This is a genomic window from Nonomuraea sp. NPDC003214 (assembly GCF_053590035.1).
In genome coordinates this window covers 225,055-448,916 of sequence record NZ_JBSFSX010000004.1, presented here as the reverse complement: position 1 = coordinate 448,916, position 223,862 = coordinate 225,055, and the positions used below count along the sequence as shown (strand labels likewise).

The window sequence follows — 223,862 nt, the reverse complement described above, 5'->3', positions numbered from 1 at the left end:
GGACCTCACCTTAGAAACGACTCCGGTGAATTCCAACCCCTGTTCCGAGGAAAACGAGGGTCACCCACGAAAGGAATTCCGCCATGCAGGGTGCCGGACGTTACACCGGTCTCACGCCCCTCGATCTGCCCGATCGCACCTGGCCGGGCAGGCGCATCCACTCCGCCCCCCGCTGGCTCTCCACCGACCTGCGCGACGGCAACCAGTCGCTGGCCCGCCCGATGTCGCCCGAGCGCAAGCTCCGGATGTTCGACCTGCTGGTGCGGATCGGGTTCAAGGAGATCGAGGTCGGCTTCCCCGTCGCCAGCCAGGACGACCACGACTTCGTCCGGCTGCTCATCGAGCGCGACCACATCCCCGACGACGTGCGCATCACCGTGCTGACCCAGGCCCGCGAGGAGCTCATCCGCGCCACCGTGGACTGCCTCAAGGGCGCGCCGCGCGCCACGGTGCACATCTACAACGCCACCTCGCCGCTCTTCCGCGACCTGGTGCTCGGCGTCGGCCGGGCCGGCTGCCGCGACCTCGCGGTACGCGCCACGCAAGTGCTGATGGACCAGGCCGGGCGCGCCCTGCCCGGCTGCGACCTGGGCTACCAGTACTCCCCCGAGCTCTTCAACGAGACCGAGCCGGACTTCGCCCTGGAGGTGTGCGAGGCGGTCATGGACGCCTGGCAGCCGGAGGCGGGCCGGGGCATCATCCTCAACTTCCCGACCACGGTCGAGCGGTCGCTGCCGAACGTGTTCGCCGACCAGATCGAGTGGCTGGGCCGCAACCTGTCGCGGCGCGAGCACGTGTGCCTGTCCGTCCACCCGCACAACGACCGCGGCACCGGGGTCGCCGCCGCCGAGCTGGCGCTGCTGGCCGGGGCCGAGCGCGTCGAGGGGTGCCTGTTCGGCAACGGCGAGCGGGCCGGCAACGTCTGCCTGGTGACGCTCTGCATGAACCTGTTCACCCACGGCGTCGACCCGGGCGTCGACCTGTCCGACATCGACGACGTGCGGCGCACGGCCGAGGAGTGCAACCAGATGCCGGTGCACCCGCGCCACCCCTACGCGGGCGACCTCGTCTACACGGCCTTCTCCGGGTCGCACCAGGACGCCATCAAGAAGGGGTTCGACGAGCTGGAGCGCCGCGCCGTCACGACCGGCGCCCCGGCCGCCGCGCTGCCGTGGCGCACCCCGTACCTGCCCGTGGACCCCCGGGACGTCGGCCGCACGTACGAGGCGGTGGTGCGGGTCAACAGCCAGTCCGGCAAGGGCGGCGTCGCGTACGTGATGAGCGCCTGGCACGGGCTCGCCCTGCCGCGCGGCCTGCAGGCCGACCTGTCGGCGCGCGTGCAGGCGCGGGCCGACGCCGAGGGCGGCGAGCTGTCGCCCGGCCGGATCGGCGAGCTGTTCCGCGACGCGTACGCCGACGACGGCGCGCCGGCGGAGCTGTTCGCGCCGGTCACGGCGACGCTCTGGGTCGACGGCGCGGTGCCGCGCGGCCTGCGCCAGTCGCTCGCGCCGTGGGGCATCGACGTGCGGGCCGTGCACCGGGCCGCTCCCCCGCTGTCGCGTCACGGCGCGATCGGCCGGCGGCCCCTGGTCCGCCGCGCCCCGCACGACGCCGTCGTCTACGCCGAGTGCGGCGCCGGCGCCGAGAGCGAGGGCACGGGCACGGGCACGGGCGAGGTCGCGTGGGGGGTGGGCGCCGGGGCCGACGTGACGGCGGCGGCGTTCTCCGCCGTGCGCGCGGCGAGCGCCCGCCTCGCCGGCCGCGCCCACCACCGCCCCGTCCACCCCCTGGAGCCGCGGCCGAGAGACCAGCGCCAGGTGGAGCAGCTTCCGCTCGCGGCCGCGGGGTGAGGCCGGCGATGGCCCGCGTCGTCCCCAGGAAGCCGCGCCCGCACCGCCGCCCCGGCCCCGAGGCCGGCCTCGACCTGCGCACCCCGTCGGGGCGCCGGCTCCCCTACTGACCCGACCGACCGAGTGCTGAGCAAGGAGGGCCGCCATGGCCGAGGACGTCGAGCGCCAGGAGATGGCCACGCTCCGGGAACTCCTGGACGAGGCCGCCGCCGGCCGGGGCCGCGTCGCGATGGTGACCGGCGCGATCGCCACCGGCAAGAGCGCGCTGCTGTACGGCCTGGCCGAGCACGCCGGCGACCACGGCGCCGTCCCGCTGACGGCGACCGGCTCGCCCGCCGAGAGCGCGCTGCCGTTCGGCGTGCTGTCGCAGCTCCTGCTCGGCGCGCGGATGTCGGAGGACAACCGCGCCACCGTGGGGAGCCTGCTGCGGGAGGGGGCGCGCGGCGCGGCCGGGCCGGGCGACGACGTGGACGTGCTGATCGTGGACGCGCTCTGCACGGTGCTGCTGGAGCTGGCGGAGCGGCATCCGCTGCTCGTCGTCGTGGACGACCTGCAGCACGCCGACCGCGCCTCGCAGCTGTGCCTGTCGCATCTGGCGCGGCGGATCGCGTACGCGCCGGTCATGCTGGCGGTCACCGTCCGGGACCCGCACGCGCTCGGCGGCCTGCACGCGGAGATGCTGCGGCAGCCGCACTGCCGCGCGGTCCGGCTGGCCCACCTGTCGGCGGCGGAGGTGACGCGGCTGGCGGCCGGGGAGGCCGGGGCCGGGCAGGCGGCCCGCTGGCACGAGCTGACGGGCGGCAACCGGCTGCTGGTGGACGCGCTGCTGGAGGACCACCGGATCGGCGACGGCCGGGGCGAGCGTTACGCCGAGGCCGTGCTCGCCTGCCTGCACCGGGCGGGTGAGGCCGCGCCGGGGGTCGCGCGGGCGCTGGCCGTGCTCGGCGAGGCGGGGCCGGTCGCCCGGCTGCTCGGCGCGAACGAGGCGGCCACCGCCAAGGAGGTCCTGACGCTGACCCGGGCGGGGCTGCTGGACGGCGGCCGGTTCCGCGACGAGGCGGCCAGGTCCGCCGTGCTGGCCGGGCTGGACGACGGCGAGCGCGTCGGCCTGCACCTGCGGGCGGCCGAGCTGACCTACCACGACGGCGCGCCCGCCCCCGTGGTGGCCGGTCACCTGCTGCGCGCCGGTGACGCTAGCCGGCTGTGGGCGCTGCCGATCCTGGAGGAGGCGGCGGCGCAGGCGCTGCGCGACGACGGCGTGGAGTCCGCGATCGAGTACCTGAAGCTGGCGCTGCGGTCCTGCCCGGACGAGCGGAGGCGGGCGGGCATCGCGACCACGCTGGTGCGCGCCCGCTGGCGGATCGACCCCGGCACGCCCGCCGGGCAGCTCGGCGAGCTGACCGAGGCGCTGCGCCAGGGGCACCTGAGCGGCGGCGACGCGGTGACCCTGGCCAAGGCGCTGCTGTGGCACGGTCACGCGGCCGACGCCAGGAGCGTGCTCGGCCACCTGCGGAAACTGGACGAGCTGGACGAGCTGGACCGGGAGGCGGTGGCGGAGGTGGCGGCGGCGCACGCCTGGTTCCGCAGCAGCTGCCCGCCGTTCCTGGCCGACCTGCCGGAGCTGAGCGACGAGCAGGCGGGCGGCGCCGCGTACTCGCTGAGCGCGGACCGCCGCACCGAGGCGGTGGGCGCGCTGGTGCGGGCGCTGACGCAGGGGCCGCTGCCGGAGACGGCGACGACGGCCGAGCGCATCCTGCGCGGCTCCCGGCTGGACGAGATGACGCTGGACACGGTGGAGAGCGCGCTGCTGGCGCTGACGTACACGGGCCGGGCCGACCTGGCCGCGCCCTGGTGCGACTCGTTCATCGCGGAGGCGGCCTCGCGCCGCGCGCCGGGCCGGCAGGCGCGGCTGTCGGCGATCCGCGCCGAGATCGGCCTGCGCCGCGGCGACCCGGCCGCGGCGGCGGCGGACGCGCGGCTGGCGCTGGAGCTCATCCCGCCGGACAGCTGGGGCGTCGCCGTCGGCGGGCCGCTGGGCAGCCTGCTGCTGGCGGGCGCGGCGATGGGCCGGTACGAGGAGTGCCTGCCGCCGGTCACCAGGCCGGTGCCGGAGGCGATGCTGGAGACCCGGTTCGGGCTGCACTACCTGTACGGCAAGGGCCGCTTCCACCTGGCTGCCGGGCAGGCGCGGCAGGCGCTGCGCGACCTGCGGCTGTGCGGCGAGCTGATGGGCGAGTGGCAGCTCGACAGCGCCGAGTTCATCGCCTGGCGGCTGGACGCGGCGCAGGCGCTGATCGCCCTCGGCGAGACGGACGAGGCGCGGCTGCTCGTGGAGGAGCAGCTGGCCCGGGCCGCCGGGTCGCGGCGGGTGCAGGGGATGGCGCTGCGGGTGCTGGCCGCTACCGCCGAGAAGCGCCACCGCGTGATGCTGCTGCGTCAGTCGGCGGAGCTGCTGCGCGACGGCGGCGACACGTACGAGCTGGCCAGGTCGATGACGGGGCTGGCCGAGGCGTACCACGCGGTCGGCGAGTTCCGGCGGGCGGCGGTGATGGGCCGCCGGGCCCGCGTGCTGGCGCACGAGTGCCAGGCCGGCGCGCTGAGCCGGGCGCTGCCGGACGGGGCGTGGGAGGCGGGCGAGGCCGGCGCGCGGCCGGTGCTGAGCGACGCCGAGCGGCGGGTGGCGTCGCTGGCGGCCGACGGCTACTCCAACCGGGAGATCTCCGCCAAGCTGTTCATCACGGTGAGCACGGTGGAGCAGCACCTGACGCGCGTCTACCGCAAGCTGAGCGTGACCCGCCGCGCGGACCTGCCGGAGACCCTGTCGGCCCAGCAGCTCTGACTCACAGGGGGATGTTCGTGTGGCGGCCCCGGGCGCGAGGGGCGCGGGCGATCGCGTCGGCGAGCCGGGCGCGGGTGGTCTCGGGGGCGATGACCTCGTCGACGACGCCGAGGTCCACGGCCCGGCCGACGCCGCCGGCGGTGCGGCGGTGCTCCTCGGCGAGGCGGGCGCGCAGCTCCTCGCGCTCCTCCTCGGGGGCGGCGGCCAGGGCCTTGCGGTGCAGGACGCCGATCGCCGACTCGGCGCCCATGACCGCGACCTCGGCGCCGGGCCAGGCGAACGTGGTGGTGGCGCCGAGCGAGCGGGAGTTCATCGCGATGTAGGCGCCGCCGTACGCCTTGCGGGTGATGAGCGTCACCCGGGGCACGACCGACTCGGCGAAGGCGTGCAGCAGCTTGGCCCCGCGCCGGACGACCCCGCCCCACTCCTGGCCGACGCCGGGAAGGTAGCCGGGGACGTCGACGAGCACGACGAGCGGGATGCCGAAGGAGTCGCACATGCGGACGAAGCGGGCGGCCTTCTCGGCGGAGAGCGAGTCGAGGCAGCCGCCCTTGTGGATCGGGTTGTTGGCCAGCACGCCGACGGTGGCGCCGCCGAGCCGCCCGAGCGCGACGAGGACGTTGGCGGCCCAGCGCGGCTGCAGCTCCTCCATCAGCCCGTCGTCGAGCACGGCCCGCACCAGGGGCCGCACGTCGTAGGCGCGGCGCGGCGAGGCCGGCAGCAGGGCGCGCGGGTCGGCCACCGGCCCGGCCCCGGCGGCGGCGCACGTGCCGGGGCGGCCGAGCAGGCCGGTGAGGCGGCGGGCCCTGGCGCAGGCGTCGGCCTCGTCGGCGGCCAGGACGTGCGCGACGCCGGACTTCCTGCCGTGCGCCTCGGGCCCGCCGAGCCCGGCCATGTCGATGCGCTCGCCGGTGACGCTGCGGACGATCTCCGGGCCGGTCACGAACACCCGCCCGGCGTCGGCCATGACGACCACGTCGGTGAGCGCGGGCCCGTACGCGGCGGCGCCGGCGGCCGGGCCGAGGATGACGGAGATCTGCGGGACGACGCCGGACGCCCTGGTCATGGCGGCGAACATGCGGCCCACGCCGTCCATGGACTCCACGCCGTCGGCGAGCCGGGCGCCGCCGGAGTGCCACAGCCCGATCACCGGGCAGCCGGACCGCACGCCGTCCTCGACGGCCTCGACGATCCGGGCGGCGCCGGCCGCGCCGAGCGCGCCGCCCATCAGCCGGGCGTCGGTGCAGTAGGCGACGACCGGCGCGCCCTCGACCAGGCCGCGCACGGCGGTCACGCCGGTGGCGTCCTCGTCGTGCGGCGCGGTCATGGAGCCGGGGTCGAGCAGGCCCGCCAGCCGGACGGCGGGGGCGCGCGGGTCGGGGACGGGTCCGGCGACGGGGGCTTCGGAGGTCTCGATCGTGGACACGACGGTCATCGCTGACATCCCTCACATGCTCGTCACGGGGACGGTTCGGGGACGGGGTCACGGCGAATCTCGCAACGCGGGAGCCGCCTGCCAACCCCTGTCCACGGCGGCGCCCGTGACCTGTTGTGGCCGTGGTTTCCGGCCGTTGACCGGCCCGTTCGCCCCGGGGTTCGATACGGCGATCCCCTTATCTGGAGGACTGTCGTGGCTCTCTGGTCCTTACCCGTCGTCACCGCGCTGGTCGCGGCGACGACCTTTCCCTATGGCGCCCCCCAGGACGTGACGGTGGAGCGCGATCCGGTTTCCCTGGTCAACGTCTTCCACGGGACGAAGGAGGCGGCGCCCGACTTCGACCACGGCGGCGGCGGGGGCATGACCTTCCCCGGCGCCGTCCTGCCGTTCGGCATGATGCAGTGGAGCCCCGACACGGTGGAGGACGCCGGCGGCGGCTACCGCTGGGAGGACAACCGCCTGCGCGGCTTCTCGATGACGCACATCTCCGGCCCCGGCTGCACGGGCGCGCAGGACTTCCCGGTGACCCCGTTCTCCGGGGCGGTCGGCCGCTCGCCCGCCACGCACGGCGAGGACTACGTGCAGACGTTCTCGCACGCCGACGAGCGGGCCTGGCCCGGCTTCTACTCCAGCACGCTCGACAGCGGCGTCAAGACCGAGCTGTCGGTCTCGATGCGCGCGGGCGTCGCCCGCTTCACCTTCCCGGCCGGCAAGCCCGGCACCGTGCTGCTCAACACCAGCGGCTCGGTCAACGGCGTCGACGACGGCGAGACCCGCATCAGCGGCAACACCGTCGAGGGCTGGGTGCAGACCGGCGGCTTCTGCGGCCCGCCCACCCGCTACAAGATCTACTTCCACGCCACGTTCGACCAGCCGGTCACCGCGTACGGGACGTGGAAGGACGACGAGGTGCGCCCCGGCGGCACCGCCGTCGCCAACGCCGGTCCCGCCCGGGTGCGGGGCGACGTGGTGACGTCGGACGACGTGGCCGTCAACGGGCCGGGCTCGGGCGCGTACCTGCAGTTCGACCCGGCGCGGCCGGTGCAGATGCGGGTCGGCCTGTCGTACGTGAGCGTCGACGGCGCCGAGCGCAACCTCCGGGCCGAGATCGCCGCCAAGAGCCTGGACCAGGTGGCCCGCGAGGCGCGCGGCGTGTGGGACGAGCGGCTCGGCAAGGTGCGGATCGCCGGCGGCACCGACGCGCAGCGGCGCACCTTCTACAGCAACCTCTACCACGCGTTGCTCCAGCCGCACGTGTCGGAGGACGTGGACGGCGCCTACACCGGGTTCGACCAGAAGCCGCACCAGGTGCGGCCCGGCGAGCACCACTACGCGACGTTCTCCGGCTGGGACATCTACCGCAGCGAGGTGCAGCTCCTCGCGCTGCTCGCGCCGGACGTGGCCGGCGACATCGCCCAGTCGATGTACGACAACGCGCAGGCCGTCGGCAACGTGTGGGACCGCTGGTCGCACCAGACGGCGATCACCGGCGTCATGGTCGGCGACCCGTTCCACTCGATCGTGTCCACGATGTACGCCTTCGGCGCGCGCGGCTTCGACGCGGAGGCGGCGCTGAAGGCGATGGCCGAGGCGGCCAGGCGGACCGGGCCGCGCGACATCGGCCATCCGCTGCTCGCCTACGACGAGCGGCCCGGCAACGCGGCGTTCATGCGCGAGGGGCACGTGCCGTACGACCCGTCGGCGACGCTGGAGTACGGCGTGGCCGACTTCGGGATCGCGCAGCTCGCCGCCCGGCTTGGCGAGCGGGACACGGCGGCGGAGTTCATGCGCCGCTCGCAGGCGTGGCAGCACATCTACAACCCGGGCAGCGGGTGGATCCAGCCGCGCATGGGCGACGGCTCGTTCACCTGGCCGTTCGACCCGGCCGCGCCCGACGTGTACATGGAGGGCAACGGGGCGCAGTACCACTGGCTGGTGCCGCACAACCCGGCCGGGCTGTTCGCGGCGATGGGCGGCGCCGGCAAGGTGGTGCCCCGGCTGGACGAGTACTTCGGCGAGCTGAACGCCGGACCCGCCGTGGCGCGCGCCTACCTGGGCAACGAGGTGTCGCTGCCGTCGCCGTGGCTGTACGCGTGGGCCGGGCAGCCGTACAAGACGCAGGAGCTGGTGCGGCGGGTGCAGCGGGAGCTGTTCGGGCCGGGCCCGGACGGGCTGGTCGGCAACGACGACCTGGGCGCGATGGGCTCCTGGTACGTGTGGTCGGCGATGGGGCTGTTCCCGGCGATTCCGGGCCGGGCCGAGCTGCTGGTGAGCACGCCGCTGTTCGACCGGATCACGATCGACCGGCCGGGCGGCGACATCGTCGTCAACTCCTGGGGGCAGGGCTCGTACGTGCGGTCCCTGCGGGTGAACGGCGCGGAGACGGACCGGGCGTGGCTGCCGGAGTCGTTCGCGACCGGCGGCGGGCGGCTGGACTTCGCCGTCGGCTGGTCCCCGGACCGGAGCTTCGGCGCGGACCCGGCGGACGCGCCGCCGTCGTTCGGCGACGGGACGCTGCCGTACCTGGCGGGCTTCAGCCGGGGCAGCGGCCCGGTCGAGCCGGGCGGCACGTTCGCGACGGAGCTGGCGGTCCGCTCGACGGGCCCGGCCGCCACGCTGACCTGGGAGGCCAGGCCGCCGGACGGCGTGACCGTGTCGCCGTCACGCGGCACGCTCACCGTGGGCGCGGGCGGGCAGGAGCGTCAGGCGCTGGAGGTGTCGGTGTCCGGCGACGTGCCGCGCGGCTTCGTCAGCGTGCCGGTCGTCGTGGGCGAGCGGCGGGCGTCGGTGCGGCTCAACGTGGCGGCGCGCGGCACCCCCGAGTGGCATCACAACAACGTCGGCATCGGTGACATGACCGCTCCCGGCGAGGCCAACATCGACGGGCCGGGCTTCAGCCTGTCGGCGCAGGCGCTGGCCGAGGCGGGGCTCACGCCGGGCGGCACGGTGACGTGGCGGGACTACTCGTTCACCTGGCCCGACCGCGGGCGCGGCGAGTGGGACAACGTGCGCACCGGCGGCAAGGCGCTGGAGGTGGCCGCGCCCGACGGCGCCACGAGCGTCGCCTTCCTGGGCACGGGCGTGAACGGCTGGCCCGAGTCGCAGGTCACCGTCACCTACGCCGACGGCACGACCAGCACCGGCAAGCTCGGCTTCAGCGACTGGATCCTCGACTTCGGCGGCGGGCAGCCGCAGTTCGGCAACGAGGTCGTGGCGCGCACGCCGCACCGGCTGTTCTGGGGCTCGTGGGCGTTGCAGCCGGTGCCGGCGCACGTGTACGCCTCGCAGCCGATCGCGCTGGACCCGGGCAAGAAGGTGCGCAGCTTCGCCTTCTCCGACCCGGAGGACGGCGAGCTGCACCTGTTCACCTGGGCGTTCAGGTAGCCCACACCGGGGCGGCGCCCCTCAGGCTCAGCATCATCGAGTAGAGGGACGTCGTCGCGGTGATGAAGACGCGGTTGCGCTTGAGGCCGCCGAAGACGAGGTTGGAGGCGCTCTCCGGCAGGTGCAGCCTGCCGAGGAGCGTCCCGTCGGGGTGGTAGGCGTGCAGCGACCGGCCGACGGCGGCCCACAGGCGGCCGGTGTCGTCGAGCCGCATGCCGTCGTAGCTGCCGTCGGCCTCGCCCTGCTGCTCGGCGAACACCTTGCCGCCGGTGAGCGTGCCGTCGCGGGTGACCTCGAAGACGCGGACGTGGCGGCGCTCGGTGTCGGCGACGTAGAGCAGCCGCTCGTCGGGGGAGAACGCCAGGCCGTTGGGGCGGGCGAAGTCGCCGGCCACCATGCTCACCTCGCCGCCGGGGTCGATCCGGTAGACGTGGCAGCCGTCGATCTCCGGCTCGGCCCGGTGTCCCTCGTAGTCGCCGAGGATGCCGTAGGGCGGGTCGGTGAACCAGACGGACCCGTCGGAGCGCACGACGGCGTCGTTGGGGCTGTTGAGCCGCTTGCCGCGCCACCGGTCGGCGAGCACGGTGACGGAGCCGTCGTGCTCGGTGCGGGTGACCCGGCGGGCGCCGTGCTCGCAGGAGATCAGCCGGCCCTCGCGGTCGAGGGTGTTGCCGTTGACGTAGCCGGCGGGCTGGCGGAACGGGCCCACGGCGCCGGTCAGCTCGTCCCAGCGCAGCATCCGGTCGTTGGGGATGTCGCTCCAGACCAGGTAGCGGCCCGCGGGGACGTAGACGGGCCCTTCGGCCCAGCGGGTGCCCCGGTGGAGGCGCTCCAGGTTGCGGTCACCGGTGACGTCGGCGATGCGGCGGTCGAACGCCTCGAACTCCACGGGGATGAGGTCCACCCGCTCTTCTTACCAAGATCTGCCCGGCCCGGCCAGCACCTTTTTGACCACAAGCGTTGGTCTACACTTGTTGGCATGGCGTTCACGGAAAGGTCCGAGGCCACGCGCACGGCGATCCTCGGCGCGGCCCGCAAGCTCTTCGCCGAGCAGGGGTTCGCGGGCACCACCATCCGGAAGGTGGCCTCGCTGGCCGGCGTCGACCCGTCCATGGTGATGCGCTACTACGTCAACAAGGAGGGCCTCTTCCGCGCCGCGGTGGACCTGCGGCTCAACCTGGAGGAGCTGCCCGCGCCGCCGCGCGAGCGCCTCGGCGAGGCGATGGCGCGCCACTTCCTGTCCCGCTGGGAGGGCGACCTGTCGGACGAGGCGATCATGCTGCTGCTGCGCTCGTCGTCCACGAACGCGCTGGCGGCGCAGAGCATGCGCGACGTGTTCACCTCCCAGGTCGCCTCGTTCGTCGGCCGGGCGCTCGGCTGCGGGCCGGAGGAGGCGGCGCGGCGGGCCGGGCTGGTGAGCACGCAGCTGCTCGGGCTGGCCTTCACCCGCTATGTCGTACGGCTGCCGCCCGTGGTCGCGATGTCCGCCGAGGAACTGGCGCGCAGTGTGGGGCCGGTGGTGCAACACTATTTGACGGGCGATTTGCCATAGTTTGTCAAGTTTCGTACCTTATGCGCGCAATGCCCGGACCGTGGGCCCGTTCGCCGGGCCCGCGGCCGCCGAATCCGCGTCACGCGGAACCGGGGACCCACTCTCTCTTGGGGTGAATCGGCGCGCAGGCTCCCCCGGCCGCGCCCGTAGGGCACTTCCAGGCCCGAACCCGTCAGCTAACCCGGTAGGCGGCATGGAAGCAAGGAGCACAGCCCCTCATGCCCACCTCCCTCTTCTCCAGCGCCCGGCCGCGCCGCTGGGGCCGCGCCCTGGCCGGCGCCGCCCTCGCCGCCGGCGTCCTGACGACCGGCACGACCACCGCCCACGCGGCCACCACAGCAACCCCCGCCACCACGGCCTCTTTCGCCGGCCCGGCCTCGTACGCGCCCGCTGACGCGCCCGCCGTGCTCGGGCGGGCCGCACTGGTCGTCGACACCTCCACCGGCGAGGTCCGCTACAGCAAGGACGCCGGCGAGCGCCTTCCCGTGGCGAGCCTGACCAAGATGATGACCGCCCACGTCGTGCTCCAGGAGGCCGACCCGGCCGACGTCGTCGAGGTGACGGCCGAGGACGTGCGCTACGCGGCCCGGGGCGGCGCGGCCGTCGCCGGGCTGCGCGCCGGTGACCGGCTGCCGGTGCGGGACGTGCTCCACGCCCTGTTGCTGCCGTCCGGCGCGGACGCGGCCCACGTGCTGGCGCGCACGTACGGGCCGGGTGTCGAGGGGTTCGTCGGGAAGATGAACGCGGCCGCCCGCGAGCTGGGCATGGCCGACACCCTGTACGTCAACGCCGACGGCATGCCGACGAACGGCGGCGGCCACTCCACGGCGGCCGACCAGGCGCGGCTGGCCGAGGCGGTGCTGCGGAACGAGACGCTGAAGTCGATCACCTCGGCGCGCTACCACTCGGTCGAGGCGACGAGTGAGCACGGCTCCTACTCGTGGCGCAACACCAACCGGCTGCTCGCCCAGCCGGGCGCGGTCGGCGTGAAGACCGGCTACACGCGCGCCGCCGGTTACACGCTGGCGTTCGCCGCCGAGCGGGACGGCCGGCTGCTGGTCGGGGTGATCCTCGGCGAGAGCGACTCCGGCCGCCGCTTCGACACCGCCCAGGCGCTGCTCGACTGGGCCGCCACCGCCGGGAAGGCGTGACGGCTCAGGCGGCCTGGCCGAGCAGGACGCCGCCGCCCACCCCGAGGGCGAGCGAGGCGACGGCCGCCACGCAGGCGACCGCGCGCGCCAGGCCCGGAGGCGGCGCGGCCGGCGGGTCGCCGCGGAACACCACGGCGACCCAGCGCAGGTAGTAGTACAGGCTCGCCACGGTGTTGACCAGGACGAGCACGGCCAGCCAGGCGTGACCGCCGTCCCACGCGGCGGCGAACACGAGCACCTTGGCGACGAACACGGCGGCGGGCGGGATGCCCGCGAACCCGAGCAGGCACACCACGAGCGCCAGCCCGAGCCCCGGCGCGGCCCGCCCCAGCCCCCGGTAGCCGTCGAGTGTGCCGCGCCCGGTGGCGGCCACCACGGCGAACGCGCCCACGTTCGTGACCGCGTAGGCGGCCAGGTAGAACAGCACGGCGGGGCGGGCGAGCGCGGTGTGCTGGGCGACGGCGACCGGCACGAGCACGTACCCGGCCTGGCTGATCGTGGAGTAGGCGAGCAGGCGGCGCACATCGTCCTGGTGGAAGGCGGCCAGGTTGCCGAGCGTCATCGTGGCGGCGGCGACGATCGCGACGAGGACGTCCCAGCCGCCGGGCCCGAGCTCGTCCGCGACGCGCAGCAGCGCCGCCAGCGCGCCGATCTTGGGCACGGTGGTGACGAACGCGGCGACGGCGACGGGGGCGCCCTCGGCCACGTCCGGCACCCAGAAGTGCGCGGGCACCCCGCCCGCCTTGAACAGCAGCCCCGCCAGCAGCAGCACCACGGCGCAGGCCGTCGCCGCGCCGGGCGCGAGCGCGAGCGCCGCCCCGGCCGCCCGGTAGCCGGTGGCGCCCGCCAGGCCCGACAGGAGGGTGACGCCGGCCAGCATCAGCACGCCCAGGAACGCGCCCATCAGGTAGTACTTGAGCGCCGCCTCGGTGCCCGGCGCGTCCTTGCCGAACCCGGCGAGCGCGTAGGCCGGGATGCTGGCCAGCAGGTACGCCGGGACGAGGACGAGCAGGTCACCGGCCCCGGCCAGCAGCACCGAGCCGAGCGCGGCGAGCATGACGAGCACGTACGCCTCGGCCTCGCGGCGGTGCCCGCGCGCCTCGGCGGCCACCAGGGCGATCACCAGGAGCGTGCCGCCCGCCACGACGGCGCGGGCCGCCTGGGTGAGCGCGTCGGGCGCGTACGAGCCGAACGCGGCGTCCCCGGCGGCGGTGACGGTGGCGGTGACAGTGGCGGCGACGGTGGCGGCCAGGGCGGCGGCGAGCGCGGCGGCGCAGATCCACGCGACCGCGCGCTGCCGCCCGCGCGGCACGAACATGCCGGTGAGCAGCCCGGCGACCGCCCCGGCCAGCAGGAGCAGCTCGGGCAGCAGCGCGGCCGGGTCGTCGTTCACCGGCCGGCCAGCGAGGAGAGCGCGGCGGCGGCGGGCTCGACGAGGTCCAGCAGCCACCGGGGCGCGACGCCGATGAGCACTGACAGCGCCAGCAGCGGCGCCACGGCGGCGGTCTCGGCGGGCCGCAGGTCGGTGACGCGGCCGGTGAGCTCGCCCGGCCCGCCGAGCAGCACCCGTTGCAGGGCGCGCAGGAACAGCGCGGCGGTGATGAGGATGCCGAGCACGGCCGCGGCGCCCAGGACGACGGCCCCCGCGCCGATCACCCCGACGAAGATCTGGAACTCGGCGATGAACCCGGAGAACCCGGGCAGCCCCAGCGACGCGAACGCGGCCACGGCCAGCAGCGCGGCGAATGCCGGGGCGCGGCCCGCGACGCCGCCGAACCGGTCCATCTCGTACGTGCCGGCCCGGTCCCACAGGACGCCGGTGAGCAGGAACAGCGCCCCGGTGATGAGGCCGTGGCTGACCATCTGGGTGACCGCCCCGGACACGGCCAGCTCCCCGGCCCGGCCGCCGCCCGGCGCCAGCCCGGCGGCGCCGAGGGCGAGCACGACGTAGCCCATGTGGTTGACCGAGGTGTAGGCCACGAGCCGTTTGAGGTTCGGCTGGGCGAGCGCGACCAGCGCCCCGTACAGCACGCTGACCAGCCCGATCGCCATGATCAGCCACGCGTGGGCGCGCCAGGCGTCGGGCAGCGCGGGCATGGCGACGCGGGCCAGGCCGTAGGTGCCCATCTTGAGCAGGATGCCCGCCAGGATCGCCGACCCGGCGGCGGGCGCGTCGGTGTGGGCGGGCGGCAGCCAGGTGTGCACCGGGAAGACCGGCGTCTTGACCGCGAGCCCCACGCCGACGGCCAGCAGCACCAGCGAGGCGACGCCGGGCGACCCGGCGTAGGGCGGATTGCGGGCCAGCTCGACCAGGTCGAACGTGCCGCCGCCGAGGAACAGGCCGACGAAGCCGAGCAGCAGCGCCAGCGAGCCGAGGAAGGTGTAGAGGAAGAACGTCAGCGCCGACCTGGCCCGGTCGCCGTGCCCCCATCCGGCGATCACGAAGTACATGCCGACGATCGACAGGTCGAAGAAGACGAAGAACAGCAGCAGGTCCAGCGCGGCGAACAGGCCGAGCGAGACCGACTGCAGGAACAGGAACAGCGCCGCGTGCGCCCGCTCGCGCCGCCGTTCGCCCAGCGAGTGGACGCCGCACACGAGGAACAGCAGCGCGGTCAGCGCGATCAGCGGCAGCGACAGCCCGTCCACGCCGACGTGGTAGCCGGCGTCCAGCGTCGGGATCCAGCGCAGCCGCGTCTCGTACCCGATCCCGCCCCGGTACCCGGCCCACATGACCGCCACGAGCGCCAGGTCGGCGGCCGACACCGCGATCCACACCCAGGTCGCGGCCCGCCCGCGCACACGCGGCACGGCCAGCAGGCCGAGCGCGGCGGCCAGCGGCAGGAAGATCACCACGGTGAGCACGGTCACCGCACCAGCATCAGCACGACGGCCAGCAGCAGGAACGCGGCCGCCGCCTGCGCCAGGTAGAGGTGCGCCTGCCCGGCCTGCGGGCGCCGCGCGGCCCGGCCCAGGGCTCCGGCGCCCGCCGCGACCGCGCGCACCAGATGCTCCAGCGGGCGCTCCACGCGGGCCCGCCCGAGCCACGCCGCCCCGCCGAGCGCCCCGGCGGCGCCGCGCACGACCCCGTCGAGCAGCCCCTCGGCCCGCCGTCCCGCCACCCCGGCCGCCGCCGTCACCCCGCCCGCCAGCCACTCCCCGGTACGCGCGAGCACCCGGTCGTCGAACCGCGCCAGCGCCCCCGCCAGCGCCTTCACCGGCTCCCACACTCCGCCGATCGCCCCCCGCCGCAATCCGAGCCACCCCCGCAGCCCCGCTGCCAGCCTGCCCTGTCCCAGCTCCACGGCCCGTTCACGCCACGCGGTTCCCTGACGCGCCCGTACGCCGATCGCCCATCCGGCGGCGGTCACGGCGCTCGCCGCCAAGCCCGTCACCGCCAGCCCCGCGACCTCGGGGCCCGGCTCGCCGCCGGCGCCGACGAGCTGCCGCCAGCCCGCGTACACGGCGGGCAGCCCGAGCACCGACAGCCCGGCCGCCACCGGCGCGAGCGCCAGCAGCGGCCCGGTCACCGCGCGGGACACCCGCCGCTCCCCCGCCGTGGGGACCGTCCCCGGCCGCCACACCGCGGCCAGCGCCCTGGCCGCGTACGCGGCGGCCAGCAGCGCCGCCGCGAGCGCGACCGCCGACAGGCCCGGCGACGGCACCGCGGCGAGCACCGCGTCCTTGGTCACCCACAGCGACAGCGGCGGCACCCCGGCCAGCGCCAGCGCCCCCACCGCGAACGCCATGCCCACCGGGCGGCGCCACCGCCCGGCCCCCCGCAGCCCGGCCAGGGCCTCGGTGCCGAGCGCCGTCAGCCACGCCCCCGCGCACAGGAACAGCAGGCTCTTCACGGCCGCGTGCGCGACCAGGTGCGCCGTCCCTCCGGCCACCGCCCCTGCCCCGGCCGCCAGCACCATGAACCCCACCTGCGCGCACGTCGAGGCGGCCAGCAACTGCTTGAGGTCGCGCTGCGCCAGCGCCACCGCGCCCAGCAGCAGCGCCGTCACCGCCCCCGCCCACGCGACGGCCGCCGCCGCCCACCCGGTGGCCGCGAGCAGCGGCTGCACCCGCAGCAGCAGGTACGCCCCCGCCGCCACCATGGTCGCCGAGTGCAGCAGCGCCGACACCGCGCTCGGCCCCGCCATCGCCCCCGACAGCCAGTACGAGAACGGGAGCTGCGCCGACTTGCCCAGCGCGGCCAGCACGATCCCGGCCGCTGCCAGGTCCCGCCACGGCTGCCCGGCCTGCGCGATCCCGGCGAGCTCCAGCGTCCCGGTCGCGGCGAACGCGCACCCCGCCGCCACGTACAGGCCGAGATCCCCGGCGCGGGTGGTGACGAAGGCCAGCCCCGCCGACCGCACCCGCCCGTGCTCACGCCACCAGAACCCGATCAGCGCGTACGAGGCCGCGCCCATGATCTCCCAGCCTGCCAGCAGCAGCATCAGGTCGGCGGCCGTGACGGTGAGCAGCATCGCCCCGGTGAACAGCAGCATCAGCCCGAAGAAGCGGCCCCGCGCCGCGCCCGATGGCAGGTCACTGGCGGCGAACACGAGCACCGCCAGCGCGATCGCCGCCACCGTCACCGCCATCACCGCCGACAGCCCGTCCACGGCGATCCCGGCCGGCGTGCCGCCCGGCGGGGCCGCCACCGCGACCAGCGTCGTCCCCCACACCGGCCGCACCGCCGCGGCGAGCGCCGCGAGGGCCAGCGTCACCGCCGTCACCGCGACGGCCACCGCCGCCGCCACCCGGTCCGCGCGCCGCCCGGCCAGCGCGAGCAGCGCGCCCGCGACGCCCGGGGTCGCGGGCAGGAGCCAGGCGAGAGCGCTCATCCCTTCAGGTCCCCCGCCTCGTCGGTGGTGTCGACCTGCCGGGCCCGGTAGAGGGCGGTGACGACGGCGAACCCCGCGGCCATCTCCAGCGCCATCACGGTCACCGCCACCAGGACCAGCACCTGCCCGTCCGCGGTGGCCGGCGCCAGGTGGTACCAGAAGGCGCCACCGGCCACGATCAAGCCGTTGATCATCAGCTCCAGGCCCATCATCAGCATCACGATCGACTGCTGCGACAGCACCCCGTACACGCCCACCGCGAACAGCGCGGCGGCGAGCAGCAGGAACGCCTCCAGCCCCATCGAGCCCCCTAGCGGCGGTCGTAACGGCCGCGGTCGGTCGCCAGCACGACGGTGGCGATCATCGTCGCCAGGATGGCCACCCCGATGACCATCATGACCAGCATCTGCGGACCCATGATCGACATGCCGAGGGCGTGCGCCGGGTCGGGCGGCGGCGTCCCCCGGCGGGCCGGCCACGGGGTGAGCAGCGCGAGCGCCGCCAGCCCGGCGAACACCGCCCCCGAGACCGCCAGCGCGAACCGCCTGCCGTGCACCATCGTCATCGGCATCAGCCCGGCCGGGTTCATCATGAACATGATCATGAACACCGCCATGATCATCATTTCCATCACCATCATCAGGACGATCAGCACACCCAGGTACGCGAGATCGATCAGCAGGAACAGCACGCCCACGGCGGCCAGCGACACCAGCAGCGCGAACGTCGCCCGCGCCATCGAGTCGACCGTGAACACCGCCACCGCGCCCGCCACCGAGAGCACCGCCAGCGCCCAGAACGCCACCACCGCCATCAGATCACCACCAGCCCGACGACCAGCATCTGCAGCAGCGCCGCCGGGATCAGCACCAGCCACGACGCCTGCGTGAACCGGTCCATCCGCACCGCCGGCACCCGGCGGCCCGCCCACACCAGCACGCCCAGCACCGCCACCGTCTTGACCAGCGTCCAGGCCCACGACGGCAGCAGCGGCCCCGCGCCGCCGCCCAGGAACAGCGGCACGGCCGCCGCCGACGCCACCACCAGGAGCGCGTACCGCCCGGCCTGGAAGACCAGGCGATCCGGCCCCGCCAGCTCCGCCATCACCCCGCCCGCCACCTCACCGCCCACCGGCTGCCTGAACGGCCCCCAGAACGCCATCGCCAGCGCCGACACCAGGTAGATCACGAACGCCACCGGCATCCACACCACGAACCACACCTCCCGCTGGGCGTCCGCGACCTCCGTCACGCTCAGCGACCCCGCCCCCAGCGCCGCCGTGATCAGCGCGAACATGTGCGGCAGCTCGTACGCCAGGCCCTGCGCCACGAACCGGTAGCCGCCCACCAGCGGGAACACCGAGTTCGGCGCCCAGCCCGTCAGCCACACCGCGCCCCAGACGCACACCTCCATGGCGTTGAACCACACGACCCCGACGGCCGACTCCACCACCGGCCGCTCCCCCAGCGGCAGCACCACCCCGGCCAGCACCGCCGCGGCCGGCAGGCTCCATACCCCCGCCCTGAGCAGCACCAGGTCCGGCAGCACCGTGCGCCGCCGCTGCTGGGTGAGCAGCCGCGCCACCTCCCGCAACGGCGCCGTCGCGGCGCTCCCCCACGCCGCCGGCCGCGCGGCGAGAGCCGCGTCGAACGCCGCCGCGGCCACCGCCAGCACCGCCAGCGCGACCGCGTAGCCGACCAGCGGCCCCACGGTCACGGCCGCCCGCCGTCAGGATCGAACCCCGCCACGACCAGCCGCGCCTGCGCCAGCTCGCACCCGGCCAGCAGCGGCGGCAGCACCTCCAGCAGCCTGCCGCCCTCCCCCACCGGCCCCCTCGGCCCCACGTCATCGGCCAGCGGCGACCGATCGCCCAGCAGGCCCAGCGCCCCCTCGACCGCCGCCAGCCAGGCCTCCATCCGCACCAGCACATCCCCGTCACACGCCGCCGGCCCCCGGAGCCCCAGCGCCGCCCCGTCGGCCCGCCCCACCCCGCGCAGCATCCACCGCAGCACCCACGACCTCCGCACCCGCCGCGCGAACCGCGCGAACCTCCCCACCACCCACCCCTCCCCACCCGGCACTCCCCCCACGCCGACCCCACGACCCGAAGCCCACTCTCCGCTCGGCAGGTGGCCGACGCGAAGCGGCCACCCCTCCCCGCTCGGTGCTCCCCCCGCGCCCTCCCGATGGCCCGCAGCCCCCTCCCCCGCCGGCGGATGATCAGCGTGGAGTGACCACCCCTCCCCGCTCTCCGCCTGGCCGACGCGGGGCGGGTTTCCCTCACCAGTGAGGGGGTGGCCCGGGGGTGGGAGCGGGCTGGTGGGTGGGAGGTGGAGGGCGCGGGTGACCAGGTGGTCGCGGAGGAGGCGGGCCTCGGCGGCGGCGGCCGGCCAGCCCGCGACGGCCAGGAGGCGGCCGAGGCTGTCCAGGTGGGCGGCGGCCCGGTGGGCTTCGGCCTCGCCCCGGGTCACCGGCAGGCCCGCCGCCGCGGCGAGCCAGGGCGCGTCCCAGAACCGCTCCCCGTCCGCGGGGCCGTCGAAGCGCGCCTCCGCCTCCTGGATCACGTCGCCCTGCATCGTCGTCTCGATGACCAGCCCGGCCGGCCAGTCGGGCAGCACCGGCCCCAGCGACACGTGCAGCCGGTCAAGCGTCAGCCCGTCCCGATCCGGCCCCCTCTCCGCCATCGCCAGCCCACCGGGACTCCCCATGTGATGCTCATGTCCCCCGCCATGCCCACCGTGGCCGCCGTGAGCCCCACCGTGGCCACCGTGGGCCCCGCCATGCCCGGCGCCATGCCCGGCGCCATGCCCGGGGTGGTTCCCGGGGTCGTGCCCTCCGCCGTACGCGGTATTCGGTGGGGTGGGGTTGGACTGGGGCGGGGGGTGGTGGAGGGGGGTGGTCAGGAGGGTGGTGACCTGGGCGGGGGTGGGGGCGGCGGGGAGGTCGGCGCGGGCTCGGGGGCCGGGCATGGCGGCCCAGACGGTCTCGACGGCGTCCGCCAGGCGGCCCGACGGCGGCCCGCACACCACCAGCAGGTTCGCGGCCGCGGGCGAGCCGGCCGCCGGCCAGTGGCGTTCGGCCAGCGCGGCCTCGGCGAGGAGCCGCGCGCGGGTGCCGTACGGCACGGCGACGACGAGGGGACGCACGGCCGCCCGGCGCACCAGCCACCCGCTCATGCCCATCGGAACGCGCCCTCGCGCCAGGCGTACAGGACGCCGGTCATGAGCAGGGCCAGGAAGGCGAACATCTCCACCACGGCCATGGCGCCCATCTCGGCGACGACGAGGGCCCACGGGTACATGAAGATCATTTCCATGTCGAAGGCCAGGAAGACGAGCGTCACGGCGTACCAGCGGACGTGGAAGCGGGACAGGGCGTGCTCGGCGGGCCGCCCGCCCGACAGGAACGGCCCGGTGTTCAGCGCGGGCGGCTGCCGCAGGAGCGCGGCGACCCCGTACACGCCGCCGATCCCGGCGGCGAGCAGCAGCAACAGGCCGAGCACGGCCGCCCAGGCTTCCATGCGCTGTCGCTTCCCGGGACACAGCCCCCCGAAACGGCCCCCAAAAACAGCCCGCCGAAACGGCCCGCCTCAGAGGTCGGACCAGGTTACGTCGTCGCGGGCGGTCAGGGCGTCGGCGACGCGGTCGAGGGGCAGGGGCATGGGCATCGGGTACGTGGTCCGCACGCGGGACAGGTCGCGGTGGGCGCGGGCGAAGACGGCGAAGTCGCGCGGGTAGGCGCGGACGTCGGTCCCGGTGAAGGAGCCGATCTTGCGGGCCCGGCCGAGCGCCTCCCGCCAGGCGGGGACGGTGGCGAGGCCGGGCGAGTCGGCGCCGTGGGAGAAGAGCATCAGCCGGATCTCGTCGTACGGCTCGGCGTCGTCGAGGTAGGTGAGCAGGGCGCGGCGGGACGGCTCGGTGTTGAACGTCATCCAGAACGGCACCGACCCGGTCCGCAGCGTCCACCAGGGTTCCAGCAGCACGAACGACTCGGCCAGCAGCCGGTCGCCGGGCAGGCCGCGCTCGCGGTGCCAGGCGCGGTGGAGGTCGGCGACCGCGGGGCTGAGCGCTTCGGGGCCGGGGAAGCCGAGCCGGACGACGCGGCCGGCGGCGGCGGTGAGGTCGTCGAGCAGTTCGGGTTCGAAGCCCCATTCGGCCTCGGGGCTGTCGCCGTCGGGTTCGGGCGCGTCCCAGTGGCGGTACGGCGAGCCGTAGCGGGCGAGGTAGCGGGCGATCTCGGGGCTGCCGTTCCGGTACTCGTCAGGGGTGAGGCCGCCGAGCGCGCCGTGCTGGAACAGGTACCGGTCGGCGACGCGGGTGGTGGGCCAGCGCAGCCCGCAGTCGGAGACGACGAGCGTGCCGCCGGGCGCCAGGCAGTCGCGCAGGAAGTCCCGGTACGCGGGCGGCAGCCGCCGCCATTTGACCCGGAAGTACGACATTCCCGCAATCATCAGGCGGTCCTGGGCGGCGTCGTGCATGTGGTGCAGGACGAGGCCGGGGTTGGCGGCCAGCATGGCCTCGCCGGCCCGGCTGACGCGGCGCAGGCTGTCGCGGGGCGCGTCGGGGTGGCCGCCGCGCTGCCGTACCGGGAGGAGGACGGTCTGCGGCAGCCAGGGCGCGCCGAGCGCGGCCGCGAGGTGGACGAGCGCGCCGGAGGCCGAGCCGGCGAAGACGACGGGGTAGCGGCGGCGCGGGTAGTGGCCGGTGATCCACTCGGCGAGCTCGTCGGCGCGCAGCGCGGCGAGCCTGCCGGGGGCGCTGGCCTCGCTCCAGCCCGCGGCGGCGTAGGCGCGTTCGGCCAGGCGGCGGGGCAGCCGGTTGGCGGCGCCGAGCAGGGCGCAGGCGAGGGGTTCGACGGGGGCGGGGAGCTGCCCGAGCATGGGCAGGTCGCGCCCGTCCAGGAAGCGGGAGAGCGCCCGGAGCATTCCGGTCGCGGAGTCGAAGGAGGCGGCGTACTCATGCATGGGCAGCGAACTCCGTGATGATCGGCGCCAGCCCCGCGGGGTCGCGGAACGGGATCATGTGTGGCATACCGGGCATGACGACGAGCCGGGCGTCCGGGATGGCGCGGGTGACCTCCTCGGCCCACTCCTGCGGGACGATCCTGTCGTACTCGCCCCTGATCACCAGCGCGGGCACGGCGAGATGCGGCAGCTTGTCCTCCACACGGTCCCGTACGGCGGCGGCGAACGAGGCCGTCACCTGCCGGAACCCGGCCTCCCGGTAGTCGGCGAGGTTGAGCGGCGCCATCCGGGGGTCCTCGCGCACGGAGTTGCGCAGCCAGCGGGCGACGAGCCGGGGCCAGGAGCGCGCCCGCGGGTCGACGGTGGGGCCGGCGAGCACGAGCGAGCGCACCCGGCCGGGGTGGCGCAGGGCGACGTCGACGGCGAGCTGGCAGCCGAACGAGCAGCCGACCAGGCAGGCGGGCGGCAGGTCCTCGGCCTCCAGCCAGCCGGCGAGCGCGTCGGCGAGCCCGGTGAGGCCGAGCGGGCGGCCGGGTCTGCCGCTGCGGCCGAACCCGGGCAGGTCCACCGTCCAGGCGGGCAGCCGTTCGCCGAGCTCGGCGACCAGCGGGCGCAGTTCCCTGCTGGAGACGCCGGCGCCGTGCACGCACACCACGGGCGGCATCCGCGTCCCGTCCGGGGGGAGCCGCCGCCAAGCCGTCATCGGCCAGGGGCCGGCCGTGACCGTGCGCCGTTCGAGTGAGCGGTCCATCCTGCCACTGGTGCCCGCACGCGGGCCGGGAAACCTCCTCCTGGGCGCGGCTACGGGCGTTTTTGCCGGTTCGGCAACAGGATTCACGGTGACCGCGCCGCTGCGCCGATGATCGGCGTGAACCACGTGGAGGATGACATGCCGAACTACGCCCACCGTCTCGTTCCCTCGCCCGCGGGCCGGATCCACCTGGTGGAGGAGGGGGCGGGGCCGCTCGTGCTGCTGGTCCACGGGTTCCCGGAGTCGTGGTACTCCTGGCGGCACCAGTTGCCCGCGCTGGCCGCCGCCGGTTACCGGGCGGCCGCGGTGGACGTGCGCGGTTACGGCCGCTCGTCCAAGCCGGCGGACGTGGCCGCGTACCGGATGGTCGAGCTGGTGGAGGACGCGGTCGCGGCGGTGCGCGGGCTGGGCGAGGACACGGCGGCGATCGTCGGCCACGACTGGGGTGCGGGGATCGCCGCGCACGCCGCGCTGCTCAGGCCGGACGTGTTCACCGCCGTCGCGATGCTGAGCGTGCCCTACACGCCGCCGGGCGGGCCGAGGCCCAGTGAGGCGTTCGCGCGGATGGGCGGTGACGAGGAGTTCTACGTCGCCTACTTCCAGGAGCCCGGCCGGGCCGAGGCGGAGATCGAGCCGGACGTGCGCGGCTGGCTCGCCGGCGTCTACGCCGCCCTGTCGGCCGGGACCATGCCGCCGCCGGGCGCGCCGGACCCGCACTTCGTGGGCCGGGGCGGCCGGATGCGCGACCGGTTCCCGTCCGGGCCGCTGCCGGGCTGGCTGAGCGAGGCCGACCTCGACGTGTACGCGGCCGAGTTCGAGCGGACGGGGCTGACCGGAGGGCTCAACCGCTACCGCAACATGGACCGCGACTGGGAGGACCTGGCCGCCCACGCGGGCGCGCCGATCGCGCAGCCGTCGCTGTTCGTCGGGGGCGCGCTGGACGCCACCACCACGTGGCTGTCGGCCGCCGTCGAGGCGTTCCCCGTGACGCTGCCCGGCCTGGTCGCCTCCCGCCTGCTGGACGACTGCGGGCACTGGGTGCAGCAGGAGCGCCCCGAGGAGGTGAACCGCATCTTGACCGGATGGCTGGCCGGCCTGTGACGCCGGGGGCCGCCGAGCAGGCGAACCGGGTCATCGACCGACCGGCCGCCCTCGTCACCCGGAGGCGGCGAAGAAGGCGCGCAGGTGCCGGTTGACCGGCTCCGGGCAGTCGAGCTGCGGCGCGTGACCGCACCCCTTGAGGATCTCCAGCCGCGCGTCGGGCAGCAGCTCGGCGAAGCGGCGGGCCCGCTCGACCGGCTGCACGGTGTCCTGCTCGCCCCACAGCACCAGGACCGGCGTCCTGGTGGCGGGCAGGGCGCGCTCGGTCGGCCCCCAGTCGAGGCGGCGTTCCAGCAGGTACGTGGCGCGGATGTTCTCGTGGAAGGTCATCGGCGCCCACCACTCGTCGACCAGCCGTGCGGTGACGCGCTCCTTGTTGACCATCATGCCCTCGGCCAGGCTCTCCACCGCTGACCGGCCGGAGGACAGCTTGACGGCCACCTCGCCCACGACGGGGAGCTTCAGCGACTCCCACATCCAGGTGCCGGGCAGGTCCAGTCCGGTGGCGTCGAGCAGGGCGAGCCTGCTGACGCGGGCGGGGTGGCGCTGGGCGAAGGCCAGGGCCCAGCCGCCGCTCCAGGAGTTGCCCGCCAGGGCGGCCTGCCGCACGCCGACGGCGTCCATGAACGACCCGACGGCGGCGGTCATCGCGTCCAGGTCATAGGCGAAGCCGGGGTCCTTGAGCCGGGTGTAGCCCTGGCCGGGCAGGTCGACCACGTACACGGTGTGGTCGCGGGCCAGCGCCGGCAGCTGGTCCTTCCAGCCGATGACCGAGGTGCCGCCGGGCGACAGCAGGATCACCGGGCTGCCCGACCCGGCCTTCACGTAGTGGAAGGCGGCGATCGGGGTGTCGGCGTAGCGGGACCCGGCCTGGGCCAGGAAGGGCGAGCGGAAGGCGCGGCCGTCCTCGGCCGGCTGCCAGCCGTACGCGCCGAACAGCGTCACGGCCACCAGCAGCGCGAGCGCCGCCGCCAGCACGCGCGGCCAGCGGCGCCTGCGTCGAGGCCGCCGGGCCCGGGTCGGGGGTGTGTCGTCAGGGCGGACCATGTCATCCTCGGTCTCTGTCGTCGAGTCGTTCATGGTCCGGACGGGCGGGCGGTCCAGGGTGTGACGGCCGCTCCCGGTGATCCCGCTCACCCCGGAGGTTCGCGGCGCGGCAGGGCGCGGGCGAGGACGGCGGTGAGCGCGCCGGCCGCGACGACGGTGAGCAGCCCGGCGCGCAGGCTGACGAGGTCGGCGACCACCCCGACGAGGGGCGGCGACAGCAGGAACCCGCCGCGCAGCAGCCAGCTCACGACGGTGAGCCCGGTGCCGGCGGGCAGTCCCGGCAGCTCGTCCGCGGCCTGCATGGCGGCCGGGACGACGGTGGCGAAGCCGAGCCCGGCCAGCGCGAACCCGGCCAGCGCCGCCGGGACCGACGGCACGGCGAGCGCGGCCCCCATCCCGGCGGCGGCCAGGACCGCCCCGGCGCGGACGACGGCGCGGCGGCCGAACCGGTCCACGACGCGGTCGCCGGTCAGGCGGCCGGCGGTCATGGCCGTCTGGAGGGCGACGACGGCCAGCCCGGCGGTGGCGGCGTCGGCGCCCAGGTCGCCGCTGAGGAAGAGGGCGCCCCAGGAGGCGCCGGCGTCCTCGGCGAGCGCGCCGCAGGCGGCCAGCAGGCCGAGCACGGCCAGCATCCGCACGGCCGCCCCGGGGAACGCCCCCCGCCACCCGCGCCCGCCGGGGTTTCGCCTTCCGGCGGGCCGCTCGGCGTCCTCCGCGCCGGGCAGCAGGAACCGGTACGCGACGAGCGCGACGACGCTGAACAGCACCGCCGAGATCGTCAGATGGACCGGCAGGGGCAGGCGCAGCCCGGCGGCGGCCGCGCCCATCAGGCCGCCCAGCACCGCGCCGACGCTCCACAGTCCGTGCAGCGAGTTGACGATGGAACGCCCGTAGAGCCGCTGGACGCGCAGGCCGTGGGCGTTCTGCGCGACGTCCACGACGGCGTCCAGGGCGCCGACGGCGAACAGCACGCCGGCGAAGGCCACCCAGTTCGGCGCGAAGCAGACCAGCAGCGTCACGAGGGCGGTCAGGGCGATCCCCGAGGCCGCCACCCGCGCCGAGCCGAGACGGCGGATGGCCGCCCCGGCGAGCAGCCCGGCCACGAGCGCGCCCAGCGGGGCCCCGGCCACGGCGCTGCCGAAGACGGCGTTGCTCACGCCGAGGTCGGCCTTGAGCTCCGGGTAGCGGGGGACGAGGTTGAAGAAGACGGCGCCGTTGGTGAGGAACAGGGCCGCGACGGCGGCGCGGGCGCGGCGGGCCTGGACGGTGGGGGGCGCGGCGGGCATGCAGATTCCGATCAGGTGGCACGGGCGGGAGGCGCGGTCAGCGCAGGAAGCGGTGGACGGCGTGCCGGATCTGCTCCGGCGTCATCGGGTCGGTCGACAGGGCGCTGTGCAGCACCAGGCCCTCGATGAGCGCGTCGAGCTCCCGCGCGGTGGCGGGGTCGAAGTGGCGTTCCAGCGCGCGGCGGCTGCGTGCCATCCACGCCTGGGTGACGGCGCGCAGGGCGGGGTCGCGGGCGGCGGCCACGTACAGCTCGACGCTCAGGACGAAGTCCCGCCGGGAGCCGAGCAGGTCGTCCGACACCAGGGCCATGACGGCCTCGGCGGCGGCGTCGCGGTCGGCGGCGGCCGCCAGGCGTTCGTCGAAGACGCGGGCGACCGCGTCGGCGTGCCGGGTGAACGCCTCGGCCAGGACCTCCTCCAGGGAGGCGAAGTGGTAGGTCATCGAGCCGAGCGGCACGTCGGCGGCGCGGGCGATCTCGCGGTGGGTGGTGCGGGCGACGCCGCGTTCGGCGATGACGGCGAGCGCGGCGTCGATCAGCCGGTCGCGCCGCCCGGGATCGTGCCGGCGCGGACGCCGCCGGCCGGGCGACGGCGTGGCGCCGGTCATCCGGCGCCGGGACCGGGAGCGGCGGCGGGACCGGGACCGGCGGCGGGATCGGAGCCGGCGGCAGGACCGGCGGTGCGGATCACGCGGGCGGGGTTGCCGACGGCGACGACGTTGGCGGGCAGGTCGCGGGTGACCACCGCCCCGGCGCCGACGACGGTGTCGTTGCCGATCGTGACCCCGGCCAGGACGATCGCGCCGCTGCCCAGCCACACGTTGTCGCCGATGGTGATGGGCGCGGCGGCCTCCCACTTGGCGCGGCGCAGCTCCGGGTCGACCGGGTGGGTGGGGGTCAGGAGCTGGACGTACGACCCGATCTGGACGTCGTCGCCGATGGTGATCGGCGCCACGTCCAGGGCGACGAGGCCGAAGTTGGCGAAGCAGCGGGCGCCGATGCTGATGTGGCCGCCGTAGTCGACGTGCAGCGGCGGCCGGATCTCCGTGCCCTCGCCGACCGCGCCGAGCAGCTCGGTGAGCAGGCGGCGCCGCTCACCGGAGTCCCGGGCGGGCGTGGCGTTGAACGCCTCCGTCAGCTCCGCGGCGCGCATCAGGTGCTCGCCCAGCTCGGGGTCGTCGGCGATGTACAGGTCACCGGCCAGCATCCGCTCGCGCATCGTCCGGCCATCCGCATCGGGCATCATACGTACAAGCGTACACATGCCGATTTTTGCCGATCAGGCGCGGTCGAGCCGCTGGAGCAGCCCGTACACGAACAGCGCCCGGTAGCCCGTGCCCTCGTGGGTGAGGCCGACGGTCCAGTGGTGCGGCGCCCCGCCCTCGCCCTGCGTCGCGCCGGGGAAGGCGGCGAGGTCCGCCACGACGCACGCCCACGGGACGAGCTCGCCGAAGGCGGGCGCGGCGCGGGGGCTCGGCCGGACGAACCACTGGTTCCACACCTCGCCGCCGGGGCCCGCCAGCGCCTCGAACTCCAGGCCCGGCCACGACGGCAGCGCCCACCGGAACACCTCGCACGTCAGGCTGCCCGCCTGCCGGACGCCCCGGTGCGCCGGCGGGCCGAGGGTGCGGCGCAGCGCGGCGACGCCCTTCGGCGCCCCGGGCGCGTACGCCATCCGGGTCCAGCGGGCGTGCGCGTCGCGCAGCTCGGCCCGGGTCGCGCCCATCGCGGCCAGCGCCTCCTCCACCCGCGCCGGGTTGAGGTCGCGCATGCGGTGCATCAGGGCCAGCTCGAACTGGCGCACCCCGAACGTCATCCGCCCTGTATACCGTGCCGCGCCATGCCGGGTCAGGCGGGCGGGGGGTCAGGCGGGCCGGGTCAGGCGGGCCGGGTCAGGTGAGCGGGGGTGAGGCGGGCCGGGGGCAGGCACACCGGGTCAGGTGGGTGGGAAGGTGACGGTCACCGTCAGGCCGCCGCCCGGGTTGGGGCGGGCGCGGACGTCGCCGCCGTGGGCGGCGGCGATCGAGGCGACGATCGACAGGCCGAGCCCGGCGCCCTGCTCGCGGGTCGTGTCCAGGCGGCGGAACGGCAGGAAGAGGTCGCCGAGCCGGTCGGCCGGCACCTCGGGGCCGGTGTTGCCGACGGTCAGGCGGCGGCCGGCGAGCGTCACCTCGACGGCCCCGCCGGGCCGGTTGTAGCGGACGGCGTTGTCGACGAGGTTGGTGACGAGCCGGTTGAGCAGGACGGCGTCACCGTCCACGACGCACGGCTCGATCCGCGCCGTGACGCTCACCCGGCCGCCCGCCTGCTCGGCCAGCACCAGCCGGGTCACCTCGTCCAGGGCGACGGGGGCGCGTTCGCGCAGGCCGTGCTCGGCCTGGGCGAGCAGCAGCAGGGCGTCGATGAGCCGTTCGCTGCGGCGGTTGTGCGTCAGCAGCTTGTCGCGGATCTCCCCCAGGTCCGGGGGCAGCCCGATCTCGATGGCGGCCCGCTGCACGGCCAGCGGGGTGCGCAGCTCGTGCGAGGCGTTGGCGATGAAGCGCCGCTGCGCGTCCACCGAGCGTTCGAGCCGGTCGAGCATGGCGTCGAAGGTGTCGGCGAGCTCCTTGAGCTCGTCCTGCGGCCCGGTCAGCGCGATCCGCTCGTGCAGCGTCGACAGCGACAGCCGCCGGGCGGTGGCGGTGATCCGGTGCAGGGGCCGCAGCAGCCGGCCGGCCACCAGCCAGCCCGCGAGCAGCGACACCAGCGTCAGGATGCCGACCGCCAGCCACGTCACCTCCCACTGGTAGCCGACCACGTCGTCCACCAGCTCGGGCAGCGGCGGCCGTACCCCGTCGCCGCCTCTGCCGCCGGGCGGGACCTGGGCGGCGGGTGGCGGGACGGGCAGCCGCCCGACCCGGGTGGACAGCGCGTGGCTCAGCAGCAGGTTGACGGTGACGAGCAGCACCACCGACGTCAGCAGGAACAGCCCCGAGTAGACGAGCGTCAGCCGGACCCGGATCGTCGTCACAGCAGGTAGCCCGCGCCGGGCACCGTCTGGATGCACGGCGGGTCGCCGAGCTTGGCCCGCAGCCGGCTGACCACGACCCGGACCACGGTGGTGAACGGGTCGACGTTCTCGTCCCACGCCTCCTCCAGCAGCCGCTCGGCGCTCACCACGGCGCCGTCGGCCCGCATCAGCGTCTCCAGGACGGCGAACTCCTTGAGCGACAGGTGCAGGTGGCGGCCGTCGCGGGCGGCCTGGAGGCGGTGCGTGTCGACCACGATGCCGTGCCTGGTCAGCACCGGCGGCACCCCGGGGACGCTGCGCCGGCCGAGCGCCCGCACCCGCGCCACCAGCTCGGCGAAGTCGAACGGCTTGGGCAGGTAGTCGTCGGCGCCCATGCCCAGTCCCTCGATCCGGTCCGGCACCGACCCGGCCGCCGTCATCATGAGGATCCGGGTCCGGCAGCCGCGCGCCACCAGCTCACGGCAGACCAGGTCGCCGTGCGTCCCCGGCAGGTCCCGGTCGAGCACGAGCACGTCGTAGTCGCTGACCGCCAGCCGCTGCGAGGCGGCCATGCCGTCGTACACCACGTCCACGGCCATCGCGTGGCGGCGCAGCCCCACCGCCACCAGATCGGCCAGATCCCGCTCGTCCTCGGCCACCAGAACCCGCATGCCGCCGTTCGTATCGCGGCGGGCGTAACAGCGGCGTTAACGATCGCGTTCACAGCCGCGCAACGGGGCGGCCGCCACGCTGGCGGCCATGATCAGAACGCTCTGCGCCGCCGCCCTCGCCGCGGCCTGCGCCCTGTCCCCGGCACCCGTCCCCAGCCCGTCCAGTCCCTCCGAGCCCGGCGGCCGGTGCGCCCCCGCGACCGCGCCGCCGCCGCAGCCGCCGCCTCCCACCACCGTGAACACCCTGCGGATGGCGTACCACTGCGTGCTCGACCACTACTACAGCGGCCCCGCGATGGACCCGCGCGAGCTGCTGAAGAGCGCGTTCTCCGCCTACACGCAGGACCTGATGCGGCGCGGCGCCGACCGGCCGGGGCTGCACCTGCCCGCGCTGACCGGCGACCGCGACGGCGACTGGGCGGCGTTCGCGAAGGTCCTCGGCGACGGCGACCCCGCCGCGCTGCGGACCGCGATCACCGGCATGGTGGACTCTCTGCAGGACAACCACGCCCGCACGGCCCGCCCGTCGCCGCCGCCGGACGGCGGGCCGGGGGACGGGCCGGTCGGCACCGGCATCGCGGGCCTGTCGGCGGCGCAGGGGCCGAGGTTCGACCCCGCGGCCCGGCCGCCGCTGTTCATCACCCGCGTCCTGGACGGCAGCCCCGCCGACCGGGCCGGCATCCGGCCGGGCGACATCGTGCTCAAGGTCAACGGCATCCCGGTGTTCGTCGGCGACCGGCCCAACACGACCGTCTTCGACGTCCTGCCGGGCCCGTCCGTCCGGCTGACGCTCAAACGGCCCACGTCCGGGCAGGTCCGCACCGTACGGCTCGTCGAAGGGCCCCTCACCCCGCCGCGCGACGAGGTCACGTCGAGGAAGCTGCCGGGCGGCGCCGTGTACGTGAAGCTGCCCGGGTTCTTCCCCGGCGCCGCGGACCAGGTGCTGGCCGAGCTGCGGGACAAGCCGGAAGCGGTCGTGCTCGACCTGCGCGGCAACGGCGGCGGATCGCCCCGGGAGGTGACGCGGCTGCTCGGCGCGTTCGCGCACGGCAAGGTCACCAGCTATTTCTGCCCGCTGAAGGGCGAGTGCGCGGCCAACCGCACCGACGACAGCGTCCCGCTGCTCGGCGCCCGCCTGGTCGTGCTGGCCGACCGGGGGTGCGCGTCGGCCTGCGACGACTTCAGCGCCGCGGTGAAGGGGCTGCGGCTGGGGACGATCGTGGGAACCCGCACCGCGGGCGCCGTCTCCGGGCCCGCCACCGGCTACCTGCTGGACGACGGCACCGTGCTGGGGCTTCCGAAGGTCCGGCACCTCGGTCCGAACCGGGACACGATCGACACGATCGGCACGCCGGCCGACCACCACGCCCCGATGACCGCCCTCGCGCTGGCCACCGGGCGCGACCCGGGCCTGGCCAAGGCGCTGGACCTGCTGCGCTGAACGCCGGTTGCGCCCGTGCCGCTCGCTCTTCTATGTTATGCCCCATAACTAAGGTAAGCCTTACCTGGGAGAGCGAGTGGCGAGCAGGGGTTACGCCGGGGCCATGATGAAGACCTTCGGCGCCGTGGAGCACACGCTCACCGTCGCCGCCGTCGACGACGTCACCCCGCACTTCCGTCGCATCACCTTCGACGCGCCGACGCTGTTCGACGGGCAGCCGATCGAGCCCGCGAGCTGGGTACGGCTCTGGGCGCCCGACCCCCGCCGGCCCGGGCGCGAGCACCAGCGCGGCTACACGCTGCTCGACCCCGACCCGGGGACGCGGCGGGTCAGCATCGAGTTCCTCATCCACGAGCCCGCCGGGCCCGCCAGCGCCTGGGCCGCCCAGGCCGGGACCGGCGACACCGTCCAGGTCACCCGCTGGGCCTCCGGGCACTTCGCCCCACCCGACCCCGCGCCCGACGGCTACCTGCTCGTCGGCGACGCCGCCGCGCTGCCCGGCATCAACGCCATCCTGGCCGCCCTGCCCGACAGCACCGAGGTACGCGTCCACCTCGAACGCCACCACGAGCACGACACGCTCATCCCCGTCACGCCGCACCCCCGCGCCACGGTCACCTGGCTGCCCGCCACCGGCGACCCCGCCGCGCTCGCCGACGCCATCGAGGAGCGCGACTGGTCCAACTGGTACGCCTGGGTCACCGCCGAATCGGCCGCCACCAAGCACGTCCGCGCCCGGCTCAAGGACCTCGGCTTCCCCCGGGGCGACGTCAAGGCCCGCGCGTACTGGATCCGCGGCCAGGCCATGGGCACCGGCCGCGACCACACCCCCGGCGAGGAAACCCCGACGGCGGGGACACCCGCGTGGGCGAACGCGGCGCGGCGCTGTCCGGCGGCGAGCGCCAGCGCGTGAGCATCGCCCGCGCCCTGCTCAAGGACGCGCCGCTGCTCCTGCTCGACGAGGCCACGGCCGCCCTGGACGCCGCCAACGAGCGGGCCGTCGTCGCCGCGCTGGAGCCGACGGCGGGACGGCGGGCCACCGTCGTCGTCGCCCACCGGCTCAGCACGATCGCCCGCGCCGACCAGGTGGTCTTCCTGGAGGACGGGCGGGTGGCCGAGGCCGGCGCCCCGGCCGAGCTGCTGGCCCGGGGCGGGCGTTTCGCCGCCTACTGGCGGCAGCGCGAGCAGGCCGCCGCCTGGACGCTCGCCTGATCGCGGGCTGCCGCCTTCCGCCCCGGGTACGGCCGGGCCTATCGTGTGGTCGTTCATGAAAGGTCCGGAAAGGAGTGGGATGCCGGACATCCGGCCGCTCCGCCCGGGCGACCCCGAGCGGATCGGCGGCTACCGCCTCACCGGGGTGCTCGGCTCCGGCGGCCAGGGCGTCGTCTACCACGGCACCGCCGACGACGGCCGCCCGGTCGCGATCAAGCTGCTGCACAGCCACCTGGGCCACGACGACGACGTCACCCGGGGCTTCCTGCGCGAGGTCGAGGCGGCGCGCCGCGTGGCCGCGTTCTGCACGGCGGCCGTGCTGGACGTCGGCACGCTGGACGAACGGCCCTACATCGTCAGCGAGTACGTCGCGGGAGACACCCTTCAGGCGCTCGTGCGCTCCTCCGGGCCGCGCACCGGCGGCGGGCTGGACCGGCTCGCCATCGCCACGCTCACCGCGCTGGCCGCCATCCACCGGGCCGGGATCGTGCACCGCGACTTCAAGCCGGGCAACGTGCTGATGGGGCCGGAGGGGCCGACTGTCATCGACTTCGGCATCGCCAAGGACCCTGCGGCTGCAGACTTGTGATCTGCAGCATCAGCCCGATGAGTTCTTAGAGCATCGTGTGCGGGAGAAAGTCCGACTCGGCATGCCAGCAGAAGCGTACAGGGCACCCGTTTCACAGTTCCATCTCTATGGCAGATACCAGAGGGGTATTGACGGGCTTGGAAGACATCATTAGTGTCACGCGTGATCATATCCGAGCTCACGCAACGGAGGCAGCCACGTGCGGGCAAACCGTCTTAGTAGCATACTCATCACAGCGGTGGTCACTTTCAGTGCAGTGGCGACGACTATGACAGTAAGCGCTCCCGCCAGCGCAACTACAGCCCTCGCCTGCTCCTCTTATACCGTGCGGACCGGAGACTCGCTGACTACAATCGCGAACCGCTTCGGTGTAACCGTGAATCAGATCGTCAGCTGGAACCCATGGCTGCGAGCCGTCAACTATAAGGTTTACCCCGGAGATGTGCTGCAAATTTGCTGAGAAACGCAAACCCTGACTTCTGAGGCGAACGCACCTTGTCGAGCCTCAGCGCCGGACGCGTTCAGGGCAGTTCTGACACACACTTAGATGATCTATAATCTGCACCTTGCCCCTATTCTCTTCGAGCTTATCGATCTCCGAGAGCGCTCTACCGTCTAGTTGTCCGTGCTTACGAGCATGAAACATGCTGACGAAAATAAAGTGCTCGACCACATGTGTCTCACTCCACGGCTGGCACACTACCTCTACAACGAGGGTCGCATTCTGCGTAGCCGGAACGCCTAACGGCCCGCTTCCTCTCGCGACCGAGCAAACGAATAGATGCAGCCTTTTTAGTGACACTTCGAGAGGCTTCCCCCTACAGGGCAATGACGGTTCCCAATTACTCCATTAGCCATAGAGGTCTGAAATCGAGGCACACTCGAAGGACAGCTTTCGTGTCCAGCCCCATCTCGCAATTAGACGGCCTGAGACTATTTCAGCATGGCATCAGCCACCTCTCATGCGTCCAGTGGAGTAGACGGAATCAGATGGCGCATCCGAATATGGCGGACCCAGCTCCGAAAATGGAGTACAGCGCCAGAAACCAGCGCTTCGGACCACAATATTTCCGATTCTGACCCACAGGACGATCGCTGGCCTCTGGCTGGAGGTTCACGAACCGAGGGCACTGAAGACGCGCGAGACCGCACCCCCAGAAGCTGCAGGCAAAGGATTTGGCCTCAGGACTCAAGCCCGAAGAGTCGGGCGGCATGACCACGGAAGCTCCGTGGGCGATCGCGCCGAAGGTCGCGGGCGCGGCGGGCGGGGTCCTGTACGCGTGGAGTCTGGGAGGTACGTGACCCGCGCGGTTGCCGACCTTGGTCCGCCAAAAGACGCACATACCGGGAAACAAAGGGTATTGGACGATTTTCCGGATCGGCGTTTCAGGGAAGGACCGGATCATGGTGAAGAGAGCGCGGGTCGTGGTCGTGGGTGCGGGGTTCGCGGGGCTCGCGGCCACGAAGAGGCTGGCCCGCGCCGGGGCCCTGGTGACGCTGGTCGACCGCAACCCGTACTCGACCTTCCAGCCCCTGCTCTACCAGGTCGCCACCGCCGGGATGGGCCTGTCGGACGTGTCGTACCCGATCCGCACGTTCGCCGCCAAGTGGCCGAACGTGCGCACCCGCCGGGCGACGCTCACCAGGGTGCTGGCGGACGAGCGGCGGGTGGAGTTCGAGGACGGGACGGGGCTGGACTACGACTATCTCGTGCTGGCCACCGGCGTGACCACCAACTGGCTCGGCATCGAGGGCGCCGAGGCCAACGCGCTGCCGATCTACTCGCTGCACGACGCGGCGGCGCTGCGCGACCGGCTGGGACAGTACCTGGAGGACACGGCGCTCGGCCGCCGCAAGAGCACGCACGTCGTGGTGGTGGGCGCGGGCGCGACCGGGGTGGAGATGGCGGGCACGCTGGCCGAGCTGCGCCGGCGCACGCTGCCGCTCACGCACCCGGAGATCGGCCCCGACCGGACGAGCGTGACGCTGGTGGAGCGCTTCGAGTACGTGCTGGCCCCGTACAAGCCGAGGCTGCGGGACGCGACGGCGGCGGCGCTGCGCAGGCGGGGCGTCAAGCTGCGTCTGGGCTCCACGGTCGCTGCGGTCGAGGAGGACGCCGTGCTGCTGAGCGACGGCACGCGGCTGCCGAGCGACCTGACCGTGTGGGCGCTCGGCGTGACGGCCCCCGAGCAGGTCGGGAGCTGGGGCCTGGAGCAGGGCAAGGGCGGCCGGATCACGCTCACCGACGCGCTGAACGTGCCCGGCCACCCGGAGATCTTCGTGGCGGGCGACCTGTCGGGGCAGCCCGAGCCGCAGCCGCAGCTCGCCCAGCCGGCGATCCAGATGGGCGACCACGCGGGCCGGCAGATCGCCGCGGCCATCCAGGGCCGGCCGCCACAGCGGTTCTCGTACCGGGACCCGGGCATCATGGCCACCGTGGGCAAGGGGGAAGCGGTGCTGCAACTGCCCAACGGGCTGACCGTGCGCGGGTTCCCGGCCTGGCTGGTGTGGATCTTCATCCACGTGTCCTACCTGCTGGGCGGGCGCAACCGGGCCAGCGTGCTGCTCAACTTCTTCTGGCGCTACGCCGGGCCGCGCCGCAGCGCCACCAGCGTCTCCCGCTGACCGCCCGAGCCGTCCTCAGCGCGTCACGGCCTCGCGCTCACCGTCGTGCTCGCCGTCGCGGGCGTGGGGTGCGCCGTGATCCGCGCGGGGTCCGCTCTCCAGGGGGATCTTCTCGCCGCCGTACGCCCGGCTCAGGCGGGCGCGCAGCCGGCCCAGCGGACCACGTCGCACCTCGGCCGGCACACCGTCACGCCCGGCCCCGTCGGTCCCGTCGGCCCCGTCGGCGCCGCGGATCACCGGGATCGCCGCCTTGCCCCTGATGTGGGCCGCGATGTCCTCGGCCGGCGGCACGTGGGCCTCGACGAACTCGCCGTGCGGCAGCCGCCTGACCACCCCCGACTCGACGCCGTGCGCGAGGAGCCCGGCGTCACCGCGCTGCAGGCCCAGGCACAGCCGGTACGTGATCACGTACGCGAGGACCGGCAGGACGATGACCCCGGCCCGGCCCGCCCACGTCAGCGCGAAGAGCGAGATGTGGAAGTTGGCCGAGATCTCGTCGTTCGCCCCCATCAGCCACAGCACGCCGTAGAAGGCGATGGCCGCCATGCCGATCGAGGTGCGGACCGGGTTGTTACGCGGGCGGTCGGCGAGGTGGTGCTCCAGGGTGTCGCCGGTGACCCAGCGCTCGGCGAACGGGTAGAGGGCCAGGCCCGTCACGATGACGCCCAGGGGCACCAGTCCTGGGATGATCACGCTCAATGGCAGCGTGTGCCCCAGGGCGTTGATCTCCCAGGCCGGCATGACGCGCAACGCCCCCTCCAGGACGCCCATGTACCAGTCGGGCTGCGAGCCCGCGGAGATGTCGGCCGGGTTGAACGGACCGGCCAGCCAGATCGGGTTGATCTGCGCGAAGGTGGCGAGACCCAGCAGGACCGCGAGCGTGAAGAAGAAGTACGCGCCCGCCTTGGCCATGAAGGCCGGGTAGAACGGGGAGCCGACGACGTTGCGTTCGGTGCGGTTCCTGCCGGGCATCTGGGTGTGCTTCTGCACCCACATGAGGACCATGTGGGCCGAGACGAGCGCGACCAGGAGGCCGGGGATGAGCAGGACGTGCAGCGTGAAGAACCGGGAGATGACGTCCTCGCCGGGATACTCGCCGCCGAACAGGAAGAACTGGACGTACGTCCCGACCACCGGCAGGGAGATCGCCACCCCCTGCGTGATGCGCAGCCCCGCGCCGGACAGCAGGTCGTCGGGCAGGATGTAGCCGGTGACGCCCTCGGCCATGCCGAGCGCCAGCAGCAGCACGCCGATGATCCAGTTCAGCTCGCGCGGCTTGCGGTAGGCGCCGGTGAAGAACACGCGGAGCATGTGCACCAGCATCCCGGCGACGAACAGCAGCGCCGCCCAGTGGTGGGTCTGGCGGATGAGCAGGCCGCCGCGCACCTCGAAGCTGATCTCCAGCGTCGAGGCGTAGGCCTCGGACATCAGGATGCCCTTGAGCGGCGCGTACGACCCGTCGTAGACGACGTGTCCCATGCTGGGCTTGTACCAGAACGTCAGGAACGCTCCGGTGAGCAGCAGGATGACGAAGCTGTAGAGCGCGATCTCCCCCAGCAGGAACGACCAGTGGTCGGGGAAGACCTTGCGCAGGTTGCGCCTGGCGAAGCCCGCCGTTCTGTCAATCATCGATCCGCCGCTTCTGTCGCGATGCCCCGGATGGGGGTCGGGTTCTCATCGGAAGGGTCCTCTTTCGGGTGCCGGTGGAGGCCATCTACTTCTGTAGAGTAGCAATGATGCTCTACAGAAGTAGATGCGGGGAGGCGGGATGACGCAGGAGTCCGCGCTCGCCTGTCCGGCACGCACGAGAGGGAGGCCATGCCCACCGTCACCACGTCCGACGAAGCCCGCATGCGCGCCGCGCTCCACGAGGCGTTCGAGCGCGACCTCGCCCTCCTGGCCGCGGCCGTGGCACGACAGGGCGGCACCGAGGCGCGGACCCGGAGCCGATGGGCCCGCTTCGCGTACTTCCTGCTCATCCACCAGCGCGCCGACCGGAACCACCAGTGGCCGGTGCTACGGGCGAAGGCGGGCCGGGCCGACCTGGCCCTGCTCGGTGTCATCGCCGAGGAGCGCCGGACGCTCGCCACGCTGGTCGACGCGGTCGACGCCACCGCGAGACGCCCCACCTCCCCGGACCGGGCCTGGGGCGCGCTGTCGAACCTGATGATCGCCCTGACGCGCCACCACCGGCACGAGACCCGCCTCGCCGAGGCGACCGCCGAGCTGTTCACCCGGGCCGAGCGGGTCGCGCTCTACTGGGAACGCCGCCGGCTGGCCGGTCTCCGGGGAGCCGCCTCCTTCTACCCCTGGCTTCTCGACGGCGCCCCCGCCGCCGTGCGCGGTTCCGTGCTGCGCCATCTTCCGCCGACCGACCGGCTGCTGTACCACGCCCTCTGGCAGCCGCGCTACGCCAGGGCCCACGCCGTCGATCACGTACCGGAGAGCCGGATCCTCACGTGAGCGCCGCGCGTGAAGGTCAGGGCGAGAGCCCGCTCATCAGGGGATGGAGCACGGCCCGCAGCTCGACCGGGTCGAGGTCGAGCCCGTCGGGGCCGGTCAGGTGTTCCAGGATGAGCCCGTCGATGCAGGCGACGATCAGGTGGATACGCTTGTCCAGCCCGGGGATGCCGGCCGTCGCGAGCACGTCGACGATCGGCCGATGAGCGACGTCGGACGCCTTCTGCAGGGACGCGCGCAGCTCGGGGCGGCGGGTCGCCTCCAGGGAGAGCTCGTGGCGGGCCAGCGTCCGGACGCGGCCGGCGGTCGTCCAGTGCCCGATGGCGAACATCGCCAGCTCGACGGCCCGTTCCGTGGGACTGTCGCCACGCAGCTCGGGAAGCGAGGCGAGCTCCGCCATCTCGAGTTCGAGGAGCCGGTCGAGAGCCGCCTGGAGCAACGCCAGCCGGGTGCGGAAGTAGAAGGAGCTGGAGCCCTCCGGCAGCCCCGCCGCCCGGTCGACCGCCCGATGGGTGAGCCCGCGCGAACCCGCCTCCGCCAGCGTCTCGATCGCCGCGTCCGCGATCTGCCGCCTTCGCGTCGAGCCCTCCGCCGTCATCTCCGCCCACTCCCCCGCCGGACCTCTACGGCCGTAAAGTATCATGTCGCCTTCGGCCTCCGTGGGCACGGCCTGCCTGACCGGAGCCCCGGCCGCCCGGCCACCGGCGGACGATCACCCACGGACCGGCGCAGGCGACGACCAGGCCGGCGCCGCCCTCCGCAACGAGCCGATCCGCGCCGACCAGGGCATCGACGTGACGTTCGACAGGACGGCGGCCGTCGTCGATCGGCTTTTGATCTGTCTGTGACCTTGGCGGCCGAACATGCGATCATGATCAAGGGGACCCTGCGGATCGTCTTCACCGGTGAGGACCTGGCTCGCGTGCGCATCGCCAGCCGGCTGGACATCATGTGGGAAATGGTGCTGAGCCTGCACACACTGCAGCGGCCAGGCGGCACCGGCGCGATGTCCGGCTGGCGGCGGCAGGTCCGCGCCGACCTGGCCGAGGCCGGGCTGCTCACACCGGTACGGGAGAAGCTGGTGCCGCTGGCGCCGATCAAGGCGTACTTCCCCGACTTCCTGACCCCCTACGAGTCGACGAACGGGTTCCAGCAGGGCCTGGACGTCCTGGCCGACACGCCGTCGGCGCGCGTGCGGCACGAGCTCGACCAGTTGCGCCCGCACGCGCCCGTCCCCGCGACGCTGGACGACCTCGCCCGCGGCAGCCGGGGCGCGATCCGCGACCTGGCACGGCTGAGCGAGCGGTACTGCCAGATCGCCTTCGGCCCCCGCCGAACCGCGATGGAGCACACGCTCGGCCGCGAACGCGCCAGGCTGGCCCGCCTGCTCACCGACCAGGGCGTGGACGCGATGCTCGCCGGCCTCGGACCGTCGATCCGGTGGCGGCCCCCGGTGCTCGAGACCGACTACGCCACCGGCCGGTACGAGATCCACCTGCGAGGCCGCGGCCTGACCCTCATCCCCTCCTACTTCGGGCGGTTCACCCCGGTCGCGATGGCCGACCCCAGCCTCCCGCCGGTCCTGGTGTTCCCGACCCCGCACGGAACACCAGAACCCGGCCCCGGGCCCGACCCGCTGCCCGACCTGCTCGGCGCGACCCGGGCCCGCATCCTGCGCTGCATCGCCGCCACCACCGGCTGCACCACCAGCGAACTCGCCCGCAGGACCGGCGCCTCCCTGTCGTCGGCCAGCGCGCACGCGCAGGTACTGCAGCGGGCCGGGCTGATCACCAGCACCCGGCACGCGAACATGGTCATCCACCAGCTCACCCGGCTGGGCGGCGACCTGATCCACCGGCAGCAGTGATCGCCTCCGGCCCGGTGAACGCCTAGGACCGTCCTCGGGCTACCCGTTGCACGGCGACGTCCAGCGGTTGACCCAGTCGATCTTGATGACGGTCACGTAGACGCGCCCGTCGGGCCACTCGTGTCCCGCCCCGAGATCGCCGTCCTCGGCGCGGTGAACGCACGTCGTGTGCCGGGATCCGGTGTCACCCCCGGATGTACGTGACCAGGACGTGGTCTTCAGTTTGCGGCGGCGTCGGCCCGTCCGCGTCATGGTGGCCTCAGTCGTATACATGCGTGAATGTCAGCCCTGCCAGGGAAATGGCAGCAACGGCTGCCGGGATGAATTTCTTCAGCATGAATTCTCCTCGCTCGTGGCCTGAATAGCCGATGGGGCGCGGAGTCAGTACATCCCACCGGCCCGGAGATCGTCACCCAGTTCCGGCCTGAGCAGGAACACGCAGGTCAAAGGCGCTATTGTCCGCCGCTCCGGTTGTAGACCAGGAGCTTCGACCGGTATGTTCCGGGAGGGAAAACTCATCCGTCGTTGTCGGTGCAGGGCGCCCGACGACCGCCGAAGCAGCGCTTGCCGGCTCGCATCTTTCTCCTCGCGCGAGAACCCCGGCGAATTGTTCGGCATCCCCTTTTTGCCAGTCCGAAGAATTCCCGGACACCGGACGTGTTCACCGCTTGGAGGAGAAGAGTTGGGACGTCGTGAGCAGCCGCTGGATCCGGCGGACGGGCCGATCGCCCGTTTCGCCCACGAGTTGCGCGAGCTCCGCCACCAGGCCGGTACGCCCACGTACCGCATGATGGCCGCCCGCGCCCACTACTCCGTCACGACGCTGGCGCAGGCCGCCGCGGGTGAAAGGCTGCCGTCCCTCGACGTGGCGCTGGCCTACGTCCGGGCGTGCGACGGCGACGCCGGGCACTGGAGGCGACGCTGGGAGGAGGCCGGTGAGGAGGCGCGCGAGCTCGCCGCGGCCGGCCGGGACGACGCTCGGGCCCCCTATCTCGGGCTGGCCCGCTTCGAGGAAGCCGACCACGGCCGGTTCTTCGGCCGTGACGCGGCGGCCGGCCGGCTGGCCGCGCTGGTCGGCGCGCACCGCCTGGTCCTCCTGGTCGGACCCTCGGGCAGCGGGAAGTCCTCGCTGCTGCGCGCGGGCCTGCTCCCCCGGTTGCGCGAGCGGGAGGATCGGCCGCCCTCCACGGTTCGCGTGCTGGCGCCGGGAGCGGATCCGCAGCGCGTCCGCCCCGGGCAGGCCGACGAGGTGATCATCGTCGATCAGTTCGAGGAGCTCTTCACCCTGTGCGCCGACGCGGAGCGGCGGGACGCCTTCGTCGACGCGCTCCTGGCCGAGGCGCGGCGCGAGAACGGCGCCCGGGTGGTGATCGCCGTGCGGGCCGACTTCTTCGGCCACTGCGCCGGGCAACGCTCCCTGGCCGAGGCCGTACAGGGATCGACGCTGCTGCTCGGGCCGATGAGCACGGCCGAGTTACGTGAGGCGATCGTCAGGCCCGCGTCCGCCGCCGGCCTGATCGTCGAACGCGAGCTGACCGCCCGCATCATCGCCGAGGTCGACGGCGAGCCCGGCGGACTGCCGCTGATGTCCCACGCGCTGCTGGAGACCTGGCGCCGCAGCAGCGGCAAGGCCCTGACCACGGCCGCGTACGAGGCGTCCGGCGGCATCCACGCCGCCATCGCCCGCACCTGCGAAGCCTGCTACGCCGATCTCAGCCCGCCGCAGCGGGAGCGGCTGCGGCACCTGCTGCTGCGCCTGGTCGAGCCCGGCCGTGGCACGCCCGACACCCGCCGCCCCATCGGCCGGAGCGAGCTGCCCGCCGACGGCGACACCCGGCTGCTCCTGGACCGGCTGGCCGCGGCCCGCCTGCTCACGCTCGGCGACGCGCAGGTGGACCTCGCCCACGAGGCGCTGCTCACCGCCTGGCCACGGCTGCGCGGCTGGATCGAGGCGGACCGGGAGCGGATCCGGCTGCAGCGCCGCCTGACCGAGGCGGCCACGGCCTGGCGGGATCACGACCGCGATCCGGGCGGCCTGTATCGCGGGGCGCCTCTGGCGGCGGCCCGCGAGCACTTCACCGTTTCCGGCAAGAGCCGGGGCAGCGGTCCGGGCAGGTTCCTCGGCAAGCGGCCGGAGCAGCTTTCGCAGGAGCTCACTCCGCTGGAGCGCGAGTTCCTCGCCGCCGGGCTGGCGGCCGGGGAGCGGGAGCGGCGCTCGGGCACGCGACGGACCGCGGCGATCTCCGGACTGCTCGTGCTGACGCTGATGGCGACCCTGCTGGCCTGGCAGCAGAACACGACAGGCCAGACCCGCCGGCGCGAGGCCGAAGCCCGGCGCGCCGCCGGCATCGCGGAGAGCCTGCGCGAGACGGACCCGGTCAGGGCGATGCGCCTCGGCCTGGCCGCCTGGCGGGTCGCCGACCTGCCCGAGACCCGGTCCGCCCTGCACGCGGCGGCCACGCAACGCCACCAGGACGTCTTCACCGATCCCGACGGCGCCCCCGGGACCATGCGCCACCTCAGCACCGACGGCCGCACCCTGGTCAGCGTGGGCGCCGCCCAGGTCTCCGCCTGGGACGTGGACACTCGCCGCCGCACGGCTCTCCTGCCGGGACTCGGCGCCGAGCACCCGCGGGCGGGAGCGAGAACGGGCGACGCGTGGACGCTGCCCGTCCTCACGCCGGACGGAGCCGTGGTGTCGTGGGATCTGGCCGCCGGACGCCGCGACGACAGGGAGCTGGGCCCGGCGAAGGACGGGTTCGAGATGGGGACGAGCGGGCGCAGCGTCATCGGGTACAACGCCGAGGGATCCCGCTACCGGATCCTGGCGTGGGACCTCACCCGGAGGCGGGAACTCCTGCGGGTGAGCGTCCCCAGAGAGCCCTCGGCGCCGTTGGAGTCGACGTGGGATGCCGCGCCCGCCATGGCGCGCAGCCACGCCGAGAGGCGGACGGTCACCGCACCGGACTTCCCGGACGCGACGCTCAGCCCGGACGATCGGTACCTGGCGCTGTGTGTTCCGGGGCGGCGGTTGCAGGTGTGGGACGTGCGGACGGGCAGGAAGACGGACACCGCCTGGGCGCCGGTCCTTGGCCGGCGTCAGTGCCAGTACCAGTTCGTGCGGTTCACGCCCGACAGCCGTCGCCTGGCGGTCGTCACCGATGAGGGGGTCCGCCTGTGGGACCTCGCGTCGGGCGCCGAGGTGGCCTCCGTCGCCCATCGGAACGTCAAGGAGATCGGGTTCAGCGCGGACGGGGCCTTCCTGGCCGCTTCCGACGGGGCCGACCTCCTGCTGTGGCGAGTCTCCTGGCCGGGGAGACCGGTCTTCCGCCACTCGCTCATGGGCGAGCAGGTCGCCGACCTGCGCATCGACACGCAGGCGAACCGGATCCGCTACCTGGCGGGCTCCAGCTGGGCGTGGCCGGCTGCCGTACGCACGCTCGATCTGGGCGCCGCCCTCACCTCGCAGTGGCAGGAGGACGAGGCCGGCCAGGCGGTGTTCAGCCCGGACGGGACCCGGCTGGCGCTCGCCTACGAGGCGCGGGAGCGGGGAAGCGTGCTGTTCCGGCTCCACCGGACGCTGTCCGGCGGGCCGCCCGCCGACCTCCCGGAGGTTGCGTGCCCCGCGAAGGAGCACGCCATGCCGGGCTGCTCGATCCTGCTCGCCTTCGCCTCCGACGGGAGGACGCTGGCCTTCGGCAGTTCGGAGTCGTATCCCGCCACGGGGCCGACCCGCGTGTCCCTGTGGGACGTGGCCGGCCGGCGCACGACGGACTCGCTCGTGCTGAGCACGGAGGACAAGCCGCCGACCGGCGCGATCGCCTTCGGGCCCGGCGACAGGTCGCTCCTGGACGCGCAGCACCACCAGGGAGGAGCCACGATGGTCTGGGACCTGCGCCGGCGCACCATCACGAGGGCGTTGCCCGACGTCATCGCGGACCGGATCGCCGTGCACCCCGTCCGGCCGCTCGTCGTCACGTCGGCGGGTGATGTCGTGGACTTACGGTCGGGCGCGAAGAATCCGCCCTCGGCCGGGCCCGGCCTCATCGAGGCGCACGCTTTCAGCCCCGGCGGCAGGTACCTCGCCACGGGGGACGCCTCGGGCAAGACCGTCCTGTGGGACGGTGCCGTGCGGCGCCGCATCGGCGTGCTGAACGCGTCCGCGGCGAGCGGCTCCGATCCGAGCCGGGATGTCACCGCGCTGGCGTTCTCCCGTGACGAGTCCGTGCTGGCCGTCGGGACGGCGGACGGCACCCTGCGACTGTGGGATGTCGCTTCCCGGCAGCCGATCGGTGCGCCCCTGCCCACCCCCGGCGACGGCATCCTGGCCCTCTCCTTCAGCGCCGGCGGCGACTCCCTGTACGCCGCCGGACAGCATGTGCCCGTCCAGCGCTACGACGTCGGCCCCGCCGCCTCGGCGGCTGCCGTGTGCCGTCGCGCCGGAGGCGGGCTGCCGGAGGCGGACTGGCGGACCTACTTTCCGCGGCTGCCGTACCAGCGGACGTGCCCGCCGGTCACCGGGGCGACGGCGTCACCTTCTGCCGTCCCTCCGGGACGCGTCAGGGAACGGTGATGTTCGGGCTCTCGAGCGAGCCGATCGATCTGTCGTTGCGGTCGTAGGTCGTGATCTTCGACCTGAACGTCCCCCGGGCGTTGGAGAGGTAGACCCTGCCCGAGTGCGCCCGGCTGCACGCCTCCCTCGGGCCGGTCGCCCATACCGTGTCGTACGCGCCGCTGACGATGGAGACCCTGTAGTAGGCGCAGGCCGATGGCATCTCGTCCGCGTACGCGTCCGCGATGACGGTGGTTCCGGCCTTCGAAATGCACGGATAGACGCTGACGAAGCCGTTGCCGGTGTAGGCCGCGCGGCATCCGCCGTCCGCCACCGCCGAAGCGACGGCCTGGGCCTGCGCCGCCGGGGACTGCGACAGAAGCAGTGCCGCACCGAAGGCGCCTGCCAGAAGAGCCTTGCTGACTCGCATCATTCTCCTCGTGTGTAAGGGAACGTTCGTGTTTCCGCATCGCAGTCTCCGGGCCGGGGAATTGTTTGCCAGCCCCGTTTCACCAGGGCAAACAAAAACGCCGGGGCAATCGGAACGGCAGGAACGGCATGGTGCGACTTCGGCTACTATGAGTCACGTTGCTCCACCTCAGGCTGAGGGGCCCGCGACGTCACGGCCAGTGACGGAGCCAGTGGAGCGGCCCGGCGAGTTCCTCCACGCCGGGCGCGCGGGCCCCGTGGATCTTTCCCCCCTTTTCAGGACACCTCCCTGGGCCCGTGTGCTCATTCGATCAGAGATGTCAAAGGAAAGAACCTTGGCCCGCTTCGACACCATCGCCGCCCTTCGCATCGCGAAGGCGCTGCTCACCTTCACCGTCGGCGGCTTCGCGCTGCTCGTCGTGTTCGGCAACCTCACCGACTACGGCACGAACTTCGAGTTCGTCCGGCACGTGCTGGCCATGGACGCGCAGAAGCCCGAGCTCGCCGCGGTCAGCCAGATCAACTACCGCGCCATCCCGTGGACGTGGGCGCACCACGCCGCCTACATCGGCGTCATCCTCACCGAGGCGGTCATCATGGTGACCTGCCTGATCTCCGCCTGGCAGCAGATCAGGGCCGTCGGCCGCGACGACGCCGCCTTCCACCGGGCCAAGCGCTGGGGCGTCGTCGGCTGCACGGTCGGCCTGCTGCTGTGGTTCTTCGGCTTCCAGGCCATCGGCGGCGAATGGTTCGGCATGTGGATGAACGGCACCTGGAACGGCATCCCCGACGCGGTGCGGCTGTGCACGTACATCGGGATCGTGCTGATCTTCCTCAGCCTCCGCAACGACGCCCGCGAGAGCGCCTGACCGGAGCGGCGGGGGTGGCGGCTCGTGGCCGTGTCAGCCGAGTGACGCGTAGGCCAGATAGGCCGCCACCCCGTACGCCAGGTGAGGGACCACGTCCGAGATCCAGTCCGCGGCCGACCAGGTGCGCGGGTCGGTGATCCCGAGCGCGGTGAGCGGCCCGGTCGAGCCGATCATCGCCAGCCCGGCGAGCATGGGCACGCCGACGGGCCAGGCCGGCCGCCTGCCCGAGGTGAGCAGGCCGTAGCAGAGTGCCGCCATCGCGCCGGTGCCGTAGCCGAGGAGCGCCCCCAGGGCGTCCTTGCGATGGCCGGCCCGTTCGTCGTCGCCGAGGTCGACGTGCGCGCGTGCGGCCAGGTCCGCTATCGCCCGGCGGGGCGTCCCGCTGGCCGGACGGGCGCGGATCGCCATGTCCAGGTAGGAGCAGGTGTTGAGCGCGCTGGTGCCGGCGGCGCCGGCGAGCCAGCTTCTGAGCAGGACGTGCATGTCGGCCACCTCCGCGCCGAGCCGGATCTCCGGTTCCCCTGCCCGGTGGGAGCCTGTCGATGCCCCTTGTCCCGACGGCTCTAGGCGTGCCAGAGGGCGGCCAGTTGCCGGGTGGCGAGCCAGGACGGGATGGCGCGCAGCAGGACGTCGCGCAGCCAGGCGGGGACGCCGGTCTGGCTGGTCAGGCGCGACTGCCGGGAGGCGGCGCGCATGACGCGGTCGGCGCGGGGCCGCCGCTCGGCGTCGTAGCGCAGCAGCCGCGCGGCGACGTCGCCGGGTCCGGCGCCGGTCAGGCAGCGGGTGAGCGCGGCGGCGTCCTCGAACGCCTGGCTGGCGCCCTGGCCGAGGTCGGGCGGCATGGCATGGGCGGCGTCGCCGAGGAACGCGATCCGGCCGGCGGCGTAGGAGGGAAGCGGTTCGGCGAGGCGGGCGATCGGGTCGACGTAGACGTCGCCGGGCGGGGTGGCCTCGATGAGGGACGTGACGAGCGGGTGCCAGTCGGCCATCAGGGACAGCATCCGCCGCCGCGCCTCGTCCGCTCCGGGCGGCGGGCCGTCGAGTGCGGAGTCGGTGAACCAGTACAGCCGGTCGGGGCCGACGGGGAACAGGCCGAACATCGCCCCGCTGCGCCGGTCGACGAACTGGCCGGCGAGCAGGCTCGGGTCGAGGCCGGGCGGGCGGGGCAGCATCCCGCGCAGGTCCATCCGGCCGGTCCGGCGCAGCCCCGGGTGCCCGGGGAAGAGCTGGGCGCGCAGCCTGCTGCCGATGCCGTCGGCCGCGACCACGGCGTCGGCCGTGGCGACGGGGACGCCGTCGGCGATGACGGTCACGCCGGTGTCCCGCGCCTCCACGCGGTCGACCGGGACGCCGGTGCGCACCATGTCGGCGGGCAGCGGGGCGCGGATGGCGCGGTGCAGCTCGGCGCGGTCGAGGATGGCGAGGCTGCCCACCTTCGCCTGGCCCTGGGCCGCGTCGGTGACCAGCAGCGGCCGGCCGCGCCAGTCCCGCAGGCCGCCGCTCGCGGCGTGCAGGCCGTGCCGGCGCACGTCCGCGGCCAGGTCCAGGCTGTCCAGGGCGCGGAGGCCGTTCGGCATGACGACGATCCCGGTGCCGGCCTCCCGCAGCTCGGCGGCGCGCTCGAAGAGCGTCACCTCGTGGCCCGCGCGGTGCAGGCCGACGGCGGCCGCCACTCCCCCGAGCCCCGCTCCGACGACGGCGATCCTCATGCGCCCTCCCCATTCACTACGATCGTACTAGTACGTTCATTGGTAGCATGGGGGTGTGCCGCCCACCAATCCGGCCCGGCGCCGGGCCATCGCCGACGCCGCCATCGCGCTGCTGGCGTCGGCGGGCGCGCACGGGCTGACCCATCGGGCGGTGGAGAAGGAGGCGGGGTTGCCGCCGGGCACGGCGTCCAACTACTTCCGCAGCCGGGAGGCGCTGCTGGTGGCCGCCGCCGAACGGGTGGCCGAACTGCACCACGCCGACACCGACCGGGCCACGGACACCGGCCAGGCCACGGACACCGGCCAGGCCGCCGACACCGGCCAGGCCGACGGCATGGTCGAGTTGCTGGCCGAGTCGCTGCTGACGGCGGCGACCACGCTGCGCACCCGCTATCTGGCGATCTTCGAGTTGCAGCTCGAGGCGGCCCGCCGCCCGGCGCTGGCGGCGGCGCTCGCGCGCCTCCAAGGATCGGCGCTGCGGATCACCGCCGGGCATCACGACAAGGTGGGCGTGACGATCCCGCGCGAGCGCATCCCCGCGATGCTCGCGCTCTACGGGGGCGCGCTGTTCACCCTGGTCACGGGCCCGCCGGAGGCCGTCACCAAGGAGGCCGTCCGCCGCGTGGCCGAGGTCATCGTGGACGGCGCCGTCGTACGGGAGTCCGGGGGCGGCGGGTCAGTCAGGCGCTGAGGCCACGGCGAGCACGACGGCCAGGACCGCCTGCCGGACCCGGTCGTCGCCCACCTCGGCGCGGACGGCGGTGACCGTTTCGGCGCCGAGCGGGGCCAGCAGGGCATGGGCCAGGGCGTCGGCGTCGCAGCCGGGGCGCGCCTGGCCGAGCAGGATGGCCACGTGCCGGTGCCAGAACCGGTAGGCGCCGATCCGGTAGCGGGCGCCGGGGCCCGCGGTCTCCGACATGCGCACCAGGTCGAGGTGGCCGGCGAGGTAGTCGAGGTAGGCGTCGGCGAAGGCGGCGAGCCGGTCGGCGGCGGGCGCGCCGGGGCCGAGCGGCGGCGGGCCGGAGATGACGCGCTGCTGCAGCTCGCGTTCGCGTTCGTCGAGCAGCGCCACGGCCAGGCCGGACCGGTCGCCGAAGCGGCGGAAGACCGTGCCCTTGCCCACTCCGGCCTCGGCGGCCACGGCGTCCATGGAGACGTTCTCCACGCCCTGCTCGCGGAACAGTTTCGCGGCGGCGGCCAGCACTTTCTCGCGGTTGCGCGCGGCGTCGGCCCGTTCCTTGGGCGGCCTGCTCCGGAGGATCTCCAGCGGCTCGCTTGACGAAGCGGACTGCGGTCCGCTAACTTCCGAATCATCCACAAAAACGGACTGTAGTCCAGTTATTCGGAGGTCGCAATGACCGCACTCATCACCCGTGACGAGCTCAAGGCCGCCATCGACGCCGGGACCGTCGTCGTCGTGGACGCGCTCGGCGGCGAGTACTACGCCCAGCAGCACCTGCCGGGCGCGATCCCCCTGGTGGAGAGCGAGGTGGCCGCACGGGCCGCCGAGCTGCTGCCCGACAAGGACGCGGCGATCGTGACCTACTGCTCCAACCCGGCCTGCCCCAACAGCGAGGCGGTAGCCCGGCGGCTGGCCGCGCTCGGCTACACGGCCGTGCGCAAGTACCGTGAGGGGATCCAGGACTGGGTCGAAGCCGGCCTTCCGGTCGAGACCGGCCTGCGCGTCTGACCCCGGCCCGCCCCGGCCCGCACCTCAGCGGACCGGGGCGGGACCCGCCTTCGGGAAGGCCGGGGAAAACGTGTGCGCGGGGCATGTCAAGACGGCGCGGACGGCTCCGACCACCAGTCGGAGGACGCCACCGGGCGCCCTGGCCACCGAAGGAGATGTCATGAAATTTCTACTGATCATGCATGTGAACCCGCTGATCTGGGACTCGCTGACCGAGGAGGAACGCGACGAGGTGATGAACGGCCACGGCGCCTTCATGGACACCGTGAAGCGGTCCGGCGAGCTGCTGGGCACCGCCGCGCTGGCCGAGCCGGCGCAGAGCGCCGTCGTCCGGGTGCGCGACGGCGTTCCGGCCGTGACGGACGGCCCGTACCTGGAGGCCAAGGAGTACCTCGGCGGCTACTACCTCGTCGAGTGCGAGAGCCGGGAGCGCGCGCTGGAGCTGGCCGCGCTCATCCCCGACGCCGGCGTGCCGGGCCTCGGCATCGAGGTGCGGCCGGTCGTCTTCTCGGGCTGAGCGCGATGAAGTTCTTACTGAGCCTCTACGCGGACGCGGCGGGCCACGAGGCGTTCGTGACCGCGGCCCGGCAGGCGGGCGAGCTGGTCGGCGGGCACGCGCTCGCCGACCCGTCCCTCAGCGCCGTGGTGCGGGTGGTGGACGGCGTGCCGGCGGTGACCGAGGGCCCGTACGCGGGCGCCGGGGAACATGTCGCCGGCCAGTACGTTGTCGACTGTGAGAGCCGGGAGCGCGCGCTGGAGCTGGCCGCGCTGCTGCCGGGCGGCGTGGAGGTGCGCCCGCTGATGGACCCGGCCGGACTGGAGATGTGAACGTGGACGCGAGCGCCACAGAACGGCTCGGGGACCTGCTGCGCGAGCTGGCGCCGCAGGTCCTCGGCGTGCTCATGCGCCGCTACGGCGGGTTCGAGGAGTGCGAGGACGCGGTCCAGGAGGCGCTGCTCGCGGCGGCGTCCCAGTGGCCCGCAGAGGGGGTGCCGGACAGCCCGCGCGCCTGGCTGATCACGGTCGCCTCCCGCCGCCTGGTCGATCACGTACGCAGCGAGCAGGCGCGGCGGCGCCGGGAGGTGGCCGCGGCCGTGCGGGAGGCGCCGGACGCCGACCTGGCCCCGGCGCCGGGCGAGGAGGGGCCGGGTGACCGGGACGACACGCTCACGCTGCTGTTCCTGTGCTGCCATCCGGCGCTGACGCCCGCGTCGCAGGTGGCGCTCACGCTGCGGGCCGTCAGCGGCCTCACCACGGCCGAGATCGCGCGGGCGTTCCTGGTGCCGGAGGCGACGATGGCGCCGCGGATCAGCCGCGCCAAGCAGCGGATCAAGGCGGCGGGCGCGTCGTTCGAGCTGCCGCCTCCGGGCGAGCGGGCCGACCGGCTGGACGCGGTGCTGCACACGCTCTACCTGATCTTCAACGAGGGCTACACCGCCAGCTCCGGCCCCGACCTGCACCGGGGCGAGCTGACGGCGGAGGCGATCCGGCTCACGCGGCTGGTGCACCGGTCGCTGCCGGGCGACGGCGAGGTGGCCGGGCTGCTGGCGCTGATGCTGCTGACCGAGGCCCGGCGGCCGGCCCGCACCGGCCCGGACGGCGGCCTGGTGCCGCTGGCCGAGCAGGACCGCGGCCTGTGGGACGCGGCCCTGGCCGAGGAGGGCACGGCGCTGGTGACCGCCGCGATGTCGGCCTCGCCCCTGGGCCCGTACCAGCTCCAGGCGGCGATCGCGGCGCTGCACGTGCAGGCGCCGCGCCCGGAGGACACCGACTGGGAGCAGATCCGCATCCTGTACGGGATCCTCGGCCGGATCGCGCCGAACCCGATGGTGACGCTCAACCACGCGATCGCGGTGGCGATGACGCGCGGCCCGCGCGCCGGGCTGGGCCTGCTGGAGAGCCTCGACGACGATCCCCGGATGGCCCGCCACCACCGGCTGCACGCCGTCCGGGCGCATCTGCAGGACCTGGCCGGCGAGCACGACGCCGCGCGGGAGAACTACCGGCTGGCCGCCCGGCTCACCACGAGCCTGCCCGAGCAGCGCTACCTGCGGCAGAAGGCCGAGGCGCACGGCGAGGCGGGCTGACCGGGACGCCAAGGGGGCCGGGCGGACAGCGCCGCCCGGCCCCGCCTTCTCGTCCGGCGTTCCGTTCGCCAACCCCCCGATAAGCGAACGGCCGCCCGGTCATCGCCGTCAGCCTCCGCGCCGGCTCTGACCTCGCCGTATTGCTACCCCGCCCGGCGTAATCCCCCGGTCAAGCACCGCCAGATTCACGGACAGATCGAACCTGACGCACATTGTTGACCGGCGACGCGAATCTGTCTAACGTCGGCCGCAGGGCCGGCCCCGGCAGCCCCGATTCGCGGAAGGAGTCCCGATGACGGCGCTCGACCTGGACGAACTCACCGCCATCGACGTCCACACCCACGCCGAGATCTCCGCCTCCGGGCACCCGTCGCTCAGCCCGGAGCTGTCGGCCGCCTCCGCCGCCTACTTCAAGGTGCGCGGGGCCCGTGAGCCCGCCATCCCCGAGATCGCGGCCTACTACCGCGAGCGCAAGATGGCCGCCGTGGTGTTCACCGTGGACGCCGAGCACGCGACCGGGCACCCGCCGATCCCGGCCGAGGAGGTCGCCGCCGCCTGCGCCGAGCATCCCGACGTGCTGATCCCGTTCGCCAGCGTCGACCCGTGGCGGGGCCGGGCGGGCGTCCGGCTGGCCCGCCGCCTGGTGGCCGGGCACGGCGTGCGCGGCTTCAAGTTCCACCCCAGCCTGCAGGGCTTCGCCCCGAACGACCGGATGGCCTACCCCCTGTACGAGGCGCTGCAGGAGCTGGGCGTGCCCGCGCTGTTCCACACCGGGCAGACCGGCATCGGCGCGGGCGTGCCGGGCGGCGGCGGCATCCGGCTGAAGTACTCCGACCCGATGCTCGTCGACGACGTGGCCGCCGACTTCCCGGACCTGACGATCATCCTGGCGCACCCGTCGTTCCCCTGGCAGGACGAGGCGCTGGCGGTGGCCACGCACAAGCCGTCGGTGCACATCGACCTGTCCGGCTGGTCGCCGAAGTACTTCCCGCCGCAGCTCGTCCGTTACGCCAACACGCTGCTGAAGGACAAGGTGCTGTTCGGCTCCGACTATCCGGTGATCACCCCGGACCGGTGGCTGGCCGACTTCGCCGAGCTGGACATCAAGCCGGAGGTACGGCCGCTGATCCTCAAGGACAACGCGGCCCGGCTGCTCGGCCTGGGCAAGAGCGATGCGTGACGGCGGCGTCGGCTCCTGGCCGGAGCGCCGGGCCCGCCGGACGCCGGACCGGGTGGCCGTCGTCCACGGCGGGCGGCGCGTCACCTACCGGGAGCTGCACGAGCGGGTGCTGCGGCTGGCCCGCGTGCTGCGCGGGCGGGGCGTGGGGCGCGGCGACCGGGTGGCGTACCTGGGGGCGAACCATCCGGCGTTCCTGGAGACGCTGTTCGCCGCCGGGACGCTGGGGGCGGTGTTCGTGCCGCTCAACGTCCGGCTCGCCGCCCCCGAGCTGGCCTACGTGCTGTCCGACTGCGGCGCGGCGGCGCTCGTGCACGCGCCGCCGGCGGCGGAGCTGGACGTGCCGTGCCGGATCCCGCTCGGCGACTACGAGGAGCTGCTGGCCGAGGCGGAACCCGAGGCGGCCGGCGAGGCCGTCTCCGCCGAGGACCCGTGCATGATCATGTACACGTCCGGCACGACCGGCCGGCCCAAGGGCGCGGTGCTCTCCCACGCCAACGTCACCTGGAACAGCCTCAACGTGCTCGTGGACGTCGACCTGGCCGCCGACGAGGTGACGCTGGTGGTCGCGCCGCTGTTCCACACCGCGGGGCTGAACATGACGTGCCTGCCGACGCTGCTCAAGGGCGGCCGGGTGGTGCTCATGGACGCGTTCGACCCCGGCCGGGTGCTGGAGACGATCGCGGCCGAGCGGGTCACGTACCTGTTCGGGGTGCCCACGATGTACGACGCGCTGGCCGCGCACCCCGGCTGGGCCGGGGCGGACCTGTCGAGCCTGCGCACGCTCAACTGCGGCGGCGCGCCCGTCCCGCTCCGCACGATCGAGACGTACCTGGCGCGCGGGCTGGCCTTCAGCCAGGGGTACGGGATGACCGAGGCCTCCCCCGGCGTGCTGTATCTGCCGCCGGACCAGGCGGTGGCCAGGGCGGGCTCGGCAGGCGTGCCGCACTTCTTCACCGACGTGCGGATCGCGCTGCCCGACGGCCGCGACGCCGCGCCGGGCGAGCCCGGCGAGGTCCTGGTCCGGGGCCCGAACGTGATGACCGGCTACTGGGGCGGCCCGCCCGCCGCCCCGGACGGGTGGCTGCGCACCGGCGACGTCGCCCGCGCCGACGCGGACGGCTACGCCTACATCGTCGACCGGATCAAGGACATGTACGTCTCCGGCGGCGAGAACGTCTACCCGGCCGAGGTCGAGGCGGTGATCGCGACCCATCCGGGCGTCGCCGACTGCGCCGTGATCGGCGTCCCCGACCCGACGTGGGGCGAGACGGGCCTGGCGGTCGTCGTCCGCGAGCCGGGCGCCGAGGCCGGGGACCTGCTGGACTACCTGGACGGGCGGCTCGCCCGGTACAAGATCCCCCGGTCGGTCGTCTGGGCCGACAGCATCCCGCGCACGGCCTCGGGGAAGATCGTGAAACCCGCGCTGCGCGCCCTCCACGGGGCCGGCCGGTCGCGTACGGCTACCTGACGCCCTCGCTGATCGGCCCGCCCGCCAGGTCGGTGCGGCTGGTCTCGCGCAGCGCCAGCGCGCACCCGACCGTGAGCAGGCAGAAGGCGGCGATGACGGCGGAGATGACCATCGTGCCGCCGCCGTCGTTCGCCGCCCGGATCTGCGCGAAGACCACGGGGGCGAGTCCCGCGCCGAGCCCGGCGAGCTGGTAGCCGAGCGAGGCGCCGGTGTAGCGGCTGCGGGTGGAGAACAGCTCGGCGTACAGGGCGGCGAGCGGCCCGTACATCATCGGGTGGATGACCGACTGGCCGAGCACGAGCAGGAGCGTGAGCAGGGCCACGCTGCCCGTGTCGGCCACCGGGAAGAGCAGGAAGCTGTAGACGGCGGCGAGGACGGCGCCGGCCAGGACGACGGGCCGGCGGCCCACCCGGTCCGACAGCGCCGACCAGCCGAGGATGCCGAGGATCGCCAGCCCCGAGGAGAGCGTCAGCCCGTTGAGCACCTCCTGCCGGGCGAAGCCGGCCTCCACCCCGTAGGCCAGCAGGAACGTGGTGAGCGTGCCCTGCAGGACGAACGCGGACAGGCCGACGCCGACGCCGAGCAGGAGCGTCCTGGGGTGGTGGCGCAGCACGTCCAGCAGCGGCGCGGAGGCGTCCTGCCGCCGGGCGGCCGTGAACACCGGGGTCTCCTCGACGCGGGCGCGGACGAACAGGCCGACGCCCAGCAGCGCGATGCTGATCAGGAACGGGACGCGCCAGCCCCAGCTGAGGAACTCCCGCTCGCCCAGGACGGCGGCGCTCCCGCTGAGCACGGCGGTGGACAGCAGCATGCCGGAGGGCGCTCCGGCGTTGGTGAAGCTCGCCCACAGGCCGCGCCGCCCGGTGGCGTGCTCGGCGGACATCAGCACCGCGCCGCCCCACTCGCCGCCGACCGCGACGCCCTGGACGACGCGGAGCAGGACGAGCGTGATGGGGGCGAGGCTGCCGATCTGCTCGTAGGTGGGGAGCAGGCCGATGAGGAAGCTGGCCACGCCCATGAGGACCATCGTGAGGATGAGCATGCGCTTGCGGCCCAGCCGGTCGCCGAAATGGCCGAAGATCACGCCGCCGAGCGGGCGCGCCAGGTAGCCGGTGGCGAACGTGCCGAGGCTGGCGACGGTGGCCGCGAGCGGGGGCAGCCCGGAGAAGAAGACCTTGCCGAACACCAGGGCGGAGGCGGTGGCGTACAGCAGGAAGTCGTAGTACTCGATGACGCTGCCCAGGTAGCTGGAGGCGACGGCGCGGCGGAGCTGGACGGGTTGCGCGGAGGCCGGCGATTCGGTCATGGCGTTGGTTCCTTCGCAGGGGGGTGACGGAACACCATTGAACGCGGGGCAAAGTGCCGATCTGCGTCATAGCTTTGCCCAACAAATGGGGCCCGTCTACCCTCTACTCGTGACTTCCGACGACGGGGACGGCGCCGCGCACTCCTCCTCACCGCGTCCCCAGTCGCTGATGTTCAGCTTCCTCGGCGTCTACGTGCTCGGCCGCCGCGTCGCCGTCTACTCCGGCAGCGTCATCGACGTGTTCGCGCGCCTCGGCGTGACCGAGGAGGCGGTGCGCTCCACGCTGACGCGCATGGTCAACCGGGGGCTGCTGGCCCGCCACCGGCAGGGCCGCAAGACCTATTTCGGGCTCACGCCCAAGGCCACCGGCGTGCTGGAGGACGGCCGCCGCCGCGTCTGGGAGACCGGCGCCGTCAACCGCGACTGGGACGGCACCTGGACCCTGGTCGGGTTCTCGCTGCCCGACAGCCTGCGCGGCGCCCGCCACGACCTGCGCTCGCGACTCGTGTGGGCCGGGTTCGGGCTCCTGCAGAGCGGGCTCTGGATCGCTCCCGGCGTCAAGGACGTGACGGAGACGGTGACGGAGCTGGGGCTGCACGAGCACGTGACCGTGCTGGCCGCGCGGGCGCTCAAGCCGACCGAGCCGGCCGACCTGGTCCGGGCCTTCGACACGCCGCGCATCGCCGAGCGCTACCGCGCCTTCCTCGACCGCTGGCACGACGGCGGCGCGCGGCTCGGGCTGCCCGACGACCTGGCCCGGCAGCTCCTGCTCCACACCGACTGGCTGGGGCTCGTCCGCCAGGACCCGCACTTGCCCGCCGAGCACCTGCCGGCCGACTGGCCCGCCATCCGGGCCGAACGCACCTTCCACGAGCTGGCCCGCGCCTGGGAGGAGCCCGCCCGCGCCCTGGCCGCCGCCGTCCTGGACGAGCTGCCCGTCGGCCGGTGAGCGCGGTCAGCGCGCGTCGTCGCCCAGCAGGGCCGCCGCCACGGCGTCGGCGTCGCGGCGGAACGGGCTGTCCTGCCCCGGCCTGCCGGTGCCGACCTCGGTGAACCAGCGGGTGCGGTCGACGGCGACGCCGAGGGCGTGGATGTCGGGGTCGGCCCGGCCCGACGCGCCGACGACCCGGTACGGCGAGCGGGTGACGGCCAGGCCGCCGGTGCGGTAGCCGGAGTTGACGAACTCGCTGATCATCCCGTCGGCGAGGAGCTGCCGGTAGAGCGGCGAGGCGTCGCGGGTGACGTCCCGTCCGGGCGCCCTGGCCTCCAGCAGGACGCGGGCGTGCCGGTCGGGCCCCGGCACGTGCGGGGAGGAGACGACGAATCCGGCGGCGTCGGGCGCGACCGTCGCGGCGGGCCCGGCCGGCTGCACGATCCCGGCCTCCAGCAGCGCCGCGAGCTGTTCGACGTGCTCGGCGGGCGGCCCGGCCGACAGCACGTAGCTCTCGGGCACGAACCGGGTGAGGAAGTCGCGGTGCGAGCCGGGCAGCAGCCCGCCGAAGTCGACGACCAGCGGCAGCAGCGGCCTGATGGCGCGCAGCGTCTCGGTGGCGGCCTTGACCGATCCGCCGCCGCACCCCGCCCGCGCCCGGCGGGCGTCACACAGGAGCAGGCCCGCCAGGCACCGCCGGTAGTCGTCAGGGCCGGCGAACGACCTGCCCTGGAAGGGCCTGGCCAGCCTGCCGAGCGGCCGGGCGCCGCCCCCGCCGCAGGCCAGGTCGGCCTCGAGCTGGATGAGCGGTTCGACGTGCGCGGCGAAGTCGAGCTGCGGCGAGCCCGTGGCGGCCAGCGCCCGCTCCCGCAGCGCGCACAGCCGCTCCTCGGTGACGACCAGGGGCCGCACCGCGGGCTCCGGGTACGCGGGGACGGCCGGCCGGGCCAGGAACGGCAGCCCGCCGCGCGACAGCGCGACCAGCCACGGCTCCTCCCCCGACGGCAGGTAACGCAGCTCCCCGCCAGGCGTGCGGCGGAAGCGCCCGCCCCGCCCCAGCGTCAGGGCGCGCATCACGTCGTAGAAGGTCAGGCCGAGCCCGCGCACGGCGACCGGGACGCCGGGCGGGATCAGGTCGAGCGGCATCTCGGCGGCCAGGCCGGGCGGCACGTAGCCGGCCCCGGGCGTGGCGCGGGCATGCCGCCGCAGCGCCCGCTGCTCGCCGGAGGGCGTGACGTCCGCGTGCCCGGTTGCGAGCACCGCCTTGCCCGCCGCGTACACGGTGCCGCCGGCGGTCAGCAGCAGCCGCCCCCGCTCCCGTACGAGCCGGGTGACCTCGGCCGTCACCGGGCGGACGCGCACGCGCGGCGGGGCGGCGGCGCACAGGGCGGCGAACACCTCGGCCAGGTAGCGGCCGTACAGGGCGCGCGGCGGGTAGGCGTCCGGGGCGAGGCCGCCCCAGCGGGCCAGCGAGCCGAACCGGGCCTCCGGCAGGAAGCCGTCGGGCGACAGCACGGTGCTCTCCCCGGCGGTGGTGTTCGCGCCGAACCACGGCGGCTGGTCGCTGCGCCACACCCGGCCGGCCCCGTGCTCGGCCGGGTCGAACGCCCAGATCGTGACGTCGCGGCCGGGCGGGCGCTCGCGCAGGCGGACGAGCAGCCGTTCGACGACCGCCAGCCCGCGCGGCCCCACCCCGACGACCGCGATGTCCGGCTCCCCCATGCCGGACACCTACCCGGCGGCGGCGCCTACTTGCCGAAGCCCGCCGTCAGCCCGCTGAGGAGCTGGCGGCGGCCGACCACGTACAGGACCAGGATGGGCAGCGTGGTCAGCACGACGGAGGCGAGCACCGCGGGGACGTTGATGCTGTACTGGCCCTGGAAGCTCCACAGCGCCAGCGGCAGCACGCGCTTGTCCGGGCTCTGGGTGAGGATCAGCGGCAGCAGGAACCCGTTCCAGATCGTCAGCGCGTTGTAGACGGTCACCGTGACCACGGCCGGCCGGGTCAGCGGGAAGGCCAGCCGCCACAGCGTGCCCCACTCGCTGGCGCCGTCGAGCCGCATCGACTCGAACAGCTCCTTGGGCACGTCGCGGATGAAGTTGGCCAGGATCAGCACCGACAGCGGGATCGCGAACGCGATCGACGGCAGGATCAGCGCCAGCAGCGAGTCGTACAGGCTCAGCCGGATGATGATCAGGTAGATCGGGATGACGGTCGCCTGCAGCGGGATGGCCAGCCCCATGAGGAACAGCCAGTTGACCGAGCGCAGGAACCTGCCGTTGCCGCCGCGCACGATCGCGTACGCCGCCATGAACGAGACCGTGACCGCGGGGATGACCGCGCCGGCGGTGACGATGAGGCTGTTGGCGAAGTACAGGACGAAGTCCGACTCGATGACCAGCCGGTAGGCGTCGAGGTTCGGCTCCGTCGGCGGCGCCAGCGGGTTGGTCGCGTAGTAGTTGCTCTGCGTCTTGAAGCTGGTGATGACGATCCAGTAGATCGGGATGACGACGATCGCCAGCCACACCAGGCTCACGGCGCCGGCGACCCAGTTGGGACGCTCGCGCCCGGGGGTTCTGGTGGCCATGTCAGGCTCCCTCCAGCCTGCTGTCGCTGCCGGTCCCGCCGCCGAGCCGGCGCAGCAGCAGGGCCAGGGCGAGGCCGACCAGGACGAGGATGACGGCGATCACGCTGGCCGGGCCCATGAGGTTGGCCTGGAAACCGCGCTTGTACATGTCGAGGGCGAGCACCCGGGTGGCGTCGCCGGGCCCGCCCGCCGTCAGCACGAAGATCAGGTCGAAGAACGTCAGCGACCCGACGACCATGAGCGTCGAGGAGGTCACGATCGTGTACTTGAGCTGCGGCAGGGTGATGCTGAAGAACTTGCGGATCCGGCCGGCCCCGTCGAGCTCGGCGGCCTCGTACATCGAGCGCGGGATCTGCCGCGCGCCGCCCTGGTAGATCAGCGAGTGGAACGGGATGAACTGCCAGGACACCACGAAGATGACGACGCCGAAGGCGAGCGCGGGCTCGCCGAGCCAGTCCTGGGCGAGGATCTCCAGCCCGAGCCCGGCGCCGAGCCCGAAGTTCGGGTCGAGCAGCGCCTTGTACGTGATCGCGATGGCGGCCGAGCTGAGCAGCAGCGGCACGAAGTACACGACCGACAGCACCGCGCGGTAGCGCTGGTGACCGGCCAGGAACACGCCGAGCAGGATGCTGGCCGGGGTCTGCACCAGCCAGGAGACGGCCATGACCAGGAACGTCACCCACAGGGCGTGCGGCAGCCCCGGGTCGGCGAGCACCGCGGCCCAGCTCTCCAGGCCGGTGAAGTGGATGTCGCCGAGCCCGTCCCACGAGGTGAAGCTGAGCACGAGCACGCCCACGAGCGGGACCACGCCGAAGGCGCCGAAAAGCAGTAACGCGGGCACGGCCAGCCACGCGAGCGAGCCGTGCCGCGGGGGTGCGCTCACTTGCCGATGACCGCGTTCAGGTTGGTGGCGAAATCCTCCGGCGTCACCGAGAGCTGGAAGAGCTTGGCGATGTTGTCCAGCAGCGTCTCGGCCGCCGTCGGGCTGAGGGCCTGGTCCCACGACTGCTGGAAGCTGCCGGCCTTGCTGGCGACGCCGTAGACGAAGTTGAGCCAGTCGGCGTCCTTGGAGCCGGCGAAGTTGCTGTCGGCGCCCTGGACGATCGGCACCGCGCCGGTGCCGACCCAGCCCTTCACCTCCTCGCCGTCGAGCACGCCGGTGGCGAAGAACTTCTTGGCGATCTCCTTCTGCTCGGCGGTCGCCTTGGAGGAGATCGACAGGTACTGGCCGGGGTTGCCGACGGTGTTGGAGGGGTCGCCCTTGCCGCCTTCGACGGGCGGGAAGTTCATGAAGCCGAGGTTGCCGCCGGAGACGAAGTCGCCGCCGTCGGCGGCCATCATGCCGTACGTCCACGAGCCGTGCAGCATCATGGCGGCCTTGCCGGTGTAGAGGAGGGCCTGGTCGGCGTTGGAGTCGGCGGTGATCGAGGAGAAGCCCTTGATGAAGCCGTCGGCCTTGATCAGGTCCTGCATCTTGGTGAGCGCGTCGATGGCGGCCGGGTTGGACCAGGCGTCCTTCTGCCCGTCGAAGACGGCCTGGAAGACCTCGGGGCCGGCGATGCGGTCGAAGAGGAACTCCAGCCACATCATGTTCGTCCAGCGTGACTGCCCGCCGAGCGAGAACGGCGCGATGCCGGCCGCGTTGAACTTCGGCACCAGGGCCATGATGTCGCCCCAGCTCTGGGGCGGCTCGGCGCCGATCTTGTCGAACAGCTTCTTGTTGTAGAACAGGACGATCGGCTGGACGGTCTCGCACGGCATCGCGTAGATCTTGCCGTCGATGGTGGCCGCGCCGAAGGAGGAGGGGAACAGCCGGTCCTTGACGGCGGCGTTCTCGCCGAACCACGGCGTCAGGTCCTCGACCTGCCCGGCCTGGACGTAGCTGCGCAGCGTGCCGCCGCCCCAGCCCCAGATGAGCGTGGGCGCCTGGCCCGCGCCGATCGCCGTCTTGATCTTGGCCTTGTAGGCGTCGTTCTGGAAGGTCGTCCCGGTGATCTGCCCGCCGGGGTTGGCCTTGTTGAAGCGCTCCACCGCGCCGGCCCGGATGCCTTCCTGGGGCTGGCCGGAGAGGTACCAGTAGGTTGCTCCGCCGCCCCCGCCTCCGCCGCCTGTCGGCGTGCCGCCGGCCCGGGTGGGCCCGGAGGTGCCGCAGGCGGCGAGCGCCGCTCCCAGGGGCAGACCCATGGAGAGGCTGAGGAAGGTACGGCGAGACGTTGTCCTGGGCTCCACGCTGATCTCTCCCTGTCGAAACATTTCGAAAATGACCGCGCGGGAGGCAATCTAGGATCGGCCCATATGCCTGTCAACCCCCTGTATCCAGACGTGTCCATGTTGTACTCTCACACGGGCGCCTAGCTGTTCAAACGGGGTCAGGCAAGATCTCCGCGCGGGTCGCCCGGCATTGTCGACAATATTTCGAAACTTTCGGCGGCTTTAAGGAGCAGCAGATGACGGCACTTGATCGGACGCCCACGCCGGGCCAGGTTACCCGCCCCTGGCGGGACCCCGCCCTTCCCGTGGCCGACCGGGTCGACGCCCTTCTCGCGGAGATGACGCTCGAGGAGAAGGTGGCGCAGCTCGGCAGCTGGTGGCCCGGCAACGACATGCAGCCCGACGGGGGCGAGTCGGGCACGGCCAACGTGGCGCCGATGCAGGACGTGTTCGCGGCCACCAAGTCGGCCCCGCCGGGCCCGGTCCACGGGCTCGGCCAGCTGACGCGGGTGTTCGGCAGCGCGCCGGTGACGCCCGAGCAGGGCGCCGCCGAGGTGGTGCGGCTCCAGCGGGCCGTCGTGGACGGCTCCCGGCTGGGCGTCCCGGCCATCGTGCACGAGGAGTGCCTGACGGGCTTCACCACCTACGGCGCGACCGTCTACCCGGCGGCCATCGCCTGGGCGGCGACGTTCGACCCCGAGCTGGTGGAGCGGATGGCCGCGGCCATCGGGCGCGACATGCGGGCCGTGGGCGCCCACCAGGGCCTCGCGCCGGTGCTGGACGTGGTCCGCGACTACCGGTGGGGCCGGGTCGAGGAGACCATGGGCGAGGACCCGCACCTGGTCGCGACCCTCGGCACCGCGTACGTGCGCGGGCTGCAGGGCGCCGGGATCATCGCCACGCTCAAGCATTTCGCCGGCTACTCCGCCTCGCGGGCCGCGCGCAACCACGGGCCGGTGCCGATGGGCCGGCGCGAGCTGATGGACGTGATCCTGCCGCCGTTCGAGACGGCCGTCACGCACGGCGGCGCCGGGTCGGTGATGAACTCCTACTCCGACGTGGACGGCGTCCCGGCCGCCGTCGACCCGTGGCTGCTCGACGAGGTGCTGCGCCGCGAGTGGGGGTTCACCGGGACTGTCGTGTCGGACTACTGGTCGATCCCGTTCCTGGCCACCATGCACGGCGTCGCCGCCGACGCCGCCGAGGCCGGGATGCTGGCGCTGAGCGCGGGCGTCGACGTCGAGCTGCCCGACACGCTCGGGTTCGGGCAGCACCTGGCCGACCGGGTGCGCAGCGGCGAGTTGCCCGAGGAGGTGATCGACCGGGCGGCCCGCCGCCTGCTCACTCAGAAGGCCGAGCTGGGGCTGCTCGACGAGGACTGGACGCCGGAGCGGTCGGTCGCCGGGGCCGCCGCCGCCGACCTCGACTCCCCCGCCAACCGGGCGCTGGCCCGCGAGGTGGCCGAACGCTCGATCGTGCTGCTCGACGCGGGCACGGCGCTGCCCCTGGCGCCGGGAGCGCGCCGGGTCGCCGTCGTCGGCCCGTGCGCCGACGACGCGCGCACGTTCATGGGCTGCTACGCCTTCCCCAACCACGTGCTGCCCCGCCACCCCGGCCTCGGGCTCGGCATCGAGGCGCCGACCGTGCTGGAGGCGCTGCGCGCCGAGCTGCCGGACGCCGAGATCGTCCACGAGCGGGGCTGCGACGTGCGCGACGGCGACCGGTCCGGCTTCGCCGCCGCCGTCTCGGCCGCCGCCGGGGCCGACCTGTGCGTGGCCGTCGTGGGCGACCTGGCCGGCATGTTCGGGCTCGGCACCTCGGGCGAGGGCTGCGACGCGGAGGACCTGCGGCTGCCCGGCCCGCAGGAGGACCTGGTGACGGCCCTGGCCGCGACCGGCACGCCGGTGGTCGTGGTCGTCGTCTCCGGCCGCCCGTACGCGCTCGGCGAGGTGCACGCCCACGCGGCGGCGCTGGTGCAGGCGTTCATGCCCGGCGAGGAGGGCGGCGCGGCGATCGCCGGCGTGCTGTCCGGCCGGGTCCAGCCCGTCGGCAGGCTGCCGGTGCAGATCCCGCGCAGGCCCGGCGGGCAGCCCGGCACCTACCTGCAGCCGCCGCTCGGCGTCGACAGCGCGGGCATCAGCAACCTCGACCCGACGCCGCTGTTCCCCTTCGGGTACGGGACCTCCTACACCACGTTCGAGGTCGGCGAGCTGCGCGTCAGCGACGCCGAGGTGGCGACCGACGGCGAGTTCACCGTCTCGGCCACGGTGCGCAACACCGGCGGGCGGGCCGGCGAGGAGGTCGTCCAGCTCTACCTGCGTGACGTGCTCGCCCAGGTGACCAGGCCGGTGCGACAGCTCACCGGCTTCGCCCGGGTCCGGCTGGAGCCCGGCGGCAGCGCCGAGGTGCGCTTCCGCGTGCACGCCGACCGCACCGCCTTCACCGGCCGCGACCTGCGCCGCGTCGTCGAGCCCGGCGACCTCGACGTGCTCGTCGGCACCTCGTCCGCCGACCTGCCGCTGCGCGGCCGGGTCCGGCTGACCGGGCCGCTGCGCGAGACCGGGCCCGGCCGCCGGCTCGACACGCCCGTGGAGGTCGTCCCCCTGGACGGGCCCGATGCCGGCGCGTCCTAGGCGCGCCACGCTGGCCACCGTCGCCGCCTCGGCGGGGGTGTCGGTGGCCACCGTGTCCAAGGTGCTCAACGGCCGCAGCGACGTCGCGCCGGAGACCCGGTCGCTGGTGCAGGAGCTGCTGCGGCGGCACGACTACGTCGCGCCGCCGCCGCGCCGGGCCGAGGCCGGGTCCGTGATCGAGGTGCAGTTCGACGCCGACCTGAACGCGTACTCCAGCGAGATCATCCAGGGCGCGGTGCTGGCCGGGGCGGAGAGCTGCGCGTCGGTCGTCGTGAGCATCGCCAAGGTCGCCGACCGCACCGCCGCCTGGGCCCGCGACCTGGTCGCGGGCGGGCGGCGCGCGCTGGTCGCGGTCACCGGCGAGATCTCGGCCGCCGAGCTGGACGCGCTGGCCAGGGCACGGCTGCCGCTCGTCGTGATCGACCCGCTGAACCTGCCGCGCGCCCGCGTGACCAGCGTCGGGTCGACGAACTTCGCGGGCGGGCTGGCGGCGACCCAGCACCTGCTCGCCCTCGGCCACCGGCGCGTCGCCTACCTCGGCGGGCCGCCGGCCGCCGCCTGCAACCAGGCCCGGCTGCACGGTTACCGGGCCGCGATGGAGGCCGCCGGGGCGCCCGTCCCGCCCGGCCACGTCCGGTACGGCACGTTCCGCTACGACGACGGGCTGACGGGCGGGGCCGCGCTGCTCGGCCTGGCGCAGCCGCCGACGGCCGTCTTCGCGGGCTGCGACGAGACCGCGCTCGGCCTCATGGAGGCGGCCCGTGCACGCGGGCTGCGCATCCCCGAGGATCTCAGCATCGTCGGGTTCGACGACACGCAGATCGCCCAGATGGCCTCGCCGCCGCTGACGACCGTGCGCCAGCCACTGCGTGAGATGGGCGCTGTCGCCCTGCGTACCGCGCTGCGGCTGGCGGCGGGCGGCACGGTCGAGTCGCACCACGTCGAGCTGGCCACCGAGCTGATCGTCCGGGCCTCCACCGCCCCGGCCCCCGGCGGGTAGACCCTCGCCGGGAGCGCCGGTGTCAGGCGGGGGCGGCCTCCTGCTCGTCCTCGCGGGAAGCGGGGGCGGCGGCTTCGAGCGCCTTGTCGCGACGGTAGGCGCGCACCGAGTAGGCGACGGCGGCGGCCCAGACGATGGCGATCGCGATGTAGACGACGGACTGGACGCCGCCCGGCGCGTCGATCCAGTCGCTGCGCAGCAGGCTGCGCACGTTGGTGAGCACGATGACGCCGCCCACCGCCGAGCCGAGGACGCGGGGCGGCACGTGCCGCACCAGCCAGGCCGCGATCGGGGCGGCGATCACGCCGCCGAGCAGCAGGACCCCGACCCAGGCGAAGTCGATGTTCTCCGAGCCGAGGCCGACGATGAAGCCGACGGAGGCGGCGATCGCGACCAGGAACTCGCTGGCGTCGATCGAGCCGATGACCTTGCGCGGCTCCATCCGCCCGCTGGCCAGGATGGCCGGCGTGCCGACCGGGCCCCACCCGCCGCCGCCGGTGGCGTCGACGAAACCGGCCAGGACGCCCAGCGGCGCCAGGAACCGCCGGCGCAGCGGCTTGCCCAGGTTGCCGCGCGGCAGCCCGAACGCGGTGAAGCGGATGAGGATGTAGACGCCCAGGGACAGCAGGATGAGCGACATGACCGGGGCCGCGACCTCGGTCGAGAGGCTGGACAGGAACGTCGCGCCGGCGAATGCGCCGAGCGCGCCCGGGATGCCGATCCTGGCGACGACCTTCCAGTCGATGTTGCCGAAGCGCCAGTGGGACAGGCCCGAGGCGAGTGTGGTGCCGATCTCGGCCAGATGCACCGTGGCCGAGGCGGCCGCCGCGTTGGTGCCTACGGCCAGGAGCAACGTGGTCGAGGTGACCCCGTACGCCATGCCGAGGCTGCCGTCTACGAGCTGCGCCGCGAATCCGACGAGCCCGAGCAGGATGAGCGCCCGCACGTTCCCACCTTTCCGATGTACCCTACTTATTAAGTAGGAATAATCATTTATGAGAACGGGCATCCGGTCAAGGGGGTGGCCCCGCCCGGCCGCGGGCGCGGGGGGCGCAGGGGCGGGGCCCGGAGGGTCAGCCGCTCCAGTGGTTCAGGTGCAGGACCTCGTCCAGAGGCTGACGGCGGGCGGGCTTGAAGGTGTCGCCGGTGTAGTAGGCGGTGGGGATGAGCGCCCCCTGCCGGACGTCGCCGGGGAGGCCCAGCAGCTCGGCGACCTCGCGCTCGTACGCCAGGTGCAGGGTCGTCCACGCGGTGCCGAGCCCGCGGGCGCGGGCGGCGAGCATGTAGCTCCACGCGGCCGGCAGCAGCGAGCCCCACAGCCCGGCCTGGCTGCCCTCCGGCAGCTTCCCGTCGGGCACCCGGATGCACGGCAGCACCAGCACCGGCACCTCGCCCATGTGCTCACCCAGGTACGCCGAGCTCGACGACACCCGTCGCTGCACCTCGGCCCGCGCCGGGTCGTCCTGGAACAGGTTCCCGGCCGACGAGCCCGACGCGTGATAGGCCCGGACGGACCGGCCGTAGTAGTCGCCGATCCTGGCCCTGGTGGCGGGATCGGTCACCACCACCCACTCCCACCCCTGCCGGTTCCCGCCGGTCGGCGCCTGCAGCGCGATCTCCAGGCACTCCCGCACCAGCTCCATCGGCACCGGCCTGTCCAGGTCCAGGCGCTTCCTTACGCTTCTGGTGGTGGTGAGGACCTCGTCGATTCCTAGCCTTTGTGTGGTCATGACGGCATTCATCCCCAGGGACGTCACCGGCGAAAGATCCGCTCAGCGGCGGCCCCGGAAGGTGCGGCGCAGGTCCGCCACCCACTCCCGGGGGAGCTCCCACGGGATGAAGTGCCCGCCGCGCTCGTGGCAGGTGATGCCGGCGTGGTTGTACCAGGCGGCCCGGTCGCCGTCGAGGAAGCTCCGGATCCGCTGCTCTGCCGTCGTCACGCCCGGCGGGTTCTCGTAGCTGACGAACGTGATGCCCGTGGGCGCCTCGACGACCGGCCACCGGTCGTGCGACGGGGTCCACGGGTAGCGGTTGTTGTTGGCGTACGTGCGGATCGAGCTGGCGATCGCGTCGCCCGCCCAGAAGATCGTCGCATGGGTGAGCAGGTCGTCCTTGGAGAACACGTTCTCCACGTCGCCGTCGCTGTCGGACCACTTCGTCCAGCGTTCGAGCATCCAGGCGAGCATGCCGGCCGGGGAGTCGGTCAGCCCGTGCGCGAGCGTGGACGGGGCCAGCACGTGCGCCGCCAGATGCGCCGCGAACCGCCGGTCCAGGGCCACGAACCGGTCGTGCGCCTCGGCGGGCAGGCCCTCCGGGATGGGCAGGCCGCCGCTCAGGTCCCAGGCTCGGTCGCCGTTGAACATCGTGAGCTTCTGGGCCGAGCCGATGTGGATGCCGTACAGCTCGGCGGCGTACTTGTGGCCGAGCTGGCCGGTGACCAGCGCGCCGACGTCGCACCCGGCTGCGGCGTACCTGTCGTGCCCCAGGACGCCGGTCATCAGCTCGTGCCACACGTCGGCGATCTTCCAGAAGTTCATGTCCGGCCGGTGCGTCAGCGGGGTCGAGAAGCCGAACCCCGGCAGCGAGGGCACGATCACGTCGAACGCCTCCGCCGGGTCGCCGCCGTGGGAAGCGGGGTCGGCGAGCTCGTCGACGACCTTCGACCAGTGCCAGAACGTCCAGGGCCAGCCGTGGCTGAGGATGAGCGGCACCGGGTCGGGGCCGACGCCGGGCCGGCGCATGAAGTGCACGGGCACGTCGCCGACGTCCACCCGGTAGTGCTCGTAGGCGTTGATCTCCCGCTCGGCCGCCCGCCAGTCGTAGCCGTCCGCCCAGTAGGCGACCAGCTCGCGCAGGTGGTCGCCGCGCACGCCGTAGAAGCCGTCGTCGTTGCCCGCGTCCAGCGGCAACCTGGTCATGGCGAGCCTGCGGCGCAGGTCGTCGAGCACCTCGTCGGGCACGTGCAGCGGCTCCGGGTGGAGGGGGAAGGCGCGGTTCGTCAAGGGAGGCGTTCTCCTGGTCGTCGGGCGTCTAGCCGTCGGGGTTCTGATCATCGGGCTTCTGGTCGTCGGGCTTCTGGTCGTCGGGCTTCTGGTCGTCGAGGCGGGCGGCGATCTCGGTCAGCCGGGTCAGGACGGCCGCGTAACCGGCGAGCGCCGCGCGCTCGTCGTCGTCCAGGTGCTCGACGAGGCGGGCGACGCGCGTCACCCGTTCGGCGTGCCGGGATCGGACGATCTGCGCGCCCTCCTCGGTGAGGGTCAGCAGGACGGCGCGCCCGTCGCGCGGGTCGGGGCGGCGTGACACCAGCCCGTCGCGTTCGAGCTTGGCCACCAGGCTCGTGAGCGCGGGCTGTTTGAGCTGCTCGGTCGCCGTCAGGCCGGTGAGCCGCATCGGGCCCCGGCGCGCGAGCGTGTGCAGCACGGACAGGGTCGAGAAGCTGAGCCTGCGGACCGACGGCAGGCGGATGAAGTGGGTGTTGAAGTCCTCGATCGCGGTGACGAGCTCGCCGAGATCGAGGGCCTCCGGTGAGGGTGCCACCCGGCATTTATATCAATATTCGATGTAACCGCGTAGGGGGGTCTGCCGGCCGGACGGCCCTCTGTCCGGCCGGCAGACCGGGGCGTACCCGGCGTCAGACCGGGGCGTACCCGGCCGGGCGGCTGGTGAAGGCGCCCCGGCCCTGGGTGCGGCTGCGCAGCCGGGTGGCGTACCCGAACAGCTCGGCCAGCGGCACCGTGGCGGTGACGACCGCCGTGCCGCCCCGCGCGGCCGAGCCGGTGACGCGGCCGCGCCGGGCGGCCAGGTCCCCGAGCACGCCGCCGACCGCGTCGTCCGGGACGGTGACCGTGACCTCGGCCACCGGCTCCAGCAGCACCATCGCGCAGGCGCGCAGCGCCTGCCTGAGCGCCAGCGCCCCGGCGGTGCGGAAGGCCGCCTCGGAGGAGTCCTTCACGTGCGTCGCCCCGTCGGTGAGCGTGACGCGCAGCCCGGTGACCGGATGCCCGCCGAGCGGCCCGGCGGCGAGGGCGTCGCGGCATCCGGTCTCGACCGCGCGGACGTACTCGCGCGGCACCCGCCCGCCGGTGACGGCGGAGCGGAACGTGAAGCCGGCCGCCGCGTCGAGCGGTTCCACGTCGAGCTGGACGTGCGCGAACTGCCCGGCGCCGCCGTCCTGCTTGACGTGCCGGTACAGCACGCCGGACACGCCGCGCGCCACCGTCTCGCGATGGGCGACGCGGGGCCGCCCGGCGGCGACGTCCAGCCCCCGCTCGCGGCGGATCTTCTCCACGGCCACCTCCAGGTGCAGCTCCCCCATGCCGGACAGCACGGTCTGGCCCGTCTCCGGGTCGGCCCGCACCGACAGCGACGGGTCCTCCTCGGCCAGGCGGGCGAGCGCGGCGGCCAGCCGGCCCGCGTCCACGCTCCGCCTGGCCTCGACCGCCATCGAGACGACGGGCTCGGCGGCGGCGGGCGGTTCGAGGACGAGCGGCGCGTCCGGCGCGCACAGCGTGGCGCCGGGCCGGGCCGCCTTCAGCCCGGTGACGGCCACGATGTCGCCGGCCACGGCCCGGTCGACCTCGGTGTGCCGGTCGGCCCGCACGCGCAGGACCCGCCCGGCGCGCTCGGTGCGCCCGGCGCCCGCGTCCAGCACGGCGTCCCCCTTCCGCAGCGTCCCGGCGTACAGGCGCAGGTACGTCAGCCGTCCGCCGCCGGTCGAGTGGACCTTGAACACCAGCGCGGCCAGCGGCTGCGCGGGGCCGGCGGCCCGGCCGGGCACGGCCGGGACGTCCAGCGGCGACGGCAGGTAGGCCACGACGGCGTCGAGCAGCGGCTCGATCCCCCGGTCCCGGTAGGCGGAGCCGCACAGCACGACGACGGCCCGGCGCTCCAGCGTCAGGTCGCGCAGCGCCGCCCGCAGCGTCGCCTCGCCGACCGGCGTCCCCGCGCAGAACTCCTCCAGCACGGCCGGGTGCAGCTCGGCCACGGCCTCCTCCAGCAGCCTGCGCCGCCGCCGCGCCTCCTCCAGCAGCTCCGCGGGGACGGGACGCTCCTCGTACGCGCCGTCCCAGACCAGCGCCCGCATGCGCAGCAGGTCCACGACGCCGGTGAAGCCGTCCTCCCGCCCGATGGGCAGCTGGACGGCCAGCGGCGTGACGCGCAGGCGGTCGCGGATCGAGGCGACGGCGGCGTCGAGGTCGGCGCCGGCCCGGTCGAGCTTGTTGACGAAGGCGATGCGGGGCACGCCGTGGTGGTCGGCGCGCCGCCAGACGGCCTCGCTCTGCGGTTCGACGCCCGCGACGCCGTCGAACACGGCGATCGCGCCGTCGAGCACCCGCAGCGAGCGTTCGACCTCGTCGGCGAAGTCGACGTGGCCGGGGGTGTCGATGAGGTTGACGCGGTGGCCGTCCCAGGCGCAGGTCACGGCGGCGGCGAAGATGGTGATGCCGCGTTCGCGCTCCTGGGCGTCGTAGTCGGTGACGGTGGTGCCGTCGTGCACCTCGCCGCGCTTGTGGGTGGCGCCGGTGGCGTACAGGACGCGTTCGGTGATGGTGGTCTTGCCGGCGTCGACGTGGGCGAGGATGCCCAGGTTGCGGACGAGGCCGAGCTGGTTGGTGTCACGCACGGTCCGTGGCCCTTTCGGGATCTGTCTGGACAGGACAGCGCGATTCGCCCGGAGGCCCCTCGTGTCAGAGGGCCGCCGGGGACGTCCGGCGCCGGCCGCGCAGCGGGCGCCGGGCGGACGGGGACACCAGGATCACCTCGTACCGCGACAGAAGCCGCGACAGGGGGACGGCGCTGCGGCGCATGGCGGTCCCCCTCACTGGTCTCGGCGGTCGTCGCCGACCCTACAGAGATCGGTACGGGACGGGCATCCGATTTGTTTCCTACCACGTGGTAAGTTCGGTTTTCCGGGCACCCGGGTGCCCTGGACAGCAGAAAGGCCGGTCGGTGACCGAACCCACCACGCGCCGGGTGACCAAGGGCGAGCGCACCCAGGCGCGCATCCTGGACTCCGCCATGGAGCTGTTCTCCCGCTCCGGCTTCCACGCCGTGTCCCTGCGCGACATCGCCGCGCACGCCGGGCTCACGCACGCCGGGCTGCTGCACCACTTCCCGGGCAAGGACGCGCTGCTCATCGAGGTGCTCAAGCGCCGCGAGGTGCTCACCGCCGAGCTCGTGGCGGCCACCGACCCCGGCCTGGACCCGGTGGAGATCATCAGGCGGCACGTCGACCAGCTCGCGGCCAGCATGCGGACGCCGGGACTCGTCGGGCTGTTCGTGAAGCTGTCGGCCGAGGCCACCGACCCCGGGCATCCGGCCCACGCCTACTTCGTCGAGCGCTACCGCCGGCTGCGCAAGGGCGCCGCCTGGGTGCTCGCCCAGCTGTTCGCGCAGGCCACGCCGCCGCTGCCCCACGACCCGGACGTCGTCGCCGGGCAACTCCTCGCCGTGGTCGACGGCCTGCAGACGCAGTGGCTGCTCGACCCCGACCGGGTCGACATGCGCGCCTCGGTCGCCGCCTTCCTCACCGAGCTGGGATTGGACATCAGTTGAAGGATCTGACACTCGCCGAGAAGGCCTCGCTCACCTCCGGGAGCGACACCTGGCACACCACCGCCGTCCGCGACGTCGTACGCGCCCTGACCCTGTCGGACGGGCCGCACGGCCTGCGGCGGCAGGACGAGAGCGCCGGAGACGCGCTCGGCCTGACCAGGAGCGTGCCCGCCACCTGCTTCCCGCCCGCGGTGGGGCTCGGCTCGTCCTGGGACCCGGAGCTGGCGCGGCTGGTCGGCGCGACGATCGCCCGCGAGGCCCGCGCGCAGGGCGTGGACGTGGTGCTGGGGCCCGGCGTGAACATCAAGCGCTCGCCGCTGTGCGGGCGCAACTTCGAGTATTTCTCCGAGGACCCGCGCCTGTCCGGGGTGATGGGCGCGGCCCTGGTCGACGGCATCCAGTCGCTGGGCGTCGGCGCGTGCGTCAAGCACTACGCGGTCAACAACCAGGAGACCGACCGGATGCGGATCAGCGCCGACGTGGACGAGCGGACGCTGCGCGAGATCTACCTGCCCGCCTTCGAGCACATCGTCCGCGAGGCCGCCCCTTACATGGTGATGTGCGCCTACAACAAGGTCAACGGCGTGTACGCGAGCCAGAACCGGTGGCTGCTGACCGAGGTGCTGCGGGAGGAGTGGGGGTTCGACGGGCTCGTCGTGTCCGACTGGGGCGCGGTGGCCGACCGGGTCGCGGCGCTGGAGGCGGGGCTCGACCTGGAGATGCCGCCGACCGGCACCGACGCGGAGATCGCCGACGCGGTCCGCGACGGCAGGCTGCCCGAGGAGGTGCTGGACCGGGCCGTCGGGCGGCTGCTGCGGCTGGCCTCGCGGGTGCCCGCCGCGCCGGCCACGACCGGCTGGGACGCCGACGCGCACCACGAGGTCGCCCGGCAGGCGGCCCGCGCGTCCGCCGTGCTGCTGAAGAACGACGGCGACGTGCTGCCCATCGCCCCCGGCCGCAAGGTGGCCGTGCTCGGCGAGCTCGCCCGCACCCCGCGCTACCAGGGGCACGGCAGCTCGCACGTGGTGCCGACCCGGCTCGACTCGGCCTGGGAGTCGCTGGCGGCGGCGCTGGACGGCGCGGTGTTCGCGGCCGGCTACCGGCTCGACGGGCAGGCCGACCCCGAGCTGGAGCGGGAGGCGGTGGAGGCGGCGGCCGGGGCCGACGTGGCCGTGCTGTTCCTCGGGCTGCCCGACTCGGCCGAGTCCGAGGGCTTCGACCGCACCGGCGTCGACCTGCCCGGCGACCAGACGGCGCTGCTGCGCCGGGTGGCCAAGACGGGCGTGGACGTGGTCGTCGTGCTGTCCAACGGCGGCGTCGTGTCGGTGTCCGGCTGGCAGGACGCGGCCTCGGCGATCCTGGAGGGCTGGCTGCTCGGCCAGGCGGGCGGGTCCGCCCTGGCCGACCTGCTGCTCGGCACGCACAGCCCGTCCGGCCGCCTCACCGAGACGATCCCGCACCGGCTCGCCGACGTGCCCTCCCACCTGCACTTCCCCGGCGGCGACGGGCACGTGGTCTACGGCGAGGGCCGCTACGTCGGCTACCGCCACTACGACACGCTGGACGTGGACGTCGCCTACCCGTTCGGCCACGGCCTGTCCTACACCACATTCGCCTACTCCGGCCTGGAGGCCCGCGAGACCGGCGCGAACGAATGGCAGGTCGAGGTGACCGTCACCAACACCGGCAGCCGGTTCGCGCACGAGGTCGTCCAGCTGTACGTGGCCTTCGACGAGGAGCGCCCCACCCGGCCCCGGCACGAGCTGCGCGGCTTCGCCAAGATCGGCCTGGAGCCGGGCGCGAGCGAGCGGGTCTCGTTCACGCTGACCGGCCGCGACCTGGCGTGGTGGTCGGCGTCGCGGGGCGGCTGGCGGATCGACCCGGGCGCGTTCACCGTCGAGGTGGGCGCCTCCTCGCGCGACATCCGGCAGCGGCTGGAGCTGAGCACGCCGGGCGACGGCTGGGCGCCGCCGCTGACCGCGATGTCGACGCTCGGCGAGTGGCTGGACCATCCCGTGGGGAGCCGGGTGCTGAAGGAGGCGTTCGGCGGGTCCGCGCTCGACCGGTTCAGCCCGGCGCTCATGGGGCTGGCCAGGGGGATTCCGCTGGCCAAGTTCCGGACGTTCGGCATCGGGCTGTCGCCTGAGGTGGTCGATCGGCTCGTCGCCGCCGTGGATGGGTGAGGTTTCCTGGCATTTTCCGGATATGTCGGGGGCCGGGGGTCATGGCCGGTGATTTCGGTAGCCTTGCCTGATTCCACTCCCCCGACGGAAGGACGGGCACGTGCTCGACGATGCCGGCCTCCAGGCGCTCCGCGAGGCGGCGCGCCTGTCTCCGGACAATCTCCCCCTGCGGCGGCACCTCGCCGACCAGCTCCTGGCCAAGGGCTACCTGGCCGAGGCGGAGGCCGAGTTCCGGGCCGCGCTCGTGCTCGCGCCCAAGGACGCGGACGTCTCGGCGGGGCTGGCGGAGGCGTTCGTCCGGCAGAGCTCCTACGGCGAGGCGCTGGCGGCGCTGGAGCCGTTCCTGGGCGAGCCCGGCTGCCCGCCCCGGCTCGGCGTGCTCGCCGCGCGGGCGCTGCTGGGCGAGGGTGACGTCGCGGCGGCGGCGCACCGCTACCACGACGCGGTGACCCGGGACCCGTCGCTCGCCGACCCCGCCCTCGCCGCCCGCCTCGCCGCCCCGCCCCAGGCCCTGGGAGGACCGGCACCGTACGGACCGGGCACGCACGGACCGGGCACGCACGGACCGGGCACGAACGGACCGCACGGCGGCGCCCATTCGGGCCCCGCGCCCTACGGCGGCGCGCCGTCCGGGCCGGCGTCCTACGGCGGCGCGCCGTCGGGGCCGGCGTACGGGGGCGGGGCTTATGATGCGCCGTCGCCCGCCACGCCGGCGGCGGAGGCGAGCGCCGAGGTGGAGCGGTCCCGGTTCACGTTCGCGGACGTGGCGGGGATGGAGGCGGTGAAGGAGGCCCTGAAGGTCAAGCTGCTGCTGCCGATCCAGCAGCCGGAGCTGTTCGCCGCGTTCGGCAAGCGGGCGGGCGGCGGCGTGCTGCTGTACGGGCCGCCGGGCGCGGGCAAGACGCACCTGGCCAGGGCGGCGGCGGGCGAGCTCGGCGCGTCGTTCGTGAACGTCGGCCTGGCCGACATCCTCGACATGTACATCGGCTCCAGCGAGCGCAACCTGCGGGCCACGTTCGACCTGGCGCGGCGCAACCGGCCGTGCGTGCTGTTCTTCGACGAGGTGGACGCCTTGGCGGCGCGCCGCTCGGACATGCGGCAGGCGCACAACCGGCAGATCGTCAACCAGTTCCTGGCCGAGCTCGACGGCGTGGACCAGGACGCCAACGAGGGCGTCCTGGTGCTGGCGGCGACGAACGCGCCCTGGTACATCGACGTGGCGTTCCGCCGCCCTGGCCGGTTCGACCAGCTCGTGTTCGTGCCGCCGCCGGACGCCTCCGCGCGGGCGGCGATCCTGCGCATCCTGTGCCGGGACAAGCCGATCGCGGAGATGGACTTCGACGCGGTGGCGCGGGCGACCGAGCACTTCGTCGGCGCCGATCTGAAGGGCGTGGTCGACCGGGCCGTGGAGGCGAAGCTGCAGCAGTCGATCAGCGCGGGCCGGGCGATCCCGCTGGCGACGCCCGACCTGCTGGCGGCGGCGAAGAGCGTGCGGCCGACGTCGGTGCGGGAGTGGATGGCGACGGCGCGCAACTACGTGCTGCACGCCAACGACTCGGGGGCGTGGGACGAGCTGATGCCGTGGATCAAGGCCAAATGGTGAAAGCCAGATGGTGAAGAAAGCGCGATGGTGAAGGCCCGATGGTGAAGGCCGCCGGCCCGGTGCAGCGGGCGCGGGCGCTGCTGGAGCTGCGCCGACCCGCCGACGCCGAGCGGGAGCTGCGCGGCCTGCTGGCCGAGGAGCCGGAGCACGCGGTCGGGCACGCGCTGCTGGCGCTGGCGCTGGCCGAGCAGCGCCGGCCGGGCGAGGCGGTGGCGGAGGCGCACGAGGCGGTGCGGCTGGCGCCCGACTCGTGGTTCCCGCACTACGTCGCGGGCCAGGTGCACAACCGGGCGCGGCAGCCCGACCAGGCGATCGCCGCCGGGCGGGCCGCGCTCGCGCTGTCGCCGGAGTGGCCGCCGATCTGGGAGCTGCTGGCCCGCGCGCACGTGCTGAAGGGCGAGTGGCCGCTGGTGGCGGGCGCGGCGGAACGCGGGCTGGCTCTCGACCCGGAGTCGGCGGACCTGATGAGCCTGCTGTCGCTGGCGCAGACGGCGCTCGGGCAGACGCGGGCGGCCACGGAGACGGCGGGGCGGGCCGTCGGGCTCGCGCCGGAGAGCGCCACGGCGCACCTGGTGTACGGGCGGGCGGCGCTGGCGTCCGGTGACGCGCGCGTGGCCGCCGACGCGTTCCGCGAGGTGCTGCGGCTCGACCCGGGCTACGGGCAGGCCAGGGACCTGCTGGTGACGGCGCTGAAGGAGCGCAACCCGCTCCACCGGTGGCTGTCGCGGGTGCGGCGCAGGTTCCTGGGCGGCTGGTGGCTGGTGTTCCTGCTGCCGGCGCTGCCTCCGGTCATCGCGGTGTTCGTGCTCATCGCGCTGCTGCACTGGGCGGCGTGGGTGACGGAGGCGGTCACCGTGCTGCGGCTGGCCCGCGCGAAGGCGACCGGGCTGCTGTTCGACGGCGGCGAGTCGCGGGTGGCGCTGGCCTGCTGCGGCCTGCTCGTGGCGGGCGCGGCGACGCTGGTGGCGGGCGTCGTGCTCGGCAGCGACGTCCTCGGCACGGCGGGGGCCGCCGTCATGGCGCTGGTCACCGCCGTGCAGGAGGCCGCGCACACCGGCTCGCCGCGCGGCCGGGCCGTCCTGTACGGGTGGGCGGCCCTGCTGGGCCTGGCGGCGGTGGCGTCGCTGGTGTCGGGGGTGTGGCCGATCGCGCTGCTGACCGTGTACGCGGCCCTGGCCACGATCTGGGTCGCGGCAGGCGTACGACGGGTCTTTGGGCCTCTTGGAGATGCCCGCACTTATTGAGAATCTGGGAGGCGGGACCCCGGAGGAGGCGATCGATGAGCGGATCCGCAGGCCGCCATGAGATCCGGCGGATCCGGCTCGAAGGAGGCAACGACGGGGGCGCGATCCGGATCGGCGCGACCGTCAGGCGGGCGGCGCGGGCGTGGACGCCCGCCGTGCACGAGCTGCTGCGCCACCTGGAGCGCAAGGGCTTCGCCGGGGCGCCGCGGGCGCTGGGCTACGACGAGCAGGGCCGGGAGGTGCTCACGTTCCTGGAGGGCGAGACGCTCGGCAACCGGCTGGTGTGGCCGGAGTGGACGCGGACGGAGGAGGCGCTGCGCCAGGTGGCCCGCTGGCTGCGGGACTACCACGCGGCCGTGGCCGACTTCACGCCGCCGCCCGACGCCCGCTGGCGGGTGGGCGGGCAGTGGTCGCCGGGGCAGATCATCGGGCACAACGACGCCAGCCCGTTCAACGCCGCCTGGCACGAGGGGCGGCTGTCGGGCTTCTTCGACTGGGACTTCGCCGGGCCGGTGGGCGCCGAGTCCGACCTGGCGTGGACGGCGCTGAGCTGGGTGCCGCTGCACGCGCGCCGGGTGGCGGAGCTGGAGGGGTTCCGGGCGTTCGACAGGCGGGCCGAGCGGCTGCGGACGTTCCTGGACGCGTACGGCTGGCGCGGCGACCCGGCGCTGATCGTCCGGGAGATCCAGGCGCGGATGAGCGCGCGGGCCCGCGACATCCGCGCGGGCGCGGTCGGCGGCGACCCGCTGTATGCCAAGCTGCTGCGGCAGGGGCGGGCCGAGGACATGGACCGCGCGGTGCTGGAGCTGGAGGACTTCGCCTGGTGAACGGGGAGGGGCCCGGCGCGAGGCTGCGCTTCGGGGCCGGCGCCGAGGGGATCGAGCGGATGGCGGCGTCGCTGGTCGGCGAGGCGTTCGCGCCGCACCGGCACGACCGCTACGCGATCGGGATCACGCTGCGGGGCGTGCAGACGTTCCGCTACCGGGGCGAGGCGCGGCACTGCCTGCCGGGCGAGTGGCACATCCTGCACCCGGACGAGCTGCACGACGGCGCGCCGGGCACCGAGGAGGGGTTCGGCTACCGGATCTTCTACGTGGATCCGGCGCTGGTGGGCGAGGCGCTGGGCGGCGGGCCGCTGCCGTTCGTGCCGGACCCGGTGGTGCGGCGGATGCCGGCCGCGCTGGCCGCGTGCCTGCGGCGGCTGGACGAGCCGCTCGGCGAGCTGGAACGGGTGGAGGTCGCGCTGGCGATCGCCCGCTCGCTGGCGGCGCACGCGGGAGCGCGCCCGGCCGGGCGGGGCGCCGGGCGCGCGGCCGCGGCGGTGGAGGCGCTGGCCCGGGTGCGTGACCTGATCGCGGCCGACCCGGCGGCGCGGCATCCGGTGGCGGTGTTCGAGCGGGTGTCGGGGCTGGACCGGTGGACGATCGCCCGGCAGTTCCGGGCCGTGTTCGGTACCAGCCCGACCCGGTTCCGCACGATGCGGCAGCTCGACGTGGCGCGGCGGGCGTTGCGCGCCGGGCTCCCGCCGGCCGTCGCCGCGCAGGCGGCCGGGTTCGCCGACCAGAGCCATCTGACGCGCAGGTTCAAGGGCGCGTACGGTCTCACGCCCGCGCGCTGGCAGGCCGCCTGCGGTTCAGCCTTTCCTGGCCTCGATCGCCCGGATGACGGCGGCCATGTCGAGGCCGCCGTGCCCGAGCGCGAGCGTCTCGGCGAACAGCTCGTGGCAGGCGTCGAGGAGCGGTGAGGCGAGCCCGGCGGCGCGGGCGGCCTCGGCGATGAGCCGGTTGTTCTTGAGCACGTCGGCGACCGCCGCCTGCGGGGACAGCTCGCCCTCGACGAGCTTGGCGGCCTTGCCGCGCGACACGGCGCTGGCCATCGGGCCGGTGGCCAGCACCTCCTGGAAGCGGCGCAGGTCGAGCCCGTGCCCGGCGGCGAAGTGCGTCGCCTCGGCGAGCCCCGTGACCATCGTGATGAGGAACAGGTTGACCGCCAGCTTCATCAGCAGCGCCGACGGCGCCGGGCCGCAGACGACGCTCTTGTGGCACATCGGCCGCAGCAGCGGGCGCACGTCGGCGACGGCGCCGGGGTCCCCGGCGAGCATGGCGACGAGGCGTCCCTCCTCGGCGGGGCCGCGCGAGCCGGAGACGGGCGCCTCCACGTACCGGCCTCCGGCGGCGCGCACGTCGGCGTCCAGCCCGGCGGAGTAGGCGGGCGAGGTCGTGCCCATGTGCACCACGGTGCGCCCGGCGACGCGGGCGGCGAACTCCGGCGTGCCCCGGCGCAGCACGTCGTCGACGGCGGCCTCGTCGGCGAGCATGAGGAGGACCGTGCCGGCGCGGCCGAACACCTCGGCGGCGCTGGCCGCCACGTCGGCGCCGGCCGCGCGAAGGGCCTCGGCGCGAGCGGGGGTGCGGTTCCAGACGACGAGGCCGCCCGCGCGGGCCAGGTTGACCGCCATGGGCCCGCCCATGAGGCCCAGGCCGATGAAGCCGATGTCCATCCCCTCGTTGTAGCCGCCGGAGGCGGGCGGGGTCTTGAACGGTTGTGCTCAGGGCGCGGGCGGCGGGAGCGTGAAGCGAGCGTGGACGCGCGCCTGTGCCGCGTGCCCGCGCAGCAGGACGATGCCGAGCGGGCGGCCGTTCGGGTTGCCGTCGGCGAGCGCCGCGTACGCCTCGAACCCGTCCGGGACGGTCAGCTCCAGGGACGGCGCGCCGTCGGCGTCCCAGGCGCCGCGCAGCACCCCGGCATGCGCCCGCAGCCGGCGCACGTCGCGCAGCCAGGCGTGGCCGAGATCGCCGGTGAGGAGGGCGGGCTCGCCGTCCGCCGCGAACGGGCCGTCGCCGTGGAAGGTCCACTCGATCGCGTCCGGCGCGGCGGGCGTCACCGTGAACTCGTCGGTCCAGCCGTCGCCGGTCACCGTCAGCGCGCGGCGCAGCGTGTGGCCGTCGAACGCGGACTCGGCCGTCAGGTGGCCGGGCGACGAGGCGACGAGGCGGCCGGTGTGCGGCGGCTGGGCGCGTCCGCCGACGGTGACGGTGTTGTGGGCGACCGGCGAGCGCAGCCACGCGGTGAAGCCGGAGCCGTAGCCGCTGGTGCCGAGGTCGAGGCTGGACCAGCCGGTGGCGGTGGCCACGTCCACGCCGAGCTTGTCGCGGTGGTCGTGCCAGCCGGCGTCGGGCCCGTACCGGAGGGCGGCGCGCACCCGGCCGGACCTGAGCAGCCCGATCCCGGCCCCCGGCCACACGAACGAGCGCGGCGGGTCCGGGGGCGGCGGCGGGAGGTCGCCGGGGCCGAAGACGAGGGCGGCGACCGACGAGCGGCCGGTCAGCGGCGGCGCGACCCCGTCGGGGAGCTGCGCGCCGTACCAGAGGCGGACCGGGGCGGGGCGCGGGTGCGCGTAGTAGTGGTAGTGCGGGTTGACCTCGTACCACAGGCCCTCGTCGTGGAACCCGCGCCTGACCTGCGCCTCCGCGCCGAACTTGGAGTCGCGGCACCAGGCGAGCAGCGCGGTGTCGCCGAGCCGGACGGCGCATTCGGCGAGCGCGGCGAGCAGCCAGCACGGGATGTTGTGCACGGCGCCCGCCTGCGGGCGCAGCAGGGCGGCGACGTCGCGGGCCAGGCCGTCGAAGGCGGCCGAGGTGGCGGGGGTGAGGGCGTCGCCCGCCCAGCGCACGGCGCGCAGCAGTCCGATCGCCCACACGGCCTCGTCGAGCCCCTGCGGCTGGACGCGGCCGGTCCCGGCGGCCTGGCCGTGGGGCGCGTAGTCGCGGTAGCGGCGGGCGTAGCCGCCGACGACGCGTTCGAGCTCGTCGCGGGCAGGGCGCGAGCCGGTCAGGCGCAGCAGCAGGGCGGCGCGCTGGGCCTGCGCGGCGGCGGCGTTGTGGGTGATGGCGCGCCAGGCGCCGTCCCACGGCTCGCCCGAGTAGACCTTGCCGCAGCCGGTGCAGGCGTGCCGGTCGGGCGTGGCGGGGTCGTGGCGCAGGGGCGCGCCGTCGGCGTCGCAGAAGTAGTGGTGGGTCCAGGCGGACGGCCGTTCCGGGCCGGGCAGCGGCAGGCCCGACCAGTGCCCGAAGTCGGCCTCCAGGGCGCCGAGCACGCGGGCGGCCCACGGCGCGTCCGCGACCCGCCTGCGCACCGCCGCCCAGTCCGGCTCGTACGGGCCCGTCACGTGCACTTTCCGGCCAGCCAGCGGCGGTAGTCGGCCGGGTAGTCGGTCAGCACGCCGGCCGGGCCGCGCTTGAGGATCTTCGTCCAGCGGGGGACCTGGGCGCGCCAGCCGGGCGGCGGCTCGTCCCAGGGGACGCCGTCGGTCCAGCGGACGGCCTCGCCCCGCAGCAGGCCGGGGTGCCGCGTGGCGAGCTCGCGCTGGATCCACGGGTCGGCCGAGTAGAGGAGGATGCGCTGGGCGTCCTGCCGTTCGAGGATCGGGCCGGACAGTTCCTGCCAGGCTTGCTCGGAGCGTCGCAGGATGGGTCTGGCCTGGCGTTTGATCTCCAGCAGCGCGATCAGCCCGGCGGCTGCGGCGTGGTCGAGCCAGGAGCCGAGCGTGTGGACGCGTTCGCCCGCGTAGGGGCCGCGCGAGACGCGGCGGGACCGCAGGCCGCCGTCGTCGTCGGCCCACCACAGGTCGGTGATCTCGCGGTTGGGCCCGGTCAGGCCGTTGGTGGTGGTGTTGTGCCACATCACCGCCTGGGTCCCGTCGCGGGTGAGCTGGACGTCGGCCTCCAGGCCGTCGGCGCCCTCGGCGCGCATGTGCTCGATGCCGGTGGGGTGGTTCGGCTGGCGGATCAGGTCCTTGGCGCTGGCGCCGGGGTTCTTCGGGTAGCCGCCGTGCCCGAACACCAGCGGGCAGCCGGGCAGCCGTCCGGCGGCGGCGGGCACGAGGGCGGTCGCGGCGAGCTCGGTCAATGCCACGGCCACCGCCAGCGGGATGGTCACTACGAGGCCCCTTCGTCGTGGGTCCGGCACGACGAGGCTATGGGCGGGGCCGGACCCGATCAAGCATCCGCTCCCGGCCTGTCACCAGGGCTTTCTCTACGGGCCGGTGGGCTCGCCGCCCGCGGGGCGCCGGTGGAGCAGGCCGAACTTGGTCCACATCCGCTCGGCCGTCTCGATGGCGGCGGCCGTGCGCGCCGGGTCGACGGCGGCGAGCTGGGCGACCAGTGCCTGGGCGACGGCCAGCCCGGCGGTCAGCGACGGGAAGAACGCGACCCCCTCCGCCGGGACCATCACGACCTCCTCGGCCGCGTCCGCCAGGGCGGGGCTGGCCGCGTCGGTGAGCGCGAACACCCGGGCGCCGCGCGCGCGGGCCTCGTGCGCGGCCAGGACCGTGCTCTCGTACAGCCGCCAGAAGCTGATGGCGATCAGCACGTCGCCGGGCCCGATCGCCGCGACGGTGTTGGACAGCTCGGAGTCGCCCGCCGTGACGGCCGCGACGGGGTAGCCCGCGATGCGGGCGTTGTGCGCGAGCGCCATGCCGACCGCCGCGTAGCTGCCGTCGGCGACGATCACCGTGCGGCGGGCGGCGGCGACGGCCTCGGCGACGGTCCGGATCACGCCCTCGTCCAGGCGGCGGTTGAGCAGGGCGAGGCTGTCGAGGTCGCGCCGGAGCGAGCGGGCGCTGGGCGAGCCCTCGCCGCTGTGCTCGGCGGCGACCTGCGGCGCGCTGAGCGAGGACAGGTAGCGGGCGCGCAGCTCCTGCTGGAGGGCGGGCCACCCGGCGAAGCCGAGCGCCTGCGCGATGCGGGTGACGGTGGCCACGTTGACGCCCGCGAGCGCGGCGAGCTCGGCCGCCGAGCCGAACGACGCCCGCCGCGGCTGCGTGATGAGGATGTCCAGCACCGCCGCGGCCTTGGGGCGCAGCCCGCGTTCCGGCACGCGGTCGCGCAGCCACTCCTCGAAGCTGTCCGTCACGCGCCCCTCCCTCGCCGGGAGACATCGTACATTTTCCAAATATTGCAAGGACCATTGCATCTTGCCCGATTTGCACTATACGTTGCAATAACTCCCCCTCCCTGGCAGGGCCCCGTGCCCTAGGAAGGCTGTGCCATGACCTTGCTGGCCCGGCTGGACCGGCTCCCCCTGAGCCGTCCGCACTACCTCCTGCTCCTGATAGGCGGCCTCGGCTACACCTTCGACGGCATGGACTCGGCCGTCGTCGCGTTCCTGCTGCCGAGCGCCCAGGAGGCGTGGAACCTCAGCAACGGCCAGCTCGGCATCATCGGCTCCGCCTCGCCGTTCGGCTTCCTGTTCGGCGCGATCGCGGCGGGCCTGCTCGGCGACCGCATCGGCCGCAAGAAGGTCATGATGTACGCGCTCGCCTTCTACGCGGTGTTCTCCGTCGTGGCCGCGTTCGCGCCGAACTACGAGGTGTTCCTCGGCGCACGGGTGCTGGCCGGGGCCGGGGCCGGCGCGGAGAGCGCGATCATCGCGCCGTTCCTGTCGGAGTTCGTGCCCGCCAAGCGGCGCGGCTGGTTCATCGGCGCGCTGGCCGGGTTCTTCTCCTTCGGGTTCGTCGGGGCCGCGCTCATCGGCCGGTTCGTGGTGCCCACGTTCGACGACGGCTGGCGGATCGCGCAGATCATCACCGCGGTGCCCATCCTCATGCTGCTGTGGTGGCGGCGCTCGCTGCCGGAGTCGCCGCGCTTCCTGCTGCAGCACGGCAGGACCGCCGAGGCCGAGGCCGTGGTCGCCGACATCGAACGGCGGGTCGAGCTCGCCACCGGCCGGCCGCTGCCCCCGGTGCCCGAGACCGCGACCGCGCTGCCCGTCCAGGAGACGCCGAAGGTCACGCTGGTCAACGCCCTGCGGTTCCTGTGGAGCCGGGCGATGGCCAGGCGCACCGGCGTCATCTGGCTGATCTGGTTCGTGATCACGTTCTCGTACTACGGCTTCTTCTCCTGGATCCCCACCCTGCTGGTGGAGCGGGGCATCACGGTGACGAAGAGCTTCGAGTTCTCGCTGATCATCTACCTGGCGCAGATCCCCGGCTACTTCTCCGCCGCCTGGCTGTCGGAGCGGCTCGACCGCAAGAACACCATCGCGATCTACCTCGCCGGGTCGGCCGTCAGCGCCTTCTGGCTGTCGCAGATGGACACGCCCGTGTCGATCACGGTCGCGGGCGCCGTGCTGTCGTTCTTCCTGAACGGCACCTACGCCGGCGTCTACTCCTACACCCCCGAGGTGTTCCCCACCTGGATCCGGGCCACCGGAACCGGCCTGTCGAGCGCGTTCGGCCGCGTCGGCAGCATCCTCGCTCCCACCATCATCGGCGTGTCGTACGCAAGCCTCGGCTTCGGCGGCGTGTTCGGCATGACCACCGCCGTGCTCGCGGCCGGCGTGATCTGCGTGATGGTGTTCGGCCTGGCGACCGCCGGGCGTTCCCTGGAAGACCTGACCGAGCGGGGCGAGCCCGCCGGCGCAGCTAAGGAGATGACGTCGTGACCGGGCTGCCGGAACTGCAGGAGAAGGTACGCGAGCAGGTGGGCGCGCGGTTGTTCACCGTGCTCGCCTGGATTCCCGAGCGGCGCGCGCTGCGCCGCGTGCACAGCAGCCACCCCGAGCAGTACCCGGTGGGCGGCGAGAAGACGGTGGAGGTCGCGCAGGAGTGGCTGACCCGCTGCATCGAGCAGCGGCTGCCCTACCTGGGCCGCGACCGGGCCGCCGTACGCGAGATCTTCGCCGACCACGAGCTGATCGAGAGCCTCGGCTGCGGCGCCATCGTCAACGTGCCCGTCGTGGACGGCGGCGCCGTGCTCGGCGCGCTCAACATCCTCGACGCCGAGGGCAGCTACGACGAGACGTCCGTGGCCGCCGCCCAGGCGCTCGCGCCGCTGGCCGTGCCCGCGCTGCGGGGCGCCCGATGAGCCTGCTGCTGCGCGACGCCCTGCTGCTCGACCCCGCCACCGGCGACTTCACCGAGGCCGACCTGCGCTGCGCGGACGGGCGCGTCGCCGAGACCGGCCGCGGCCTGACCGCCCCCGACGGCACGCGCGTGGTCGACCTGGCCGGCGCGGTCGTCGTCCCCGGCCTGATCGACGCGCACGTGCACGTCACCGCCGCCACCGCCGACCTGGGCGGGCTGACCTCCTGGTCGCCCTCGTACGTGGCCGCGCACAGCGCCCGCATCATGGACGGCATGCTGGCGCGCGGCTTCACCACCGTCCGCGACGCCTCCGGCGCCGACTACGGGCTCGCCGACGCGCAGGCCGAAGGGCTGATCCGGGGGCCCAGGCTGCTGTTCTGCGGCCGGGCGCTCAGCCAGACCGGCGGCCACGGCGACTCGCGCGCCCGGGGCACCCGGGTGCACGACGACCACCCGTGCTGCGCCGGGCTCGGCCGGGTCGCCGACGGGGTCGACGCCGTACGCGCCGCCGCCCGCGACGAGCTGCGCAAGGGCGCCCACCACATCAAGGTGATGGCCTCCGGCGGCGTCGCCTCCCCCACCGACCGCATCGACTCCACCCAGTACTCGATGGAGGAGCTGCGCGCCATCGTGGAGGAGGCCGAGGCGGCCAACCGCTACGTGGCCGCGCACGCGTACACCGCACGCGCGGTCAACCGGGCGCTGGAGGCGGGGGTCCGCTCGATCGAGCACGGCAACCTGCTGGACGACCGGAGCGTGGAGCTGTTCCTGGAGCGTGACGCGTTCCTGGTGCCGACGCTGGTCACGTACTGGGCGCTGAAGGAGGAGGGCGTGGCCCACGGGCTGCCGGAGCCGAGCTGGCGCAAGGTCGACGCGGTGCTCGGCGCGGGCCTGGCCGCGCTGGAGCGCGCCGCCAGGGGCGGTGTGCGGCTGGTGTACGGCAGCGACCTGCTCGGCGGCATGCACCGGCACCAGAACCAGGAGTTCCGCCTGCGCGGCGAGGTGCAGCAGCCGCTGGACGTGCTCCGCGCCGCCACGGTGAACGCGGCCGAGCTGCTCGGCATGGCCGGCGAGATCGGCACCCTGGCCGTGGGCGCGCACGCCGACCTGCTGGTCCTCGACGGCGACCCGCTCGCCGACCTCGGCATCCTGGCCGACCCCGGCCGCATCCGGCACGTCGTCCAGGCCGGGGAGCTCGTCTCCTGAGCCGCCACCGCCGTGGCGGCCCGTCCCGGGCCCGGCGTGGGGACGTCCTCCTCCGGGCCCTGGCAGGGCGAGACGGGCGGCCGCCGGTCTTCCACGGCCGGAAGCGCCTGATCCATAATCAGGCGGTCGGCTGTCGATGAATTGCTGAGGCAATGACGGATATTTCCCCATTACAGCAATCCGATCCCGCGGACCTCGGCGGGTTCGTCCTGCTGGGACGATTACGGCACGACGACCGCGGGCCCGTGTTCCTGGCCCGCGACGCCGGCGGCCGGCACGTCGAAGTCGCCTGGTTGCCCGGCGGGCCCGGCGCGGCGGACCGCGTGACGGCCCTGACGGAGCTCGACGCGCCGTCGCTGGCCCGCGTCCTGGCCGCCGGGGTCGCTGGCGGCCGGGCGTACGCGGTGACCGAGCACGTCCCCGGGCGGTCTCTGGCCGACGCCGTCGCCGCCGACGGCCCGATGACGGGCACCGCGCTGCACCGGCTCGCCATCGCGACGGCCTCCGCCCTCGTGGGGCTGCACCAGGGCGGCGTCACCCACGGCGACCTGCGCCCCGGCACCGTCGTCCTCGGGCCCGACGGCGTCCGCGTCACCGGCTACGGCCTGGCCTTCCCTCCGGCCCCCACCGGCGCTCCCGAGCAGGTCATGGGCCCGGCGGACGACGTGTTCGCCTGGGCCGCCACCATCCTGTACGCCGCCACCGGTTCGGCCGATCGCGGCCTCCCCCACGAGCCCGGCCTGGCCGCCCTCGAAGAGCATCTGCGCCCCGCCGTCGCCGCCGCCCTGGCCGAGGACCCGGCGGCGCGGCCCGACGCGGGCGACCTCCTGCTCCGCCTCATCGGCCACTCCACCCGTACGCTCATCCCCGACGCCGCGCCCCGCTCCCCCACGGACGAGTCCCGGGCGAGCCCGGAGGCGGACGGCCCGGCGAGCCCGGAGGCGGACGGCCCGGCGAGTCCGGCGGGGGACGGCCCGGCTGTCCCGCGCCCGGCGCCGGAAGGCCACTCCCCTGGGATGGCCGCACCGTCTCAAGCCGGAGCGGCAGGGCGTACCCCGGGAGGCGGCGCCGCAGCCTCGGGCGGGGTGGCGTGGCGGGGGTGGCCGGGGCTGGCGGCGGGGGCGCTGGCCGTGGCGGTGGTCTCCGCCGGGGCGGGCCATCTGATCGCCGAACGGGTGGGCGCGGCCTCCCGGCCCGTCCCGTCGCCGACGCTGTCGCTGCCCGACCTGTCGGTGACCGCCGCGGGTCCGCGCGCGCTCCCGTCCCCGCAGGTCACGATGCGGGCGGCCGGGATCGCACTCTCCCTGTACGAGCATCCCGGCGACCCGCAGCGCGTCGTCGCGTACCGGAACGAGCGTGGCACCTGGCTGCGCGCGGCCCAGTGGGACGGGTTCATCGAGGCCGGGGTGACGGCGGACGACGTGGCCGCCTCGCCCGACGGCACCCGGGTGGCGTTCCAGGCGGGCCGTGACGTGACGGTCGCCGACCGCCGCTCCGGCGAGCGCTTCACCGTACGGGTGCCCGAGCGGGCCGCCTCCCCCGTGTGGGACCGGGCCTCGTCCCGGCTGCTCCTCACGGTGAGCGGCCCGAAGCGGAGGACGGCCGGATTCGCCGTCCTGGACACCGCCACCCGGCAGGCCCGAACCGTCCCCACGGAAGGCGACACGGGACCGTACGCCTGGACCCCCGGCGGCGACGGCGTCGTCGCCTCGCACGACAGCGGCGGCCACACCGGCCTGCGCTTCCGCGACCTGAACGGCCGGGAGGCGCGCACGATGCCGTGGACCGGGCCGAGCGTCGGCCGCGCCCTGTTCTCGCCGTCGGGCCGGCTCATGCTGACCGACTGCCCCAGCGGCGGATCCCATTGCGCGTGGGACGCCGCCACCGGCGTCCGCGTCGCCACCTACGTGAACACGATCAAGGGCGCGGAGATGTGGGGCTGGTACGACGACGACCACCTGATGGTCCTGGACCCGAGCCGGACGCCGCACGAGTTCGTGGCGCTGGACTTCCGTGAGGGCACCCGGCGGCTGCTGGCCACCCTGGAGGCGGCCGACGACACCCCCGGCCTGCGCCTGGCCCGGGCGGCCCGGTGAGCGCCCGCGCCGTGGGCGGCTACCGCCTCGCCGGCACCCTCCACACGGGCTGCTGCGGCGTCTCGTACCACCTGGCGACCTCCCCCTCGGGGCGCACGGTGGTCGTCCGCCACTACGGCAGGCCGGCCGAGCGCCGCCCCGACCTCGCCCGGCTCGCCCGCCTGCGCGAGGCCGCCCCCGTCGGCGCCGTGGCCGTCCTGGACGCGGGCCCTGACCACGTGGTCACCGAGTACGTCGAGGGTGGCTCCCTCCTGGCCCGCCTCACCCCGACCGCTGCCGCCGGCGGCCCCCGTGAGAGCGGAGGCGGGGCGGCCCGTACCCGATCGGACCCTGCCGCCGACAGGCCAGGTGGGGCGGGCAGTGGGGCGGTTGAGGGGGCGGCGTTGCGGCGGCTGGCGATCGGGACGGTGACGGCCGTGGCGGCGGCGCACCGGGCCGGGCTGGCTCCCGTGGGGATCCGGCCGAGCCGGGTGCTGCTCGGGCCGGACGGGCCGCGGCTGCTGTGCGCGGTGCCGGAGGTTCACGACGTGCTGAGCGGGGGGCACGACACGTCGCCGATCGATCTGGAGCCGGGTGACCTGTTCGCCCCTGAGCGGACGCGCGGCGGGGAGCTCGGGCCCGCGACGGACGTGTGGGCGTGGGCCGCGACGGTGGCGTACGCCGCCGCCGGGCGGGATCCGTTCGGCGGGGGCGGTTTCAGCGGGCGGCTGGCCCGGATGGCGGAGGGGGCGGCGAGCCTGGCCGCGCTCCCGCAAGGGCCGTTGCGTGAGCTGCTGGCCGACTGCCTGGCCGTCGATCCGGAGGCGAGGCCGACGGCGGAGCAGGCGCTGTTGCGTCTGATCGAGGAGACGGTCCTGGTCGTCCCGAGACCCGTCCCTGGGCCCGTCCCTGGGCCCGTCCCGCAGCCGGCCGGCGTGAGCGCGGTGGAGGCTTCCGGGGTGGAGAGGAAGCGGCGGCGGGGGGTCGTGGCCGCGGCGGGAGTGGTGATCGCGCTGGTGGCCGGAGGTGTGTCGGCCGGGGTGACGCTCGCCGTGGGCGAGCCGGGCACGGGGGCGGCGCGGGTGGCGCAGCAGGCGCGGCCCGGAGGGACATGGACGCCGAGAGCGGTGGCCCCGGCGGACGGGCCTCCCGCGGAGGGGGCCGAGGTGCCGCTGCCGGGCGGGCTCGGGGTGGCGTACGAGCATCCCGGCGACCGGGTGCGGCTGACGTCGGTGCGGGTGGGTGAGAGCCGCCGCTACACGCGGGACCCGCGGACGGGCCGGTTCGGCGACGCCGGGCCGCACACCGTGGTGGCGGAGGCGTCGCCCGACGGGCGTTACACGGCGAGCTTCAACACGCTGTACGCGGCCGCCGGGGATCATCTGGCGGTGTGGTTCGCCGACCATCTGACCGGTGAGCGGTTCAGCGTGCCGGTGCTGCGCCCGCCGTACCAGTCCGTCGGCCTGAGCTGGTCGCGGCGGGGTGACCGGCTGCTGCTGTCGGTGCAGCGGTTCGAGAAGGTCGGGGAGGAGAACCAGCCGTTCAGCGCCGGGTACGTGATCATCGACGTGGCGGCGCGGTCGGCCAGGTTCGTGCCGACGGGTGACGGGGCGGAGGTGCGGCAGGCGGCGCTGGCGACGGGCGGGAAGGTGAACCCGCTGAGCTTCTATGCCGAGTTCCGGTGGATGCCCGACGGGAGGTCGGTGATCAGCCGCTACCTGACGGCGGAGTGGGGGCAGGGCGTGCGCGTGCGGGACGCGGAGTCGGGCCGGGTGACGCGGATGATGCACTGGGTGGGGCATGTCGTGGGGGCGACGGACATGTTCTCGCCGAGCGGCGGCCGGTTCGTCACGAGCGGGTGCGCGAAGCGGTTCGCCGCCTGCGTGTGGACGGCGGCGGGCGGCGCCCGGGTGGCCACGGTACCGACGCGGAAGGGGGCGGGCATGGTGGGCTGGTACGACGAGGAGCACCTGATCCAGGTCGTGCCCGGCGGCGGGGACCGCAGCGAGGTGGTGGTGACGGACTTCGCCGGTGAGGTGGTGCGGGTGCTGGCCGAGCTGCGCACGCCGGGTGAGCCGCTGGTGGACGTGCGCTACACGCGGGGCTGACCGGTGGCCGCCGCGGTGCAGCCCGGCGATCCGGCGCGGATCGGCGCGTACGTGGTGCGCGGGCGGCTGGGCGCGGGCGGGCAGGGCGTGGTCTATCTGGCGCAGGCGCCGGGCGGGCGGCCGGTGGCGGTCAAGGTGCTGCGGGCCGCCGACGAGGAGGCCGCCGCGCTGCTGCGCCGGGAGGCTGAGGTGCTGCCCAGGATGGCGGCGTTCTGCACGGCGCAGGTCCTGGAGGTCGGCGCGGCGGGGGCCGAGCCGTACGTGGTGAGCGAGTTCATCGAGGGGCCGACGTTGCAGCAGGCGGTGGCGGCGCGCGGCCCGTTGCGGGGGCGCGAGCTGCACCGGCTGGCGGTGGGGACCGCGACGGCGCTGGCGGCGATCCACCGGGCGGGGGTGGTGCACCGGGATTTCAAGCCGGGCAACGTGCTGCTGAGCCCGGAGGGGCCGAGGGTGATCGATTTCGGCATCGCCCGGCCGGTGGGGGACGCGGGGGCGGGTGACGAGGTGGCGGGGACGCCGCCGTACATGGCTCCGGAGCAGTTCAGGCCGGGGGCGGCGGGCGCGGCGGCGGACGTGTTCGCGTGGGGGGCGACCATGGTGTTCGCGGCGTCGGGGGTGCCGCCGTTCGGGGCGGGGCCGCTGCCCGCGCTCGTCCACCGGATCATGCGGGCCGAGCCGGATCTCGGCGGGCTGGACGGTGACCTGCGTGAGCTGGTGGCGGTGTGCCTGGCCAAGGATCCGGCGCGGCGTCCGGCGGCCAGGGAGGTGCTGCTGCGCCTGCTGGGGCGCACGCCGTCGGCCGTGTCGGACCCGCTGGCGGCGGGCAGCGCCGCCGCCCGGGCCGGGGGTCCGGCTCCCGAGGGCACCGCGCGGCTCGCCGCACCGATGAAGGCGGGCGGGAAGGCGCGGGGGTGGGTGGTGGGGGCGGTGGCCTCGGTCGCGGCGCTGGTGGCGGTCGCGCTCACGCTGCTGTACGTCGCCGCCCGGCCGGGTCCGCCGGCTGCCGGCACCCGTACGGTCGTGGTGCCGGAGCTGGGCGCGACGCTGCACGAGCACCCGGCGGACCCGTTACGGCTGACGTCGTTCCTGCGCGGGTCCACGGACCTGAGCGAGGGCCTGGCGTTCGCCGCCGGGGTGCGGCTGCCGGGCGAGGACACGTTCCTGCCGGTCACGGAGCGGATGGCGCCGATGGTCTCCCCCGGCGGGGATCGGGTGGCGTACGTGCACGAGTCTCCGGACCTGGCCGTCGAGAACGCGGGGGCGGTGCGGTTCACCGCGCGCGACCTGACGGGCGCGTTCTGGGTGGACGTGGTCGAGCCGCCGCTGGCGCTGCGCCGCCCGTCGTGGTCGCCGGACGGCTCCCGGCTGCTGGTCACCGTGTGGGACCCCCGGCTGGACGACCGCACCACGGGGTTCGCCGTCGTCGACCCGGCCCGCCGCACCGCGTCCGTGGTCAGCGCCCCGGCGCCGGGCAAGGAGGACTACGTGTGGGCCTCCGGCGACACCCTGGCCCGCGCGTCGGGGGCCGGCGAGATCACCGTCCACTCCCCCGCCGGCGCCGTGCTGCGCACGCTGGGCGGGGTGCGGCAGCCGGCGGGCACGGTCCCGGTGTTCTCCGCCGACGGCAGGCTCGCCACGCTCTGCCCGGGGGCGGAGGACAGGGCGTGCGTGCTCGACGCCGCCACCGGCCGCCGTCTGACGACGCTGCCGCTGCCGGCGGGCGGCGTGCTCTGGTTCTGGTACGGGACGGACCACCTGGCCGTCTACACCGCGGCCTCCTCGGCGGTGCGGGCGGTGGATCTGACCGGCGAGCCGGTGCGCACGCTCGCCGAGTTCGCGACGGGGGGCGCCTGGACCGTCCACTGGGCGGCGCGCTGACCCGGAACACCGGTGCGCGCCGTCAGTCGGGCGGCTCCAGGCCGAGGATCGCGCCCGCGCCGCGCAGCAGCTCGGCGCGGAGCTCCGCCACGGGCACGTCGGGGAGCTGGCTGACGGGGTCGGCGACGGCGGCGAACGCCTGGGCGGCCCGTACGCGCTCGCGCCATCCCGCGCCGGGCCCGGCGAGCAGGTCGACCGCCCGGCCGGTGAAGGCGGTCACGCGCGAGATGACCTGCGCGCTCTCGTCGGCGTAGACGGAGGCGTCGCGCAGGAGCAGCGCCATCGTCCGGCGGTGGGCGAGCATGACGTCGAGGCACCCGGCGAGCAGGTCACGGCGGACGTCGGTCCCGGCGGGGGCGGACTCGGCGGCCCGGATGGCGGCTTCGAGCTCGTCGATCGGCGGCGTGACGAGGCTGTCGAGGATCTCGCTCTTGCTGCGGAAGTGGTGGTAGAGCGAGGGCTTGGAGATGCCGACCCGTTCGGCGACGTCGCGCATGCTGGCGGCGCGGTAGGTCTGGGCGGCGAACAGGTCGCGGGCCGCCTCCAGGATGCGCTGCCTGGTGTCGCCGGGTTCGTTACGCACTGACGCCGCCCCATCGAGCCGAAGGTGTGCCGCCCAGCCTAGCCGACCTTCCGGTCGGTAGGGTATGGTCACGTCCCGACCGACCGGTAGGTAGAGAGAAGGGCGTGGACGATGACACGGACCGACGGCATGACGGCGGCGGGCTACGAGCCGCTGCGGGAGGCGTTCGAGCGCAACTTCGCCGAACGCGGCGAGGTCGGCGCCGGGCTGACCGTCTACCGGGACGGGCGGCCGGTCGTGGACCTGTGGGGCGGCGAGGCCGACCCGGGCACGCACCGGCCCTGGCGGCGCGACACCATCGCCCCGCTCGCCTCCACCTGCAAGGTGTTCGCCTCGGCCGCGGTGCTGCTGCTGGCCGAGCGGGGCCTGGTGGACCTGGAGGCGCCCGTGGCCCGCTACTGGCCGGAGTTCGCGGCGAACGGCAAGGCCGGCATCACCGTGCGCACCCTGCTCGGGCACCGCGCCGGCCTGCCCAGCATGCACGCGCGGCCCATCACCTGGGAGGACCTGCGCGACTGGACCCCGATCACCGACACGCTCGCCGCCGCGGCCCCCGAGTGGCCGCCCGGCACCGCGCACGGCTATCACGGGGTGAGCATCGGCCATCTCGCCGGGGAGATCGTCCGCCGGGTCTCCGGCGTGACGCTGAGCGAGTTCCTGGCCCGGGAGATCACCGGCCCGCTGGGCCTCGACTGTTACGTCCGGGTGCCCGACGCCGCGCTGCCGCGCCTGGCGACGATGGTCGTGCCCGACGCCGACACCGTGCGCCTGGGCATGCAGGTGCCGGAGCTCGCCGGGTTCGTCGCGGCGCTCGCCGACCCCGGCAGCCTGTCCTACCGTTCCTTCTACGGCAGCGTCGCCATCGGCTGGGACGCCACCAACGACCCGCGCACGTACCAGGTGGAGAGCCCGTCGATGGACGGTGTCGCCTCGGCGCACTCGCTGGCCCGCTTCTTCGCCGCCCTGATCGGCGAGGTCGACGGCGTCCGGCTGCTCGGTCCCGGGCTGGTCGACCGGGTGCGCACCCCGCAGGCCGAGGGCATGGACCGCACCCTGTGCGCGCACACCGCCTGGGGGATCGGCTTCGCCGTGCCCGGCGGCCCGTTCTGGCCCGCGCCGCCGCGCCTGACGGGCCTGTTCGGGCAGGGCGGCGCGACCGGCTCGTTCGGCTTCGCCGACCCGGACCGCCGGATCGCGTTCGGCTACGTGCCCAACCGCGGCTCCGAGCTCCTCGAAGGCGGCGACTTCCGCGTCCGTTCGCTCATCGAGGCGCTGTACGCGACGCTGGAGGACCGGGAACGCGGGTGAGCCCGGGATTCGCGCACGAAGGGGCGTACATGTGGATCTTCAACGAGTAGGCTCGTCGGACATCCTGCCCCATTCGCCCGGGAAGGCGACCGATGACCGAAGAAGCGCTCAGCCGCATCAACACCGAGGTTCCCAGCCCCGCCCGCATCTACGACCTGTGGCTGGGCGGCAAGGACAACTACGAGATCGACCGGATCGTCAGCGAGCAGATCCTCCAGGCGGTGCCCGAGCTGCCGGTGCTCGCCCGGACCAACCGGGAGTTCCTGGGCCGCGCGGTGCGCTACATGGCGGGCCAGGCCGGGGTCCGGCAGTTCCTGGACATCGGCACCGGCATCCCGACCGCTAACAACACCCACCAGGTGGCGCAGTCGGTGGACCCGGCCTGCCGCGTCGTCTACGTCGACAACGACCCGGTGGTGCTGGTGCACGCGCGGGCGCTGCTGCAGGGCGAGTCGGAGGGCGACACCTCGTTCATCGACGCGGACCTGCGCGAGCCGGAGAAGATCCTGGAGGCGGCGCGCGACCTGCTGGACTTCGGCCAGCCGATCGGGCTGATGCTCCTCGGCGTGGTGGACTTCCTGCCGGACACCGGCGAGGCGCGGTCGATCATCGGGCGGCTGATGGAGCCGATGGCGCCGGGCAGCCATCTGGCCATCTCGCACGGCCTGGTCGGCAAGCAGCTGGAGGAGGGCGTGCGGCACTGGAACGAGAGCGGCGGCGCCACGATGACGCTGCGCACGCTGGAGGAGGCGACGAGCTTCTTCGACGGCCTGGAGCTGCTGGAGCCGGGCGTGGTCGCGCTGCCGAAGTGGCGGCCGGACCCCGACACGCTGTACGCGGACCGCGAGGCGGTCTACTACGCGGGGGTGGGCCGCAAGTCCTGAGATGGGATGCCGTGCCGGGGCGACCCCGGCACGGCATGGTCCCGCCCGTCAGCCGTTCTTCGCCTTGGCGTAGTCGCTCGCGCCGCCCGCGAAGTCGTAGGCCAGGACCTGCTCGTCGCCGACCACCCAGGCGTCGTGCCCCGGCGGGCAGACGAACACCTCACCGGGGCCCACTTCGGACTCCGTGCCGTCCTGCATCCGGATGTGCAGCCGCCCGCGCACGACGAACCCGTTGTGGTGGACCTCGCACAGGTCGGTGCCCGCGATCGGCTTGACCGACTCCGACCAGCGCCACCCCGGCTCGAACGTGGCCACGCCGAAGCTCAGGCCGGTCAGCTCGCACACCTCCAGGTGGCCCATCGGGAAGTCGCGCCGTTCGTCCGGCTTGTCGATGCTCTTGACTTCGATCATGACGTCCCCCCTCCGTCACTTTTCAGTCTTCCACCGGGTGCGGCGGGTCACAAGACGATCGGGAATTGGGCCTTGTCGCAGGTGGGTGTCAAGGCTAGTGTCAGGCCAACTCTTAGGAAACTTTCCTATAAGTTACACCCCCCGGCAAGAGAAGGTGATCAGGTGAAACGCGTCCTCGCGTCCGCGTGCGCCGCCGCCGTCGTGGGCGGGCTGGCCTTCGTGCTCCCGCTGTCCAGCGCCTCCGCCGCTGCCTGCGCCGCCGCGTGGAGCGCCGGCGCGGTCTACACCGGCGGCATGACCGCCTCCCACAACGGCCGCAACTGGTCGGCCCGATGGTGGACGCAGAACGAGACCCCCGGCAGCTCCCAGGTCTGGGCCGACCAGGGAGCCTGCGACGGCGGCGGCACCACCCCGCCGGGCTCGTGCGACCACCCGAACTGGGTGGCGGGCACCTTCTACGCGGCCGGCTCGATCGTGCGCTACACCGACGGCCGCTACTACCGCGCCGAGCACGACAACCCGGGCTACGACCCGGTCGTCTCCACCTGGTACTGGGAGCCGTACACCTGCGGAGGGAGCACGCCCACGCCCACGCCGACGTCCACGCCCACCGACCCGCCGGACCCGTCCGGGTTCGTCGTCAGCCAGGCGCAGTTCAACCAGATGTTCCCGAACCGGAACTCGTTCTACACCTACAGCGGCCTGACCGCCGCGCTGAGCGCGTACCCGGGCTTCGCCAAGACCGGCAGCGAGACCGTGCGCAAGCAGGAGGCGGCGGCCTTCCTCGCCAACGTCAGCCACGAGACCGGCGGCCTGGTCCACATCGTCGAGCAGAACCCCGCGAACTACCCGCACTACTGCGACTCGAGCCAGCCCTACGGCTGCCCGGCCGGGCAGGCGGCCTACTACGGGCGCGGCCCCATCCAGCTGAGCTGGAACTTCAACTACAAGGCCGCCGGCGACGCGCTCGGCATCGACCTGCTGCGCAACCCGTGGCTGGTGCAGAACGACGCGGCCGTGGCGTGGAAGACCGCGCTGTGGTACTGGAACACGCAGAACGGCCCCGGCACCATGACCCCGCACAACGCCATGGTCAACGGCCACGGCTTCGGCGAGACGATCCGCAGCATCAACGGCGCCCTGGAGTGCGGCGGCCGCAACCCGGCCCAGGTCCAGAGCCGCGTCAACAACTACCAGCGCTTCACGCAGATCCTCGGCACCACGACGGGAGGCAATCTGACCTGCTGAGCATGTTCGCCGCCTGGCGGGTACGGCTTCCTCATGGTGACGACAGCCGACCGTGAGGACGTCCGGGACCTGCTCGCGCGGCAGGCTCAGCTCGTGGAGGTGCTGCCCGGCCGCGAGTACGCCTGGGCGCACCTCCCGGGCGCGGTCAACGTGCCGCTCAAGGGCTTCGACGAGGCGGCGGCCGGCGCGCTGGACCCGGGGCGGCCGGTCGTCGTCTACTGCCACGACTGGCTGTGCGACCTGAGCCCGCGCGCCGCCCGCCGCCTGGAACGCCTCGGCTTCGGCGACGTGCGCGACTACGTGGCGGGCAAGATGGACTGGCTGTCGGCCGCGCTGCCGTACGAGGGCGAGGCCCGGCTGGTCGTGCGGCAGGTGCGCCCCGACCCGGTGGTCGCCGGGCTGGACGAGCCGCTGGACGAGCTCGGCGACCGGGTGCTCGGCGATCCGGCCGGGCTGGCCGTGGTGGTCGGCGGCGACGGCGTCGTGCAGGGCGTCGTGGGCTCGGACGAGCTGGCCGCGGGCGGCTCGCGGGGCACGGCCGAGCAGGCGATGAACACGGGCGTCACCACGGTGCGGCCGAGCGAGCCGCTGGAGCCGCTGGTCGAGCGGATGGAGCGGGCCGGGGTCCAGCACGTGGTGGTGACCCGGGCGGACGGCACGCTGGTCGGCCTGTTCGGGCTCGGTGACACCCGGCCGCCGGAGAACGAGTCGGACCAGGGGTGAGTCATGGGGACGCTGGAGGCGCTGCTCGATCGCTACGGCCGGACCTACGCCGAGGAGGCCGGCATCAGGATGGCCGACCGGCCGATGCCGCTCTACCAGTTGCTGGTGCTGTCGACGCTGCTGAGCGCGCGGATCTCGTCCGGCGTCGCGGTGGCGGCGGCGCGCGAGCTGTTCGCGGCCGGTTTCCGGACGCCGAAGGCGATGGCCGGGGCGAGCTGGCAGCAGCGGGTGGACGCGCTGGGCCGCGGGCACTACCGCCGCTACGACGAGCGCACGGCCACGATGCTCGGTGACGGCGCCGAGCTGCTGCTCGACCGGTGGAAGGGCGATCTGCGGCGGCTGCGCGAGGAGGCCGGGGGCGACGAGCGGCGGCTGCGCGAGCTGCTCGCCGAGTTCCCCGGCATCGGCCCGGCCGGGACGGACATCTTCCTGCGCGAGGTGCAGGGCGTGTGGCCGCAGGTCGCGCCGCACCTCGACGGCCGGGTGCTGGAGGGCGCCCGCGCGGTCGGCCTGCCGCACCGCGCGGGCCCGCTCGCCGGCCTCGCGAGGTCCGGCCCGGAGCTGGCCCGGCTGTCGGCGGCCCTGGTGCGGGTCTCGCGCAGCAAGAAGTCGGCCGCCGAGGTGAAGGCCGCCGGACGCTGAGCGGTCAGACGACCCAGGCCGGGACGAGCTTGCCCGCGTCGGGCAGCGCGCAGTGCGGGTCGACCGGGGCGGTCGTGCCGTAGGCGCGCATCCCGGCGGGGGCGACGACGATGGCGGCCAGCCCGCCGGACGCGGCGGCGGTGATGCGGCGCGGCACGTCGGCGGGGATCACGACCGTGTCGCCGGGGCCTGCGGTCAGGGTGTCGCCGTCCACCTCGACGGTCGCGCCGCCGTCGAGCACGGTCCACACCTGTTCGGCGTCGATGACGTGGACCGGTCCCGCCTGCCCTCCGGTCATGTCGACCCGCCACACCACCTGGGACGAGCCGCCCTGGGTCGGCGAGGCGAGGGTGGTCATGACGGCGTTGGGGGTCTCGGTGCGGCGGCTTTCGGCGCTGCGGACGACGGGCATGGCGGCCTCCTCAGACAGGAAACGTGGTTGTCTAAATAGTGAACCATGTTGTCCATCTCTGTCAACGCGGCGCTATTGACGCCTCCGTAAAACACGGGTTACCGTCACCTGTACAACTAAAAGGAAACTTTCCTAACAGTTGGCGCGTACTCCCATCCCACCCCCCAGAGTTCACCCAACTCGGATGTCGGAGCATCATGAGACACAGCGTTCAGAGCAAGGTCCTGGCCGGCGTCGCGGCGTTACTCATGCCGCTCACCGCGGTGGTCGCCGCCCCCACGGGGGCGTACGGCGCGACGGCGCCGTCGGCGTCCGTCGCCGCGCTCGCCGCCTGGGCGCCGAACACGGCGTACACGGCCGGCACGGTCGTCACCTACAACGGCGTCTCCTACAAGTGCCGTCAGAGCCACACCTCCCTGCCCGGCTGGGAGCCGCCGAACGTCCCCGCCCTGTGGGAGGTCACGACCGGCGGCCCGAGTGAGGACACCGAGGCGCCCAGCGTGCCCGGCAACCTCCGCTCGACCGGCGTCACCTCCAGCAGCGTCTCGCTCGCCTGGAACGCCTCCACCGACAACGTCGCCGTCACCGGCTACGAGGTCTACCGCGGCACCACCCTGGTCAGCACCGTCACCGGCACCACCTTCACCGACACCGGGCTGACGGCCGACACCGCCTACAGCTACACGGTGCGGGCCCGTGACGCCGCCGGCAACCGCTCCGCCGCGACCGCCGCGGTCAGCGCGCGCACCAGCCAGGGCGGGGGCGACGACACCCAGGCGCCCAGCGTGCCCGGCAACCTCCGCTCGACCGGCGTCACCTCCAGCAGCGTCTCGCTCGCCTGGAACGCCTCCACCGACAACGTCGCCGTCACCGGCTACGAGGTCTACCGCGGCACCACCCTGGTCGACACCGTCACCGGCACCACCTTCACCGACACCGGCCTGAGCGCCAACACGTCCTACAGCTACACCGTCCGCGCCCGCGACGCCGCCGGCAACCGCTCCGCGGCCAGCTCCTCGGTCAGCGCGCGCACCAGCGAGGGCGGCGGCACCGGCGGGAACAAGGTGCTCGGCTACTTCGTCCAGTGGGGCGTCTACCAGCGCGGCTACCACGTCAAGAACATCGACACCAGCGGCTCGGCCTCGAAGCTGACCCACATCAACTACGCCTTCGGCAACGTGCAGAACGGCCAGTGCACCATCGGTGACAGCTACGCCGACTACGACCGCTTCTACCAGGCGGGCGAGAGCGTCGACGGCGTCGCCGACACGTGGGACGCCGGCGCGCTGCGCGGCAACTTCAACCAGCTGCGCAAGCTCAAGAAGAAGTACCCGAACCTCAAGGTGCTGTTCTCCTTCGGCGGCTGGACCTGGTCCGGCGGCTTCGCCCAGGCCGCGCAGAACCCGACCGCGTTCGCCGAGTCCTGCTACCGCCTGGTGGAGGACCCGCGCTGGGCCGACGTCTTCGACGGCATCGACATCGACTGGGAGTACCCGAACGCCTGTGGCCTGACCTGTGACACCAGCGGGCCGGCCGCGTTCAAGAACCTGATGCAGGCGCTGCGCAGCCGCTTCGGCAGCAACAACCTGGTCACCGCCGCCATCACCGCCGACGGCACCGACGGCGGCAAGATCGACGCGGCCGACTACGGCGGCGCCGCGCAGTACGTCGACTGGTACAACGTCATGACGTACGACTTCTTCGGCGCCTGGGCGGCGCAGGGCCCGACGGCCCCGCACTCGCCGCTCAACTCCTACTCGGGCATCCCGATCGCCGGGTTCCACTCGGATCAGGCGATCCAGAAGCTCAGGAGCAAGAACATCCCGGCGAGCAAGCTGCTGCTCGGCATCGGCTTCTACGGCCGCGGCTGGACCGGCGTCACCCAGTCCACGCCGGGCGGCACGGCGACCGGCCCCGCGCCGGGCACCTACGAGCAGGGCATCGAGGACTACAAGATCCTCAAGACCCGCTGCCCCTCCACCGGGACCGTCGCGGGCACCGCGTACGCGTACTGCGGCAACCAGTGGTGGAGCTACGACACGCCGGCCACGATCGGCAGCAAGATGGGCTACTCGAAGAACCAGGGCCTCGGCGGCGCCTTCTTCTGGGAGCTCAGCGGCGACACCACCAACGGTGAGCTGATCACCGCGATGAAGAACGGCCTTAACTGACGCAGGCGCCCTGGGCGGGACGTGAGGTCGCGCCCAGGGCAGCACATCAGGAGCGCCCGCTCCTGCCGCGCCTACGGCGTGGCGGGGGCGGGTGTTCGCGTTGCGAGGCCGCGCACGGTCAGCTCGACGAGCTGGCGCAGCCGGGTGCGCAGGACCTCCGGGGGCGCCTCCTGCTGGGCGATGCCGGTCAGGGAGGCGACCAGGACGGCGGCGGCATCGCGCGCCGGGATGGCGTGGCCCAGCAGGTCGAGCTCGCCGGAGGCCGCTTCCAGCGCCGCCGCGACCGCCTCGGTGTAGCCGTCCTCCAGGGCGAGCACCACGTCACCCGCGACCTCGCGCGCCTCGGCCAGCAGCTCGGCGCGCAGCCGCGCCTCGACGCCGCCGGCGACGAGGTCGAGCTTGACGGCGAGCATCCCGTAGAGCCGGTCGGCGACGGAGCCGTCGCCGCGCCACGCGGCCCGCGCGGCGGTCACGAGGCCGTCGGCGAGCTTCTCGCCGACAGCGCGGAAGAGCTCCTCCTTGCCGCCGAAGTACTGGTAGACGGCGGGGCGTGACATCCGCGCCGCGCGCGCGACCAGGTCCATGGACGTGCGCCGGTAGCCGTGACGGACGAAGACGCCCAGGGCGGCGGCGACGATGTGGTCCTGCTTGGCCGCGGCCCCGTCTGACATGCTGACATTCTATGACGGCCCGTCAGGCCCGGGCCGGGGGCCGCCTGCCGAAGGCGCCGATCGTCGCGTGGAACACGCCGATGGCCAGCGCCCCGAGCGCCGCCGCCGCGAACGCCGCGGCCGGCCGCTCCCCCACGTCCGCACCCCAGGCCAGCAGGGCGGCGATGACGTACGACGCCCAGCCCGCCAGCAGGTTGGGCAGCGGCCCTGAGCCGAAGGCCGAGGGGAAGTGCTCCTTGGTGATGCCCTTGACGAAGTGCGGGGTCGCGTTGGCGGCGAACAGGCCCGCGAAGAAGCTCATGACGACGGTCGGCAGCATGCGTCCTCCTGGACGGTCTCGGGTGCTGACATATTAGACGCTTTTTGTCAGATTGTCTGCCGGGTGGCGCGGCGACGGCTACGATCACGGCATGCCGATCGACTTCGAGGAGGCCAGGGTCGTCCCGGGCAGCGCTCCCGGCACGTACGTCCTGGTCGTCAGCGGGAGCAAGCCGTACGCGAACATGGAGGTGCGGCTCGCGCCGCTCGTCTACATCACCCAGCCGGACTACTGGGTCATCGAGGTCGAGGGCACGCTGCCGGGCATCGGGCTGCCCGCGCTGGCGCCGTACACGGTGTCGCTGCCGCTCGACGCGGTCCTCGGCACGGCGGGGATCGAGGTGGCCGGCGCCCGCCGGAGGCAGAGGTTCGACGTGCCGTAGAACACCGTGCGCGCCGGGGCCGCTACTTTGGGTGATTTCGGATGGGCGTATTCTGCATTTATGGCGACTTTCGGCCCAGGGAGCAGGACGGGCTAGCGCGTGGGAGGCAGGTCCGCTTCCATCACGGGTTCCAGGCGGGGCGCGCCGGGGCTCGATGACCTGCTGGTGCGCGCCGTCAGCGAGACCGGCGCGCACATCGGCGCGCTCTACCTGCTCGACCAGGACGGCCTGGTCCTGAGCATGAACACGGCGATGGGCTTCCCCGCGGCCGTCGCCAAGGCGTGGGCCCGGATCCGCATGTCGATGCGGATGCCGATGACCGTGTCGCTGCGCGAACGGCGGCCGGTGTGGACGGCCGACCGGGAGGACCTGGCCCGCCAGTTCCCGGGCGTCGCGCTGGCGATGCCGTACAACTTCGCCGTCGTGACGGCCCCGATCCTGTGCGGCGAGGCGGCGCGCGGCGCGCTGCTGCTGCTCCTGCCCGCCACCCGCGACAGCGGGCCGGGCCAGCACGTGCTCGACGTCATGGAACGCACCTGCAAGGACATGGGCGAGCTGCTGGCGCAGGCCGACCGGCTCGGCCGGCCGGTGCGGCCCAGGCCGCGGCCCCGCATCCTGGCCCCGTTCCGCTCCCAGCAGGACGACCCCGCCGTGAGCGCCGAGGCGGCGATGGCCGCGCTGGAATGCCTCAACGGCCTGCCCGAGGGCTACTGCGCGCTGGACGTGGACGGCAGGGTGACGTTCCTCAGCGCGCCGGCGTCCGGGCTGCTCGACACCACCGCCGCCGAGATGGTCGGCAAGCGGCCGTGGGAGGTGCTGCCGTGGCTGGCCGACCCGCCGCACGAGGACAGCTACCGGGCGGCCGTCCTCGGCCACCAGATCACCTTCTTCACCGCCCAGCGGCCCGACGGGCAGTGGCTGGCGTTCCAGCTCTTCCCGACGCCGTCCGGGCTCAGCGTCCGCATCACGCCGAGCACGATGGCCCGCGATCCCGCCCACGTGATGCCCGACCCGGTGGTCAGCCGGCAGATCAGCGGGGCCGCCCTGTACGACATGCTGCAGCTCGCCTCCTCGCTCAGCCAGGCCGCCACCGTCCAGGACGTGATCGACCTGGTGGCCGACCAGATCATCCCCGTCTTCGACGTCAAAGGGCTGGCCATCCTCACCGCCGAGGGCGGGCGGCTGCGCGTCGCCGCCACCCGCGGCTACAGCCCGGAAGGCGTCGCCGAGATGCGCAGACGCGCGCCGTGCGTCCCGCACGCCCCCGAACTGCCTCTCATCACCGGCGAACCCGCGTTCTTCGCCAACGAGCGCGAACTGCTCGACGTCTACCCCGACGCGGGCCGCTACGACGGCATGGCCGCCTGGGCGCTGCTGCCGCTGCACAGCTCCGGCGGGCCGATCGGCACCCTCGTACTCGCCTACGGGAGCCCGCACCGCTTCACCCAGGACGAGCGGACCACGCTCACCTCGCTCGCCGGGCTGATGGCGCAGGCGCTGGAACGGGCCCGGCTCTACGACGCCAAGCACCGCCTGGCCCAGACCCTTCAGGCCAGCCTGCTGCCACGCGCCCTCCCGGTGATCCCCGGGCTGGAGGTGGCGGCCCGCTACCTGCCCGCGACCCAGGGCATCGACATCGGCGGCGACTTCTACGACCTCATCCACCTCGACGACGGCCAGGCCGCCGCCGTCATCGGCGACGTCCAGGGGCACGACACGAACGCCGCCGCGCTCATGGGGCAGGTCCGCACGGCCATCCACGCGCACGCGACCTCGGGCGCGAGCGCGGGCGAGGTGCTGAGCCACACCAACCGGCTGCTCATCGACCTGTCGCCGAACCGGTTCACGAGCTGCCTCTACATCAGCCTCGATCTGCGCGACGGCTCCGCGTGCGTGGCGAGCGCGGGGCACCTGCCCGCGCTGCTGCGCCGGCCCGGGTGGCCCACGGAGATCGTCGAGTCGACGCCGGGGCTGCTGCTCGGCATCGACCCGGCGGCCGAGTACCCGACGTCGCAGCTCGACCTGCCGCCCGGCAGCGTGCTGGCCCTCTACACCGACGGCCTCATCGAGGCGCCGGGCGTGGACCTCGGCGACGCCATCGACGGGCTGGCGCGGCGGCTGACCCGGCACGGCGGCCTGCCGCTGGCGCGGCTGGCGGACCGGCTCGTCGACCCGGCCGAGGGGGTCGGCTACCGCGCCGACGACGTCGCCGTGCTCCTCCTCTCCCCGGTCAACCCCTCCCCGACGGACGCCACCCCGGACGGCCCCGGACACGACGACCCCCCGCCGGAGGGTTAGGGGCCGGCCGGTCCCGCACCAGGCGACCCCGCACCGGACGGTGCCCGGGGCGGACGCTCCCGAGGCGGACGGTTCCGAGGCGGACGGTTCCGAGGTGGACGGTTCCGAGGTGGACGGTTCCGAGGTGGACGGTTCCGAGGTGGGCGGTTCCGAGGTGGGGGGTCCCGCGTCGGACGGTCCCGGGTGGGGGTCGCGGCGTGGGGGTCCCGGGGTGGGGTCCCGGGGCGGGGTCCCGGGGTGGGGGTCAGGCGTCGGCTCGGGCCGGGCCGTAGAGTTCGGCTCGGGCGGCGCGGCAGTCGGGGTCGCGGTCGGCGGCGCGGTCGAGGCCGGCCTTGAGGAGGGCGGCGGTCTCGGCGAGCTGGGCGAGGCGGCCCGGGCCGAGGGTGTCGACGACCAGGGCGCGCACGGACTCCTCCCGGACCCGCCGGGCGCGGGCGGCGGCCTCGCGGCCGGCGGCGGTGAGCGTGATGTCCCAGCCCCGCCCGTCCTCGGTGCAGGCCACGCGCTCCAGCAGGCCGCGCGCGCTCATCCTGGCCACCTGGTGGGACAGCCGGCTCTTCTCCCACTGCAGAGTGAAGCGCAGCTCCAGGGCCCGCAGCCGGCCGCCGGGCGCGTCGAGGAGCACGTCGAGCACCTGGTGGTCGGCCTCGGACAGCCCGGTGGCGCGGGTCAGCTCGCGGGCGAGGTGGGCGGCGAGCTGCGCGTGGACCGCCGTGTGCGCACGCCACGCGGCCAGGCTTTCAGCGGCGGTGTCGGCGGCGGGGTCGGCGTCCCGGCTCTCGGTCATGCCGCCAGCCTACGCCACGAAAGGTTGACACGTCATCCAAAGCGATTATGGTTGACACGTCTACCAATCGGTCTGGAGGACCACATGCCCGACTACGGCCACGATCTGCGGTTCGGGTCGTTCATCACCCCGCGCAACGACCGGCCCGAGGCGGCCGTCGACCTGGCCCGGCTGAGCGAGGAGGCCGGGCTCGACCTGGTCACGTTCCAGGACCATCCGTACCAGCCGGCCTTCCTGGACACCTGGACGCTGCTGAGCTGGGCGGCCGCCAGGACCGAGCGGGTGCACCTGTCGGGCAACGTGCTCAACCTGCCGCTGCGGCCCCCGGCGGTGCTGGCCCGCTCGGTGGCGAGCCTCGACCTGCTGTCCGGCGGGCGGATCGAGCTGGGGCTGGGCGCGGGCGGGTTCTGGGACGCGATCGGCGCGATGGGCGGCCGCCGTCTGACGCCCGGCCAGGCGGTCGACGCGCTGAGCGAGGCCATCGACGTGATCCGCGGCATCTGGGACGCGGGCGAGCGGCGGCTGCTGCGGCTGGAGGGCGCCTACTACGCGCTCGACGGCGCCAAGCGCGGCCCGGCCCCGGCGCACGACGTGCCGATCTGGCTGGGCGCGTACAAGCCGCGCATGCTCCGGCTGGTCGGCGCCAAGGCCGACGGGTGGCTGCCGAGCCTGGGCTACATCCAGCCGGAGGAGATCGCCGGCGCCAACAAGATCATCGATGAGGCGGCGGAGGAGGCGGGCCGCGACCCGCGTGCCGTCCGCCGCCTGCTCAACGTGATGGGCGACGAGGCGCCCGGCACGTGGGTGGCGCGGCTGCTGCCGCTCGCCCTGGAGGACGGGGTCAGCACGTTCATCCTGGGCTCGGACGACCCGCGGGCGATCCGGGCGTTCGCCGAGGAGGTCGCGCCGGCGCTGCGCGAGGCCGTGGCGGCCGAGCGCGGAGGCGGCGCGGGCGGCGGCGGCTCCCGCCGGAGCGGGCGGGCCGTCGAGCTGCGCAGGCCCGGCATCGACTACGACGCGGTGCCCGCCTCGCTGGCCGGCTCGGCGGTGGAGCCGGGCGACTCCGCCTACGCGGGCGTGCGCTCGTCCTACGTGTGGGCCGGCTCGCCCGGCCTGGTGCTGCGGCCCGCGACGGCCGGCCAGGTGAGCGAGGCGCTCACGTACGCGATCGGCCAGGACGTGCCGCTCGCGGTGCGCAGCGGCGGCCACGGCATCAGCGGGCGCTCCACCAACGACGGCGGGATCGTCGTCGACGTGGGCGCGCTGGACGGCGTCGAGGTGCTCGACCGGGGGCGGCGGCTGGTGCGGGTGGGCGCGGGCGCCCGCTGGGGCGACGTGGCGCGGGCGCTGGCGCCGCACGGGCTGGCGATCAGCTCGGGCGACTACGGCGACGTGGGCGTCGGCGGGCTCGCCACCACGGGCGGGCAGGGGTTCTTGGCGCGCTCGTACGGACTGACGATCGACCACGTGGTGGGCGCCGAGGTGGTGCTGGCCGACGGCCGGATCGTGCGCGCCGGCCCGGACGAGCACCCGGACCTGCTGTGGGCGTTGCGCGGCGCGGGCGGCAACATGGGGGTCGTCACCTCCTTCGACATCGAGGCCACCGAGCTGGGCGACGTGGTCCTCGGCGTGTTCGTGCACGACGCGGCGGACCTGGCGGGGTTCCTGGAGCGGTGGGGCCGCCTGGTGGAGGACAGCCCGCGCGAGCTGACGCCGTTCCTGACGGTCTTCCCCGGCGGGGGCGCCGGGTCGGTGATGGCGCAGACGCTGGCGGTGTGGGCGGGCGACGACGCCGACGCGGCGGTCGGCGCGCTGGAGCCGTTCCTGGGGGCGGGGCCGGTGCTGCAGCAGCAGGCGCAGCTCGTCCCGTACGCGGCGCTGGTCGCGCCGCACCGCAACCGGCACACCGGCCAGGCGGCCCTGCGCAGCCGCTCGGCGCTGGCCGACCACCTGGACGCCGGGCTCGCGGGGCGGCTGGCGGCGCTGTTCGCGACCGGCGACGCCCACATGCTGCAGGTGCGCTCGGTCGGCGGCGCGGTCAACGACACCCCGGCCGGCGCGACCGCGTACGCGCACCGCACGCAGAACTTCTCGGTCAGCGCCGTCATGGGCGCGGGCGACGCCTGGGAGGGCGTCGGCGCGCAGGCCGTCTACCTGAGCTTCGAGACGCGCACCGGTGAGGAGGTGCTGGCCAGGGCGTTCCCGCCGGAGACGCTGGAGCGGCTGCGGCGGATCAAGGCGGTGTACGACCCGCGCAACGTGTTCCGGCACAACTTCCCGATCACCCCCCGGGCATGATGTCCCCATGACGAACCCCCTGGACAAGATCGCCGCCATTCGCCTGTCTTCTGTCCTTCTGCCGCTGAGCACCCCGGTCAGCGACGCCAAGGTGCTCACCGGGCGGCAGCGGCCGATGACCGAGGTCGCGTTCCTGTTCGCGGAGATCACCACCGAGGGCGGGCACGAGGGCCTGGGGTTCTGCTACTCCAAGCGGGCCGGCGGCCCCGGCCAGTACGCGCACGCCCGCGAGCTGGCCCCCGAGCTGCTGGGCGAGGACGCCAACGACATCGCGCGGCTGTGGAAGAAGCTGGCCTGGGCGGGCGCGTCGGTGGGCCGGGGCGGGCTGGCGGTGCAGGCGATCGCCGCGTTCGACATCGCGCTGTGGGACCTGAAGGCCAGGCGGGCGGGGCTGCCGCTGGCCAAGCTGCTGGGCGCGCACCGCGACTCGGTGCGCTGCTACAACACCTCGGGCGGGTTCCTGCACGCGCCGATCGAGCAGGTGCTGGAGAACGCCTCGGCGGCGCTGGAGCGCGGCATCGGCGGCGTCAAGATCAAGGTGGGCCAGCCCGACACCCGCGCCGACCTGGCCAGGGTCCGGGCGGTGCGCGCCCACCTGGGCGACGACGTGCCGCTCATGGTGGACGCCAACCAGCAGTGGGACCGCCCGGCGGCGGCGCGGATGGGCCGCGCGCTGGAGGAGTACGGCCTGGTGTGGATCGAGGAGCCGCTCGACGCCCACGACCACGCCGGTCACGCCGCCCTGGCCGCCGCGCTCGACACGCCGATCGCTACCGGCGAGATGCTGACCAGCGTCGCCGAGCACGCCGAGCTGATCCGGGCGGGCGGCGCGGACGTCCTGCAGCCGGACGCGCCCCGCGTGGGCGGCATCACCCCGTTCCTGCGGCTGGCGGCGCTGGCCGAGCACCACCGGATGCAGCTCGCCCCGCACTTCGCCATGGAGATCCACCTGCACCTGGCCGCCGCGTACGGCCTGGAGCCGTGGGTGGAGCACTTCGAGTGGCTGGAGCCGCTGTTCGAGGAGCGGCTGGAGATCCGCGACGGCCGCATGCTGGTGCCCGACCGGCCCGGCCTCGGCCTGACGCTGAGCGACCGGGCCGCCGGGTGGACGGTCGACAGCCGGACGTTCGGCGTCTAGGCGAACGGGATGTTGCGCCAGGGGCTGCCCGGGTCCGTCGTCAGGACGCGGTGGGCGTGGAGCATGTCGGCATACCAGGCGCCGAACTCCTCCCCGTCGAAGTGGAGGCAGCGGCCCAGGATGTAGGCGGCGGAGAACTCCTCCCAGGACCGGTACGTGATCCGGCTGAGCCGTCCGGCGCGCACGACCGCCCGCTCGGCCTCGGCCAGGTCGCAGAAGCAGGCGCCGAGCCCCCAACGGGCCATCTTCGAGGCGCGCCCGTAGTCCCACGCCTCGACCGTGCGGACGAACCCGCCCTCGGGGAGCAGGCCGTCCGCGCGGAAGCGCGCCTCGTAGCGGTTGATGCGCCCGATGAGCCGTTGCGCCCCGGCCCCCTGGGCCGCCTGGGCCGCAGGCTCGGCGTGCTCGCGCAGGTAGCGGTCGGTCACCTGGCGCCAGTGGTCCACCTCGACCGCGCCGCCGTAGTCGAGGGCGAGCGCGCTGCGGACGCGCAGCACGAGCTGCCAGAAAGAGCTGCTCATCCGGCCTTCGAGCAGATCCTCCTGGGCGCTCAGCCATTCCTCGCGGCTGGTGATGCCCCACCACTCCTTCAGGCGCTTGCGCTCGCGGACGTAGCCGGTGCCGTGCCAGCCCATCGCGTTCCACAGCGAGGCGTTGGCGACGCAGAGCAGCGCCCCGCAGGCCAGGCCGTGGGCGACCGGGCCGTGCAGCGGGCCGCCGGCGCGCAGCGTGCGCAGCTCGCCCCGGGGCGGGTAGGCCACCCGCGCGGTGTGCTGGAGCCAGGTCCGCCGGTGGGCGGCGGTCGCGGGGAAGTACGCCTCGCAGGGGGTGCCGGGGTCGATCGCCAGCCACTCGTCGTCGCGCGGCCAGTTGCGGGCGAGCTCGCCCAGGTCGTCGCGGAAGAAGACCGGGTCGGCCACGGGCGCGGGCAGCACCCCCTCGGTGAGGAACACCAGGTACTTGGTGCCGCCCACGCGCGCGGGCGCGTAGGTGACCCAGCCGGGCCGCGCGTCGGCGCGGGCGCGCGGCATCGCGTGGTAGAGGTGCGCGCCGGCCAGCACGTCGAAGTACGCGGCCCAGTCGCCGCGCGTCTTGGCCTCGTACAGGCGGTGCTCGACGTCGGTGGGCGCCTGCCAGGGCGCGGCCGCCGGGCCCTGGCCCGTCATGAGATCAGGGCTCTCCCCCTCCCGTGTCCCCATGGCGCAGTACGTTACAACTGCCCGGTAGATCCCGTGCCCGGGGTCACCAGGCCGGACTCGTAGGCGAGGACGACGAGCTGGGCGCGGTCGCGGGCGCGGAGCTTGGTCATGGCCCGGTTGACGTGCGTCTTGGCGGTCATCGGGCTGATCACCATGTGCTGGGCGATCTGGTCGTTGGACAGGCCGCGGGCGACCAGGGTCACGGCCTCGCGCTCGCGGTTGGTCAGCTCCTCCAGCCCGGCGCCGGTGCCGGGCGGCGCCTGGGTGACGTAGCGGTCGATGAGCTTGCGGGTGATCGACGGCGCGAGCAGCGCCTCGCCGCGGGCCGCGACGCGGACGGCGTGCAGCAGGTCCTCGGGCACGATGTCCTTGACGAGGAACCCGGCCGCCCCGGCGCGCAGCGCGTCGAAGACGTACTCGTCGAAGCCGTAGTTGGTCAGGATGACGACGTGCACCCCGGCCAGCGCCGGGTCGGCGGCGATGCGGCGGGTCGCCTCGACGCCGTCGGCGACGGGCATCTGGATGTCGACGAGCGCGACGTCGGGCAGGTGCTCGCGGGCCAGCGCCACGCCCGCCAGGCCGTCACCGGCCTCGGCCACGACCTCGATGTCGTCCTCCAGGTCGAGCAGCGCGCGGAACCCGCTGCGGATGAGCGGCTGGTCGTCGACCAGCAGGACGCGGATCACGACGCCCGGTCCGCGGGGATCAGGGGGAGCACGGCCTGCACGGCGAAGCCGCCCTCGCCGCGCGGTTCGGCGCGCAGCCGGCCGCCCAGGGCGGTGACGCGCTCGCGCATCCCGAGCAGCCCGACGCCGGGCGCCGGGGCGGCGCCGGGCCTGGCCTGGCCGTCGTCCTCGACGCGGACGTCGACGGCGTCGGGGCCGCAGTCGATGCGGACGGACGCGCTGCCGGCGGCGGCGTGCCTGGCGACGTTGGTGAGCGACTCCTGCACGATCCGGTAGACGGTGCGGCTCACGGCGGCGGGCACGTCCTGCCGCCGTCCCTCGATGGTCAGCGTGGCGTCGAGGCCGATGGTGCGGGCGCGTTCGACCAGGTCGGGGACGTGGTCGAGGCCGCGTGGCGGGGCCGTGTCGTCGTCGCGCAGCGCCTCCAGGGTGGCGCGCAGCTCGCGGCTCGCCTCCCGTCCGGCCTCCTGGATCGCCAGCAGCGCCTCGGGCACCCGCTCGCCGCGCTTGCGGGCGACGTGCACGGCGACCTCGGCCTGCACCTTGATGATCGAGATCTGGTGGGTGAGTGAGTCGTGCAGCTCGCGGGCGATGTGCAGCCGTTCCTCGTCGGCGCGGCGGCGCGCGGTCTCCTCGCGGGTGCGTTCGGCCTCCTCCGCCCGCCGCTCGGCCTGCCGCAGCGCCTCACCGGCCGCCCCGGCGGCGACCAGCCAGGCCAGCTCCAGCGCGCCTCTGGCCTGCGCGAACGCCTCGCCCGTGTCGTGCAGGCCGGACGCGAGGGCCGCCAGGGGCAGCGCCGCCAGCACGAGCACGCTCACGCCGACGGTGACGGCGCGGCGCCCCGCCCGCACGGCGGCGTAGACGGCGAACAGGTACGCGACGGCCGGCACGTCGAACCCGGCCGCCTGGTAGCCGGCCGCGCACGCCCCGGTGACGGCCAGCACGGCGACCGGGAAGCGGCGGCGCACGGCCAGGGCGAGCCCGCCGGTCGCCAGCAGCGCGTAGCCGGCCACGGCGGGGCCGGTGCCGGCCGGCTGCCCGGACAGGCCGGTGACCAGCAGCGTCGCGGCCACACAGACGGCGATCACCCAGTCCCCGGCCGCGACCCCGGCCGTGCCCGTGGCCCTGGTTCTGGCCCTGACCCAGGCTGTGACCCTCGCCGCGGCCCTGGCCCATGCTGCGCTCATGGGCGCACCCTAGCCCGGCGGCGGCGCGGGCGACTCCTGCGGGCGGACGAGCGGGCGGCTACCACGAGCGCGGTAGATCCGCGGCTCCTGCCGGAGGCGCGGCAGGCGGCTGCGTCGCCGGCGGCAGCGCGAAGTGCCGACGCCGGGCGGACGACCGGCGGACGGGCCCGGCGACATGATCGGGTGACGTCCGTTCACCGAAGGAGCAGTCATGCCACTCCTCGACGCCGCCCACCTGGTCGCGGCCGTCCAGCCCGACCCCGTCACCGCGTACACGCTGAGCGCGGGCCGGATCGGCTCCCTCGTGGCCGCGCTCGCGGGGCTGGCGGGCGCCGCGCTGGGCGGGCGCGCCCTGGCCCGCCGCACCGGCCGGGGCGCGCGGGCCGGTGTGGTGCTGGGCCTGGCCGGGACGGCGGTCGCCGTGGTGGTCGTGGTCACCTCCGACGGCGGCATCGGCACCGGCAACGGGCTCGGCGGCGCGTTCGTGGCCCTGCTGATCGGGCTGGCCGCCACCGGGCTCGCCGGGCTGGCGACCGCGCGCTCGCGCCGTCCGTCCTGACCCCACCGTCCGGGAACCCCGCCGTCCTGACCCCATCGTCCTGGTGAAGCCGTCCTTGTGACGCGTCCGGGCTACCAGGCCACCTCCAGCGACGTCAGCCCGTACACGATGTGGAAGGAGCGGAACTGCGGCTCGCGGTCGGTCACCCGCAGGTCGGGGAAGCGCCGCAGCAGGGCAGGGAAGGCGATGCGCATCTCCATCCGGGCCAGCGGCGCGCCGAGGCAGTGGTGCACGCCGTGGCCGAACGCGACGTGGCCGGGCTCGCCCCGGGTGATGTCGAGCAGGTGGGCTTCGGGCAGCAGCGCCGGGTCGCGGTTGGCGGCCGGAAGGGCGCAGGCCACGATCTCGCCGGGGCCGATCGTGTGGCCGCCCAGCTCCACCTCGGTGGTGGTGATCTTGAACGTGCCTGAGTGCACGATGCTGAGCCAGCGCAGCAGCTCCTCCACGGCGGCGTCGATCCGCTCCGGCTCCTTGCGCAGCAGCTCCAGCTGCTCGGGGTGGCGCAGCAGGGCGAGCGTGCCGAGGGAGAGCATGTTGGAGGTGGTCTCGTGCCCGGCCAGCAGGAGCAGGCTGCCGATGCCGATCAGCTCGGGGTCGGTGAGGTCGTCGCCGTGCTCGCGCACCAGCATGCCGAGCAGTTCCTCGCCCGGCTCGGCCCGGTTGCGGGCGACGAGCTCGGCCATGTAGGCGCGCGACTCCAGCTGCAGGGCGACGCGCTCGGGGACGGGGATGGACATGTCGAGCATGCGGCCGGTGCGGTGCTGGAAGCCCTCGCGGTCGTCGTACGGGACGCCGAGCAGCTCGCAGATCACCAGCGACGGGATCGGCAGCGCGAACGCGGGCACCAGGTCGGCGGGCGAGCCGGCGCGCTCCATCGCGTCGAGGTGGTCCTCGACGATGCGGGTGATGCGCGGTTCCAGGCGGCGCATCCGGCGCAGCGTGAACTCGCCGGTCAGCATGCGGCGCAGCCGCGTGTGCTCGGGCGGGTCGGTGGCCAGCAGGTTGCCGGCGCGGGTCTCGGCCAGTTGCTCGGCGGTCAGCTTGGGCGCGCCGGGCAGCTCGGTGATGCCGCGGCGGGCGATGGCGAACCGTTCGGCGTCGCCCAGGACGGCGCGCACGTCGGCGTGGCGGGTGACGAGCCAGGCCTCGGCGCCGAACGGGGTCCGCACACGGGCCACCCCCTGCTCGTCGCGGAAGGCGCCAAGTTCGGGCGCGGGATCCAGCTCTGTGCGCCGCATGTAGAGCGGCAGCTCCATCGAGGACACGTCCCCCACTCTGAAGCATCGGGCGGGCTGCCGCCAGGGGCGTTACCATCCGGGGCTTTTCGCGCACAAATCGTCACGATCATCGTTATGGTAACGAAGCCTGTCATTTTCCCGCCGTCGCCGTCGATCATGCGACTCTTTCCGGCGAACGATCCGACCTGACTGGGAGAACCTTGGTGGTTGGCAGCAACCTCGACAACGACCGCGTTCACGAGGCCTTTGCGGAACAGGTGCGGCGCACCCCCGATCGCATCGCCGTGGTGGCGGGCACGACCCGCGTGACGTACGGAGAGCTCGACGCCCGCGCCGAGCGGATAGCCGGGGAGTTACGCAGCCGCGGAGCGGGCCCGGGCGACTCCGTGGGCGTCTGCCTCGACAGGGACGAGTCCCTGATCGCCGCCCTGCTGGGCGTGTGGAAGGCGGGCGCGGCCTACGTGCCGCTCGACCCGGCCTACCCGGCCGACCGGCTGGAGTTCATCGCCGCCGACGCGGGCATGGCCCAGCTCATCACCTCCGAGCCGGTGGCGCGGCGGCAGGAGGCCGTGCTGCGCGCCTCGGGGGCCGAGGCGCTGCTCGTGGAGTCCCTGACCGGGGACCTCCCGTACGAGCCGGTGGCCGGCGGCCCGTCCGACGCCGCGTACGTGATCTACACCTCGGGCTCGACCGGGCGGCCCAAGGGCGTGGTCATCGAGCACGGCAACGCCATGGCGCTGCTGCGCCACGAGGCGGACGTCTACGCGGGCGAGCTCGGTGGGATGCTGTTCGCCACCTCGGTGTGCTTCGACCCGTCGGTGACGCAGATGTTCCTGCCGCTGGTCTGCGGCGGCACCGTGATCGTGGCCGACAACCTGCTGGCGCTGTCGGCGCTGCCCGCCCGCGACGAGGTGACGACCGTGTACGGCGCGCCGTCGGCGCTGGTCGCGCTGCTGAACGAGCCGCTGCCCGCCGGGGTGCGGATGGTGATCGCCGGCGGCGAGCCGTTCACCAGGGCGCTGGCCGATCGCATCTACGCCAACCCTGGCGTTCGCCGGATCGTAAACGTATACGGACCCACCGAGTGCACGGTGACCTGCACGTCCTCCGAGGTGTACCGCGACGGCGAGGACGAGCCGCCCATCGGCACCGCCTACGCGGGCTCGCTGCTGAGCGTGCGCGACGCCGAGGGGCGCCCGCTGCCGGACGGCGAGGTCGGCGAGCTGTGGGTGGCCGGGCCGCTGGTAGGCCGCGGCTACCTGAACCGGCCCGAGCTCACCGCCGAGCGGTTCGTCACCGACGACGACGGCGTACGGCACTACCGCACCGGCGACCTGGTCCGCCGCGAGAACGGCGTCTGCCACTACGCGGGCCGCAACGACGACCAGGTCAAGGTGGCCGGGTTCCGCGTCGAGCTGGGCGAGGTGCAGGGCACGCTGACCCGCTACCCCGGCGTCAACCACGCGGTCGTGCTCACCCGGACCGACGCGCGCGACGTGCGCCGCCTGGTCGCCTACGTCGAGCCCGCCCCCGGCCAGGAGCCCGCCGAGGCGGAGCTGCGCGCGTGGATGCGGGAACGGCTGCCCGACTACATGGTGCCGTCCCGGATCGCGATCATGGAGCGGATCCCGCTCGGCCCCACCGGCAAGGTGGACCGGGCCGCGCTGCCCGCGCTGGAGTTCGCCCCCGAGCTCGGCCCGTACGTCGAGCCCCGCGACGACGTCGAGCGGCGGCTGGCCGCGATCGTCGGCGAGGTGCTCGGCGTCGACCGGGTGGGCATCCACCACCACTTCATCGACCTCGGCGGCCACTCGCTGGCGGCGGCCCGGATCTGCGCGGTCATCGAGCGCGAGCTGGGCGCCCGGGTGGCGCTGACCACGTTCCTGGGGCGGCCGACGATCGCCGAGCTGGCCCCGCTCGTGCAGATCGGCGACGGCGCCCCCGGCCCGAGGCTGTCCCGCCACGCCGGCCGCGACCGCTACCCGCTCACCGCCGCCCAGCACGGCATGTGGCTGCTGCGCGAGGTGAGCCGGACGGCCAACGCCACCACGCTCGCCTTCCGGCTGCGCCTGACCGGGCTGGAGTCGGCCGAGCCGGTGCGGGCCGCGCTGGACGCGCTCGTCCGCGAGCACGAGGTGCTGCGCTCGGTCACCGTCATCGGCGACAACGGCGAGCCGATGGCCGAGGTGCGGCCGCCCGCGCCGGTGCCGCTGGAGGAGCACCCCTACTCCCCCGGCCTCGCCGAACGCCTGGCCGTGCACGGCTTCGACCTGTACGCCGACGTGCCGCTGCTGCGGGCCGCCCTGCTCTGGCTCGACGAGCGCAGCGCCGAGCTGATCGTCGTCACCGACCACACCGCCTACGACGGCTGGTCCAACGCCACCCTGATGGCCGCGCTGACCGGCACCGTGGCCGAGCAGCCCGTCCAGGTGGGCGACGTGGCCCTGCTGGAACGCGAACTGGCCGCCGACCCCGACCGGATCGCGCGGCTGCGCGCCTTCTGGGCCGAGGAGCTGGCCGGCGCCGCGCCCCCGTACGACCTGTCGGCCCGCGCCCAGTCGGGGCCGAGCCGGTTCCGCGGCACGCGCCTGCTGCGCGAGGTGCCGCCCGCGACGGCCGCCCGCGTGGGCGAGCTCGCCGCCTCCACCGGCACCACGCCGTTCGCCGTCTACTTCACCGTGCTCGGGCTGCTCGTCGCCGCCCAGACCGACCGGCCCGACGTGCTGCTCGGCGCCGCCGTCGCCGACCGCGCCCACCCCGAGCTGGAAGGGCTCGTCGGCCCGCTCGTCGACGTGCTGCCCGTACGGCTGCGCCTCGACGGCGAGCTGACCGTGCGGCGCGCCGTCGTGCAGGCGGCCGCCGCCACCACCCGCTCGCTCGACCACGTGGGGCTCGCGCCCGAGGAACGCCTGGCCGTCTCCGGCATCGAACGGCCGCGCGGCACCATGCTCACGCCCGTCGTCATGTCCTACCAGCCGCCCGCCGTGCCGGTGCGGCTCACGGGCGGCGGCCTCCAGGTCGAGCTGCTCGGCGAGCTGAGCGGCGGCGGCGCCCAGGCCCCGTACACGCTGTTCGTCAACACCACCGCCGACGGGGTCGAGATCCAGATCGAGTACGACGTCGACCTGTTCGAGCGGGAGGAGGCCGAGGCGTTCTCCGACCGGCTGATGCGGCTGCTGGAGGCCGCGGTCGCCGGGCCGGACCAGCCGCTGTCGGCGTTCGAGCTCGTCACCGCCGAGGAGCGGGCGACGCTGCTGCGCTGGGGAACCGGCGCGCCGCTGGCCGCCGCCCAGCACCCGACCGTCGTCCACGAGCTGCTGGAACAGGCCCGCCTGCACCCCGCCCGGGTGGCGGTCGCCGACGGGACCGGCTCGCTCACGTACGCGGAACTGGCGGACGCCTCCGCCCGCGTCGCCGCGGCACTCGCCCGCGCCTTCGACGGCGAGGCGGAGCGCGTCGCCGGGGTGTGCCTGCCGCGCGACCGGTGGCTGCCCGCCGCCCTCGCCGGCGTCGCGCGGGCCGGGGCGGCGTACGTGCCGCTGGAGCCCGACCACCCGGCCGAACGGCTGCGCCGCCAGCTCGCCGACTCCGGCGCCCGCGTGGTGCTGGCCGCCGGCGACACCGTCGCCGTGGCGCGCGGCCTGGCCGAGTCCACCGGCGCCGTCGTCGTCGACCTCGCCGACCTGCCCGGCGCCGACCTGTCCGGTGCTGACTTCACCGAGGTCGCCGCCACGCCGGAGACGACCGCGTACGTGCTCTACACCTCCGGCTCCACCGGCCGCCCCAAGGGCGTCGAGGTCACGCACGGCAACCTGTCGGCGTTCGTCCGCGCGATGCGGGCCGTGCCCGGCGTCCGCGACGACGACGTGATGCTCGGGCTGACGCCGTTCTCCTTCGACGTGTTCGGCTTCGACCTGTGGGTCAGCCTGTGCAACGGGCTCCGGCTCGAACTGCTCGACCGGGAGTCGGCCGTGGACGGCCACGTCGTCGCGCGCCGCATCGGCGAGAGCGGAGTGACGCTCCTCACCGCGACCCCGACCACGCTGCGGATGCTCGTCGCCGCCGGATGGACCGGCGGCGACCGCGTACGCGTCGTGAGCATCGGCGAGGTGCTCGACCCCGTCCTCGCCGGGGAGCTCGTCGCCCGCGTCGGCGAGCTGTGGAACTCCTACGGGCCCACCGAGACCACCGTCTACTCCACCATGACCAGGATCGACCGGGTCACCGGCGACAGCGTGCCCATCGGCGGGCCGCTGCCCGGCGAGCGGGCGTACGTGCTCGACCAGGCGGGACGGCTCGTGCCGCCCGGCGTGCCCGGCGAGCTGTGGATCGGCGGCGCCGGAGTCGCCCGCGGCTACCGGGGGCTGCCGTCCGAGGCGTTCACCGACGACCCGCTCGCGCCCGGCGAACGGCGCTACCGCACCGGCGACCTGGCCCGATGGCGCGACGACGGCACCCTGTCCTTCCTCGGCCGCCGCGACCACCAGGTGAAGGTGCGCGGCCACCGCATCGAGCTCGGCGAGATCGAGGCGGCGCTGCGCGAGCTCGTCGCCGACGCCGTCGTCACCGTGCACGAGGACCACCTCGTCGGCTACCTCGTCGGCGGCGACGCCCCCGCCGTCGAGGCCGCCCTGCGCGAACGGCTGCCCGACTACCTGGTGCCCCGGCAGTGGGTGACGCTCGACGCGCTGCCCACCACCTCCTCCGGCAAGCTGGACCGGGGCGGGCTGCCCAAGCCCGACCTCGCCGCCGCCCGCACCGTCGTCCCGCCCGCCACCGAGGCCGAGCTGCTCGTCGCCGAGGTGTGGCAGGCGGTGCTCGGGGTGGCCGCGGCCGGGGTGAACGACGACTTCTTCGCCCTCGGCGGTCACTCGCTGGCCGCCATGCTGGTCGCCGGACGCCTCCGGGAGGCGCTGGCCATGGAGGTGCCGGTGCGGCTGCTGTTCGAGCGGCCGGTGCTGGGTGACTTCGCGGCGGGCGTCGAGGAGCTGCTGGACGCGGACGTGGAGGTGGCCCCGTGACCGAACAGGCGACCACCCCGTTGACCGGCCTCCCGCCGGACGGGCACACCCCCTTGCCCGGGGCTCCCCTGGCGACGCGCGCCCTCCCAGCGGAGGGCGCGCCGGCCCCGGGAGGCGGCGGCGCCTCGGCGGACGCGCGCGGCCCCTCCCTGGATGGCGGCCCCTCCGTGGGCGGCGGCCTCTCCAGGGAAGGGGGCGTCGGCTCTTCCGGGGGCGTCGCCTATTCCGGGGGTGGCGCCTCCGAGGGGCGGAGGCGGCGGGTCGAGGATCGGCTGGCGGCGGCGCGCAGGGCCGTGGCGCGGGCGGTGCCGAGGATTCCGGTGCGCGCCGGGGAGGCGCCGCCGTCGCCCGCGCAGGCGCGGCTGTGGTTCCTGGCGCAGCTCGCCGAGCCGGGCGACCGGGGCGCGTACAACGTGCCGACGGTGGTGCGGCTGCGCGGCCCGCTGGACCCGGCGGCGCTGCTGGGCGCGGTGCGGGAGCTGGCCGAGCGGCACGAGGTGCTGCGCACGCTGGTCGAGCAGGACCGGACCACGGTGGTGGACGCCGCCCGGGTGCCGGTCACGGCCGAGGACGTGACGGCGGAGGCGCTGCCGGAGCGGCTGGAACGGGAGGCGTACCGGCCGTTCGCGCTGGACGCGGAGCCTCCTGCCCGGGCGGTGCTGTACCGGCTGGGCGACGAGGAGCACGTGCTGCTGCTGACCGTGCACCACGTCGCGTTCGACGCCTGGTCGCGGGACGTGGCGCTGGCCGAGCTGGCGGCGCTGTACGCGGCCGAGCTGGGCGTGGCCGAGCGGCCGGAGCCGCCGAGGGTGCAGTACGGCGACTACGCGCAGTGGCTCGCCGGGCAGCCCGAGCCGGACGTGAGCTGGTGGGTGGAGCGGCTGGCGGGCCTGGAGCCGGTGCTGGACCTGCCCACGGACCGGCCGCGCCCGACGGTGGCGGACTGGGCGGGCGGCGAGGTGCCGGTGCGGCTCGGCCCGGAGCTGGCCGCGCGGGTGCGCGCGGCGGCCGGAGAGGCGGGCGCGACGCCGTTCATGGTGCTGCTGGCGGCCTGGCAGGAGCTGCTGGGCCGGGTGTCGGCGACGGACGACGTGCCGGTGGGCGTGCTGGAGGCGGGCAGGCTGCATCCGGACACCGAGCGGATGCTGGGCTGCTTCGTGAACACGCTGGTGATGCGGGGCGACCGGTCGGGCGAGCCGACAGGGCGTGAGCTGCTGGCGCGGGTGCGCGGCATGGCGCTGGACGCGTTCGCGCACCGGGAGACGCAGTTCGAGCGCGTGGTGGAGGAGCTGCACCCGGACCGGAACCTGGCGACGACGCCGATCGTCCAGGCGGTGCTGAACGTGGTGGACTCCCGCCCGGAGCCGCCGCGCTTCCCGGGGCTGGACGTGGAGGTGTCGGAGCCGCCGCTGCGGACGGCCAAGTACGACCTGAACCTGGCGCTGGCCAACACCGGCGACGGCGGCTACCGGGGGACGCTCGCCTACCGGGCGGACCTGTTCGACGCGGGCACGGCGGCCCGGCTGGCGGGCTGGTACGTGACGCTGCTGGAGGGCATGCTCGCGGACCTGGACGCCCCGGTGGCGGCGCTGCCGCTGGAGCCGGTGGACGGGCCGGTGGCGGCGGGCCCGCGCCGGGAGTTCGACCTGTCCAGGCCGCTGCACGCCTGGTTCGAGGACTGGGCGGCCCGCACCCCGGACGCGGTCGCGGTGTCGTACCCGGCGGGCACGATGACGTACGGCGAGGTCGAGCGGCAGGCGAACCGGATCGCGCACCACCTGGTGGCGGCCGGGGTCGGCGCCGACGACGTGGTCGGCATCCTGGCCGAGCGGCACGGGCCGCTGATCCCGGCGATCCTCGGCGTGCTCAAGGCGGGCGCCGCGTACATGCCGCTGGAGCCGGCCTACCCGGACGAGCGGCTGGCGTACATGGTGTCGTGCGGGGCGCGGCTGGTGCTGGCCGAGCGGGCGCTGGCCGGGCGGCTGCCGGGCGCGCTGGTGCTGGAGGACGTGCTCGCGGCCGGCCTGCCGGAGACGCCGCCGGGGGTCGAGGTGGCCCCGGAGCACCTGGCGCACGTGCTGTTCACCTCGGGCTCGACCGGGCGGCCGAAGGGCGCGGCGGTCGAGCACCGGGCGGTGCTGCACTACCTGCGGGCGGTGGCCGAGCGTGTGGGCGGCCCGTACACGTCGTGGGGCGTGGTGTCCACGATGGCCTCCGACCTGGTCATGACGTGCCTGTTCGGGGCGCTGCTCAGCGGCACGACGGTGCACCTGCTGGACCAGGACGCGGCGACGGACCCGGAGGCGTTCGCCGGCTACCTGGCCGATCACCCGGTCGAGGTGATCAAGATGGTGCCGAGCCATCTGGAGCTGCTGGCGGCGCACGGCGACCTGGCTGCGATGCTGCCGACGGACCTGCTCATCCTGGCGGGCGAGGCCACCTCGTGGGACCTGGCCGAGCGGGTCAGGGCGGCCCGGCCGGGCGTGGAGCTGCAGATCCACTGCGGCCCGACCGAGACGGTGGTGTCGGTGCTGAGCTGCACCGCGCCCGAGACGCCGACCGGGTCGGCGAACGTGCCGCTGGGCAGGCCGCTGGCGAACGTCGACTGTCACGTGGTCGACGCGGCGGGCCGGCCGCTGCCCGCCGGGGTGCCGGGCGACCTGTGGATCGGCGGGCCGAGCCTGGCCCGCGGCTACCTGGGCCGGCCGGACCTGACGGCCGAGCGGTTCGTGCCGGACCCGGTGACGGGGACGACGCGCTGCTACCGGACGGGCGACCGGGTGCGGCTGAACGCCGACGGCCTGATCGAGTTCCTGGGCCGGGTGGACGACCAGGTGAAGATCCGCGGCTTCCGGGTGGAGCTGGGCGAGGTCAAGGCGGCGCTGCACGACCAGCCAGGCGTGCTGGAGGCGGCGGTGCTGCCGGTCGGCGAGGCGCACAACCGCCGGCTGGCCGCCTGGATCGCCCCGGCGGACGTGGACCTGGCCGCGGTGCGGGCGGGGCTGCGCGAGCGGCTGCCGGAGTACATGGTGCCGCCCGCGATCATGGCGCTGGACGCGCTGCCGCTCACCCCGCTCGGCAAGGTCAACCGGGCCGCGCTGCCGATGCCGGAGGCGGCCGCCGCCGGTGAGCGGGTCGCGCCGGCGACGCCGACGGAGGAGCGGATCGCCGCCGTGTGGGCGCGGGTGCTGGGCGTGGCGGACCCGGGCGTGGAGGACGACTTCTTCGCGCTGGGCGGCGACTCGTTCATGGCGGTGCGCGCGGTGCGCGACATCGACCCGGCGCTGCGGGTGATCGACCTGTTCACCCGGCCGACGATCCGCGAGCTGGCCGCGCACCTGGACTCGGGCGACGGGGGCGAGCCGGGGCTGCTGCACCGGCTGGCCGGTCCCGCCGTGGCGACCCGTACCGTGCTGTGCGTGCCGTACGGCGGCGGTTCGGCCGCCGCGTACGGGCCGCTGGCGACGGAGCTGGCGGCCCGCCACCCGGGGACGGCGGTGCTGGCCGTCGAGCTGCCCGGCCACGACCCGGCGCGGCCCGACGAGGCCATGCTCACGCTGCCGGAGCTGGTCGGCCGGGTGATCGAGGAGCTGGCGCCGCTGACCACCGGCCCGGTGGCCCTGTACGGGCACTGCGTCGGGTCGGCGACGGCCACGGAGCTGGCGTTGCGGCTGGAGGAGGCCGGGGTGCCGGTGGCCGGGCTGTTCGTCGGCGGCAGCTTCCCCGACGCCCGGCTGCCGGGGCGGCTGTCCGCATGGTGGAACCGCAGGTTCCCGGCCAACCGCTGGTCGTCGGACCGCTCGCAGCGCGACTTCCTGCGTACGCTCGGCGCGCTGGACGAGGACACCGGCGACACCACGATCATGCTGCGCGGCCTGCGGCACGACGTGGAGGAGGCGCAGGCGTGGTTCAGCGGCGAGCTGGCCGCGGGCGGCGCCCGCAAGCTGAACGCGCCGGTGCTGTGCGTGATCGGCGAGCGTGACCGCTCCACGGAGCTCTACCAGGAGCGTTACCGGGAGTGGGGCGCGTTCGCGGAGCGGGTGGCGCTGGCCACGATCCCGCGCGCGGGCCACTACTTCCTCAAGCACCAGGCGACGCGGCTGGCCGAGCTGATGGACGCGCACCTGGCCGACTGGGAGGCCGGGCGGGTGCCCGAGCCGGTCGCCGAGGTCGAGGTGGTGGGCGAGCGGGCGCGCAGGGACCTGCGCCGCTTCTACACGGTCGCCGTCGGGCAGACGGCGTCGCTGCTGGGCAGCGCGCTCACCTCGTTCGCGCTGGGCGTGTGGGCCTACCAGGAGAGCGGGCGCGTGTCGGACTACGCGCTCGTCACGATGCTGGCCACGCTGCCGTCGCTGCTGGCCTCACCGCTGGGCGGCGCCGTCGCTGACCGGGTGGACCGGCGGCTGGTGATGCTGACGTGCGACGCGGTGTCGGCGGTGGCGACGACCGCGCTGGTGGCGCTGCTGGTGGCGGGGCGGCTGGAGGTGTGGCAGGTCGGGATCGTCTCCGGCGTGCTGTCGCTGGTGACCGCCTTCCACCGGCCCGCCTACCTGGCGGCGGTCGCCCAGCTCGTGCCGAAGCCGTACCTCATGCAGGCCAACGCGGTCGCCAACCTCGGCACCGGGCTCGGCATGCTGCTGGCCCCGCTGGCCGGGGCGGCGCTGATCACGCTGATCGGCGTGCACGGGGTGGTGGCGGTCAACATCGTCACGTTCGTGATCGGCCTGGCGACGCTGCTGCTCGTGCGGTTCCCGGACCGGATGTTCCATCGGCTGGAGGAGACGTTCACGCAGGCCGTGGCCGGCGGGTGGCGGTTCCTGGTCCGGCGCAGGCCGCTGATGATCATGATCGCGTTCTTCGTCGTGGAGAACTACCTGGGCATGCTCGCGCTGGCGATCACCGTGCCCGTGCTGCTGTCGTTCGGCGACGTGACGGCGGTCGGGACGGTGACGGCGGCGCAGGGCCTGGGCGCGGTGCTCGGCGCGCTGGTGATGGTGTTCTGGAACGGCACCGAGCGGCGGGCCATCGGCATGGTGGGCTTCGTCAGCGGGTTCGGGCTGGGCATCGTGCTCATCGGGCTGCGGCCGTCGGTGGCGCTGGCGGCGTTCGGCGGGCTGATGTCGTGGCTGTTCCTGAGCGTGCTCAACACGCACTGGCTGTCGATCATCCAGCTCAAGGTGGGGCTGGAGCTGCAGGGCCGGGTGCTGGCCACCAACCAGATGCTGGCGGTGTCGATGACGCCGCTGGCGTTCCTGACGGCGCCGCCGCTGTCGGAGCTGTTCGAGCCGCTGCTGGCGCCCGGCGGGGCGCTGGCCGGGACCGTGGTCGGCGACGTCGTCGGCGTCGGGCCGGGCCGGGGCGTCGGGCTGCTGCTGACCGTCACCGGGGCGCTCCTGGTCGTGTGGGGGGCGCTGGGCCTGTGGTACCGGCCGTTGCGGCGGATGGAGGACGACCTGCCGGACGCGGTGGCGGGCGCCGAGATCGCCGACGACCTCGACGCCGTACAGGAGGAGGCCGACCGGGAGCTGGCCCGCGCCGGCACCTGACCCGGGGCGCGGGCGTGGTCGTCAGGCGGCCGGGACGATGACGCGCCAGGCCGCCGGGCGCAGGGTCCAGGTGCGATGGGGGGCCGGTGGGCAGAGCTCGCCGTCGGCGTTGGCCGGGGCGGGCTCGCCCTCGACCGTCACCGTGCTCCCCCGCACGGTCAGCACGTCGCCGCGCTCGGGGTGCCGGCCGCGCCGCAGCAGCGCCCCGAACGCCAGCCGCGCCAGCGGCGAGACGGCGTAGGAGACGACGACGTCCACCTGGCCGTCGTCGGGCCGGGCGTGCGGGGCGAGCGGGGTGCCGCCGCCGATGGAGACGCCGTTGCCGACGCCCACCATCAGCACGCGCCGCCGCCCGTCGCTGACCAGCCCGCCGTCGACCCGGACGCGCAGCCGCCAGCCTTTGGTGCGCAGCCCGGCCAGGAGGGCCCCGGCGGCGTACGCGGCGCGGTGCAGGAGGGGCTTGAGCGCGGCGGCCTGCTCGGAGGCGCGGGCGCCGACGCCCACGTGGACGGCGTTGACGACGACGCCGCCCCGGTCGTCGACGAGCAGGTCGAGGGCCCGTTCGCGGCCCCGGAGGACGGCCCGCGCGGCCTCGCGGGGGTCGAGCGGGATGCCCAGGGCGCGGGCCAGGTCGTTGCCGGTGCCGAGCGGCACCAGCCCGACGGGCCGGGAGCCGAGCTCGCCGCGTTCGAGGAGCGCGGCGACGACGGCGTGCACGGTGCCGTCGCCGCCGAGGACGACGGGGACGCGGTCGGCGTGCTCGGCCAGGATCGCGCCGACGCCGCCGGGCTCCGGCAGGTCGGGGGCGAGCACGTCGGCGGATTCGCCCAGCGTGTCGAGCACGGCCGCGCGGGTGCGCCCGTCGACGCCGCCTGCGGCCGGATTGCCGATCACCACGAGCCTCATGGCCGCTTGGTGCCCCGGATCACGCCCGGCTAACGCACCTCCCGCAGTGTCACGCTTTATCCACATACGTCCCTGCGCTTGGCAACGGGCTTCCCGGACATTTAGGGTGCCAGTGCAATGCCACACATTACTGAGCCCGGCGATCCCCGCGAAGGAGAAGGTTGATCACCGCCACTTACACGATCCCCGGGATGCGGGTGCGCGACCACGAGGTGGCGGTGCCGCTCGACTGGTCGGCCCCGGACCGGGGCACGATCACCGTGTTCGCCCGCGAGCTGGCCGACCCGGTCCGCGACCGCGAGGACCTGCCGTGCCTGCTCTACCTCCAGGGCGGGCCGGGCGGCAAGGGCCCGCGCCCGACCGGCCGCGACGGCTGGCTCGGCCACGCCCTGAAGACCCACCGGGTGATCCTGCTGGACCAGCGCGGCACCGGCCGCAGCTCACGGATCGACGGCCGGCTGATGAGCGGCCTCACCGCCGAGGAGGGCGCCGCCCGCCTCGCGCTCTTCCGGGCCGACTCGATCGTGGCCGACGCCGAGCACCTGCGCACGACCGTCTTCGGCGGCCGGCGCTGGTCGACGCTGGGCCAGAGCTACGGCGGCTTCCTCACGCTCACCTACCTCTCGCGCGCCCCCGAGGGGCTGAGCGCCTGCTACGTGGCGGGCGGGCTGCCCGCGCTGGAGCCGGACGCCGCCGAGGTCTACCGCCGCACCTATCCCCGGGTCGCGGCCAAGAACGCCGCGTTCTACCGCCGCTACCCGCACCACGCCGAGACCGCCGCGCGGCTGGCCGACCGGCTGGCCGAGGGCGACGTGCGGCTGCCCGACGGCGACACGCTCACCGTGCGGCGGCTGCAGTCGCTCGGCCTCGACTTCGGCATGAAGCCCGGCTTCGAGCGCATGCACTGGCTGCTCGACGAGGCCGCCGGGCTGCCGGAGACGTTCCTGCACCAGGTGCTGGCCCGCACGTCCTACGCCGACAACCCGCTGTTCGCCGCGCTCCAGGAGAGCATCTACGGGCACGGCCCCGGCGCGACCGCGTGGGCGGCCGAGGCGGAGCGCGCCCGGCGGCCGGAGTTCGCGGAGACGGCCAGGCCGCTGCTGTTCACCGGGGAGATGATCTACCCCTGGATGTTCGAGGAGATCCGCGCCCTGCGCCCGTTCCGGGGCGCCGTCGAGCTGCTCGCCGGACGCGCGGACTGGCCGCCGCTCTACGACCTCGACCGGCTGGCCGCCAACGAGGTGCCGCTGGCCGCCGCCGTCTACTTCGACGACATGTACGTGGACTCCGGCCTGCAACTGGACACCGCCTCCCGCGTCGGCAACGCGCGGGCCTGGGTCACCAACGAGTACGAGCACGACGGTATCGGCGACGAGCGGGTGTTCGCCCGGCTGACGGAGCTCGTCGCCGAACAAGGAGGAGGAATCACCGGTGGGTGACGGCAAGCTGCCCAGACTCTCAGAGATCCCGGCGTTCACCGAGCACATGGCGAAGGGCTGGGACTCGCCCCGCCGCACGCCGCCGGTGGTCGCCGGCGCGGCCGAGGCCGCCGCCGCGCACCGGGCCCGGCTGGCCGCCGCGCTGCCCGGCCAGAGCGTGACGGTGCCCGCCGGGCGGGCGCCGGTGCGCAGCAACGACACGTTCTACGACTTCCGCGTGGACAGCGACTTCTACTGGCTGACCGGGTGCGCGGTGGAGAACGCCGTGGCGGTGGTGTCCGGCGGCGGCTGCACGCTCTACCTGCCGCCCCCGGCGGGCCCCGGCGAGCCGGAGTTCTTCACCGACGCCGCCTACGGCGAGCTGTGGGTGGGCCCGTCGCCGTCCCTGGCGGAGTGGGCCGCGGCCCTGGGCGTCGAGGTGCGGCCCCTGGCCGAGCTCGACGGCGAGCCGCAGCCGCCGTCCGACGAGGTCAGGCGGGTGCTCGCCGAGCTCCGCATGATCAAGGACGAGTGGGAGGTGGACCGGCTCCGCGAGGCGGTGGACCGTACCGTGGAGGGGTTCGCCGCCGTCGTCGGCGAGATCCCGGCGGCGGTCGCGGGCGGCGGCGAGCGCTGGCTGCAGGGCACCTTCGACCGCTACGCCCGCACGCACGGCAACGGCCCCGGCTACGCCACGATCGTCGGCAGCGGCGCGCACGCCCCCACGCTGCACTGGGTGCGCTGCGACGGGCCGGTGCTGCCGGACGAGCTGCTGCTGCTCGACATGGGCGTGGAGACGCGCGCCCACTACACCGCCGACGTCACCCGCACCTTCCCCGCCTCCGGCCGCTTCACCGAGACCCAGCGGCGGGTGCACGACCTGGTGGAGAAGGCGCACCGGGCGGGCCTGGCCGCGGTGGCGCCCGGCCGCCGGTTCACCGACTTCCACCACGCCGCGATGGAGGTCATCGCGCGCGGGCTCGACGACTGGGGGCTGCTGCCGGTGTCGGTCGACGAGGCCCTGTCGGAGCAGGGGCAGCACCACCGCCGCTGGCTCGTCTGCGGCATCGGCCACCACCTGGGCCTGGACGTGCACGACTGCGCCAAGTCCCGGCCCGAGGCCTACCACGGCGCGGCGATGGCGCCCGGCATGGTGCTCACGGTCGAGCCCGGCCTGTACTTCCACGCGCACGACCTGACCGTCCCGCCGGAGCTGCGCGGCGTCGGCGTGCGGATCGAGGACGACCTGCTCGTCACGGCCGGCGGCATGGAGAACCTCTCCTCGGCGCTGCCCCTGGACGCGGGCGGCCTGGAGACCTGGATGAGCGACCACAAGGAGAAGGCATGACCACCCCCGTCTGGCACGGCGTGCACGTCGCGACCGCGCTGCCCTTCCACGACGACCTGTCGGTCGACTACGACGGATACGCCGAGCACGTGCGCTTCCTGGCCGAGGGCGGCTGCGACGGCGTCTGCCCGAACGGCTCGCTGGGCGAGTACCAGACGCTGACCCCCGAGGAGCGGGCCCGCGTGGTGCGCACCGCCGTCGAGGCCGCCCCCGAGGGCTTCCACGTGATGCCCGGCGTGGCGGCCTACGGCGCGGCCGAGGCCAGGCGGTGGGCCGAGCAGGCGGCCGAGGCGGGCGCCTCGTCGGTGCTGCTGCTGCCGCCCAACGCCTACCGCGCCGACCGGGAGGCCGTCGTCGGCCACTACCGGGAGGTGGCCAGGGCCGGGCTGCCGGTCGTCGCGTACAACAACCCGATCGACACCAAGGTCGACCTGACCCCGGAGCTTCTGGCGGAGCTGTACCGGGAGGGGCTGATCGTCGGGGTCAAGGAGTTCACCGGCGACGTGCGCCGCGCCTACGAGATCGCCGAGCTGGCCCCGGGCCTGGACGTGCTGATCGGCTCCGACGACGTGCTGCTGGAGGTGGGCATCGCCGGGGCGGTCGGCTGGATCGCGGGCTACCCGAACATGATCCCGAAGGCCACGGTCGAGCTGTACCGGCTGGCCACCTCCGGCGACCCGGCGGACCTGGCCAGGGCGCTGCCGATCTACCGCGACCTGCACCCGCTGCTGCGCTGGGACTCCAAGACGGAGTTCGTGCAGTCCATCAAGCTGTCGATGGACCTGGCCGGGCGCAGGGGCGGGCCGTGCCGCCCGCCGCGCACGCCGCTCTCCCCCGAGCTGGCCGCCCGCATCACCCGCGACACGCGGGCGGTGCTCGACAAGGGGTACGTGTAGCCGCATAGCGCCCCCCTACCTGGGAATGGAGTGATCCAGGACACATCTGGCTGGTCGGGGGGCTGGCATGGCTTCTTCTCGCGGCATCTTCCGCCGCAAGCCGGTGGAGCAGATCGCGGAGGAGCACGAGGGCGAGCTGTCGCGCTCGCTCGGGCTGTGGCAGCTCACCGCGATCGGCATCGGCGGCATCATCGGCGCGGGCATCTTCGCGCTGGCCGGCGCGGTCGCCAACCAGACGGCGGGGCCCGCCGTGCTGGTGTCGTTCCTGATCGCGGGGGTGGCCAGCGCGGCGGCGGCGTTCTCGTACGCGGAGTTCGCGGGGATGATCCCGAAGGCCGGGTCGGCCTACACCTACGGCTACGCGGTGCTGGGCGAGCTGGTGGGCTGGCTGATCGGGTGGGACCTGCTGCTGGAGTACACGGCGATCGTGGCGGTCGTCGGCATCGGCATATCCGGATATTTCGGGTTTTTGGTGCAGCAGTTGGGGTTCGGGCTGCCCGCCTGGATGCTGGGCGCGCCCGGCACCGGCGAGGGGCACGTCGTCGACCTGTTCGCGGTGCTGCTCTGCCTGCTCATCGCCTTCATGCTGAACCTCGGCATCCGCACCGCCGCCCGGTTCGAGACCATCGTGGTCGTCATCAAGGTCGCCGTGGTGCTGCTGGTCATCGCGGTCGGGTTCTTCCACATCAACACGGCCAACTACTCGCCGTTCTTCCCGTTCGGCATCGGCGGCGCGATCACCGGCGCGGCCACGGTCTTCTTCGCCGTGTTCGGCTACGACGCGATGAGCACCGCCGCCGAGGAGTCGCGCGACGCGCAGCGCCACATGCCCAAGGCGATCATCTACTCGCTCGTCATCTCCATGATCCTGTACGTGCTGGCGACCCTGGTGCTCACCGGCATGCAGAACTACCGCGACATCGACCCCGAGAGCGGCTTCTCCTCGGCGTTCGCGGCGGTCGGGCTGTCCGGGCTGGCGACGGTGATCGCGGTGGGGGCGATCGTCGGCATCCTGACCGTCATGTTCACCTTCATGCTGGGGGTGACGCGGGTCTGGTTCTCGATGAGCCGCGACGGGCTGCTGCCGCTGTGGTTCGCCAAGGTGCACCCGGTGCGGCGGGTGCCGTCGCGGGTCACCTGGATCGTGGGCGCCGCCTCGGCGGTGATCGCCGGGTTCCTGCCGATCCGGGAGGCGGCCGAGCTGACCAACATCGGCATCCTGCTGGCGTTCGTGGTGGTGTGCGTGGCGGTGATCGTGCTGCGCTACCGGCAGCCGGACCTGCCCCGACAGTTCCGCACGCCGGGGATGCCCGTGGTGCCGGCCATCGGGGTCGTCTTCTCCCTGTGGCTGATCACCTTCCTGGACCCGATGACCTGGCTGCGCTTCGCCGTCTGGTTCGCGATCGGGCTGGTCATCTACTTCGCCTACAGCCGCCGCCACTCGGCGCTGAACGGCTGAGGGGGCCGAACCGGGCGGCGTCCGCGTGCGTACCTCCTGCAAAGCCCTGGAGGTCATGATGCTGAAGGCCGTTCTCGTCCGGGTCGCGGCGGTCGTGGCGCTCGCGGCCGGCTGCTCGCCGGCCGCGGGCGCGCCCGCCCCGCAGGCGGGGTACACGGAAGCCGACGTGCGCTTCTCCCAGGAGATGATCCCGCACCACCGGCAGACGATCGCGCTGGCGAAGCTGGCCGCCGAGCGCACCCGCGACACGTACGTGCGCGAGCTCGGCGAGTCGCTGGCCGAGGGGGAGCAGGCGGAGATCGACCTGATGGCCTCCTGGCTGCGCGCGTGGGGGCGGGCCGCGCCCGAGGACCACGGCTCCGCGCACGCCATGCCCGGCATGCTGCCGCCCGAGCAGGTCGCCGAGCTGGCGCGCACCTCGGGCGAGGCGTTCGACCGCAAGTGGCTGTCGGTGATCGTGGATCATCTGGAGGCCGGCGTGCGGATGGCCGAGACCGTGGAGGCCGAGGGGGCGCACCGGGAGACGGCCGAGCTCGCCGAGGAGATCGCCGAGAGCCAGCAGGCCCGGATCGACGAGATCGTCACCCGCAAGACCCCCGTTTGATGACGAAGCGGACAGTAGGTTAGGCTTGCCTAAGTGTTGAAGGTCAGTTGGTGACCCGCGCTGGCCCCACCTTTCCTCCGTGATGTGGACGTGGCCGCGCGCGTCCACGGAACAAGGAACATTCATGCAGTTCAGGCTCCCCCGGGTGCGCGTGTCCGCGCTCCTGTTGTCCGCGGCCCTGCTGGTCGTCACCGGCTGCGGCTCCACCGAGCCGCCGGCCGCCGCGCCCGCCCCGACCGGGAGCACCGGCGGCGGGGACACCGCCGGCGCCTTCCCGGTGACGATCGACAGCGCGCTCGGCCAGGCGACGATCACCGAGCAGCCGCAACGGGTCGTCACCCTCGGCCAGGGCTCGGCGGAGACCGCGATCGCGCTCGGCCACACCCCCGTCGGCATCGAGAGCTACCCGTGGGGCAGCGACAAGACCGGCTACCTGCCGTGGATCCACGAGGCCGTGACCAAGGCCGGCGGCACCCTGCCCAAGCAGTTCGCCGGCGGCGAGAACATCGACTTCGACACGATCGTCGAGCTCGACCCGGACGTCATCCTCGCCCCGTGGTCCGGCATCACGCAGGAGCAGTACGACATCCTCAAGGACATCGCGCCCACCGTGGCCTACCCGGACCTGGCGTGGAGCACCAACTGGGACCAGCAGATCGAGATCGTCGCCAAGGCGCTGGGCAAGCCCGCCGAGGCCCCCAAGCTGATCGCCTCGGTCAAGAAGCAGCTCGCCGACGCCGCGGCCACCCGCCCGCAGTACAAGGACGTCACCTTCTCCTACATCTACACCTCCGGCCCCGGCACGCTCGGCGTGTTCAAGCCCGAGGAGCAGCGGGTGGAGATGGTCTCCTCGCTCGGCCTCACCGTGGACCCGGTGGTCGACACCTTCAAGGAGACCGAGGGCACCGACTCGGCGCTCATCGGCCTGGAGAACGCCCAGAAGCTCGCCAAGAGCGACCTGATCTTCACCTTCTACACCGACGAGAAGACCCGCAAGGAGATCGAGGCGCAGAAGCTGTACGCGGCGATCCCGGCGGTCAAGCGCGGCGCCGTGGTGGCCAGCGACGACACCCCGTTCGTCACCGCGTCGTCGATCATCAACCCGCTGACCGTGCCGTGGGTGATCGACCGCTACCTGCCACTGATCGACGAGGCCGTCGCCAAGCTGGACAAGTGACCCGTACCGGTTGAAGACGCCCACCCCCACATGACGACCACCCCCACATGACGATCACAGCACGCACCGCGCCGGGCGGCGCGGGCCCGGGGAGCACCCGCGCCCGCGTCGCCCGGCCGCTGTTCTTCCTGCTCGCCTCGCTGGCCGTGCTGGCGTTCGCCGTGCTCGCCAGCGTCGCGTTCGGCAGCCATCCCACCTCGATCGGCGACGTGCTGGCCGTGCTCGACGGCACCGCCGACGCCAACACGACCACGGTGATCGAGAGCCGCTACCCGCGCACCGCGCTCGGCCTGCTCGCCGGGCTCTGCCTGGCCGTCGCCGGGACGCTCATGCAGGGCATCACCCGCAACCCGCTGGCCGACCCCAGCCTGCTCGGCATCACCGCGGGCGCGTCGGCGGGCATCGTGTCCGCCACCGCGTTCCTCGGCGTGTCGGGGCAGTGGGGCGCGGTGTGGTGGGCGCTGCCGGGCGCGCTGCTCGCCGGGCTGCTCGTGCACGTCATCGGCTCGGCCGGGTCGGGGGCCGGGCTGGTGCGGCTGGTCCTGGCGGGCGCCGTCGTCACCGCCGTCCTCACCGCGTACGTGCAGGCCGTGACGCTCGGGCTGCCGCGCGTCTTCGACAGCTACCGCTACTGGGTGGTGGGCGCACTCGGCGGCCGGGACTTCGACGTGCTGCTGTCGGTGCTGCCGCTGGCGGGGCTCGGCCTGCTCGTCGCGGTGTTGATCGCGCCGGGGCTGAACGCGCTCGCGCTCGGCGACGAGACCGCGGCGGCCCTCGGCACCAGCCCCGCCGCCATGCGGGCCGGCGGGCTGCTCGCCTCGACGCTGCTGTGCGCGGCGGCGACCGCGGCCGTCGGCCCGATCGGCTTCGTCGGCCTGGCCGTGCCGCACATCGTGCGGGCGCTGGCCGGCGTGGGCTTCCGCGCCCAGATCGTGTTCTCCGCGATCGTCGGCCCGGCCCTGCTGCTGCTCGCCGACGTCGCGGGCCGGCTGGTGCTGCGCCCGCAGGAGCTGATGGTCGGCGTCGTCACCGCGTTCGTCGGCGCCCCCGCGCTGCTGCTGGCCGTACGCAGGATGAAGGGCAACGCATGACGGTCGTCAGGATCGGACGGGTGATCGCCGTCCCCGTCGGGCGGGCCGGCGCCGTCGCCGCCACCGCGGTCGTGGCGCTCGTCGCCGTGGCCGCCGTCGCCACCCTGTCACTGGGCCGGCTCGGCATCCCCGTCGCCGACCTGCCGCAGGCGCTGTTCGGCGGGGCCGAGGGCAAGGCGGCGTTCGTGCTGGGCCGGCTGCGCGGGCCGCGCCTGGTCGTGGGCATCGGCACCGGGGCCGCGCTGGGCCTGTCGGGCGCGCTGTTCCAGACCGTGACGCGCAACCCGCTCGGCAGCCCGGACGTGATCGGCGTCTCCGCCGGCGCGGGCGCGGGCGCCGCGTCCGCCGCGCTGTTCCTGCCCGGCCTGCTGCCGGTGCCGCTCGGCGCGCTCGCGGGCGCCGTGCTCGCCATGGCCGTCGTGTACGTCTCCACGGGGACGGGGTTCCAGAACCCGGGCCGCCTCATCGTGGCCGGGATCGGCGTCTCGGCCATCTCCGTGGCCCTCACCCAGTACGTCGTCTACGCCGTCGAACGGGACAAGGCGACCGTGCTCATGGCCTACCTCAACGGCAGCCTGTCGGCCCGGGCCTGGGACCACGCGGTCACGATCTGGCTGGTGGTGCTGGTGTGCGCGCCGCTCGTGGCGCTGCTGGCCCGCCGCCTGGACATGACGGAGCTGGGCGACGAGCTGGCCGCCGGGCTCGGCGCGGAGCCCGGCCCCACCAGGACCGCCGCCGTGACGCTGTCGGTCGTGCTGTCGGCCGCCGCCGTCGCCGTCGCCGGGCCGATCGCGTTCATCGCGCTGACCGCGCCGCAGATCGCCCGCCGCCTGACCGGCGGCCCCGGCCCCCACCTGCTGCTGTCGGCGCTCGTCGGCGCCCTGCTGCTGGTGCTCGCCGACCTGGCCGCCCAGCAACTGCCCATCCCGGGCAACCTGCCGGTCGGCGTCTACACGATGGCCGTCGGCGGCCTCTACCTCGGCTACCTGCTGACCCGTGAATGGCGGAAGGGAACACTGTGAGCACTTCGGGGCTGGGCGTCCGGGACGTCACGATCTCCTACGGCGGCGACCCCGTCGTGCGCGACGTCAGCCTGGACATCCCGGACGGCGAGCTCAGCGTGATCATCGGGCCGAACGGCTGCGGCAAGTCGACGCTGCTCAAGTCGCTGGCCCGGGTGCGCAAGCCCGACCGGGGGCAGGTGCTGCTCCACGGCAGGGACCTGTGGTCGTACCGGGGCAGGCAGGCCGCCCGGCACGTCGCGCTGCTGCCGCAGAACCCGGTCGCGCCCGACGGCATCACCGTGCGCGACCTGGTCCGGCGCGGCCGTTACCCGCACCACACGCTGCTGCGCCAGTGGTCGCCCGGCGACGACGCCGCGATCGAGTTCGCGCTGGAGCGCACCGCGCTGCACGACCTCGCCCACGTGCGGGCCACCGAGCTGTCGGGCGGCCAGCGGCAGCGCGCCTGGGTGGCCATGGTGCTCGCCCAGCAGACCGACCTGCTGCTGCTCGACGAGCCGACCACGTTCCTCGACATCGCCCACCAGTACGAGCTGCTGGAGCTGTGCCGGGAGCTGCACGGCGAGGGCCGGACGATCGTGGCCGTGCTGCACGACCTCAACCAGGCCGCCCGGTTCGCCTCCCACCTGGTCGTGATGCGCGAGGGGCGGGTGGTCACGCAGGGGCCGCCGGCGGAGGTGCTGACGTCCGAGCTGGTCGCCGACGTGTACGGGCTGCCGTGCGACATCGTGCCCGACCCGCGCACGGCCAGCCCGATGGTGGTGCCGCACGACCGCCGCTGAGCCGCCCGTTGCGGGCCGTCGCGTCAGGACCTGACGAGGCGGGCGATCGCGTCGGAGGCCTCCTTCACCTTGGCCTCGGCCTCGGGGCCGCCCTTGAGCGTCGCCTCGGCCACACAGTGGGCCAGATGCTCCTCCAGCAGCGAGAGCGCGAAGGACTGCAGCGCGCTGGTGGCCGCCGACACCTGGGTCAGGATGTCGATGCAGTACTTGTCGTCCTCGACCATCCGCTGCAGCCCGCGCACCTGGCCCTCGGCCCGGCGCAGCCGCCGCAGGTGGTCTCCCTTGTTGCCCGTGTATCCGGCCATCGCCCCGTTCCTTTCCGTCGTCCCCGTAGATGACAACATACCCCCTGCCGGTATTCCCCGCAGCCGTTACGGGACCGGGACGCTCCTAAGCTCGATGACATGGCGACCACCCAGCGACGAACCACCACAACGCCCGCGCCGCAGCGGCGGGCCGACGCCGAGCGCAACATCGCGGCCATCCTGCACGCCGCGCTCCGCGCGCTGAGCGCCGACCCGGCGGCCAGCGTGGCCGACATCGCCAAGGCCGCGGGCGTGGGACGGGTGACGCTCTACGGCCACTTCCCCTCCCGCGAATCGCTCGTCGACGCCGTGTTCGCGCACGTCATGAGCCAGGCCGAGGCCACGCTGGCGGCCGAGCCGCTCGACGACCTCCCGGCGGCCGAGGCGCTCACGCGGCTCGTCGCGTCCTCCTGGGAGGTGCTCGACCGGCACCGGCGCCTGCTCGTCGCCGCCGACCGCGCCCTGTCGACCGAACGCATCCGCGAGTGGCACGACCAGCCGCTCGCCCGGGTCGAACGGCTCATCGCCCGGGGCCGCGACGAGGGCGTCTTCCGCACCGATCTGCCGGTGTCGTGGCTGGTCAGCACGTTCTTCAGCCTGCTGCACACGGCCGCCCAGGAGATCGAGTCCGGCCGCCTCGACCGGGCCGACGCCGCCGGCGTGCTGAGCGCGACCCTGCTGGGGGCCTTCCGCGCCGCCTGACGCGACTCCGGCTGGACAAGGGGTACGGGGGTATGGTGTCCTGCAACTCGTACACACGTGTTCAGGTTAGGAGTTCGGGCGATGAATGTCCAAAACCCCGTCAGGTGGAGCGTGCTCGCGCTGCTCTGCCTGGCGCAGTTCATGCTGATCGTCGACATCACCGTGGTGCAGGTCGCCCTGCCGAGCATCGGCGCCGACCTGGCGCTCGACCGGGAGGCGCTCACCTGGGTCGTCACCACCTACACGCTCTGCTTCGGCGGGCTCATGGTGCTCGGCGGGCGGCTCGCCGACGCCTTCGGCGCCCGCCGCCTGCTCGTCGCCGGGCTCGCGCTCTTCACCGTCGCCTCCCTGGCCGCCGGCCTCGCGCCGAACGGGCCCGCCCTCATCGCCGGGCGCGCCCTCCAGGGAGTGGGGGCCGCCCTGCTCTCCCCCGCCGCCCTGTCGATCATCACCACCGCCTACCACGGCGACCGGCGCAACCGCGCCCTCGCCGTGTGGGCCGCCATCGGCGGCTCCGGCGCCGCCGCCGGCGTCCTGCTCGGCGGCCTTCTCACCGCCGGGCCCGGCTGGACCTGGGCGTTCTACGTGAACGTCCCCATCGGCCTGGCCGTCCTCGCGATCCTCCCCTCCCGCCTCCCCGTACGCGCCCCCGCCCCGGCACACCCCGCCGCGCACAGCGGGGCCGGCACGCACGCCGGGGTGGGCGCGCACGGTGGGGCCGGCACGCACGCCGGGGCCGCCCACGGGCACGGGCACACCGGGCACACCGGGCACGGCGGGGTCGCCCACGGGCACGGCACGCACGGTGGGGACACCGCGCGTGGGGCGCACGGTGGAGGTCGGGGGCGGGTGGACGTGGTCGGGGGGCTGGTGGTCACCGGGGCCACCGGGCTGCTGATCTACGGGCTGACCAGGGCCGGGGAGGTGGGCTGGGGCTCGGCGGGGACGCTCGGGGTGCTGGCCGCCGCCGTGGCCGGGTATGCGGCGTTCGTGGTCGTGGAGCGGAAGGTGCGGGCGCCGCTGATGCGGGCCGAGACGCTGGCCAAGCGGCCGGTGCTGTCGGGGATGTTCGTGATGCTGATGGCCACGGCGTCGATGCTGGGCCTGTTCTTCCTCAGCTCGCTCTACCTCCAGCATGTCCGCGGGTTCAGCCCGCTGGAGACGGGGCTGGTGTTCCTGCCGGTGGCGGTGGCCATCACGGCGGGCGCGCACGTGGCGGGCCGGCTGGTGGGGCGGATCGGCGGCCGGCCGGTCGCCGTGGCGGCGTTCGCGCTGACCGCCGCCGGGGCCGGGCTGATGGCGCAGGTGTCCGCCGGCGGGAACGTGTTCACGACGTTGCTGCCGGGGTTCGTGGTGGCGGCGTTCGGGATCGGCCCGGCGTTCGTGACGGCGACGAGCACGACGATGGCGAACGTCTCCCCTGCCGAGTCCGGCGTGGCGTCCGGGGTGGTGAACACGTTCCACGAGCTGGGCGGGTCGATCGGCGTCGCGCTGGTGTCGTCGGCGGCTGCCGCGGCACTGGCTCCGGGCGGTGACGTGTCGGGGTTCGCCACCGCGCTGACGGCCGTCGCGGTGGCCGCGCTGGTGGCGGCGGCGGTGTCGCTCCTGCTCGTCCCCCCAGGCCGCCCGTCGGGCGCCTTCGTGGGCCACGGCCACGGGCACTGACCAAGGGGCACTGACCGGCGGCACTGCTGGTCAGGGGCCGGTGATGCGCCGTTCGCCCTTGGTGGTGATCACGTACACCTGCCAGTTGTAGTAGACCAGGTAGTTGCGCGGGTCGCGTTTGATCTGCTTGGCGTGCAGCAGGATAGCGTCCACGTACGCCTGCGACGGGTTGTAGGCGTGCAGCGCCCGCTGGTAGTCGCGGGGCGCGCCGGTGGCGCGCAGGTAGTTGGCCGCCGCCATGACGGCGTCGCGGGTGTCCTGGATGTCGCCGCCCATCCCGTACGCCTTCCAGGTCGCGGGCATGAACTGCATCGGGCCCTGGGCGCCGACGTGGCTGGCGGAGCGGACCCTGCCGAACTTCGTCTCGGCGAACATCACCGCCGCCAGCACCTCCCACTCCACGCCGAAGCGCCGCTCGGCCTTCTTGAAGTAGCCGCGCAGCTCGCTCGCGGGCCGGGCGGGGCGGACCTTGATGACGCCGGTGCCCTTGACGGGGTGGGCGAGGGAGAGCAGTTCGCGGATGGCGGCGGTGTTGTCCCTGGCCTCGGCGGCGAGCCGGGCGGGCAGGCGGGCGAAGGCGCGGGCGGCGAGCTTGGGGTGGCGGGCGGTGTGGCGGTAGATGCGCTGCTGGTGAAGGGCGAGCAGTTCGACGTCGCGGGGCGGCTCGCCGTCGCCGTCCCAGGCGTCGACGGCGTCGGCGAGCGCGGCGCTGGTCCGTTCGAGGGCCTTGGCCAGCTCGGCGGCGTCACCCGGGATGGGCTCATCGGGGGCGGGGAGGTCGAGCGCGGCCGGATCCGCCGACGCCGACGCCGACGCCGACTGCTGCGGCTGCGGGGAGGCCGGGGGCGGGTCGGCCCGGGGCGCCGTGCGTGGTTCGGCGCCGCAGCCTGCGGCGGCGGCCATGAGGACGGCCGCCGTGAGGGCGGAGACGAGGGCGGGCGGGGCGTGGCTCGGGCGTACCTCCATGACGGGCCAACCTACCCAACCCGGGCGTCAGCCCGCGGGCGGGGCCGCGCCGAGCTCCACGCAGCAGGCGCCCTCGCGGGGGCGCAGGGCGGCGTCGACGGCGGAGGCGCCGAGCCCGTCGAGGAACGCCGCCAGGAACGCGTGGTTGATCGCGCACACCAGGTCGGGGTCCTCGGCGGCCAGCGGGTGGAACGGGCAGTTGCGCAGCCGCATGAGCGTCGGCGTGACGCGGTCGGGCTCGAAGCCGTGGCTTTCGAGGGTCTGCGCGGCGCAGGTGAGCGCCCGTTCGGCACCGAGACGGCCGGGTTTGAGCCGGTCGCGTTCGGCCTCGCCGAGTGCCCGGCCGCGCAGCCCGGCGACCCGGAGCGCGGCGTCGCGGCCCGGCTCGCCGGGCTCTTGGGCGCGTACGGCCTCCAGGAGGATGGCGGCGAGCAGGCCGTGCTCGCGCTGCGGGATGCTGACGCGCACGTCGAGCCCGGCGGGCTCGTAGACCTTGGGGGCGCGGCCGACGCGGCGGGCGCCGGACGGCTGCGCGTAGCGGGCGGTGAGCAGGCCGACGTCGACGAGCTTGTCGAGGTGGAAGGCGGCGAGCTTGCGGGAGATGCCGACGCTGGCGGCGGCCTCGTCGCGGGTCACGGGCGTCCCCGCGCGGCGGATGAAGTCGTACATGCGGCGGCGCAGGTCGTCGCCGAGCGCCGCGACGGCGTCAAGCGAGGGTTGGCTCACAATCCGAGAATAACACCCATTCCTGTACGTCAATCCCAGCCTATTGACGGCTGCGCGGAGTTTCACTAAAACTCGTTGGTGAAATAGGAGGTGGGCCATGTCCAGTCCGCTGTTCCGGGCCAAGCGTCCTTCGACGCCGCTCGCGGGGCCGTACGGGCATCCGCTGCATCCGATGCTGGTGACCGTGCCGATCGGCGCATGGGTGACGAGCCTGGTCTTCGACCTGGCCTCGCTCGTGACCGGTGACGCGGGGTTCCTGGCGAAGGGCGCGCTCTGGCTGATCGCGATCGGCGTGATCGGCGCCCTGGCGGCGGCCGCGTTCGGGTTCCTCGACTTCCTGGCCATCGAGCCCGGCACCCCGGCCTACCGCACGGCGCTGGCGCACATGGGGCTGACCCTGACCGTCACCGCCGTGTTCGGGGCGGCGTGGGCGTGGCGCCTGCCCGGTGACGCGGTGGGCGCGGGCCAGCTCGCGCTGTCGGCGGCCGGGCTGGCCGGGCTGGCGGCGGCGGGGACCCTGGGCGGCAGGCTCGCCTACCGGTACGGCGTCCGGGTGGCCGACGAGGCCACGCAGGCCGAAGGCTTCCGTCAATCGTGACGAGGAGCGATCGTGAGAAGGAGTAGGACACCATGAGCACCACAGCGCTCGTCACCTGGGTCGTCACCGCGCTCGGCGGGTTCTTCATGCTGGGGCGCTGGCTCTCGCGCCGCCGCGGCGACGCCTCCGGCCGCTTCCCCGTCCCCGTCGTCTCCGGCCACTTCCTGCTGGCCGCCGCCGGCCTCGTCGTCTGGATCGCCTACCTGGTGACCGGCGCGACGGCGCTGGCCTGGGCGGCGCTCGTCATCCTGGTCCCGGTGGCGCTACTCGGCTTCGTCCTGCTGGCCCGGTGGATCCCGGCGCGCGGCACGGCGGCGCCCGAGGCGGCCATCCCGGTGGCCGTCGTCGTCGCGCACGGCGTGTTCGCCGTCGCCACGCTGGTGCTCGTCCTGCTCACCGCGGTGGCCGCGGCCGGGGGATGATTCCGGCATGGAGATCTGGATCAACCCCGCCTGCTCGAAGTGCCGTTCCGCGCTGTCGGTGCTGGACGCGGAGCGGGCCGCGTACACCGTGCGCCGCTACCTGGACGACCCGCCCACGGAGGGCGAGATCCGGCAGGTGCTGGCCCGGCTGGGCCTCGAACCGTGGGACATCACCCGCACCGGCGAGCCCCGCGCGGCGGAGCTGGGCCTGGACGACTGGCCGCGCGACGCCGGCAGCCGCGACCGCTGGGTCGCGGCGCTGGCGGCGAACCCGATCCTCATCCAGCGGCCCATCATCACGGCCGAGGACGGCCCCACGGTGATCGCCCGCACCGAGGAGGCGGTCCGGTCCGCACTGGGCTGAGCCGGACGGGGTGAGGCCCGCGCGGGCCTCACCCCCCTGGTTCTCTAGTACGAGTACGCCTGGAACTCGGCGGCCCGCACCTGGTCCCGCTGCGGGCTGGCCGTGGCGCAGTCCGTCGCGGAGTTGGGATCGGCGTCCTGCTCGCCGGCGTAGAGCGGGTTGCCGGTGCACTGGGTGGTGAGCGTGCGGAGCATCAGGTGCGTCGCCGTCGTGGCGGGCACCCGGAACGACTCGATGAGCAGGTCGGCGCCCCGGGGCCGCGGCAGCGCGGTCCGGAACGCGTCCGCGGGGCTGGTGTAGATCTTCGTGAAGTTCGCCGGGTCCGCGCAGTCCTGCTGGCAGGCGAGCACCTCGAAGGAGCGCAGCGCGGAGAACCGGTTCTGGCCGCCCGGGTCGGCGGGGTCGCCGACGTTGGGCCTGAGCATCGCGCTCACCTGGACCCGGCGGATCTTGACGGGCTCGTCGCCCGCGAGGTCCACCGTGACCGCCTTGCCCGCCGGGGCGCCGGTCAGCGAGGCCCAGTTCGTCGCCTCGGTCTCGTCGATCAGCTTGGCGTGGTTGACGCCGTCGCCGGTGGCGGCGGCGCCGGCGGACGCGGAGGCGTGGTTGCGGGTCAGCGGCAGCGGGAGCGGCAGCGTCACGCCGCCGACCACGACGAACTTCAGCCGCCGGTGCCCGAACCCGTCACCGGCGACCACGAAGTCGTAGACGCCGGGCGTCATCGTGACGGTGTCGCCCAGCTCGGTGGCCGGATCGGTGTCGGCGACGGGGACCGCGCGGGCCTCGTAGTCGCCGACGTAGAGCCGCAACGCCGCGTCCTTCGCCTCGCCGAGCGGCTTGAGCCGCAGCTTGCCGTTCTTGCCCTCGGGGTCGGCGAAGCTGGGCACCGGGTCGGGGTCGTTCGGCCCGTTGCTGGACGCGCCCTCGCCCAGTCCGTGCTCGGCGAACGCGCGCCACATGATGTCGTGGTTCTTGCCGCCGAACCGGATGGTGTCGGCGGCCAGCAGCGCGTCACGGTGGTCGACGTAGCTGACCGCGCCGGACGCCATGAGCAGCAGCGCGTCGAACGACAGCTGCGCCCAGCGCCGGTTGCCCGGGCAGCGCTCGACCGGGGTCCGGCCGTCGGCGCACGCCTTCTGCTGCCTGGCGCTGCCCTTGCCGTAGCGCTTGACGAACGCGGCGCGCACGTCGTACTGGGTGGCGGTCCAGATCTCGCCGTCGGCGTGCACCTGCTGGCCGACGATGTCGTAGGCGACGTCGCTGTAGTTGAGCGGCGACTTCGACATGTCGTAGTTGCGGATGCCGCGCGTGGCGTCGCCGGTGACGTACCCGCCGGTGACGTACGGGGTGTCGCCGCGCGGGCGGAACCCGTACTCGAACAGGTACTCCATGGCGAACAGGTCGGAGGTGCTCTCGTTCATGGCCCCCGCCTGGGCGCCGCTCCAGCCGGCGTTCGGGCCGCCGATCATGCGGCCGGAGATCGCGTGGCTGTACTCGTGCCCGATGACCGACATGTCGTAGTCGCCGTCCACGCAGGGCGCGTAGAAGGCGCCGGCGATCGGCTGCCACAGGTACATGTTCGTGATCGGCGCGACCCCGTCGGGGCCGGTGATCTGGTTGGCGTTGTCGCGCACGCTCAGCACGCGGGCCCCGGCCTGGGCGTTGCCCAGCTCGGGGTCGCCGCCGAGCCCGCCGCGCTCGCCGTTGTCGTCCTGCATGTTCCACGCGGTCTCGGTGAAGCCGAGCCGGTAGGACCAGTCGTGCATGCGGTTGTGCATGGCGTGCAGGTTGGCGATGGACGCCTCGAGGTCGTTCTCGCCCGGCTGGTCGAACATCGCCGGGTCGCACTTGGCCTCGTACCAGGTGTTGCGCCACGGGTAGACGTAGTCGCGGCCGGGCGTGGCCACGTTGGAGCGGGTGCCGACGGTGAACGGGTCGCCGCTGGCCCGGTTCTCGAACGTGTGCGCCGCGTTGCCCTTGCTGGTGCCGGTCGGCGTGCCGGTGGCGTGGTCGACGTCCCACGCCTTGCCCGTGGCCGGGTCGCCGCCGACGACGTAGTCGCAGCCGGGGCCCGCCGCGTGGCACCAGATGTCGCGGGTGTCGGCGGAGGAGTAGTCGGCGGGCGGGTTGGCCGGGAACGCCGCCCAGCTCGGGTTGTCCGGATCGGCGTGGTGGTCGACCAGGTTCTCCCGGACGAGCACGGCGCCGCTGACGGCGTCCACGTGCGTGGTGTACGCGGCGGCCTCCTCCGGGTCGCCGCCGATCAGGACGACCTGGTAGGCGCTGTGCACGCCGTCGGCCGCGGGCACGGCCACCTTGGTGACCTTCTTGGTGGTGGCCTTGGCCAGGTCGATGCCGCCGTCCCGGGCGGCGATCTCCAGCGCCTGCTGCTCGCTGATCGCCGCGGCGGGCGGCGCGGCCGTGTCGCGCGACAGCGACGAGGTGACATGACGGATCTTCCCGCCGGAGACGCCCACGGCCACCATGCCGTCCACGCCGGCCGGCAGGTCGCCGAACCGCTGCCGCAGCAGCACGGCGTGGCCCTCGCCGATGGGGTTGACCGCGATGCGTTCGAGCGCGTCCACCGACGCGCCGGACAGGCCGAAGAGCGCCTCGTTGGCCTTCAGGTACGCGCGCGCGGCCTGTTCGGGGTCCGCGCCGAGCCCTTCGGCCAGCGGTTCGGCGCCGGTCACGACGGCCGGGGTGCCGAGCGCGTTCCAGCGGACGCCGTCCGCCGCCGCGCTGCGGGCGACCCCGGCGGGCGGCGGGACCGTGCCCCGCCGGTTGTCCAGGTCGGGCTTGCCGTGGCTCTCGCCCTGGAAGTCGTGGACCTCGGCGGCCCGCGCGCCGGGCTGACCGGTTTCGCCGGGCTCACCGTGGGCGGCGCCCGCCAGGGGCAGGGCCGAGGCCGTCAGGGCGACGACCAGAAGAGTGCTGCGTAACCAGGGTTTTGCTGACACCGTTGTCCTCCTGCACGCCAGAAGGCGCGTGTGCCACGCGCCTCCGCAAGAGGTAACACCCGTTTCATTGCATGACAAGAACTTGTAAAGGGCGAAATATCGGCGTATAGAGGGGCGCGGCCGGTGCGCGCCCCTCCTCCTCATTTGCCTACCGCTGCGGGGCGAAGGCGGCGGCGTGCTCGCCCACCCACTGCGCGAACGTCCTGGCCGGGCGGCCGGTGACCTCCTCGACCGTGGGCAGCACCGTGGAGCCGTCCACGGGCGGGTCGGTGCGCACCATGAGGAAGAAGTCCACGTCCTCGTCCGAGTAGCCCTCGGCGCGCCACCGCTCCACCATCTCGTCACGGCTCAGCTCGACGAAGCGCAGCTCACGGCCCAGCACCTCGCCGATCACGCGCACCTTGTCCGGCGGCGTCAGCGCCTCCGGGCCGGTCAGCCAGTACTCCTGGCCCGCGTGGCCGTCGCCGGTCAGCGCGGCGGCGGCCACGGCCGCGATGTCCGCCTCGTGCACCATCGCGCTCCTGGACCCGGCGAACCCGTCACGCACCACCCCCTCGGCGGCGATCGGCCCGGCCCACTCCAGCGCGTTCGACATGAACTCCACCGGCGCCAGGTACGTCCACTCCAGCCCGCTGGCCTCGATCGCCTCCTCCAGCGGGCTCTTGCCCACGCCGCCCTTCAGCACCGTCACCCTGCGCACGCCCGAGCGGATCGCCAGGTCCACCAGCTCGGGGCCGTTCGCCAGCGGCCGGTAGTCGGAGGCGTCGAAGCTGATCAGGTGGACGGCGGTGACACCGGCGAACGCGCCGGCGAGACTGCCGGCGTCGGCCAGGTTCCCGGCCACCACCTCCACGCCCGCCGGCAGCCCGGCCTTCGCCGGGTCGCGGGTGAGGGCCCGCACCGGGTGCCCGGCGGCCAGCAGCTGCTCGACCAGCGGGCGGCCCACGTTGCCCGTCGCGCCCGAGACGAGAATGGTCATGAGAGTTCTCCTTCCGTGGTGGCGCCGACGTTAGGAGGGATCGCGGCCGGCTTCCGTCCGCGTTCGGCGGCGGACGCGGACGCCGGGGGACGGGCGGCCTCAGGCAGGCGGCGGACGCGCCCGCCGGGGGACAGGCGGGAGCCCTAGGCGCGGCGGCGGGCCCGGTAGGCGGTGGCCTTGGCGCGGTTCTGGCACGACAGGCCGCAGAACCGGCGGGAGGCGTTGCGGGTGACGTCATAGAAGACCAGGTCGCAGCCGGCCGCCTCGCACGAGCGCAGCCGCACGCCCTGGCCGACGCCGATGACCATGGCGAGGGCGGTGCCCGTGCTGGCGGCCCAGGCGTCGACCGGCGCGGCGTCGCGGGCGTGGAAGCCCAGCATGGGCGGGTCCCCGTACAGGCAGGGGACGGCGCCGTGCCGCACGAGCATCGCGTTCAGCCCGGCGGCCGCGCCGGGGTCGCCGGTGAACGCCGGGTGCAGTTCGGCGGCGACGGCGGCCAGCCCGGCGGCGTCGGCGGGAACCTGCCCGTGGCCGGGTCCTGCGGCCTCGGCGACGGCGGCCAGGCGCGCGGCGTCGCCGTCGGGCCGCTCGGTGGGGCGGCCCCGGGCCTGGGTGATCACGAAGGTGTTCACCAGGACGGCCGCCAGCTCCACCCATCGCCCGACATAACTGTCTATTTGGGATTGACCAGTGATGCGCCACGCCTCTATCGTCACCGTCATACCTTAACTAGACAGTGAGGATTTCGGCATGTCGAAGCTTGCCCGCATCATGTGGCACCAGCTTGAGCCCATCCACGCGATCGTGTACTTCTCGCCGGAGGCGTTCGAGGAGGCCGCGGCGCTCGGCTACGACGTCGAGTCGCGCTGGCCCGCGTACTTCGCCTACCGGCTCGCCCCGCTCGGGGCCGTGGGCACCCGTTCGGCCGCCTCCGCGTGCTACAGCTTCAGCCCCGGCATGGTCGCCGAGCACGTCCCCGCCGCCTGGGAGACCGCCTCCCCCGCCGACGTGCTGCGGGCCAGGCTCAGGGCGGTGGACCGGACGTACCGGACCCTGCTCGGTGACGCGCTGGACGGCGCGGAGCTGGCGGAGGCCGCCGAGCTGGCCGGTCGCGCCGCCCGGAGCGTGACGGCGGCGGGGCGGCCGCTCGCCGCCGCCAACCTGGACCTGCCGTGGCCGGACGAGCCGCACCTGGCGCTGTGGCACGCCGCCACCGTCCTGCGCGAGCACCGCGGCGACGGCCACCTGGCCGCGCTGCTGGCCGCCGGGCTCGACCCGTGCGAGTCGCTGGTGTCGTTCGCGGCGATCGGCGCGGCGCCGGTGGAGAACTTCGCCGGACGCGGCTGGAGCGCCGAGGAGTGGGGCGCGGCCCGGGACCGGCTGGCCGCGCGCGGGCTCGTCGACGATGCCGGCCTGGCCACCGCGCGCGGCCGCGAGCTGCGCGACCAGGTGGAGCGGATGACCGACGAGCTGGCCGCCGGGCCGTGGCGCGAGCTGGGCGAGGAAGGCGCGGCGCGGCTGGCGAAGCTGATCGGGCCGGTGCTCGGCCCGGTCTTCGGGTCCGGGCTGCTGCCGATGACCAGCACGCTCGGCATCGCCACGGTCAAGGCGCCCGACTGACCACCCGTGTCCTCACCCGCGCTCACCCGTGTGCTCACCCGAAGCCGGGGGCGGGCTGCCACAGGCTGACGACCGTGCCCTGGTCGTCGGTGCACGTGCAGCCCCGGCCCGACTTGCTGTCCATCACGTCGCCGGTGCTGCCGCCGAGCTCGCGCACCCGCTCGATCGCGGCGTCGAGGTCGACTACGTGGAAGTAGAGGTTGGGCTGCGACGACGGCCCGCCCGGCACGAACCCCATCGGCACCGTCGTGTTCGTGACATGCAGGTACGTCTCGTGCTCCCGCCTGCTCTCCCACCCGAACAGCGCCCCGTAAAAAGCGGCGGCCCGATCCAGGTCCGTCACGGACAACGTGAAGTAGCCGAGCTGCGCGGGCATACCGGTGCCTCCAGGATGTTCAGTGTCATCACCCGATGCCCCAGCGTAACGAACGAGCTCGGCGCAGCCGCGTGGTCGGGCGCGGCTGCGCCGGGGAACGCCGACGAGGCCGGTCGGCCTAGCGTTTGCCGTACTTCTTGTGCACGGCCTGCTTGCTGACGCCGATCGCGTGGGCGATCTGGGCCCACGCCAGGCCCGCCACGCGGGCGCGCCGGACCTGGACCGCTTCGATGCGCTCGATCTCATGGCGCAGCGCGGTCGTGGCCTCCAGTGCCCGGATCGGGTCGTCGTCCTGGGCCTGCCGCAGCAGTGTCGCCAGATCGTTCGTCATGCACTAAAGGTAGTCCAGCAGGAGCCGGGTGACCTCCTGCGGCCGTTCGAGGGCGGGCAGGTGGCCGGCCCAGTCGAGTTCGAGCAGCCGGGCGTCCGGCAGTTCGGTGGCCAGGTAGCGGGCGCTCTGGCGGAAGTGCTCCAGGTCGTACGGGCCGGTGACGATCAGCGCGGGCGCCTTGACGTCGGCGAGCGAGAAGTCCGGCTCGAACTGCGACGGCTCGGGGTCGGCCGCGAGCTGCATCGTGAAGGCGTGGCGCTGCATCTCGGTCACGCGCTGCCTGGTGGCCTCGTCGGCCTCGGGGCCGAGCCAGGTGCGGGCGTTCAGCTCGGCCGCGCCCTGCGCGTCGCCGAGCTCCAGCAGCCGGTCCTCCTCCTCGCCGAACGCGAGCACGTCGGGCGTCTTGGGCAGGTCGGAGCCGGGGTTCATGAGCACGAGCCGGGTCGCCATGGCGCCGAGCTGCAGCGCGACCCGGCAGCCGTAGGAGGAGGCGACGAGCGCGGCCCGCTCCACGCCGAGCGTGGCGAGCACGTCGGCCACGTCGCCCGCGTCGCTGTAGGGCGCGTCGGCGGCGTACGGGGTGCGGCCGAAGCCGCGGTAGTCGAGTCTGATCACGCGGAACCGCTCGGCCAGCGGCTCCCACTGGGCGTCCCACATGCCGGCGTCGGCGGCGCTCGACGCGAGGAGCACGACCGGCTCGCCGGTGCCCGCTTCTTCGTACCAGATCGTCATTTGGCCTCCACGACCAGTCGCATGCCCAGTCCGATGAGGACGACACCGGAGATCCGCTCCAGCCATCGCCGCACCACCGGGCGTCCCAGCATGTCCTTGGCCTGCGCGACGGCCCAGATGAGCGCGGTGTACCAGAGCAGGTCCACGAGGACCCACACGACGGCCAGGGTCACCAGCGTGAGCGGGACGTTCCGGCCTTGCGGCACGAACTGCGGCAGGAACGACATCGCGAACACCGCCGCCTTGGGGTTGGCCAGGCAGGTGCCCAGCCCGAGCAGGTAGGACCTGCGGTGACCGGCGGCGGACGGCACGAGCGCGTCGGCCGGCCCGGGCTCGGGCGCGCCGCGCCGGGCCTGCCAGAGCGACTGCGCGCCCATGACCACGAGCACGACCGCGCCGGTGATCCGCATGACGTCGTAGGCCAGCTGCGAGGCGAGCAGCAGCGCCGACAGGCCGAACGCGGCGGCCAGGCCCCACGCCAGGATGCCCGTCTCGTTGCCGAGCGTGGCCGACAGTCCGGAGCCGCGCCCCGATCTGACCGTCTGGCGCAGGATGACGGCGGTGCTCACCCCGGGCACCATCGCCACCAGCACGCACGCGCCGATGAAAGCTAGTAGATACATAAGCGGCCATCGTGCCAGAACGAAACCGGATTATCCGTACATTTTTCCGAGGGCCGTGACCGCCTCCGCCATGAGGCCGCGCAGTTCGGGCGGGCCGAGCACTTCAACGTCCGCGCCCATGCGCAGCAGCAGCCAGCGGGCGTGCCTGATCGACTCGACCGGCACGGTCAGCGTGCGCCAGCCCTCGGCGTCGGGCTCGCCGCCCGCCTCCAGCGCCGCCGTGACCACCTCGGCGCCCATTGTGTACGCCAGCATGTCCTCCGTGCCGGGCGCCAGCCTGATCACCGCCTCGGCGGTGTACATGCGCTGCCGGAACTCGGCCGCGTACGCCTGCCAGAACTCCGCCAGGTCGAACCCCTCGGGCCGCTCGAACCGCCCCGGCGCCGTCTCGGCCGTCAGCACCCGCGACACCCGGTACGTGCGCGGGCTGCCGCCGGGCGGCGCCGCGACCATGTACCAGGTGCCACCCTTGAGCACCAGCCCATACGGGTGCACCAGCCGCTCGACCACCTGCTGCCCCCACCGCCGGTAGGTCATCCGCAGCGGGCGCTGATCCCACACGGCCTCCGACACCTCGGTCAGGTGCGGCACGTCGTCGGCGCCCCGGTACCAGCCGGGCACGTCCAGCAGGAACCGCTCGCGCATCCGCGAGGCGTGCGAGCGCGGCTCGGGCGGCAGCGCGGCCAGGAGCTTCAGCTCGGCGTTCGCCGCCACCTCGGCCAGCCCCAGCTCGGCCGCCGGCCCCGGCAGCCCGGCCAGGAACAGCGACGACGCCTCCTCGGCGGTCAGCCCGTTGAGCCGGGTGCGGTAGCCGTCGAGCAGCTGGTAGCCGCCCGCCGGGCCGCGGTCGGCGTAGACCGGCACCCCGGCCGCCGACAGCGCCTCCACGTCGCGGTACACCGTACGGACCGAGACCTCCAGCTCCGCCGACAGCTCGGTCGCCGTCATGCGGCCGCGCGTCTGCAACAGCAGCAGTAGCGACAACAGACGGCTCGCGCGCATGCCGCCATTGTAGGGACGCGTCCGTTATGCGAACTGCTGCCAGCCGAGCCTGGCCACCATCGCGACCACCACGCACAGCAGGATGATCCGCACGAACCCGGTGCCGCGCCGGATGGCCATCCGCGCGCCGACCTGCGCCCCGGCGATGTTGCACGCCGCCATGCCCAGCCCGAGCCCCCACAGCACGTGCCCCTGCCAGCCGAACACCAGCAGCGCCCCCAGGTTCGTCCCGGTGTTGATGATCTTGGCCGAGGCGGACGCCGACACGAAGTCCAGCCCGATGATCGTGGTGAACGCGATGATCAGGAACGTCCCCGTGCCGGGGCCCATGATCCCGTCGTAGAACGCGATCCCCAGCCCCGCCACGCCCACCGCGAGCACCACCCGGCGCCGGGTGCGCAGCTGCGGCTGCCCGGTGGCGCCGAGCGCCGGCCGCAACGTCACGAACGCCGCCACGCCGAGCAGGATCACCATCACCGCCGGCCGCAGCACCTCCGCGCTGATCGCCGCCGCCGCCGACGCGCCCAGCCCGGCGCTCAGCACCGCGAGCGCCGCCCCCGGCAGCGCCACCTCCCGGTCGAACTTCGTGGTCAGCGCGTACGTGACGGCGGCCGAGGCGGTGCCGAACACGGAGGAGAACTTGTTCGTGGCCATCGCCTGCACCGGCGAGATGCCGGTCACCATCAGCGCCGGCAACTGCAGGAGCCCGCCGCCGCCCACCACCGCGTCCACCCAGCCGGCGCCGGCCGCCGCGACGAGCAGGAGCAGAACCTGTTCCAGCGACACCCGACTCCCCGCTCCCCCGACAAACCCCAAAAGGGCCCTTAAAAGGGTATAGGGCAGGCATTACACGCCAATCACCCGGATACTGCCCAACGCCGCGCCGCCTCCTGCGGGGGCGCGGCGGGCCGGAGAGGCCGCCCCGCCCCGGCCGCGCCCAGGACAGGGGCGATCCCCGGAACGCCTGCTAGCGGGCCGGGGTGAGGGCGCGTTTGCGGGAGGCGAAGATGTCGTCGATGAGCCGGTACGTGCGCGCCTGCTCGGCGGTGAAGATGCGGTCGCGCTCGATGTCCTTCCTGATCTCCAGCGGGCTGCGCCCGGTGTGGCGGGCCAGGATCTCCTCCTGCTGGTCACGCATGCGCAGGATCTCGCGGGCGTGGATCTCCAGGTCGCTGGACTGGCCACGGCTGCCCTCGGTGGCGGGCTGGTGGAGCAGGACCCGGGCGTGCGGCAGCGCGGCGCGCTTGCCGGGAGCGCCGGCGGCGAGCAGGACGGCCGCCGCCGAGGCGGCCTCGCCGATGCAGACCGTCTGGATCTCCGGCCGGACGAACTGCATGGTGTCGTAGATGGCCGCCATGGCGGTGAACGACCCGCCCGGCGAGTTGATGTACATGTTGATGTCCCGGTCGGGGTCGATCGACTCGAGCGTCAGGAGCTGTGCCATCACGTCGTTGGCGGAGGTGTCGTCGATCGGCGTGCCGATGAAGATGATCCGGTCCTCGAAGAGCTTGTTGTACGGGTTGAGCTCCTTGACCCCGTAGGAGGTGCGCTCGGTGAACGAGGGCAGCACGTAGCGTCCGCTCATGTCAGTTGGTCCCTTCGGCGATGTGGTCGACGAAGCCGTACTCCAGGGCTTCCCGGGCGGTGAACCAGCGGTCGCGGTCGGAATCGGCCTGGATGCGCTCCAGCGGCTGGCCCGTGTGGTGGGCGATGATCTCGGCCATCCGCCGCTTGGTGTGGAGCATGTTCTCGGCCTGGATCTGGATGTCGGCGGCCGAGCCTCCGATGCCGCCGAGCGGCTGGTGCATGACGACGCGCGAGTTGGGCAGCGCGTAGCGCTTGCCGGGCGCGCCGGCGCAGAGCAGGAGCTGCCCCATGGACGCGGCGAACCCCATCGCGACCGTCGCCACGTCGCACGGCACGAACTGCATCATGTCGTAGAGCGCCATCCCGGCAGTCACCGAACCGCCCGGCGAATTGATGTAAAGCGTAATGTCGCGGGTCGGATCCTCGGCTGCCAGCAATAGCAGCTCACCGCACAGCCGGTTGCAAATGTCGTCGTCGACCTCCTGGCCGAGAACGAGGATGCGCTCCTTGAGCAGGCGCTGATTGAGCTGGTCAGGCCACTGCGCGCGCAGAGTCTCCGTCATGGGCTTCGCCCTTTCTGGTGGTGCCGTTTTACATCGACGACGTTAGACCCGGTCTTCGTGAATTAAGGAATCTTTTCGCTGGCGGCGCATTTCTCTAAAAGCGCATTCCACCGAGAGCGAATAAAGGTCGACATACAATCGCCGATGTGAGATGGAACCGATCGCTGGCCCGGCGCTGGTCGTGCCTGATCCTGGGCGGGGCCCTGCTGATGCCGTACATGATGGTCGGCGTGCTGGTCTCCGGCATCCTGCGCGGCGACCAGACCGCCAGCGTGCTGCTCCCCACCCAGATCGGCGTCTTCGCCGCGGTGCTGCCCGTCGTGGCGCTCACCGGGCTGTTCCTGCCGGTGCGCTCGCTGGAGATCAGCGCGGCCGAGGGCCTGCTGGGCGTCCGGGTCGAGCCGGGGGTGCCGGGGGCGCGGCGGTCCTGGCAGGAGCGACGGCGCACGGCCGCCTGGTACACGCTGCACCTGGCCGTCGGCGGGCTCGCCAGCGGCTTCACGCTCGCGGTCGTGCCGTTCACGGTGGTCTCGCTGGCGCTGCCGTTCGTCGGCGGCGCCCCGGACATGCTCGGCTACCGCGTCGACGGCGGGTGGCAGGCCGTCGGCTGGGCCGCCGCCGGGGTGGCGCTGCTGGTGCTGCTCGTGCTGCTCGTCCACTGGTCGGCGGCGCTGCTGGCCCGCCTGGCGCCCCCGCTGCTCGGCCCCACCCCCGCCGAACGGCTGGCCGCCGCCGAGGAGCACGCCCGTACGCTGGCCCAGCGCAACCGGCTGGCCCGCGAGCTGCACGACTCGGTGGGGCACGCGCTGAGCGTGGTCACGTTGCAGGCCGCCGCGGCCGGCCGCGTCCTCGACCGCGACCCCGCCCTGGCGCGTACGGCCCTGTCGGCCATCGAGCAGTCGGCCCGCTCCGCACTGGAGGACCTCGACCACGTCCTCGGCCTCCTCCGCGAGGACGACCGCCCCGCGAACGACCGGCCCGCGAGCAACCGGCCCGCGAACGACCGGCCCGCGAACGACCGGCCCACCGACGACCGGCCCGACGACGACCGGCCCGACGACCGCGACCGGCCGGCGGACGATCACGACCAGGGCGCCGGCCGGAGCAGGGAGCCCGCGGCCACGTTGGCGCGGCTGCCCGAGCTGGTGGCCGGGGCGGGGGTGCCGGTGCGGCTGGAGGCGGGCGACCTGGCCGCGGTCCCGGGGTCGGTGTCCCGGGAGGCGTACCGGATCGTCCAGGAGGCGCTGACCAACGCCATCAAGCACGGCCGCCCGCCCGTGGACGTCACGGTCGGCGTACGGGAGCACGCGCTGCACCTGGAGGTCGTCAACCGGACCGGCGGCGGCGAGCCCGACCGGGGCAGGCCCGGAGGCGGCGGCAGGGGGGTGGCCGGGATGCGGGAGCGGGTGCGGCTGCTCGGCGGCGAGATGGACGCGGGTCCGCGGGAGGGCGGCTGGCACGTCCGGGTGCGGCTGCCGCTACGGTCGCATCCATGACTATCAGGGTCGTGATCGCCGACGACGAGGACCTCATCCGCGCGGGGCTGCGCGTCATCCTCGACTCCGAGCCGGAGCTGAGCGTGGTCGGGGAGGCCGCCGACGGGGCCGCGGTGCTGCCGGTGGTGCGCCGGGAGCGGCCCGACGTGGTGCTGATGGACGTGCGGATGCCGGACGTCGACGGCATCCAGGCCACGCGGCGGCTGGTGGCGCTGGACGACCCGCCGAAGGTGCTGGTGGTGACGACGTTCGAGAACGACGACTACGTCTACGACGCGCTGCGGGCGGGCGCGGACGGGTTCCTGCTGAAGCGGACCAGGCCGGACGAGCTGGTGCGCGCGGTCAAGCTGGTGGCGGCCGGGGAGACGCTGCTGTTCCCGGCCGCCATCCGCGCGCTGGCCGGTCGCCGCCCGGTCACCGAGGTGCCCGGGATCGGCAGGCTGACCGGCCGGGAGGGGGACGTGCTGCGGCTGATGGCCAAGGGCCTGTCCAACGGCGAGATCGCCGCCGAGCTGACCGTCAGCCCGGAGACGGTCAAGACGCACGTCGGCAACGTGCTCGCCAAGCTGGGCGCCCGTGACCGCACTCAGGCGGTCATCGCCGCCTACGAGTCGGGCTTCGTCTCGCCGCGCTGAGCGCGCAGCCGCATGAGCTCGGCGACGGGCAGGCCGCTGAGCTGGGCGGCGGTCATGCCGGTGGCCTCGATGATCTCGTCCACCAGCGACAACCCCACCGAATATCCCGCCATATCCGGAATGCCGCGCGGCTCCTGGCCGAACAGCCGCATGGCACTGTCGCCCAGCACGTACGCGGAGGTGTGCTGCATGCCCGCCAGCTCGAAGTCGGCCATGATCTTCGTCCGCGCGCGCTCGTACTCCTCCCCCGTCACCATCGACGACCACGGCCCCATCGCCTCGGCCCCCGACAGCTCCCGCACGAACGCCTCGGCCAGCCCCTCGCTGATCACGTGCTCGCCGACCGTCACCTCGACCGGGTGCCACTCGACCGTGGTGAAACGCACGGCGTGGTGGAACTCGTGCACCGCCAGGTGCCCGATCCGCCCGATGACCTCGTCGGACGGCCACGCCAGCAGGTAGAGCCACCCGGGGATGCCGCCCATCCCGTAGTAGCCGGCGGCCACCCTCATCAGATGGTCGTTGTCCGGATCGCCGAGCACGAACATCACCTGGATCCGCTCCTCCTGCTCCAGGTGTCCCAGCGCCTCGGAGGCCCGCTCCAGTTCCCTCTCGATCTGCCCCAGCACGTCCTGCCGGGCCAGCCTCTCCAGCGCCTCCAGGTAGCGCGGATCGTCGGCGTCCGCCCGGAACCCGCCGGCCTGGTGGTGCATGTCGACGAGGTCGGCCGGCACGGGCACGCGGGAGGCCGCCCACATCGGCGCCAGCATCTCGCGCAGCGCGTCGGGCCGCTTCTCCCGCGGCCCCTTCAGCATCCCGGCCATCGCCGAGACCGTGTCGTGAACGATGAACTTCATGGCGCTGACGCTAGAGCCTCACGCGACGTCAGGCTCAAATCGATCAGAGCTGCCGGTTCTCCGGGTCGCCGTCCCCCGGCGAACGGCCGGGCGTCTCGCCGCTGCGCGTCGGCTCGGGCGTCGGCGACGGGCTCGGCCGCTGCGGCTCCGGCGTGGCCGGCGTCGGCGGCGGGCTCGGCAGGAACTGCGTCGGCGGGAGCTGGCGCGGCATCGGGTCGCTGTTGTCGGAGCGCACCAGCATGAGCAGCGCGATCACCGTCATCAGCAGAAGCAGCACGAGCACCGCCAGCGCCGCCATCAGCACCCGCTTGCGCGTCTCGGTCAGCGGCCGCTTGCGCACCGGCGGGGCCAGCGCGGGCGCGCGGTCGGTCAGCCAGTACGGGACGAAGTCCGGGCCGTGTGCCTGCCCGATCAGCGTGCCGCCCACCATGACCGGCTCCAGGAACCGCTCGGCCCCCGCCTTGCCCGGCGCGTACGGCACCGCCACCCAGGGCGCCCGCCCGGTGTTCATGCCCAGCACCGCGGGCGCGTCGTCCACCACTGCGGACCGCGACCTGCCGGCGCGCCCGAGCCAGCCGCGCACGCCCGCCTGCTCGGCGGGCGCCGCCTCGCGCACGGCGGTCACGAACCGCTCGCGCGCCGCCGCGTCGAACGCCGCGCCGCGCGTCAGCACGGCCAGCGAGACCGCGCGCCCGTCGGGCCCCTGCCCCAGATAGACGAAACCGGCCGGGGCCGCGTGCAGGCGGGCCTGCACCGCGAACGGCCCGAGCCGTGGCGGATCACCGAACTGAAGCGGACTTGCCACATCTGCCATGAAAGCACAGACGTGGCGTCGTGCACGTTTGCGGCGCCTTTGGTGGAATAGCGTCATGAGCGACGCCGAAGAGCAGCCAGGCGGAACGGACGCGGCGGTGCTGCGTCAGGCCCTCGACGAGGTCCGGCGGGTCATCGTCGGCCAGGAGCACATGGTCGAGAGACTGGTCGTGGCCCTGCTGGCACGCGGCCACTGCCTGCTGGAAGGGGTTCCGGGCGTCGCCAAGACCCTCGCCGCCTCCACCCTGGCCACCGTCGTGGGCGGCACGTTCGCCCGTATCCAGTTCACACCCGACCTGGTGCCCAGCGACATCGTCGGCACCCGCGTCTTCCACCCGTCCAACGAGAAGTTCGACGTCGAGCTCGGCCCGGTGTTCGTCAACTTCCTGCTCGCCGACGAGATCAACCGTGCCCCCGCCAAGGTGCAGTCGGCGCTGCTGGAGGTCATGGCCGAACGCCAGGTCACGCTCGCCGGGGTCACCCATCCGCTGCCCCGCCCCTTCATCGTGCTGGCCACCCAGAACCCGATCGAGTCCGAGGGCGTCTACCCCCTGCCGGAGGTCCAGCGCGACCGCTTCCTGTTCCGCGTACGGGTGCCGCACCCGACCGCGCACGAGGAGCTGGAGATCCTGCACCGGATGAGCGTCACCCCGCCCGCCCCCGACCGCGTCCTCGACCCGCAGCGGCTGCTGGCGCTCCAGGAGGCCGCCGAGAACGTCTCGGTCCACCAGCTCGTCGCCGACTACGTGGTCCGCCTCGTCATGTCGACCCGCGCGCCCTCCGACTACGGCCTGGCCGACCTGGCCGAGACGATCGAGATCGGCGTCAGCCCGCGCGCCACCCTCGGCCTGGTCTCCGCCGGCCGCGCCCTGGCCGTGCTGCGCGGCCGCGACTACCTGCTGCCCGACGACGTGCGCGACGTGGCCGTGGACGTGATGGCGCACCGGCTGATGCTCACCTTCGACGCGCTGGCCGACGGCGTCGACCCCGAGCAGGTCGTCCGCCAGATCCTGCACGCCGTCCCGCCGCCCCTCGTCGTGTGGAACCAGAACCGGTGAGCACCGCCGAACAGGCCCTGCGCAAGCTGGAGCTGGTCGTCACCCGGCGCCTGGACGGGCTCCTGCACGGCGCCCACCAGGGCCTGCTGCCCGGCACCGGCAGCGAGGCCGGCGACAGCCGCGTCTACGTGCCGGGCGAGGACGACGTGCGCCGCATGGACTGGGCCGTCACCGCCCGCACGACCGTGCCGCACGTGCGCGACCTGGTCGCCGACCGCGAGCTGGAGACGTGGGCGCTGGCCGACCTGTCGCCCAGCATGGACTTCGGCACCGCCGACAGCGACAAGCGCGACCTGGTCGTGGCCGCCGTCGGCGCGCTCGGCTTCCTGTCCAGCCGGATGGGCGACCGCTTCGGCGCCCTGGTCATCCACGACGAGTTCATCCACCGCATGCCCGCCCGCACCGGCCGCCCCGCCCTGTACGGCCTGCTGTCCGCGCTCATGGACGCCCCGCGCGGACGCGCCGTCCCCGACGCGCCCGACCTGGCCGAGGGCATCGACGTGCTGGCGGCCACCCGGCGGCGGCGCGGCATGCGCGTGATCGTCTCCGACTTCCTCGACGCCAGCCCCTCCCTCGACCCCGACGCCGAACGCCCCTGGGAGCGCCCCATCCGCCGTCTGTCCGCCCGCCACCAGGTGCTGGCCGTGGAGATCGTCGACCCGCGCGAGCTCGAACTTCCCGACGTGGGCCGCGTCGCGTTCGCCGACCCCGAGACCGGGCACGTACGCGAAGTGCACCTTTCGCCCAAAGTACGCCGCGCCTATGCCGAGGCCGCGGCGCTGCAACGGGAGGGCACCCGCGCCGCCCTGCGCCGCGCCGGCGTCGCCCACCTGGTGCTGCGCACCGACCGCGACTGGGTGTTCGACGTCGCGCAGTTCGTCCTGCGCCAGCGGCGCACCCGCCACCTGGCACACCGGAAGGTGACCCCGTGACTTTTCTGTCGCCGGCCTGGCTCTGGCTGTCGGTGCTGGTGCTGCTGCTGGCCGCCGGCTACGTGGCCGCGCAGTTCTTCCGCCGCCGCTACACCGTCCGCTTCACGAACCTGGCGCTGCTCAACCTGGTCGCCCCCGCCGGCCCCGGCTGGCGCAGGCACGTGCCGCCCGCGCTGTTCCTCGTCATGATGTCGCTGCTCGTCCTCGGCGCGGCCCGCCCCGCCGACGAGGTACGGGTGCCGCGCGACCGGGCCACCATCATGATCGCCCTGGACGTGTCGCTGTCCATGGAGGCCGGCGACGTCGATCCCAACCGCATCACCGCCGCCAAGTCCGCCGCCCAGTCCTTCGTCCGCGAGCTGCCCGACCGGTTCAACGTCGGCGTCGTCGCCTTCGCCCGCTCCGCCAACGTGCTGATCTCCCCCACCACCGACCACGGCGCCGTGGTGACCGCGATCGGCAACCTGTCCACCCGGCCCGGCACCGCGATCGGCGAGGCGGTGTTCAACTCGCTCGAATCGGTGCGCTCCTTCGACCAGGACGCCGCCACCGACCCGCCGCCCGCCGCGATCGTGCTGCTGTCCGACGGCGACAACACCTCGGGCCGCTCGGTCAAGGAGGCCACCGACGCCGCCACGCAGGCGCACATCCCGGTCTCCACCATCGCCTACGGCACCCAGGAGGGCACCGTCTCCATCGACGGCAGGCCCGTCAACGTGCCCGTCAACAAGCAGACGCTCCAGCAGCTGTCCGACGGCACCGGCGGGCGCGCCTACACGGCCGAGTCCGGCAGCGAGCTGCGCGAGGTCTACGAGCAGATCGGCACCTCGCTCGGCTACAAGCTGGTCAAGCAGGAGATCACCCAGCAGTTCATCGTCGCCGCGCTCGTGCTCGGCCTGCTGGTCGCGGGCGCCGCGGTCTTGTTCGGCACCCGGATCCCGTAACGTTTCCCCACGTGGCCCACTACTTCTCCGAGCGTCCCGAGACCGCCAGCAAGCCCGGCTCCGTCGACCTGGTGCTGCCCGACCTGCACCTGCGGCTGGAGACCGACAGGGGCGTGTTCTCGCCGGAGCGGGTCGACACCGGCACGCGCATCCTGCTGGAGACGGTCCCGCCGCCACCCCAGGAGGGCGACCTGCTCGACCTGGGCTGCGGCTACGGCCCGATCGCGCTGACGATGGCCTCGCGGGCGCCCGGGGCGACGGTGTGGGCCGTCGACGTGAACCGGCGCAGCCTGGAGCTCACCGAGCGCAACGCCCAGGCCGCGCGCCTTTACAAAGTACGGCCCGTGCACGCCGACGAGATGCCGGAGGACGTGACGTTCCAGGCGATCTGGTCCAACCCCGCCATCCGCATCGGCAAGGCGGCGCTGCACGAGATGCTCACCAGGTGGCTGTCCCGGCTGGCTCCCGGCGGCGCCGCCTACCTGGTCGTCCAGAAACACCTCGGCTCCGACTCCCTGCAGCGCTGGCTCGGCGAGCAGGGCTGGCAGGCCTCCCGCGAGGCCTCCCGGGCCGCCTACCGAATCCTGAAGGTGCAACGATGAGAAGGCAGCTGCGCCCCACCGACGTCAAGCGGCTCAACCGCACCTGGCGCCGCAACACCGGCAACCGCCTGGGGCTGATCCTGGAGTCGGTCACCGGCCCGTTCAACGTGGGCTCGATCTTCCGCAGCGCGGCCGCGTTCGGCGTCGACCAGATCTGGCTGGCCGGCAACGCCACCCCGCCGACCAACCCCAAGGCCGGCAAGACCGCGCTCGGCACCGACCGGCTGGTCACCTGGCACGAGGCGATGCCCGCGACCGAGGCGGTCAAGGCCGCCAGGGACGACGGCTTCACCGTGCTGGCGATCGAGCTGACGGCCGAGGCCGTCCCCCTGCACAGGGCCGACCTCGGCCGCGACGTGTGCCTGGTGGTCGGCAGCGAGGACCACGGCTGCTCCCCCGCGCTGCTCGACGCCGCCGACGGCGTCTGCTACATCCCGCAGGTGGGGCGCGTCGGCTCGTTCAACGTGGCGGTCGCCGCCGCCATCGCGCTCGCCGAGGCGCGACGCCAGGAATGGCAGAATCTCCCCGATTCGTAACCCCGTTGTTCATTCGCGGAAGGCATACTCAGGTCGTGCTCAGCCGTCGCTTCGCTTTCCTCGACCACCCGGCGCCCCTGGCGTTCGCCCACCGCGGCGGCGCGGCCGAAGGGGCGGAGAACTCGGCGGCGGCCTTCGAGCGGGCCGTGCGGCTCGGCTACACCTACCTGGAGACCGACGCGCACGCGACCGCCGACGGGGTCCTGCTGGCCTTCCACGACCACACCCTCGACCGGGTGACCGACCGGCGCGGACGCATCGCCGAGCTGCCCTACAGCGCCGTGCGGCGCGCCCGCATCGGCGGCGAGCACGAGATCCCGCTGCTGGAGGACCTGCTCGGCACCTGGCCGGAGATCCGGTTCAACATCGACGTCAAGGAGGCCGCGGCGATCGCGCCGCTGGCCGAGGCGATCCGCCGCACCGGCGCCTACGACCGCGTCTGCCTGACGTCGTTCTCCGACGAGCGGCTGGCGCTGGCCCGGGCCGCGATCGGGCGCGAGGTCTGCTCGGCGCTCGGCCCGCGCGGCGTGGCCGCGCTGCGCGCCGCCGCCTCCACCTCCGGCTACGGCCGGCTGCTGGCCCGGCTGGTGCGCGCGGGCATCCCGTGCGCGCAGGTCCCGATCGGCTTCCGCGGGCTGCCCGTCACCACGCGCAGCCTGGTCCGTACGGCGCACGCCATCGGCATGCAGGTGCACGTGTGGACGATCAACGACGCCGCGCGGATGGAGCGCCTGCTCGATCTGGGCGTCGACGGCATCATGACCGACAACATCACCGGGCTGCGCACCGTGCTGGAAGAGCGCGGGCAGTGGCATCCCGGCCGCATGGCCGCCTAGGAGCGACTCTTGTCCGTACCCGCACCCCCCGCGGACCCCACTGGTGCCTCCCCCGCCGCCCGCAGGCGCGAGCAGCGCGGCTGGTACTTCTACGACTGGGCCAACTCGGCCTTCTACACCACGGTCATCTCGGTCTTCCTCGGCCCGTATTTGATCCCGGTCGCCAAGACCGCGGCGTGCGCCAAGGACTTCCCGCAGGTCGCCGCCGCCACCTGCGTCGAGACCTTCGACGAGCTGGCCGCGGCCGGCCCCGGGCTCGGCTACGTGGACGTGCTCGGCATGGACATCCGCCCGGCCGCGTACTTCGGGCTGATCACGACCGCGGCGGTGCTGCTGCAGATCGTCTTCCTGCCGATCGTGGGCGCGCTCGCCGACCACACCGGCCGCAAGCGGGAGATGCTCGGCGCCTTCGCCTACGCGGGCGCGCTGGCCGCGATGGGCCTGTACTTCGTCGAGGGCGACCGCTACCTGCTGGGCGGCGTGCTGTTCGTCGTCGCCAACCTGGCCTACGGCGCCTCCATCGTCGTCTACGACTCGTTCCTGCCGCAGATCTCCACGGCCGAGGAGCGCGACCGCGTCTCCTCGCGCGGGTGGGCCATCGGCTATCTGGGCGGCGGCCTGCTGCTGGCGCTCAACCTGGTGCTCTTCCTCAACCACGCGAGCCTCGGCCTGGAAGAGGGGCACGCGGTGCGCATCGCCATGATGTCGGCCGGGCTGTGGTGGGCGACGTTCACGATCGTGCCGCTGCTGCGGCTGCGCAACCGCCCCGTCCCGGCCCACGAGCACACCGCGCTGTCCTCCGTGGGCGGCAGCTTCCGCCAGCTCGGCCGCACGCTCAGGGAGCTGCGCCGCTACCCGCTGACGCTGCTGTTCCTGGTGGCGTACCTGGTCTACAACGACGGCATCCAGACCGTCATCGGCAACAGCGCCGCCTTCGCCTCCGAGGCGCTCAAGCTCGAACAGGAAGTGCAGATCACCGCCATCCTCATGGTGCAGTTCGTGGCGTTCTTCGGCGCGCTGCTGCTCGGCCGGCTGGCCCGGCGGTTCGGCACCAAGAACACGGTGCTGGCCAGCCTGGTGGTGTGGACGGTCATCGTGATCGCCGCGCTGTTCGTGCGGGAGGGCGAGGCGCTGCAGTTCTACCTGATGGCGTTCGCGATCGCGATCGTGCTGGGCGGCAGCCAGGCGCTGTCGCGCTCGCTGTTCTCGCAGGTCATCCCGAAGGGCCGGGAGGCCGAGTACTTCAGCCTGCTGCAGATCAGCGACAAGGGCTCGGCCTTCATCGGCTCGCTCACGATCACGCTCGCGCTGCAGTTCACCAACAGCTACCGCATCGCGATCCTGTCGATGATCGTCTTCTTCGTGCTCGGCTTCGTGCTGCTGGCCCTGGTCAACCTGCCCAAGGCCATCCGCGCCGCGGGCAACGAGGTGCCCTCGAAGATCTAACGAGGGTCTAGGGAGCCGCCAGGACCATCGTGCCGGGCCCCTGGGCGGCGCCGGGGCCCCGCACGGCCAGCACGGTCTCGGCGTTGGCCTCGCCGCCGCAGTGCGGGCAGGTGACGACCGGGGTGAACTGCTGGCCGCAGGAGTGCACGAGCAGCGCGGGCGGCCCTCCGGGCGGCGTGGCCCACCGGTCGCCCCAGGACATGAGCGTGATGAGCGCCGGCACGATGTCGCGGCCCGCCTCGGTCAGCACGTACTCGTGGCGCGGCGGCCGGTCCTGGTAGGGCTGCCGCTCCACCACGCCCGCGCTCACGAGGTGGTCCAGCCGTCTGGTGAGCAGGTTGCGCGAGATGCCCAGGTCCTCGGCCAGGTCGTCGAAGCGGCGCACGCCGAGGAAGAGGTCGCGCAGGATGAGCGGAGTCCACGGCTCGGCGACGACGCCGACGGCCTGGGCGATGGAGCAGTGCATGTCCCCGAACCTGTTCACGGGCCCAGCATAGGAGCGTTGACGAAGTGAACCCATGCCAGTTCACTTTCAGGACTCACAGTGCTGGGGAACGCCGCCGCTGGTGGGAGCCGCGGCAGGGCCCTCGCGCCCGTGCCCGCCGGCCGCACTTCATGGACGCCGCGTCCAACTGCCGGGCCGTTGCGCGATTGGATCACCCCGCAGGTGGGAATCCCATCACGGTACCAAGCGTTACACACCGTGGGAGACAGACCCCCCACGTATGGGGGCCCTGTAGGAGGCATTGAAACATGGGCGAGCGCGCGCTTCGTGGCACCCGGCTCGGGGCAACCAGCTACGAGAACGACCGTAACACGGATCTGGCCCCCCGCCAGGAGGTGTCCTACACCTGCCCGAAGGGCCATCGCTTCGAGGTTCCGCTTGCCGCCGAGGCCGAGATCCCCGCGACCTGGGAGTGCCGCATGTGCGGCGCCACCGCGGTCCGGGTCGACGGCGAGCAGCCGGAATCGAAGAAGACGAAGCCCCCGCGGACACACTGGGACATGCTCCTGGAGCGGCGGTCCATCGAAGACCTGGAAGAGGTGCTCAACGAGCGGCTGGCGGTCCTGAGGGCCCAGCGTCGCAAGAGCGCCTGACGACCTCTCACGGTGAAACCCCCGGGCTGACGGCCCGGGGGTTTTTCTCTGCCTGCGTCCCCGGCCTCAGTCTTCCCGGATGACCTCGCCGTGCACGACCTTGCCCGGTCCACCGTGCTGCCCGTGCTGGCCGTTCTGCGCGTGCTGGCCGTTGCGCGCGGGGCCGGCGAACGGGTCGCCGTCCGGCACCGCGCCCGGCGCGGCCGTGAAGAGGTTCGCGTACGGCGAGGCCGCCGCCATCTTCTTGATCCGCCGCTGGAAGAAGTACGCGCCGAGCCGCCGCATCAGCGGCCGGGTCATCGGCAGGATGCACAGCAGGCCCACCACGTCGCTGAAGAAGCCCGGCGTGAGCAGCAGCGTGCCGCCCACCAGGATGAGCCCGCCGTCGGCCAGCTCCCGCTCCGGCATCCGCCCCGACTGCAGCGCCTCCTGGAGGCTGCGCCACGCCCTGCGGCCCTCGCGCCGGATCAGCCACGAGCCCAGCAGGCTCGCCGCGACCAGCAGGCCGACCGTCTGCCAGCCGCCGATGACGGAGCCCACCTGGATGAGCAGCCAGATCTCCAGCACCGGCACCAGCAGGAAGGCCAGGAATAGCACAAGCCGCATCGTTCGCCCTCGATTCCGCACACGTCTACATCACGGACAACGCGCGGCGGCCCCGATGCGTTCCGCGCCCGCCGCCGCGTGGCGCCTTACCCCCAGCCACGCCCGCCCAGGCACACCCGCCCAGGCACGCCCGCCCAGCCTCAGCCGCGCCCGCTCAGCCGCGCCGGCGGCGCATGCGGGCGGGCAGCCCGGTGACGCCCCACTGGGCGATGCGCCAGAACGCCTCGCCCATGACGCGGCCGCTCATCTTGCTCGTGCCGACCGTGCGCTCGACGAACGTGATCGGCACCTCGGCCACCCGCAGCCCGTGGCGGGCGGCGCGCAGCGTGAGGTCGACCTGGAAGCAGTAGCCCTGCGACTCCACGTCGGCCAGCCCGATCTTCTCCAGGGTGGCCGCCCGGTAGGCGCGGAAGCCGGCGGTGGCGTCGCGCACCGGCAGGCCCAGCATGAGCCGCGTGTAGACGTTGGCGCCCCGGGACAGGAACTCGCGGGAGGCCGGCCAGTTCATCACCCGGCCGCCCGGCACGTAGCGGGAGCCGATGGCCAGGTCGGCGCCGTCGGCCAGCGCCTCCAGCAGCTTGTGCAGCTCCTCGGGCTGGTGGGAGCCGTCGGCGTCCATCTCGACCAGCACGTCGAAGCCCTCGTCCAGCCCCCAGCGGAACCCGGCGATGTAGGCGGCGCCGAGCCCCTGCTTGGCCGGCCGGTGCAGGACGTGCACGTGGTCGTCGCCGGAGGCGAGCTCGTCGGCGATCTTGCCGGTGCCGTCGGGGCTGTTGTCGTCGGCCACCAGCAGGTGCGCGCCGGGCACCGCGGCCCGCAGCCGCTCGGCGATCCTCGGCAGGTTGTCGCGCTCGTTGTAGGTCGGGACGATGACCAGCACCCGCCCGAGAGTCTCCATCGTCAGTCGTTCCCCATCCGGTCGTCCCGCCGTCTGCGCCACACGGCGACTCCGACGGCCGCCGCACCCATCACCATCAATGCCCACTCCGGCAGCGCGCCGACCCTCGTGGCGATGGTGTGTTCGGTGCGTATCGGCACGGTCACCACCGTCTGGTCGGCCACGAGCTCGCGAGTCTGCCAGGAGACCTTACCGTCCGGTGTCACGAAAGCGGAGATCCCGGTGGTGGCGGCGGTCACCACGGCCCTGTTGTGCTCGACGGCGCGCAGCTGCGACATGGCGAGCTGCTGCGCCGGCAGGTTGGACTGCGCGTAGGTGGCGTTGTTGGTCTGCACGACGAGCGGGGTGCCGCCGGCGCGCACGGTGCCGCGCACGGTGTCGTCGTAGGCCACCTCGTAGCAGTTGACGGCGCCGACGGTGACCGGCCCGAGCTTGAGGTCGCCGGGCACGGTGCCGGCCACCGACTGCCTGCCGACCAGCGCGGCGCGGTCCCACAGGGCCAGCACGAGCTCCTTGAACGGCGTGTACTCGCCGAAGGGGACCAGGCGCTGCTTGTCGTAGTGGGCGCCGGGCCCGGTGACCGGGTCCCACACCAGGCTGCGGGTGGCGCGCCGGTCGTCGCCGATCGCCACGACGGCGCCGATCAGCGTGGGCACGCCGACGTCCTTGACCGACTCGTCGATGGTCCGGTACGCGTAGGCGTCGCGGAAGGGGTCGATGTCGGTGGAGTTCTCCGGCAGGACCACGATGTCGGGCCTGGGCAGCCTGCCCTCGCGGACGGCCTGGGCGATGCGCCGGGTGCCGTCGGCGTGGTTCTTCATCACGATCGCGGGCTCGTCGCCGAAGATGTCCATGCCCCGGCCGGGCACGTTGCCCTGCACGATGCCGACGTTGACGGTGCGGCCCTCGTCGCCGGGGCGGGGCACGGCCAGGCCGAGCAGCGGCACGGCCAGCGCGAGCGCCACCGGCGCGACCCGCCGCAGTGCCGCCTTCTGGCCCGGCGCGGGCCGGTGCAGGACCGCGTACGCGAGCAGCGTGCCGCAGAGGGTGGCGGCGAACGACACCAGCGGCGCGCCGCCCAGCGCGGCGTACGGGGTGAACACGGACTCGCCCTGGCTGAAGGCCACGCGCGCCCACGGGAAGCCGCCGATCGGCACCAGGCCGCGCAGCCACTCCATCGCCACCCACAGCGCGGCGAACCACAGCGGCCACCACTTGAGCCGGAGAACCAGCGCGGCGGCCACGGCCAGCGCGGCGTAGAACAGGCTCTCGACGCCGACGAGCATCAGCCAGACGTCGTCGCCGACCGTCCGCACCCAGGCGAGCGCGGGGAACAGGAACACCAGGCCGCCCAGGTAGCCGAGCCAGGCGGCGCGGCGGGGCCCGGCGCCGTGCAGGGAGGCGGCGATCAGGGCGAGGCCGAGCGGCGCGCACGGCCACCAGCCGAGCGGCGGGAAGGCCAGGTAGAGCAGCAGGCTCCCGGCGGACATGACCGCGGCGCGCATCGCCGCGTCGCGCCGCGACCGCCCGCGGCCGGCGGCGGGCGGCGCGGGCGGGCCCGGCTCGCCGGGGGCGCGGTCCACGGTGCCGGACGGGCTGTCGGCGTCGTCGCCGGGCACGGAGTCGGACACAGAGTCGGGCACGGGGGCGGGCACGGAGTCAGACACGGGGGCGGGCACGGGGGCGGGGGGCGTGGACGGTGGGCCCGTTCGTTCCTGCACCACTGCGCGTCTCCCTCGCCGATCGCCTGCTTGCGGAAACGCTACCGCCCCACGGGCGCGCTCAGGTCATCACGGCACGGCGGAAAGCGGGGGCGGCAGGGTGATCCCGTGGCCGACGGGACCACCCGGCGCGCAGACGGCCCTGTGCACGGGAACGGGAAGAGGGCCCGGAAACCCTTCGGACCGGACCCGTCTCGTCGGCGGCGAGCGCGGAATTCCGTTGTCTACTGGGCTCCCGGGCCCGTCCCGGGTCCAACCCCCCGCCCGGTTGGGGTGCCCCGACTCGACGGACCGACGGCCCTGCACCTGGCTGTGTGGACGGAGTCACGCTCCGTCACGGACGCAGGATCCGGCGATGTCAGAGACGGCCAACCGGCCAAGTCCCGTGCTGGACTGCGCAGCAAACTACCGACTCCACCTCAGATGTCAACCGTGTCCCGATCAGCAGAAACATCGAGTCTTCGCAGGTGGCCGCCCGCGCCGGAGCCGGTCAAAGCCCATTCGCGGCCGCCTGCGCACGGGTTGGCAAGCCGCTGAGCGCCTGCGGGAGCGGGCCTTCCGCGACGACGCCGAGCCGTTGCGTGGCGCGGGTGAGCGCCACGTACAGGTCGCTCGGGCCGCGGGGCGACTGGGCCGCGATGAGGCCCGGCTCGGCCACGATGACCGCGTCGAACTCCAGCCCCTTGGCGTCGGCGACGCCCATGACGGCGACGGGCGCGTCGAGCGCCGCCGCGCCGCGGGCCCGGCCGGCTCCGGGGGCGACGACCACGGCCCCCTCGACCGCCTCGCGCACCAGGTCGCCGAGCTCGCCGAGCAGCGCGTCGGGGGTCACCACGGCGACCTTGCCGCCTTCGGCCGCCTCCGCCCTGACCAGGTCGGGCAGCGCGGACAGCGGGGCCGACCAGGGCGGCGTGCCGCCCTCGCGGACGGAGGTGGGCGCCTCCAGCGACGGGCCGACGGTGGCCAGCACGCGGGCGGCGACCTCCATCAGCTCGACGGGCGTGCGGTAGTTGACGGTCAGGCGTTCCTGCCGCCAGCGCCCGGCCACGTACGGGTCGAGCACGTCCTTCCAGGAGCGCGCGCCGGCGGCGGACCCGGTCTGGGCGATGTCGCCGACGATCGTCATGGACCGGTTGGGGACGCGCCGCATGACGGCGCGCCAGGCCATCGGCGACAGCTCCTGCGCCTCGTCGACGATGACGTGGCCGTAGGCCCAGGTGCGGTCGGCGGCGGCGCGCTCGGCGGTGGTCAGGTAGGGGCCGCCGCCGCGCTGGCGTTCGGCGAGGCGCTCGGCCTCCATGACGTCGGACAGGCCGGTCAGCTCCAGGACCTCGCGGGCGTAGGCGAGCTCGGCCTCGCGCTCGTGCTCCTCGGCGCGGCGGGCGGCGGCCAGCTCCTCCTCCGCCTGCAGGGCGGAGGCGCGCAGCACCTGCTCGTCGATCTCGCCGAGCAGGTCGGCGGCCTCGTCGAGCAGCGGCACGTCGGACTCGGTCCACTCCCCCGCACGGGAGGCGTCGCGCAGCAGCAGCTCCCGCTCCTCCGGCGTCAGCGCCGAGGCGGCCTCGGCGAGCCGCTGCGGCGAGCCGTACAGGCCGAGCAGCAGCCGCTGCGGCGTCAGGTAGGGCCACAGGCGGTTGAGCGCGGACCGGACGACCGGCTCGGTGCGCAGGTCCTCGCGCAGGTCGGCGAGGTCATCGTCGTCGATGAGGCCCTTGCCGATCTTCCTGGCGAGCTGCCGGGCGAGCGCGTTGAGCAGCGACCTGACGAACACCGCGCGGGCCTGGTTGTGCGGGCGGCGCGAGCGGATCGCCTTGTTGCGGGCCGACTCCAGCATGCCGCGGTCGATGGTGAGGGTGTTGCGGCCGAGGTTCAGCTCGATCGGCTGGCGCGGGACGCGCTGGCGTTCGCGCACGGCCTTGGCCAGCACCTCGGCCATGCGCGCGTCGCCCTTGACGGCGGCCACCTCGGGCCGCTCGCGGGCGGTGGCGGTCACGCCGGGGTAGAGCTCGCCGACGGTGGACAGCAGCACGTCGGTCTCGCCCAGCGAGGGCAGCACCTGCTCGATGTAGCGCAGGAACGTCGGGTTGGGGCCGAGGACGAGCACGCCGCGGCGCTCGAGCCGCTCGCGGTGGGTGTAGAGGAGGTAGGCGGCGCGGTGCAGCGCGACGACGGTCTTGCCGGTGCCGGGGCCGCCCTGCACGACCAGCACGCCGTTGAGGTCGGCGCGGATGACGCGGTCCTGCTCGCCCTGGATGGTGGCGACGATGTCGCGCATGCGGCCGGTGCGCCGCTCGTCGAGCGCGGCCAGCAGCGCGGCCTCGCCGTTGAGCGTGGCGCGGTCGTCCTCGGTGAGCGCGTCGAGGTCGAGCAGGTCGTCGTCGACGCCGATGACCTCGCGGCCCCTGGTCTGCAGGTGGCGCCGCCGGGTGACGCCCATCGGCGCGGCCGGGGTGGCGCGGTAGAAGGGCTGGGCGACGGGCGCCCGCCAGTCGATGAGCAGCCGCTCCTGCTCGTCGTCGGTCAGGCCGAGCTTGCCGATGTAGAGGCGGCCTTCGGCGTGGTGATCGAGCCGTCCGAAAACCAGGCCGCGCTCGACCGCCCACAGCCGGGCGAGCCGGGTGGCGTGCATCTCGGCGAAGGAGTCGCGCTCCGACATGTTCTGCATCGTGCCGACGGCTCCCATGGCCAGCACGTCCTTGAGCTGCCGCTGGGTGCGCTCGCGCAGCAGGTCGAGGCGGTCGTAGAGGCGGGTGACGTACGCCTGCTCCCTGGCGAGCTCTGTTTGACGAGTTGCCGCCAGACCATTATTGTGGTTAATGGGACGCTCCGGGCCATTCTGCTTGTTGTTACGACAAACGACGACATTAGCACGCCTGTTGAGCCACTCTTCGCCTTTCCCTCCCTCTCGTACGGTCACGGGTCGATTTCGACACTTGACCGAATGGCCTTTCGCTCTTTACGTTCACCCCGGTTAGGAAAGTTTCCTAACTGGAAGGGGTAACAGTGAGCGGTCCCGTGCCGGGCACGCCGAGCCTGCTGCGCGCGATCAACGATCGCGCCGCCCTGCGCGCGCTTCTCGAACGCGGCCCACTCACCCGCCTCGAGATCGGCACGCTGACCGGTCTGTCGAAGCCTACGGCCTCCCAGCTGCTCTCCCGTCTGCAGGAGGCCGGGCTGGTGGTGCCCGACGGCATCAGGGAGGGCCTGCCCGGCCGTACGGCCGAGGTCTACCGGCTCAACCCCGAGGCGGCGTACGCGGCCGCGCTGGACGTGACCTTCACCCGCGTCGAGGCGCGCGTGGCCGACCTGACCGGCACCGTCGTCGGCGAGCACGCGGTGCCCGCACCCGCCACCCCGGACGAGCTCGTCGACCGGCTGCGCGCGGCCCTCGCGGGGGCGAGGCCGCCCGAGCCGCCCCGGCGGGTGGTGATCGGCGTGCAGGCGGCGCTGGACCCCTCCACGGGCCGCCTGGGGTACGCGACGGCCGAGGAGATGCCCGGCTGGCACGTCGACGACCTGGAGAAGACGCTGAGCGACGGGCTGGGCGTGCCCGTGTCGGTGGAGAACAACGTCAACCTGGTGGCCGTGGCCGAGCAGGCGCACGGCGCGGCGCGCGGCACGCCCGACTTCGTGCTGCTCTGGGCCGACCAGGGCATCGGGTCGGCCATCGTGCTCGGCGGCCGCATGCACCGGGGCGCGACCGGAGGCGCCGGCGAGGTCGGCTACATGCCCGCGCCGGGCGCGCCGACGGCCCGGGAGGCGGGGCAGTACGGCGACCACGGCTACCAGGCGCTCACCGGCGGCGCTGCCGTCCTGCGGGTGCTGCGCGCCCACGGCGTCGAGGGCGCGGACTTCCGCGAGGCGGTGGCGAACGCCGTCCGCCGGCTGGAGGCGGACGGGACGGCCGCCCTCGAAGATCCCCGGGCCGGACATCCGGCGCACACAGGCCCGGACGGCGCTCAGAGGGCCGCTACGGCCACGGACGGGGCGGAGACGACCTCATTGGTCACCCCCGTCACGGAGAGCGCTCTCCGTGGCCCTCAGAGCGCCGGGGCGGCGGCGGGGTTGCGCGAGGTGGCGGCCCGGCTGGCCGTGGGCCTGGCGGCCATCACGTCCGTGGTGGACCCCGGCCTGATCGTGGTGACCGGCGGCGTGGTGCTGGCGGGCGGCGAGCCGCTGCGGGCGCTGATCGAGCGGGAGCTGCACGCGCTGACGATTCCCCAGCCCCTGGTCCGCCTGTCGGAGGTGGCGGGCAACCCAGTGCTGGCCGGCGGACTTGACCTGGCTCTGAAGATCGTGCGCGACGAGGTCTTCGGCGCCACGCTGCCCGGATCGTGACCCATGGAAGGGACCGAGGTTTGAGACTCGCTGTTGTCGGGGGCGGCTCCACGTACACGCCCGAGCTCATCGACGGATTCGCGCGGCTGCGCGACGAGCTGCCGCTGACCGAGATCGCGCTGGTGGACCCGGACGCCTCCAGGCTCGGGCTGGTGGCGGGCATGGCGCGGCGGATGCTGGCGCACGCCGGGCACCCGGCGCGGGTGGTCGCGACCGCCGAGGTGGCCGAGGGCGTCGCCGGGGCCGACGCGGTGCTGTTCCAGCTCCGGGTGGGCGGCCAGGCCGCGCGGAACGTCGACGAGACGCTGCCGTTGCAGTGCGGCTGCGTCGGCCAGGAGACCACCGGCGCGGGCGGCCTGGCCAAGGCGCTGCGGACGGTGCCGGTGGTGCTGGAGATCGCCGAGCAGGTCAGGGCCCATGCGCCGGACGCGTGGATCGTCGACTTCACCAACCCGGTGGGCATCGTGACGCGGGCCCTGCTGGACGCCGGTCACCGGGCGATCGGGCTGTGCAACGTGGCCATCGGCTTCCAGCGCCGCTTCGCCAGGCACCTGGGCGTCGAGCCCGACCGGGTGCAGCTCGGGCACGTCGGGCTCAACCACCTGACGTGGGAGCGCTCGGTCACGGTCGACGGCGTGGACGTGCTGCCCGGGCTGCTGGCCGAGCATAGCGACGAGATCGCCGCCGACGTGGGGCTGCGTCCCGAGCTGCTGCACCGGCTCGGCGTGGTGCCCTCGTACTACCTGCGTTACTTCTACGCCCACGACCTGGTCGTGGAGGAGCAGCGGGCCAAGCCGTCGCGGGCGGCCGAGGTCGCGGCGATGGAGGAGGAACTGCTCAAGCTGTACGCCGACCCGTCGGTGAACACCAAGCCGGAGCTGCTCGGCAAGCGCGGCGGCGCGTTCTACTCCGAGGCGGCCGTCGCGCTGATCGCCTCCCTGCTCGGCGACCGGGGCGACACCCAGGTCGTCAACGTGCGCAACGGCGACACCCTGCCGTTCCTCGGCCCGGACGCGGTGATCGAGGTCCCGGCCAGGATCACCGCCTCCGGCGCGGAACCGCTGCCCGTCGCCCCGCTGGAGCCGCTGTACGCCGGACTGGTCGCGCACGTGTCCGCGTACGAGCAGCTGGCCCTGGACGCGGCACTCCACGGCGGCGCGGACCGGGTGCGTGACGCGCTGCTCGCCCACCCGCTGATCGGCCAGGACGCGATCGCCGAGGAGCTGACCGGGCTGCTGCTCGACGCCAACCGGGCGCACCTGGCGTGGGCGGCGGGCCGATGACGCGCCGCAGGGTGCTGCTGGCCGTCGACGGCGGCAACAGCAAGACCGACGTGGCCGTGGTGGCCGAGGACGGCGAGATCCTGGCAACCGGCCGCGCGGGCGCGTTCGTGCCGCAGAGTGCGGGCGTCCGGGCCGCCGTGGACGTCGTCGAGGAGGCCGTGCGCGACGCGGGCTGGGCGGTGGCGGGCGGGTTCGATCACGTGGCCGCCTACCTGGCCGGGGCCGACCTGCCGGTGGAGGAGGAGGCGCTGGCGGCCGAGTTCGCCGCGCGCGGCTTCGGGCCGGACATCGTGGTGCGCAACGACGTGTTCGCGCTGCTGCGGGCGGGCGCGTCGCAGCCGTGGGGCGTCGCGGTGGTGTGCGGGGCGGGCATCAACGCGGCCGGGGTCTCCCCCGGCGGCGAGGTGGCCAGGTTCCCGGCGCTGGGGCGCATCAGCGGCGACTGGGGCGGCGGCCAGGGCGTCGGCGAGGAGGCGCTGTGGCACGCGGTGCGCGCCGAGGACGGCCGAGGCCCCGCCACGGCGCTGGCGGGCACGGTCAAGGAGCACTTCGGCGTCGCCACCGTGCAGGAGCTGGTGCTGGCCGTGCACTTCGGCGAGGTGGGGCTGGGGCGGCTGCACGAGCTGGCGCCGGGCGTGCTCGCCGCGGCGGGCGCGGGCGACACGGTGGCGGCGGCGCTCGTCGGGCGGCAGGCCGACGAGGTGGTCGTGCTGGCCGAGGTGTGCCTGCGCCGCCTGCACCTGCTGGAGACGCCCGCCGAGGTCGTCCTGGGCGGCGGCCTGCTGACCGCCGGTCACCCGCTGCTCATGGACCTGGTCACCGCCGGGCTGGCCGCCAGGGCGCCGAAGGCCGAGCCGGTGGTGTCCCGCGTCCGCTCGATCGTCGGCGCGGCCCTGTGCGGGCTCGAACGCCTGGGCGCCGCCGAGGCCGCCAAGTCCCGGCTTCTGACGGAGAGTAACCATATGGACACGTGATGGTTCCGGCCTATGGCGTGGCCCCGCCCGCGCGGCGACCATGCGTGTATGGACGGGTTCCTCGACACCACCAGCCGCGGCCTGACCGAGCTGCGCGTGCACGGCGTGTCCGGCACGCCGCCGGACCAGATGCTCAACCACCCGCATCCGCGGCTGGTGTCGGGTGACTCGACGACCGGCTTCTACCGCCGCTGGTGGCCCGCCGGGCCGCCCGGCGGCGAGCAGGCCGACGTGCCCGGCGTGCGCCACCGCGAGGCGTACGCGTGGGGCGGGCTGACCTCCGGCGGCCGGACGATCGCGCTGTGGCTGCTGCTGCTGCCGTTCTCGCTGGCGAACCTGGCCTACTTCATGCTGCCCAGGCCGGCGCGCGGGCGGCGGCTGCGCCACGTGGTCGAGGCGGCGCAGCGGCTGTTCGCGCTGCTGCTGACCGGCACGCTCGTGCACGCGGTGATCGGGTCGAGTGTCGACCTGGTGGGCTGGCAGTGCACCGCCGCGGGCCGCGCGTGCACGTACGACACCGCGCCCGTGTGGGTGCGCTGGATGGGCGAGCTGTGGGGCGCGGAGCCGTCGCGGCGGCTGGCGGTCACCGCGCTGGTGCCGCTGGCCGTGGTGGCGCTGCTGTGGCTGATCGCCCGGCGGACGTGGAAGCGCGACGAGCGTACGGGGATGCCGCCCGACGGCCCGCAGGAGGCGGCGCTGCCGCTGGCGCGGCGGCGGCTGTGGCACGGCGACGTGCCGGTGTGGCGGCTGCGCGCGGTGCACGTGGCGTACGCGCTCGGCGCGATCGGGCTGGCCGTGGCGGCGCCGTTCGCGGGGGCGGCGGCCGGGCTGGCGCTGACGGTGGCGAACGGGGCCGTGCAGGTCGTCGCGGCGGCGCTGGTGCTGCTGCCGGGGCTGGCGCGGCGGGTGGACCCCGGCGGCGACGACCCGGGCGGCCGGCCGCTCACCGCGGCCTGCCGGGTGCTGGAGGTGGCCGCGCCCGCGGTGCTGGCGGTCACGCTGGCCGCGGCGATGGCCGGGCTGCCGCTCGGCGGGACGCCTCCGCTCCAGCTGCCGGGCGTGGCCGGGGTGCGGTTCGTGCTGCTGGTGGCGCTGGTGGTGTTCCTGCTGGTGGCGACGTGGGTGCTGGCGCGGCTGTCGGCGCCTGAGGAGCGGCCGGCGATGCGCGGGATGGCGAGCTGGTTCACGCTCATGGTGGCGGCGGGCAGCGCGAACGCGCTCGCGCTCGGCGTCATGTTCTGGACCGCCTCGTTCTTCGGCGTGCCGGAGTCGCCCGCCAGGGCGCAGCCGGTCGGCCGCAGGCTGTTCCTGGGCGACGCCGTGTGGTGGACGGCCGCGCTCGTGCCGGTCCTGGTGCTGGGCGTGATCTGCGTGGCCGCCGTGCTGTGGCGGATCCGCGGCACGGTCGCGGAGGAGCTGACGCCCAAGCTCACGCCCTACTACGGCGACGACGGCGACGACGTGGCCGGCAAGTGGGCGCTCGCCTCGCTCACCGACCGGGCCGGGCTCGTGCTGGGGCTGCTCGTCGGCGTGATGCTGGCCGGGTTCGCCACGGTGACGGTGATCTACCAGCTCCGGCTGGTCCACCCCGTCGGCGGCACCGCCGGGCTGTTCGCCACGATGGGCAGCTGGGCCATCACCGCCACCCTCGTGGGGCTGGTGCTGCTGGGCCGGCGCACCTACAGCGACCCGGCGCTGCGCCGCACGATCGGCATCCTGTGGGACGTGGCGACCTTCTGGCCGCGCGCCATCCACCCGCTCGCGCCGCCCTGCTACACCGAGCGGGTGCTGCCCGAGCTGGTCGCCCGCGTCGGCGTGCTGTCGCGGGACGAACGCGACAGGGTGGTGCTGTCGGGCCACAGCCAGGGCAGCGTCATCGCCGCCGCCCTGGTGCTGCAGCTCGGGCCCGGCGCGCGCGGGCGGGTGCGGCTGCTCACCCACGGCTCGCCGCTGCGCAGGCTGTACGCGGCCTTCTTCCCCGCCTACTTCGGCGGCCCGAGCCTGCCCGCGGTGCGTGAGGCGGTGCCGTGGGTCAACCTGTACCGGCTGAGCGACCCGATCGGGGGGCCCGTCTTCGCCCCGGCTGACCCGTTCGGCCCCCGGGCCGCAGAGCCGGGTCCGGTGGACGTGTTCTGCTGGGACCCGCCGCAGCCCGACCCGGGCGAACCCCTCGCCGAGCTGCGCTGGCACTCCGACTACTGGTTCGACCCGCCCTACGGCCAGGCCATGGCCAGGCTCACCGAACGAGACGCCCAGGGCTGACACGCGATCTCCCGGGCAGAGGCCCGGCGTGTCTCCTCCTGATCTCCTGTTCGCCCTGGGCGGCGCCGCGGCGCTGCTGGCCGCCCTCCTCCCGGAGCTCCTCGCCAAGCGGGCGTTCTCGCTGCCGCTGGCCTACCTGGCCGGGGGCGTGCTGCTGTTCCTGCTGCCGCTCGGCCTGCCCGAGCCCGACCCGGTCGCGCACCGGCTGGCCCTGGAGCACATCACCGAGATCTGCGTGGTCGTCTCGCTCATGGGCGCCGGCCTGGCGCTCAACCGGAAGGCCGGGTGGCGGTCGTGGGGCAGCACGTGGCGGCTGCTCGGCTGGGCGATGCCCGTGACGGTCGCCGGGGTGGCCGCCGCCGCGCTCGTCCTGCTGGAGTGGCCGCTCGCGGCGGCGCTGCTGCTCGGCGCGGTGCTCGCGCCGACCGACCCGGTCCTGGCCTCCGACGTGCACGTGGGCGAGCCGGTCGACGTGGAGAACGCCGACGACGAGGTCAGGTTCGCGCTCACCTCCGAGGCGGGGCTCAACGACGGGCTGGCCTTCCCCATCGTGTACGCGGCCGTCGCGCTGGCCGTCGTGGGCGGGGCGGGCTGGGCGGGCGAGTGGGCCCTGGTGGACGTGCTCTACCGGACGGCCGCGGGCGTGGTGTGCGGCCTGCTGATCGGGCGGGTGCTCGGCCGCCTGTTCTTCCACACCCGGGAGAAGCGGCTGCGCCTGGCCGAACGGCACGACGGGTTCGTCGCCCTGGCCGCCACCTTCCTGTCCTACGGCCTGACCGAGCTGGCTCACGGCTACGGCTTCGTGGCGGTGTTCGTCACCGCGTGCGCGATCAGGAACGCCGAGCGCGGCCACGGCTACAACTCGGTCCTGCACGGGTTCGTGGAGCAGATCGAGCGGCTGTTCACCGCCTGGCTGCTGCTCCTGCTGGGCGGGTTCGTCGCGACCGGCGGCTTGGCGGCGCTCACCTGGCGGGGCGTGGCCGTGGGCGTGCTGCTGCTGCTGGTGATCCGGCCGCTGGCGGGCTGGCTCTCCCAGGCGGGCGGGGCGGCCGGGCCCCGGGAGCGCCTGGTGATCTCCTTCTTCGGCATCCGGGGCGTCGGGTCGCTGTTCTACCTGGCGTACGCGCTGGGGCAGGCGGACTTCGGCGTGCCGGCGGACGAGCTGTGGGCGGTGACGGGGTTCACCGTGCTGGCCTCCGTCGTGCTGCACGGCGTCACCGCCACGCCCGTCATGCGGCGCCTGGACGCCCTGCGCGCCCGCCGGTGATCACGGGGCGAGCAGGGCGGCGACGCGGGCGCGCACGTCGTCGGTGTCGAGGCCGCGCACGGTGAGCGTGGTGCGGCGGCGCAGGACGTCGTCGACGGTGACCGCCCACTCGTGGTCGCGGGCGTAGACCGCCTGGGCCCAGATGTCGGGGCCGTCCGGGTGCATGCGCTCGCCGAGCGCCGGGTCCTCCCGGATGAGCCTGGCCACGTCGAAGGCCAGCGTCCCGTAGTGGGAGGCCAGGTGGCGGGCGACGAGCGGGTCCATGCGGGCGGCCGGGTCGTGCTCCGACCACAGCCGCATCGCGACCGCGTCGGGGCTGGCCAGGCCGGGCAGCGGCACCGTGGGCAGGATGGCGGCCAGGTCGTCGCCGAGCGGCCTGCCGGGCAGCCGGGCGAGCGTGTCGAGCACGACCCTGCCGATGTGGCGGTAGGTGGTCCACTTGCCGCCGGCGACCGACAGCATGCCGCCCCTGCCCCGGCTGAGCAGCGTCTCCCGCTTGGCGGCGGCGACCCGGCCGGGGCCGCCGGGCAGCACCCGCAGCCCGGCGAAGGCGTAGGTGATGTCCTCGCGGCGCACCTGCGCGTCCTCGACCGCGTGCCCGGCCTCGTCGAGGATCTGGGCCACGTCGGCGTCGGTGGCGCGCACGTCGGCAGGGTCGCCGTCGTACGCCTCGTCGGTGGTGCCGAGCAGCAGGTGGTCCTCCCACGGGATGGCGAACGACACCCGGTACTTGTCGATGGGGATCGTCAGCGCGGCCTTCCACGGCTCGTGGCGGCGCAGCACCAGGTGGGCGCCCTTGGACAGGCGGATGCTGGGCGCGGCGTCCGGGTCCTCCATGCGGCGCAGGTGGTCGACCCACGGGCCGGTGGCGTTGAGGACGAGCCTGGCCGAGACGCCGAACTCGGCGCCGTCGAGCCGGTCGCGCAGGTCGGCGCCGACGACGGTGCCGCCGGACTTGCGCAGCCCGACGACCTCGGCGTGGTTGAGCACGACGGCGCCCGCGTCGACGGCGGCGCGGACGGTCATGACGGCGACGCGGCTGTCGTTCATCTGGTGGTCGCCGTAGACGGCGGCGGCGCGCAGCCCGGCGGGCTTGAGCGCGGGCACCCGGGCCAGCGCCTGCTGCGGCGTGATGACGCGGCCGAGGCCGTCGCCGAACACCGACAGCGCCGAGTAGAGGAACACGCCCGCGCCGAGCTTGGCGGCGCCGTGCGGGCCGCCCCGGTAGACGGGCACGACGAACGACAGCGGCTTGACCAGGTGCGGGGCGATCTCACCGGCCAGGGCGCGGCGCTCGCGGTGGTTCTCCGCGACGAGCTTGACGTTGCCGGTCTGCAGGTAGCGCAGGCCGCCGTGAACGAGCTTGGAGGAGGCGCTGGAGGTCGCCCCGGCGAAGTCGCCCGCGTCGACCATGGCGACGCGCAGCCCCGCCTGGGCGGCCATCCAGGTGACGGCGGTGCCGAGGATGCCGCCGCCGATGACCAGCAGGTCGTAGGGGCGGCTGCTCAGCTCCTCGCGGGTCTCGGCCCGTTCGCCGGACGTGGTGCGGATGGCGGTCATGTGGTGCTCCAGTCGAGGCTGCGTTCGATGGCCTTGCGCCAGTTGCGGTGCTCGGCGTCCCTGACGTCGGGGTCGATCTCCGGCCGCCATTCGGCGGCCTTGTGCCAGTTGGCGCGCAGCGCGTCGGTGCCGGGCCAGTAGCCGGTGGCCAGCCCGGCCGCGTACGCCGCGCCCAGGCAGGTGGTCTCGGCCACCATCGGGCGTACGACGGGCACGCCGAGGACGTCGGCCAGGATCTGCATGAGCAGGTTGTTGGCGGTCATGCCGCCGTCGGCGCGCAGGGCGGTGAGGGCGAGGCCGGCGTCGGCGTTCATCGCGTCGACGACCTCGCGCGTCTGCCAGGCGGTGGCCTCCAGGACGGCGCGGGCGATGTGGCCCTTGGTGACGAACCCGGTCAGCCCGGCGATGATCCCGCGGGCGTCGGCCCGCCAGTGGGGCGCGAACAGGCCGGAGAAGGCGGGCACGAAGTAGCAGCCGCCGTTGTCGTCGACGGTGCGGGCCAGGGTCTCGATCTCGGCGGCGCTGGAGATGAGGCCGAGGTTGTCGCGCAGCCACTGCACCAGGGAGCCGGTGACGGCGATCGAGCCTTCGAGCGCGTAGGTGGCCGGGGCGTCGCCGATCTGGTAGCCGACGGTGGTGAGCAGGCCGTGCTTGGAGGTGACGGGCTCGGCGCCGGTGTTCATCAGCAGGAAGCTGCCCGAGCCGTAGGTGCTCTTGGTCTCCCCGGGGGAGAAGCAGGTCTGGCCGAACAGCGCGGCCTGCTGGTCGCCGAGCGCGGCGGCGACCGGGACCCCGTCGGCGGTGCGGCCGTAGACCTCGGCGCTGGGCCGGATCTCCGGCAGCATCGCGGCGGGCACGCCGAGCGCGTCGAGCAGCTCGGGGTCCCAGGCGAGCGTGCGCAGGTTCATCAGCATGGTGCGGCTGGCGTTGGTGACGTCGGTGACGTGCCGGCCGGTGAGCTTCCAGACGAGCCAGCTGTCGACGGTGCCGAACAGCACGTCGCCGCGCTCGGCGCGCTCGCGCAGGCCGGGGGTCTCGTCGAGCAGCCAGCGGATCTTCGGGCCGGCGAAGTAGGTGGCCAGCGGCAGCCCGGCCCGCTCCCGGAACAGCTGCTCGTGCGGGGCGAGCGCGGTGACCAGGGCGTCGGTGCGGGTGTCCTGCCAGACGATGGCGTTGGCCACCGGCTCGCCGGTGCGGCGGTCCCACAGGATCGTGGTCTCGCGCTGGTTGGTGATGCCGAGGGCGACGAGGCTGCCCGGGTCGATGCCGCTGCCGGTGACCGCGTCGGCGACCACGCCCTGCACGGCGTCCCAGATCTCGGCGGCGTCGTGCTCGACCCAGCCGGGCCTGGGGAAGATCTGCCGGTGCTCGCGCTGGGCCACGGACACGATCCGGCCGCCCTCGTCGAATACCATGCACCGGCTGGACGTGGTGCCCTGGTCGATGGCGGCGACGTACTCCACGGCTTCCTCACTTCTCACATGTTCGGCATTGCCGAACGCCTGGCTTGTGCGGACTGCTCCCCCGCAGCCGCTCGATCAGCTCGCCCGCCTCGCCCGCCAGGTCCGCCATCGCGTCGGTCACCTCGCCGGAGGTGACGCCGAGCATGAGCACGTTCAGGCCGCCCCAGCTCACGTCGCGCCGGTAGGAGGCCAGGTCGCCGAGCAGATGCAGGTAACGCTGCACGCACCCGCTGGCCTCGCGCAGCTCCTCCAGATGCGCCCTGGCCCACGTGTCGCCGGCGTAGATCCAGTGCGACAGGTCGACGAAGCAGGTGCCGCGGCTGTCGGCGTTGTCCAGGTAGTGCGGGAACGTCACGCGGGCGCCGGTGTCACGCCACACCCAGGCCCGCTCCATCGCCGCCAGCGTGCGGGCGAGCTGGTCACGCCACACCTGCCGCAGCTCGCCGAACTCCGCCACCGTGGCCAGCTCGTCACGCAGGTCGGCCAGGAACCGGGTGACGGCCGCGCGCGGGGCCGCGCCGTCGGCGACCGCCAGGCAGTCGCGGGCCAGCCGGGCCACCTGGTCGCGGCTCGTGGCGATGCGGTCGACCAGCCGGTCCAGCGCCAGCACCCACAGGGCGGTGCGGTTGACGATCTTCAGCCGATCGGCGGTGGCCCAGGGCGCGCTGAAGGCGCCCGACAGCGACAGCGTGGTGTAGAACTCGGCGTCGAAGGCCGCCGCGGGGAACAGGCCCGCGTACATCTGGGCGCACCGCCGCAGGTCCCGGCCGCACGCGGCGGCCAGTGCGCAGGTCCGGCCCAGCTCGAACGCCTCGTCCCCGTCAGGCATCCTCAAGCCGCTCGATCGGCGTGTCGGATCATGGGTGTGCCCCCCAATACCCTCTGTGATGGATTGTCACATGATCACTGGTATCCGATCAAGGCATGGCGGCGTGCCCGATCAGCCCGCCCCGATGGCGATGAAGGAGACGTCGTCGCCCCGCGCGTCACGCAGCGCCTCGGCCAGCGACAGGCCCCGGCGCAGGCCCGCGTGCAGCCTGACCATGACGGGCACGGCCGTCTCGTCGTTGACCGGGACGACGCTGGCCACGATGCCGGCGGTGCCCAGGTGCAGCAGCGCCGTGGCGGGGCCGATCAGCTCGTCGGCGCCGACGGGGGCCATCTGGCCGGAGTCGCAGCTCGACAGCACCAGCCGGTACGGGGCGCGCCGCAGCCGCTCCAGGTCGTAGACGGTCAGCGGGCCGTCGTCGAGGTAGAGCGAGGAGAACAGCGGGCTGTCGGCCCGGAACGTGCCGTGCGCGGCCACGTGCGCGAGCGCGCACCCGTCGATGGCCTCCAGCACGGCCCCCGCCGTCGCCCCGCCCCCGCCCAGCACCCGCACGGTCCCTGCGGGCGCGCCTCCCCCGTGCCCGCCCTGCCCGAGCCCGCCCTGCCCGAGCCCGTCCTGCCCGGCTCCGTCCTGCCCGGGCCCGTCCGTGGCCGGTCCCGGACGGCCCTCCGCGCCGGGGAACCGGCCGCCGGGCGCGAGGCCCCCCGAGTACGGAGTCGTCCCCTCGGGAAGCCCGCCGCCCGCCGACACCGCGATTCCCTCGGGGAGGCCGCCCGCCGGGGCCGTGGAGGGCCCGCCGGGTGCCGGTTCGCCGGGGTGGCCGTACAGGTTGGCGATGGCGTGGAGCTCGGCGGGGGCGTTGGGGACCTCGGGGCCGCGTACGAGGACGACGCCGCCGGAAGGGGGTGCGGCGGCGCGGGCGCGCAGCCAGGCGGCGGCCGACGGCGCGACGCTGAAGGCGGTGCGCCGCAGCGACGGCAGCAGCCCCCACGGGGTGGCGTGCAGGACACTGGGCGGCACGACGACGCACGGCCCGTCGCCGAGCAGCCGGGCGACGGGCCCGAGCAGCGCCTCCTCCAGCCGCCCGCCCAGCGCGGCGAGCTCGTCGCGCGGCGGGTCGCGGTCGTAGGCGAGCCGGCGCAGCCGGGAGCGCGCGTACTCCATCTCGGCGACCGCCGCGGCGGCGGGCCCGATCTCGTAGGTGCGCACCCGCCCGCCCGCGCACAGCAGCGCGTGCAGGGTGCCGTCGATGACGACGAGCTCGGCGAGACGGCCGCCGGGGCCGAGCGCGTCAAGGATCTGGCCGCAGCCGGGCCCGCGCGCCTCGCCCTCACCGGTGCCGCGGACGCGCAGGGTGGTGGCGCGCACCCGGGACTCCAGGCGGGCGCGGTCGCGTTCGAGCGTGGCGGCGGAGGCGGCGCCGTCGGAGCGGGCGCGGCCGAGGAGCTGGTCGAGCCGGCGCAGCGCGGCGAGCTGGGCCTGCAGCTCGGGGTCGTCGGGCGGGCGGACGGGCGGCACGGCGAGCGCGGTGGCGCGCCAGCGTTCGGTCCAGGCGAGCAGTTCGCGGGTGCGCCCGGCGGCGTGCAGGTGGCGCAGCGCGAGCCGGGCGAGCTCGACGCCCTGCGCGGTGACGAGCGCGCGCAGCTCGGACGAGCCGAAGGTGAGCCGGTGCTCCTCGATGAGCGCGAGCCCGGACCGGCAGGCGTGCAGGAGGCGGCGCGGCTGCCCGGCGGCGTCGGCGCGCAGCGCCTCGGCCAGCCAGCCGCCGGCGCGTGAGGTGGCGGGGCCGCGGTGCCGGACGCGGGCGGCGGCCGACAGGTGGCGTTCGGCGGCGGCGGCCTGGCCGAGGGCGAGCGCGGTGCGCCCGGCGAGCAGGTGGGCCTGCCACACCTCGGGCGAGCCGAGCCGGGTCAGCCGCGCGGCGAGGCGGCGGGCGTCGGCGAGCAGGCGGGGCGTGGCCGGGCCGCGCGCCAGCTCGGCCTGGACGAGGATGAGCCGCGCGTGCTCGGCCCACCAGTCGCGGCGCTGCCCGGCGAACAGCGCGCGGGCCTCGGCGGCGCGCTTGCCGGCGGTGCCGGGGTCGGCGGCCAGCAGCGCGGCCCGGGCGGCGAGCAGCAGCAGCTCGGCCCGCCGGGTGGCCTGGCCGCGCAGCCGGTCGAGCAGCCGCAGCCCGCCGTCGGCCTGTTCCAGCGCCTCGCGGGCCAGCCCGGCGGCCAGCAGCACGGCGCACCGGTCGGCGACCAGGTCGAGCATCGGCGTGCCGAGCTTGCGGAAGCCCTGGTCGGCCTCCTCCAGCAGGTCGAGGGCGGTGGGCAGGTCGCCGGCGACGAAGGCGGCGACGCCGCGGTTCTGCACGGCGACGACGGAGTCGTGCTCCTGCCGGGTGGTGGCGAACATGCCCTGCGCGGTGCGGAAGTCGGCGTCGGCCGCCTGGACGGAGCCGAGGGCGAGCTGGGCGTGCCCGCGTAAGGTGAGCGCGCGGGCGGCCCACACGGTGTCGCCGGCCCGGCGCAGCGCGGGCGCGGCGGACCTCAGGTCGTCGAGCGCCTCCCGGTGCCAGCCGAGGATCCACCGGGCGCCCGCCCGCCTGAAGAGCACCCGCGCCCGCGTGGTGCCGCCGGACAGCGCGGCGGCCTGGTCGAGGGTGGCCAGCCCGGCCCGGGTGCGGCCGTGCTGGACGAGCGCGACCCCGAGCGTGGCCAGCACGTCGGCCTCGCGGTCGGGCGATCCGGCCCGCCGGGCCAGGCGCACCGCCTGGCGCAGCTCGCCGATGGCCGCCTCCAGGTCGCCGAAGTCGCGGCGCAGGATGCCGATGGCCTGCCGGGCGATCGAGTGGTCGTAGGGGCCTCGTCCGGTTTCGAGCATCGCCCTGGCGGCCTTGAGCGCCTCCTGCGGGCGCGCGAACACCATGTCGAGCACGTCGTGCGGATCGTCGGGAACACCGGCTCGGGGCACCCATCGATGGTAGAACCGGCTCCGCGGGTGTATCAACGGCGGCGCTCGCCGCTCATAAAGGCACAGGACCCGTTCTTCGCTCTGGAGGGCAGACGATGAGCACACCCGGCCCCGGCCGTGACGACTCCCGCTTCTGGGCGCAGCTCGACATGCTCAACGAGGCGCTGCCGGACGGCCTGCGGGCGGTGGCCGGTCCTGACGGGGCGGCGCCGGGCTCGGCCGTCCAGCCGTCGTTCGCGCGGCTGGCGGACCACGTCCTGGTGCCCGCGGCCGAGCTCGACCGCACCGCCGACCTGGTGCAGGAGCTGGTGCCTGGCGACGCCGACCTTCAGGTCACCTGGCCGCCGGAGCGCGACGCCGGGCGGGTGTCGGTGCGCAGGCTGTACGTGGGCGACCGCGACGCGCGGCTGGTGGCCGACCGGCTCTCCGTCCGGCGGGTGCGCTCGACGCCGGTCCACTTCGTCACGGTGGCGGGCGTCAACCTGTGCCCGGGCGACGAGCCGGTGCCGTGCGACGAGCCGCTGCGGCCCGCCAGGGCGGGCGACGACCGGGGCGCGGGCGTGCGGGTGGCCGTCATCGACACCGGCCTGGTGCACGACTACCTGGACCACCAGTGGCTGGCCGCCAGCGACGGCGTGCCGGGCATCCCGAAGGTCCACGGCGACGTCACCTCGCCCGGCGACGAGCTCGACGCCGACGGCCTGATCAAGCCGTACGTGGGGCACGGCACGTTCATCGCCGGCATCGTCCGCTGCACCGCGCCGGCCGCCGACGTGCGCGTCCACAACGCCTTCCCGTACGGCGGCGCGATCATGGAGGACCAGCTGGGCCTGCTCATCCGCGACGCGCTCGACAGGCACGGCTGGCCCGACATCATCTCCCTGTCGGCGGGCACGCAGACGGAGCACGCGGGGGCGCTGCTGGGCCTGGCCGACTTCATGGCGGAGCTGGCCCGGCACCCGGAGACGGTGCTGGTGGCGGCGGCGGGCAACGACGGCGCCACCGGCCGGTTCTGGCCCGCCGCCTACGCGGGCGAGCCGGTCAACGCCTCCGGCGACGTGGTCGTGTCGGTGGGGGCGCTGCGCGAGGACGGCAGGGGCCGGGCCTGCTTCAGCAACCACGGGAGCTGGGTCACGGTCTACGCTCCCGGCGAGCGCATGGTCAACGCCTTCACCTCCGGCCCGTACGAGTACGGCTACCCGCACCGCACCACCTGCCGTTTCCACCCGGCGGGCCTGTACGCGGGCTGCACGTGCGTGGCGCCGCTGCGGGTGGGCGACAAGGCGACGTTCAGCGGGCTGGCGATGTGGAGCGGCACGTCGTTCGCCACCCCGGTGATCGCGGGGCTGATCGCGGCGCGCATGTCGGAGGCCGGGGTTTCCTCCCGGGAGGCGGCCAGGCAGCTGGTGGAGACCCGGCTGGCCGTTCCCGATCTGACGGGTTACCTGCGGTGAGGTACGACACCCTGTCCTCGGGCGGCTCACGAAATATCATCGTGAGCATTCCGCCCCTGGACAGGGAAGGACCGCCGTGGACGACACCGCAGCCCTCGTCAGGGCAGCAGCGGACGGGGACGCCGGCGCGTGGAAGGAGCTCTACCACCGCTACAGCGGGCTGGTGTGGGCTGTCGCCCGCGCCTACCTGCCGGCCCCCGCCGATGCCCAGGACGTGGCGCAGACGACGTGGTTCCGCTTCGCCGAGCACCTGACCCGGATCCGCGATCCGGACAAGGCAGGCGCCTGGCTCGCCAGCACCGCCAGGAACGAGGCGTTACGCGTCATCCGTACCAGCGGCAGGGTCATCCCCGTCAGCGACGTGGGACTGATGGGCTTCGACGTGGACGAACGTTCGCCGGAGCGCCTGCTGCTGGACGCCGAGGAGGCCGACGCCGAGGCCGAGCGGGCGCGGGAGGTGTGGGCGGCGTTCGAGGAGATGTCCGAGCGCTGCCGCCGCCTGTTGCGCGTGCTCATCGCCTCGCCGCGGCCCACCTATCAGGAGGTGGCGACGGCGCTGGGCATCGCGGTCGGCAGCATCGGCCCCATGCGGGGGCGCTGCCTGAAGCGGCTCGGCGTGCTGGTCGCGCGCCGCGGGGTGACGGGGACTTCCCGTGACTTCGAATGATGTCGGGTGAGTCGGGGTGAGTTCGGGGTGAACGACATGGACGACGGCTTCGATCTGGAAGACGAGCTGCGCAACATCGCCCACCTGCTCGACCCGGTGCCGCCGGAGCTGCTGGACGACGCCATGCAGGCGTTCACGCTCCGGACGCTCGACGCGGAGCTGGCCCTGCTGGAGTTCGACTCGTGGGACGAGGAGCCGGCCACGCGGGTGCGCGGGCCGGCCAGCCCCCGGCTGCTGACGTTCCGGGCCGGGGAGGTGAAGGTGGAGCTGGAGGTGTCGGGCGCGCGGCTGGTCGGGCGGATCCTGCCGGGCGAGGCCGCCGACATCGGCGTGCAGCGCCGCGACTCCGAGCTGCGGCTGCGCGCAGACGAGCTGGGCCGGTTCACCACCGCGCCGCTGCCGCCGGGCCCGCTGCGGGTGCGCGTCACCCCGGGCGCGGGCGGCCCGGTGGTCACCTCGTGGATCCGCCTCTGACCGGGGCGCCTTCCGGCTCCCTGTCTCTCCCGGAGGGGGCGGTCAACGGGGCGGCCCGAGTCCTTCGAAGATCAGCGGGAGGAGCCGTTCGCCGCCGGGCTCGCCGCCGGTCAGTTGCTCGCGTGCCCAGGAGACTCCGGCGACCAGGGCGAGGAACTCGGCGGGGGTGACGTCGGCGCGCACGTCACCGGCTCGCTGGGCGCGGGCCAGCAGGGCGGTCCCGGCCTCGCGCATGGCCTCGCAGGAGGCGTGCAGGGCCGAGGCGGGGTCGCGCAGGGTGGCCGTCAGCATGGCGGTGAGCCCGCGGTAGGCCGTCGTGGTCTCGACGAACTCCAGGGTCCAGGCGAGCAGCGCCTCGCGGGCGGAGCCCTGGTCCGCGAGAGCGCGGGCGCGGGCGGTGAGCGCGTCGAACCGTTCGCCCAGCAGCGCCTCCAGCAGCGCCTCCCGGGTGGGGAAGTGCCGGTAGAGGGTGCCGGCTCCGACGCCGGCGCGGGCGGCGACGTCGTCGAGGGAGGCGCCGGTGCCGTGTTCGAGGAAGGCGGCGCGCGCCTCGGCGAGCAGCCGGTCGCGGTTGCGCCGCGCGCCGGCCCGCATGGCGCGCCGGGTGTCGCCCACGTCGTCCCTCCCGGGGGTTCACAAAACGGAGACCGCTTCCGTATCTTAGTGCCGGAGATAACCGGAGACAGTCTCCGGAAAGTCTAGAGCGACGATGGACACGACACAGGTGCGGCATCGGCTCGGCCGGTTCGGGGTGTGGATCGCGCCGATGACCCTCGCGCGCACGCCGGTGACCGTGCAGCGCGAGCAGTTCGCGCGGATCGAGGAGCTCGGCTACGGGTCGCTGTGGACGGGCGAGCCGCCGCCGTCCTCCCCGGCCGGCGGGCGCGAGATCTTCGCCCAGCTCGCCGTGATGCTGGCCGCGACCAGGCGGCTGGTCGCCGGGGCGGGCGTCGCCAACATCACCGTACGCGACCCGGTCGCGGCGCACGGCGGGGCCGCCACCCTCGCCGAGGCGTACCCGGGCAGGCTCGTCCTCGGCCTCGGCGGGCACACAGGCGAGCGCCCACTCAGCGCGTTGCGCGCCTACCTGGACAGCATGGACCGTGCCGCCGCCCGCGACGACGAGCTTGCCGGGGGCCGGTATCCACGGGTGCTGGCGGCACTGGGCCCACGGGCGCACCAGCTGGCGGGCGAGCGGGCCCACGGCGCGCACCCGTTCATGCAGCCGGTCGAGCACACCGAGGCGGCCCGCCGGGCGCTCGGCCCGGACGGGCTGCTGATCCCGCACCAGATGCTCGTCCTCGACCCCGACGCGGCCCGGGCCAGGGGCCGGATCCGGGCCCTGATCAGCCTGGGCGGCGACGGCGACAACCCGTACACCGCCAACTACCGCAGGCTGGGCTACGGCGACGCCGACCTGGCGGGCGGGCGCAGCGACCGCCTCATCGACGCCCTGCTGGCCTGGGGCGAGGACGAGGCGGTGGCGGCCCGGCTGCGGGCGCATCTGGCGGCCGGGGCGGACCACGTGCTGCTCCACCCGCTGACCGGCGACCTGCCCTCGGCCGTCGACCAGCTGGAGCGGCTGGCTCCGCGCCTGACGGCCGCCGGTTAGACGATCACCAGGTCGCGGGGGCTGTCGTTGAGCCGCTCGCCGCCGGTCTCGGTGCACACGAGGATGTCCTCGATGCGGGCGCCGTGGCTGCCGGGCAGGTAGATGCCGGGCTCGACGGAGAAGGCGAAGCCGGGCTCCATCGCCTCGTCGTTGCCGGCGACGATGTACGGCTCCTCGTGCGTCTCGATGCCGATGCCGTGGCCGGTGCGGTGGATGAACAGCTCGCCGTAGCCGGCCTCGGCGATGACCTCGCGGGCCGCCGCGTCGATCGACTCGCACGACACGCCGGGCCGTACGGCGGCGCAGGCGGCGTCCTGGGCGCGGCGCAGCACCTCGAAGGAGGCGGCGTAGTCGGCGGGCGGCTCGCCCACGCAGTAGTTGCGCGTGGAGTCGGAGCAGTAGCCGTTGTGGAGCTGGCCGCCGATGTCGACGACGACGGGCTCGCCCGCCTGGATGACGCGGTCGGACACGTCGTGGTGGGGGCTGGCGCCGTTGGGGCCGGAGGCGACGATGACGAAGTCGACGGTGGCGTGCCCGGCGGCGAGGATCGCCTCGGCGATGTCGCGGGCCACCTCGCGCTCGGTGCGCCCGGCGCGCAGGAACTCCGGCACCCGGCGGTGCACGGCGTCGATGGCCGCCCCGGCCTCGCGCAGCGCCGCCACCTCGGCGGGCGACTTGCGCATGCGCAGCTCCCGCAGCACCGTGCCGGCCAGCACCTGCTCGGCGTCCGGCAGCACGTCACGGAAGCGCAGCGAGGCCATCGCCCACATGCGGTCGGCCAGGCCGACCCGGCTCGCCGGGCCGAGCCGGTCGGCGGCGATCCGGTAGGGGTCGTCGGTCTCGTCCCAGGCCACGAAGTCCAGTCCGAGCCGCGAGGCCGGTGACGCCTCGGCGGCCGGCAGCTCCAGGCGGGGCACCATCATGTACGGCTCCGCGGCGGCGGGCACGACCAGGCACGTCAGGCGCTCGAGCGGCTTGGCGTCGTAGCCGCTGACGTAGCGAAGGTCGGGGCCCGGGGTGAGCAGCAGGGCGTCGAGGCCGGCCTTGGCGGTGGCCTCCTGGACGGCGGCCAAACGGGACACGGGATACAGGTCTGAGGACGTCACAGGCTCAATCTACTCCGGATCCCGCCGCCTAAAATCCGCGAAAAGGTCTCACCACACGGCAGGCCATCACTACCGTACGTTCACCGTCGAACACGTAGTGTGGGGCCAATTGTCCCGTTCCCTGCCGGCTGAGAGTGAGACCATGGTCGACCCCGAGCTGCTCGCCGCCCGGCTGGCGCACGCCCAGCGGCTGGGCAACATGGGCTGGGCGGAGTGGAACCTGCGCACCGGCGCCGTCATGTGGTCCGACCAGGTCTACGCCATCTTCGGGCGTGACCCGGGGGCCGGGCCGCTGCCGCTGGCCGAGCTGGCCCGGCACGTCGAGCCCGCCGACCTGGCCGCGCTCGACGAGCTGCTGTGGACGGTGGTGCGGGGCGTGGAGCCGGTGCAGGCCGAGTTCCGCGTCCGGCGTGACGGCGGCGACGTGCGCAACCTGCGGGTGGTGCTGGAGCCGCTGATGGCGCCGGGCGGCCCGACCGGCGTGCACGGCGTCATCCAGGACATCACCGGCCGCCGCCGGGCCGAGCGGATCATGTCGGAGTCGCGCCGTCAGCTCCTGGAGGCTCGCGTGCAGGCGGCCGAGGAGCGGCACGTGATGCTGGCGCTGCGCGAGGCGATCCTGCCGGAGCCGGTCGGCTGCCTGGACCTGCCGCGCACCCGGATCGCGGTGCGTTACGTCCCGGCGGAGAAGACCGCCAGCCTGGGCGGCGACTGGTTCGAGGCCGCGGCGCTGCCCGACGGGCGGGCGCTGCTGGCGATCGGCGACGTGTCGGGGCACGGCCTGCCGGCGATCGCGCACATGGCGCAGCTCCGCCACGCGCTGATCGGCCTGACGATGACGGGCGTGCCGCCGAACCGGGTGCTGGCCTGGCTGAACGACCTGGTGCTGCACCGGCTGTCGGGCACCACGGCCACCGCGATCATCGGCCATCTCGACACCGCGACCCGCGTGTTCGCCTGGGGGCAGGCGGGCAACCTGGCGCCGATCCTGGTGCGCGACGGGGTGGCCTCGCCGCTGTGCCCGCCCGCGGGCGTGCTGCTGGGCGCCACCTGCGACCGGCCCTATCTCCTGGCCAGCACCCCGCTGCGGGCGGGCGACCTGCTGCTGATGTTCACCGACGGGCTGGTGGAGCGGCGCACCCGCGACATCGACGAGGGGCTCGACCTGGTCATGACGGCGGCGTGCAAGCTGCCGGGCTGCGACCTGGACGAGGGCCTGGACCGGCTGCTGGCCGACATCGGCGGGCCCAACCCGGAAGACGACGCGTGCCTGCTGGCTGTGGGCATACTGGGCTAGTGCTGATGCTTCTGGACACCCCTTCGCTCTACTTCCGCGCCTACTTCGGCATCCCGGACTCGATCACGGCGCCCGACGGCATGCCGGTCAACGCGGTGCGGGGCCTCATCGACATGATCGCCACGCTGGTGCGGCAGCACTCCCCCGCCGAGCTGGTGGCCACGATGGACGCCGACTGGCGGCCCGCCTTCCGGGTGGCGGCGATCCCCACGTACAAGGCGCACCGGGTCGCCCACGGCGACACCGAGGAGGTGCCCGACACGCTGGTGCCGCAGATCCCGGTGATCGAGGAGGTGCTGGACGCGGTCGGCATCGCCCGCCTGGAGTCGCCCGGGTTCGAGGCCGACGACGTGATCGGCACGCTGACCCACCGGGCCTCCGGCGCGGTCGACATCGTGACGGGCGACCGCGACCTGTTCCAGCTCGTCGACGACGCCCGCCCGGTGCGCGTCCTCTACACCGCGCGCGGCATCCGCAATCTGCAGCTCGTGGACGAGGGCTGGGTGAGCGCCAAGTACGGCATCCCGGGCCGCGGCTACGCCGACTTCGCCACGCTGCGCGGCGACCCCAGCGACGGCCTGCCGGGCGTGGCGGGGGTGGGCGAGAAGACGGCGGCGTCGCTGGTGACCCGGTTCGGCTCGCTGGAGGCGCTGCTGGAGGCGCTGGACGCGGGCGTCACCGAGGGCTTCCCGGCGGGCAGCCGCACCAAGCTGGCCGCCGCCCGCGACTATCTGGCCGCCGCCCCGGCCGTGGTCAAGGTCGCCGCCGACGCGCCGCTGCCGGACGCGGACCTGACGCTGCCGGTCAAGCCGCGCGATCCGGAGGCGCTGGTGCGCCTGGCCGACCGCTACGGGCTCGACAGCCCGCTCAACCGGCTGCTGGACGCCTTGAGCCGCTGAGCATGAGCCGTGTCGCGACGCCGGTCATCCAGACGAAGGTGAACGCGATGACGGTGGGGTTCTTCACGGAGACGAGCAGCGCGGTGACGAGGTCGCGCGCCTGGCCGGCCCACTGTTCGACGGCGAGGGCCGGCAGCACGTCGAGCACGGTGAAGGCCGCGCCCAGCACGAGGAACTGGGTGGCGAAGGCCCAGCGGTCGCGGTCGATCCCCTCGCCCATGCGCTGCCACAGCGCGGCGGGGGTCAGGCCGCGCAGCGCGGGCTCGGCGCGTACGGCCAGGCGGACGATCACGTACAGCAGGACGACGCGGCAGGCGGCGGTGAGCACCTCGGCGGCGACGTTCACGGCGGCGGGCAGGTCGTCGCCGGCGGTGATGGCGGCGAAGCGCTGGACGGCCGGGACCATCGACAGCCCGGCGACGATCCAGAAGTGCCGGAGGTAGAAGCGCCATCCCCAGGATGCGGCGTCACCGGCGAGTTCGAAACCTGATCGGAGAACCATGCCGGTATAATACTTCATCAGATTGAATTATTCACTCCATTGAAACAAAGGAGCGTGGATGGACGGCGCGAGGATGGGCTGGGAGCTGAGCACCGCGGTCGTGCTCTTTCACGAGGCGGTCGCGCGCAAGCTGGGCCTGAGCGCGGTCGACCACAAGGCGCTTGGCGTGATCACCCGCTCCGGCGGGCTGACCGCCGGCGCGCTCGCCGGCGAGCTCGGCATGAACGCCAGCGCCGTCACGGCCCTCGTCGGCCGGCTCGAACGCGCCGGCTACGCCCGGCGGGTCGCCGACCCCGCCGACCGCCGCCGCGTGCTCGTCGAGGCCGACCCCGGCAACCGGCCGGACCTCGCGGGCATCTTCGCCGACCTCGGCGCGGACATGAACGCCTTCATGTCCCGGTACGACGCCCGCGAGCTGGCCACGATAGCCGACTACGTCACGCGCACCGTCGAGGTGCTGCGCAAGCGGACCGAGGCCCTTCAGCAGAGCCTGTAGGTGGAGAAGCTCTCGAACCGCGACAGGTACATGTGCCCGTCGGCGCCCTTCACCAGGTTCGAGATCGGCCGGACGATCAGCGTGAGCTTCATCGTCGCCGGGTCGATCCGGTAGACCTTGCCCTGGACCTTGCCGTACAGCATGCCGTCGCGGCCGGCCTCGACGTAGGTGTCGAGCCACACCTGCGACACCGTCTGCCACGGGTAGGTCTGGTGCTTGACCGTGCGCAGCGCCCGTCCGGTGGCCGGATCGAGCTCGAACAGCGAGTCGGGGCTGAGCCCCCACAGCCTGCCCGCGCCGTCGAAGGCGAGCGAGCCGAGGGCCAGGTTGCCGGGGACGGGCGTGGTCCGCCACTTCAGCGAGCGCCCGGCGACGTCGTAGGCGAACGCCTGGGCCTCGCCCTGCGGGACGTTGGTGCCGCCGAAGGCCGACGTGGTCCCGTACAGGACGCCGTCGCGGTAGGCCAGGCCGATGATGCTGTGGCCGGGGATCAGGTCACGCTCGATCACCTTCTCCCCGGTGGCCGGGTCGAGCAGGCCGAGCGCGCCGCCGAGGACGCCCGCCTTGGGCACGGTGCCGAACGCCAGCCAGTCTCCCGCCGACACCATCGCGAACGGGCGGTCCTGCTCCTGCTCCCCCAGCCCGAGCAGCAGCCGCGGCTGCTCGCCGTCGAACTCGTAGATGCGCGCACCGGGGTAGACGCCCAGGTAGAGCTTGCCGCGGTGGGTGACGATGCCCTCGCTCTGGCCGACGTTCGGCCACGAGCGGGTCTCGCCGGTTGCCGGGTCGTAGGAGGCCAGGCCGCCGGTGAAGAAGCCCCCGGCGTAGATGCGCCCGTCGGGGCCGACGCCCATCGAGCGGATGCTGACGGGCTGGCCGGTCAGCGTGGACTCGAACAGGACGCCCTCGCCGGCGCGGCGGTCGTAGTGCCAGAGGCGGCCGGTCGAGGAGGTGCCGACGAGGGTGGTGCCGATCCAGCCGAGCGTTCGGGCGGCGCCGCCGCCGAGGTCACCGAAGCCCAGCTTCGTGACTTTTCCGCTTTTAAGGTCGTATTCGATGAGTTCGTCGTCCTGGACCAGGTGGACGGTGTGCCCGTGCCTGCCGCCGCCCACGGTCAGGCTGTCGACGTCCGCCACCACGTCCTTCCACGCCTTGGCGGCCAGGTCGTACACGCCCATCGGGTTGGCGCCCGTCGAGGTGGTGAAGCGCACGAGCAGGTGGTGGCCGACGAGGTCGAGGTCGTAGGCGTAGCCCGCGCCCTCGACCGGCGGTTCGATGACCCGCCGGACGGCGCCGTCCGGCGCGACCACGGCGACCTTCATGCTCTGCGCGCCGACCCCGGCGTACACGGTGCCGTCGGCGCCGACGGCCAGGTCCCGGACGAACTGCTCGCCCGGCACCGGGCTGCCCAGGTCGGCGACGCGGCCGGTGGCGGTGTCGTAGCGGAACAGCCGCCCGTTGGGCGAGGTGCCGCCGTAGACGGCCGAGCCGTCGGGGCTGGCCGCGACCGTCCACACGAACGTCTCGCCCGGCACCGCGATGCCCAGCTCGCTCACCTTGTCGGCCGCCGGGTCGTAGCGGAACAGGCGGCCCATCGCCCCGGCGGTGGCGTTGTAGCTGCCCACGTAGACGGAGTGGTCGGGCGCCACGGTGACGGCCCAGGAGCCGAGGGCGAGCGGCAGCGGGCGTTCGGCGATCAGCGAGCCGTCGGCGGCGTCGCGGATGCCGAGCATGGCCGGGCCGGAGGCGCTGGAGGTCACCGAGTAGACGCGATCGCCGTCGAGCGCGGTGCCCGCCGTGGTCGCGCCGGTCAGCGGCAGCCGGCCCAGGCTCTGGAAACCGCACCCGGTGGGCGGCGATTCGGCCTGGGCCGGAGTGGCGAGGGATAACAGGACAAGGAATGCGACAAGGACGATGCGCACGACAGCCTCCCGGCGGGCGATATAACGGTCTTGACCGTAATCGCACGCAGGTCCTCTGGCAAGAGGGTCAGGCCACCGACGAGTAGGCCACCACCCCACGCCGCATCGCGTCCATCGCCTTGGTCGCCGTCTGCTTGATGCGGCTGCCGGGCGGCGCCGCGTTGCCGAGCTGCCCCAGCAGGTCCATGAGCTGCTTGACCCAGCGCACGAAGTCGCCCGCCGCCAGCTCGTTGCCGCCCACGCCGTCCATCAGCACCGCGTCCAGCGAGTGCCCCTTCGTCCAGCGGAACGCCGCCCACGCGAAGCCGAGATCCGGCTCGCGGATCGTCGACAGGCCGTGGTCGGACTCGATGCCCTCCAGCTCGCCCCACAGCCGCAGCATCGCCGTCAGCGCGTCCTGCGCCCGGCCCGCCGGGACCTTGGGCCGGCGGGCGTCGTCGGACTGCCGCGACTCGAACACCAGCGCCGACACGCACGCCGCCAGCTCCGCCGGGTCGAGCTCCTCCCACAGCCCGCTGCGCAGGCACTCGGCCGTCAGCAGGTCGAGCTCGGTGTAGAGGCGGCCCAGCCGGCGGCCCTCGTCGGTGACCTGCTCGCCCTCCAGGTAGCCGAGCTGCTCCAGCACCGAGCAGATCCGGTCGAAGGTGCGCGAGATGACGTGCGAACGGCCCTCCACCCGCCGCCGCAGCCCCTCGGTCTCACGCAGCAGCTTGTGGTAGCGCTCGGCCCAGCGGGCGTGGTCCTCGCGCTCGTCGCAGCCGTGGCACGGGTGCTGCCGGATGCGCCGGCGCAGCTCATTGACCTCGTCGTCCTCCACCGCGTGGTCCCGCGCCCTGACCGGCTTGCCCAGATCGCGATCACCGATCTTGGCCAGCAGCGTGGAGACCAGGTTGGCGCGTTCCTTGGGCGAGCGGCCGTTGAAGTTCTTCGGGACGCGGATCTTCTCCAGCGGCTCCACCGGCACCGGGAAGTCCGCGGGGTCGAGCTTCTTGATCTGCTTGCCGATCGTCAGCACCAGCGGGCTGGGACCGTGACCGCGCGGGTTGCGGCCCGGGTCGAGCACCACCGCGAGCCCGGCCCGGCGCCCGCCCGGCACCCGGATCACGTCACCCGGCTGCAGCGCCTCCAGCGACCGCACCGCCGCCGCCCGCCGGGCCGCGCCGCGCTGGCGCGACAGCTCCGCCTCCCGGTCCGACAGCCGCCTGCGCAGGGCCGCGTACTCGGGGAAGTCGCCCAGATGGCAGGTCATCGCCTCCTGGTAGCCCTCCAGCGCCTCCTCGTGCTTGCGCAGCTGCTTGGCCAGCCCGACCACCGCCCGGTCGGCCTGGAACTGGGCGAACGACTCCTCCAGCAGCGCCCTGGCCCGCTCCCTGCCGAACTGGCCGACCAGGTTGACCGCCATGTTGTAGGACGGCTGGAAGCTGGAGCGCAGCGGATACGTACGGGTGCCCGCCAGGCCCGCCACCGACAGCGGGTCCATGCCCGGCTGCCACAGCACCACCGCGTGGCCCTCGACGTCGATGCCGCGCCGCCCCGCCCGGCCGGTGAGCTGCGTGTATTCGCCGGGGGTCAGGTCGGCGTGCGTCTCGCCGTTCCACTTGTCGAGCTTCTCGATCACCACGCTGCGGGCCGGCATGTTGATGCCCAGCGCCAGCGTCTCCGTCGCGAACACCGCCTTGACCAGGCCGCGGGTGAACAGCTCCTCGACGACCTCCTTGAACGCCGGCAGCATGCCCGCGTGGTGCGCGGCCAGCCCCCGCTCCAGGCAGTCACGCCACTCCAGGTAGCCCAGCACCGCGAGGTCCTCGTCCGGCAGGTGCGCCGTGCGCTCGTCGACGAGCTGGCGGATCTCGTGCCGCTCCCGCTCCGTCGTCAGCCGGATCCCGGCGTGCAGGCACTGCTGGACGGCCGCGTCACAGCCCGCCCGCGAGAAGATGAACGTGATCGCCGGCAGCAGCGCCTCCGCGTCGAGCCGCTCGATCACCTGCGCCCGGTCCGGCGGGCGCGAGCGCGTCGGCCTGCCGTAGCCGCGCCTGCCCCGCCCCGCCGTCAGCCGCTCGGCGTCCCGCGTGACCCGCATCAGCGTCGGGTTGATCCGCGGCGTGTCGTCGTCGGTCATGAAGATGTCGTAGACGCGGTGGCCCACCATCATGTGCTGCCACAGCGGCACCGGCCGGTGCTCGTCGACGATCACGGTGGTGTCGCCGCGCACCTCACCGAGCCACTCGCCGAACTCCTCGGCGTTGCTCACCGTCGCCGACAGCGCCACCAGCCGCACCGACTCCGGCAGGTGGATGATGACCTCTTCCCACACCGCTCCGCGGAACCGGTCGGCCAGGTAGTGGACCTCGTCCATCACCGCGAACCCGAGCCCCGCCAGCGTGGCCGAGCCCGCGTAGAGCATGTTGCGCAGCACCTCGGTCGTCATGACGACGATCGGCGCCTCACCGTTGACGCTGTTGTCGCCGGTCAGCAGGCCGACTTTGGCCGTGCCGTACCGTTTGACCAGGTCGTTGTACTTCTGGTTGGACAGCGCCTTGATCGGGGTGGTGTAGAAGCACTTGAGTCCCTGCTCCAGGGCCAGGTGGACGGCGAACTCGCCGACGACCGTCTTGCCCGAGCCGGTGGGCGCCGCCACCAGGACACCGTCGCCCGCCTCCAGCGCCCGGCAGGCGTCGATCTGGAACTCGTCCAGCTCGAAGTCGTACAGGCCCCGGAACGAGGTGAATGCGGGCCCGTCGCCGGCGTATTTCTGACGGAAGGCCGCGTAGCGTTCCGCTGGCGTTGTCATACCGGCCACCCTACCGAAACCGCCATTCCGGTCCGTCCTCACGGCCGCGCCCTTTACAAAGTACGGTTCATACCAGGACGTTCAACGCGCCCGGCCGCACCTCACACGTGACCGGGGCCGGGCCGATCCGCTCACCGTCGGCGTACGCCACGACGCGGGCCGCCTCCAGCGTGACGCTCCTGGCCCGCCACACCGTCACCGCCGGATGCGCCACGTGCGTGCCCCGGTAGACACGCGGGAAGACGCGCAGGAACTCCCCCTTGCCCACCGCGCCCACCATCACCACGTCCAGCAGCCCGTCGTCGGGGCGGGCGTCCGGGCAGATGCGCATCCCCGCGCCGTACGAGCCCGTGTTGCCCACGGCGACCATCATGGCCTCCCGCTCGACCGGCTCCCCGCCGTCGAGCGTCACCCGGAACGGGATCGGCTCGAACGACCTCAGCTCCCGCGCGGTCGCCACCAGGTACCGGGCCATCCCCGGCGGCCACGACAGCGCGTTGGCCCGCTCGTTCACCCGCGAGTCGAACCCGCAGCACACCACCCCGGCGAACACCTCCTCCCCACTCCCGACCCCCGCACCGGAGAGCCCCGCCCCGAACCCGCCACCGGGGCCCCCACCCGCCTCCAAGCCACCCGCACCGGAGCGGCCGGCGGGCCAGTCTGGGTCGCCACCGGACCCGCCCGCGGGCGCGCCACCGACGCCACCGGGACCACCGGGACCACCGGGACCACCGGGACCACCGGGACCACCGGGACCACCGGGACGAGGGACGCCACCGGCGCCGCCGGGACCAGGGAGGCCGGGGACGCCACCGGCGCCGCCGGGACCACCGAGGCCGGGGACGCCGCCGGAACGGCCCCCGAGACCACCGTCGCCGAAGCTTCCGGCGGCGCCCGGGTGCGTGCCCGGACCCCGGAAGGGCGGGGCGGTGGTGTGGCGGATGGTGGCGGCGTCGAGGGGGCGGGGTCGCATGCGGAGGACGGTGCGGGCCGCCGCGACGGGGTCCTTGACGGGCAGGCCGAGGGCGGCCGCGATGTCGTTGCCGGTGCCCGCCGGGATGATGCCGAGCGGCACGTCGGTGCCCGCGACGGCCTGGACGGCGAGGTGAACGAGGCCGTCGCCGCCGAAGGCGACGAGCGCGTCGGGACGTTCGGCGACGGCGGCGCAGGCCCGTACGAGCGCGTCCGCCGCGTCGTCGCCGACGATCACCGACAGGTCGGCGCCGCCGGCGCGGAGGCGGCGGGCCACGGGTTCGAGCAGGCGCAGGGTGCGTCCGCCGCGTGCGGCGGGGTTGACGAGCAGGGCGATTTGGGGGGCCACGCCCGGAACCTATCGCCTATCGGGCAGAACCGGAATCCTCTTCCTGTCGCCCGTCGTCCACGCCGGTGGGGGCGTCGATCGGGGTGTCGTCGTCGGACAGCGCGGAGGCCTGGTCGTCGTCGAGCCCCGCGTACGGGTCGGTCCGCTTGCGCTCCAGCAGGTACATGACCAGCTCGGCCGCCGCGAACAGCACGATCATCGGCGCGGCCAGCGCCATCATGGTGACCGGGTCGCCGCCCGGCGTGACGAGCGCGCCGAAGACGAACATGAGGAAGATGACCAGGCGCCGGTGCTTGGCCACGGTGGCGCGCGGCAGCACGCCGATGATGTTGAGGAAGACCAGCAGCAGCGGCAGCTCGAACGAGACGCCGAAGATCAGCAGCATGATCAGGACGTAGTCGAGGTACTCGTCGATCGAGATGGTGGCGACGGTGCCCTCGAGCGAGAAGCTGAGCAGGAACCCCAGCGCCGTGTCCATGATCAGGTAGGACAGCGCCGCGCCGGCCGCGAACAGCGGGATGGCCAGCCCCAGGAACGCCATCGTGTAGCGCTTCTCGGTGCGGTAGAGGGCGGGGGTGACGAACGCCCAGATCTGGTAGAGCCACACCGGTGAGGCCACGACGAGGGAGACCATCAGCGAGATCTTCAGCGTGATGAAGAACGAGGAGAAGATCCCGTTGTAGGTCAGGCTGCACTCGCCGGTCAGATCGCGCGACTGCGGGGCGGAGCAGTAGGGCTCCTTGAGCAGCTCCCACATCGGCCCGGACACGAGCCAGCCGATGACCAGGCCGACCGCCACGGCCGCGAGCGCGATGAGCACCCGGTTGCGCAGCTCGCGCAGGTGCTCCATCAGCGGCATGCGGCCCTCGGGATCCCGCTGTGGTTTGGGATCCGACCGTTTCAGCAGCGCCATCTAGTCAGTCCAAGGGGACGAGGGGTGGATGGGTCAGGGACGCTTGTCGGCCTGCGCGGCGGCACGCAGCCGGGCGGCCTGCTCCTCCAGCTGGCGAGCCTGCTCCTCGACGGAGGGCGCCGCCGCGGGGATCTGCTGCGGGGGCGCGGGCTGGGGCTGAGCCTGGGGCTCGGCCTGCGCCTGCACGACGGTGGGCTTGTCGTCGTCGTCGTTGAGCTTGCTCGTCTCGGCCTTGAAGATGCGCAGGGACCGGCCGACGCCACGGGCGAGATCCGGCAGCTTCTTGGCGCCGAAGAGCAGGACCAAGGCCACCAGGATCAGGATGATCTCCGGAGCTCCCAAGTTCATGTGACGTCCTTCATGGTGAGCGAAGTGCGGTTCTTCCCCCCGATCGTACGCTGCCGGGGCCGCTGCCTCATCCCCCGATGTTCTCTTTGTGTCTGAATTGCTGATGAACTTGGGCAATCTCCCTGTTCAGGCGGCGTGCGGCCATCGCCGCGCGCCCCCCGGCGACCGCTATCACGGCCAGCCCGGCGACCAGGAGCACGGCGGCCGGCAAGATCCACGTCATGCCTGGTGAGCGTACAGGCCGAGGGCGCGCTCCGCCTCCTCCCGCACGCGGCCCGCCATCGCGGGCGGCGCCACGACGCGGCCGGTGTCGCCCAGCCGCAGCGCCAGCCGCAGGACCCAGTCCTCGTCCCGGGCCCGCAGCGTCACCCGCAGCCGCCCCTCGCCCAGCTCGGTGACCTGCTCGCACGGGTAGTACTCGGCCACCCAGCGCCCGGCGGCGGTGACCTCCAGCTCGACCAGCTCGTCGGTCGGCGACGGCCGGAACACGCCCTGCGCGACGTCGATCGGCTCGGCCTCGGCGGGCGGGTCGGCGGGCACGTCGAGCACCTCGACGCCGAGCATCCGGTCCAGCCTGAACAGCCGCATCGCCTCGGCCCGGTAGCACCAGCACTCCAGGTAGCTGCGCCCGTCGACGACGACGATCCGCATCGGGTCGACCTCGCGCGGCGTCACCTCGTCGCGGCCCGGCACGTAGTAGCGCAGCGACAGCCGGCGGCGGGCGGTCAGCGCCTGGCGCACCCGGGGCAGCGCGTCGGGGGCGGCGTCGACGTCGACGGCGACCTGGCTGCTGACGGCCGCGGCGCCCTCGCCCGCGGCGCGCTCCAGCTTGGCCACCACCCGGGGCAGCGCGTCGCCCTGCACCTCGGCCAGCTCCGGCGTGGCGGCCAGCATGCGCAGCGCGACCAGCAGCGCGCTGGCCTCGTCGATGCCCAGCCGCAGCGGCCTGGCGATGGTGTCGGCGTTGTCGATGACGATCTCGCCGCCGTCCCACGACACGTCGATGAGGTCGCCGGGCGTGTGGCCGGGCAGCCCGCACATCCACACGAGCTGCAGGTCGTCGATGAGCTGCTTCTCGCTCAGGCCGAACACCTCGGCCACCTCGCCGACCTGCGCCCCGGGGTGGGACATCAGGTAGGGGACGAGCGCGAGTAGCCTGGGCAGCCGGTCGGCGGACCCGCTCATGCCAGCGCTCCCTTCAGTCGGCGGATGACGGCCTCGCGGGCGTCGGGCGGCCCGGCCACCTCGACGTCGGAGCCGAGGCTGGCCATCCATCCGGCCAGCCGTTCGGGGTCGGAGAAGGTCAGCTCGGCCTCGTCCCACCCGTCGGCGCCGGGGCGCACGGTCCGGGCGAGCTGGCGCAGTCCCTCGCAGGCGCCCTGCCGCACGCGCACCAGCGCGGTGCGCTCGCGCGCGGGCTCGTCGGGGAAGTCGACCATGGCCCGCAGGTCGACGCCCTTGGGCACCTCGACGGAGCCGGGCCGGCCCGCGGCGGCGACCTGGCCGGTGATGCGGCTGAGCCGGAAGGCCCGCGGCGCGCCGCGCCCCCGGTCGAACCCGGCCAGGTACCAGCGGCCGCGGCGGCTGACCACGCCCCACGGCTCGACGGTGCGGGTGTGCACGTTCTCGCTGCCGGCGCCGCGGTAGTCGAAGCGGACCGGCCGCCGGTCGCGCACGGCCTCCCACAGCGCCGGGAAGGCCGGGTCGCGGGTGTCGACGCGCACCTCCAGCGCGCCGCCGCCGGCCACTCCCCCGCCCGCGGTCTCGTCGGTGGCGACCCCGCCGGCGCGCAGCTTGAGCAGCGCCCCGGAGGCGGCCTCGGCCAGGCTGGCGCGCTGCCACACCTGCGCGGCCACGCCCAGCACGGCGGCCTCGTCCGGCTCCAGGGTGATCTCGGGCAGCTCGTAGGACTGCCGCTCGATGCGGTAGCCGGGCTCGTCCTCCCACGGGTCGCGGACCACGTCGATCGGGATGCCGATCTCGCGCAGCTCGTTCTTGTCCCGCTCGAACATGCGCTGGAACGCCTCGTCGCCGTCGCGGTCGTAACCGGGGACGGCCTGGCGGATCTGCTCGGCCGACAGCGGGCGGCGGGTGGCGAGCAGGCAGATCACCAGATTGAGCAACCGCTCGGTCTTACGGCGCGACATCTGCTCACTCCTCCTTCAACGACGCTACCCTGCCCCCGTGATCAGATGGCGCAAGGGCGAGGTTGTGCGGATCCGGCGCGAGTGGCCGGGAGCGATGGAGCTGGACGTCGCCGTGTCCGGTGAGGACTCCAACGCGGCGGGCGCGTTGTCCCGGGCGCTGGCCTATCCGCTGCTGGTGGGCCGCCCGGAGCCCGGCGACGAGGTGCTGCTCAACACGACGGCACTCGCGATGGGTCTCGGTACGGGAGGTTACGCCATGGTGGTGGCAGTGCCGAACCGTTTGCCGGAAGATCCCCAGGGCCCCGGCCACCTGGTGAAGGCGCGCTACACGCCGCTGCAGGCCACGGTGCTGGGCGCCGACGAGCAGGACTCCCCGTTCCACGAGCGGCTGCGCGAGGCCGACTCCGTCGACGGCATGCCCGTGGTGGTCGCCGACCTGCACTCGGCGCTCCCGCCGATCCTGTGCGGCCTGTACGAGTCCCGTCCCGGCGTACGGGTCGCGTACGTGATGCAGGACGGCGGGGCGCTGCCCGCGTGGTTCTCGATGGCGGCGGCGCGGCTGCGGGAGATCGGCTGGCTGGCGGGGACGGTGACGGTCGGGCAGGCGTTCGGCGGCGACGTGGAGGCCGTCACCGTCCACACGGGGCTGCTGGCGGCCCGCCACGTGCTGGAGGCCGACGTGGCGGTGGTCGCGCAGGGGCCGGGCAACCTGGGCACGGGCACCCGGTGGGGGTTCTCGGGGGTGTCGGCGGGCGAGGCGGTCAACGCGGCGGCGGTGCTGCAGGGGCGGCCGGTGGCGTCGCTGCGGGTGAGCGAGGGCGACCTGCGCGAGCGGCACGTGGGCGTCTCGCACCATTCGCTGACGGCGTACGGGCGGGTGGCGCTGGCGCGGGCCCGGGTGCCGGTGCCGATGCTGGACGGCGCGTTCGGTGAGCGGGTGCGGGACCAGGCGGAGCTCCTGGCGGTCCGGCACGACCTGGTCCCGGTGCCGGTCGACGGCCTGCGCGAGGCGTTGTCCGCCTCGCCGGTCAGGCTGTCGACGATGGGCAGGGGGCTGGAGGAGGACCTGGCCTACTTCCTGGCCGCGGCGGCGGCGGGCAGGCTGGCGGCCTCGCTGCTGTCGTAGGCGTCCTTGTAGGTGAACGCCTCGGGGCCGGGTCCTTCGGTCCTGAGGCGGCGCAGGCGTGCCATCCCCTCGGCCAGCGTCGGGATGGTCCCTTCGGGGATCCACCACATCACCATGGCGGGCTCCGCTATGCGCAGGAACCATTCGCGGCGCCGGCGCAGCACGGCCAGGTGGTCGCTGCGGTAGACGTAGTTCCACAGCGCGTCGAGGGACTCCCACACCGAGAAGTTGACCAGCAGGTGGTCGCCGTACTCGTGCTGGACGGTGGCGGTCGGGTGCTCCTCGCTCTCCTTCAGCCGCCACACGAAGCCGGGTGAGCGGTCGGCGAGGTCGTTGATCGGTTCGAGCAGGGCGACGAACTCGGCCAGCTCGGCCGAGTCGATGGGCGCGCGCAGGTGCGCCAAGTTGAGCTCCGCGAGATGCATGACGCTCAGCACACCACCCCGGAACCTTCTATGTCAATCTCCGTTTGTTTTAGAAAGGGTGACGCAGCACTCCCCCGGCCGCGGGTCCAGCCGGGCCCGGTCCGGGTCGTCGCCGAGCCCTGCCAGCAGCCCCTGGCACAGCGCCAGGTTCATCGAGCACACGAGCAGCGGCTGCTCCATCGCCAGCGCGTGGAAGGGGCAGTTGCGCATGCGCAACCGGCCGTCCTCGGCGTACGGCTCGTAGCCGCGCTCGCGCAGCACCGCCTCGGCGGGATCGCCGTCCGAGGGCGTCGGCCCGGCGGGCGGCGCGACCCGGCGGCCGAGGCGTTCGCCGGCACGGCGGGCGGCCTCCTCGGCCCGCTCCTCGGCGCCGAGCTCCTCGACCACCTCGGCCAGCACCGCGCCGAGCGTGGCGTACTCGCGCGGCGGCAGGCTCACCGACAGCTCCCCGGCCGCGCGCCGGTAGACCTTGGCGGGCCGGCCGCTGCCCGGCCCCTTGCGCTCGGGCGCGCGGAAGCCGCTCTCCAGCAGCCCGGCCTCGACCAGCCGGTCCAGGTGGTGCCCGGCCAGCGTCCTGGAGACCCCGGCGGCCTCGGCGGCCTCGGCCCGGCCCACCTCGCCGCCCCGCCCGGCCACGGCCTCGTACAGGCTCCGGCGGACCGGGTCGTGCAGCAGCGCCAGCGCGTCGAGGTCGTCATCGCTCACAGCCGCGAGTCTAGAGCTCCCGCCCGGCCCGCCCGATCGTGCAGGCCCGGCTCGGCACCCGCTCGGACGACCCGTACGCCCGCCAGCACCCGCCCTTCCTGATCACGAAGATCGACACCCCTTCGGGCACCCCGTACGAGCGGCGCACGGCCTCGGCGTTGCGCAGCAGCCGCGCCGCGACCGCGCGGCCCTGGCGCGTGCCGGAGGCGGCGGCGTGCACCCACGCCCACCCGGTGTCGCCGCCCACCACGCACGGCCGCACCTTCGCGCACAGCTGCGCCGGCTCCGCCGCCGACGCGGCGGGCGCCACCCCCGCCACCAGCGCTCCGGCGGTCACGATCACGGTCAGGAATCTGATCATGACGCCCATTGCAACGGCATCACCACCCGGAAGCAAGCCTCACGCGTACGCGTCCCGTCAGTAGACCGCCAGGACGTCCATCACGTAGACCAGGGTCTCGCCCGGTCCGACGCCGAGGGGCGGATGGCCGCTCGCGCCGTAGCCGTCGGCGGGCGGCACGATCATGAGCACCCTGCTCCCGGCCGGGACGCCGAGCAGGGCGCGGTCCCAGCCGGCGATGACGCCGCCGTCGCCCACGGTGAAGGCCGCCGGGCGTCCGGCCCGCCACGTCGAGCCGACGGACCGCCCGCCGTCCCAGGCCACGCCCTCGTACTGGGCCACCACCAGCCGCCCGGCGCTCGCGGCGGGCCCGCCGCCCCGGCTGAGCACCACGGCGGCGAACCGGCCCGGCGGCGGCCCCTGGGGCAGCCTCAGCACCGGCCAGGCGCCGCCGCTCACCCGGACCCCGTGCAGCTCCCCGCCGCCGGCGTCCAGGGACGCCCCGGCCGCGTGCCTGCCGAGCAGGTCGGCCACGTACACGGGGGCGGCGGGCCGCTCGCGCGGCGGGGTGACGAGCAGGCGGCTGCCGACGCGGTGGCCGGGCAGGGCGGCGGCCAGCGCGGGCGGCACGACGGCCGTGGGGGCGCCGCGGGCGAAGGTGGAGTCGGCGGTCCGGGCCGCGCCGCCGGCCCGCACGTGTACGGCATGGTGCGCGGCGTAGTGGACGACGGCCAGGTCGTCCGGCCCGATCTCCGGGCCGTCGCCCTCCAGGACCACCCGGACGGCGGGATCGGCGGCCTCCGCCGGGAGGACCACCGTGGGGCGGGCCCCGAAGGGCCCCGTCACCTCAGGAGCCGGAGCGGTGCAGGCGGCGGTGCAGGCGGCAGCGCAGGCGAGGGTGCAGGCGAGGGGCAGCAGCACCGCGAGGGCGCGTCGGCGCATCGGAGCCTCCCGGACGCGAACGGGCCCGGCGGCATGGTGCCACCGGGCCCGGCGATGCTACCGCGCGCCCCGCGTCCGCCGACGGGCTCCTCGGGATCCCGTACGGCGCCGGTCAGTAGGCGGCGAGCACGTCCACGACGAACACCAGCGTGCTGTTGGCCGGGATGCCCTGCTGCTCCTGGGCGCCGTAGCCGAGGTCCGGCGGGATGCTCATCACGACGCGGCTGCCGACCGGCACACCGGCCAGGCCCTTCTGCCAGCCCTGGATGACGTTCGACAGCGGGAACGCTGCGGGCTCGCCCCGGCCCCAGCTGGAGTCGAACTCCTTGTCGGTGCCCCAGATCTTGCCCGTGTAGTGGACGGTGAGCGTCTGGGTCGGCTGCACCTTGGCGCCGGTGCCCTCGATCAGCGTCTTGACCACGAGCTCCTTGGACGGCTTGGCGTCCGTCTTGGTGGTGAGCACGGGCGCCTTGTCGCCGCCGGGGCTCTCCACCTTGACGCCCTTGAGGCTGTCGCCGGTCTCCTTGCCGGTGGCGGCGGCCAGCGGCTTGGGCGGCGTGCCGACGACGTCGAGCACGAAGACCTTCGTCGGCTGGGCCGGCTGGGCGTTCTGCTGCTGGGCCTCGGAGTCGCTGGCCATGACGGCGAGCAGCCGGCCGCCGTGCTTGACCTTGGTGAAGCCGTCGCGCAGCACCTGCGGGAGCTGCTCGTTGACCGGGATGGTCTCGGGCGCCTTGGTGTCGTAGGAGGAGCCCTGGAAGGCGTTCTCCTTGCCGTCCCAGTTGTAGACGGTGAGGTTGACGATGAGCTGGTCACCGGTCTTGACGGCCGGGCCGGTGCCTGCCGTGACGACCTCGTAGGAGGACTTCGTGGCGGGCTTGCCGGAGGGGAAGGTCACCGTGGGCTTGGCGCCCACCTCACCGGTGACCTTCACCCCCGCGGAGCCGGCGCCGGTGGTGGCCGTGGTGGCGGTCGGTTCGGAACCGCACGCGGCGGCGAACAAGATCAAAGGCACGGCGGCCAGAGCGGCCAGAGCGCGGCGCATGGATTTCCCTCGGAAAAGACGTCAGGTTCGCGTCACCCTATCCGACATCCCGGTAGGGCCGAGGTAAACCACCCGCTACATTCCCGCGATGAGCTTGTCCACCCGCTCGTCGACGCTGCGGAACGGGTCCTTGCACAGAACCGTGCGCTGCGCCTGGTCGTTGAGCTTGAGGTGCACCCAGTCGACGGTGAAGTCGCGCCTCTTCTCCTGCGCCTTGCGGATGAACTCGCCGCGCAGCCGCGCCCTGGTCGTCTGCGGCGGCACCGACTTGGCCTCGAAGATCTTCAGGTCGGAGGCCACCCGCTCCACCGACCCGCGCCGCTGCAGCAGGTAGAACAGGCCGCGCTTGCGGTGGACGTCGTGATAGGCCAGGTCGAGCTGCGCCACCCGGGGCGACGACAGGGGCAGGTCGTACTTCTTGCGGTAGCGCTCGATGAGCTGGTATTTGGTCACCCAGTCGATCTCCCGCGACACCAGGTCGAGGTTGCCGGTCTCGACGGCGCGCAGGGTGCGCTCCCACAGCTCCAGGACCCGGCGGGCGATGGCGTCGCCGCCGCGCCGCTCGACGAAGTCCTTCGCCTTCGACAGGTATTCCTCCTGGATCTCCAGGCTGGACGCCTCGCGGCCGTTGGCAAGCCGCACCCGGCGGCGGCCGGTCATGTCGTGGGAGACCTCGCGGATGGCGCGGATCGGGTTCTCCAGCGACAGGTCGCGCATCACGGTGCCGGCCTCGATCATGCGCAGCACCAGGTCGGTGGCGCCGACCTTGAGCAGCATCGTGGTCTCGCTCATGTTGGAGTCGCCGACGATGACGTGCAGGCGGCGGAACCGCTCGGCGTCGGCGTGCGGCTCGTCACGGGTGTTGATGATCGGCCGGCTGCGGGTGGTGGCGCTGGAGACGCCCTCCCAGATGTGCTCGGCGCGCTGCGACACGCAGTAAACAGCGCCGCGCGGCGTCTGCAGCACCTTGCCGGCCCCGCAGATGATCTGCCGCGTCACCAGGAACGGGATGAGCACGTCGGCCAGCCGGCCGAACTCGCCGTGCCTGCCGACCAGGTAGTTCTCGTGACAGCCGTAGGAGTTGCCGGCCGAGTCGGTGTTGTTCTTGAACAGGTAGATGTCACCCGCGATGCCCTCCTCGCGCAGCCGCTTCTCGGCGTCGACGAGGAGTCCCTCGAGGATGCGCTCGCCGGCCTTGTCGTGGGTGACGAGCTCGATGACGTTGTCACACTCGGGTGTTGCGTATTCAGGATGGCTGCCCACGTCGAGGTAGAGGCGTGCGCCGTTGCGGAGGAAGACGTTGCTCGATCGGCCCCAGGACACGACCCGCCGGAACAGGTAGCGCGCGACCTCGTCCGGCGACAGCCTGCGCTGCCCCCGGAACGTGCAGGTCACGCCGTACTCGTTCTCCAGCCCGAAGATGCGACGATCCATCACCTCACACTATGCCCACGGATGGTCCGGCGGGAGAGATCTCCACGGTGTTTTCCCCGCGCGGGGTGCGGCGCGGCCCGCCCCCGCGAGGCCGCGCGCCCTTCCGTCAGGGGGTGAAGATCTCCTGGACCTTGACGATCTTGCCCTGGTGGACGGTGATGAGGGCGGGGCGCTCGTAGCGCTTGGCGCGCTTGATCAGGTCGGCGCGGGAGCAGCGCTTGGCGCCGAGGCCCCTGCGGTCGACGGTCAGCTTGGTCATCGCCGAGCCGCAGCCGACGGCCGACAGGAAGACGACGTTCGCGGCGATCGGCGAGGCGTAGGCGGTCACGTCGCCCTCCGGCGGGCCGACGAAGCGGCCCTCGGTGACGCCGCCCTTCTTCCACCGGATCGGCTCGTACTCGGCCACGCTGCCGCGCACGTGGGTGATCCAGCCGCGCAGGATGCCGTTGTGGCGTGAGCGGATGCGCTTGGTGAAGTCGTGCCCCGGGTCGGCCTGGAACGTCGTGCCGAAGATCTTGGGGGTCTTGTACTTCGGGTAGGCGGCGGCGTCGGCCGCGACTCCGGAGGACAGGACCACGGCCGCGGCGGCGGCGCCCGCGACGAGGCTGCGCTGAAGAATCTTCACGGACTCTACGACGGCCGATCTTGGCCGCGAGTTCGGCCGGAATGCTGTGAGACAGATCACATCATTCCGGCCGGAGGAGGCTAGAGCGGCGAGGAGCCGTCGTCGACGTCGCCGTCAGGGCCGGTGGGCGGCGGCTTCTCGCCGGAGGCCGCGTCGCCGGGGCCGGAGGCCGCGTCGCCGGGGCCGGTCGCCGGGGTGGCGGGGGCCTCGGGGGCGGCGGGGGTCTCCGGAGCGGCCGACGCGGCGGACACCAGGCGCTCCAGCCGCTGCCCGGTCAGGCGCAGGAACTTGCGGTGCTCGCGGTTGCGGTCGAGCACCGCCACCTCGAGCTGGCCGATCGGCGGGCGCTCGCCGCCCGGCTCGGTCAGCGCCGTCAGCGCCACCTCCAGCGCCTCCGACAGCGTCATGGCCTCGCGGTAGCGCTCCTTGAGCCGCGTCGCGACCGCCTCGGCCTGGCCGCCCATGGCCGCGAAGCCGTGCTCGTCGAAGACCGAGCCGTCGAACGTCAGCCGGTAGATGGCGTCGCCGTCGGGGCTGTCGCCGACCTCGGCGACCACGACCTCCACCTCCAGCGACTTGATCGACTCGGTGAAGATGCGGCCCAGGTTGGAGGCGTAGAGGTTGGCCAGGCCGCGGCCGGTCACGTCGGAGCGGTCGTAGGTGTAGCCGTTGATGTCGGCGTAGCGGATGCCGCCGAGCCGCAGCTCCTCGAACTCGTTGTAGCGGCCGACGGCGGCGAACCCGATGCGGTCGTAGATCTCGCTGATCTTGTGCAGCGCCCGCGACGGGTTGGGCGCCACGAACAGGATGCCGTCGACGTACTGGAGCACGACGACGGAGCGGCCCCGCGCGATCCCCTTGCGCGCGTAGTCCGCCTTGTCCCGCATGATCTGCTCAGGGGACGCATATCCGAAAGGCATGGACACGTGGGGTGATCCTTTCTAGCGCAGCGGGGCGATGGGGCCGTCGGGCGAGATCAGGCGGGCTTGGAGCATCTGCTCGACGTAACCGGACACCTGCTGGTCGGTCAGCCGCCGGAACCCGTCGGCGTCGATCACCGACACGATCGGCCAGATCTTCCGCGTGACGTCGGGACCGCCGGTCGCCGAGTCGTCGTCGGCCGCGTCGTAGAGCGCCTGGATCAGCGTCATCACCATGTCGTCGGCCGAGGCGCCGTCGCGGTAGAGCTTCTTCAGCGAGCCCCGCGCGAAGATCGAGCCCGAGCCGATGGCGTCGAAGCGGTCACGCTCGTAGGGGCCGCCCGCCACGTCGTAGCTGAAGATCCGCCCGGCGTCGCGCGCCGGGTCGTAGGCGGCGAACAACGGCACCACCACCAGCCCCTGCATGGCCATGCCCAGGTTGCCGCGGATCATCGCGGCCAGCCGGTTGGCCTTGCCGGCCACCGACAGCGTGCGGCCTTCCAGCTTCTCGTAGTGCTCCAGCTCCACGCGGTAGAGGCGGGCCATCTCGATGCCGGTGCTGGCGGTGCCGGCGATGCCCATGCACGAGTAGTCGTCGGTCCGGAAGACCTTCTCCACGTCACGCTGCGAGATGACGTTGCCCGACGTCGCGCGCCGGTCGCCGGCCATCACCACGCCTCCGGCGAAGGTGGCGGCGACGATCGTGGTCGCGTGCGGAACCTGGTCACCGATCGGCGTGGCCAGAACCTCATCCCGGTGCGGCAGCAGAGCGGGCGCGTAGGTGCCGACGAACTCGGTGAACGAAGAGCTCCCGGTGTTGTCGAAAAGGCGGTTCGTCAAGCCGGCGGGCAGATCCCTGTGCGATGCCACGCGACTCCCTCCCAAATCATGGCCCAATGAGCATGGCCCAAAATCATGGTCCTAGGCCGACCCTACTGTTGTTGCGTCGTTGTCTGCACTTCCCACGATCAGCTCACGGCGAACCGTTCACCAGATCGTTTCTTTACGCGTCCTGACGCCCGTGCGATCGTCGGTATGTCCGCACGTCCCGGACGGGAGGCCGACATGCGATTCCCCAGCCGACCTGCGACGATCGCGGCCATCTCGGCCATCGCGGCCCTGGCGCTCGGCTCGTGCGGCACCGGGGAGCCCGCAGGCGGCGGCACCGTCACCCTCACCATCGCGGCCAACGCCATCTCCGGCGGCAAGAACTCCGAGACCGCCGACTGGATCAAAGGCTGGGTCATCCCCGAGTTCGAGCGGACGCATCCCGACGTCAAGGTGCTCTTCAGGCCCAGCGGCGTCGACGACGAGCAGTACAAGACCAAGCTCGCGCTCGACCTCAAGGCCAAGGGCGGGGCCGACGTCATCGACCTCGACGGCATCTGGGTCGGCGAGTTCGCCCAGGCGGGCTACGTCAGGCCGCTGGCCGAGGTCGGCGGCCCGGGCGTCGAGTCATGGGAGGGCTGGTCGCGGATCCCGCAGGCGGTGCAGGGGCTCGGCATCTTCGACGGCAGGAAGTACGGCCTGCCGCAGGGCACCGACGGCCGCGTCCTGTTCTACAACAAGGCGCTGTTCAGGAAGGCCGGGCTGCCCGAGGAGTGGAGCCCGGCGAGCTGGCAGGACATCATCGACGCGGGCGTGAAGCTCAAGGCGTCCGGCGTGCCCGTCCCGATCCAGATCAACGCGGGCACGGCGATGGGCGAGGCCACCACCATGCAGGGCGTGCTCCCGCTGCTCGCGGGGGCCGGGGCGGAGATCTACAGCCAGGACAAGTGGACCGGCGCCTCCCGGGCGCTGAAGGACGTGCTCGGCTTCTACCAGCGCGTCTACGGCGGCGGCCTCGGCGACCCCAGGCTCCAGCAGGAGGCCAAGGGCCGCGACAAGTCGTTCACCGCCTTCGCCAGGGGCGAGATCGCCATCCTGGCCGAGGGCGACTACTTCTGGCGCTCGGTCATCGAGCCCACCGCCGGGGTCGCCCCGATGAAGGACCGCGACCAGGTCGTCGGCTACACCCGCATCCCGGCCAGGGAGCCGGGCGCGGGCATCCGGGGGCAGGACCACGCGAGCATGTCCGGCGGGGCCGTGCGGGTGCTCAACCCGTTCTCCGCGAACCCGCGCCTGGCCTGGGAGCTGCTGGCCTTCATGCACTCGGCCGAGGCCACCAAGGCGCAGGCGGCCGGTCAGGCGCGCATCAGCTCGCGCACCGACGTCAACGACGAGGTGCTGGCCGACGACCCGATGCTGCGTTACGTCGCCGAGGAGGTGCTGCCGATCACCGCCTACCGGCCCGGCCTGGCCGTCTACCCGCAGGTGTCGGCGCTGCTCCAGGAGGCCACGGCCGCGGTGGTCGCCGGGAGGAGCGTCGAGGAGGCCGCCGCCGGCTACGAGGCGAAACTGGCGGAACTCGTCGGCGGCGCGGCCCGCGTCGCCCACTGACACGGCGGCACGGGGAGCCCGGCGCCGCACGCCTGACCAGGCGCTACCGGACACGCCTGACCAGGCGCTACCGGATACGCCTGACCAGGCGATACTGGATCCATGAGGGACTGGATCCTGCACCTGGACCTCGACCAGTTCATCGCGGCCGTCGAGTTGCAGCGCCATCCCGAGCTCCGCGGCAGGCCGGTCGTCGTCGGCGGCGACGGCGACCCGACCCGCCCGCGCACGGTCGCCGCGACCGCCACCTACGAGGCCCGCGAGCACGGCGTCCACTCCGGCATGCCGCTGCGCACCGCGCTGCGCCGCTGCCCCGAGGCCGTCTTCCTGCCCAGCGACCCGCCCGCCTACGAGGCGGCCAGCGCCCGCGTCATGGCCGTGCTGCGCGACTTCCCCGTCGCCGTGGAGGTGTGGGGCTGGGACGAGGCGTTCCTCGGCGCCCGCACCGGCGACCCGGAGGCCCTGGCCACCGCCATCAGGCTGGCCGTGCGCGAGCGGACCGGGCTGGACTGCTCGATCGGCATCGGCGACAACAAACACCAGGCCAAGCTCGCGTCGGCGTTCGCCAAACCGGCCGGGGTGCACCGCCTCACCAGCGAGCTCTGGGAGGAGACCATGCACCACCGCCCCACCGACGCGCTGTGGGGCATCGGGGCGCGTACCGCCAGGAAGCTCGCCGCGCTCGGCATCCGCACGGTCGCCGAGCTCGCCGCCGCCGACCCGGCGGAGCTGGCCGCCAGGTTCGGGCCGACCAACGGGCCGTGGCTGCGTTACCTCGCGCTCGGCAAGGGCGAGGCGGAGGTCGTCACCACCCCGTGGGTCGCCCGCGGCCACAGCCGCGAGACCACCTTCCCCCGCGACCTCACCGACGAGAGCGCCATCGCCGACGTGGTCCGCGCTCTCACCGCCCAGGTCGCCGCCGACGCCCGCGAGGCCGGCCGCACGATCACCCGCGTCACCGTCAAGGTGCGCTTCGCGCCCTTCGTCACCAGGACCCGCCAGACCACGCTGGCCGCACCGGCAACCGACGACGCCCCGCTCACCGAAGCCGCCCTCGCCGCGCTCGGGCGCTTCGACCTCACCCGTCCCGTCCGCCTCGTCGGGGTCGCCGCCGACTACGCGATGCCGGCCGGCCAGAAGGCCCCGCGCCGCTGAGCGGGCCGGTGGCCGGAGCGGGCGTGCTCCGGCCACCGGCCCGCAGGGACCGTCTCCCCTCTGCTTCCGCGCCGTCTGCGGGCCGCGACGCCTTACTCGCCGCCCTTCTGCACGTAAGACCGGACGAATTCCTCCGCGTTCTCCTCGAGCACCTCGTCGATCTCGTCGAGGATGGAGTCGACGTCGTCGGTGAGCTTCTCCTGCCGCTCCTGGACGTCGGGTGCCGCCGTCGCCTCGGTCTCCTCGACCTCGGACTCGCGCCGGCCGGTCTGCTTCTGCCCACCGGTGTCCTTGCTCGCCATGTCCTACCTCCACGTCGGGGGACTGCCTCTAGCCATATCTTCCCCGAACCGGGCCACAATGCGCGCTCTTCCCCCCGCGATCTTGCGGACTTGACTAGATAGCGACACTATCCAATACTGAGGGAGAGACGAGCACCACGGAGGTTCCGATGTCCCCAGCGTCACTGAGCACGGCAGGCGTGCTCCTCATCACGGTCCCGACCATCGCCTTCGGCGGCGTGTCGCTGCTGAGCTTCCTCATGCGCGGCGTCCCCGGCTACCTGGACAACCCGGTCCGCCGCGGCCTGTGGCGCGCCGGCCACGCGCACGCCGGCGTCCTGGTGCTGTTCAGCCTGGTGGCGATGCTGTACGTGGACCAGGCCGACCTGTCCGACGGCTGGAAGACCCTGGTGCGGGTGTCGATCGTGGCCGCGCCGATCCTGATGCCGCTCGGCTTCTTCCTGTCGGTGGCGCGCCCCTCCGACACCAGGCCCAACCGGCTGATCGCCCTGACGTTCGCGGGCGGCGCGTCGCTCGCCGTGGGGACGCTGACGCTCGGCGTCGGCCTGGTGTGAGCCCGGGCCTGTGGACGGGCCCGGGCGCCTCAGGCGGTGCCGGGAGGCCAGATCCCCACGTCCAGGAGCCGGTGGGCGTAGGAGTAGGCGACGAGCTGGCTGCGGTTGCTGCAGGCGAACCGGTCGAGGAGCTTGCCGATCCGCTCCGCCACCGTGTAGCGGCTGAGGTTCATCTCCCGCGCGATCCTCGCCGTCGTGTACCCCTTGGCCAGCATGACGATCAGTCCGGTGTCGCGGTCGTTGAGCAGGTCGCCGGAAGCGAGGTCCATTGGCCGTCCCAGTTCGAATCACCTTGACCGGAGACTTTCCCCGGCGGAAAGCACCCGTGAAAGCACGCTAGAAGAAGCCGCTTAAGCATCGGTATGGCGTGAGCATGCGGCCGCTTATCAGCACAGGTCACCAGCGGCCCCCGGCGGCCGGCCGGCGCAGGCCCGCGCCCTGGAGGATGTCCTCGTAGACCTCCTTCAGCACCGGGCTCGGATCGATCCCGAGATCGGCGGCCAGGTGCCGGCGGACGGTCTCGAACTGGGCCAGCGCCTCCGGGGCCCGCCCGCAGCCCGCCAGCGCCCGCATCCGGGCCGCGACCAGCCGCTCGCGCGCCGGGAAGAACGGCACCAGCTCGTCGAGCCGGTTCAGCACCTCGACATGGCCGCCGCGGTCGAGTTCGAGCTCCGCCCAGTCCTCGTTGATCGTGAGGTGGAGCTCGGTGAGCCTGGCCACCACGTCGTCGAGCAGCGCGACGCCGGTGAACTCCTCCAGCGGCCGGCCCCGCCACAGCCGGATGGCGTCGTCGAGCAGCTCCGAGGCCGCGTCGGCGGCGCCCCTGCGGCGCATCTCCCGGCCCGCCCCGGCCAGCTGGCGGAACCTGAGCAGGTCGAGCTCGCCCGCCGCCGCGTCCAGCCGGTACCCCCAGCCCTGGTGGGAGATCCGGTCGCCGATCCTGCGCCGCAGCATCGAGACGTACACCTGGAGGTTCTTGCGCGCCGTGGGGGGCGGCCGGTCACCCCACAGCGCGTCCAGCAGGTGGCCGGTGGGGACCACGTGGTTGGGGTGCGACAGCAGGATCGCGGCCAGCAGCCGGGCCTTGCGGGCGCTGATGTGCGCGATCGCGCCGTCGACGCGCACCTCCAGCGGGCCCAGCACGCGCGCGTCCAGCGCGGGCCGCGCCTCCTGGCTCCCGCCCTCGCGCCCGCCGACGCGCCCGGCGCGGGCGGTGCCGAGGGCGAGGAACCCGGCCAGGTCGATCGGCGGCGGGCTCTGGCCGGCCGACTGGCGGTGCAGCGCCCGCACCATCGACAGCGCGGCGATGGTGACGTCGTCGACGCCCGCCTTCGTCTCGAACCACCGCCAGTCGCCGTCGGGGTTGACCTCCAGGAAGACCGGGCCGTCGGCCGTCAGCAGGAAGTCGAACGCGCCGTAGCGCAGCCCCCAGTGCCCGGCGAGCCGGTGCACCGCCCCGGCCACCGCCTCGGGCGTGGCCGCCGGGGTGACCGTGACCGACTCCGGGTCGCACCAGATCGCCTCCGGTGACGGTTTGCCGACGCGGAACGACTGGATCTCCCCGTCGAGGTAGTAGACGCGCAGCTCGGCGACGTGCTCGACGTACTCCTGGACGATCATCGGCGCGTCGCGCCGGTCCAGCCGCCCGGCCTCGGCGGCCTCGACGATCTCGGGGAAGACGCCGTGCAGCGTGCCCGGCTCCGCCTCGACGAAGTGCTGGTCGAGGGCCTTGACGACGACCCGGCCGCCCGGCAGCTCGGCGACGGCCGCGCCGGGGTCGGTGGTGACGATCGTGCGCGGCGTGCGGACTCCCAGGCGGGCGGCGTCGTCGAGCTGGACCAGCCGCCCGGGATCGGCGCCCGCGGGCAGCCGGACGGCCGAGCGCGCCGACAGCTGGCGGACGAGCGCGTACCAGGAGTCGGCCCTGAACACCGAGGCCGGCGAGCCGTTCGCGCCCGGGATGGCGCGCGGCGAGAAGTGCCGCACCCAGGTGACGGTGGGCCTGATGCGGCGGCCGTCGAGCGTGGGGGCGCCGTCGTCCAGGCGCGCGGTGACGCCCAGGCCCGCCAGCGACCCGGCGTCGACGCGCACGCTGGGCACGCCGAGCGTGCGCAGGCCGCGCTGGAGCACGGTGAACTCCGGCAGCCCGGCGCGGCCGACGAGGACCACGCACGGCAGGACGGCCGCGCTGTCGGCGCCCTCGGGAAGCTGCCACGACACGCCGGTCCGGCCGCGCGGCATGCGGAGGGTGTAGGGGTCGCCGCTCACCGGCGTCCTCCCGCCGCCCGGCTCGGGAACGGTCCGCTTCGGCCCGGCCACAGGTCATGCCGGGCGTGGCCGGCGAACGCGTTCATGAGGCGATGGTCATCTCGCGGCGGTGGGCGCACAACGGCCGCCTCTGCCGATCGGCAGAGGGGGAGGCTGCCAATCCGTTAGCCCACGTTTGTGGGGTTGTGCCATGCGCTGATCACAGGCCCATACTCGACCTGCAACGACATCTCCAGCGGACAGAGGGTGGGCCGTGCCGGGCGACGTGGTGACTGCGGCAGGACTGACCAAACGCTACAGACGCGCCGAGCGGCCCGCGGTCGACGGCGTCTCGTTCGAGATCGACCGCGGCGAGACCATCGGGCTCCTGGGACCCAACGGCGCCGGCAAGACGACGCTGATCAAGATGATCTGCGGGGTGACGGCCCCGACCTCGGGCGAGGTGCGGGTGTTCGACGCCGACCCGGTGCGCCAGCCGGTCGCCGCCAAGAGCGGCATCGGGGCGATGCACCAGTCCGGGCCGTTCGACATGATGCTGCCCGCGCTCGACAACCTGCGCATCGCCGCCCGCTTCCGGGGGCTGCGCTGGCGGCAGGTGCGCCCGTGGGCGCTGGAGCTGGCCGAGTTCCTCAACCTGACCGAGGCGCTGCAGCGGTTCGCCTTCCAGCTCTCGGGCGGGCAGCGGCAGCGGCTGCAGCTCGTCCGGGCGCTGCTCACGATCCCCCGGCTGCTCATCCTGGACGAGCCGTCGGCGGGGCTGGACGTGGCGGGGCGGCGCGACATCGAGCGTTTCGTGACCTGGCTGCGGGAGGAGCATGGCGTGACCGTGCTGTGGACCAGCCACCACATCGACGAGCTGGAGCGCAACGCCCAGCGCGTCCTGGTGATCAACCGGGGCAAGGTGGTGCGCTTCGCCAAGCCGCGCGAGCTGGTGGAGGAGTTCGGCACCACCCACCTGGTGGTGTCGGTCGACGACCCGGAGGCCGGCCGGATCGTGGCCGGGTGGGCGGACACCGCCCGGCTGACGGCCACCGCCGAGGAGTCCGAGGTCCGCATCCACGGCGCCAAGGTGCAGGAGGTGCTGCCGGAGCTGTCGCGCTACTGCCACGACCACGGCGTGGCGATCACCGGCGTCTCCACCGTCGCGGACTCGCTGGAGCAGGTCTTCCTCCGCATGACCGAGAACGAGGGATGAGGCGCATGGCGGCCAAGCTGACGTTCGTCAACACTCCCCCGACCGGCATCCCGAAGGCGGCCGAGCTGTCGGCGGTGCTCTACCGCGAGTACGCGCTGCTGGCCCGCAACCGGGTCTACCTGATCATGGGCCTGGCCCCGATGCTCATCTACCTGCTGCTGGTCAACACGTCGCTGAGCAACCTCATGCAGGTCGTCGTGTACGAGGGCGTCGAGGTGCCGTTCGCGGTGTTCCTGCTGCCGATGACGCTGGCGATGGCGGTGGTCAGCGCGGCCGGGACGTCCGGCATGGCGCTGTTCCAGGAGGAGATGAGCGGGGTGTCGACCCAGCTGTGGTCCTACCCGCTGCGCCGCTCCCGCTTCCTCGTCGGCAAGGTGATCGCCGGGGTGTCGCTGGTGCTGCTCCAGGCCCTGCTGGCGCTCGGCCTCGCGGTCGTCGTCTTCGACCTGCCGTTCGGCGTCGAGGCGTGGGCGGGGCTGCTGGCGGCGCTGGCGATGTCGGCGGTGGCCTTCAACGGGCTCTACCTGGCGGCGGCCATCCTCATCACCGACTACCAGGCGTTCATGCTGCTGTCGAACATCTCCATCCCGGTGCTCATCTTCAGCGCCCCGTCGCTCTACACCGTCGACAGCATGCCCACGGTGCTGCAGTGGGTGGCGGCGGTCAACCCGCTCACGTACGGGATCAACGGGATGCGCGACGCGGCCGTGTTCGGGTTCGCCGAGGTGTGGCAGGACCTGCTCGTCCTGGCGGTCCTGGCGGTCGTCAGCTACACGGTCGGCGGGCGCGCGCTGCTCAACCGCGCCCGCAACATCTGATCTGGCACACAGGCAGGGGACGATGCGCACAGACGACTCCGACCAGGTGAAGCTCCGGCTGCCCGGCACCGACCGGGCCCGCGACCCGGCCGCCACGTACGCGATGGCGCGGCGCGCGGCCCGGCTCGTCGGGATCACCCGGGTCGCGGACATCACCAGGCTCGACACCATCGGCATCCCGACGTTCCAGGCGATCCGCCCGGCCTCCAGGACGCTCGCGGTGTCCCAGGGCAAGGGCGTCACGCCGGAGCTGGCCCGGGTGTCGGCGATGATGGAGGGCATCGAGCTGTGGCACGCCGAGCAGCCGATGACGCCGGTCCTCCAGGCGCCGCCGCGCGAGGTGGCCGACCGGCTGCCCTACGACGTGCGCGCCCTGCCCGCCGCGCCCGCCTCGCTCCTGCACGACGGGCTGCCGGTCGACTGGGTCACGGCCACGTCACTGGCCGACGGCTCGCGCGCGCTGGTGCCCCGGGAGTGCGTCGAGTTCTCGCTCGTGCGCAGGACCGGCTGGACCGCTCCCGCGTTCCTGTCCTCGACCAACGGCCTGGCCAGCGGCAACACCGTGACCGAGGCCGTGCTGCACGCCCTGTACGAAGTGATCGAGCGTGACGCCGTCACCGCGGCGCTCGCCTCGGGCGGCAGGGGCGCGCTCGCCGACCCGGCCACGCTCGGATCGCCGGTCGTCGACGGCCTGTGCGAGGCCATGGCCCGCGCCCGCGTCGCCCTGGAGGTCAGGTCCGTGCCGTCGCCGACCGGGCTGCCGTGCTTCCTGGCGCGGATCACCTGCGACGACTACCCGCCGGCGTTCATGGGGTTCGGCTGCCATCTCAGCTCCGAGATCGCGCTGACCAGGGCGATCACCGAGGCGGCGCAGGCCAGGCTCGGCTACGTGTCGGGCGCGCGGGACGACCTGCTGCCCGGCACGCACGACGCCGCGCTCGGACGCGGCCCGCTCCCCCGGCCCGCCGGCGGAGCCGCGATCCGCGGGCAGACGGCGCACGAGAGCCTGCTCGACGACCTGCGCGAGGTGGTCAAGCGGGCCGCCGAGGCGTTCTCCTGCGTCCCGCTCGTCGCCGACCTGACCCGCGAGGAGATCGGCGTCCCCGTGGTCAGGGTGGTGGCGCCCGGCAGCCGCATCACACCGGAGGTGCTGTAGTGAGCCCGTCCAGGACGCTGGTCTACGCCGGGCCGACGATCTCCCCCGAGGAGGTCCTCGCCGCGGCCCCGCACGCCGAGGTCCGCCCGCCGGTGGCGCGCGGCGACCTGCACCGGGAGGAGTGGCGCCGGGGCGACACCGCCGTGCTCATCGACGGCTACTACCGCGAGCGGCTGTCGGTGGGGCACAAGGAGATCCTCTGGCTGCTCGACGCGGGCGTGCGGGTCGTCGGCGCGGCGAGCATGGGCGCGCTGCGGGCCGCCGAGCTGGGCCCGTTCGGCATGACGGGCGTCGGCGAGGTCCACGGCATGTACGCCTCGGGCGAGGTCGACGGCGACGACGAGGTGGCGGTGCTGCACGGGCCCGCCGAGCGCGGCTACCCGCCCGTCACGGTGGCGCTGGTCAACCTGCGCCACGGCTGCCGGGAGGGGGCCCGGACCGGGCTCGTCCCGGCGGAGGCGGGCGAGCGGATCGTCGCGGCCGCCAAGGCCAGGCCGTTCACGCACCGCTCCTGGGAGGAGCTGGAGCGGGCGGTGGACCCGGACGACCGGGAGGCGCTGGGCACGCTCCGGCGCAAGATCGCCGGCGGCGAGTGGGACGTCAAGCGGCTGGACGCGCTGGCGGCACTGCGCGAGCCCACTGAGCCGCCCACTGAGCCGCCCACTGAGCCGCCCGTCGGGCCCGCGGTCCGCTGGGCGGCCGAGTCGGCGCTGACGGGCGTCACCCACTACGAGGCGCTGGCCTGGCGGTCGCGGCGGGAGTACGCGCCCAGCAGGTGGATGACGGACCTCGACGTGCTGAGCGCGGCCCGCCTGTACGCCGACGACTACCCGGACGTGCACGAGGAGGTGCTGACCGGCCTGCTCGCGGGCTTCGCCGCCGAGCGGGGGCTCACGACCGGCGCGTACGCGCGGGCACGACTCGGCCACGGCGACAGTGACGACGCGGGAGAGGGCGGCGGCGAGGGCTCGCTGCCCGGCAACCTGGCCTCCTGGCTGACCGAGGCCGAGCGCGACACGCTGAGCGCCGAGGAACGGCTCACGCTGGTGATGGTACGGGTGTGGCCCGTCTGGCAGTCGGAGGACTGGCGGCCCGCCGTGCTGGAGCGGATCCGGCGCTCGCCGCGCTGGCCGGAGTGGTGCGACCTGGTCGCCCGCGCCGACGAAGCCGCCGAGCGCACCCGCGGCAAGCTGGCCGTGCCCGCCCCCGCGATCGCCGGGACCGTCTTCTCCCGCCGCTGGAACCGGCCGGGCACCGGCGCCCGGATCGAGCTGGCCCGGCGCGGCTTCCTCGACATGGAGGACCTGGGCGTGGCGGCCAGGAGGTTCTTCGCGCTGGACGTACGCGGGGCCGGAGGGCGATGAGCGCGACCACGCCGGACCTGGAGGCCGACCCGTCCGCGCCCGAGCACCGCGCCGACCCGCACCCGCTGCTGCGCGACATGCGGGAGCGGGCCCCCGCCTGCCGCCGCCGGTGCCCGTCCACCGGGCGGGTGCTGTGGTACGTGACCCGGTACGCCGACGTGCAGCGCGTGCTCCTCGACCCCGCCCTGGGGCGCCAGCTCGACCGGCTGCCGCCCGAGGCCGCCGCGTTCCACCGCCGCTTCGAGCACGACCCGCTGGCGATGGTGCGGCGCAACGTGTTCAACCTCGACCCGCCCGACCACACGCGGCTGCGGCGGCTGATCGCGCCCGCGTTCGGCCCCCGCATCGTGACGGCGCTGGAGCGGCGCGTCCACGCCGTGGTCGGCGAGCTGATCGGCGCGATGGCGGCGGGCGGCCCCGAGGCCGACGTGATCGAGGCGCTGGCGCTGCCGCTGCCGCTGCGCGTCGTCGCCGAGCTGATCGGCTTCCCGCTCGACGACCTGGACCGGCTGCGCGGGTGGAGCGACGACATGCTGCGCAGCCGCGACGTGACGCGGGTGCGCCGCGCCGGGGTCGCGTTCGTCGCCTACGCCAGCGCGAAGCTCGGCGAGCGGCGCGCGCGGCCGGGCGACGACCTGCTGTCGCGGCTGGCCACCTCGCCCGAGCTGAGCCGCGCCGAGCTGGTCTCCAGCGTGTTCCAGCTGCTGCTGGCGGGCGACGAGACGACGGTCAACCTCATCGGCAACGCCGTGCTCGAACTCCTGCGCCACCCCGGCCAGCTCCGGCGGCTGCGGGAGCGGCCCGAGCTGATCGACTCCGCCGTGGAGGAGGCGCTGCGCTACAACGGCCCCGTCGGGCACTCCCGGCCGCTGTACGCGCTGACCGGCACCGAGATCGGCGGCGTGCCCGTCGCGTGCGGCGACGTCGTGGTGCCGGTGCTGCTGGCCGCCAACCGGGACCCGGCGGTGTTCGACAGGCCCGACACGTTCGACATCGGCCGCACCCCGAACCGGCACCTCGGCTTCGGCCACGGCAGCCACTTCTGCCTCGGCGCGACGCTGGCCAGGATCCAGGCGCGGGCCGCCGTCGGCGCGCTGGTGCGCCGCTTCCCCGGCCTCACGCTGGCGGCCGACCCGGCCGGCCTGGAGTGGACGCCGGAGCTGTTCCTGCACGGCGTGCGCCGCCTGCCCGTACTGCTGAAGGAAGGAGCCGGCGCGTGACGGACGAGTGGGCGGACTACGCGTACCTGTCGCGGACGGCGTTCGGCTACGCCGGCTCGCAGATCCTCTACAGCGCCGTCCGGCTGGGCCTGCCGGACGCGCTCGCCGACGGCCCGCTGCCCGTCGAGAAGCTGGCTGGCGCCGTGGGAGCCGACCCGGCGGCGCTGAGGCGGCTGGCGCGGGCGCTGGTGGTGCTCGGCGTGCTCCGCGAGACGGCGCCGGGGCAGCTCGCGCTGGCCGAGCTCGGCCGGCCGCTGTGCGCCGGCCACCCCAGGTCGATGCGCTCCAGCGTGCTGCTGTTCGGCGACCCGGCCGTCTGGAGCGCCTGGGGCGCGCTCAGCGACAGCGTGCTGACCGGCGAGCCGGCCTTCGACCGGGTGCACGGCCGGCCGCTGTTCGACCACCTCGCCGGCGACGCCGGGCTGTCGCGGATCTTCAACACGGCGATGCGCGAGGGCACCGGGCACCTGGCCGCCGAGGTGCCCCGCGCCGTCGGCTGCGGCGGCGCCCGCCTGGTCGTCGACGTCGGCGGCGGGGACGGCACGCTGCTGGCGGCGGTCCTCGCGGCCGTGCCGGGCGCGCGCGGCATCCTGTACGACACCGCCGAGGGCGGGGCGGGGGCCGCGGAGACCTTCCGGCGGGCGGGGGTCGCCGATCGGTGCGCGGTCGAGGCCGGCGACTTCTTCACGCGCGTGCCCGGCGGCGACCTCCTGCTGCTCAAGGGCATCCTGCACGACTGGGACGACCGGCGCTGCGCCACGCTGCTGCGCCGCTGCCGAGAGGCGATCGACCCGGGCGGGCGGCTGCTGGTGGTCGAGCCGGTGCTGCCCGGGCGGCTGGACGCGCCGGACGCGGCCGGGGCCGTCATGAGCGACATCGCGATGCTCGTCTACACCGGCGGCCGGGAGCGCGACCGGGCCGGGTTCGAGGAGCTGCTGGCCGGGGCCGGATTCGCGCTGGAGGGCGTGAGCGCGCCGCTCGGCGGCACCGCGATCCGGGTGCTGTCCGCCGCACCGGTCTGAGCCCGCGAGCCGTCCGACTGGCCGGGTCACGGGGAGTCATGAGTACTTCCCACTGGCGGGCGCCCGCCTTGAGTAATCCCGCTGCTCTGGCGGTCCGGCCCGGCGCGGAGCATAGTGTGCCGGTCGAGCAGGCGCGCCCGAACTCGGAATGGTCAGGTGGCACACCGGTGGACGTGAGGCAGGCGGGCGAGACGGCGCCCGCGCTGCGGGTCGTCGTGGGCGAGCCCGACCGGGCGGTGCGCGCCAGGCTCAGGAGCGTGCTGCACGTGGGCAACGGCATCCGCGTCCTGGGCGAGAGCGGCGACCCCGACCGGCTGTGCGAGCAGGCGGCCCGCTTCCAGCCCCGGGTGGCGGTGGTGAACGCGGCGCTGCGCCAGCCCGACGGCCAGGAGTCGGCGCTGGCCATGGCCGCCCAGGCGAGGAAGCGGACCCGGGTGGTGGTGGTCTCGGACGTGCTGGACGAGCAGCTGCTCGGGCGGGCGCTGCGCGGCGGCGCGGGCGGGTTCGTGCACCGCGAGTCGCTGCTGGAGGAGATCGTGCCCGCGATCCGGCTGGTCGCCGCCGGGCACACGTTCATCTCCAGCTCGATGGTCACCCGGCTGCGCGACCGCATCTCCGCCGTGATCCCGCGCGCCGACCGGCGGCCGGCGGCGCTGACCCGCCGCGAGGCCGAGGTGCTGGCCCTCGTCGCGGCCGGCCTGTCGAACGCGGGCATCGCGGCCCGGCTCGGCATCGGCACTGGAACGGTCCGCTCGCACCTGGCGCGCATCCTGGCCAAGCTGTCGGCGGCCAACCGGGCGCACGCGGTCGGCATCGCCTACGAGTCGGGGGTCATCACCGGCGAATCGGTTCACCGCCTGCTCGGGCGCGGGTAGCCCACCAGGCGTGCAGCGCCGGGTGCTGGGCGACGGCCTCCTCCGTGGTGAGCAGGGGCTCCGGCTCGCCGGTCAGCGCCCGCGCCACCGCCGCGCCGTCCTGAGCGGGCGGCGGGAGGAGCGCCTGGGCGCGGAAGAACCCGGCGGCCAGCTCGGGGCTGCTCAGCAGGGCCCGCGACCTGCGGGCGAGGATCTCCCGCTGGAACGCGCTCGCCTCCCGTGCCCCGTCGTCGCGTGGCCGGTCCTGGGCGAGCGCGAGCCGCCAGGACGTCTCCGCCTGCGCCGCCACGGCGCTCTGCACCGCCGGGAAGGCGTCCGGGTCGGCGCCGTGGCGGGCCAGCTCGGCCGCCAGCCGCAGCGCGCCCAGCGCGGCCACCGACATGCCGTGCGAGTGGACGGGGTTGAGCGCGCACACCGCGTCGCCGATCGCGAGGAAGCCGCCGGGCAGCGCGGCCCGCTCGAAGAACCTCCTGCGGTTGGCGGTGTCGCGGTACGGGCGGACGCCACCCAGCGGGGTGGCGGCCGCCATGAGGTCGGCGACGAGCGGGTCGCGCAGCGCGCGGGCGAAGGCGGTGAAGCCCCGCTCGTCCACCGGCGGCTCGCCGCCCCGGGTGCCGGTGAGGGTGACGATCCAGCGGCCGTCCTCGACCGGGAACAGCGTCGCGCCCTGGCCGGGCCGTCCGGGCGCCGGGCGCGGGTGCAGCATGACGGCGGGCATGCCGTCGGCCAGCCCGTCCGGGGCGCGGTAGTGGCGGGTGGAGTAGGCCAGCCCGGAGGAGACCGTGACCTCCTCGACGGCCGGCGCGCCGATCGCCCGGAGCCAGCCGGGCGCCTTCGACCTGCGGCCCGTCGCGTCCACGACGAGCGCGGCGGTGATCGTCCGCGTCCCGCCGTCCGCGGTCTCGACGACGGCGCCGGTGACGCGCCGCCGGTCGCCCGCCAGGCCGAGCGCCCGCGTGCCGGTCAGGACGGTGACGCCGGGCAGCGCCCGCTCGCGCACCACCTGGTCGAGCAGCCCGCGCCCGCACGACAGGAGGCAGGCGCCGGTGTCGAGCCGCCGGAACCAGCCCTGCGCGGCGAGCACCAGGGCGTCGCCGGGCAGGGCGCGCCGCTGCGCGCCGCGCGCCAGCAGCCCCGCCACCGTGCCGGGCAGCAGCTCGTCCAGTGCCCGGGCGCCGCCGCTCACCAGCACGTGGCTGTGCCGCGACTGCGGCAGCCCGCGCCTCGGCAGCGGGCCGGGCGGGTAGTGGTCGCCCTCGACCAGCAGCACCTCGCCGGCGTGCCGGGCGAGCACGGCGGCGGCCAGCACACCGGCCAGGCCGCCGCCGAGGACGAGCGCCCGCGTCATGAAAGCGCCGGGCGCTCTTCGATCAGCCCCTGTTCGATCATGGTGCCGAGGAACGCCTGGACGTCCTTCACGATGCGGACGCTCACGGCGACGCTGCCTCCGGAGAACTGCTGGGACAGCTCCGAGACGATCGCCTCGCGTTCACCCTTGTCGGCGACGAGCGTCCAGATCCGCGAAGCCGTCTCGTTCAAGCTGTGGAAGTCCCCGGACTCGGTGTGGTACAGCGAGATGCCTCCGGCGGTCTCCTGCCATATCACAGCGTCGCTGATCTGGAGTGACACACTCCACCTCCTTTAGACGGGCGTGATGGGAAGCAGTTCGCCGACGCGGATCGCGCCGGGCGAGGGTCGTACATAGGTCTTCCAGTCGTCGAAGACCGGGTGCACGGCGTCGCTGGCCACCAGGCGCGGCGTCGTCATCTCGGGGTCGCGGGCCAGCTCGGCGGGCTTGATCCCCGACTCCAGCCACAGCTGGGTGGCGATGCCGTGCCGCAGGATCCGGCACTGGTGGCGGCTGTTGCGCCGCAGGTCGCCCGATTCGGACATGTGCGCGGCCCGGCAGCCTCCGCCGCAGGACGCCTTGATGTAGCACTTCTCGCAGTCGGCGTGGTAATCGCCGCCGTACACCGAGCTCGTCCGCATGTCGTACAGCAGCGGGGCGCCGAAGATCTCCGACAGCGACTGGCGGCGCACGTTGCCCGCCAGGTGGCCCGGTTCGGTGACGAGCTTGCACGGGTAGACGTCGCCCAGCGAGTTGATGTAGATCTCGTTGCCGCCCATCCCGCAGTTGCCGCGCACGGCGCACCGCTGGAGCGGCTTGGGCCCGTCCGGCAGGAGCCGTCCGGCCGCGGGCGAGGTCCAGGTGATGCGCTG

At 74.1% G+C, this 223,862-nt stretch carries 201 protein-coding genes and 1 riboswitch (1 of these 202 running past the window's edge); of the genes, 99 read left to right on the top strand and 102 right to left on the bottom strand.

The features are described 5' to 3' along the window. The first annotated feature begins 83 nt into the window (after positions 1-83). Together ACWDXC_RS14465 and ACWDXC_RS14460 are read left to right on the top strand one after the other, a co-directional pair. On the top strand, positions 84-1,850 hold the full coding sequence (locus ACWDXC_RS14465; protein ID WP_449981595.1) for a 2-isopropylmalate synthase: 1,767 nt from the start codon (positions 84-86) through the stop codon (positions 1,848-1,850). A 145-nt stretch (positions 1,851-1,995) separates the two neighbouring features. Then, complete coding sequence (locus tag ACWDXC_RS14460) at positions 1,996-4,689, top strand: AAA family ATPase (protein ID WP_449981593.1); 2,694 nt, start codon at positions 1,996-1,998, stop codon at positions 4,687-4,689. 1 nt (position 4,690) lies between these two features. On the opposite strand, the gene ACWDXC_RS14455 is transcribed toward ACWDXC_RS14460, so the two are convergent. Continuing rightward, positions 4,691-6,124 (bottom strand): acyl-CoA carboxylase subunit beta, encoded by a 1,434-nt coding sequence (locus tag ACWDXC_RS14455; RefSeq protein ID WP_449981591.1) that lies wholly within the window; start codon positions 6,122-6,124, stop codon positions 4,691-4,693. A gap of 195 nt (positions 6,125-6,319) precedes the next feature. Between ACWDXC_RS14455 and ACWDXC_RS14450 the strand changes: the two genes are divergently transcribed. Further along, positions 6,320-9,511, top strand: coding sequence for a GH92 family glycosyl hydrolase (locus tag ACWDXC_RS14450; protein WP_449981589.1), 3,192 nt, complete (start codon positions 6,320-6,322; stop codon positions 9,509-9,511). Here the strand turns inward: ACWDXC_RS14450 and ACWDXC_RS14445 are convergent. Continuing rightward, a complete protein-coding gene (locus ACWDXC_RS14445) occupies positions 9,504-10,415 on the bottom strand; it encodes an SMP-30/gluconolactonase/LRE family protein (RefSeq protein WP_449981587.1) in 912 nt (303 codons plus the stop codon). The two genes, ACWDXC_RS14450 and ACWDXC_RS14445, sit on opposite strands and share 8 nt — an antisense overlap. Before the next feature lie 75 nt (positions 10,416-10,490). Between ACWDXC_RS14445 and ACWDXC_RS14440 the strand changes: the two genes are divergently transcribed. Next, the gene (locus ACWDXC_RS14440; RefSeq protein WP_364170697.1) at positions 10,491-11,063 is read left to right on the top strand and encodes a TetR/AcrR family transcriptional regulator; all 573 of its coding nucleotides are present in this window, start codon (positions 10,491-10,493) and stop codon (positions 11,061-11,063) included. 56 nt (positions 11,064-11,119) lie between these two features. Further along, a riboswitch (cyclic di-AMP (ydaO/yuaA leader) is annotated at positions 11,120-11,269 on the top strand. 12 nt (positions 11,270-11,281) lie between these two features. After that, positions 11,282-12,214 (top strand): D-alanyl-D-alanine carboxypeptidase family protein, encoded by a 933-nt coding sequence (locus ACWDXC_RS14435; RefSeq protein ID WP_449981584.1) that lies wholly within the window; start codon positions 11,282-11,284, stop codon positions 12,212-12,214. Between the two features lie 4 nt (positions 12,215-12,218). Here ACWDXC_RS14435 and ACWDXC_RS14430 read toward each other — a convergent pair whose 3' ends face one another. The 10 genes from ACWDXC_RS14430 to ACWDXC_RS14385 all read right to left on the bottom strand — a co-directional run bounded on the left by ACWDXC_RS14430 (position 12,219) and on the right by ACWDXC_RS14385 (position 22,763). After that, positions 12,219-13,607 carry an NADH-quinone oxidoreductase subunit N gene (locus ACWDXC_RS14430; protein ID WP_449981582.1) on the bottom strand — a complete coding sequence of 463 codons (1,389 nt, stop codon included), beginning with the start codon at positions 13,605-13,607 and terminating at the stop codon, positions 12,219-12,221. Further along, complete coding sequence (locus ACWDXC_RS14425) at positions 13,604-15,085, bottom strand: complex I subunit 4 family protein (RefSeq protein WP_449981580.1); 1,482 nt, start codon at positions 15,083-15,085, stop codon at positions 13,604-13,606. Before ACWDXC_RS14425 ends, ACWDXC_RS14430 begins: the two co-directional genes overlap by 4 nt. Beyond that, a complete protein-coding gene (locus ACWDXC_RS14420; RefSeq protein ID WP_449981578.1) occupies positions 15,082-17,049 on the bottom strand; it encodes an NADH-quinone oxidoreductase subunit 5 family protein in 1,968 nt (655 codons plus the stop codon). Before ACWDXC_RS14420 ends, ACWDXC_RS14425 begins: the two co-directional genes overlap by 4 nt. After that, positions 17,046-17,351 (bottom strand): NADH-quinone oxidoreductase subunit NuoK, encoded by a 306-nt coding sequence (gene nuoK, locus ACWDXC_RS14415; protein WP_449981576.1) that lies wholly within the window; start codon positions 17,349-17,351, stop codon positions 17,046-17,048. Before nuoK ends, ACWDXC_RS14420 begins: the two co-directional genes overlap by 4 nt. 8 nt (positions 17,352-17,359) lie before the next feature. Further along, positions 17,360-17,863: an NADH-quinone oxidoreductase subunit J family protein gene (locus ACWDXC_RS14410; RefSeq protein ID WP_219517880.1), complete on the bottom strand. Its 504-nt coding sequence runs from the start codon at positions 17,861-17,863 to the stop codon at positions 17,360-17,362. After that, positions 17,863-18,765 carry a complex I subunit 1 family protein gene (locus ACWDXC_RS14405; protein WP_449981574.1) on the bottom strand — a complete coding sequence of 301 codons (903 nt, stop codon included), beginning with the start codon at positions 18,763-18,765 and terminating at the stop codon, positions 17,863-17,865. The genes ACWDXC_RS14410 and ACWDXC_RS14405 overlap by 1 nt, the downstream gene beginning before the upstream one ends. Continuing rightward, positions 18,762-20,225: a hypothetical protein gene (locus tag ACWDXC_RS14400; protein WP_449981572.1), complete on the bottom strand. Its 1,464-nt coding sequence runs from the start codon at positions 20,223-20,225 to the stop codon at positions 18,762-18,764. Before ACWDXC_RS14400 ends, ACWDXC_RS14405 begins: the two co-directional genes overlap by 4 nt. Next, complete coding sequence (locus ACWDXC_RS14395) at positions 20,222-20,569, bottom strand: NADH-quinone oxidoreductase subunit A (protein WP_449981570.1); 348 nt, start codon at positions 20,567-20,569, stop codon at positions 20,222-20,224. The genes ACWDXC_RS14400 and ACWDXC_RS14395 overlap by 4 nt, the downstream gene beginning before the upstream one ends. A gap of 69 nt (positions 20,570-20,638) precedes the next feature. Further along, positions 20,639-22,012, bottom strand: coding sequence for a hypothetical protein (locus tag ACWDXC_RS14390; protein WP_449981568.1), 1,374 nt, complete (start codon positions 22,010-22,012; stop codon positions 20,639-20,641). Then, positions 22,005-22,763 carry an alpha/beta fold hydrolase gene (locus ACWDXC_RS14385; RefSeq protein ID WP_449981566.1) on the bottom strand — a complete coding sequence of 253 codons (759 nt, stop codon included), beginning with the start codon at positions 22,761-22,763 and terminating at the stop codon, positions 22,005-22,007. Before ACWDXC_RS14385 ends, ACWDXC_RS14390 begins: the two co-directional genes overlap by 8 nt. A gap of 138 nt (positions 22,764-22,901) precedes the next feature. On the opposite strand from ACWDXC_RS14385, the gene ACWDXC_RS14380 reads away from it, so the two are divergent. After that, positions 22,902-23,864 carry an alpha/beta fold hydrolase gene (locus ACWDXC_RS14380; protein ID WP_449981564.1) on the top strand — a complete coding sequence of 321 codons (963 nt, stop codon included), beginning with the start codon at positions 22,902-22,904 and terminating at the stop codon, positions 23,862-23,864. A 54-nt stretch (positions 23,865-23,918) separates the two neighbouring features. Here the strand turns inward: ACWDXC_RS14380 and ACWDXC_RS14375 are convergent, their stop codons facing one another. The 7 genes from ACWDXC_RS14375 to ACWDXC_RS14345 all read right to left on the bottom strand — a co-directional run bounded on the left by ACWDXC_RS14375 (position 23,919) and on the right by ACWDXC_RS14345 (position 29,856). Further along, complete coding sequence (locus tag ACWDXC_RS14375) at positions 23,919-24,911, bottom strand: alpha/beta fold hydrolase (protein ID WP_449981562.1); 993 nt, start codon at positions 24,909-24,911, stop codon at positions 23,919-23,921. 86 nt (positions 24,912-24,997) lie between these two features. Continuing rightward, positions 24,998-26,197, bottom strand: a complete 1,200-nt coding sequence (locus ACWDXC_RS14370; protein WP_449981560.1) for an MFS transporter — start codon at positions 26,195-26,197, stop codon at positions 24,998-25,000. 37 nt (positions 26,198-26,234) lie between these two features. After that, the gene (locus ACWDXC_RS14365) at positions 26,235-26,804 is read right to left on the bottom strand and encodes a TetR/AcrR family transcriptional regulator (protein ID WP_449981558.1); all 570 of its coding nucleotides are present in this window, start codon (positions 26,802-26,804) and stop codon (positions 26,235-26,237) included. Next, a complete protein-coding gene (locus ACWDXC_RS14360; protein WP_449981556.1) occupies positions 26,801-27,442 on the bottom strand; it encodes a sugar O-acetyltransferase in 642 nt (213 codons plus the stop codon). Before ACWDXC_RS14360 ends, ACWDXC_RS14365 begins: the two co-directional genes overlap by 4 nt. Positions 27,443-27,475: 33 nt before the next feature. Next, the gene (locus tag ACWDXC_RS14355) at positions 27,476-28,012 is read right to left on the bottom strand and encodes a hypothetical protein (RefSeq protein ID WP_449981554.1); all 537 of its coding nucleotides are present in this window, start codon (positions 28,010-28,012) and stop codon (positions 27,476-27,478) included. 120 nt (positions 28,013-28,132) lie between these two features. Further along, the gene (locus ACWDXC_RS14350; RefSeq protein WP_449981552.1) at positions 28,133-29,206 is read right to left on the bottom strand and encodes a sensor histidine kinase; all 1,074 of its coding nucleotides are present in this window, start codon (positions 29,204-29,206) and stop codon (positions 28,133-28,135) included. Beyond that, complete coding sequence (locus tag ACWDXC_RS14345) at positions 29,203-29,856, bottom strand: response regulator transcription factor (protein WP_449981550.1); 654 nt, start codon at positions 29,854-29,856, stop codon at positions 29,203-29,205. Before ACWDXC_RS14345 ends, ACWDXC_RS14350 begins: the two co-directional genes overlap by 4 nt. 88 nt (positions 29,857-29,944) lie before the next feature. Between ACWDXC_RS14345 and ACWDXC_RS14340 the strand changes: the two genes are divergently transcribed. The 5 genes from ACWDXC_RS14340 (at position 29,945) to ACWDXC_RS14320 (ending at position 35,723) form a co-directional block, all read left to right on the top strand. After that, positions 29,945-31,297: a S41 family peptidase gene (locus tag ACWDXC_RS14340; protein ID WP_449981548.1), complete on the top strand. Its 1,353-nt coding sequence runs from the start codon at positions 29,945-29,947 to the stop codon at positions 31,295-31,297. 76 nt (positions 31,298-31,373) lie between these two features. Beyond that, positions 31,374-32,210, top strand: a complete 837-nt coding sequence (locus ACWDXC_RS14335; RefSeq protein ID WP_449981546.1) for a siderophore-interacting protein — start codon at positions 31,374-31,376, stop codon at positions 32,208-32,210. Further along, the gene (locus tag ACWDXC_RS14330) at positions 32,162-32,509 is read left to right on the top strand and encodes an ATP-binding cassette domain-containing protein (RefSeq protein WP_449981544.1); all 348 of its coding nucleotides are present in this window, start codon (positions 32,162-32,164) and stop codon (positions 32,507-32,509) included. Before ACWDXC_RS14335 ends, ACWDXC_RS14330 begins: the two co-directional genes overlap by 49 nt. A gap of 79 nt (positions 32,510-32,588) precedes the next feature. Then, the gene (locus ACWDXC_RS14325; RefSeq protein ID WP_449981542.1) at positions 32,589-33,098 is read left to right on the top strand and encodes a protein kinase domain-containing protein; all 510 of its coding nucleotides are present in this window, start codon (positions 32,589-32,591) and stop codon (positions 33,096-33,098) included. Between the two features lie 1,404 nt (positions 33,099-34,502). Next, on the top strand, positions 34,503-35,723 hold the full coding sequence (locus tag ACWDXC_RS14320; RefSeq protein ID WP_219508456.1) for an NAD(P)/FAD-dependent oxidoreductase: 1,221 nt from the start codon (positions 34,503-34,505) through the stop codon (positions 35,721-35,723). Positions 35,724-35,738: 15 nt separating this feature from the next. Here the strand turns inward: ACWDXC_RS14320 and qcrB are convergent, their stop codons facing one another. Next, entirely contained in the window at positions 35,739-37,352 is a 1,614-nt protein-coding gene (gene qcrB, locus ACWDXC_RS14315) for a cytochrome bc1 complex cytochrome b subunit (RefSeq protein WP_449981540.1), read from the bottom strand. 189 nt (positions 37,353-37,541) lie between these two features. On the opposite strand from qcrB, the gene ACWDXC_RS14310 reads away from it, so the two are divergent. Beyond that, positions 37,542-38,186 carry a hypothetical protein gene (locus ACWDXC_RS14310; RefSeq protein WP_449981538.1) on the top strand — a complete coding sequence of 215 codons (645 nt, stop codon included), beginning with the start codon at positions 37,542-37,544 and terminating at the stop codon, positions 38,184-38,186. 16 nt (positions 38,187-38,202) lie between these two features. Here ACWDXC_RS14310 and ACWDXC_RS14305 read toward each other — a convergent pair whose 3' ends face one another. Continuing rightward, a complete protein-coding gene (locus ACWDXC_RS14305; RefSeq protein WP_449981536.1) occupies positions 38,203-38,781 on the bottom strand; it encodes a TetR/AcrR family transcriptional regulator in 579 nt (192 codons plus the stop codon). 43 nt (positions 38,782-38,824) lie between these two features. On the opposite strand from ACWDXC_RS14305, the gene ACWDXC_RS14300 reads away from it, so the two are divergent. Next, positions 38,825-39,031 carry a hypothetical protein gene (locus ACWDXC_RS14300; RefSeq protein ID WP_449981534.1) on the top strand — a complete coding sequence of 69 codons (207 nt, stop codon included), beginning with the start codon at positions 38,825-38,827 and terminating at the stop codon, positions 39,029-39,031. A 23-nt stretch (positions 39,032-39,054) separates the two neighbouring features. After that, entirely contained in the window at positions 39,055-40,050 is a 996-nt protein-coding gene (locus tag ACWDXC_RS14295; RefSeq protein ID WP_449981532.1) for a helix-turn-helix domain-containing protein, read from the top strand. 39 nt (positions 40,051-40,089) lie between these two features. Here the strand turns inward: ACWDXC_RS14295 and ACWDXC_RS14290 are convergent, their stop codons facing one another. Further along, a complete protein-coding gene (locus ACWDXC_RS14290) occupies positions 40,090-40,323 on the bottom strand; it encodes a hypothetical protein (protein ID WP_449981530.1) in 234 nt (77 codons plus the stop codon). A gap of 409 nt (positions 40,324-40,732) precedes the next feature. Between ACWDXC_RS14290 and ACWDXC_RS14285 the strand changes: the two genes are divergently transcribed. After that, positions 40,733-44,623 carry an nSTAND1 domain-containing NTPase gene (locus tag ACWDXC_RS14285; protein ID WP_449981528.1) on the top strand — a complete coding sequence of 1,297 codons (3,891 nt, stop codon included), beginning with the start codon at positions 40,733-40,735 and terminating at the stop codon, positions 44,621-44,623. Here ACWDXC_RS14285 and ACWDXC_RS14280 read toward each other — a convergent pair. Beyond that, positions 44,610-45,032 carry a hypothetical protein gene (locus tag ACWDXC_RS14280; RefSeq protein ID WP_449981526.1) on the bottom strand — a complete coding sequence of 141 codons (423 nt, stop codon included), beginning with the start codon at positions 45,030-45,032 and terminating at the stop codon, positions 44,610-44,612. The genes ACWDXC_RS14285 and ACWDXC_RS14280 overlap by 14 nt on opposite strands. Positions 45,033-45,366: 334 nt before the next feature. Between ACWDXC_RS14280 and ACWDXC_RS14275 the strand changes: the two genes are divergently transcribed. Continuing rightward, positions 45,367-45,900 (top strand): DUF2165 family protein, encoded by a 534-nt coding sequence (locus ACWDXC_RS14275; protein ID WP_246645691.1) that lies wholly within the window; start codon positions 45,367-45,369, stop codon positions 45,898-45,900. A gap of 33 nt (positions 45,901-45,933) precedes the next feature. Here ACWDXC_RS14275 and ACWDXC_RS14270 read toward each other — a convergent pair whose 3' ends face one another. After that, on the bottom strand, positions 45,934-46,383 hold the full coding sequence (locus tag ACWDXC_RS14270; protein WP_219508448.1) for a hypothetical protein: 450 nt from the start codon (positions 46,381-46,383) through the stop codon (positions 45,934-45,936). An 80-nt stretch (positions 46,384-46,463) separates the two neighbouring features. Continuing rightward, positions 46,464-47,609: an FAD-dependent monooxygenase gene (locus ACWDXC_RS14265; RefSeq protein ID WP_449981524.1), complete on the bottom strand. Its 1,146-nt coding sequence runs from the start codon at positions 47,607-47,609 to the stop codon at positions 46,464-46,466. A gap of 55 nt (positions 47,610-47,664) precedes the next feature. Between ACWDXC_RS14265 and ACWDXC_RS14260 the strand changes: the two genes are divergently transcribed. After that, positions 47,665-48,300 carry a TetR/AcrR family transcriptional regulator gene (locus ACWDXC_RS14260; protein ID WP_449981522.1) on the top strand — a complete coding sequence of 212 codons (636 nt, stop codon included), beginning with the start codon at positions 47,665-47,667 and terminating at the stop codon, positions 48,298-48,300. Here ACWDXC_RS14260 and ACWDXC_RS14255 read toward each other — a convergent pair. Continuing rightward, positions 48,286-48,927, bottom strand: a complete 642-nt coding sequence (locus tag ACWDXC_RS14255; RefSeq protein WP_449981520.1) for a TetR/AcrR family transcriptional regulator — start codon at positions 48,925-48,927, stop codon at positions 48,286-48,288. The genes ACWDXC_RS14260 and ACWDXC_RS14255 overlap by 15 nt on opposite strands. Positions 48,928-48,963: 36 nt before the next feature. On the opposite strand from ACWDXC_RS14255, the gene ACWDXC_RS14250 reads away from it, so the two are divergent. From ACWDXC_RS14250 to ACWDXC_RS14225, 6 genes are all read left to right on the top strand, one after another. Further along, complete coding sequence (locus ACWDXC_RS14250; RefSeq protein WP_357588151.1) at positions 48,964-49,299, top strand: rhodanese-like domain-containing protein; 336 nt, start codon at positions 48,964-48,966, stop codon at positions 49,297-49,299. A 160-nt stretch (positions 49,300-49,459) separates the two neighbouring features. Continuing rightward, positions 49,460-49,816, top strand: coding sequence for a YciI family protein (locus ACWDXC_RS14245; protein ID WP_219508444.1), 357 nt, complete (start codon positions 49,460-49,462; stop codon positions 49,814-49,816). A gap of 5 nt (positions 49,817-49,821) precedes the next feature. Further along, positions 49,822-50,127, top strand: coding sequence for a YciI family protein (locus tag ACWDXC_RS14240; protein WP_449981517.1), 306 nt, complete (start codon positions 49,822-49,824; stop codon positions 50,125-50,127). A 2-nt stretch (positions 50,128-50,129) separates the two neighbouring features. Beyond that, positions 50,130-51,386 (top strand): RNA polymerase sigma factor, encoded by a 1,257-nt coding sequence (locus tag ACWDXC_RS14235; protein WP_449981515.1) that lies wholly within the window; start codon positions 50,130-50,132, stop codon positions 51,384-51,386. Between the two features lie 292 nt (positions 51,387-51,678). Then, positions 51,679-52,566, top strand: coding sequence for an amidohydrolase family protein (locus tag ACWDXC_RS14230; RefSeq protein ID WP_449981513.1), 888 nt, complete (start codon positions 51,679-51,681; stop codon positions 52,564-52,566). Further along, positions 52,559-54,034: an acyl-CoA synthetase gene (locus ACWDXC_RS14225; protein WP_449981511.1), complete on the top strand. Its 1,476-nt coding sequence runs from the start codon at positions 52,559-52,561 to the stop codon at positions 54,032-54,034. The genes ACWDXC_RS14230 and ACWDXC_RS14225 overlap by 8 nt, the downstream gene beginning before the upstream one ends. Here ACWDXC_RS14225 and ACWDXC_RS14220 read toward each other — a convergent pair. After that, entirely contained in the window at positions 54,027-55,340 is a 1,314-nt protein-coding gene (locus tag ACWDXC_RS14220; protein ID WP_246645690.1) for an MFS transporter, read from the bottom strand. The two genes, ACWDXC_RS14225 and ACWDXC_RS14220, sit on opposite strands and share 8 nt — an antisense overlap. Positions 55,341-55,449: 109 nt before the next feature. Here ACWDXC_RS14220 and ACWDXC_RS14215 point away from each other — a divergent pair, with 109 nt between their 5' ends. Next, a complete protein-coding gene (locus ACWDXC_RS14215) occupies positions 55,450-56,289 on the top strand; it encodes a PaaX family transcriptional regulator (protein WP_449981509.1) in 840 nt (279 codons plus the stop codon). 6 nt (positions 56,290-56,295) lie between these two features. Here ACWDXC_RS14215 and ACWDXC_RS14210 read toward each other — a convergent pair whose 3' ends face one another. From ACWDXC_RS14210 to ACWDXC_RS14195, 4 genes are read right to left on the bottom strand one after another with little or no spacing between them, the layout of a single operon-like run. Then, entirely contained in the window at positions 56,296-57,993 is a 1,698-nt protein-coding gene (locus ACWDXC_RS14210; protein WP_449981507.1) for an FAD/NAD(P)-binding protein, read from the bottom strand. Between the two features lie 26 nt (positions 57,994-58,019). Continuing rightward, on the bottom strand, positions 58,020-58,859 hold the full coding sequence (locus ACWDXC_RS14205; protein ID WP_364170621.1) for a carbohydrate ABC transporter permease: 840 nt from the start codon (positions 58,857-58,859) through the stop codon (positions 58,020-58,022). 1 nt (position 58,860) lies between these two features. Next, on the bottom strand, positions 58,861-59,742 hold the full coding sequence (locus ACWDXC_RS14200) for a carbohydrate ABC transporter permease (RefSeq protein ID WP_308125910.1): 882 nt from the start codon (positions 59,740-59,742) through the stop codon (positions 58,861-58,863). After that, positions 59,739-61,043: an extracellular solute-binding protein gene (locus ACWDXC_RS14195; protein WP_449981504.1), complete on the bottom strand. Its 1,305-nt coding sequence runs from the start codon at positions 61,041-61,043 to the stop codon at positions 59,739-59,741. The genes ACWDXC_RS14200 and ACWDXC_RS14195 overlap by 4 nt, the downstream gene beginning before the upstream one ends. A gap of 263 nt (positions 61,044-61,306) precedes the next feature. On the opposite strand from ACWDXC_RS14195, the gene ACWDXC_RS14190 reads away from it, so the two are divergent. Both ACWDXC_RS14190 and ACWDXC_RS14185 read left to right on the top strand, forming a co-directional pair. Further along, positions 61,307-63,703, top strand: a complete 2,397-nt coding sequence (locus ACWDXC_RS14190; RefSeq protein WP_449981502.1) for a glycoside hydrolase family 3 N-terminal domain-containing protein — start codon at positions 61,307-61,309, stop codon at positions 63,701-63,703. Continuing rightward, the gene (locus tag ACWDXC_RS14185; protein ID WP_449981500.1) at positions 63,687-64,703 is read left to right on the top strand and encodes a LacI family DNA-binding transcriptional regulator; all 1,017 of its coding nucleotides are present in this window, start codon (positions 63,687-63,689) and stop codon (positions 64,701-64,703) included. Before ACWDXC_RS14190 ends, ACWDXC_RS14185 begins: the two co-directional genes overlap by 17 nt. A gap of 22 nt (positions 64,704-64,725) precedes the next feature. Here the strand turns inward: ACWDXC_RS14185 and ACWDXC_RS14180 are convergent, their stop codons facing one another. The 5 genes from ACWDXC_RS14180 to fusA all read right to left on the bottom strand — a co-directional run bounded on the left by ACWDXC_RS14180 (position 64,726) and on the right by fusA (position 70,326). After that, positions 64,726-65,649, bottom strand: a complete 924-nt coding sequence (locus ACWDXC_RS14180) for a sulfite exporter TauE/SafE family protein (RefSeq protein ID WP_449981498.1) — start codon at positions 65,647-65,649, stop codon at positions 64,726-64,728. A 127-nt stretch (positions 65,650-65,776) separates the two neighbouring features. Continuing rightward, positions 65,777-66,433 (bottom strand): nitroreductase family protein, encoded by a 657-nt coding sequence (locus ACWDXC_RS14175; protein ID WP_375073336.1) that lies wholly within the window; start codon positions 66,431-66,433, stop codon positions 65,777-65,779. A gap of 42 nt (positions 66,434-66,475) precedes the next feature. Further along, positions 66,476-67,705: an epoxide hydrolase family protein gene (locus ACWDXC_RS14170; protein ID WP_449981496.1), complete on the bottom strand. Its 1,230-nt coding sequence runs from the start codon at positions 67,703-67,705 to the stop codon at positions 66,476-66,478. Positions 67,706-67,733: 28 nt separating this feature from the next. Next, entirely contained in the window at positions 67,734-68,240 is a 507-nt protein-coding gene (locus ACWDXC_RS14165; RefSeq protein WP_449981494.1) for a MarR family winged helix-turn-helix transcriptional regulator, read from the bottom strand. A 94-nt stretch (positions 68,241-68,334) separates the two neighbouring features. Then, positions 68,335-70,326: an elongation factor G gene (gene fusA / locus ACWDXC_RS14160; RefSeq protein WP_449981492.1), complete on the bottom strand. Its 1,992-nt coding sequence runs from the start codon at positions 70,324-70,326 to the stop codon at positions 68,335-68,337. Positions 70,327-70,652: 326 nt separating this feature from the next. On the opposite strand from fusA, the gene ACWDXC_RS14155 reads away from it, so the two are divergent. From ACWDXC_RS14155 to ACWDXC_RS14130, 6 genes are all read left to right on the top strand, one after another. After that, on the top strand, positions 70,653-71,258 hold the full coding sequence (locus ACWDXC_RS14155; protein WP_449981490.1) for a TetR/AcrR family transcriptional regulator: 606 nt from the start codon (positions 70,653-70,655) through the stop codon (positions 71,256-71,258). Then, positions 71,255-73,441, top strand: a complete 2,187-nt coding sequence (locus tag ACWDXC_RS14150) for a glycoside hydrolase family 3 C-terminal domain-containing protein (protein WP_449981488.1) — start codon at positions 71,255-71,257, stop codon at positions 73,439-73,441. Before ACWDXC_RS14155 ends, ACWDXC_RS14150 begins: the two co-directional genes overlap by 4 nt. 100 nt (positions 73,442-73,541) lie before the next feature. Next, the gene (locus tag ACWDXC_RS14145) at positions 73,542-75,044 is read left to right on the top strand and encodes an AAA family ATPase (protein ID WP_449981486.1); all 1,503 of its coding nucleotides are present in this window, start codon (positions 73,542-73,544) and stop codon (positions 75,042-75,044) included. A gap of 38 nt (positions 75,045-75,082) precedes the next feature. Further along, a complete protein-coding gene (locus tag ACWDXC_RS14140; RefSeq protein WP_449981484.1) occupies positions 75,083-76,288 on the top strand; it encodes a tetratricopeptide repeat protein in 1,206 nt (401 codons plus the stop codon). A 35-nt stretch (positions 76,289-76,323) separates the two neighbouring features. Then, entirely contained in the window at positions 76,324-77,115 is a 792-nt protein-coding gene (locus ACWDXC_RS14135; protein WP_449981482.1) for a phosphotransferase, read from the top strand. Beyond that, complete coding sequence (locus ACWDXC_RS14130) at positions 77,112-78,032, top strand: AraC family transcriptional regulator (RefSeq protein ID WP_449981480.1); 921 nt, start codon at positions 77,112-77,114, stop codon at positions 78,030-78,032. Before ACWDXC_RS14135 ends, ACWDXC_RS14130 begins: the two co-directional genes overlap by 4 nt. Here ACWDXC_RS14130 and ACWDXC_RS14125 read toward each other — a convergent pair. The 4 genes from ACWDXC_RS14125 to ACWDXC_RS14110 form a co-directional block, all read right to left on the bottom strand. Continuing rightward, the gene (locus ACWDXC_RS14125; protein WP_449981478.1) at positions 77,922-78,788 is read right to left on the bottom strand and encodes an NAD(P)-dependent oxidoreductase; all 867 of its coding nucleotides are present in this window, start codon (positions 78,786-78,788) and stop codon (positions 77,922-77,924) included. The genes ACWDXC_RS14130 and ACWDXC_RS14125 overlap by 111 nt on opposite strands. A 48-nt stretch (positions 78,789-78,836) precedes the next feature. After that, positions 78,837-80,456, bottom strand: a complete 1,620-nt coding sequence (locus tag ACWDXC_RS14120) for a heparinase II/III domain-containing protein (protein WP_449981476.1) — start codon at positions 80,454-80,456, stop codon at positions 78,837-78,839. After that, positions 80,453-81,226: a glycerophosphodiester phosphodiesterase gene (locus ACWDXC_RS14115; RefSeq protein WP_449981474.1), complete on the bottom strand. Its 774-nt coding sequence runs from the start codon at positions 81,224-81,226 to the stop codon at positions 80,453-80,455. Before ACWDXC_RS14115 ends, ACWDXC_RS14120 begins: the two co-directional genes overlap by 4 nt. A 96-nt stretch (positions 81,227-81,322) precedes the next feature. Next, on the bottom strand, positions 81,323-82,201 hold the full coding sequence (locus ACWDXC_RS14110; RefSeq protein WP_308125906.1) for a MurR/RpiR family transcriptional regulator: 879 nt from the start codon (positions 82,199-82,201) through the stop codon (positions 81,323-81,325). Positions 82,202-82,336: 135 nt separating this feature from the next. Here ACWDXC_RS14110 and ACWDXC_RS14105 point away from each other — a divergent pair, with 135 nt between their 5' ends. The 6 genes from ACWDXC_RS14105 to ACWDXC_RS14080 all read left to right on the top strand — a co-directional run bounded on the left by ACWDXC_RS14105 (position 82,337) and on the right by ACWDXC_RS14080 (position 91,419). Beyond that, complete coding sequence (locus tag ACWDXC_RS14105; RefSeq protein WP_357588188.1) at positions 82,337-83,731, top strand: MFS transporter; 1,395 nt, start codon at positions 82,337-82,339, stop codon at positions 83,729-83,731. Next, positions 83,728-84,153, top strand: coding sequence for a GAF domain-containing protein (locus ACWDXC_RS14100; RefSeq protein ID WP_449981471.1), 426 nt, complete (start codon positions 83,728-83,730; stop codon positions 84,151-84,153). The genes ACWDXC_RS14105 and ACWDXC_RS14100 overlap by 4 nt, the downstream gene beginning before the upstream one ends. Next, positions 84,150-85,358 carry an amidohydrolase family protein gene (locus tag ACWDXC_RS14095; protein WP_449981469.1) on the top strand — a complete coding sequence of 403 codons (1,209 nt, stop codon included), beginning with the start codon at positions 84,150-84,152 and terminating at the stop codon, positions 85,356-85,358. Before ACWDXC_RS14100 ends, ACWDXC_RS14095 begins: the two co-directional genes overlap by 4 nt. A gap of 152 nt (positions 85,359-85,510) precedes the next feature. After that, the gene (locus ACWDXC_RS14090) at positions 85,511-87,454 is read left to right on the top strand and encodes a hypothetical protein (protein WP_449981467.1); all 1,944 of its coding nucleotides are present in this window, start codon (positions 85,511-85,513) and stop codon (positions 87,452-87,454) included. Next, entirely contained in the window at positions 87,451-89,541 is a 2,091-nt protein-coding gene (locus ACWDXC_RS14085) for a hypothetical protein (RefSeq protein ID WP_449981465.1), read from the top strand. The genes ACWDXC_RS14090 and ACWDXC_RS14085 overlap by 4 nt, the downstream gene beginning before the upstream one ends. A 3-nt stretch (positions 89,542-89,544) precedes the next feature. Continuing rightward, on the top strand, positions 89,545-91,419 hold the full coding sequence (locus tag ACWDXC_RS14080; protein ID WP_449981463.1) for a protein kinase domain-containing protein: 1,875 nt from the start codon (positions 89,545-89,547) through the stop codon (positions 91,417-91,419). Positions 91,420-91,441: 22 nt separating this feature from the next. Here ACWDXC_RS14080 and ACWDXC_RS14075 read toward each other — a convergent pair whose 3' ends face one another. Further along, complete coding sequence (locus tag ACWDXC_RS14075) at positions 91,442-92,002, bottom strand: TetR/AcrR family transcriptional regulator (protein ID WP_449981461.1); 561 nt, start codon at positions 92,000-92,002, stop codon at positions 91,442-91,444. 111 nt (positions 92,003-92,113) lie between these two features. Between ACWDXC_RS14075 and ACWDXC_RS14070 the strand changes: the two genes are divergently transcribed. Both ACWDXC_RS14070 and ACWDXC_RS14065 read left to right on the top strand, forming a co-directional pair. Continuing rightward, positions 92,114-93,310 carry a serine hydrolase domain-containing protein gene (locus ACWDXC_RS14070; protein ID WP_449981460.1) on the top strand — a complete coding sequence of 399 codons (1,197 nt, stop codon included), beginning with the start codon at positions 92,114-92,116 and terminating at the stop codon, positions 93,308-93,310. A 92-nt stretch (positions 93,311-93,402) separates the two neighbouring features. Beyond that, entirely contained in the window at positions 93,403-94,194 is a 792-nt protein-coding gene (locus ACWDXC_RS14065) for an SAM-dependent methyltransferase (RefSeq protein WP_449981458.1), read from the top strand. Positions 94,195-94,242: 48 nt separating this feature from the next. Here the strand turns inward: ACWDXC_RS14065 and ACWDXC_RS14060 are convergent, their stop codons facing one another. Beyond that, on the bottom strand, positions 94,243-94,605 hold the full coding sequence (locus tag ACWDXC_RS14060; protein WP_449981456.1) for a cupin domain-containing protein: 363 nt from the start codon (positions 94,603-94,605) through the stop codon (positions 94,243-94,245). 162 nt (positions 94,606-94,767) lie between these two features. Between ACWDXC_RS14060 and ACWDXC_RS14055 the strand changes: the two genes are divergently transcribed. The 3 genes from ACWDXC_RS14055 to ACWDXC_RS14045 are packed head-to-tail and all read left to right on the top strand — an operon-like array spanning position 94,768 to position 97,218. Beyond that, positions 94,768-95,853, top strand: coding sequence for a glycoside hydrolase family 19 protein (locus ACWDXC_RS14055; RefSeq protein ID WP_449981454.1), 1,086 nt, complete (start codon positions 94,768-94,770; stop codon positions 95,851-95,853). A 33-nt stretch (positions 95,854-95,886) separates the two neighbouring features. Then, on the top strand, positions 95,887-96,576 hold the full coding sequence (locus ACWDXC_RS14050) for a rhodanese-like domain-containing protein (RefSeq protein WP_449981452.1): 690 nt from the start codon (positions 95,887-95,889) through the stop codon (positions 96,574-96,576). A gap of 3 nt (positions 96,577-96,579) precedes the next feature. Then, positions 96,580-97,218, top strand: a complete 639-nt coding sequence (locus ACWDXC_RS14045) for an endonuclease (RefSeq protein WP_449981450.1) — start codon at positions 96,580-96,582, stop codon at positions 97,216-97,218. 4 nt (positions 97,219-97,222) lie between these two features. On the opposite strand, the gene ACWDXC_RS14040 is transcribed toward ACWDXC_RS14045, so the two are convergent. Next, positions 97,223-97,630, bottom strand: a complete 408-nt coding sequence (locus tag ACWDXC_RS14040; protein WP_219518664.1) for a cupin domain-containing protein — start codon at positions 97,628-97,630, stop codon at positions 97,223-97,225. 197 nt (positions 97,631-97,827) lie between these two features. Here ACWDXC_RS14040 and ACWDXC_RS14035 point away from each other — a divergent pair, with 197 nt between their 5' ends. Further along, entirely contained in the window at positions 97,828-99,801 is a 1,974-nt protein-coding gene (locus ACWDXC_RS14035; protein WP_449981447.1) for a glycosyl hydrolase family 18 protein, read from the top strand. Positions 99,802-99,872: 71 nt separating this feature from the next. Here ACWDXC_RS14035 and ACWDXC_RS14030 read toward each other — a convergent pair whose 3' ends face one another. After that, positions 99,873-100,472, bottom strand: a complete 600-nt coding sequence (locus ACWDXC_RS14030) for a TetR/AcrR family transcriptional regulator (RefSeq protein WP_449981445.1) — start codon at positions 100,470-100,472, stop codon at positions 99,873-99,875. 22 nt (positions 100,473-100,494) lie between these two features. Then, complete coding sequence (locus ACWDXC_RS14025; protein WP_449981443.1) at positions 100,495-100,791, bottom strand: hypothetical protein; 297 nt, start codon at positions 100,789-100,791, stop codon at positions 100,495-100,497. 91 nt (positions 100,792-100,882) lie between these two features. On the opposite strand from ACWDXC_RS14025, the gene ACWDXC_RS14020 reads away from it, so the two are divergent. Both ACWDXC_RS14020 and ACWDXC_RS14015 read left to right on the top strand, forming a co-directional pair. Continuing rightward, complete coding sequence (locus tag ACWDXC_RS14020) at positions 100,883-101,173, top strand: hypothetical protein (protein WP_219518650.1); 291 nt, start codon at positions 100,883-100,885, stop codon at positions 101,171-101,173. A 165-nt stretch (positions 101,174-101,338) separates the two neighbouring features. Further along, positions 101,339-103,471 (top strand): SpoIIE family protein phosphatase, encoded by a 2,133-nt coding sequence (locus ACWDXC_RS14015; protein ID WP_449981441.1) that lies wholly within the window; start codon positions 101,339-101,341, stop codon positions 103,469-103,471. A 244-nt stretch (positions 103,472-103,715) separates the two neighbouring features. On the opposite strand, the gene ACWDXC_RS14010 is transcribed toward ACWDXC_RS14015, so the two are convergent. Further along, the gene (locus ACWDXC_RS14010) at positions 103,716-104,258 is read right to left on the bottom strand and encodes a MarR family transcriptional regulator (RefSeq protein ID WP_449981439.1); all 543 of its coding nucleotides are present in this window, start codon (positions 104,256-104,258) and stop codon (positions 103,716-103,718) included. A gap of 84 nt (positions 104,259-104,342) precedes the next feature. On the opposite strand from ACWDXC_RS14010, the gene ACWDXC_RS14005 reads away from it, so the two are divergent. Together ACWDXC_RS14005 and ACWDXC_RS14000 are read left to right on the top strand one after the other, a co-directional pair. Further along, positions 104,343-106,556 (top strand): LLM class flavin-dependent oxidoreductase, encoded by a 2,214-nt coding sequence (locus ACWDXC_RS14005; RefSeq protein ID WP_449981437.1) that lies wholly within the window; start codon positions 104,343-104,345, stop codon positions 106,554-106,556. 7 nt (positions 106,557-106,563) lie between these two features. Beyond that, on the top strand, positions 106,564-107,694 hold the full coding sequence (locus tag ACWDXC_RS14000) for an L-talarate/galactarate dehydratase (RefSeq protein ID WP_449981435.1): 1,131 nt from the start codon (positions 106,564-106,566) through the stop codon (positions 107,692-107,694). Here ACWDXC_RS14000 and ACWDXC_RS13995 read toward each other — a convergent pair. From ACWDXC_RS13995 to ACWDXC_RS13985, 3 genes are read right to left on the bottom strand one after another with little or no spacing between them, the layout of a single operon-like run. Further along, complete coding sequence (locus tag ACWDXC_RS13995) at positions 107,691-108,893, bottom strand: DUF1266 domain-containing protein (RefSeq protein ID WP_449981433.1); 1,203 nt, start codon at positions 108,891-108,893, stop codon at positions 107,691-107,693. The genes ACWDXC_RS14000 and ACWDXC_RS13995 overlap by 4 nt on opposite strands. Positions 108,894-108,904: 11 nt before the next feature. Beyond that, positions 108,905-109,579 (bottom strand): response regulator, encoded by a 675-nt coding sequence (locus ACWDXC_RS13990; RefSeq protein WP_449981430.1) that lies wholly within the window; start codon positions 109,577-109,579, stop codon positions 108,905-108,907. Next, the gene (locus ACWDXC_RS13985; protein WP_449981428.1) at positions 109,576-110,766 is read right to left on the bottom strand and encodes a sensor histidine kinase; all 1,191 of its coding nucleotides are present in this window, start codon (positions 110,764-110,766) and stop codon (positions 109,576-109,578) included. The genes ACWDXC_RS13990 and ACWDXC_RS13985 overlap by 4 nt, the downstream gene beginning before the upstream one ends. A 211-nt stretch (positions 110,767-110,977) precedes the next feature. On the opposite strand from ACWDXC_RS13985, the gene ACWDXC_RS13980 reads away from it, so the two are divergent. Beyond that, positions 110,978-111,325, top strand: coding sequence for a DUF6223 family protein (locus tag ACWDXC_RS13980; protein ID WP_449981426.1), 348 nt, complete (start codon positions 110,978-110,980; stop codon positions 111,323-111,325). 71 nt (positions 111,326-111,396) lie between these two features. Here the strand turns inward: ACWDXC_RS13980 and ACWDXC_RS13975 are convergent, their stop codons facing one another. Beyond that, positions 111,397-112,581 (bottom strand): cytochrome P450, encoded by a 1,185-nt coding sequence (locus tag ACWDXC_RS13975; protein ID WP_449982040.1) that lies wholly within the window; start codon positions 112,579-112,581, stop codon positions 111,397-111,399. A gap of 185 nt (positions 112,582-112,766) precedes the next feature. Here ACWDXC_RS13975 and ACWDXC_RS13970 point away from each other — a divergent pair, with 185 nt between their 5' ends. Together ACWDXC_RS13970 and ACWDXC_RS13965 are read left to right on the top strand one after the other, a co-directional pair. Beyond that, entirely contained in the window at positions 112,767-117,584 is a 4,818-nt protein-coding gene (locus ACWDXC_RS13970) for an amino acid adenylation domain-containing protein (RefSeq protein WP_449981424.1), read from the top strand. Continuing rightward, on the top strand, positions 117,581-123,130 hold the full coding sequence (locus tag ACWDXC_RS13965; RefSeq protein WP_449981422.1) for a non-ribosomal peptide synthetase/MFS transporter: 5,550 nt from the start codon (positions 117,581-117,583) through the stop codon (positions 123,128-123,130). Before ACWDXC_RS13970 ends, ACWDXC_RS13965 begins: the two co-directional genes overlap by 4 nt. 21 nt (positions 123,131-123,151) lie before the next feature. Here the strand turns inward: ACWDXC_RS13965 and ACWDXC_RS13960 are convergent, their stop codons facing one another. After that, on the bottom strand, positions 123,152-124,036 hold the full coding sequence (locus tag ACWDXC_RS13960) for a diacylglycerol/lipid kinase family protein (RefSeq protein WP_357588228.1): 885 nt from the start codon (positions 124,034-124,036) through the stop codon (positions 123,152-123,154). Positions 124,037-124,197: 161 nt separating this feature from the next. On the opposite strand from ACWDXC_RS13960, the gene ACWDXC_RS13955 reads away from it, so the two are divergent. From ACWDXC_RS13955 to ACWDXC_RS13915, 9 genes are all read left to right on the top strand, one after another. After that, positions 124,198-125,475 carry an alpha/beta fold hydrolase gene (locus ACWDXC_RS13955; RefSeq protein WP_449981420.1) on the top strand — a complete coding sequence of 426 codons (1,278 nt, stop codon included), beginning with the start codon at positions 124,198-124,200 and terminating at the stop codon, positions 125,473-125,475. Continuing rightward, positions 125,468-126,802 carry an aminopeptidase P family protein gene (locus ACWDXC_RS13950; RefSeq protein ID WP_449981418.1) on the top strand — a complete coding sequence of 445 codons (1,335 nt, stop codon included), beginning with the start codon at positions 125,468-125,470 and terminating at the stop codon, positions 126,800-126,802. The genes ACWDXC_RS13955 and ACWDXC_RS13950 overlap by 8 nt, the downstream gene beginning before the upstream one ends. Then, positions 126,799-127,698, top strand: a complete 900-nt coding sequence (locus ACWDXC_RS13945; RefSeq protein WP_357588230.1) for a dihydrodipicolinate synthase family protein — start codon at positions 126,799-126,801, stop codon at positions 127,696-127,698. Before ACWDXC_RS13950 ends, ACWDXC_RS13945 begins: the two co-directional genes overlap by 4 nt. Before the next feature lie 67 nt (positions 127,699-127,765). Continuing rightward, positions 127,766-129,157, top strand: a complete 1,392-nt coding sequence (locus ACWDXC_RS13940) for an amino acid permease (RefSeq protein WP_219511553.1) — start codon at positions 127,766-127,768, stop codon at positions 129,155-129,157. Positions 129,158-129,215: 58 nt separating this feature from the next. Beyond that, positions 129,216-129,761: a DUF305 domain-containing protein gene (locus ACWDXC_RS13935; RefSeq protein ID WP_449981415.1), complete on the top strand. Its 546-nt coding sequence runs from the start codon at positions 129,216-129,218 to the stop codon at positions 129,759-129,761. Positions 129,762-129,885: 124 nt separating this feature from the next. Next, positions 129,886-130,938 (top strand): iron-siderophore ABC transporter substrate-binding protein, encoded by a 1,053-nt coding sequence (locus ACWDXC_RS13930; protein ID WP_449981413.1) that lies wholly within the window; start codon positions 129,886-129,888, stop codon positions 130,936-130,938. A gap of 47 nt (positions 130,939-130,985) precedes the next feature. Then, the gene (locus ACWDXC_RS13925; protein ID WP_449981411.1) at positions 130,986-132,029 is read left to right on the top strand and encodes a FecCD family ABC transporter permease; all 1,044 of its coding nucleotides are present in this window, start codon (positions 130,986-130,988) and stop codon (positions 132,027-132,029) included. Further along, positions 132,026-133,051, top strand: a complete 1,026-nt coding sequence (locus ACWDXC_RS13920) for a FecCD family ABC transporter permease (RefSeq protein ID WP_449981409.1) — start codon at positions 132,026-132,028, stop codon at positions 133,049-133,051. The genes ACWDXC_RS13925 and ACWDXC_RS13920 overlap by 4 nt, the downstream gene beginning before the upstream one ends. Beyond that, on the top strand, positions 133,030-133,833 hold the full coding sequence (locus ACWDXC_RS13915; RefSeq protein ID WP_219511546.1) for an ABC transporter ATP-binding protein: 804 nt from the start codon (positions 133,030-133,032) through the stop codon (positions 133,831-133,833). The genes ACWDXC_RS13920 and ACWDXC_RS13915 overlap by 22 nt, the downstream gene beginning before the upstream one ends. Before the next feature lie 23 nt (positions 133,834-133,856). Here the strand turns inward: ACWDXC_RS13915 and ACWDXC_RS13910 are convergent, their stop codons facing one another. Next, a complete protein-coding gene (locus ACWDXC_RS13910) occupies positions 133,857-134,138 on the bottom strand; it encodes a metal-sensitive transcriptional regulator (RefSeq protein WP_219511544.1) in 282 nt (93 codons plus the stop codon). Between the two features lie 99 nt (positions 134,139-134,237). On the opposite strand from ACWDXC_RS13910, the gene ACWDXC_RS13905 reads away from it, so the two are divergent. Next, positions 134,238-134,840: a TetR/AcrR family transcriptional regulator gene (locus ACWDXC_RS13905; protein ID WP_449981407.1), complete on the top strand. Its 603-nt coding sequence runs from the start codon at positions 134,238-134,240 to the stop codon at positions 134,838-134,840. Positions 134,841-134,921: 81 nt separating this feature from the next. Next, on the top strand, positions 134,922-136,505 hold the full coding sequence (locus ACWDXC_RS13900; protein WP_449981405.1) for an MFS transporter: 1,584 nt from the start codon (positions 134,922-134,924) through the stop codon (positions 136,503-136,505). Positions 136,506-136,535: 30 nt separating this feature from the next. Here ACWDXC_RS13900 and ACWDXC_RS13895 read toward each other — a convergent pair whose 3' ends face one another. Together ACWDXC_RS13895 and ACWDXC_RS13890 are read right to left on the bottom strand one after the other, a co-directional pair. After that, the gene (locus ACWDXC_RS13895) at positions 136,536-137,471 is read right to left on the bottom strand and encodes a transglycosylase SLT domain-containing protein (RefSeq protein WP_449981403.1); all 936 of its coding nucleotides are present in this window, start codon (positions 137,469-137,471) and stop codon (positions 136,536-136,538) included. A 27-nt stretch (positions 137,472-137,498) separates the two neighbouring features. After that, positions 137,499-138,197 (bottom strand): helix-turn-helix transcriptional regulator, encoded by a 699-nt coding sequence (locus ACWDXC_RS13890; RefSeq protein WP_449981401.1) that lies wholly within the window; start codon positions 138,195-138,197, stop codon positions 137,499-137,501. Between the two features lie 97 nt (positions 138,198-138,294). Here ACWDXC_RS13890 and ACWDXC_RS13885 point away from each other — a divergent pair, with 97 nt between their 5' ends. The 3 genes from ACWDXC_RS13885 to ACWDXC_RS13875 are packed head-to-tail and all read left to right on the top strand — an operon-like array spanning position 138,295 to position 139,581. Next, a complete protein-coding gene (locus ACWDXC_RS13885) occupies positions 138,295-138,795 on the top strand; it encodes a DUF2231 domain-containing protein (protein WP_449981399.1) in 501 nt (166 codons plus the stop codon). 32 nt (positions 138,796-138,827) lie between these two features. After that, positions 138,828-139,217, top strand: a complete 390-nt coding sequence (locus ACWDXC_RS13880) for a hypothetical protein (protein WP_449981397.1) — start codon at positions 138,828-138,830, stop codon at positions 139,215-139,217. 7 nt (positions 139,218-139,224) lie between these two features. Further along, complete coding sequence (locus ACWDXC_RS13875) at positions 139,225-139,581, top strand: arsenate reductase family protein (RefSeq protein WP_364170440.1); 357 nt, start codon at positions 139,225-139,227, stop codon at positions 139,579-139,581. A gap of 44 nt (positions 139,582-139,625) precedes the next feature. Here ACWDXC_RS13875 and ACWDXC_RS13870 read toward each other — a convergent pair whose 3' ends face one another. The 3 genes from ACWDXC_RS13870 to ACWDXC_RS13860 all read right to left on the bottom strand — a co-directional run bounded on the left by ACWDXC_RS13870 (position 139,626) and on the right by ACWDXC_RS13860 (position 144,242). Then, on the bottom strand, positions 139,626-142,541 hold the full coding sequence (locus tag ACWDXC_RS13870; protein WP_449981395.1) for a M36 family metallopeptidase: 2,916 nt from the start codon (positions 142,539-142,541) through the stop codon (positions 139,626-139,628). Between the two features lie 148 nt (positions 142,542-142,689). Continuing rightward, positions 142,690-143,520, bottom strand: a complete 831-nt coding sequence (locus tag ACWDXC_RS13865) for an NAD(P)H-binding protein (RefSeq protein WP_449981393.1) — start codon at positions 143,518-143,520, stop codon at positions 142,690-142,692. 143 nt (positions 143,521-143,663) lie between these two features. Continuing rightward, the gene (locus tag ACWDXC_RS13860) at positions 143,664-144,242 is read right to left on the bottom strand and encodes a CGNR zinc finger domain-containing protein (RefSeq protein WP_449981391.1); all 579 of its coding nucleotides are present in this window, start codon (positions 144,240-144,242) and stop codon (positions 143,664-143,666) included. Positions 144,243-144,270: 28 nt separating this feature from the next. Between ACWDXC_RS13860 and ACWDXC_RS13855 the strand changes: the two genes are divergently transcribed. Then, positions 144,271-145,140, top strand: a complete 870-nt coding sequence (locus ACWDXC_RS13855) for an SCO6745 family protein (RefSeq protein ID WP_449981389.1) — start codon at positions 144,271-144,273, stop codon at positions 145,138-145,140. Between the two features lie 34 nt (positions 145,141-145,174). Here ACWDXC_RS13855 and ACWDXC_RS13850 read toward each other — a convergent pair whose 3' ends face one another. The 8 genes from ACWDXC_RS13850 to ACWDXC_RS13815 all read right to left on the bottom strand — a co-directional run bounded on the left by ACWDXC_RS13850 (position 145,175) and on the right by ACWDXC_RS13815 (position 150,354). After that, entirely contained in the window at positions 145,175-145,516 is a 342-nt protein-coding gene (locus tag ACWDXC_RS13850) for a VOC family protein (protein ID WP_449981387.1), read from the bottom strand. A gap of 118 nt (positions 145,517-145,634) precedes the next feature. Beyond that, positions 145,635-145,847, bottom strand: coding sequence for a hypothetical protein (locus ACWDXC_RS13845; RefSeq protein WP_219517150.1), 213 nt, complete (start codon positions 145,845-145,847; stop codon positions 145,635-145,637). Between the two features lie 3 nt (positions 145,848-145,850). Continuing rightward, positions 145,851-146,579, bottom strand: coding sequence for an alpha/beta fold hydrolase (locus tag ACWDXC_RS13840; protein ID WP_357588255.1), 729 nt, complete (start codon positions 146,577-146,579; stop codon positions 145,851-145,853). Further along, the gene (locus ACWDXC_RS13835) at positions 146,576-147,202 is read right to left on the bottom strand and encodes a LysE family translocator (protein ID WP_449981384.1); all 627 of its coding nucleotides are present in this window, start codon (positions 147,200-147,202) and stop codon (positions 146,576-146,578) included. The genes ACWDXC_RS13840 and ACWDXC_RS13835 overlap by 4 nt, the downstream gene beginning before the upstream one ends. Before the next feature lie 30 nt (positions 147,203-147,232). Beyond that, complete coding sequence (locus ACWDXC_RS13830) at positions 147,233-148,204, bottom strand: helix-turn-helix transcriptional regulator (RefSeq protein WP_449981382.1); 972 nt, start codon at positions 148,202-148,204, stop codon at positions 147,233-147,235. A 24-nt stretch (positions 148,205-148,228) separates the two neighbouring features. Next, positions 148,229-148,990, bottom strand: a complete 762-nt coding sequence (locus tag ACWDXC_RS13825) for a TSUP family transporter (protein WP_449981380.1) — start codon at positions 148,988-148,990, stop codon at positions 148,229-148,231. Positions 148,991-149,171: 181 nt separating this feature from the next. Continuing rightward, positions 149,172-149,789 carry an ATP-dependent Clp protease proteolytic subunit gene (locus ACWDXC_RS13820; protein WP_449981378.1) on the bottom strand — a complete coding sequence of 206 codons (618 nt, stop codon included), beginning with the start codon at positions 149,787-149,789 and terminating at the stop codon, positions 149,172-149,174. Position 149,790: 1 nt separating this feature from the next. Next, positions 149,791-150,354: a ClpP family protease gene (locus ACWDXC_RS13815; RefSeq protein ID WP_449981376.1), complete on the bottom strand. Its 564-nt coding sequence runs from the start codon at positions 150,352-150,354 to the stop codon at positions 149,791-149,793. A 146-nt stretch (positions 150,355-150,500) separates the two neighbouring features. On the opposite strand from ACWDXC_RS13815, the gene ACWDXC_RS13810 reads away from it, so the two are divergent. Together ACWDXC_RS13810 and ACWDXC_RS13805 are read left to right on the top strand one after the other, a co-directional pair. After that, positions 150,501-151,850 (top strand): sensor histidine kinase, encoded by a 1,350-nt coding sequence (locus ACWDXC_RS13810; RefSeq protein WP_449981374.1) that lies wholly within the window; start codon positions 150,501-150,503, stop codon positions 151,848-151,850. Continuing rightward, a complete protein-coding gene (locus ACWDXC_RS13805; RefSeq protein WP_219517140.1) occupies positions 151,847-152,485 on the top strand; it encodes a response regulator transcription factor in 639 nt (212 codons plus the stop codon). Before ACWDXC_RS13810 ends, ACWDXC_RS13805 begins: the two co-directional genes overlap by 4 nt. Here ACWDXC_RS13805 and ACWDXC_RS13800 read toward each other — a convergent pair. Continuing rightward, positions 152,455-153,342 (bottom strand): DUF2268 domain-containing protein, encoded by an 888-nt coding sequence (locus ACWDXC_RS13800; RefSeq protein WP_449981372.1) that lies wholly within the window; start codon positions 153,340-153,342, stop codon positions 152,455-152,457. The genes ACWDXC_RS13805 and ACWDXC_RS13800 overlap by 31 nt on opposite strands. A 43-nt stretch (positions 153,343-153,385) precedes the next feature. After that, positions 153,386-154,156, bottom strand: a complete 771-nt coding sequence (locus ACWDXC_RS13795) for a hypothetical protein (protein WP_449981370.1) — start codon at positions 154,154-154,156, stop codon at positions 153,386-153,388. 55 nt (positions 154,157-154,211) lie between these two features. Between ACWDXC_RS13795 and ACWDXC_RS13790 the strand changes: the two genes are divergently transcribed. The 7 genes from ACWDXC_RS13790 to ACWDXC_RS13760 are packed head-to-tail and all read left to right on the top strand — an operon-like array spanning position 154,212 to position 160,509. Then, entirely contained in the window at positions 154,212-155,213 is a 1,002-nt protein-coding gene (locus ACWDXC_RS13790) for an AAA family ATPase (RefSeq protein ID WP_219517136.1), read from the top strand. Beyond that, complete coding sequence (locus ACWDXC_RS13785; protein WP_449981368.1) at positions 155,210-156,145, top strand: DUF58 domain-containing protein; 936 nt, start codon at positions 155,210-155,212, stop codon at positions 156,143-156,145. Before ACWDXC_RS13790 ends, ACWDXC_RS13785 begins: the two co-directional genes overlap by 4 nt. Continuing rightward, on the top strand, positions 156,142-157,089 hold the full coding sequence (locus tag ACWDXC_RS13780) for a VWA domain-containing protein (protein WP_219517133.1): 948 nt from the start codon (positions 156,142-156,144) through the stop codon (positions 157,087-157,089). Before ACWDXC_RS13785 ends, ACWDXC_RS13780 begins: the two co-directional genes overlap by 4 nt. 11 nt (positions 157,090-157,100) lie before the next feature. Then, positions 157,101-157,691 (top strand): class I SAM-dependent methyltransferase, encoded by a 591-nt coding sequence (locus ACWDXC_RS13775; protein ID WP_449981366.1) that lies wholly within the window; start codon positions 157,101-157,103, stop codon positions 157,689-157,691. Then, complete coding sequence (locus tag ACWDXC_RS13770) at positions 157,688-158,227, top strand: TrmH family RNA methyltransferase (RefSeq protein ID WP_219517129.1); 540 nt, start codon at positions 157,688-157,690, stop codon at positions 158,225-158,227. The genes ACWDXC_RS13775 and ACWDXC_RS13770 overlap by 4 nt, the downstream gene beginning before the upstream one ends. A gap of 35 nt (positions 158,228-158,262) precedes the next feature. Next, on the top strand, positions 158,263-159,063 hold the full coding sequence (locus ACWDXC_RS13765; protein ID WP_308126152.1) for a glycerophosphodiester phosphodiesterase family protein: 801 nt from the start codon (positions 158,263-158,265) through the stop codon (positions 159,061-159,063). 9 nt (positions 159,064-159,072) lie between these two features. Beyond that, the gene (locus ACWDXC_RS13760; RefSeq protein ID WP_449981363.1) at positions 159,073-160,509 is read left to right on the top strand and encodes an MFS transporter; all 1,437 of its coding nucleotides are present in this window, start codon (positions 159,073-159,075) and stop codon (positions 160,507-160,509) included. 7 nt (positions 160,510-160,516) lie between these two features. On the opposite strand, the gene ACWDXC_RS13755 is transcribed toward ACWDXC_RS13760, so the two are convergent. Continuing rightward, on the bottom strand, positions 160,517-160,993 hold the full coding sequence (locus tag ACWDXC_RS13755) for a winged helix-turn-helix transcriptional regulator (RefSeq protein ID WP_308126151.1): 477 nt from the start codon (positions 160,991-160,993) through the stop codon (positions 160,517-160,519). A 269-nt stretch (positions 160,994-161,262) separates the two neighbouring features. On the opposite strand from ACWDXC_RS13755, the gene ACWDXC_RS13750 reads away from it, so the two are divergent. Beyond that, positions 161,263-161,607 carry an RNA polymerase-binding protein RbpA gene (locus ACWDXC_RS13750; RefSeq protein WP_043625492.1) on the top strand — a complete coding sequence of 115 codons (345 nt, stop codon included), beginning with the start codon at positions 161,263-161,265 and terminating at the stop codon, positions 161,605-161,607. A 66-nt stretch (positions 161,608-161,673) separates the two neighbouring features. On the opposite strand, the gene ACWDXC_RS13745 is transcribed toward ACWDXC_RS13750, so the two are convergent. The 4 genes from ACWDXC_RS13745 to ACWDXC_RS13730 all read right to left on the bottom strand — a co-directional run bounded on the left by ACWDXC_RS13745 (position 161,674) and on the right by ACWDXC_RS13730 (position 167,515). After that, the gene (locus tag ACWDXC_RS13745; RefSeq protein WP_449981361.1) at positions 161,674-162,213 is read right to left on the bottom strand and encodes an FxsA family protein; all 540 of its coding nucleotides are present in this window, start codon (positions 162,211-162,213) and stop codon (positions 161,674-161,676) included. Between the two features lie 154 nt (positions 162,214-162,367). After that, complete coding sequence (locus tag ACWDXC_RS13740) at positions 162,368-163,111, bottom strand: polyprenol monophosphomannose synthase (RefSeq protein WP_049576627.1); 744 nt, start codon at positions 163,109-163,111, stop codon at positions 162,368-162,370. 2 nt (positions 163,112-163,113) lie between these two features. Continuing rightward, complete coding sequence (lnt, locus tag ACWDXC_RS13735; protein ID WP_449981359.1) at positions 163,114-164,754, bottom strand: apolipoprotein N-acyltransferase; 1,641 nt, start codon at positions 164,752-164,754, stop codon at positions 163,114-163,116. 568 nt (positions 164,755-165,322) lie between these two features. Beyond that, a complete protein-coding gene (locus tag ACWDXC_RS13730) occupies positions 165,323-167,515 on the bottom strand; it encodes a HelD family protein (RefSeq protein WP_449982038.1) in 2,193 nt (730 codons plus the stop codon). Between the two features lie 320 nt (positions 167,516-167,835). On the opposite strand from ACWDXC_RS13730, the gene ACWDXC_RS13725 reads away from it, so the two are divergent. The 5 genes from ACWDXC_RS13725 to ACWDXC_RS13705 are packed head-to-tail and all read left to right on the top strand — an operon-like array spanning position 167,836 to position 174,956. Next, positions 167,836-169,170, top strand: coding sequence for an ROK family protein (locus tag ACWDXC_RS13725; protein WP_449981357.1), 1,335 nt, complete (start codon positions 167,836-167,838; stop codon positions 169,168-169,170). A gap of 20 nt (positions 169,171-169,190) precedes the next feature. Continuing rightward, positions 169,191-170,453, top strand: coding sequence for a 6-phospho-beta-glucosidase (locus tag ACWDXC_RS13720; protein WP_449981355.1), 1,263 nt, complete (start codon positions 169,191-169,193; stop codon positions 170,451-170,453). Next, the gene (locus ACWDXC_RS13715; RefSeq protein WP_449981353.1) at positions 170,450-171,427 is read left to right on the top strand and encodes an N-acetylglucosamine kinase; all 978 of its coding nucleotides are present in this window, start codon (positions 170,450-170,452) and stop codon (positions 171,425-171,427) included. The genes ACWDXC_RS13720 and ACWDXC_RS13715 overlap by 4 nt, the downstream gene beginning before the upstream one ends. A gap of 48 nt (positions 171,428-171,475) precedes the next feature. Next, on the top strand, positions 171,476-173,689 hold the full coding sequence (locus ACWDXC_RS13710; protein ID WP_449981351.1) for a hypothetical protein: 2,214 nt from the start codon (positions 171,476-171,478) through the stop codon (positions 173,687-173,689). Positions 173,690-173,717: 28 nt separating this feature from the next. Further along, positions 173,718-174,956, top strand: a complete 1,239-nt coding sequence (locus ACWDXC_RS13705) for a cation:proton antiporter (protein WP_449981349.1) — start codon at positions 173,718-173,720, stop codon at positions 174,954-174,956. Here the strand turns inward: ACWDXC_RS13705 and ACWDXC_RS13700 are convergent, their stop codons facing one another. From ACWDXC_RS13700 to ACWDXC_RS13685, 4 genes are all read right to left on the bottom strand, one after another. Next, positions 174,957-176,516, bottom strand: a complete 1,560-nt coding sequence (locus tag ACWDXC_RS13700; RefSeq protein WP_375074921.1) for a glycerol-3-phosphate dehydrogenase/oxidase — start codon at positions 176,514-176,516, stop codon at positions 174,957-174,959. Continuing rightward, positions 176,513-177,979: a glycerol kinase GlpK gene (gene glpK / locus ACWDXC_RS13695; protein WP_449981347.1), complete on the bottom strand. Its 1,467-nt coding sequence runs from the start codon at positions 177,977-177,979 to the stop codon at positions 176,513-176,515. The genes ACWDXC_RS13700 and glpK overlap by 4 nt, the downstream gene beginning before the upstream one ends. 7 nt (positions 177,980-177,986) lie before the next feature. Continuing rightward, positions 177,987-178,808 carry a terpene synthase family protein gene (locus ACWDXC_RS13690; RefSeq protein ID WP_449981345.1) on the bottom strand — a complete coding sequence of 274 codons (822 nt, stop codon included), beginning with the start codon at positions 178,806-178,808 and terminating at the stop codon, positions 177,987-177,989. 111 nt (positions 178,809-178,919) lie between these two features. Further along, a complete protein-coding gene (locus tag ACWDXC_RS13685; RefSeq protein WP_449981343.1) occupies positions 178,920-181,763 on the bottom strand; it encodes a CHAT domain-containing protein in 2,844 nt (947 codons plus the stop codon). 95 nt (positions 181,764-181,858) lie between these two features. Here ACWDXC_RS13685 and ACWDXC_RS13680 point away from each other — a divergent pair, with 95 nt between their 5' ends. The 3 genes from ACWDXC_RS13680 (at position 181,859) to ACWDXC_RS13670 (ending at position 184,358) form a co-directional block, all read left to right on the top strand. Further along, positions 181,859-183,217: a S8 family peptidase gene (locus tag ACWDXC_RS13680; RefSeq protein ID WP_449981341.1), complete on the top strand. Its 1,359-nt coding sequence runs from the start codon at positions 181,859-181,861 to the stop codon at positions 183,215-183,217. 76 nt (positions 183,218-183,293) lie between these two features. Then, positions 183,294-183,884, top strand: coding sequence for an RNA polymerase sigma factor (locus ACWDXC_RS13675; protein WP_219514907.1), 591 nt, complete (start codon positions 183,294-183,296; stop codon positions 183,882-183,884). A gap of 36 nt (positions 183,885-183,920) precedes the next feature. Then, positions 183,921-184,358 carry a hypothetical protein gene (locus ACWDXC_RS13670; protein ID WP_375074925.1) on the top strand — a complete coding sequence of 146 codons (438 nt, stop codon included), beginning with the start codon at positions 183,921-183,923 and terminating at the stop codon, positions 184,356-184,358. Between the two features lie 42 nt (positions 184,359-184,400). Here ACWDXC_RS13670 and ACWDXC_RS13665 read toward each other — a convergent pair whose 3' ends face one another. Further along, complete coding sequence (locus ACWDXC_RS13665) at positions 184,401-184,973, bottom strand: TetR/AcrR family transcriptional regulator (RefSeq protein ID WP_449981339.1); 573 nt, start codon at positions 184,971-184,973, stop codon at positions 184,401-184,403. 94 nt (positions 184,974-185,067) lie between these two features. Here ACWDXC_RS13665 and ACWDXC_RS13660 point away from each other — a divergent pair, with 94 nt between their 5' ends. Further along, positions 185,068-185,970, top strand: a complete 903-nt coding sequence (locus ACWDXC_RS13660) for a TIGR03620 family F420-dependent LLM class oxidoreductase (protein WP_449981337.1) — start codon at positions 185,068-185,070, stop codon at positions 185,968-185,970. Here the strand turns inward: ACWDXC_RS13660 and ACWDXC_RS13655 are convergent. Then, positions 185,967-187,061, bottom strand: a complete 1,095-nt coding sequence (locus ACWDXC_RS13655) for a M24 family metallopeptidase (RefSeq protein ID WP_364171042.1) — start codon at positions 187,059-187,061, stop codon at positions 185,967-185,969. The genes ACWDXC_RS13660 and ACWDXC_RS13655 overlap by 4 nt on opposite strands. A 157-nt stretch (positions 187,062-187,218) precedes the next feature. Between ACWDXC_RS13655 and ACWDXC_RS13650 the strand changes: the two genes are divergently transcribed. After that, a complete protein-coding gene (locus ACWDXC_RS13650) occupies positions 187,219-188,373 on the top strand; it encodes a PP2C family protein-serine/threonine phosphatase (protein WP_219514911.1) in 1,155 nt (384 codons plus the stop codon). A gap of 5 nt (positions 188,374-188,378) precedes the next feature. Continuing rightward, positions 188,379-189,272 carry a 5'-3' exonuclease gene (locus ACWDXC_RS13645; protein WP_449982036.1) on the top strand — a complete coding sequence of 298 codons (894 nt, stop codon included), beginning with the start codon at positions 188,379-188,381 and terminating at the stop codon, positions 189,270-189,272. Here the strand turns inward: ACWDXC_RS13645 and ACWDXC_RS13640 are convergent. Next, positions 189,241-189,774 (bottom strand): hypothetical protein, encoded by a 534-nt coding sequence (locus ACWDXC_RS13640; RefSeq protein ID WP_449981334.1) that lies wholly within the window; start codon positions 189,772-189,774, stop codon positions 189,241-189,243. The two genes, ACWDXC_RS13645 and ACWDXC_RS13640, sit on opposite strands and share 32 nt — an antisense overlap. A gap of 58 nt (positions 189,775-189,832) precedes the next feature. Here ACWDXC_RS13640 and ACWDXC_RS13635 point away from each other — a divergent pair, with 58 nt between their 5' ends. Then, complete coding sequence (locus tag ACWDXC_RS13635; protein ID WP_219514922.1) at positions 189,833-190,270, top strand: MarR family winged helix-turn-helix transcriptional regulator; 438 nt, start codon at positions 189,833-189,835, stop codon at positions 190,268-190,270. Here the strand turns inward: ACWDXC_RS13635 and ACWDXC_RS13630 are convergent. The 8 genes from ACWDXC_RS13630 to ACWDXC_RS13595 all read right to left on the bottom strand — a co-directional run bounded on the left by ACWDXC_RS13630 (position 190,255) and on the right by ACWDXC_RS13595 (position 199,712). Further along, positions 190,255-192,192 (bottom strand): hypothetical protein, encoded by a 1,938-nt coding sequence (locus tag ACWDXC_RS13630; protein WP_449981332.1) that lies wholly within the window; start codon positions 192,190-192,192, stop codon positions 190,255-190,257. The genes ACWDXC_RS13635 and ACWDXC_RS13630 overlap by 16 nt on opposite strands. Before the next feature lie 67 nt (positions 192,193-192,259). Then, positions 192,260-194,983, bottom strand: coding sequence for a DEAD/DEAH box helicase (locus tag ACWDXC_RS13625; protein ID WP_449981330.1), 2,724 nt, complete (start codon positions 194,981-194,983; stop codon positions 192,260-192,262). A gap of 67 nt (positions 194,984-195,050) precedes the next feature. Then, positions 195,051-196,304 (bottom strand): diacylglycerol/lipid kinase family protein, encoded by a 1,254-nt coding sequence (locus ACWDXC_RS13620; protein WP_449981328.1) that lies wholly within the window; start codon positions 196,302-196,304, stop codon positions 195,051-195,053. Between the two features lie 16 nt (positions 196,305-196,320). Further along, entirely contained in the window at positions 196,321-197,217 is an 897-nt protein-coding gene (tatC, locus tag ACWDXC_RS13615) for a twin-arginine translocase subunit TatC (protein WP_449981326.1), read from the bottom strand. A 33-nt stretch (positions 197,218-197,250) separates the two neighbouring features. Further along, entirely contained in the window at positions 197,251-197,565 is a 315-nt protein-coding gene (gene tatA / locus ACWDXC_RS13610) for a Sec-independent protein translocase subunit TatA (RefSeq protein ID WP_357586840.1), read from the bottom strand. A 67-nt stretch (positions 197,566-197,632) separates the two neighbouring features. Then, on the bottom strand, positions 197,633-197,788 hold the full coding sequence (locus ACWDXC_RS13605) for a hypothetical protein (protein WP_449981324.1): 156 nt from the start codon (positions 197,786-197,788) through the stop codon (positions 197,633-197,635). After that, a complete protein-coding gene (locus ACWDXC_RS13600) occupies positions 197,785-198,750 on the bottom strand; it encodes a helix-turn-helix transcriptional regulator (protein WP_219519168.1) in 966 nt (321 codons plus the stop codon). The genes ACWDXC_RS13605 and ACWDXC_RS13600 overlap by 4 nt, the downstream gene beginning before the upstream one ends. Further along, positions 198,747-199,712 (bottom strand): helix-turn-helix transcriptional regulator, encoded by a 966-nt coding sequence (locus tag ACWDXC_RS13595; protein WP_219519171.1) that lies wholly within the window; start codon positions 199,710-199,712, stop codon positions 198,747-198,749. Before ACWDXC_RS13595 ends, ACWDXC_RS13600 begins: the two co-directional genes overlap by 4 nt. 37 nt (positions 199,713-199,749) lie before the next feature. Between ACWDXC_RS13595 and ACWDXC_RS13590 the strand changes: the two genes are divergently transcribed. After that, complete coding sequence (locus ACWDXC_RS13590) at positions 199,750-200,838, top strand: DUF3866 family protein (RefSeq protein ID WP_308126256.1); 1,089 nt, start codon at positions 199,750-199,752, stop codon at positions 200,836-200,838. Here the strand turns inward: ACWDXC_RS13590 and ACWDXC_RS13585 are convergent. From ACWDXC_RS13585 to prcB, 9 genes are all read right to left on the bottom strand, one after another. Next, a complete protein-coding gene (locus tag ACWDXC_RS13585) occupies positions 200,784-201,263 on the bottom strand; it encodes a DUF3291 domain-containing protein (protein WP_449981321.1) in 480 nt (159 codons plus the stop codon). The two genes, ACWDXC_RS13590 and ACWDXC_RS13585, sit on opposite strands and share 55 nt — an antisense overlap. A gap of 33 nt (positions 201,264-201,296) precedes the next feature. Continuing rightward, positions 201,297-201,968: a helix-turn-helix transcriptional regulator gene (locus tag ACWDXC_RS13580; protein ID WP_449981319.1), complete on the bottom strand. Its 672-nt coding sequence runs from the start codon at positions 201,966-201,968 to the stop codon at positions 201,297-201,299. Between the two features lie 10 nt (positions 201,969-201,978). Next, the gene (locus ACWDXC_RS13575) at positions 201,979-202,329 is read right to left on the bottom strand and encodes a hypothetical protein (RefSeq protein WP_449981317.1); all 351 of its coding nucleotides are present in this window, start codon (positions 202,327-202,329) and stop codon (positions 201,979-201,981) included. Positions 202,330-202,386: 57 nt separating this feature from the next. Then, positions 202,387-203,250, bottom strand: a complete 864-nt coding sequence (locus ACWDXC_RS13570; RefSeq protein WP_449981315.1) for an FKBP-type peptidyl-prolyl cis-trans isomerase — start codon at positions 203,248-203,250, stop codon at positions 202,387-202,389. Positions 203,251-203,362: 112 nt separating this feature from the next. Further along, positions 203,363-204,295, bottom strand: coding sequence for an FKBP-type peptidyl-prolyl cis-trans isomerase (locus ACWDXC_RS13565; protein WP_449981313.1), 933 nt, complete (start codon positions 204,293-204,295; stop codon positions 203,363-203,365). 75 nt (positions 204,296-204,370) lie between these two features. Next, positions 204,371-205,729: a Pup--protein ligase gene (gene pafA / locus ACWDXC_RS13560; protein WP_219519189.1), complete on the bottom strand. Its 1,359-nt coding sequence runs from the start codon at positions 205,727-205,729 to the stop codon at positions 204,371-204,373. Positions 205,730-205,835: 106 nt separating this feature from the next. Then, on the bottom strand, positions 205,836-206,354 hold the full coding sequence (locus ACWDXC_RS13555; protein ID WP_449981311.1) for a hypothetical protein: 519 nt from the start codon (positions 206,352-206,354) through the stop codon (positions 205,836-205,838). 80 nt (positions 206,355-206,434) lie between these two features. Continuing rightward, positions 206,435-207,274, bottom strand: coding sequence for a proteasome subunit alpha (gene prcA, locus ACWDXC_RS13550; RefSeq protein WP_449982034.1), 840 nt, complete (start codon positions 207,272-207,274; stop codon positions 206,435-206,437). Positions 207,275-207,295: 21 nt separating this feature from the next. Beyond that, the gene (gene prcB, locus ACWDXC_RS13545; RefSeq protein WP_449981309.1) at positions 207,296-208,144 is read right to left on the bottom strand and encodes a proteasome subunit beta; all 849 of its coding nucleotides are present in this window, start codon (positions 208,142-208,144) and stop codon (positions 207,296-207,298) included. A 195-nt stretch (positions 208,145-208,339) separates the two neighbouring features. Between prcB and ACWDXC_RS13540 the strand changes: the two genes are divergently transcribed. Next, entirely contained in the window at positions 208,340-209,713 is a 1,374-nt protein-coding gene (locus ACWDXC_RS13540; RefSeq protein WP_449981307.1) for an extracellular solute-binding protein, read from the top strand. Positions 209,714-209,815: 102 nt separating this feature from the next. After that, entirely contained in the window at positions 209,816-210,868 is a 1,053-nt protein-coding gene (locus ACWDXC_RS13535) for a DNA polymerase IV (RefSeq protein ID WP_449981305.1), read from the top strand. 92 nt (positions 210,869-210,960) lie between these two features. Here ACWDXC_RS13535 and ACWDXC_RS13530 read toward each other — a convergent pair whose 3' ends face one another. Next, entirely contained in the window at positions 210,961-211,170 is a 210-nt protein-coding gene (locus ACWDXC_RS13530) for a ubiquitin-like protein Pup (RefSeq protein WP_049570363.1), read from the bottom strand. A 149-nt stretch (positions 211,171-211,319) separates the two neighbouring features. On the opposite strand from ACWDXC_RS13530, the gene ACWDXC_RS13525 reads away from it, so the two are divergent. Then, positions 211,320-211,724: a hypothetical protein gene (locus ACWDXC_RS13525; RefSeq protein ID WP_219517430.1), complete on the top strand. Its 405-nt coding sequence runs from the start codon at positions 211,320-211,322 to the stop codon at positions 211,722-211,724. Between the two features lie 29 nt (positions 211,725-211,753). On the opposite strand, the gene ACWDXC_RS13520 is transcribed toward ACWDXC_RS13525, so the two are convergent. Continuing rightward, entirely contained in the window at positions 211,754-211,993 is a 240-nt protein-coding gene (locus ACWDXC_RS13520) for a LuxR C-terminal-related transcriptional regulator (RefSeq protein ID WP_219517431.1), read from the bottom strand. Positions 211,994-212,120: 127 nt separating this feature from the next. Then, positions 212,121-213,992 (bottom strand): BTAD domain-containing putative transcriptional regulator, encoded by a 1,872-nt coding sequence (locus ACWDXC_RS13515; protein WP_449981302.1) that lies wholly within the window; start codon positions 213,990-213,992, stop codon positions 212,121-212,123. Positions 213,993-214,245: 253 nt separating this feature from the next. On the opposite strand from ACWDXC_RS13515, the gene ACWDXC_RS13510 reads away from it, so the two are divergent. The 7 genes from ACWDXC_RS13510 (at position 214,246) to ACWDXC_RS13480 (ending at position 221,642) form a co-directional block, all read left to right on the top strand. Beyond that, positions 214,246-215,187, top strand: coding sequence for an ATP-binding cassette domain-containing protein (locus ACWDXC_RS13510; RefSeq protein ID WP_449981300.1), 942 nt, complete (start codon positions 214,246-214,248; stop codon positions 215,185-215,187). Positions 215,188-215,192: 5 nt separating this feature from the next. Then, the gene (locus ACWDXC_RS13505; RefSeq protein WP_219517434.1) at positions 215,193-216,005 is read left to right on the top strand and encodes an ABC transporter permease; all 813 of its coding nucleotides are present in this window, start codon (positions 215,193-215,195) and stop codon (positions 216,003-216,005) included. 22 nt (positions 216,006-216,027) lie between these two features. Further along, a complete protein-coding gene (locus ACWDXC_RS13500) occupies positions 216,028-217,161 on the top strand; it encodes a YcaO-like family protein (protein ID WP_357586824.1) in 1,134 nt (377 codons plus the stop codon). Continuing rightward, complete coding sequence (locus ACWDXC_RS13495) at positions 217,161-218,525, top strand: TfuA-like protein (RefSeq protein ID WP_449981298.1); 1,365 nt, start codon at positions 217,161-217,163, stop codon at positions 218,523-218,525. Before ACWDXC_RS13500 ends, ACWDXC_RS13495 begins: the two co-directional genes overlap by 1 nt. Continuing rightward, the gene (locus ACWDXC_RS13490; protein ID WP_449981296.1) at positions 218,522-219,745 is read left to right on the top strand and encodes a cytochrome P450 family protein; all 1,224 of its coding nucleotides are present in this window, start codon (positions 218,522-218,524) and stop codon (positions 219,743-219,745) included. The genes ACWDXC_RS13495 and ACWDXC_RS13490 overlap by 4 nt, the downstream gene beginning before the upstream one ends. Next, a complete protein-coding gene (locus ACWDXC_RS13485) occupies positions 219,742-220,767 on the top strand; it encodes a methyltransferase (protein ID WP_449981294.1) in 1,026 nt (341 codons plus the stop codon). The genes ACWDXC_RS13490 and ACWDXC_RS13485 overlap by 4 nt, the downstream gene beginning before the upstream one ends. Before the next feature lie 167 nt (positions 220,768-220,934). Next, complete coding sequence (locus tag ACWDXC_RS13480) at positions 220,935-221,642, top strand: response regulator transcription factor (RefSeq protein ID WP_364170279.1); 708 nt, start codon at positions 220,935-220,937, stop codon at positions 221,640-221,642. On the opposite strand, the gene ACWDXC_RS13475 is transcribed toward ACWDXC_RS13480, so the two are convergent. The 3 genes in view from ACWDXC_RS13475 to stsB are tightly spaced (at most 12 nt apart) and all read right to left on the bottom strand, a layout consistent with a single transcriptional unit that may run on beyond the window. Beyond that, positions 221,602-222,990: an NAD(P)/FAD-dependent oxidoreductase gene (locus ACWDXC_RS13475; RefSeq protein WP_449981292.1), complete on the bottom strand. Its 1,389-nt coding sequence runs from the start codon at positions 222,988-222,990 to the stop codon at positions 221,602-221,604. The two genes, ACWDXC_RS13480 and ACWDXC_RS13475, sit on opposite strands and share 41 nt — an antisense overlap. Further along, the gene (locus ACWDXC_RS13470; RefSeq protein WP_219517442.1) at positions 222,987-223,271 is read right to left on the bottom strand and encodes a PqqD family protein; all 285 of its coding nucleotides are present in this window, start codon (positions 223,269-223,271) and stop codon (positions 222,987-222,989) included. The genes ACWDXC_RS13475 and ACWDXC_RS13470 overlap by 4 nt, the downstream gene beginning before the upstream one ends. Before the next feature lie 12 nt (positions 223,272-223,283). Next, a protein-coding gene (gene stsB, locus ACWDXC_RS13465; protein ID WP_449981290.1) for a StsB family radical SAM/SPASM domain sactipeptide maturase crosses the window boundary here: on the bottom strand, positions 223,284-223,862 show its 3' end. It continues 864 nt past the right edge of the window; the window shows 579 of its 1,443 coding nt (coding positions 865-1,443); its start codon lies off the right edge, out of view; its stop codon occupies positions 223,284-223,286.

What these genes read in the sequence shown, in the direction of transcription:
- ACWDXC_RS14050 (WP_449981452.1), top strand. Translation starts at nt 95,887, where the DNA reads ATGGTGACGACAGCCGACCGTGAGGACGTCCGGGACCTGCTCGCGCGG.
- ACWDXC_RS14185 (WP_449981500.1), top strand. Translation starts at nt 63,687, where the DNA reads ATGCCGGCGCGTCCTAGGCGCGCCACGCTGGCCACCGTCGCCGCCTCG.
- ACWDXC_RS14135 (WP_449981482.1), top strand. Translation starts at nt 76,324, where the DNA reads ATGAGCGGATCCGCAGGCCGCCATGAGATCCGGCGGATCCGGCTCGAA.
- ACWDXC_RS14435 (WP_449981584.1), top strand. Translation starts at nt 11,282, where the DNA reads ATGCCCACCTCCCTCTTCTCCAGCGCCCGGCCGCGCCGCTGGGGCCGC.
- ACWDXC_RS13710 (WP_449981351.1), top strand. Translation starts at nt 171,476, where the DNA reads ATGGACGGGTTCCTCGACACCACCAGCCGCGGCCTGACCGAGCTGCGC.
- ACWDXC_RS14030 (WP_449981445.1), bottom strand. Translation starts at nt 100,472, where the DNA reads ATGTCAGACGGGGCCGCGGCCAAGCAGGACCACATCGTCGCCGCCGCC.
- ACWDXC_RS13625 (WP_449981330.1), bottom strand. Translation starts at nt 194,983, where the DNA reads ATGACAACGCCAGCGGAACGCTACGCGGCCTTCCGTCAGAAATACGCC.
- ACWDXC_RS14420 (WP_449981578.1), bottom strand. Translation starts at nt 17,049, where the DNA reads ATGAGCGCTCTCGCCTGGCTCCTGCCCGCGACCCCGGGCGTCGCGGGC.
- ACWDXC_RS13945 (WP_357588230.1), top strand. Translation starts at nt 126,799, where the DNA reads ATGACCACCCCCGTCTGGCACGGCGTGCACGTCGCGACCGCGCTGCCC.
- ACWDXC_RS14305 (WP_449981536.1), bottom strand. Translation starts at nt 38,781, where the DNA reads ATGACGGCGGAGGGCTCGACGCGAAGGCGGCAGATCGCGGACGCGGCG.
- ACWDXC_RS14025 (WP_449981443.1), bottom strand. Translation starts at nt 100,791, where the DNA reads ATGCTGCCGACCGTCGTCATGAGCTTCTTCGCGGGCCTGTTCGCCGCC.
- ACWDXC_RS14045 (WP_449981450.1), top strand. Translation starts at nt 96,580, where the DNA reads ATGGGGACGCTGGAGGCGCTGCTCGATCGCTACGGCCGGACCTACGCC.
- ACWDXC_RS14250 (WP_357588151.1), top strand. Translation starts at nt 48,964, where the DNA reads ATGACCGCACTCATCACCCGTGACGAGCTCAAGGCCGCCATCGACGCC.
- ACWDXC_RS13730 (WP_449982038.1), bottom strand. Translation starts at nt 167,515, where the DNA reads ATGGGAGCCGTCGGCACGATGCAGAACATGTCGGAGCGCGACTCCTTC.
- ACWDXC_RS14325 (WP_449981542.1), top strand. Translation starts at nt 32,589, where the DNA reads ATGCCGGACATCCGGCCGCTCCGCCCGGGCGACCCCGAGCGGATCGGC.
- pafA (WP_219519189.1), bottom strand. Translation starts at nt 205,729, where the DNA reads ATGGATCGTCGCATCTTCGGGCTGGAGAACGAGTACGGCGTGACCTGC.
- ACWDXC_RS14225 (WP_449981511.1), top strand. Translation starts at nt 52,559, where the DNA reads ATGCGTGACGGCGGCGTCGGCTCCTGGCCGGAGCGCCGGGCCCGCCGG.
- ACWDXC_RS14230 (WP_449981513.1), top strand. Translation starts at nt 51,679, where the DNA reads ATGACGGCGCTCGACCTGGACGAACTCACCGCCATCGACGTCCACACC.
- ACWDXC_RS14195 (WP_449981504.1), bottom strand. Translation starts at nt 61,043, where the DNA reads ATGGGTCTGCCCCTGGGAGCGGCGCTCGCCGCCTGCGGCACCTCCGGG.
- ACWDXC_RS14375 (WP_449981562.1), bottom strand. Translation starts at nt 24,911, where the DNA reads ATGGTCCGCCCTGACGACACACCCCCGACCCGGGCCCGGCGGCCTCGA.
- ACWDXC_RS13540 (WP_449981307.1), top strand. Translation starts at nt 208,340, where the DNA reads ATGCGATTCCCCAGCCGACCTGCGACGATCGCGGCCATCTCGGCCATC.
- ACWDXC_RS13595 (WP_219519171.1), bottom strand. Translation starts at nt 199,712, where the DNA reads ATGTCGCGCCGTAAGACCGAGCGGTTGCTCAATCTGGTGATCTGCCTG.
- ACWDXC_RS13605 (WP_449981324.1), bottom strand. Translation starts at nt 197,788, where the DNA reads ATGACGTGGATCTTGCCGGCCGCCGTGCTCCTGGTCGCCGGGCTGGCC.
- ACWDXC_RS14370 (WP_449981560.1), bottom strand. Translation starts at nt 26,197, where the DNA reads ATGCCCGCCGCGCCCCCCACCGTCCAGGCCCGCCGCGCCCGCGCCGCC.
- ACWDXC_RS13800 (WP_449981372.1), bottom strand. Translation starts at nt 153,342, where the DNA reads ATGAAGTTCATCGTTCACGACACGGTCTCGGCGATGGCCGGGATGCTG.
- ACWDXC_RS14380 (WP_449981564.1), top strand. Translation starts at nt 22,902, where the DNA reads ATGCCGAACTACGCCCACCGTCTCGTTCCCTCGCCCGCGGGCCGGATC.
- ACWDXC_RS14095 (WP_449981469.1), top strand. Translation starts at nt 84,150, where the DNA reads ATGAGCCTGCTGCTGCGCGACGCCCTGCTGCTCGACCCCGCCACCGGC.
- ACWDXC_RS14210 (WP_449981507.1), bottom strand. Translation starts at nt 57,993, where the DNA reads ATGGGGGAGCCGGACATCGCGGTCGTCGGGGTGGGGCCGCGCGGGCTG.
- ACWDXC_RS13600 (WP_219519168.1), bottom strand. Translation starts at nt 198,750, where the DNA reads ATGAGCGGGTCCGCCGACCGGCTGCCCAGGCTACTCGCGCTCGTCCCC.
- ACWDXC_RS13660 (WP_449981337.1), top strand. Translation starts at nt 185,068, where the DNA reads ATGGACACGACACAGGTGCGGCATCGGCTCGGCCGGTTCGGGGTGTGG.
- ACWDXC_RS14320 (WP_219508456.1), top strand. Translation starts at nt 34,503, where the DNA reads ATGGTGAAGAGAGCGCGGGTCGTGGTCGTGGGTGCGGGGTTCGCGGGG.
- ACWDXC_RS14000 (WP_449981435.1), top strand. Translation starts at nt 106,564, where the DNA reads ATGACGAACCCCCTGGACAAGATCGCCGCCATTCGCCTGTCTTCTGTC.
- ACWDXC_RS14385 (WP_449981566.1), bottom strand. Translation starts at nt 22,763, where the DNA reads ATGGACCGCTCACTCGAACGGCGCACGGTCACGGCCGGCCCCTGGCCG.
- ACWDXC_RS13570 (WP_449981315.1), bottom strand. Translation starts at nt 203,250, where the DNA reads ATGCGCCGACGCGCCCTCGCGGTGCTGCTGCCCCTCGCCTGCACCCTC.
- ACWDXC_RS14390 (WP_449981568.1), bottom strand. Translation starts at nt 22,012, where the DNA reads ATGCATGAGTACGCCGCCTCCTTCGACTCCGCGACCGGAATGCTCCGG.
- ACWDXC_RS13935 (WP_449981415.1), top strand. Translation starts at nt 129,216, where the DNA reads ATGCTGAAGGCCGTTCTCGTCCGGGTCGCGGCGGTCGTGGCGCTCGCG.
- ACWDXC_RS14440 (WP_364170697.1), top strand. Translation starts at nt 10,491, where the DNA reads ATGGCGTTCACGGAAAGGTCCGAGGCCACGCGCACGGCGATCCTCGGC.
- ACWDXC_RS13985 (WP_449981428.1), bottom strand. Translation starts at nt 110,766, where the DNA reads ATGAGCGCAGCATGGGCCAGGGCCGCGGCGAGGGTCACAGCCTGGGTC.
- ACWDXC_RS13520 (WP_219517431.1), bottom strand. Translation starts at nt 211,993, where the DNA reads ATGGACCTCGCTTCCGGCGACCTGCTCAACGACCGCGACACCGGACTG.
- ACWDXC_RS13645 (WP_449982036.1), top strand. Translation starts at nt 188,379, where the DNA reads ATGCTTCTGGACACCCCTTCGCTCTACTTCCGCGCCTACTTCGGCATC.
- ACWDXC_RS14005 (WP_449981437.1), top strand. Translation starts at nt 104,343, where the DNA reads ATGCCCGACTACGGCCACGATCTGCGGTTCGGGTCGTTCATCACCCCG.
- ACWDXC_RS14360 (WP_449981556.1), bottom strand. Translation starts at nt 27,442, where the DNA reads ATGATGCCCGATGCGGATGGCCGGACGATGCGCGAGCGGATGCTGGCC.
- ACWDXC_RS13865 (WP_449981393.1), bottom strand. Translation starts at nt 143,520, where the DNA reads ATGACCATTCTCGTCTCGGGCGCGACGGGCAACGTGGGCCGCCCGCTG.
- qcrB (WP_449981540.1), bottom strand. Translation starts at nt 37,352, where the DNA reads ATGATTGACAGAACGGCGGGCTTCGCCAGGCGCAACCTGCGCAAGGTC.
- ACWDXC_RS13795 (WP_449981370.1), bottom strand. Translation starts at nt 154,156, where the DNA reads ATGGCAGATGTGGCAAGTCCGCTTCAGTTCGGTGATCCGCCACGGCTC.
- ACWDXC_RS14270 (WP_219508448.1), bottom strand. Translation starts at nt 46,383, where the DNA reads ATGCACGTCCTGCTCAGAAGCTGGCTCGCCGGCGCCGCCGGCACCAGC.
- ACWDXC_RS14175 (WP_375073336.1), bottom strand. Translation starts at nt 66,433, where the DNA reads ATGACCACACAAAGGCTAGGAATCGACGAGGTCCTCACCACCACCAGA.
- ACWDXC_RS13895 (WP_449981403.1), bottom strand. Translation starts at nt 137,471, where the DNA reads ATGGAGGTACGCCCGAGCCACGCCCCGCCCGCCCTCGTCTCCGCCCTC.
- ACWDXC_RS14340 (WP_449981548.1), top strand. Translation starts at nt 29,945, where the DNA reads ATGATCAGAACGCTCTGCGCCGCCGCCCTCGCCGCGGCCTGCGCCCTG.
- ACWDXC_RS13940 (WP_219511553.1), top strand. Translation starts at nt 127,766, where the DNA reads ATGGCTTCTTCTCGCGGCATCTTCCGCCGCAAGCCGGTGGAGCAGATC.
- ACWDXC_RS14310 (WP_449981538.1), top strand. Translation starts at nt 37,542, where the DNA reads ATGCCCACCGTCACCACGTCCGACGAAGCCCGCATGCGCGCCGCGCTC.
- ACWDXC_RS13915 (WP_219511546.1), top strand. Translation starts at nt 133,030, where the DNA reads ATGGCGGAAGGGAACACTGTGAGCACTTCGGGGCTGGGCGTCCGGGAC.
- ACWDXC_RS13900 (WP_449981405.1), top strand. Translation starts at nt 134,922, where the DNA reads ATGAATGTCCAAAACCCCGTCAGGTGGAGCGTGCTCGCGCTGCTCTGC.
- ACWDXC_RS13565 (WP_449981313.1), bottom strand. Translation starts at nt 204,295, where the DNA reads ATGCGCCGCGCTCTGGCCGCTCTGGCCGCCGTGCCTTTGATCTTGTTC.
- ACWDXC_RS14290 (WP_449981530.1), bottom strand. Translation starts at nt 40,323, where the DNA reads ATGTATACGACTGAGGCCACCATGACGCGGACGGGCCGACGCCGCCGC.
- ACWDXC_RS13530 (WP_049570363.1), bottom strand. Translation starts at nt 211,170, where the DNA reads ATGGCGAGCAAGGACACCGGTGGGCAGAAGCAGACCGGCCGGCGCGAG.
- ACWDXC_RS14190 (WP_449981502.1), top strand. Translation starts at nt 61,307, where the DNA reads ATGACGGCACTTGATCGGACGCCCACGCCGGGCCAGGTTACCCGCCCC.
- ACWDXC_RS13885 (WP_449981399.1), top strand. Translation starts at nt 138,295, where the DNA reads ATGTCCAGTCCGCTGTTCCGGGCCAAGCGTCCTTCGACGCCGCTCGCG.
- ACWDXC_RS14205 (WP_364170621.1), bottom strand. Translation starts at nt 58,859, where the DNA reads ATGGCCACCAGAACCCCCGGGCGCGAGCGTCCCAACTGGGTCGCCGGC.
- ACWDXC_RS14455 (WP_449981591.1), bottom strand. Translation starts at nt 6,124, where the DNA reads ATGACCGTCGTGTCCACGATCGAGACCTCCGAAGCCCCCGTCGCCGGA.
- ACWDXC_RS13680 (WP_449981341.1), top strand. Translation starts at nt 181,859, where the DNA reads ATGAGCACACCCGGCCCCGGCCGTGACGACTCCCGCTTCTGGGCGCAG.
- ACWDXC_RS14035 (WP_449981447.1), top strand. Translation starts at nt 97,828, where the DNA reads ATGAGACACAGCGTTCAGAGCAAGGTCCTGGCCGGCGTCGCGGCGTTA.
- ACWDXC_RS14010 (WP_449981439.1), bottom strand. Translation starts at nt 104,258, where the DNA reads ATGACCGAGAGCCGGGACGCCGACCCCGCCGCCGACACCGCCGCTGAA.
- ACWDXC_RS13640 (WP_449981334.1), bottom strand. Translation starts at nt 189,774, where the DNA reads ATGGTTCTCCGATCAGGTTTCGAACTCGCCGGTGACGCCGCATCCTGG.
- ACWDXC_RS14060 (WP_449981456.1), bottom strand. Translation starts at nt 94,605, where the DNA reads ATGATCGAAGTCAAGAGCATCGACAAGCCGGACGAACGGCGCGACTTC.
- ACWDXC_RS13505 (WP_219517434.1), top strand. Translation starts at nt 215,193, where the DNA reads ATGGCGGCCAAGCTGACGTTCGTCAACACTCCCCCGACCGGCATCCCG.
- ACWDXC_RS14400 (WP_449981572.1), bottom strand. Translation starts at nt 20,225, where the DNA reads ATGAGCGGGTGGCTGGTGCGCCGGGCGGCCGTGCGTCCCCTCGTCGTC.
- ACWDXC_RS13750 (WP_043625492.1), top strand. Translation starts at nt 161,263, where the DNA reads ATGGGCGAGCGCGCGCTTCGTGGCACCCGGCTCGGGGCAACCAGCTAC.
- ACWDXC_RS14460 (WP_449981593.1), top strand. Translation starts at nt 1,996, where the DNA reads ATGGCCGAGGACGTCGAGCGCCAGGAGATGGCCACGCTCCGGGAACTC.
- ACWDXC_RS13690 (WP_449981345.1), bottom strand. Translation starts at nt 178,808, where the DNA reads ATGCCTGACGGGGACGAGGCGTTCGAGCTGGGCCGGACCTGCGCACTG.
- ACWDXC_RS13850 (WP_449981387.1), bottom strand. Translation starts at nt 145,516, where the DNA reads ATGCCCGCGCAGCTCGGCTACTTCACGTTGTCCGTGACGGACCTGGAT.
- ACWDXC_RS13585 (WP_449981321.1), bottom strand. Translation starts at nt 201,263, where the DNA reads ATGCATCTCGCGGAGCTCAACTTGGCGCACCTGCGCGCGCCCATCGAC.
- ACWDXC_RS14355 (WP_449981554.1), bottom strand. Translation starts at nt 28,012, where the DNA reads ATGACGTTCGGGGTGCGCCAGTTCGAGCTGGCCCTGATGCACCGCATG.
- ACWDXC_RS13575 (WP_449981317.1), bottom strand. Translation starts at nt 202,329, where the DNA reads ATGATCAGATTCCTGACCGTGATCGTGACCGCCGGAGCGCTGGTGGCG.
- ACWDXC_RS13500 (WP_357586824.1), top strand. Translation starts at nt 216,028, where the DNA reads ATGCGCACAGACGACTCCGACCAGGTGAAGCTCCGGCTGCCCGGCACC.
- ACWDXC_RS14410 (WP_219517880.1), bottom strand. Translation starts at nt 17,863, where the DNA reads ATGGCGGTGGTGGCGTTCTGGGCGCTGGCGGTGCTCTCGGTGGCGGGC.
- ACWDXC_RS13700 (WP_375074921.1), bottom strand. Translation starts at nt 176,516, where the DNA reads ATGACCGCCATCCGCACCACGTCCGGCGAACGGGCCGAGACCCGCGAG.
- ACWDXC_RS13905 (WP_449981407.1), top strand. Translation starts at nt 134,238, where the DNA reads ATGGCGACCACCCAGCGACGAACCACCACAACGCCCGCGCCGCAGCGG.
- tatA (WP_357586840.1), bottom strand. Translation starts at nt 197,565, where the DNA reads ATGAACTTGGGAGCTCCGGAGATCATCCTGATCCTGGTGGCCTTGGTC.
- ACWDXC_RS13835 (WP_449981384.1), bottom strand. Translation starts at nt 147,202, where the DNA reads ATGTATCTACTAGCTTTCATCGGCGCGTGCGTGCTGGTGGCGATGGTG.
- ACWDXC_RS13975 (WP_449982040.1), bottom strand. Translation starts at nt 112,581, where the DNA reads ATGGAGCTGCCGCTCTACATGCGGCGCACAGAGCTGGATCCCGCGCCC.
- ACWDXC_RS14365 (WP_449981558.1), bottom strand. Translation starts at nt 26,804, where the DNA reads ATGACCGGCGCCACGCCGTCGCCCGGCCGGCGGCGTCCGCGCCGGCAC.
- ACWDXC_RS14465 (WP_449981595.1), top strand. Translation starts at nt 84, where the DNA reads ATGCAGGGTGCCGGACGTTACACCGGTCTCACGCCCCTCGATCTGCCC.
- ACWDXC_RS13995 (WP_449981433.1), bottom strand. Translation starts at nt 108,893, where the DNA reads ATGGGGACACGGGAGGGGGAGAGCCCTGATCTCATGACGGGCCAGGGC.
- ACWDXC_RS13635 (WP_219514922.1), top strand. Translation starts at nt 189,833, where the DNA reads ATGGACGGCGCGAGGATGGGCTGGGAGCTGAGCACCGCGGTCGTGCTC.
- ACWDXC_RS13650 (WP_219514911.1), top strand. Translation starts at nt 187,219, where the DNA reads ATGGTCGACCCCGAGCTGCTCGCCGCCCGGCTGGCGCACGCCCAGCGG.
- ACWDXC_RS14140 (WP_449981484.1), top strand. Translation starts at nt 75,083, where the DNA reads ATGGTGAAGGCCGCCGGCCCGGTGCAGCGGGCGCGGGCGCTGCTGGAG.
- ACWDXC_RS13875 (WP_364170440.1), top strand. Translation starts at nt 139,225, where the DNA reads ATGGAGATCTGGATCAACCCCGCCTGCTCGAAGTGCCGTTCCGCGCTG.
- ACWDXC_RS14065 (WP_449981458.1), top strand. Translation starts at nt 93,403, where the DNA reads ATGACCGAAGAAGCGCTCAGCCGCATCAACACCGAGGTTCCCAGCCCC.
- nuoK (WP_449981576.1), bottom strand. Translation starts at nt 17,351, where the DNA reads ATGGGGCTGGAGGCGTTCCTGCTGCTCGCCGCCGCGCTGTTCGCGGTG.
- ACWDXC_RS14090 (WP_449981467.1), top strand. Translation starts at nt 85,511, where the DNA reads ATGACGGATATTTCCCCATTACAGCAATCCGATCCCGCGGACCTCGGC.
- ACWDXC_RS13910 (WP_219511544.1), bottom strand. Translation starts at nt 134,138, where the DNA reads ATGGCCGGATACACGGGCAACAAGGGAGACCACCTGCGGCGGCTGCGC.
- ACWDXC_RS14125 (WP_449981478.1), bottom strand. Translation starts at nt 78,788, where the DNA reads ATGGACATCGGCTTCATCGGCCTGGGCCTCATGGGCGGGCCCATGGCG.
- ACWDXC_RS14345 (WP_449981550.1), bottom strand. Translation starts at nt 29,856, where the DNA reads ATGCGGGTTCTGGTGGCCGAGGACGAGCGGGATCTGGCCGATCTGGTG.
- ACWDXC_RS14300 (WP_449981534.1), top strand. Translation starts at nt 38,825, where the DNA reads ATGTCGCCTTCGGCCTCCGTGGGCACGGCCTGCCTGACCGGAGCCCCG.
- ACWDXC_RS13790 (WP_219517136.1), top strand. Translation starts at nt 154,212, where the DNA reads ATGAGCGACGCCGAAGAGCAGCCAGGCGGAACGGACGCGGCGGTGCTG.
- tatC (WP_449981326.1), bottom strand. Translation starts at nt 197,217, where the DNA reads ATGGCGCTGCTGAAACGGTCGGATCCCAAACCACAGCGGGATCCCGAG.
- prcA (WP_449982034.1), bottom strand. Translation starts at nt 207,274, where the DNA reads ATGCCTTTCGGATATGCGTCCCCTGAGCAGATCATGCGGGACAAGGCG.
- ACWDXC_RS13820 (WP_449981378.1), bottom strand. Translation starts at nt 149,789, where the DNA reads ATGAGCGGACGCTACGTGCTGCCCTCGTTCACCGAGCGCACCTCCTAC.
- ACWDXC_RS13740 (WP_049576627.1), bottom strand. Translation starts at nt 163,111, where the DNA reads ATGGAGACTCTCGGGCGGGTGCTGGTCATCGTCCCGACCTACAACGAG.
- ACWDXC_RS13920 (WP_449981409.1), top strand. Translation starts at nt 132,026, where the DNA reads ATGACGGTCGTCAGGATCGGACGGGTGATCGCCGTCCCCGTCGGGCGG.
- ACWDXC_RS14040 (WP_219518664.1), bottom strand. Translation starts at nt 97,630, where the DNA reads ATGCCCGTCGTCCGCAGCGCCGAAAGCCGCCGCACCGAGACCCCCAAC.
- ACWDXC_RS13815 (WP_449981376.1), bottom strand. Translation starts at nt 150,354, where the DNA reads ATGACGGAGACTCTGCGCGCGCAGTGGCCTGACCAGCTCAATCAGCGC.
- ACWDXC_RS13830 (WP_449981382.1), bottom strand. Translation starts at nt 148,204, where the DNA reads ATGCGCGCGAGCCGTCTGTTGTCGCTACTGCTGCTGTTGCAGACGCGC.
- ACWDXC_RS14395 (WP_449981570.1), bottom strand. Translation starts at nt 20,569, where the DNA reads ATGGAAGCCTGGGCGGCCGTGCTCGGCCTGTTGCTGCTGCTCGCCGCC.
- ACWDXC_RS13855 (WP_449981389.1), top strand. Translation starts at nt 144,271, where the DNA reads ATGTCGAAGCTTGCCCGCATCATGTGGCACCAGCTTGAGCCCATCCAC.
- ACWDXC_RS13670 (WP_375074925.1), top strand. Translation starts at nt 183,921, where the DNA reads ATGGACGACGGCTTCGATCTGGAAGACGAGCTGCGCAACATCGCCCAC.
- ACWDXC_RS13840 (WP_357588255.1), bottom strand. Translation starts at nt 146,579, where the DNA reads ATGACGATCTGGTACGAAGAAGCGGGCACCGGCGAGCCGGTCGTGCTC.
- ACWDXC_RS13845 (WP_219517150.1), bottom strand. Translation starts at nt 145,847, where the DNA reads ATGACGAACGATCTGGCGACACTGCTGCGGCAGGCCCAGGACGACGAC.
- ACWDXC_RS13980 (WP_449981426.1), top strand. Translation starts at nt 110,978, where the DNA reads ATGCCACTCCTCGACGCCGCCCACCTGGTCGCGGCCGTCCAGCCCGAC.
- ACWDXC_RS13930 (WP_449981413.1), top strand. Translation starts at nt 129,886, where the DNA reads ATGCAGTTCAGGCTCCCCCGGGTGCGCGTGTCCGCGCTCCTGTTGTCC.
- ACWDXC_RS13715 (WP_449981353.1), top strand. Translation starts at nt 170,450, where the DNA reads ATGACGCGCCGCAGGGTGCTGCTGGCCGTCGACGGCGGCAACAGCAAG.
- ACWDXC_RS13805 (WP_219517140.1), top strand. Translation starts at nt 151,847, where the DNA reads ATGACTATCAGGGTCGTGATCGCCGACGACGAGGACCTCATCCGCGCG.
- ACWDXC_RS14105 (WP_357588188.1), top strand. Translation starts at nt 82,337, where the DNA reads ATGACCTTGCTGGCCCGGCTGGACCGGCTCCCCCTGAGCCGTCCGCAC.
- ACWDXC_RS13860 (WP_449981391.1), bottom strand. Translation starts at nt 144,242, where the DNA reads ATGACGGTGACGATAGAGGCGTGGCGCATCACTGGTCAATCCCAAATA.
- ACWDXC_RS14220 (WP_246645690.1), bottom strand. Translation starts at nt 55,340, where the DNA reads ATGACCGAATCGCCGGCCTCCGCGCAACCCGTCCAGCTCCGCCGCGCC.
- ACWDXC_RS13960 (WP_357588228.1), bottom strand. Translation starts at nt 124,036, where the DNA reads ATGAGGCTCGTGGTGATCGGCAATCCGGCCGCAGGCGGCGTCGACGGG.
- ACWDXC_RS13490 (WP_449981296.1), top strand. Translation starts at nt 218,522, where the DNA reads ATGAGCGCGACCACGCCGGACCTGGAGGCCGACCCGTCCGCGCCCGAG.
- ACWDXC_RS14020 (WP_219518650.1), top strand. Translation starts at nt 100,883, where the DNA reads ATGCCGATCGACTTCGAGGAGGCCAGGGTCGTCCCGGGCAGCGCTCCC.
- ACWDXC_RS14280 (WP_449981526.1), bottom strand. Translation starts at nt 45,032, where the DNA reads ATGCGAGTCAGCAAGGCTCTTCTGGCAGGCGCCTTCGGTGCGGCACTG.
- ACWDXC_RS13770 (WP_219517129.1), top strand. Translation starts at nt 157,688, where the DNA reads ATGAGAAGGCAGCTGCGCCCCACCGACGTCAAGCGGCTCAACCGCACC.
- ACWDXC_RS13475 (WP_449981292.1), bottom strand. Translation starts at nt 222,990, where the DNA reads ATGACGCGGGCGCTCGTCCTCGGCGGCGGCCTGGCCGGTGTGCTGGCC.
- ACWDXC_RS13745 (WP_449981361.1), bottom strand. Translation starts at nt 162,213, where the DNA reads ATGCGGCTTGTGCTATTCCTGGCCTTCCTGCTGGTGCCGGTGCTGGAG.
- ACWDXC_RS14070 (WP_449981460.1), top strand. Translation starts at nt 92,114, where the DNA reads ATGACACGGACCGACGGCATGACGGCGGCGGGCTACGAGCCGCTGCGG.
- ACWDXC_RS13535 (WP_449981305.1), top strand. Translation starts at nt 209,816, where the DNA reads ATGAGGGACTGGATCCTGCACCTGGACCTCGACCAGTTCATCGCGGCC.
- ACWDXC_RS14265 (WP_449981524.1), bottom strand. Translation starts at nt 47,609, where the DNA reads ATGAGGATCGCCGTCGTCGGAGCGGGGCTCGGGGGAGTGGCGGCCGCC.
- ACWDXC_RS14245 (WP_219508444.1), top strand. Translation starts at nt 49,460, where the DNA reads ATGAAATTTCTACTGATCATGCATGTGAACCCGCTGATCTGGGACTCG.
- ACWDXC_RS14295 (WP_449981532.1), top strand. Translation starts at nt 39,055, where the DNA reads ATGATCAAGGGGACCCTGCGGATCGTCTTCACCGGTGAGGACCTGGCT.
- ACWDXC_RS13925 (WP_449981411.1), top strand. Translation starts at nt 130,986, where the DNA reads ATGACGATCACAGCACGCACCGCGCCGGGCGGCGCGGGCCCGGGGAGC.
- ACWDXC_RS13525 (WP_219517430.1), top strand. Translation starts at nt 211,320, where the DNA reads ATGTCCCCAGCGTCACTGAGCACGGCAGGCGTGCTCCTCATCACGGTC.
- ACWDXC_RS13880 (WP_449981397.1), top strand. Translation starts at nt 138,828, where the DNA reads ATGAGCACCACAGCGCTCGTCACCTGGGTCGTCACCGCGCTCGGCGGG.
- ACWDXC_RS14240 (WP_449981517.1), top strand. Translation starts at nt 49,822, where the DNA reads ATGAAGTTCTTACTGAGCCTCTACGCGGACGCGGCGGGCCACGAGGCG.